225 protein-coding genes and 1 pseudogene (1 of these 226 running past the window's edge) are annotated in these 225207 nt (G+C 68.2%); 112 read left to right on the top strand and 114 right to left on the bottom strand.

The features are described 5' to 3' along the window. Positions 1–122 precede the first annotated feature (122 nt). Positions 123–1124 (bottom strand): LacI family DNA-binding transcriptional regulator, encoded by a 1002-nt coding sequence (locus QRN21_RS08895; RefSeq protein WP_285363726.1) that lies wholly within the window; start codon positions 1122–1124, stop codon positions 123–125. 99 nt (positions 1125–1223) lie between these two features. Between QRN21_RS08895 and hisD the strand changes: the two genes are divergently transcribed. Genes hisD through QRN21_RS08880 form a run of 3 tightly spaced genes read left to right on the top strand, consistent with a single transcriptional unit; the run spans position 1224 to position 4050 of the window. Beyond that, the gene (hisD, locus tag QRN21_RS08890) at positions 1224–2555 is read left to right on the top strand and encodes a histidinol dehydrogenase (protein WP_053098468.1); all 1332 of its coding nucleotides are present in this window, start codon (positions 1224–1226) and stop codon (positions 2553–2555) included. Continuing rightward, positions 2552–3310: an SDR family NAD(P)-dependent oxidoreductase gene (locus QRN21_RS08885; RefSeq protein WP_285363725.1), complete on the top strand. Its 759-nt coding sequence runs from the start codon at positions 2552–2554 to the stop codon at positions 3308–3310. Before hisD ends, QRN21_RS08885 begins: the two co-directional genes overlap by 4 nt. Continuing rightward, entirely contained in the window at positions 3307–4050 is a 744-nt protein-coding gene (locus QRN21_RS08880) for an HpcH/HpaI aldolase family protein (protein ID WP_285363722.1), read from the top strand. The genes QRN21_RS08885 and QRN21_RS08880 overlap by 4 nt, the downstream gene beginning before the upstream one ends. A 167-nt stretch (positions 4051–4217) precedes the next feature. Here the strand turns inward: QRN21_RS08880 and QRN21_RS08875 are convergent, their stop codons facing one another. The 8 genes from QRN21_RS08875 to QRN21_RS08840 all read right to left on the bottom strand — a co-directional run bounded on the left by QRN21_RS08875 (position 4218) and on the right by QRN21_RS08840 (position 10683). Further along, a complete protein-coding gene (locus tag QRN21_RS08875; protein WP_285363721.1) occupies positions 4218–4931 on the bottom strand; it encodes an alpha/beta fold hydrolase in 714 nt (237 codons plus the stop codon). Position 4932: 1 nt separating this feature from the next. Continuing rightward, positions 4933–5826, bottom strand: a complete 894-nt coding sequence (locus tag QRN21_RS08870; protein WP_285363720.1) for a carbohydrate ABC transporter permease — start codon at positions 5824–5826, stop codon at positions 4933–4935. Next, positions 5823–6695: a carbohydrate ABC transporter permease gene (locus tag QRN21_RS08865; protein WP_056276212.1), complete on the bottom strand. Its 873-nt coding sequence runs from the start codon at positions 6693–6695 to the stop codon at positions 5823–5825. Before QRN21_RS08865 ends, QRN21_RS08870 begins: the two co-directional genes overlap by 4 nt. 72 nt (positions 6696–6767) lie before the next feature. Further along, positions 6768–8075 (bottom strand): ABC transporter substrate-binding protein, encoded by a 1308-nt coding sequence (locus tag QRN21_RS08860; protein WP_285363719.1) that lies wholly within the window; start codon positions 8073–8075, stop codon positions 6768–6770. 153 nt (positions 8076–8228) lie between these two features. Then, positions 8229–9452, bottom strand: a complete 1224-nt coding sequence (locus QRN21_RS08855; protein WP_072590531.1) for an MFS transporter — start codon at positions 9450–9452, stop codon at positions 8229–8231. 85 nt (positions 9453–9537) lie between these two features. Beyond that, positions 9538–9828, bottom strand: coding sequence for a hypothetical protein (locus QRN21_RS08850; protein WP_157557383.1), 291 nt, complete (start codon positions 9826–9828; stop codon positions 9538–9540). Between the two features lie 3 nt (positions 9829–9831). Next, a complete protein-coding gene (locus QRN21_RS08845; RefSeq protein WP_285363716.1) occupies positions 9832–10161 on the bottom strand; it encodes a DUF7882 family protein in 330 nt (109 codons plus the stop codon). Between the two features lie 72 nt (positions 10162–10233). Continuing rightward, positions 10234–10683 carry a MarR family winged helix-turn-helix transcriptional regulator gene (locus QRN21_RS08840; RefSeq protein WP_056276197.1) on the bottom strand — a complete coding sequence of 150 codons (450 nt, stop codon included), beginning with the start codon at positions 10681–10683 and terminating at the stop codon, positions 10234–10236. Positions 10684–10806: 123 nt separating this feature from the next. Between QRN21_RS08840 and QRN21_RS08835 the strand changes: the two genes are divergently transcribed. Together QRN21_RS08835 and QRN21_RS08830 are read left to right on the top strand one after the other, a co-directional pair. After that, on the top strand, positions 10807–11058 hold the full coding sequence (locus QRN21_RS08835; protein ID WP_053098457.1) for a hypothetical protein: 252 nt from the start codon (positions 10807–10809) through the stop codon (positions 11056–11058). Continuing rightward, positions 11058–11615, top strand: coding sequence for a MarR family winged helix-turn-helix transcriptional regulator (locus tag QRN21_RS08830; RefSeq protein ID WP_053098456.1), 558 nt, complete (start codon positions 11058–11060; stop codon positions 11613–11615). Before QRN21_RS08835 ends, QRN21_RS08830 begins: the two co-directional genes overlap by 1 nt. 15 nt (positions 11616–11630) lie before the next feature. Here the strand turns inward: QRN21_RS08830 and QRN21_RS08825 are convergent, their stop codons facing one another. From QRN21_RS08825 to QRN21_RS08815, 3 genes are all read right to left on the bottom strand, one after another. Beyond that, on the bottom strand, positions 11631–13208 hold the full coding sequence (locus tag QRN21_RS08825) for an MFS transporter (protein ID WP_285363714.1): 1578 nt from the start codon (positions 13206–13208) through the stop codon (positions 11631–11633). Between the two features lie 97 nt (positions 13209–13305). Beyond that, complete coding sequence (locus tag QRN21_RS08820; protein ID WP_285363713.1) at positions 13306–13479, bottom strand: CsbD family protein; 174 nt, start codon at positions 13477–13479, stop codon at positions 13306–13308. A 56-nt stretch (positions 13480–13535) separates the two neighbouring features. Further along, the gene (locus tag QRN21_RS08815; protein WP_056276194.1) at positions 13536–13784 is read right to left on the bottom strand and encodes a hypothetical protein; all 249 of its coding nucleotides are present in this window, start codon (positions 13782–13784) and stop codon (positions 13536–13538) included. 91 nt (positions 13785–13875) lie between these two features. Here QRN21_RS08815 and QRN21_RS08810 point away from each other — a divergent pair, with 91 nt between their 5' ends. Beyond that, entirely contained in the window at positions 13876–15555 is a 1680-nt protein-coding gene (locus QRN21_RS08810) for an SDR family oxidoreductase (protein ID WP_285363712.1), read from the top strand. Between the two features lie 372 nt (positions 15556–15927). Here QRN21_RS08810 and QRN21_RS08805 read toward each other — a convergent pair whose 3' ends face one another. The 3 genes from QRN21_RS08805 to QRN21_RS08795 form a co-directional block, all read right to left on the bottom strand. Continuing rightward, a complete protein-coding gene (locus QRN21_RS08805) occupies positions 15928–18003 on the bottom strand; it encodes a BCCT family transporter (RefSeq protein ID WP_285363711.1) in 2076 nt (691 codons plus the stop codon). 155 nt (positions 18004–18158) lie between these two features. Beyond that, entirely contained in the window at positions 18159–19847 is a 1689-nt protein-coding gene (locus QRN21_RS08800; protein WP_285363710.1) for an ABC1 kinase family protein, read from the bottom strand. A 24-nt stretch (positions 19848–19871) separates the two neighbouring features. Next, a complete protein-coding gene (locus QRN21_RS08795; RefSeq protein ID WP_053098452.1) occupies positions 19872–20459 on the bottom strand; it encodes a PadR family transcriptional regulator in 588 nt (195 codons plus the stop codon). 165 nt (positions 20460–20624) lie between these two features. Here QRN21_RS08795 and QRN21_RS08790 point away from each other — a divergent pair, with 165 nt between their 5' ends. From QRN21_RS08790 to QRN21_RS08780, 3 genes are all read left to right on the top strand, one after another. Continuing rightward, positions 20625–21002 (top strand): YciI family protein, encoded by a 378-nt coding sequence (locus tag QRN21_RS08790; protein WP_053098451.1) that lies wholly within the window; start codon positions 20625–20627, stop codon positions 21000–21002. Continuing rightward, on the top strand, positions 20999–22186 hold the full coding sequence (locus QRN21_RS08785) for an RNA polymerase sigma factor (protein WP_285363709.1): 1188 nt from the start codon (positions 20999–21001) through the stop codon (positions 22184–22186). Before QRN21_RS08790 ends, QRN21_RS08785 begins: the two co-directional genes overlap by 4 nt. 140 nt (positions 22187–22326) lie before the next feature. Then, positions 22327–23856: a glycosyltransferase family 2 protein gene (locus QRN21_RS08780; protein ID WP_053098449.1), complete on the top strand. Its 1530-nt coding sequence runs from the start codon at positions 22327–22329 to the stop codon at positions 23854–23856. Between the two features lie 6 nt (positions 23857–23862). On the opposite strand, the gene map is transcribed toward QRN21_RS08780, so the two are convergent. Continuing rightward, positions 23863–24633, bottom strand: coding sequence for a type I methionyl aminopeptidase (gene map, locus QRN21_RS08775; RefSeq protein ID WP_285363705.1), 771 nt, complete (start codon positions 24631–24633; stop codon positions 23863–23865). A 78-nt stretch (positions 24634–24711) separates the two neighbouring features. Here map and QRN21_RS08770 point away from each other — a divergent pair, with 78 nt between their 5' ends. Continuing rightward, the gene (locus QRN21_RS08770) at positions 24712–24990 is read left to right on the top strand and encodes a helix-turn-helix domain-containing protein (RefSeq protein WP_056277652.1); all 279 of its coding nucleotides are present in this window, start codon (positions 24712–24714) and stop codon (positions 24988–24990) included. 1 nt (position 24991) lies between these two features. Next, positions 24992–25750: an SDR family NAD(P)-dependent oxidoreductase gene (locus QRN21_RS08765; protein WP_230101232.1), complete on the top strand. Its 759-nt coding sequence runs from the start codon at positions 24992–24994 to the stop codon at positions 25748–25750. Positions 25751–25781: 31 nt separating this feature from the next. Here QRN21_RS08765 and QRN21_RS08760 read toward each other — a convergent pair whose 3' ends face one another. Then, on the bottom strand, positions 25782–26087 hold the full coding sequence (locus QRN21_RS08760; protein ID WP_053098447.1) for an ArsR/SmtB family transcription factor: 306 nt from the start codon (positions 26085–26087) through the stop codon (positions 25782–25784). An 85-nt stretch (positions 26088–26172) separates the two neighbouring features. Here QRN21_RS08760 and QRN21_RS08755 point away from each other — a divergent pair, with 85 nt between their 5' ends. The 3 genes from QRN21_RS08755 (at position 26173) to QRN21_RS08745 (ending at position 28800) form a co-directional block, all read left to right on the top strand. Further along, entirely contained in the window at positions 26173–27387 is a 1215-nt protein-coding gene (locus tag QRN21_RS08755) for an MFS transporter (RefSeq protein WP_285363704.1), read from the top strand. Positions 27388–28108: 721 nt separating this feature from the next. Then, on the top strand, positions 28109–28597 hold the full coding sequence (locus QRN21_RS08750; RefSeq protein WP_053098445.1) for a DUF2975 domain-containing protein: 489 nt from the start codon (positions 28109–28111) through the stop codon (positions 28595–28597). After that, positions 28597–28800, top strand: coding sequence for a helix-turn-helix domain-containing protein (locus QRN21_RS08745; RefSeq protein ID WP_042540715.1), 204 nt, complete (start codon positions 28597–28599; stop codon positions 28798–28800). The genes QRN21_RS08750 and QRN21_RS08745 overlap by 1 nt, the downstream gene beginning before the upstream one ends. A 350-nt stretch (positions 28801–29150) precedes the next feature. Here the strand turns inward: QRN21_RS08745 and panB are convergent, their stop codons facing one another. From panB to QRN21_RS08730, 3 genes are all read right to left on the bottom strand, one after another. After that, complete coding sequence (panB, locus tag QRN21_RS08740) at positions 29151–30020, bottom strand: 3-methyl-2-oxobutanoate hydroxymethyltransferase (protein ID WP_285363702.1); 870 nt, start codon at positions 30018–30020, stop codon at positions 29151–29153. After that, positions 30017–30796, bottom strand: a complete 780-nt coding sequence (gene panC, locus QRN21_RS08735) for a pantoate--beta-alanine ligase (protein ID WP_285363701.1) — start codon at positions 30794–30796, stop codon at positions 30017–30019. Before panC ends, panB begins: the two co-directional genes overlap by 4 nt. A 90-nt stretch (positions 30797–30886) precedes the next feature. Continuing rightward, the gene (locus QRN21_RS08730; RefSeq protein WP_285363700.1) at positions 30887–31612 is read right to left on the bottom strand and encodes a DUF2520 domain-containing protein; all 726 of its coding nucleotides are present in this window, start codon (positions 31610–31612) and stop codon (positions 30887–30889) included. Between the two features lie 324 nt (positions 31613–31936). Here QRN21_RS08730 and QRN21_RS08725 point away from each other — a divergent pair, with 324 nt between their 5' ends. Then, on the top strand, positions 31937–33445 hold the full coding sequence (locus QRN21_RS08725) for a SulP family inorganic anion transporter (RefSeq protein WP_285363699.1): 1509 nt from the start codon (positions 31937–31939) through the stop codon (positions 33443–33445). Positions 33446–33464: 19 nt separating this feature from the next. Here QRN21_RS08725 and QRN21_RS08720 read toward each other — a convergent pair whose 3' ends face one another. From QRN21_RS08720 to QRN21_RS08705, 4 genes are all read right to left on the bottom strand, one after another. After that, positions 33465–34787 carry an enolase C-terminal domain-like protein gene (locus QRN21_RS08720; protein WP_285363698.1) on the bottom strand — a complete coding sequence of 441 codons (1323 nt, stop codon included), beginning with the start codon at positions 34785–34787 and terminating at the stop codon, positions 33465–33467. Then, positions 34784–36370 (bottom strand): aldehyde dehydrogenase (NADP(+)), encoded by a 1587-nt coding sequence (locus tag QRN21_RS08715; RefSeq protein ID WP_285363697.1) that lies wholly within the window; start codon positions 36368–36370, stop codon positions 34784–34786. The genes QRN21_RS08720 and QRN21_RS08715 overlap by 4 nt, the downstream gene beginning before the upstream one ends. A 37-nt stretch (positions 36371–36407) precedes the next feature. Then, the gene (locus QRN21_RS08710) at positions 36408–37343 is read right to left on the bottom strand and encodes a 5-dehydro-4-deoxyglucarate dehydratase (protein WP_053098437.1); all 936 of its coding nucleotides are present in this window, start codon (positions 37341–37343) and stop codon (positions 36408–36410) included. A gap of 116 nt (positions 37344–37459) precedes the next feature. After that, positions 37460–38437 (bottom strand): 2-hydroxyacid dehydrogenase, encoded by a 978-nt coding sequence (locus tag QRN21_RS08705; RefSeq protein ID WP_285363696.1) that lies wholly within the window; start codon positions 38435–38437, stop codon positions 37460–37462. 259 nt (positions 38438–38696) lie between these two features. Between QRN21_RS08705 and QRN21_RS08700 the strand changes: the two genes are divergently transcribed. From QRN21_RS08700 to QRN21_RS08685, 4 genes are read left to right on the top strand one after another with little or no spacing between them, the layout of a single operon-like run. Continuing rightward, positions 38697–40265 (top strand): ABC transporter substrate-binding protein, encoded by a 1569-nt coding sequence (locus tag QRN21_RS08700; RefSeq protein ID WP_053098435.1) that lies wholly within the window; start codon positions 38697–38699, stop codon positions 40263–40265. A 29-nt stretch (positions 40266–40294) separates the two neighbouring features. Then, positions 40295–41284 carry an ABC transporter permease gene (locus QRN21_RS08695; RefSeq protein WP_053098434.1) on the top strand — a complete coding sequence of 330 codons (990 nt, stop codon included), beginning with the start codon at positions 40295–40297 and terminating at the stop codon, positions 41282–41284. Then, positions 41277–42242: an ABC transporter permease gene (locus QRN21_RS08690; protein ID WP_053098433.1), complete on the top strand. Its 966-nt coding sequence runs from the start codon at positions 41277–41279 to the stop codon at positions 42240–42242. The genes QRN21_RS08695 and QRN21_RS08690 overlap by 8 nt, the downstream gene beginning before the upstream one ends. 7 nt (positions 42243–42249) lie before the next feature. Further along, positions 42250–42975: a sulfite exporter TauE/SafE family protein gene (locus QRN21_RS08685; protein ID WP_285363695.1), complete on the top strand. Its 726-nt coding sequence runs from the start codon at positions 42250–42252 to the stop codon at positions 42973–42975. An 88-nt stretch (positions 42976–43063) separates the two neighbouring features. On the opposite strand, the gene QRN21_RS08680 is transcribed toward QRN21_RS08685, so the two are convergent. Genes QRN21_RS08680 through QRN21_RS08665 form a run of 4 tightly spaced genes read right to left on the bottom strand, consistent with a single transcriptional unit; the run spans position 43064 to position 45943 of the window. Then, on the bottom strand, positions 43064–43342 hold the full coding sequence (locus QRN21_RS08680; protein ID WP_056510885.1) for a hypothetical protein: 279 nt from the start codon (positions 43340–43342) through the stop codon (positions 43064–43066). A gap of 53 nt (positions 43343–43395) precedes the next feature. Next, entirely contained in the window at positions 43396–43593 is a 198-nt protein-coding gene (locus QRN21_RS08675; RefSeq protein WP_157534250.1) for a hypothetical protein, read from the bottom strand. A 59-nt stretch (positions 43594–43652) separates the two neighbouring features. Next, positions 43653–44633, bottom strand: coding sequence for a 2-hydroxyacid dehydrogenase (locus QRN21_RS08670; RefSeq protein WP_285363693.1), 981 nt, complete (start codon positions 44631–44633; stop codon positions 43653–43655). Next, a complete protein-coding gene (locus tag QRN21_RS08665) occupies positions 44630–45943 on the bottom strand; it encodes a glucarate dehydratase family protein (protein ID WP_285363692.1) in 1314 nt (437 codons plus the stop codon). The genes QRN21_RS08670 and QRN21_RS08665 overlap by 4 nt, the downstream gene beginning before the upstream one ends. A gap of 132 nt (positions 45944–46075) precedes the next feature. On the opposite strand from QRN21_RS08665, the gene QRN21_RS08660 reads away from it, so the two are divergent. The 7 genes from QRN21_RS08660 (at position 46076) to QRN21_RS08630 (ending at position 55158) form a co-directional block, all read left to right on the top strand. Then, positions 46076–46984, top strand: a complete 909-nt coding sequence (locus QRN21_RS08660) for a LysR family transcriptional regulator (protein ID WP_285363691.1) — start codon at positions 46076–46078, stop codon at positions 46982–46984. 124 nt (positions 46985–47108) lie between these two features. After that, positions 47109–48815: a dipeptide ABC transporter ATP-binding protein gene (locus QRN21_RS08655; RefSeq protein WP_150115140.1), complete on the top strand. Its 1707-nt coding sequence runs from the start codon at positions 47109–47111 to the stop codon at positions 48813–48815. 362 nt (positions 48816–49177) lie between these two features. Further along, positions 49178–50254 (top strand): extracellular solute-binding protein, encoded by a 1077-nt coding sequence (locus QRN21_RS08650; protein WP_053098430.1) that lies wholly within the window; start codon positions 49178–49180, stop codon positions 50252–50254. Positions 50255–50300: 46 nt separating this feature from the next. Beyond that, positions 50301–51317 carry an ABC transporter ATP-binding protein gene (locus tag QRN21_RS08645; RefSeq protein ID WP_285363690.1) on the top strand — a complete coding sequence of 339 codons (1017 nt, stop codon included), beginning with the start codon at positions 50301–50303 and terminating at the stop codon, positions 51315–51317. Positions 51318–51399: 82 nt separating this feature from the next. Further along, a complete protein-coding gene (locus QRN21_RS08640) occupies positions 51400–53193 on the top strand; it encodes an ABC transporter permease (RefSeq protein ID WP_285363689.1) in 1794 nt (597 codons plus the stop codon). Continuing rightward, positions 53190–54224, top strand: a complete 1035-nt coding sequence (locus QRN21_RS08635; RefSeq protein WP_285363688.1) for a LacI family DNA-binding transcriptional regulator — start codon at positions 53190–53192, stop codon at positions 54222–54224. Before QRN21_RS08640 ends, QRN21_RS08635 begins: the two co-directional genes overlap by 4 nt. A 40-nt stretch (positions 54225–54264) precedes the next feature. Continuing rightward, positions 54265–55158 (top strand): metallophosphoesterase, encoded by an 894-nt coding sequence (locus QRN21_RS08630; protein ID WP_285363687.1) that lies wholly within the window; start codon positions 54265–54267, stop codon positions 55156–55158. A gap of 92 nt (positions 55159–55250) precedes the next feature. On the opposite strand, the gene QRN21_RS08625 is transcribed toward QRN21_RS08630, so the two are convergent. Continuing rightward, positions 55251–55490 (bottom strand): hypothetical protein, encoded by a 240-nt coding sequence (locus tag QRN21_RS08625; protein ID WP_285363686.1) that lies wholly within the window; start codon positions 55488–55490, stop codon positions 55251–55253. A gap of 350 nt (positions 55491–55840) precedes the next feature. Here QRN21_RS08625 and QRN21_RS08620 point away from each other — a divergent pair, with 350 nt between their 5' ends. Both QRN21_RS08620 and QRN21_RS08615 read left to right on the top strand, forming a co-directional pair. Beyond that, a complete protein-coding gene (locus tag QRN21_RS08620; RefSeq protein WP_285363685.1) occupies positions 55841–56419 on the top strand; it encodes a hypothetical protein in 579 nt (192 codons plus the stop codon). 344 nt (positions 56420–56763) lie between these two features. Continuing rightward, positions 56764–57390 carry a hypothetical protein gene (locus QRN21_RS08615; RefSeq protein WP_285363683.1) on the top strand — a complete coding sequence of 209 codons (627 nt, stop codon included), beginning with the start codon at positions 56764–56766 and terminating at the stop codon, positions 57388–57390. Positions 57391–57420: 30 nt separating this feature from the next. Here QRN21_RS08615 and QRN21_RS08610 read toward each other — a convergent pair whose 3' ends face one another. From QRN21_RS08610 to QRN21_RS08600, 3 genes are all read right to left on the bottom strand, one after another. Beyond that, positions 57421–58035 (bottom strand): HAD family hydrolase, encoded by a 615-nt coding sequence (locus QRN21_RS08610; RefSeq protein WP_285363682.1) that lies wholly within the window; start codon positions 58033–58035, stop codon positions 57421–57423. Between the two features lie 40 nt (positions 58036–58075). Further along, entirely contained in the window at positions 58076–58654 is a 579-nt protein-coding gene (locus tag QRN21_RS08605) for a DUF7255 family protein (RefSeq protein ID WP_285363681.1), read from the bottom strand. Positions 58655–58747: 93 nt separating this feature from the next. Next, the gene (locus QRN21_RS08600) at positions 58748–59671 is read right to left on the bottom strand and encodes a DUF2510 domain-containing protein (protein WP_285363680.1); all 924 of its coding nucleotides are present in this window, start codon (positions 59669–59671) and stop codon (positions 58748–58750) included. 180 nt (positions 59672–59851) lie between these two features. On the opposite strand from QRN21_RS08600, the gene QRN21_RS08595 reads away from it, so the two are divergent. Continuing rightward, on the top strand, positions 59852–60445 hold the full coding sequence (locus tag QRN21_RS08595) for an HNH endonuclease signature motif containing protein (protein ID WP_285363679.1): 594 nt from the start codon (positions 59852–59854) through the stop codon (positions 60443–60445). A gap of 86 nt (positions 60446–60531) precedes the next feature. On the opposite strand, the gene QRN21_RS08590 is transcribed toward QRN21_RS08595, so the two are convergent. Next, positions 60532–61461 (bottom strand): NADP-dependent oxidoreductase, encoded by a 930-nt coding sequence (locus tag QRN21_RS08590; protein WP_285363678.1) that lies wholly within the window; start codon positions 61459–61461, stop codon positions 60532–60534. 90 nt (positions 61462–61551) lie between these two features. Between QRN21_RS08590 and QRN21_RS08585 the strand changes: the two genes are divergently transcribed. The 5 genes from QRN21_RS08585 (at position 61552) to QRN21_RS08565 (ending at position 69706) form a co-directional block, all read left to right on the top strand. After that, positions 61552–62058: a MarR family winged helix-turn-helix transcriptional regulator gene (locus QRN21_RS08585; protein ID WP_285363676.1), complete on the top strand. Its 507-nt coding sequence runs from the start codon at positions 61552–61554 to the stop codon at positions 62056–62058. A gap of 444 nt (positions 62059–62502) precedes the next feature. Beyond that, the gene (locus tag QRN21_RS08580; protein WP_285363675.1) at positions 62503–63873 is read left to right on the top strand and encodes a DNA cytosine methyltransferase; all 1371 of its coding nucleotides are present in this window, start codon (positions 62503–62505) and stop codon (positions 63871–63873) included. A gap of 48 nt (positions 63874–63921) precedes the next feature. Continuing rightward, positions 63922–65826, top strand: coding sequence for a GmrSD restriction endonuclease domain-containing protein (locus QRN21_RS08575; RefSeq protein WP_285363674.1), 1905 nt, complete (start codon positions 63922–63924; stop codon positions 65824–65826). Beyond that, positions 65798–68638, top strand: a complete 2841-nt coding sequence (locus tag QRN21_RS08570; protein WP_285363673.1) for a Z1 domain-containing protein — start codon at positions 65798–65800, stop codon at positions 68636–68638. The genes QRN21_RS08575 and QRN21_RS08570 overlap by 29 nt, the downstream gene beginning before the upstream one ends. A gap of 15 nt (positions 68639–68653) precedes the next feature. Continuing rightward, positions 68654–69706 (top strand): PD-(D/E)XK motif protein, encoded by a 1053-nt coding sequence (locus QRN21_RS08565; protein ID WP_285363672.1) that lies wholly within the window; start codon positions 68654–68656, stop codon positions 69704–69706. Positions 69707–69815: 109 nt separating this feature from the next. Here QRN21_RS08565 and QRN21_RS18015 read toward each other — a convergent pair whose 3' ends face one another. Further along, on the bottom strand, positions 69816–70580 hold the full coding sequence (locus tag QRN21_RS18015) for an HNH endonuclease (RefSeq protein WP_350223952.1): 765 nt from the start codon (positions 70578–70580) through the stop codon (positions 69816–69818). A 455-nt stretch (positions 70581–71035) separates the two neighbouring features. On the opposite strand from QRN21_RS18015, the gene QRN21_RS08560 reads away from it, so the two are divergent. After that, positions 71036–72037 carry an SDR family NAD(P)-dependent oxidoreductase gene (locus QRN21_RS08560; protein ID WP_285363671.1) on the top strand — a complete coding sequence of 334 codons (1002 nt, stop codon included), beginning with the start codon at positions 71036–71038 and terminating at the stop codon, positions 72035–72037. A gap of 5 nt (positions 72038–72042) precedes the next feature. Here QRN21_RS08560 and QRN21_RS08555 read toward each other — a convergent pair whose 3' ends face one another. Further along, a complete protein-coding gene (locus QRN21_RS08555) occupies positions 72043–72318 on the bottom strand; it encodes a hypothetical protein (protein ID WP_285363670.1) in 276 nt (91 codons plus the stop codon). Between the two features lie 73 nt (positions 72319–72391). Between QRN21_RS08555 and QRN21_RS08550 the strand changes: the two genes are divergently transcribed. Together QRN21_RS08550 and QRN21_RS08545 are read left to right on the top strand one after the other, a co-directional pair. Further along, the gene (locus QRN21_RS08550; protein WP_285363669.1) at positions 72392–72703 is read left to right on the top strand and encodes a hypothetical protein; all 312 of its coding nucleotides are present in this window, start codon (positions 72392–72394) and stop codon (positions 72701–72703) included. Between the two features lie 31 nt (positions 72704–72734). Continuing rightward, entirely contained in the window at positions 72735–73115 is a 381-nt protein-coding gene (locus QRN21_RS08545) for a hypothetical protein (protein ID WP_285363668.1), read from the top strand. A gap of 10 nt (positions 73116–73125) precedes the next feature. On the opposite strand, the gene QRN21_RS08540 is transcribed toward QRN21_RS08545, so the two are convergent. Further along, on the bottom strand, positions 73126–73536 hold the full coding sequence (locus QRN21_RS08540) for a DUF1428 domain-containing protein (protein ID WP_285363667.1): 411 nt from the start codon (positions 73534–73536) through the stop codon (positions 73126–73128). A gap of 74 nt (positions 73537–73610) precedes the next feature. Beyond that, positions 73611–74180, bottom strand: coding sequence for a TetR/AcrR family transcriptional regulator (locus tag QRN21_RS08535; RefSeq protein ID WP_285363666.1), 570 nt, complete (start codon positions 74178–74180; stop codon positions 73611–73613). A gap of 136 nt (positions 74181–74316) precedes the next feature. Between QRN21_RS08535 and QRN21_RS08530 the strand changes: the two genes are divergently transcribed. Further along, positions 74317–74829 (top strand): hypothetical protein, encoded by a 513-nt coding sequence (locus QRN21_RS08530; RefSeq protein ID WP_285363665.1) that lies wholly within the window; start codon positions 74317–74319, stop codon positions 74827–74829. Here QRN21_RS08530 and QRN21_RS08525 read toward each other — a convergent pair. Continuing rightward, a complete protein-coding gene (locus QRN21_RS08525; RefSeq protein ID WP_285363664.1) occupies positions 74807–75367 on the bottom strand; it encodes a dihydrofolate reductase family protein in 561 nt (186 codons plus the stop codon). The genes QRN21_RS08530 and QRN21_RS08525 overlap by 23 nt on opposite strands. Positions 75368–75488: 121 nt before the next feature. Here QRN21_RS08525 and QRN21_RS08520 point away from each other — a divergent pair, with 121 nt between their 5' ends. Next, complete coding sequence (locus tag QRN21_RS08520; protein ID WP_285363663.1) at positions 75489–75908, top strand: hypothetical protein; 420 nt, start codon at positions 75489–75491, stop codon at positions 75906–75908. Between the two features lie 85 nt (positions 75909–75993). Then, positions 75994–76386 (top strand): VOC family protein, encoded by a 393-nt coding sequence (locus QRN21_RS08515; RefSeq protein WP_285363662.1) that lies wholly within the window; start codon positions 75994–75996, stop codon positions 76384–76386. A 14-nt stretch (positions 76387–76400) separates the two neighbouring features. Here QRN21_RS08515 and QRN21_RS08510 read toward each other — a convergent pair whose 3' ends face one another. The 4 genes from QRN21_RS08510 to gnd form a co-directional block, all read right to left on the bottom strand. Beyond that, positions 76401–76931: a GNAT family N-acetyltransferase gene (locus QRN21_RS08510; protein WP_285363661.1), complete on the bottom strand. Its 531-nt coding sequence runs from the start codon at positions 76929–76931 to the stop codon at positions 76401–76403. A 3-nt stretch (positions 76932–76934) separates the two neighbouring features. Further along, complete coding sequence (locus QRN21_RS08505; RefSeq protein WP_285363660.1) at positions 76935–77099, bottom strand: hypothetical protein; 165 nt, start codon at positions 77097–77099, stop codon at positions 76935–76937. Positions 77100–77146: 47 nt separating this feature from the next. Beyond that, positions 77147–77617 (bottom strand): GNAT family N-acetyltransferase, encoded by a 471-nt coding sequence (locus QRN21_RS08500; protein ID WP_285363659.1) that lies wholly within the window; start codon positions 77615–77617, stop codon positions 77147–77149. Positions 77618–77815: 198 nt separating this feature from the next. Further along, a complete protein-coding gene (gene gnd / locus QRN21_RS08495) occupies positions 77816–78877 on the bottom strand; it encodes a phosphogluconate dehydrogenase (NAD(+)-dependent, decarboxylating) (RefSeq protein ID WP_053098398.1) in 1062 nt (353 codons plus the stop codon). 369 nt (positions 78878–79246) lie between these two features. Here gnd and QRN21_RS08490 point away from each other — a divergent pair, with 369 nt between their 5' ends. Then, positions 79247–80413, top strand: a complete 1167-nt coding sequence (locus QRN21_RS08490) for a MalY/PatB family protein (protein WP_285363658.1) — start codon at positions 79247–79249, stop codon at positions 80411–80413. A 145-nt stretch (positions 80414–80558) separates the two neighbouring features. Here the strand turns inward: QRN21_RS08490 and QRN21_RS08485 are convergent, their stop codons facing one another. The 3 genes from QRN21_RS08485 to QRN21_RS08475 form a co-directional block, all read right to left on the bottom strand. Beyond that, positions 80559–81743 (bottom strand): MalY/PatB family protein, encoded by a 1185-nt coding sequence (locus tag QRN21_RS08485; RefSeq protein WP_285363657.1) that lies wholly within the window; start codon positions 81741–81743, stop codon positions 80559–80561. A gap of 182 nt (positions 81744–81925) precedes the next feature. After that, positions 81926–82672: a 3-keto-5-aminohexanoate cleavage protein gene (locus tag QRN21_RS08480; protein WP_285363656.1), complete on the bottom strand. Its 747-nt coding sequence runs from the start codon at positions 82670–82672 to the stop codon at positions 81926–81928. Between the two features lie 6 nt (positions 82673–82678). Continuing rightward, positions 82679–82906 carry a DUF2188 domain-containing protein gene (locus tag QRN21_RS08475; RefSeq protein WP_053098394.1) on the bottom strand — a complete coding sequence of 76 codons (228 nt, stop codon included), beginning with the start codon at positions 82904–82906 and terminating at the stop codon, positions 82679–82681. Between the two features lie 217 nt (positions 82907–83123). Here QRN21_RS08475 and QRN21_RS08470 point away from each other — a divergent pair, with 217 nt between their 5' ends. Continuing rightward, positions 83124–84620, top strand: a complete 1497-nt coding sequence (locus tag QRN21_RS08470; protein ID WP_285363655.1) for a serine/threonine-protein kinase — start codon at positions 83124–83126, stop codon at positions 84618–84620. 105 nt (positions 84621–84725) lie between these two features. Here QRN21_RS08470 and QRN21_RS08465 read toward each other — a convergent pair whose 3' ends face one another. Continuing rightward, a complete protein-coding gene (locus QRN21_RS08465) occupies positions 84726–85187 on the bottom strand; it encodes a VOC family protein (protein WP_056276011.1) in 462 nt (153 codons plus the stop codon). Between the two features lie 100 nt (positions 85188–85287). Between QRN21_RS08465 and QRN21_RS08460 the strand changes: the two genes are divergently transcribed. Continuing rightward, positions 85288–86241 carry a helix-turn-helix transcriptional regulator gene (locus tag QRN21_RS08460; RefSeq protein WP_285363654.1) on the top strand — a complete coding sequence of 318 codons (954 nt, stop codon included), beginning with the start codon at positions 85288–85290 and terminating at the stop codon, positions 86239–86241. A 52-nt stretch (positions 86242–86293) separates the two neighbouring features. Here the strand turns inward: QRN21_RS08460 and QRN21_RS08455 are convergent, their stop codons facing one another. The 4 genes from QRN21_RS08455 to QRN21_RS08440 are packed head-to-tail and all read right to left on the bottom strand — an operon-like array spanning position 86294 to position 90601. Then, complete coding sequence (locus QRN21_RS08455; RefSeq protein WP_200955145.1) at positions 86294–86689, bottom strand: Rid family hydrolase; 396 nt, start codon at positions 86687–86689, stop codon at positions 86294–86296. A gap of 32 nt (positions 86690–86721) precedes the next feature. Next, positions 86722–87933: an N-methyl-L-tryptophan oxidase gene (solA, locus tag QRN21_RS08450; protein ID WP_072590479.1), complete on the bottom strand. Its 1212-nt coding sequence runs from the start codon at positions 87931–87933 to the stop codon at positions 86722–86724. Continuing rightward, positions 87930–89069 carry an ornithine cyclodeaminase family protein gene (locus QRN21_RS08445; protein ID WP_056276002.1) on the bottom strand — a complete coding sequence of 380 codons (1140 nt, stop codon included), beginning with the start codon at positions 89067–89069 and terminating at the stop codon, positions 87930–87932. Before QRN21_RS08445 ends, solA begins: the two co-directional genes overlap by 4 nt. 59 nt (positions 89070–89128) lie before the next feature. Then, positions 89129–90601 carry an APC family permease gene (locus tag QRN21_RS08440; RefSeq protein WP_285363653.1) on the bottom strand — a complete coding sequence of 491 codons (1473 nt, stop codon included), beginning with the start codon at positions 90599–90601 and terminating at the stop codon, positions 89129–89131. A 220-nt stretch (positions 90602–90821) separates the two neighbouring features. Between QRN21_RS08440 and QRN21_RS08435 the strand changes: the two genes are divergently transcribed. The 5 genes from QRN21_RS08435 (at position 90822) to QRN21_RS08415 (ending at position 96525) form a co-directional block, all read left to right on the top strand. Continuing rightward, the gene (locus QRN21_RS08435) at positions 90822–92333 is read left to right on the top strand and encodes an APC family permease (protein WP_285363652.1); all 1512 of its coding nucleotides are present in this window, start codon (positions 90822–90824) and stop codon (positions 92331–92333) included. Further along, positions 92330–93013 (top strand): helix-turn-helix domain-containing protein, encoded by a 684-nt coding sequence (locus tag QRN21_RS08430; protein WP_187249056.1) that lies wholly within the window; start codon positions 92330–92332, stop codon positions 93011–93013. The genes QRN21_RS08435 and QRN21_RS08430 overlap by 4 nt, the downstream gene beginning before the upstream one ends. An 84-nt stretch (positions 93014–93097) precedes the next feature. Further along, positions 93098–95431: a phosphoribosylformylglycinamidine synthase subunit PurL gene (purL, locus tag QRN21_RS08425; RefSeq protein ID WP_230101074.1), complete on the top strand. Its 2334-nt coding sequence runs from the start codon at positions 93098–93100 to the stop codon at positions 95429–95431. Next, entirely contained in the window at positions 95428–95571 is a 144-nt protein-coding gene (locus QRN21_RS08420; RefSeq protein ID WP_171821968.1) for a hypothetical protein, read from the top strand. Before purL ends, QRN21_RS08420 begins: the two co-directional genes overlap by 4 nt. Positions 95572–95814: 243 nt before the next feature. Continuing rightward, positions 95815–96525: a DUF2786 domain-containing protein gene (locus QRN21_RS08415; protein WP_053098385.1), complete on the top strand. Its 711-nt coding sequence runs from the start codon at positions 95815–95817 to the stop codon at positions 96523–96525. Positions 96526–96546: 21 nt separating this feature from the next. Here QRN21_RS08415 and QRN21_RS08410 read toward each other — a convergent pair whose 3' ends face one another. Next, on the bottom strand, positions 96547–97119 hold the full coding sequence (locus QRN21_RS08410; protein ID WP_285363651.1) for a TetR/AcrR family transcriptional regulator: 573 nt from the start codon (positions 97117–97119) through the stop codon (positions 96547–96549). A gap of 69 nt (positions 97120–97188) precedes the next feature. On the opposite strand from QRN21_RS08410, the gene QRN21_RS08405 reads away from it, so the two are divergent. Next, complete coding sequence (locus tag QRN21_RS08405; RefSeq protein WP_285363650.1) at positions 97189–99729, top strand: MMPL family transporter; 2541 nt, start codon at positions 97189–97191, stop codon at positions 99727–99729. Positions 99730–99942: 213 nt separating this feature from the next. On the opposite strand, the gene QRN21_RS08400 is transcribed toward QRN21_RS08405, so the two are convergent. Genes QRN21_RS08400 through phnD form a run of 5 tightly spaced genes read right to left on the bottom strand, consistent with a single transcriptional unit; the run spans position 99943 to position 104197 of the window. Further along, the gene (locus tag QRN21_RS08400; RefSeq protein WP_285363649.1) at positions 99943–100692 is read right to left on the bottom strand and encodes a TetR/AcrR family transcriptional regulator; all 750 of its coding nucleotides are present in this window, start codon (positions 100690–100692) and stop codon (positions 99943–99945) included. After that, a complete protein-coding gene (locus QRN21_RS08395; RefSeq protein ID WP_053098382.1) occupies positions 100689–101456 on the bottom strand; it encodes a tyrosine-protein phosphatase in 768 nt (255 codons plus the stop codon). The genes QRN21_RS08400 and QRN21_RS08395 overlap by 4 nt, the downstream gene beginning before the upstream one ends. Then, positions 101453–102352, bottom strand: coding sequence for a phosphonate ABC transporter, permease protein PhnE (gene phnE, locus QRN21_RS08390; RefSeq protein WP_285363648.1), 900 nt, complete (start codon positions 102350–102352; stop codon positions 101453–101455). Before phnE ends, QRN21_RS08395 begins: the two co-directional genes overlap by 4 nt. Next, complete coding sequence (locus QRN21_RS08385) at positions 102336–103256, bottom strand: phosphonate ABC transporter ATP-binding protein (protein WP_233277276.1); 921 nt, start codon at positions 103254–103256, stop codon at positions 102336–102338. The genes phnE and QRN21_RS08385 overlap by 17 nt, the downstream gene beginning before the upstream one ends. After that, entirely contained in the window at positions 103253–104197 is a 945-nt protein-coding gene (phnD, locus tag QRN21_RS08380; protein ID WP_285363647.1) for a phosphate/phosphite/phosphonate ABC transporter substrate-binding protein, read from the bottom strand. The genes QRN21_RS08385 and phnD overlap by 4 nt, the downstream gene beginning before the upstream one ends. Before the next feature lie 105 nt (positions 104198–104302). On the opposite strand from phnD, the gene QRN21_RS08375 reads away from it, so the two are divergent. From QRN21_RS08375 to QRN21_RS08355, 5 genes are all read left to right on the top strand, one after another. After that, complete coding sequence (locus QRN21_RS08375) at positions 104303–104653, top strand: TraR/DksA family transcriptional regulator (protein ID WP_053098380.1); 351 nt, start codon at positions 104303–104305, stop codon at positions 104651–104653. Between the two features lie 184 nt (positions 104654–104837). Next, positions 104838–105755: a hypothetical protein gene (locus tag QRN21_RS08370; protein ID WP_285363646.1), complete on the top strand. Its 918-nt coding sequence runs from the start codon at positions 104838–104840 to the stop codon at positions 105753–105755. After that, positions 105752–106477, top strand: a complete 726-nt coding sequence (locus tag QRN21_RS08365) for a polyamine aminopropyltransferase (protein WP_285363645.1) — start codon at positions 105752–105754, stop codon at positions 106475–106477. Before QRN21_RS08370 ends, QRN21_RS08365 begins: the two co-directional genes overlap by 4 nt. Next, positions 106474–107316 (top strand): SDR family NAD(P)-dependent oxidoreductase, encoded by an 843-nt coding sequence (locus tag QRN21_RS08360; RefSeq protein WP_285363644.1) that lies wholly within the window; start codon positions 106474–106476, stop codon positions 107314–107316. The genes QRN21_RS08365 and QRN21_RS08360 overlap by 4 nt, the downstream gene beginning before the upstream one ends. 335 nt (positions 107317–107651) lie before the next feature. Continuing rightward, on the top strand, positions 107652–108653 hold the full coding sequence (locus QRN21_RS08355) for a magnesium and cobalt transport protein CorA (RefSeq protein ID WP_053098377.1): 1002 nt from the start codon (positions 107652–107654) through the stop codon (positions 108651–108653). A gap of 12 nt (positions 108654–108665) precedes the next feature. On the opposite strand, the gene QRN21_RS08350 is transcribed toward QRN21_RS08355, so the two are convergent. Next, complete coding sequence (locus tag QRN21_RS08350; RefSeq protein ID WP_053098376.1) at positions 108666–109199, bottom strand: hypothetical protein; 534 nt, start codon at positions 109197–109199, stop codon at positions 108666–108668. A gap of 41 nt (positions 109200–109240) precedes the next feature. Between QRN21_RS08350 and QRN21_RS08345 the strand changes: the two genes are divergently transcribed. The 6 genes from QRN21_RS08345 (at position 109241) to QRN21_RS08320 (ending at position 113104) form a co-directional block, all read left to right on the top strand. Continuing rightward, complete coding sequence (locus tag QRN21_RS08345) at positions 109241–109972, top strand: SGNH/GDSL hydrolase family protein (RefSeq protein WP_285363643.1); 732 nt, start codon at positions 109241–109243, stop codon at positions 109970–109972. A gap of 96 nt (positions 109973–110068) precedes the next feature. Beyond that, positions 110069–110629: a threonine/serine exporter family protein gene (locus QRN21_RS08340; RefSeq protein WP_285363641.1), complete on the top strand. Its 561-nt coding sequence runs from the start codon at positions 110069–110071 to the stop codon at positions 110627–110629. Positions 110630–110834: 205 nt separating this feature from the next. Then, positions 110835–111185: a PadR family transcriptional regulator gene (locus tag QRN21_RS08335; RefSeq protein WP_285363640.1), complete on the top strand. Its 351-nt coding sequence runs from the start codon at positions 110835–110837 to the stop codon at positions 111183–111185. Between the two features lies 1 nt (position 111186). Further along, positions 111187–111558 carry a DUF1048 domain-containing protein gene (locus tag QRN21_RS08330; RefSeq protein WP_053098372.1) on the top strand — a complete coding sequence of 124 codons (372 nt, stop codon included), beginning with the start codon at positions 111187–111189 and terminating at the stop codon, positions 111556–111558. Then, complete coding sequence (locus QRN21_RS08325) at positions 111555–112340, top strand: ABC transporter ATP-binding protein (RefSeq protein WP_285363639.1); 786 nt, start codon at positions 111555–111557, stop codon at positions 112338–112340. The genes QRN21_RS08330 and QRN21_RS08325 overlap by 4 nt, the downstream gene beginning before the upstream one ends. Further along, positions 112337–113104: an ABC transporter permease gene (locus QRN21_RS08320; protein WP_285363638.1), complete on the top strand. Its 768-nt coding sequence runs from the start codon at positions 112337–112339 to the stop codon at positions 113102–113104. Before QRN21_RS08325 ends, QRN21_RS08320 begins: the two co-directional genes overlap by 4 nt. A 261-nt stretch (positions 113105–113365) precedes the next feature. Here the strand turns inward: QRN21_RS08320 and QRN21_RS08315 are convergent, their stop codons facing one another. From QRN21_RS08315 to QRN21_RS08290, 6 genes are all read right to left on the bottom strand, one after another. Next, entirely contained in the window at positions 113366–114838 is a 1473-nt protein-coding gene (locus QRN21_RS08315; RefSeq protein WP_285363637.1) for a lipase maturation factor family protein, read from the bottom strand. Between the two features lie 190 nt (positions 114839–115028). Continuing rightward, positions 115029–117329, bottom strand: a complete 2301-nt coding sequence (locus QRN21_RS08310) for a GEVED domain-containing protein (RefSeq protein WP_285363635.1) — start codon at positions 117327–117329, stop codon at positions 115029–115031. A 288-nt stretch (positions 117330–117617) separates the two neighbouring features. Further along, a complete protein-coding gene (locus QRN21_RS08305) occupies positions 117618–118535 on the bottom strand; it encodes a glycine betaine ABC transporter substrate-binding protein (protein ID WP_053098368.1) in 918 nt (305 codons plus the stop codon). A gap of 76 nt (positions 118536–118611) precedes the next feature. Then, positions 118612–119640, bottom strand: coding sequence for an ABC transporter permease (locus tag QRN21_RS08300; RefSeq protein WP_056277616.1), 1029 nt, complete (start codon positions 119638–119640; stop codon positions 118612–118614). After that, the gene (locus QRN21_RS08295) at positions 119640–120944 is read right to left on the bottom strand and encodes a quaternary amine ABC transporter ATP-binding protein (protein ID WP_056275952.1); all 1305 of its coding nucleotides are present in this window, start codon (positions 120942–120944) and stop codon (positions 119640–119642) included. Before QRN21_RS08295 ends, QRN21_RS08300 begins: the two co-directional genes overlap by 1 nt. A gap of 444 nt (positions 120945–121388) precedes the next feature. Then, complete coding sequence (locus tag QRN21_RS08290) at positions 121389–122510, bottom strand: class I SAM-dependent methyltransferase (protein WP_285363634.1); 1122 nt, start codon at positions 122508–122510, stop codon at positions 121389–121391. 61 nt (positions 122511–122571) lie between these two features. Here QRN21_RS08290 and QRN21_RS08285 point away from each other — a divergent pair, with 61 nt between their 5' ends. The 8 genes from QRN21_RS08285 to QRN21_RS08250 all read left to right on the top strand — a co-directional run bounded on the left by QRN21_RS08285 (position 122572) and on the right by QRN21_RS08250 (position 128965). Beyond that, entirely contained in the window at positions 122572–123228 is a 657-nt protein-coding gene (locus tag QRN21_RS08285; protein WP_285363633.1) for a TetR/AcrR family transcriptional regulator, read from the top strand. Then, positions 123225–124208 (top strand): ABC transporter ATP-binding protein, encoded by a 984-nt coding sequence (locus tag QRN21_RS08280; RefSeq protein WP_285363632.1) that lies wholly within the window; start codon positions 123225–123227, stop codon positions 124206–124208. Before QRN21_RS08285 ends, QRN21_RS08280 begins: the two co-directional genes overlap by 4 nt. Continuing rightward, complete coding sequence (locus QRN21_RS08275) at positions 124205–125005, top strand: efflux permease Rv1217c-related protein (RefSeq protein ID WP_285363631.1); 801 nt, start codon at positions 124205–124207, stop codon at positions 125003–125005. The genes QRN21_RS08280 and QRN21_RS08275 overlap by 4 nt, the downstream gene beginning before the upstream one ends. 105 nt (positions 125006–125110) lie before the next feature. Next, a complete protein-coding gene (locus tag QRN21_RS08270; protein ID WP_072590463.1) occupies positions 125111–125509 on the top strand; it encodes a GntR family transcriptional regulator in 399 nt (132 codons plus the stop codon). Then, the gene (locus QRN21_RS08265) at positions 125506–126423 is read left to right on the top strand and encodes an ABC transporter ATP-binding protein (RefSeq protein ID WP_056275931.1); all 918 of its coding nucleotides are present in this window, start codon (positions 125506–125508) and stop codon (positions 126421–126423) included. The genes QRN21_RS08270 and QRN21_RS08265 overlap by 4 nt, the downstream gene beginning before the upstream one ends. Continuing rightward, entirely contained in the window at positions 126423–127109 is a 687-nt protein-coding gene (locus QRN21_RS08260; RefSeq protein WP_053098360.1) for a hypothetical protein, read from the top strand. The genes QRN21_RS08265 and QRN21_RS08260 overlap by 1 nt, the downstream gene beginning before the upstream one ends. A 158-nt stretch (positions 127110–127267) precedes the next feature. Continuing rightward, positions 127268–128410: an FUSC family protein gene (locus QRN21_RS08255; protein ID WP_285363630.1), complete on the top strand. Its 1143-nt coding sequence runs from the start codon at positions 127268–127270 to the stop codon at positions 128408–128410. Positions 128411–128506: 96 nt separating this feature from the next. Continuing rightward, a complete protein-coding gene (locus QRN21_RS08250) occupies positions 128507–128965 on the top strand; it encodes a GyrI-like domain-containing protein (RefSeq protein ID WP_053098358.1) in 459 nt (152 codons plus the stop codon). Between the two features lie 3 nt (positions 128966–128968). On the opposite strand, the gene QRN21_RS08245 is transcribed toward QRN21_RS08250, so the two are convergent. Further along, positions 128969–129187: an SCO4848 family membrane protein gene (locus QRN21_RS08245; protein ID WP_222839149.1), complete on the bottom strand. Its 219-nt coding sequence runs from the start codon at positions 129185–129187 to the stop codon at positions 128969–128971. Positions 129188–129340: 153 nt separating this feature from the next. Here QRN21_RS08245 and QRN21_RS08240 point away from each other — a divergent pair, with 153 nt between their 5' ends. From QRN21_RS08240 to QRN21_RS08225, 4 genes are all read left to right on the top strand, one after another. After that, positions 129341–129967, top strand: a complete 627-nt coding sequence (locus tag QRN21_RS08240) for an RNA polymerase sigma factor (protein WP_230101089.1) — start codon at positions 129341–129343, stop codon at positions 129965–129967. Beyond that, a complete protein-coding gene (locus tag QRN21_RS08235; RefSeq protein ID WP_056275923.1) occupies positions 129964–130446 on the top strand; it encodes a hypothetical protein in 483 nt (160 codons plus the stop codon). Before QRN21_RS08240 ends, QRN21_RS08235 begins: the two co-directional genes overlap by 4 nt. Before the next feature lie 185 nt (positions 130447–130631). Beyond that, complete coding sequence (locus QRN21_RS08230) at positions 130632–132206, top strand: S8 family peptidase (RefSeq protein ID WP_285363629.1); 1575 nt, start codon at positions 130632–130634, stop codon at positions 132204–132206. A gap of 61 nt (positions 132207–132267) precedes the next feature. After that, positions 132268–134697 carry a CHAT domain-containing protein gene (locus QRN21_RS08225; protein ID WP_285363628.1) on the top strand — a complete coding sequence of 810 codons (2430 nt, stop codon included), beginning with the start codon at positions 132268–132270 and terminating at the stop codon, positions 134695–134697. A gap of 248 nt (positions 134698–134945) precedes the next feature. Here QRN21_RS08225 and QRN21_RS08220 read toward each other — a convergent pair whose 3' ends face one another. Genes QRN21_RS08220 through QRN21_RS08200 form a run of 5 tightly spaced genes read right to left on the bottom strand, consistent with a single transcriptional unit; the run spans position 134946 to position 139453 of the window. Further along, entirely contained in the window at positions 134946–135722 is a 777-nt protein-coding gene (locus tag QRN21_RS08220; protein WP_056275914.1) for a DeoR/GlpR family DNA-binding transcription regulator, read from the bottom strand. Between the two features lie 28 nt (positions 135723–135750). Beyond that, positions 135751–136605 (bottom strand): class II fructose-bisphosphate aldolase, encoded by an 855-nt coding sequence (locus QRN21_RS08215; RefSeq protein ID WP_285363627.1) that lies wholly within the window; start codon positions 136603–136605, stop codon positions 135751–135753. Next, positions 136602–137543: a 1-phosphofructokinase family hexose kinase gene (locus QRN21_RS08210; RefSeq protein WP_285363625.1), complete on the bottom strand. Its 942-nt coding sequence runs from the start codon at positions 137541–137543 to the stop codon at positions 136602–136604. The genes QRN21_RS08215 and QRN21_RS08210 overlap by 4 nt, the downstream gene beginning before the upstream one ends. After that, a complete protein-coding gene (locus QRN21_RS08205; RefSeq protein ID WP_187249096.1) occupies positions 137540–138532 on the bottom strand; it encodes an ROK family protein in 993 nt (330 codons plus the stop codon). Before QRN21_RS08205 ends, QRN21_RS08210 begins: the two co-directional genes overlap by 4 nt. Before the next feature lie 24 nt (positions 138533–138556). Beyond that, positions 138557–139453 carry an SIS domain-containing protein gene (locus QRN21_RS08200; RefSeq protein ID WP_285363623.1) on the bottom strand — a complete coding sequence of 299 codons (897 nt, stop codon included), beginning with the start codon at positions 139451–139453 and terminating at the stop codon, positions 138557–138559. A 288-nt stretch (positions 139454–139741) separates the two neighbouring features. On the opposite strand from QRN21_RS08200, the gene QRN21_RS08195 reads away from it, so the two are divergent. From QRN21_RS08195 to QRN21_RS08185, 3 genes are read left to right on the top strand one after another with little or no spacing between them, the layout of a single operon-like run. Further along, positions 139742–140986: an extracellular solute-binding protein gene (locus QRN21_RS08195; RefSeq protein WP_056275906.1), complete on the top strand. Its 1245-nt coding sequence runs from the start codon at positions 139742–139744 to the stop codon at positions 140984–140986. A 30-nt stretch (positions 140987–141016) separates the two neighbouring features. Further along, on the top strand, positions 141017–141991 hold the full coding sequence (locus QRN21_RS08190; protein WP_053098347.1) for a carbohydrate ABC transporter permease: 975 nt from the start codon (positions 141017–141019) through the stop codon (positions 141989–141991). Positions 141992–141993: 2 nt separating this feature from the next. After that, positions 141994–142914, top strand: coding sequence for a carbohydrate ABC transporter permease (locus QRN21_RS08185; protein ID WP_171821966.1), 921 nt, complete (start codon positions 141994–141996; stop codon positions 142912–142914). A gap of 96 nt (positions 142915–143010) precedes the next feature. Here the strand turns inward: QRN21_RS08185 and QRN21_RS08180 are convergent, their stop codons facing one another. Next, positions 143011–143745 carry an SDR family NAD(P)-dependent oxidoreductase gene (locus QRN21_RS08180; RefSeq protein WP_053098346.1) on the bottom strand — a complete coding sequence of 245 codons (735 nt, stop codon included), beginning with the start codon at positions 143743–143745 and terminating at the stop codon, positions 143011–143013. Between the two features lie 113 nt (positions 143746–143858). On the opposite strand from QRN21_RS08180, the gene QRN21_RS08175 reads away from it, so the two are divergent. Further along, complete coding sequence (locus QRN21_RS08175; protein WP_053098345.1) at positions 143859–144335, top strand: hypothetical protein; 477 nt, start codon at positions 143859–143861, stop codon at positions 144333–144335. 43 nt (positions 144336–144378) lie between these two features. On the opposite strand, the gene QRN21_RS08170 is transcribed toward QRN21_RS08175, so the two are convergent. Together QRN21_RS08170 and QRN21_RS08165 are read right to left on the bottom strand one after the other, a co-directional pair. Continuing rightward, entirely contained in the window at positions 144379–145545 is a 1167-nt protein-coding gene (locus tag QRN21_RS08170) for an ROK family protein (RefSeq protein WP_053098344.1), read from the bottom strand. A gap of 138 nt (positions 145546–145683) precedes the next feature. Then, positions 145684–145983 (bottom strand): chorismate mutase, encoded by a 300-nt coding sequence (locus tag QRN21_RS08165; protein ID WP_053098343.1) that lies wholly within the window; start codon positions 145981–145983, stop codon positions 145684–145686. A 95-nt stretch (positions 145984–146078) separates the two neighbouring features. Between QRN21_RS08165 and QRN21_RS08160 the strand changes: the two genes are divergently transcribed. Beyond that, positions 146079–147356: an AI-2E family transporter gene (locus QRN21_RS08160; protein ID WP_285363622.1), complete on the top strand. Its 1278-nt coding sequence runs from the start codon at positions 146079–146081 to the stop codon at positions 147354–147356. Between the two features lie 67 nt (positions 147357–147423). Here the strand turns inward: QRN21_RS08160 and QRN21_RS08155 are convergent, their stop codons facing one another. From QRN21_RS08155 to QRN21_RS08120, 8 genes are all read right to left on the bottom strand, one after another. Then, positions 147424–148347: an ABC transporter substrate-binding protein gene (locus QRN21_RS08155; protein WP_056275893.1), complete on the bottom strand. Its 924-nt coding sequence runs from the start codon at positions 148345–148347 to the stop codon at positions 147424–147426. A gap of 82 nt (positions 148348–148429) precedes the next feature. Beyond that, entirely contained in the window at positions 148430–149158 is a 729-nt protein-coding gene (locus tag QRN21_RS08150) for an ABC transporter permease (RefSeq protein ID WP_053099329.1), read from the bottom strand. Next, on the bottom strand, positions 149155–149835 hold the full coding sequence (locus tag QRN21_RS08145; RefSeq protein WP_230101098.1) for an ABC transporter permease: 681 nt from the start codon (positions 149833–149835) through the stop codon (positions 149155–149157). The genes QRN21_RS08150 and QRN21_RS08145 overlap by 4 nt, the downstream gene beginning before the upstream one ends. Then, positions 149832–150719, bottom strand: coding sequence for an ABC transporter ATP-binding protein (locus tag QRN21_RS08140; RefSeq protein ID WP_053098339.1), 888 nt, complete (start codon positions 150717–150719; stop codon positions 149832–149834). Before QRN21_RS08140 ends, QRN21_RS08145 begins: the two co-directional genes overlap by 4 nt. A 68-nt stretch (positions 150720–150787) precedes the next feature. Continuing rightward, a complete protein-coding gene (locus QRN21_RS08135; RefSeq protein WP_056275888.1) occupies positions 150788–151090 on the bottom strand; it encodes a DUF427 domain-containing protein in 303 nt (100 codons plus the stop codon). Positions 151091–151289: 199 nt separating this feature from the next. Beyond that, on the bottom strand, positions 151290–152723 hold the full coding sequence (locus tag QRN21_RS08130) for a dihydrolipoyl dehydrogenase family protein (protein ID WP_285363619.1): 1434 nt from the start codon (positions 152721–152723) through the stop codon (positions 151290–151292). A 243-nt stretch (positions 152724–152966) separates the two neighbouring features. After that, on the bottom strand, positions 152967–154076 hold the full coding sequence (locus QRN21_RS08125; protein ID WP_285363618.1) for a lactonase family protein: 1110 nt from the start codon (positions 154074–154076) through the stop codon (positions 152967–152969). Positions 154077–154083: 7 nt separating this feature from the next. Then, positions 154084–155370, bottom strand: coding sequence for an adenylosuccinate synthase (locus QRN21_RS08120; protein ID WP_056275880.1), 1287 nt, complete (start codon positions 155368–155370; stop codon positions 154084–154086). A gap of 210 nt (positions 155371–155580) precedes the next feature. Between QRN21_RS08120 and QRN21_RS08115 the strand changes: the two genes are divergently transcribed. Both QRN21_RS08115 and QRN21_RS08110 read left to right on the top strand, forming a co-directional pair. Beyond that, positions 155581–156516, top strand: coding sequence for a DMT family transporter (locus QRN21_RS08115; protein WP_285363617.1), 936 nt, complete (start codon positions 155581–155583; stop codon positions 156514–156516). A 64-nt stretch (positions 156517–156580) separates the two neighbouring features. Beyond that, positions 156581–157321 (top strand): Pr6Pr family membrane protein, encoded by a 741-nt coding sequence (locus QRN21_RS08110; protein WP_285363616.1) that lies wholly within the window; start codon positions 156581–156583, stop codon positions 157319–157321. A gap of 44 nt (positions 157322–157365) precedes the next feature. On the opposite strand, the gene QRN21_RS08105 is transcribed toward QRN21_RS08110, so the two are convergent. Then, positions 157366–157995 (bottom strand): hypothetical protein, encoded by a 630-nt coding sequence (locus QRN21_RS08105; protein ID WP_285363615.1) that lies wholly within the window; start codon positions 157993–157995, stop codon positions 157366–157368. Positions 157996–158254: 259 nt separating this feature from the next. On the opposite strand from QRN21_RS08105, the gene QRN21_RS08100 reads away from it, so the two are divergent. The 7 genes from QRN21_RS08100 to QRN21_RS08070 are packed head-to-tail and all read left to right on the top strand — an operon-like array spanning position 158255 to position 164671. Next, positions 158255–159406, top strand: coding sequence for an AAA family ATPase (locus QRN21_RS08100; RefSeq protein WP_222839069.1), 1152 nt, complete (start codon positions 158255–158257; stop codon positions 159404–159406). Positions 159407–159412: 6 nt separating this feature from the next. Further along, positions 159413–160300 (top strand): DUF58 domain-containing protein, encoded by an 888-nt coding sequence (locus tag QRN21_RS08095; RefSeq protein WP_285363614.1) that lies wholly within the window; start codon positions 159413–159415, stop codon positions 160298–160300. Beyond that, on the top strand, positions 160287–160778 hold the full coding sequence (locus tag QRN21_RS08090) for a hypothetical protein (protein WP_053098330.1): 492 nt from the start codon (positions 160287–160289) through the stop codon (positions 160776–160778). Before QRN21_RS08095 ends, QRN21_RS08090 begins: the two co-directional genes overlap by 14 nt. Further along, a complete protein-coding gene (locus QRN21_RS08085) occupies positions 160769–161755 on the top strand; it encodes a vWA domain-containing protein (protein WP_285363613.1) in 987 nt (328 codons plus the stop codon). The genes QRN21_RS08090 and QRN21_RS08085 overlap by 10 nt, the downstream gene beginning before the upstream one ends. After that, a complete protein-coding gene (locus tag QRN21_RS08080; protein WP_285363612.1) occupies positions 161737–162774 on the top strand; it encodes a VWA domain-containing protein in 1038 nt (345 codons plus the stop codon). Before QRN21_RS08085 ends, QRN21_RS08080 begins: the two co-directional genes overlap by 19 nt. Next, positions 162771–163556 (top strand): hypothetical protein, encoded by a 786-nt coding sequence (locus QRN21_RS08075; protein ID WP_285363611.1) that lies wholly within the window; start codon positions 162771–162773, stop codon positions 163554–163556. Before QRN21_RS08080 ends, QRN21_RS08075 begins: the two co-directional genes overlap by 4 nt. Continuing rightward, positions 163550–164671: a hypothetical protein gene (locus QRN21_RS08070; RefSeq protein WP_285363609.1), complete on the top strand. Its 1122-nt coding sequence runs from the start codon at positions 163550–163552 to the stop codon at positions 164669–164671. Before QRN21_RS08075 ends, QRN21_RS08070 begins: the two co-directional genes overlap by 7 nt. 63 nt (positions 164672–164734) lie before the next feature. On the opposite strand, the gene QRN21_RS08065 is transcribed toward QRN21_RS08070, so the two are convergent. The 3 genes from QRN21_RS08065 to QRN21_RS08055 form a co-directional block, all read right to left on the bottom strand. Beyond that, complete coding sequence (locus tag QRN21_RS08065; protein WP_056275856.1) at positions 164735–165442, bottom strand: ZIP family metal transporter; 708 nt, start codon at positions 165440–165442, stop codon at positions 164735–164737. An 89-nt stretch (positions 165443–165531) separates the two neighbouring features. Then, positions 165532–166323: an NAD(P)H-dependent oxidoreductase gene (locus tag QRN21_RS08060; protein WP_285363608.1), complete on the bottom strand. Its 792-nt coding sequence runs from the start codon at positions 166321–166323 to the stop codon at positions 165532–165534. Between the two features lie 13 nt (positions 166324–166336). Next, positions 166337–167719: an MFS transporter gene (locus QRN21_RS08055; RefSeq protein ID WP_285363607.1), complete on the bottom strand. Its 1383-nt coding sequence runs from the start codon at positions 167717–167719 to the stop codon at positions 166337–166339. A gap of 98 nt (positions 167720–167817) precedes the next feature. Here QRN21_RS08055 and QRN21_RS08050 point away from each other — a divergent pair, with 98 nt between their 5' ends. The 6 genes from QRN21_RS08050 to QRN21_RS08025 all read left to right on the top strand — a co-directional run bounded on the left by QRN21_RS08050 (position 167818) and on the right by QRN21_RS08025 (position 176132). Continuing rightward, complete coding sequence (locus QRN21_RS08050) at positions 167818–168222, top strand: winged helix-turn-helix transcriptional regulator (protein WP_072590440.1); 405 nt, start codon at positions 167818–167820, stop codon at positions 168220–168222. A 50-nt stretch (positions 168223–168272) separates the two neighbouring features. Continuing rightward, the gene (gene argG / locus QRN21_RS08045) at positions 168273–169706 is read left to right on the top strand and encodes an argininosuccinate synthase (protein WP_056275848.1); all 1434 of its coding nucleotides are present in this window, start codon (positions 168273–168275) and stop codon (positions 169704–169706) included. Positions 169707–169935: 229 nt separating this feature from the next. Next, the gene (locus QRN21_RS08040; protein ID WP_053098320.1) at positions 169936–170559 is read left to right on the top strand and encodes a TetR/AcrR family transcriptional regulator; all 624 of its coding nucleotides are present in this window, start codon (positions 169936–169938) and stop codon (positions 170557–170559) included. Then, entirely contained in the window at positions 170556–171470 is a 915-nt protein-coding gene (locus tag QRN21_RS08035; RefSeq protein ID WP_285363605.1) for a hypothetical protein, read from the top strand. The genes QRN21_RS08040 and QRN21_RS08035 overlap by 4 nt, the downstream gene beginning before the upstream one ends. Continuing rightward, on the top strand, positions 171467–173344 hold the full coding sequence (locus QRN21_RS08030) for a YhgE/Pip domain-containing protein (protein WP_056275845.1): 1878 nt from the start codon (positions 171467–171469) through the stop codon (positions 173342–173344). The genes QRN21_RS08035 and QRN21_RS08030 overlap by 4 nt, the downstream gene beginning before the upstream one ends. Before the next feature lie 133 nt (positions 173345–173477). Then, entirely contained in the window at positions 173478–176132 is a 2655-nt protein-coding gene (locus QRN21_RS08025) for a penicillin acylase family protein (RefSeq protein ID WP_285363603.1), read from the top strand. 20 nt (positions 176133–176152) lie between these two features. Here the strand turns inward: QRN21_RS08025 and QRN21_RS08020 are convergent, their stop codons facing one another. After that, positions 176153–177514 (bottom strand): MFS transporter, encoded by a 1362-nt coding sequence (locus QRN21_RS08020; protein ID WP_285363602.1) that lies wholly within the window; start codon positions 177512–177514, stop codon positions 176153–176155. A 104-nt stretch (positions 177515–177618) separates the two neighbouring features. Here QRN21_RS08020 and QRN21_RS08015 point away from each other — a divergent pair, with 104 nt between their 5' ends. Continuing rightward, positions 177619–178380, top strand: coding sequence for an alpha/beta fold hydrolase (locus QRN21_RS08015; RefSeq protein WP_285363601.1), 762 nt, complete (start codon positions 177619–177621; stop codon positions 178378–178380). Positions 178381–178442: 62 nt separating this feature from the next. Here QRN21_RS08015 and QRN21_RS08010 read toward each other — a convergent pair whose 3' ends face one another. The 14 genes and pseudogenes from QRN21_RS08010 to QRN21_RS07945 form a co-directional block, all read right to left on the bottom strand. Beyond that, entirely contained in the window at positions 178443–179360 is a 918-nt protein-coding gene (locus tag QRN21_RS08010; RefSeq protein WP_285363600.1) for a hypothetical protein, read from the bottom strand. A gap of 261 nt (positions 179361–179621) precedes the next feature. Continuing rightward, on the bottom strand, positions 179622–180011 hold the full coding sequence (gene mnhG / locus QRN21_RS08005; protein ID WP_285363599.1) for a monovalent cation/H(+) antiporter subunit G: 390 nt from the start codon (positions 180009–180011) through the stop codon (positions 179622–179624). Beyond that, complete coding sequence (locus tag QRN21_RS08000) at positions 180008–180277, bottom strand: MrpF/PhaF family protein (RefSeq protein WP_053098313.1); 270 nt, start codon at positions 180275–180277, stop codon at positions 180008–180010. The genes mnhG and QRN21_RS08000 overlap by 4 nt, the downstream gene beginning before the upstream one ends. After that, complete coding sequence (locus QRN21_RS07995; RefSeq protein ID WP_053098312.1) at positions 180274–180861, bottom strand: Na+/H+ antiporter subunit E; 588 nt, start codon at positions 180859–180861, stop codon at positions 180274–180276. Before QRN21_RS07995 ends, QRN21_RS08000 begins: the two co-directional genes overlap by 4 nt. Beyond that, positions 180858–182411, bottom strand: coding sequence for a Na+/H+ antiporter subunit D (locus QRN21_RS07990; protein ID WP_056275836.1), 1554 nt, complete (start codon positions 182409–182411; stop codon positions 180858–180860). Before QRN21_RS07990 ends, QRN21_RS07995 begins: the two co-directional genes overlap by 4 nt. A 263-nt stretch (positions 182412–182674) precedes the next feature. Next, positions 182675–183175: pseudogene (locus QRN21_RS07985) on the bottom strand (Na(+)/H(+) antiporter subunit C); the annotation flags it as partial. Further along, positions 183175–186117: a Na+/H+ antiporter subunit A gene (locus QRN21_RS07980; protein ID WP_285363597.1), complete on the bottom strand. Its 2943-nt coding sequence runs from the start codon at positions 186115–186117 to the stop codon at positions 183175–183177. The pseudogene QRN21_RS07985 and the gene QRN21_RS07980, both read right to left, overlap by 1 nt. A gap of 180 nt (positions 186118–186297) precedes the next feature. Beyond that, positions 186298–187014, bottom strand: coding sequence for a GntR family transcriptional regulator (locus QRN21_RS07975; RefSeq protein WP_285363596.1), 717 nt, complete (start codon positions 187012–187014; stop codon positions 186298–186300). A 5-nt stretch (positions 187015–187019) separates the two neighbouring features. Further along, positions 187020–188033, bottom strand: a complete 1014-nt coding sequence (locus QRN21_RS07970; protein WP_285363595.1) for an aldo/keto reductase — start codon at positions 188031–188033, stop codon at positions 187020–187022. Beyond that, entirely contained in the window at positions 188030–189178 is a 1149-nt protein-coding gene (locus tag QRN21_RS07965; protein WP_082586465.1) for a mandelate racemase/muconate lactonizing enzyme family protein, read from the bottom strand. Before QRN21_RS07965 ends, QRN21_RS07970 begins: the two co-directional genes overlap by 4 nt. After that, a complete protein-coding gene (locus QRN21_RS07960) occupies positions 189178–190041 on the bottom strand; it encodes a carbohydrate ABC transporter permease (RefSeq protein ID WP_285363594.1) in 864 nt (287 codons plus the stop codon). The genes QRN21_RS07965 and QRN21_RS07960 overlap by 1 nt, the downstream gene beginning before the upstream one ends. Continuing rightward, positions 190034–190996 (bottom strand): carbohydrate ABC transporter permease, encoded by a 963-nt coding sequence (locus QRN21_RS07955; RefSeq protein ID WP_232224506.1) that lies wholly within the window; start codon positions 190994–190996, stop codon positions 190034–190036. Before QRN21_RS07955 ends, QRN21_RS07960 begins: the two co-directional genes overlap by 8 nt. A 13-nt stretch (positions 190997–191009) precedes the next feature. Further along, entirely contained in the window at positions 191010–192266 is a 1257-nt protein-coding gene (locus QRN21_RS07950) for an ABC transporter substrate-binding protein (protein ID WP_233277270.1), read from the bottom strand. Positions 192267–192346: 80 nt separating this feature from the next. Next, the gene (locus QRN21_RS07945) at positions 192347–193690 is read right to left on the bottom strand and encodes an alpha-L-fucosidase (RefSeq protein WP_187249123.1); all 1344 of its coding nucleotides are present in this window, start codon (positions 193688–193690) and stop codon (positions 192347–192349) included. A gap of 86 nt (positions 193691–193776) precedes the next feature. On the opposite strand from QRN21_RS07945, the gene QRN21_RS07940 reads away from it, so the two are divergent. Genes QRN21_RS07940 through QRN21_RS07930 form a run of 3 tightly spaced genes read left to right on the top strand, consistent with a single transcriptional unit; the run spans position 193777 to position 196994 of the window. After that, a complete protein-coding gene (locus QRN21_RS07940) occupies positions 193777–195105 on the top strand; it encodes an alpha-L-fucosidase (protein ID WP_285363593.1) in 1329 nt (442 codons plus the stop codon). A 15-nt stretch (positions 195106–195120) separates the two neighbouring features. Then, a complete protein-coding gene (locus QRN21_RS07935; RefSeq protein ID WP_056275821.1) occupies positions 195121–195447 on the top strand; it encodes an L-rhamnose mutarotase in 327 nt (108 codons plus the stop codon). Positions 195448–195494: 47 nt separating this feature from the next. After that, entirely contained in the window at positions 195495–196994 is a 1500-nt protein-coding gene (locus tag QRN21_RS07930) for a hypothetical protein (RefSeq protein ID WP_285363592.1), read from the top strand. Between the two features lie 20 nt (positions 196995–197014). Here QRN21_RS07930 and QRN21_RS07925 read toward each other — a convergent pair whose 3' ends face one another. Continuing rightward, entirely contained in the window at positions 197015–198076 is a 1062-nt protein-coding gene (locus tag QRN21_RS07925; RefSeq protein WP_230101118.1) for a LacI family DNA-binding transcriptional regulator, read from the bottom strand. A 59-nt stretch (positions 198077–198135) separates the two neighbouring features. Between QRN21_RS07925 and QRN21_RS07920 the strand changes: the two genes are divergently transcribed. Continuing rightward, the gene (locus tag QRN21_RS07920) at positions 198136–199386 is read left to right on the top strand and encodes an MFS transporter (protein ID WP_285363591.1); all 1251 of its coding nucleotides are present in this window, start codon (positions 198136–198138) and stop codon (positions 199384–199386) included. A 1-nt stretch (position 199387) separates the two neighbouring features. Here QRN21_RS07920 and QRN21_RS07915 read toward each other — a convergent pair whose 3' ends face one another. Beyond that, positions 199388–199648, bottom strand: a complete 261-nt coding sequence (locus QRN21_RS07915; RefSeq protein WP_230101120.1) for a response regulator — start codon at positions 199646–199648, stop codon at positions 199388–199390. 147 nt (positions 199649–199795) lie between these two features. On the opposite strand from QRN21_RS07915, the gene nucS reads away from it, so the two are divergent. After that, on the top strand, positions 199796–200491 hold the full coding sequence (gene nucS, locus QRN21_RS07910; protein ID WP_056275812.1) for an endonuclease NucS: 696 nt from the start codon (positions 199796–199798) through the stop codon (positions 200489–200491). 63 nt (positions 200492–200554) lie between these two features. Then, the gene (locus tag QRN21_RS07905; RefSeq protein ID WP_072590425.1) at positions 200555–201220 is read left to right on the top strand and encodes an HAD hydrolase-like protein; all 666 of its coding nucleotides are present in this window, start codon (positions 200555–200557) and stop codon (positions 201218–201220) included. A 130-nt stretch (positions 201221–201350) separates the two neighbouring features. On the opposite strand, the gene QRN21_RS07900 is transcribed toward QRN21_RS07905, so the two are convergent. Next, positions 201351–201557, bottom strand: coding sequence for a cold-shock protein (locus QRN21_RS07900; protein WP_042540947.1), 207 nt, complete (start codon positions 201555–201557; stop codon positions 201351–201353). A 542-nt stretch (positions 201558–202099) separates the two neighbouring features. On the opposite strand from QRN21_RS07900, the gene QRN21_RS07895 reads away from it, so the two are divergent. Further along, entirely contained in the window at positions 202100–202918 is an 819-nt protein-coding gene (locus tag QRN21_RS07895; RefSeq protein WP_285363590.1) for a shikimate 5-dehydrogenase, read from the top strand. Between the two features lie 30 nt (positions 202919–202948). On the opposite strand, the gene QRN21_RS07890 is transcribed toward QRN21_RS07895, so the two are convergent. Together QRN21_RS07890 and QRN21_RS07885 are read right to left on the bottom strand one after the other, a co-directional pair. Next, entirely contained in the window at positions 202949–203782 is an 834-nt protein-coding gene (locus QRN21_RS07890) for an aldo/keto reductase (protein WP_285363589.1), read from the bottom strand. A gap of 35 nt (positions 203783–203817) precedes the next feature. After that, a complete protein-coding gene (locus tag QRN21_RS07885; protein ID WP_285363588.1) occupies positions 203818–205005 on the bottom strand; it encodes an MFS transporter in 1188 nt (395 codons plus the stop codon). A 114-nt stretch (positions 205006–205119) separates the two neighbouring features. Between QRN21_RS07885 and QRN21_RS07880 the strand changes: the two genes are divergently transcribed. Continuing rightward, positions 205120–205569 carry a MarR family winged helix-turn-helix transcriptional regulator gene (locus QRN21_RS07880; protein WP_285363587.1) on the top strand — a complete coding sequence of 150 codons (450 nt, stop codon included), beginning with the start codon at positions 205120–205122 and terminating at the stop codon, positions 205567–205569. Positions 205570–205584: 15 nt separating this feature from the next. On the opposite strand, the gene QRN21_RS07875 is transcribed toward QRN21_RS07880, so the two are convergent. The 4 genes from QRN21_RS07875 to QRN21_RS07860 form a co-directional block, all read right to left on the bottom strand. Next, positions 205585–207930: an FdhF/YdeP family oxidoreductase gene (locus QRN21_RS07875; RefSeq protein ID WP_285363586.1), complete on the bottom strand. Its 2346-nt coding sequence runs from the start codon at positions 207928–207930 to the stop codon at positions 205585–205587. Continuing rightward, positions 207920–208804, bottom strand: coding sequence for a formate dehydrogenase accessory sulfurtransferase FdhD (gene fdhD, locus QRN21_RS07870; protein WP_285363585.1), 885 nt, complete (start codon positions 208802–208804; stop codon positions 207920–207922). Before fdhD ends, QRN21_RS07875 begins: the two co-directional genes overlap by 11 nt. 66 nt (positions 208805–208870) lie before the next feature. Further along, complete coding sequence (locus tag QRN21_RS07865) at positions 208871–209551, bottom strand: ABC transporter ATP-binding protein (protein ID WP_230101126.1); 681 nt, start codon at positions 209549–209551, stop codon at positions 208871–208873. Next, on the bottom strand, positions 209548–210618 hold the full coding sequence (locus QRN21_RS07860; RefSeq protein WP_285363584.1) for an ABC transporter permease: 1071 nt from the start codon (positions 210616–210618) through the stop codon (positions 209548–209550). Before QRN21_RS07860 ends, QRN21_RS07865 begins: the two co-directional genes overlap by 4 nt. Positions 210619–210781: 163 nt before the next feature. Between QRN21_RS07860 and QRN21_RS07855 the strand changes: the two genes are divergently transcribed. Then, complete coding sequence (locus QRN21_RS07855; RefSeq protein WP_285363582.1) at positions 210782–211966, top strand: sensor histidine kinase; 1185 nt, start codon at positions 210782–210784, stop codon at positions 211964–211966. After that, positions 211963–212589, top strand: a complete 627-nt coding sequence (locus QRN21_RS07850) for a response regulator transcription factor (RefSeq protein ID WP_230101129.1) — start codon at positions 211963–211965, stop codon at positions 212587–212589. Before QRN21_RS07855 ends, QRN21_RS07850 begins: the two co-directional genes overlap by 4 nt. Positions 212590–212644: 55 nt before the next feature. Here QRN21_RS07850 and QRN21_RS07845 read toward each other — a convergent pair whose 3' ends face one another. Next, positions 212645–213616, bottom strand: coding sequence for a LacI family DNA-binding transcriptional regulator (locus tag QRN21_RS07845; protein ID WP_285363581.1), 972 nt, complete (start codon positions 213614–213616; stop codon positions 212645–212647). Between the two features lie 152 nt (positions 213617–213768). Between QRN21_RS07845 and QRN21_RS07840 the strand changes: the two genes are divergently transcribed. The 7 genes from QRN21_RS07840 (at position 213769) to QRN21_RS07810 (ending at position 221465) form a co-directional block, all read left to right on the top strand. Beyond that, positions 213769–215301 carry a mannitol dehydrogenase family protein gene (locus QRN21_RS07840; protein WP_285363580.1) on the top strand — a complete coding sequence of 511 codons (1533 nt, stop codon included), beginning with the start codon at positions 213769–213771 and terminating at the stop codon, positions 215299–215301. After that, complete coding sequence (locus tag QRN21_RS07835) at positions 215298–216302, top strand: L-idonate 5-dehydrogenase (RefSeq protein WP_053098286.1); 1005 nt, start codon at positions 215298–215300, stop codon at positions 216300–216302. Before QRN21_RS07840 ends, QRN21_RS07835 begins: the two co-directional genes overlap by 4 nt. Before the next feature lie 59 nt (positions 216303–216361). Next, positions 216362–217753 (top strand): MFS transporter, encoded by a 1392-nt coding sequence (locus tag QRN21_RS07830; RefSeq protein WP_053098285.1) that lies wholly within the window; start codon positions 216362–216364, stop codon positions 217751–217753. A gap of 84 nt (positions 217754–217837) precedes the next feature. Continuing rightward, positions 217838–219064 (top strand): D-mannonate dehydratase ManD, encoded by a 1227-nt coding sequence (gene manD, locus QRN21_RS07825; RefSeq protein WP_285363578.1) that lies wholly within the window; start codon positions 217838–217840, stop codon positions 219062–219064. After that, a complete protein-coding gene (locus QRN21_RS07820; RefSeq protein WP_285363577.1) occupies positions 219054–219707 on the top strand; it encodes a bifunctional 4-hydroxy-2-oxoglutarate aldolase/2-dehydro-3-deoxy-phosphogluconate aldolase in 654 nt (217 codons plus the stop codon). Before manD ends, QRN21_RS07820 begins: the two co-directional genes overlap by 11 nt. Beyond that, positions 219704–220663: a sugar kinase gene (locus QRN21_RS07815; protein ID WP_285363576.1), complete on the top strand. Its 960-nt coding sequence runs from the start codon at positions 219704–219706 to the stop codon at positions 220661–220663. Before QRN21_RS07820 ends, QRN21_RS07815 begins: the two co-directional genes overlap by 4 nt. A gap of 40 nt (positions 220664–220703) precedes the next feature. Continuing rightward, a complete protein-coding gene (locus QRN21_RS07810; RefSeq protein ID WP_230101131.1) occupies positions 220704–221465 on the top strand; it encodes a Pr6Pr family membrane protein in 762 nt (253 codons plus the stop codon). An 18-nt stretch (positions 221466–221483) separates the two neighbouring features. On the opposite strand, the gene arr is transcribed toward QRN21_RS07810, so the two are convergent. The 3 genes from arr to QRN21_RS07795 all read right to left on the bottom strand — a co-directional run bounded on the left by arr (position 221484) and on the right by QRN21_RS07795 (position 222510). Then, positions 221484–221903, bottom strand: a complete 420-nt coding sequence (arr, locus tag QRN21_RS07805) for an NAD(+)--rifampin ADP-ribosyltransferase (protein ID WP_502883096.1) — start codon at positions 221901–221903, stop codon at positions 221484–221486. Positions 221904–222022: 119 nt separating this feature from the next. Beyond that, positions 222023–222277, bottom strand: coding sequence for a hypothetical protein (locus QRN21_RS07800; protein ID WP_053098281.1), 255 nt, complete (start codon positions 222275–222277; stop codon positions 222023–222025). Beyond that, on the bottom strand, positions 222274–222510 hold the full coding sequence (locus QRN21_RS07795) for a hypothetical protein (RefSeq protein ID WP_053098280.1): 237 nt from the start codon (positions 222508–222510) through the stop codon (positions 222274–222276). Before QRN21_RS07795 ends, QRN21_RS07800 begins: the two co-directional genes overlap by 4 nt. Before the next feature lie 214 nt (positions 222511–222724). Here QRN21_RS07795 and QRN21_RS07790 point away from each other — a divergent pair, with 214 nt between their 5' ends. Together QRN21_RS07790 and QRN21_RS07785 are read left to right on the top strand one after the other, a co-directional pair. After that, entirely contained in the window at positions 222725–223111 is a 387-nt protein-coding gene (locus tag QRN21_RS07790) for a hypothetical protein (protein ID WP_285363573.1), read from the top strand. A 69-nt stretch (positions 223112–223180) separates the two neighbouring features. Next, positions 223181–224170, top strand: coding sequence for an aldo/keto reductase (locus tag QRN21_RS07785; protein WP_285363572.1), 990 nt, complete (start codon positions 223181–223183; stop codon positions 224168–224170). Between the two features lie 14 nt (positions 224171–224184). Here QRN21_RS07785 and QRN21_RS07780 read toward each other — a convergent pair whose 3' ends face one another. Both QRN21_RS07780 and QRN21_RS07775 read right to left on the bottom strand, forming a co-directional pair. Beyond that, the gene (locus tag QRN21_RS07780; protein ID WP_285363571.1) at positions 224185–224982 is read right to left on the bottom strand and encodes a siderophore-interacting protein; all 798 of its coding nucleotides are present in this window, start codon (positions 224980–224982) and stop codon (positions 224185–224187) included. A gap of 127 nt (positions 224983–225109) precedes the next feature. Beyond that, positions 225110–225207 carry the 3' portion of an LCP family protein gene (locus tag QRN21_RS07775; protein ID WP_162253841.1) on the bottom strand. It continues 1327 nt past the right edge of the window, so only the last 98 of its 1425 coding nucleotides appear in the window; its start codon lies beyond the right edge, outside the window — the gene reads right to left on this strand; its stop codon occupies positions 225110–225112.

Below are 225207 nucleotides of genomic sequence, written 5' to 3'. Positions count from 1 at the left end.
CTTCGAGATGCGAAGCTGCGGTTCATCGGTGATCGCTGGCTTCTTCCTCGTCAGTGTATGCGTATGCACAAAGCAACGCAAGAGACGATCCTGCGCACACGGTGATCATCGCCGAGAGGCGGTCAGTCGGCGCGTGCGGCCGCGAGAGTGCGCCTCGGCACGAAGACGGACTCGAAGCGCGTCTTCTCGAGCTCGGCGCTCGGATCCTCGATGCGGCGCACGATGAGGTCGGCGGCCGTGCGCGCCATGCCGGCGATGTCGTAGCCGATCGTGGCGAGGTCGATGATCGGCCAGGCCGCTTCAGGAAGGTCGTCGAAACCGAGGATCGAGAGGTCGTCCGGCACCCGCAGACCGGCACGGTGCGCGGCATTGAGCGCACCGTATGCCACCACATCGTTGCCGCAGAACAGCAGGGTCGGGCGCTCCGGCCCTTCGAGGAGCTCGGATGCCGCAGCCTCGCCCTCGGCGGCTCCGTAGGGCACCCGGCGCACGTGACTCTCGGGCAGCGTCACACCCTCGGCGACGAGCGCCTCCCGCAGAGCGGCCTCGCGGCTCTGCGCCGTGCTCGTGTTGCTCGGTCCGAGCACCGCGCCGACCCTGGTGTGCCCGAGTGCGACAGCACGCTGAACCGCCTCGCGATAACCGGGAGCCGGGTCGACGACCGTGGCGTCCGCCTCGACGAACGAGCCGGTGCGGTTGAAGTACACGAAGGGCAGCCCGCGATCCTTGAGGCGCAGCGGCGCGACGGAGTCCACGGTGGTGGTCGCGAGGATCACGCCGTCGAGGCCGTTGGCCAGCAGTCGCTCGACGATGGTGTCGTTGTCGGCCGACTCGGTGTGCAGCATCAGCTGATACCCGAGCGTCTCGAGCTCTCGGTGCACCGGGGCGATGATGTGCGAATAGAACTGGTTGTCGAGATCGGTCAGCAGCAGGCCGATGCGCCGCGTGCGACCGGACGACAGAGCGCGCCCCGCCTCACTCGGCACGTAGCCCAGCAGCTGGGCTGCCTCGCGCACCCGGAGCTTCGTCGCCTCGGACACCCGCGCATCGTCGCGCAGTGCCCGAGACACCGTCGGCTGCGAGACTCCCGCCAAGCGGGCCACATCACGACTCGTGACGACCATCTGGCGCCTCCCCCTCGATCTCAGGATTCTACCGCCCTTGACGCCCGAATGCATACGCGGTCATAATCAGCACATACGTATGCAACGAAAGGAAGGGCCATGCCCCTGCATCTCAAGACCGCGCCGACGAAGACGTTCGCGGACACCGCTCAGCAGGACGTCGCCGAGCGGGTGAGGGGAATCATCGGCGACATCCGCGAGAACGGCGACGTCGCCGTGCGGCGGTACGCCGAGCAGTTCGACAACTGGAGTCGCGACTCGTATCGGCTCTCCGATGACGAGATCACCGAGATCATCGGCACGCTCGACGCCCAGGTGATCACCGACATCGAGTTCGTGCAGAGCCAGGTGCGCCGCTTCGCTCAGGCCCAGCGCGACTCGCTGGTCGACATCGAGGTCGAGACGCTGCCCGGGGTGTTCCTCGGACAGAAGCATGTTCCGGTTCAGGCGGCCGGTGCGTACATCCCGGGAGGGAAGTACCCGCTGACGGCATCCGCGCACATGACGATCATCACCGCCAAGGTCGCCGGCGTGCCCCGCGTCGTCGCGTGCACTCCGCCCATCCGCGGCGAGATCCCCGCCGCGACCGTGGCCGCGATGAAGATGGCCGGCGCCGACGAGATCTACATCCTCGGCGGAGTGCAGGCGGTGGCGGCGATGGCCGTGGGCACCGACTCGATCGAACCGGTCAACATGATCGCCGGCCCGGGCAACGCCTACGTCGCCGAGGCCAAGCGCCAGCTGTTCGGCGAGGTCGGCATCGACCTCTTCGCCGGCCCGACCGAGATCCTCATCGTCGCCGACGAGCACGCCGATCCCTTCTTCACCGCCGTCGACCTGCTCTCCCAGGCAGAGCACGGCCCCGACTCCCCCGCCGTGCTCGTCACGACCTCGCAGGCGCTGGCGGAGGAGGTCATGGACTGGATCGAGAAGATCCTGCCCGGCATGCCCACTCGCGACTACGCCGGCCCGGCCTGGCGCGACTGGGGACAGGTGATCGTCGCGGACGACCTCGACGAGGCCTATCGGATCGCCGACGACTTCGCCTTCGAGCACGTGCAGATCTTCACGCAGAACCCGCGCGAGGCACTGACGCGGATGCACGACTACGGCGCGCTGTTCCTCGGCGAGAACACCTGCGTCTCCTACGGCGACAAGGTGATCGGCACGAACCACGTGCTGCCGACGCTCGGCGCCGCGAGGTACACCGGCGGACTCTGGGTGGGCAAGTACCTGCGCACGGTGACCTATCAGGAGATCCAGAACAGCGAGTCGTCGGCCGAGCTCGGAGCCGTGTGCGGCCGCGCTGCACGAGTCGAGCTCTTCGAAGGTCATGCCCGCTCGGGCGATGCCCGCGCCTGGAGGCACGCCGGCACGGAGTTCGCCTGGATCGACGAGAGTCACGCGGCGGTCGGCGCGGAGTCGCGATGACCGACCTCGCCGGTCGCACGGCCGTGGTCACCGGCGGCGGCAGCGGACTCGGGGCGGCCATCGCCCGGTCCCTGCACGCCGCCGGTGCGCACGTGGTCGTGGTCGGGAGGGACGCGGAGAAGCTCGACCGCGTCGTCGCCGACCTCGGTTCACGGACACGCGGAATGATCTGCGACGTGTCGGATCCGGGATCCGTCGACAGGCTGCGGGAGCAGCTGGCGGACACCGAGGTGTCGATCCTGGTGAACAACGCCGGCATCCCGGGTCCGGTCGCAGCGCTCACCGACATCGAGGTCGACGACTGGGACGAGGTGTTCGCCGTGAACGTGCGCGGCACGTTCCTGCTCTGCAAGGCGCTCCTGCCCGGCATGGTCGAACGCGGCGAGGGCGACGTCATCAATGTGGCCTCCGTCTCGGGCAAGCGTCCGCTCGCGCACCGCACGCCGTACTGCGCGTCGAAGATGGCCGTGATCGGGCTCACCTCGACGCTCGCGTTCGAGGTCGGACCGGCAGGTGTGCGGGTGAACTCGCTGTCGCCGGGCCCGGTGCAGGGACCGCGCATGGAGCGCAACTTCCGCCTCGAGGCCGCGAGATCGGGCACGAGCATCGACGACGCCGAGCAGGCGTTCGTCTCGCGCGCGGCGCTCGGACGCATGGTCACAGAAGAAGAGGTGGGCGCAGCGGTCATCGCGATGCTCGGGATGCCGGGCATGTGCGGTGCCGACATCGATCTCTCAGCAGGAATGGTCGCATGATGCGGTCGCTGCGAGCCCGAGCGCTCTCCGGCGAGAAGCTGATCGGGGCACTGCTCCGGATGCCGTCGGAAGAGCTGGTCGAGATGCTCGCCGTCGCCGAGTTCGACTTCGTGCTGATCGACTGCGAGCACGGCCCAGCCGACGTCGTCGCGCTGCGGCAGCACATCGCGCTGGCCCAGGTGCACGGCGTGCCGGTGATCGTGCGCGTCGGCGAGGGCGACCGCGGCCAGATCCTGCGGGTGCTCGACCAGGGAGCCCAGGGCATCCTCGCCCCTCACCTCGACACGACAGCGGATGCCGAGGCGCTGGTCTCTGCGGCGATGTACCCGCCGGTCGGGTTGCGCGGATTCGCGACCTACAGCCGGGCCGGACGCTTCGGTCTCATCGACCCCTCAGAGCACCGCGACTGGTGGCTCGAGAACACTCTCGTGCTCGGGATGATCGAATCGCCCGGCGGGGTCGCAGACGTCGAGGGCATCGCCACGGTGCCACGACTTGACGGCATCATGGTCGGCCCCGCCGACCTCGCGGCGTCGAGTGGACCGGATGACCGACCGGTGCCCGAGGCGATCGCTGCGGTGCATTCGGCGCTGGCCAGGGTCGGCTCACTGCGCATGGACATCGTCGGCACGAGGGATGCGGCGAGCGCGGCCTTCGCCGACGGAGCCGACCTCGTCGTCTACAACCTCGCGTCCTCTCTCATGGCGCATCTGGGCGGCCTCGCGGCGCCCGAACGCTGAGCGCTCCCCGCATCCCGCACCGCCCGCGCCCCCCGCGCCCCGCCACCCACCGTCGATCCGGAGGAGATCTGCGACACGGAGGTCACCTCCCCCGCCTCCACCCTCCGAATCGCGGATCTCCTCCCGACTGCCGCAGCACCACAAGCCGAGGCGCAGCGAACCCGAGGTCAGACGACGATGCCGGCCAGTCGCTGCTGCGACATCCACGACCGGACGAGACGCCCGAACTCACGCGGCCGCTCGAGTGGCAGCAGGTGGCCGGCATCCAGGGTGACGAGACGGGCGTCAGGCATCGCCGACACGATCTCGGTGTGGAAGTGCGGCGGACAGATGGCGTCGTCGAGCCCCGAGACGACGAGGGTCGGCATCGACAATCCGGTGATCCGCGAGAGCAGGTCGGTGCGCGTGAGCTGCATCCGCAGTTGAGCGCGCAGCCGGTCGGCACCGGTCTCCTCCCCCATGCGCAGAGTCCGCTCCACGAGTTCGGGCCGCTCTCGCACGAGCGCCTCCCCCAACAGAGGAATGAGGATGCCGTCCTGCAGCGCGCGCGGCTCGACGCCCTCGTCGAGTGCCGTGAGCCACCCGCCCCATCCGGAACGCTGCGCGTCGGTCGGCGCTTTGGCATTGGTCGACACGAGGCAGAGGCCGGCCACCCTCTGAGGCGCGGCGAGGGCGAGAGCCATGCCGACGATGCCCCCGAGCGAGTGGCCGACGAGCACGAAGGCCTCGGGCAGATCCCGGAGCAGCGCCGCCACCTGCTCGCCGATCGAGGGACGATCCAGCACCGGCCGGACCGCCCCCTCGAACCGCGCATCCGTCCACAGGTCGGCCGTGCAGTTCATGCCCGCGAGGAGCACGAGCGGCGGCACCGCGGCAGCCACCTCAGCCCTTCACGGCACCGTCGCTGAGACCCGCGACGAGATACTTCTGCGCGATGAAGGCGATCACGAACACCGGGATCGTCAACAGCATGGACGCCGCTCCCGCCTGCTGCAGCATCGGCAGGGTCTGCCCGAGCTGCGTGGCGATGAACACGGGCACCGTCTTCGACGAGGTGTCGGTGAGCACGAGCGCGGTGAGGTACTCCTGGAAGGCGAACAGGAACACGAAGATGCCGGCGGTCAGGATCCCCGGCCCCATCAGCGGGATCATGACCCTGCGCAGCATCCCGATCCTGGTGCAGCCGTCGATCATGGCCGCCTCGTCGAGCTCCTTCGGAATCTCGGCGAAGAAGTTGCGCAGCAGCCAGATCGTGAACGGCTGGTTGATCGCGACGAGGGCGATCGCGAGCGCGAACGTGGTGTCGTAGATGCCGAGCGCGCGGCTGATGTCGTACATCGGCAGCACCACCGCGAAGCGGGGCAGCGCACGGAAGATCAGTGCGAGCACGAGCAGCAGCGCCGAGACGTAGCTGGGGAACCGTGACAGCGCATAGGCCGCCGGGATGCCGATCGCCAGCGCGATCACGGTGGACACGACCGCCACGACCACGGTGTTCACGAGGTAGTCGGCGAAGTACGTGGTCTGCCACAGATCGACGAACGCCTGCAGGGTCGGCTGGTAGTCCCAGAGCACCGGCGGGTTGGCGAAGGCGACGTCGGTGGGCTTGGTCACCGACAGCGTCATCCAGATGAAGGGGCTCAGCATCACGATGCAGAGGATGCCGAGCAGCAGCCCCGTGATCACCGGCGGGCGGTTGTGGCCGCGGCGACGGCGCTTCGGCACGCCCTTCGTGACGATGGCCCTCGTCGAGAGTTCTGCGGAGGTGAGACTCATCGTTCGGCCTTCGCTTCCTTGAAGATGCCCCGGATGAACGGGATCAGCATGATGAGGATCAGGAGGATGGTGAGCACGTTGATCGCGCTGCCAAGACCGAGGTTCTCGGCGCCATCGGCGAATGCCACGGAGTAGACGTAGAGCATGATCGATTCGTTGCCGATGTTCTGCGCCTGCGGCGACAGCGGGATCAGGTTGTCGAACATGCGCAGCACATCCATGATCGTGATCAGCGTCACGAATCCGAGCACTCCGCGGATGGTCGGGATGATCACGTTGAGGTGCGTCTGGAAGCCGTTGGCGCCATCGATCTTCGCCGCCTCCTTCAGCTCGTTCGGCACGCCCTGGAGTCCGGCCAGGATGATCAGCATCGCGAACGGGAGCATGTGCCAGACGGTGTTGGCGATCACGAGGATCGCGTTGGGCACCTGATCGGTGAACCAGAGCACCTGCGACCCGCCGAAGAAGCCGATCAGGCGGTTCACCACACCGCCGAAGTTGTCGTCGAAGAGCCACGAGAAGGCGACGGCGCCGACGAGGTTCGGCAGCACGTACGAGACGAGCATGATGCCGAGCACGAGCGGACGCGACGTGGTGATGCGGTTGATGCCGGTGGCGATGATGTACCCGAAGACGAGCAGGATCGCCGTGGTGACGATCGTGACGGCGACCGTGAACATCACCGCCTTGTGGAAACGGGGGTCCGTCAGCGCGTCGGTGAAGTTCTCCAACCCGATGAAGGTGCCTGGTGTGCCGTAGCGGACCTGCTCGAAGCTCCACTGCACCGTGCGCACCAGCGGCAGGACGAGCAGTGCACCCATCACCAGCAGGCTCGGAGCGAAGAGCAGCCAGAATTCGCGTGCCTTCATGTGCGTCCTCCCTTGGACGGACTGTGGCCTGAACTCGCGCTCAGGCCACAGTCATGGACGGTCGGATCGGGGTCAGCCGGCGATCTTCTCGCCGGCGGCCTGCATCTGGGCGAGCCCGTCGTCGACGGACACCTGGCCATTGAGGATCGAGACCAGGATCGGCCGGATCTCGTTGGTGATGTCGGCGATGACCGGCGACACGATCGGCGGCATGGCGCTCGCGATCGAGTCGTTGGCGGCGGCACCGTACGGGGAGTTCTCCTCCGTCACCATGCCCTCGCGGGCCGGGTAGGCGGCGGGGACGGATGCCGTGGACGCGTCCTCGCTGACGGCGGACGCCATCATCTGGAAGAGCATGTCGTGGTCGAGCTTGGTGTTGAAGGGGATCGACCAGCCGTCGATCGAGAGGCGGTTGTAGGAGTACTCGGCGTCGTCGGAGACCTTGGGCGCACCGGCGAATCCGAAGGAGTCGGACAGCTTGGAGTTCGCGGGCAGGGTCAGGTCGAACATGCGACCGGAGAACATGATCGACATGGCCGCCGTGCCGTTGAACATCTGCTGCTGCACCTTGGGCTGGTCGAAGGTCGTGACCTGCGGGTCCATGTACGGCTTGAGTGCGAGCATCGCCTCGACGGCCTGCTTCGCCTCGGGTCCGTCGAGGGTGACCTCGCCGTCTGCGGTGACGAAGTCGGCGCCGAGGGAGTTCATCGCCCCTTCGAAGCCGGTCGTCACGTCGGCCGTGGCGAGCCAGGGCAGCGCGATCGGGTAGTCCATGAGGCCCTCGGCCTTGATCGCCTCGGCCGCGGCGATCATCTCGTCGAAGGTGGTCGGCACGTCGAGGCCGAGGTCTTCGAAGATGTCGGCGCGGTAGGCCATGACGAACATCTGCGCCTGCATCGGGATGGCGTAGATGTCGCCGTCGTAGGACATGCCCTCGACCATCGACTCGCTGATCTCGCCGAGCCCGTAGTCCTCGCCATACTTGTCCCAGAGGTCGTTCAGCGGAACGAGCTTCTCCTCTTCGCCGAAGCCGGGGATGACGAATCCGTAGGTCTCGATGATGTCGTAGGTGCCCGTGTCGCCGGCCAGGGTGGCCGTGGTCTTGGTCACCTGCCCGCCGAAGTCGATCGGATCGTGCTTCAGCGTCACGTCATCGGTCGAACAGCTCTTGACCATGGTGTCGGTGAAGGGGTCGATGGCGGAGGAATTGTAGGCGAGGACGTTGACCGTGGTCTTGCCCTCGGGAGCCGTGTAGTCGCACGACACCGTTGTCGCGTTCTCATTGTCGGTTCGGGTCCCGGCGCCGCAGCTGGAGAGGGCGATCATGCCCACTGCTGCGAGGGCGAGTACCGGCAGTGCTCGATGCTTGATGTGTCCCATGACGCTGATGGTATACGTATGCAATCGACTTAGGGAAGCCTATGTTCCCGGAAACTTTCAGGATTGAATACGTATACTGCGAAAACCCGCGATACGGGAGGACGAACACCCGTCCGCATCACTCTCACGGCCCGCCGCGGCCGACCCGAACTGCTACTCCCGAACCCTGCGCTTCTCGAGCACGCCGGCGAGAAGCACCGCGACCAGAGCCGCAGCCGGGGCCACGATCAACCCGGCCCGCAGGCTCTCGGTGTCGGCGATGAACCCGACGATCGGCGGTGACAGCAGGAAGCCGAGCCGCAGCAGCCACGACACGACCGTGAGCCCCACTCCCGGTCGCAGGCCGGGCAGTTCGTCCGCCGCATGCATGGCGGCCGGGATGAGCGTCGCGATGCCGAAGCCGACGGCGGCGAATCCGGCGATGGTTCCCGGCACGCTCGGGAAGATGAGCGCGAGTGTCATGCCCGCTGCGGCGATCAGTCCTCCGACGCGGGCCACCGCGCGCTGCCCGAACCGGTCGGTCATGCCGTCGCCCAGCATCCGGCCGATGAACTGTGCGCCGACGAGCGCGATGAATCCGAGCGGCGCGATGGCGGCCGCGGCGCCGAGCGATTCACTCAGATAGAGAGTCGCCCACGAGTTGCCGGCGTCTTCGGCCACCGCACCGGCCATCGCGATGAGCGTGAGCGCGATGATGATCATCACGGTGCGAGGGCTGACTCCGCGGCGCACGGCGCCGCCCAGCTCGACCGGCTCGGCCGTCGCCTCCGCATCCGCCTCCTCATCGCGTCCGGGCAGGCAGAACCAGAGCGCGGTGAAGGCGACGGCCGCGAACACCGCGGTCGAGATGCCGAGATGCACGCCGAGCGGCAGCTGCAGGGCGATCGCGGCCGCGGCCATGCCTCCGCCGAGAACCGCGCCGATCGACCAGATGGCGTGGAACGAGTTGATGATCGAGCGGCCGTATCGCCGCTGCACGCGCAGACCGTGCGCGTTCTGGGCGACGTCCGTGATCGCGTCGGATGCCCCGCCGAGCAGAAGGGCGACGGCGAAGAGGATGCCGGAGGGCGCCAGTGCGGCCGCGAGCAGGCCGAGCCCCGTGGCGATCGTGCCGAACACGGCGATCCGCGCCGAGCCGAATCGACGGATCAGCACGGCGGCGAGAAGACCCGCGGCGATCGCGCCGGCAGGGAAGGCCGCGATCGCGAGGCCGTACCCGGCGTTGTCGAGCCCCAGAGCAGCCTTGATCTCGGGGTAGCGGGGCAGGATGTTGGCGAACAGTGCGCCGTTCGTGAGGAACAGCGCCGAGACCGCGATGCGCGCTCGGCGCGACGCCTGGTCGACAGCCGGCCGTCGAATCGATTCGATCGAAGTCATAGCAACGACCGTACACGTCGAGGGACGCCGTCGAAAATCGCCTTCCGCGTCGCGTATGCCACCCGTGCGGCGATCGCGATCGACCTCAGTGGAGCTGCGGTTCGCCCTGTGCGATCTCTTCGGCGATCACGGATGCCGCAGCGACCGCTGCCTTGGCGGCATCCAGGTCGTCGAACTGGCCGATGAAGTCGGACTGCGCTCCGAAAGCCCGAAAGCCCTCACGCGGCGTCCCCGTGATCGATCCGAGGAACTGGCGCCGGTCATTGCCGACGTGGAAGCCGGGATCGACCTCGACCCACAGCCCTCGCGTCCGCGAGGCGCCTCGCACCCGCGCGCTCGTCGCCGCCTTCGCGGCATTTCTGATTCGTACGGACATGGCTCACGCAGTCATCGCGTGCAGCACACGCGACCCCGTGAGCGCCGGAGCGAACTCAGCCCGAGTGAGGTCGAGCCCGCCGGCCGAGTTCGCCGCGTTCATCATCGAGACCACCAGCGAGCGGTCGATGCTCGGCTCCTCGTCCATGGCGAACCGGAGGGGGATGGAGGCGTGCACCCAGAGCGTCTCGATGGCGCCGTCGCCGATCGAGAGGGTCAGGGGGAAGGACTCGTTGCGCCGCAGCTTGGTCACGATCACCAGCCGCAGGTGGGTCAGCAGCTCGTCGTCGATCTCGATCGGTGCGGCGGTGCTTCCGTAGGTCAGGTAACCCATGTTCTCTCCCTCACGCTCAAACTGGCTTGAGAAATAGATTACTAGGTTACCTAGCTAAATCCCAGTCGGACGTCAGGGAAGGTCGCCGATCTCTTCCGTCAAGCGGTGCAGGAACCGTGAGATCGCATCGGTCTGCTCGGGCGTGAACTCGTCGGCGAGGGCGGCGATGCGCTGCGTGAGCTCGTCGCCGGGCGAGTGGAGATCGCGCAGAGAGGGTCGCAGAACCTTCGATCGCGCGTCAGCCGGATGCGGGGCGACGACGATCTGGCCGCGCTCCTGCAGACGGCGCAGCAGGCTCGTGATCGCGGCCGTGCTCACGTTCAGGTGCGCAGCGAGTCCTCCCGGGGTCGCGGGAGCATCCGCCGGCGCCTCCGTGATGTACCTCATGGCCTCACGATCGGTGTCGTTGGGCGCGCGCAGCGCGGCGAGGCGACGGCCCAGCTGCGCCTCGGCGCGACGGAGTTCGTCGACCCGAGCGACGAGATCGGTCGACGTCGTTCTGATGTCGGTCCTGCTGGCCATGTGTCACCCCCTGACCCCTCCATGCTACTCGAAAGACAGGTAACGAGGTGGCCTAGCGAATTCCAATGCCACCAGGGACTCTGATCGGGTGCGAAGATAGAACACGGGCAGGAAAGGGACGTCATGGTCGAGCGATTCACACTCGGGGATGCGGGGTACATCATGTACGCCGACATGCTCGATCGCCTGCGAGCGCGGTTCCCGTCGGTTCCCGCCTGGCGGCTCGACCAGATCGTGGCCGCCGAGCACGACGCCATCACGGGCGGACTGCTGCGGATCGTCCCTGCCGAGGTCGAAGCCGGCGCGATCGAGATGCTCGCGCGCGAGCATGGAGAGAACGAGGGATCCCTGAGCGATGACGGCGAGGTGGCGTGATGGAGCGCTCTGAAGAATTCGGCCGATCAGGGTACTGGTACCCCGACTCCGACAGCGCGAGCACGGTCGACGTGCTCAACATGCTCCGCCGCTACCGCTCGGCCGAGACCGCAATGCGAGCCCGCACCAGGGCGTCGATGGGCATGAACGAGACCGACCTGGTCGCGCTGCGATTCCTGCTGCGCGAGCAGCGGGCCGGCCGCATCGTGCGCCCGATCGACATCGCCCGCATGCTCGACATCTCCACGGCGTCGACGACGACCCTCATCGACCGCCTCGAGAAGGGCGGGCACGCGAAGCGCGAGCCGCACCCGACCGATCGCCGCGCCGGGGTCGTCGTGCCCACCGTCAGCAGCGACGACGAGGTGCGCGAGACCCTCGGCGCGATGCACCGGCGGATGCTGTCGCTCGTCGACGAGATGAGCGACCGCGAGCGTGGCATCGTGACGCGATTCCTCGCCGGCATGACCTCGGCCATCGAAGAGGCGTCGGATCTCGATCAGGAGCTGCGCGACGTCATCCGCTCGCACGAGGAGTCCGAGCCCTCCGGCGAGTGATCCCTCCGCCGCGGGTCAGGCCTTCTCGACCTGATCCTCGACCCGAGCGCCGGCCACTCCGTCGTCGTCCGCGGCGTTCTCGAGGCGTTCGGGGAACAGCTCGTCGAGGTCGAGGTCGGGGTTCTCCTCCTGCGTCTCGACCAGTTCCACGGCCTCCTCGATCGTCTGCACGCTCGGCATCGCACCCGGCAGCGGCCTGCGCGCCGACTCCTTGAGCACCACCACGGCGATGAAGCCGGCGATCGAGGTGCCGATCACGTAGAACGCCGGGGCCAGCGACGATCCGGTCATCTGCACGAGCGCCTCCATCACGACCGGAGCCGTGCCCGCGAACAGGGCGACGGCGAGGTTGTACGAGATGCCCATGCCGCCGTAGCGCGACGACGTCGGGAAGAGCGCGGGCAGAGACGAGGCGAGGTTGGCCACATAGAAGGTCACGGGGAAGGCGAGCAGCACCAGGCCGAGGAGCGTCGACCAGATCTCCCCGTGCATCATGAACAGGAACGACGGCACGGCCAGCACGATCGCCGAGATCGACCCGATGAACAGCACCTTGCGGCGTCCGATGCGGTCGGAGAGCTTTCCGGTGAGCGGGATGCAGAGCGCCATCGCCACGAGCACGGGAAGGGTCAGCAGAGTGCCGTGCACCTCGTCGTAGCCCAGGGTTCCGGTGAGGTACGTGGGCATGTAGGAGGTGAGGGCGTAGCCCACGGTGTTGGCGGCGGCGACGAGCACGAAGGCCGTCAGCAGTTCGCGCCAGTATGCGCGGATCAGTGCGAGCACGCCCTTGGGCGCATCCGCCGACGCCTGTGCGTCGTCGGCCGCGCGCTTCGCCGAGTCCTGTGCCTCCTGGAATGCCGGGGTGTCCTCGATCTTCAGTCGGAAGTAGATCGCGATCAGTCCGAGCGGAAGCGCGACGAGGAACGGGATGCGCCAGGCGAAGCCCTGCATGACCTCGGCCGACAGCGTCAGCTGCAGGATCGAGACGAAGGCGGCGCCGATGGCGAAGCCCATGTACGAGCCGAGGTCGAGCAGGGAGGCATAGAAGCCGCGCCGCCGGTCGGGCGCGTACTCGGTGATGAAGGTCGTGGCGCCCGCGTACTCGCCGCCGGTCGAGAAGCCCTGCGCGAGCTTGAGCACGATCAGGAGGATCGGCGCCCAGACGCCGATGACCGAGAAGTCGGGGAGCACGCCGATGAGGAATGTGGCCGCGGCCATCATGATCAGCGTGAAGGCCAGCACGCGCTGACGGCCGAGTCGATCGCCGAGCTGGCCGAGCACGATGCCGCCGAGCGGACGGGCGACGAAGGTCACCGCGAAGACGCCGAGCGAGAAGAGCGACTGCGCCCCCGCGGATGCGTCCGGCAGGAACGCCCGCCCGATGATCACCGCGAGATAGCCGTAGACGCCGATGTCGTACCACTCCATGAGATTGCCGACCACGGTGCCGGCGACCGCGCGGCGGAGCATCGGGCGGTCGACGACGGTGACGTCCTCGACCGTGAGCCGACGAGGCTCTGCCGCGGCGGGACGCAGCCGTCGCAGCAGGCGCTGCCACAGGTTCGGCGTGTCATTGTTCAGGCGGTCGGACATGCTGTCTCACTCTCTCTCGCCGCACGACCATCGCAGGTCGGGCCGCACAGAAGGCGGGGAGGTGGCTCGCGCCACCTCCCCGCCTTGCTCACCGGTGTCAGTTGTTGAACGCGTCCTTCACGTTCTCTCCGGCCTTCTTGACGTCGGCCTTCGCCTGGTCGGCGCGGCCCTCCGCCTCGAGCTTCTCGTTGTCGGTCACCTTGCCGACGGCCTCCTTCGCCTTGCCGGCGACGTCCTGAGCGGTGTTCTTGATCTTGTCATCGAGTCCCATGGGGGCTCCTCTCTCTTATCAGCGGTGGTCTGTGGTCGAGCGCCCGCGCCGTGCGGTCACAGGGGGATGTCGAGGGCGGATGCCGCCAGCGGCAGAGTGCCGGCGGCGATGACCGCGATGAGGCCGACGACTCCGGCGGACTTCCAGAACGGCGTGCGCGATGCGGGGAGCGGGCCGCTGCGGAGCCCGGTGGAGCGGCCGACAGCAGCACGTGCCGACAGCGGGGCGACGTCGACAGGACCGTTCGGCAGGATTCGCCGAGACCGGAGCTCACGACGGGTGGGGTACTGCGTGGCTGTCGACATGTGATCACCTTCCTCCGCCAAAAGATTACTAGATGAACTAGTCAATCGCTAGCCTAGTGAAATTTCCGGTCATCACGCCTACGCTCGACACATGACCGAGCTCACCCAGCCCACCGGGCACGAAGAGGCCCTGCGCGCCCTCCCCCGCGAAGACGGATCGGCGCCTCGCGCGTTGGTGCTCGGCGCCACGGGATACATCGGCGGGCGGCTGACGCCTCGTCTGCTGAACGCCGGATACCGGGTGCGCGCACTGGCCCGGGACGCCGCGCGCGCGGCATCCTTCCCGTGGGGTGCCGACTGCGAGATCGTCGAGGGCTCGGCTGACGACGCGGACGCCGTGGCCGAGGCCATGCGCGATGTCGACGTGGTCTACTACCTGATCCACTCGATGACGGCGGGCAAGGGGTTCGAGGAGAGCGACGAACGAGCGGCCACCACGGTGGCGGATGCCGCGGCGAAGGCCGGCGTGCGCCGCATCGTGTATCTCGGCGGACTGCATCCCGACGATGTGAAGCTCTCGCCTCATCTGCGCTCCCGGGTGCGGGTGGGCGAGATCTTCCTCGAGTCGGGCGTTCCGACGCTCGTGCTGCAGGCGGGCGTCGTGATCGGCTCCGGTTCCGCATCGTTCGAGATGATCCGGCACCTGACCGACGTGCTGCCGTACATGCCGGCGCCGAAATGGGTGCGCAACCGCATCCAGCCGATCGCGGTGCGCGACGTGCTGCACTACCTGCTGGGCGCCGCGCGCGTCGATGACAGCGTCAACCGCGCCGCCGACATCGGCGGACCCGACGTGCTGCGCTACGGCCAGATGATGAACGGCTATGCGCTCGAGGCGGGTCTGCGCCAGCGCGCGATCGCTGCCCTGCCGGTGCTCACTCCGGGACTCGCATCGCACTGGGTGAACCTGGTGACCCCGGTTCCGCGATCGATCGCGCGCCCGCTCGTCGCGTCACTGCAGAACGAGTGCATCGTGAAGGACCGCGCGATCGATGACCTGATCCCCCGCCCGGACGGCGGGCTGACCCCGTATCGGACCGCCGTGTCGATGGCGCTGGGCCGCCTCGACGCCGACACCATCGAGACGAGCTGGCAGGATGCCGAGGTCTCGGGCGCCCCGAGCGACCCGCTGCCCAGCGACCCGGACTGGGCGGGACGCACCGTCTTCACCGACACCCGCAAGCTGAAGACGTCGGCCCCGGTCGACGGACTGTGGCGGGTGATCATCGGCATCGGCGGGTCGAACGGCTGGTACTCGTCGAAGTTCCTCTGGGCGGTGCGCGGCTGGATGGACCGGCTCGTCGGCGGAGTCGGGCTCCGCCGCGGACGCCGCAGCAAGGCCGAGGCGCGGGTCGGTGATGCGATCGACTTCTGGCGCGTCGAGGCCGTCGAGGAGCCCGGACGCAAGACCGACTCGTCGCCCGCGAGCGGCGGACTGCTGCGGTTGCGCGCCGAGATGAAGGTGCCGGGCGAGGCCTGGCTCGAGCTGCGCGCACTGCCCGACGGCGACGGATCCCGCTACGAGCAGCGGGCTGTCTTCTTCCCCCGCGGGCTCGCGGGGCGGCTGTACTGGCTGGCCGTGCTGCCCTTCCACGGCTTCATCTTCGCGGGCATGGCGGCGAAGATCACCGCCGCGGCATCCGTCCCCGTCGAGACGGTCGCGCCCGGTGTCGGCGAGGCGGGTGTCGGCGAAGCGGGTGCGGGTGAGGCGGGTGCGAGCGAGGCGGGTGCGGGCGAGGCGGGTGCGGGCGAGGCGGCCCCCGTCGCCTGAGCCTCTGGGCCCACGCGCGAGGCGTATGCGGGGCCACTTCGGCATCGGGACTCACGTGCGGGGCCACTTTCGCAGCGGAAACGGCCGATTCGGATGCGTTATTGACCCCGCACCGCGATGGAACCCGCGGGTAGGGGCGACCTCACGCCCACAACCCACGCGGCAGGGCCACTTCGGCATCCGGACCTACGCGCGAGGTGCGTGCGGGGCCACTTCGGCACCCGGACCCACGCGCGAGGTGCATCCGGGGCCACTTCGGCACCGGGACTCACGTGCGGGGCCACTTTCGCAGCGGAAACGGCCGATTCGGATGCGTTACTGACCCCGCACCGGGCCGGGGCGGCGCGGGCGGGGTCAACAATGCGACTGACGTCAGGAAGGACGCTCGGCGAGGCCCGCAGGGTCGCCCCCGTCATCCGACCCGGCGTCCGCGGCCGCACCCTCACTCGCATCGCCGGCCGCACTCGCGTCGCCGGTCGCACTCGCATCTCCGGCCGGACTCGCATCGCCGGCATCGGCGCTGGCATCCGCTGCGCCACCACCGGCGTCGGGGATGATGTCGATCGCCTCGGTCGCGGTCGCGTAGACCTCGGCGAGGCTGTCGTCGACGTCGGCCTCATCGATCCAGGCGAGGTCGTCTTCGGAGTGGTCGTACTCGACAGGCACGAGCGCGAAGTCGTCGCCGTACTCCTCGAGTCCGGCCATGACGCTGTGGCGCACGGCCATGCGGGCATAGCGCTCGCGCAGGATCATGGGGTCGCGTCGCAGATCCTTCATGAACGCGACCATCATGCAGGCCATGATCACGGCGAACGGCAGCGCCGCGATGATCGTGACGTTCTGCAGCGACTTCAGGCCGCTGCCCTCTTCGCCGGTGACGAGCAGCACCGCCGCGATCACTCCGACCAGGACTCCCCAGACGACGGCGACCCAGCGCGACGGCTCGGGGCGACCCTGCTGCGAGAGCGTGCCCATGACGAGCGAGGCCGAATCGGCGCCGGTGATGAAGAAGATCGAGATCAGCAGGATGAGCACGATGCTGGTGATCAGCGGGAACGGCAGGTTCTCGAGCACGCCGAAGAGCACCTCTTCGGGCGGGTCGACCGTGAGCCCTGCCCCGTTCATCTGCTGCTGGATCGCCGTGGTTCCGAAGATCGCGAACCAGATGAGCGAGATGGCGGCCGGAACCAGGATGACGACGGAGACGAACTGGCGCAGCGTGCGGCCCCGCGAGATCTTGGCGATGAACATGCCCACGAACGGTGACCAGGAGATCCACCATGCCCAGTAGAAGATCGTCCAGCTCGACAGGAACATCTGCGCCTCATCGCCCTGCGACGCCGACCGCGCGACCATCTCGGGCAGGTCGCCGAGGAACTGCACGGCGACCGAGGGAATAACGTTGAGGATCAGCAGCGTCGGTCCGACGAAGAAGACGAAGAATGCGAGCAGCAGCGCGACGACCGCGTTGATGTTCGACAGCGCGCGGATGCCCTTCGAGACGCCCGAGACCGCCGAGGCGATGAAGCAGGCGGTGAGCACGGCGATGGCCGCGATGAGCACGCCGTTGCCGAGTTCGCCGATGCCGCTGACGATCTCGACGCCGTGGCCGATCTGCAGGGCTCCCAGGCCGAGCGACGCGGCGGTGCCGAAGAGGGTCACGATGATCGAGAAGATGTCGATCGTGCGACCGAGGGGTCCGGTGGTACGCCCCTCACCGAGCAGCGGCGCGAAGATCGACGAGATCAGGGGCGTGCGGCCACGACGGAACGCGCCGTACGCGATCGCGCCGCCGACCAGCGCGTAGAAGGCCCACGCCTGCGGGCCCCAGTGGTAGAGCACCTGCGCCTGCGCCGTGTGCATGGCCTCGAGGGTGTTCGCCTCGACCGTTCCGGGCGGCGGGTTCTCGAAGAAGGTGAGCGGCTCGGCGGCGCCCCAGAAGACGAGACCGATGCCCATTCCGGCGGCGAAGAGCATCGAGATCCACGAGAACATCGAGAATTCGGGCTCTTCGTCGTCGCGGCCCAGGGGAATGCGTCCGTAGCGGCTGAAGCCGACGAACAGCATGAAGACCAGGATGACGGTGGCGATCGTGGTGAAGAAGAAGCCGAAGTACTCGACGACCCACCCGAGCACGGTCGAGGTCGTGCCCGAGAGGTTGTCACCCGCGAACACGCCCCACGCGATGAACGCGAGGGTCAGCGCGACGGCGATGCCGAAGACGAGCGGATCGGTGCGGTAGGTGCGTCCGGTCTCCTCGACCGAGACGCCGGGCACGAGCGCCGGGTGCACGCCGCGCGGCGGAACCGCGGCGATGTCGCGCACGATCTTCTGCGCGGTCTCGGTGGCCTTCGCGGCCTGCCTGATCGCGGCGGTGGAGGTCTTCGGAGGGTCGTTCCTCGTGGGCGTCTTCTCGTCCGGAGTGTCCATGAGAACCCATTCTCCCATGCCGGCATTCTGCGACCTGGACGGAAAGGCCAGATGAACGGGTCGATCCGCGGCGCTCCGGGGCGCACACGCCGGGCGGATGCCGGATGCTCCGGGTTCTCCGGGCGCATCAGCGGCGAGCACCAGGGCGCATCAGCGCGAGCACTCCGGGCGCATCAGCGCGAGCGACGACCGCCGAACACCGAGTGCAGCAGGGGCAGCGCCGAGACGCAGATGAGGGTGATGCCGAGCGGCGGCAGCGGCGTGACGAGCAGCGCGCCTCCGACGAGCATCGCGGCGAACAGCACGCCCGATCCGATGCGGCGGGCGATGCCCTCGAGCCGGTCGAGGCGGCGCTCGAGGGCCGAGGTGTCGAAGGTGACGTTGCCGTCGTCGACGCGGGTGATGATCGCGTCGATCCGCTTCGGCAGGCGGTAGGTGACGGCGGCGGTCTCCATGGCCTGCTGCGCCATGTCCTGCATGAGGTTGCCCGACTCGTCGCGCAGCAGGCGGCCGGCGTAGGGCTCGGCGGCGTCCCACACGTTGAACGACGGATCGAGGCTCGAGCACATGCCCGAGGTCAGCGACACCGCACGGATGAGCAGCAGCATGTTCTCGGGCAGCTGGAGCGGAAGCGAGCGCACCATGTCGCCGAACTCGTCGGCGAAGTCGGTGAACTCCCGAGGGTCGACCTTGCTGAGCTCGGCGAAGCCCATGCCGCCGAAGCGGGCGAACAGCGCGCGGAGCGCCCGTTCGAGCTCGGCGGTGTCGGCGGAGGGCAGCAGCACGCCGATCTCCTGGGCCGCTGTGACCAGGCCTCGACTGTCGCGACCGGCGACCGCGATCAGCAGGGTGCGCAGACCGTCGCGGAGGTTGTCGGGCACCTCGGCCATCATCCCGAAGTCGATGAAGGTGAGGCGGAAGTTGCGCCCGGTCGTCGAGTCGGCCTCGGGTGTCACGAAGATGTTGCCCGGGTGCGGGTCGGCGTGCACGAAGCTGTGCGTGAACACCTGGTCGAACATGACCTCGGCGAACACGTCGGCGACCTCGGCCGGATCGATGCCGGCTGCCCGCAGAGCATCCGTGTCGTTGATCTTGATCGCGGTGACGTCCGAGAGCGTGAGCACGCGCCGGGTCGACCGCTCCCAGACGATCTCGGGGGCGCTGACGCGGGGGTCGCCGGCGAAGTTCTCGCGGAACCGCTCGGCGCTGGCGGCCTCGTGCAGGTAGTCGATCTCCTCGAGGCTGGTCTGCGCGAACTCCTCGACGAGGCCGGGCGCGTCGACCCGATCGGCGACCAGTCGCACGCGCATCGCCCAGCGGGCGACGCGGCGGAGTGCCGCGAGGTCGACCGCGACGATCTCGTCGATGCCGGGGCGCTGCACCTTGACGACGACGTCGCCGAGACCGGTGTCGTCGGCATCCTGCGCGGAGAGTCGGGCCCGGTGCGCCTGGCCGAGGGATGCGGCAGCCACCGGCGTCTCATCGAACCAGGCGTAGGCCTCAGCGAGCGGACGGCCGAGTTCGGCCTCGGCGGCCGCGCGGATGTCGGCGAACGGCACGGCCGGGACCTCGTCCTGCAGTCCCTCGAGTTCCTTCGTGATCTCGGGCGGCAACACGTCGAGGCGCGACGACATGAACTGCCCGACCTTGATCATGAGGCCGCCGAGTTCGACCGCGAGCACGTGGAACCGCTTCGCGAAGCGCTGCATGCGCGGCGCCCGGGTGCGCTCGGCGATCGAGCTCATGCCGAAGCGCGGCAGCACGAGCTCGAACCACCAGACCTTGAGGAACTCGCGCGCCGCGAACGACAGGATGCGGCGGTACCGGGCACGATGGGCGCCCTGCGCCGCAGCATCCGTCATGTGTCGTCCCTGTGTCGTGTGCGATCAGTCCTGAGCGAGGATCGAGTACAGCCTACGGCGGGCCTCGTCGAGGATCTCGACCGCCTGCTGCACCTGCTCGGTGCTGCCGCTGCGACCGACGGCCGCGGCTGCCGCCGCGAGGTCGACGCCCGCCTTGGGCAGTGCGCTGTAGCGGGGGTTGTCGTGCGAGCCCTCGCTCTTCGACTGCGACTCCCACGGGGCGGGGGTCTCGGTGTGCTCGGCGGCGACGGCGCGGCCGGCCTCGGTGAGCGAGTAGGTCTTGCGACCGTTCTGCTCCTGAGCCTCGATCAGGCCCTCGTCGGCCAGCAGCTGCAGGGTGGGGTAGACCGAGCCTGCGCTCGGCTTCCACGATCCGCCGCTGCGATCGGCGATCTCGTTGATGATCTGGTAGCCGTGCATCGGCTTCTCGGTGAGCAGCGACAGCACCGCGGTGCGGACGTCGCCCTTCGCCATGCGCGAGCCGCCGCTGGGGCGCTGCTCGAAGGACTTGCGGAGCTGCTCCATGGCATCGAAGATCGCGGATGCGGGTCCGCCCTGGCCCGAGCCGAAGCCGGATCCGCCGAACGGGTTCGAGGGGAATGCGTTGTTCATGATGACCTCCCGGAAGTGGTGAGCGATAGTCAACGATATATCGTTAAGGCTGAATGTGGGGTGGGAGTCTCGGCCCGGAAGGTGAACTTCGGCGGATGTGTCGATCGGCCTGCTGCTCGATCGTCATCTCTCTGTACGCTGACCGTCGAACAGTGAGGAAGAGACATGCGCTACACACTGCTGTTGCACTACGAAGAGCTCGATGCCGAGACTCTGGGCGCCGAGGCGCTCGCAGAGGGCCAGGCCGCATTCGCGAGCTACGCCGCCACCCTGCAGTCGGCAGGGGTGCTCGTCTCGGCCGAGGTTCTGCAGCCGTCGGCCGTCAGCACCACCGTTCGCGTGCGCGATGACGCGCTGCAGGTGCAGGACGGCCCGTTCGCCGACACGAAGGAGCAGCTCGGCGGCACGGTCGTCATCGACGTGCCCGACCTGGATGCCGCGATCGGATTCGCCCGCCAGGCCCCGCCGGCGTTCTGGGGTGCGGTCGAGATCCGCCCGGGTGCCGTGTTCACGGTCGACGGCGTCTGGACTCCGAACCGATGATCCCCGAGGGGGTCCGGGCCGCTGCAGAGAGTGCGGCGCGGACCTCCTACGGCCGGCTGGTCGCGCTGCTCGCGGCGCGGTCCGGCGACCTCGCGCTCGCCGAGGACTCCCTGTCGGGAGCGTTCGAAGAGGCGCTGCGACGCTGGCCGGATGCCGGAGTGCCCGACAACCCGGAAGGGTGGTTGATGACCGTGGCGAGGAACAGGCTGCGCGATATGTGGAAGTCGGCCGCGGCGACGGCATCCGCTCCCCTCGCCGAGGAGAGCGCTCGCGTCGATCCGCTCGCCGACCATGATCCGCTCGCGATCGGCGACAAGCGACTCGAGCTGCTGTTCGTGTGCGCGCATCCGGCGATCGACCCGGCCGTGCGCGCGCCGCTCATGCTCCAGACCGTGCTCGGATTCGAGGCGGCGGAGGTCGCGCGCGCGTTCGCCGTTCCGGCGACGGCGATGGCACAGCGCCTGGTGCGGGCGAAGCGACGCATCAGAGATGCCCGCATCCCGTTCGCGATTCCGGACCGCCGCTCGATGCCCGAACGATTGCCCGCTGTGCTGGAGGCGGTCTACGGATGCGCCGCGCTCACCTGGCGCGGCGACGCCGAGTCGATGGCGGGCGAGGCGCAGTACCTGGCCGTCACCCTGGCGGGGCTTCTCGAGGACGAGCCTGAGGCGTGGGGGCTGGCCGCCCTCACGACGCTGACTCTCGCGCGGCGCTCTCGCGAGTTCACCCCCCTCGACGAGCAGGATCCTCAGACCTGGGATGCGGCGCTGATCGCCGAGGGTGAGGCGTACCTGCGGCGAGCGCGGCCGACCGGTGCGCCGGGACGATTCCAGCTCGAGGCGGCGATCCAGGCGGTGCACTGCGATCGGCTGCGCACGGGCGCGACCGATTGGGACTCGCTGCGGATGCTGTACGCCGCGCTTCTCGCGGTCGCTCCGACCCTCGGCGCCCGGGTCGCGGCCGCCGTCGTCACCGCGCGCATCGACGGAGCGGAGGCTGGCCTCGCCGCACTTCCGGCCCATGCAGAGGGATTCCAGCCGTACTGGGCGGCTCGGGCGGGGCTGCTCGCCGAGGCCGGACAGGATGCCGGCGAGGCCTACGCGCGGGCGATCGCGCTCGCCGACGACGACGGCGTCATCGGCTTCCTCCGCGGCCGCGCGGCGGCCCACGCACGATCCCACTGACACGCACTGCACGCACACGGCGCACGCACTGCACGCACACGGCGCTGAAAGCAAGCCCCGTGCGCTCCATAGCCGACGATGTTTGACTGCCGTCGATGTCGTCTTCCCCTGCCGTTTCCCCACCGTCCACTTCGATCAGAGTGAGCGTCGTCGTTCCCGTGTTCCGTCCGGGAGCGGCATTCGACGAGCTCATCGCGTCTCTCGATCGGCAGACGCTCGATCACGGCCGGTTCGAGGTGCTGCTCTGCGACGACGGCTCCGGTGAGGAGACGGCGGCTCGACTGGTCGAGATCGCGCGTGATCGTCCCTACGTGCGCGTCGCGTATCTGCCGCATTCGGGGTGGCCGGGAACGCCGCGCAACCACGGGATCGACGATGCGCGCGGCACGTACATCCAGTTCGTCGATCAGGACGACTGGCTCTACGACGGCGCCCTCGAGGCGCTCTGCGACTACGCCGACGAGCATGCATCCGATGTCGTGGTCGGCAGGGAGGTCGGCATCGGCCGGCGGCTTCCGAGTCGCATTTTCCGCCGCGACATCCCCCGTGCGCGCCTCGGCGAGGATCCGCTGCTCGAGATGCTGACGCCGCACAAGATGTTCCGCACCTCGTTCCTGCGCGAGAAGCGCATCCGATTCCCCGACGGCAAGGTGCGCCTCGAAGACCATCTGTTCGTGATGAGGGCGTACTTCGAGGCGTCGACGATCTCGATCCTCGCCAGCCGCCCCTGCTACGCGTGGGTCAAGCACGCGGGCAGTGCCAGTTCGTCGCGGATCGAACCCGAGACGTACTTCCCGCATCTCGAGGCCGTGCTCGATCTCGTCGAGCGGTACACCGAACCGGGGCGACTGCGCGACCGGCTGCTGCGGCACTGGTTCCGCGGCAAGATCCTCAAGCGGGTGTCGGGCAAGAAGTACGCCGGGTACCCCGAGGAGTATCGCCAGCGACTGCTCGACGTCGTCATCCCGCTCGCGCGACGGCGCTTCGGACCCGGCGTCGACGGGGGCCTGGCCTTTCCGAACCGCATCCGGGCCGCACTGCTGCGAGCCGATCGACGCGCCGACCTGCTGACGTTCGCGCGGTTCGAGGCCGAGCTCACCTGCCGGGCGGTGGTGACGTCGGCACGGTGGTCGCGGGGCGGCGGACTGTATCTCACCGTCGATGTCTCGATCACCCGCGACGGGCAGGACGCACTCGAGTTCGAGCCGGGCACGGGCGTCATGACGTCACTGCCGATCGCGATGGACGGCCTTCCGACCGGTCTTCTCGAAGCCAAGCGGGAGATGTCCAACGATCACGTCGAGCTGGTGTGGCGCGACAAGGCCGCGGCGATCGAGCGTCGTGTGGCGAACCTGCACCCGCGCAGCCTCGACTCCCTCCGCATCGCCATCGACCCGCTGAAGGTGTTCCGACCCGACGACGAGTCGCGCGGGGCGAAGCTCTTCGTGACCGTGCGACGGGCGGGGTGGACCTTCGACGTCCCCCTCCGAGCGGATGCTGCGACGCTCGCCGCCGCGGGACGCTCTCCCCTGCTCGCCGGGCGCACGTGCACGCCGGTCGCGGGACGCGGCGGCGCCGTCGAGCTGCGCAGGCAGTACCCCGGCGGCCGGCTCAAGGACCTGGCCGGCCGCGCTGTGCGACGGGTGCGGAGCGGCTCGCGCACGAAGTGACGAGGGTCAGCGCGGCAGCGTGAGCACCTCGCCCCCGGTCTCGGTGATGGCGATGGTGTGTTCGGTGTGGGCTGTGCGGCATCCGGTCGCACTGCGCAGCGTCCAGCCGTCGTCGTCGATGACCAGCCGGTCGGTGTCGGCCATCACCCACGGTTCCAGTGCGAGCAGCAGGCCGGGGCGCAGTCTGTAGCCGCGGCCGGGGCGTCCGTCGTTCGCGACGTGCGGATCCTGGTGCATCGTCGAACCGATGCCGTGGCCGCCGAACTCGAGATTGATCGGGTAGCCCGCGTCGCCGAGCACCGTGCCGATCGCGTGGGAGAGGTCGCCGATGCGCGCGCCGGGTCGGGCTGCGGCGATCGCGGCGGCCAGCGCACGCTCGGTCGCGTCGATCATGTCGAGGTCGGCGGATGCGGCACCGTCGCCGACCACGAAGCTGATGGCGGCATCCGCTGAGATCCCCCGGAGCGTGACGGCGAGGTCGAGAGTGAGAAGGTCGCCGTCGAGGAGGGCGTAGTCGTGCGGCATCCCGTGCAGCACCGCATCGTTCACGGCAGTGCAGACGTAGTGGCCGAAGGGCCCCCGGCCGAAGGAGGGGGCGTAATCGACGTAGCAGGACTGCGCACCGGCATCCTCGATCATCTGCTTCGTCCAGCGGTCGAGGTCGAGCAGGTTCACCCCGACCGCGGCTCGCTCCTTGAGGGACTGGAGGATGCCGCCGACGAGGGCGCCCGCGTCTCGTGCACGAGCCAGTTCGTCGCGGTTCAGGATCTCGATCATGGGGTTCTCCACAGCTCGCCGTCGGTCATTCCAATAACTATACCGGTAATACTATCCCGGTATTACAATGGGCTCATGATGGTTCGGATGCCCCTGACTCCCGCCGAGGTCGAGCGGGGCGAGCGCCTCGGCGCGCTGCTGCGGCGAGCGCGCGGTGAGCGATCGATGCTGAGCGTCGCCCTCGAGGCGGGGGTCTCGCCCGAGACCCTGCGCAAGATCGAGTCGGGTCGCGTGGCGACCCCCGCCTTCTCGACCATCGCCGCGATCGCCGGCGTGCTCCACCTCTCGCTGGACTCGGTGTGGTCCGAGATCGAGCCGGCGGTGCATGCGGTCGGTCGCACGCAGGTCGCGTCCTGAGATGGCGCATGCGCTGATCACGGGCAGCTCGCGCGGCATCGGCCGCGCAGTGGCGCAGGCCTTCGCCCGACGGGGCGACCGGGTCGTCGTGCACTACGGCCGTGATCGCGCGTCCGCGGAAGAGACCCTCGCCTCGCTCGAAGGCTCGGACCATGCGATCGTGGGCGGCGACCTCGGGGATCCGGCGGAGGCGCAGCGCGTGGTCGAGGAGGGCATCACAGCCCTGGGTTCACTCGACATCCTGGTGAACAATGCAGCCGTGGCCCCGAGCGCGGCGAACGAGCATCGCGTCGACTCGACGACGTATGCCGAGTGGCAGCGCGCCTGGTCTGCCATGGCCTCGGTGAACCTGCTCGGCGCCTCGAACGTCACGATGCTCGTCGCTCAGCACATGATCGAGCGGGGCAGTGGCGGATCGATCGTCAACATCGGGTCACGCGGCGCGTTCCGCGGAGAGGCCGACCACCCCGCGTACGCCGCGACGAAGGCAGGACTGCACGCGTTCGGGCAATCGATGGCGCTGGTGCTCGCACCCCACGGCATCTCTGTGACCTCGGTCGCTCCGGGAATGGTGGCGACAGACCGGCAGACGGCGAAGCTCGAAGGAGAGCAGGGCGACAGCATCCGCGGTCAGAGTCCGTTCGGCCGGGTGGGCACGCCCGAAGAGGTGGCGGATGCCGTCGCCTATCTCACCTCGCCCACCGCGGTGTGGGCATCGGGCACGGTGCTCGACCTGAACGGCGCGTCGTACTTCCGCTGAGGCGGTGGGCTCTCGCCTGGGCGGTTGCGGGTCAGGAACGCAGCACGGACTCCAGCAGGCCGGGGAACAGCTCGTCGAGCTCTGCGCGGCGCAGCGTCAGCATCCGTCGCCGGCCGTTGGGCTCGTTGCGGATCACGCCCGCTTCGCGCAGCACCTTCATGAAATGCGACTTGGTGGACTTCGGCAGGTTCGGGTCGGTCGCGTGGCATTCGGCCATGTCGAGCGGGCCGTCGGCGAGCTGTCGCGCGATCGCCAGACGCTCGGGGTCGCTGAGGGCGAAGAGCACATCGGTGAGCTGGATCTCGGATCGCTCGGGGTGCGGGAGTTCGCCTGGCATGGTTCGAGAATAGTTGAACAATCGCGGAATCGCGAGTACGCTCCGATAGTTCGATGAATCTCGAACCGATACCGCGGGAGCACTCATGACCACCACGTCACCGATCGACACGACCGCGACGGCACCTCGGATCCGTCGCCCGCGCTTCGGCTTCGCGCTGGCCGTCGTGACGCAGATCGCGATGATGATGGGCGCGAGTGCGCCATCGCCGTTCTACCCCGTGCTCGCCGCAGAGATCGGATTCGACGCGATCGTCATCAGCGCCGTCTTCGCCGTCTACGCGGTCGCCCTGCTGCTCGCCCTGCTCACCGCAGGCTCGCTCTCCGACCATGTCGGGCGGCGACCGGTCGCGATCGGCGGTCTCCTGGTGCTCGCCGCGAGCATGGTGCTGTTCTGGCATGCCGATACGGTCGCCACGCTCATGCTCGCCCGCATCCTGCAGGGGGCGGCGAGTGGCGTGCTCATCGCAGCCCTCTCGGCCGCTGCGCTCGACCTCGCCCCCGGTGGCCGTTCGAGGGTCGCCGCACTGTGGAACGCACTCAGCCCCGGAATCGGCCTCGCCCTCGGCGCACTCGTCTCGGGCATCGCGCTGGACGTGACCGGACAGCCGCTGCTCGACGTGTTCGCACCCCTGACCGCCGTGTACATCGTGCTCGCGGGGCTCTTCTTCCTGGCGCCCGAGACCGCTCCGCTGCGGCCGGGTGCACTCGCGTCGCTGAGCTTCCGGCTGTCGGTGCCGGCCGGCATCCGCTCGGACTTCTGGCGCGGAGCCCCCGCGATCATCGCCGGCTGGGCTACGGGTGGACTCTTCCTCTCACTCGGCGCGAACATCGTGCGCACCCAGCTCGGCGGTGAGGCGCACGTCTGGCAGGGACTCGCGGTCGCGATGCTGGCCGGCGTCGGCGCGGTCACCGCATTCCTCTTCCGCAACCGGCGCCCGCGCACCTCGGTGATCTTCGGCACCGCGGCCCTCGCCGTCGGCACCGCACTGTCGCTCTGGGCGCTCGCGACCGGGTCGCTTCCGTTCTACCTCGCCGCGACCGCCGTGACCGGCATGGGATTCGGCACCGCCTTCTCGGGAGTCGTCGCCTCACTCGCACCCCGCATCCCCCCGACCGACCGCGCCGACACGTTCGCCGTGATCTACCTGCTCGCCTACCTCGCCTTCGGCGTGCCCGCAGTCATCGCAGGGATGCTGGTCGGAGTCTTCGGACTCGGCGCCGTGTGCGTCGGGTACGGCGTCGCGGTCATCGCGCTCGCGCTCATCGCACTGGTGCTGCGGGTGCGTCGGGCGGAGTAGCTGCTCTCTGTGTGGAGGAGATCTCTCGCGCCGAAGGGGGTCTCTCGCTGCGGAGGAGATCTCTCGTGCCGAAGGACAGATGCCGCCGACACCTCCTTCGTTATGCGCGATCTCCTTCCGACCGCGCGCTGCCCCGGGATCCACCCCCAGTACGAAGGAGATCTCTCGCCCCGAAGGAGGGATGCCGCCGACACCTCCTTCGTTATGCGCGATCTCCTTCCGAGCGCGCGCTGCCCCGGGATCCACCCCCAGTACGAAGGAGATCTCTCGCCCCGAAGGAGGGATGCCGCCGACACCTCCTTCGGTAGACGCGATCTCCTTCCGAGCGCGCGCTGCCCCGGGATCCACCCCCAGTACGAAGGAGATCTCTCGCCCCGAAGGACAGATGCCGCCGACACCTCCTTCGGTAGACGCGATCTCCTTCCGAGCGCGCGCTGCCCTCCGGCATCCACTCCCACTGCGAGGGAAATCTCTCGCCTCGAAGGAGGGATGTCGCCGATATCTCCTTCGGTATGCGCGATCTCCTTCCGAGCGCGCCCGGCCCCCGCATCCGGAGGAGATCTGCGTACCGGAGGAGATCTGCGCACCGGAGGACGAACTCGCGAAGTTGATCCTCCCTTCCGTAGATCTCCTCCGCATCGAACGCGCCCCCGCACATCCACCTTGCCGAATCGAACGATTAACGATAGATTTCTATTGTTGTTCGATGAGAGGTGGAGTCATGGCGAAGTCGACGATCATCGTGCTGCGGGTCGTGATCGCGCTGGCGCTGGTCGGGTCCGTGGCCGTGCAGGCGCTCATCGTGCCGCTGCTGTGGCTCGACCTCGCCGACGAAGAGCTGTGGGGACGGATCGCCTTCGTGTCGATCGTCGTCCTCGGAGTCGGCACTCTGCAGGTCTTCGGCATCTGCGTGTGGTTACTGCTCACGAAGGTGCGTCGCGGATCGATCTTCTCGACCTCGTCGTTCCGCTACATCGACGTGATCATCGGCGCGATCCTTGTGGCCGCGGCTCTCCTGTGGATCCTCGCGGCGATCCTCGCTCCGGGCTCGGCAGCTCCGGGTCTCGTCGCGCTCATCGGCGGAGCCGGCGTGGTGCTCGCCGGCGTCGCCCTGCTGGTCGTGGTGATGAAGGCGCTGCTCCGGCAGGCGATCGACCGCGATGTCGAGGCGCAGGCGCTGCGGTCCGAGCTCGACAACGAGGTCATCTGATGCCCGTCGTCGTCGACATCGACGTGATGATGGCGCGACGCAAGATGGGTGTCGGCGAGCTGGCCGAGCGCATCGGGATCACGCCGACGAACCTGGCCGTGCTGAAGAACGGGCGGGCGAAAGCCGTGCGGTTCTCGACCCTCGACGCACTGTGCGAAGTGCTGGAATGCCAGCCGGGCGACATCCTGCGCTGGGAGGCGTGAGGGGACCTCTTTCGTCGCGGCACCCACACACCCACGCACCCACGCACCCACACACACGCGCACCCACGCACCCACGCACCCACGCAACGGAGGAGTTCTGCGCCTCGGAAGGCCTGATCCCGGGATTCTCTCCTTCGGAAGCGCATTTCTCCTTCACAATGCCTGATGCGCGCGCTTCGAGACCTCGACACGGCAGCCATCGCACTCCTACGGTGCGGAGGAGAACAGCGCACCGGAGGATGGGATCGTCGATACGACCCTCCGCATCGCAGATCTCCTCCGCATCGACGAGGTCAGCAAGAGAGGGACAGCACTGGATGCCGGACGCCGAGCCCCCCGGAGGCCAATACCTACCGCCGCGCGAGCAGGTCGCGCAGTCGCGCGGCCTCGCCCTCGGGCATCCCGTAGCCGTGCTCGGGCGCCGGGTAGTGCCCGCCGCGCACCTCGTCGGCATAGGCCGCGACCCCCGCGATGGACACACCGCGCACATCGGCGTAGCGCTTGACGAACTTGGCGGCCCCGCCGGCGTAGATGCCGAGCAGGTCATGGAAGACGAGCACCTGGCCGTCGGCATCCGCTCCGGCCCCGATGCCGATCAGCGGAATGCGCAGCAGGGGCGCGAGAGCGGCGGTGACCTCGGACGGCACTGCTTCGATCACGAGCAGCGAGACTCCGGCATCCTGCAGCGCGAGGGCGTCGTCGATCACGGCAAGCGCCGCCTCGGCCGTGCGTCCCTGGGCGCGGTATCCGCCGAGCGAGGTCGCAGTCTGCGGCGTGAGTCCGACATGGCCGACGACGGGGATGCCGGCATTCACGAGCGCTCGAGCACGGTCGACCGTGGTGCCGCCGCGCTCGATCTTGACCAGGTCGACGCCGGCCTCCTTGATGAAGCGCTGCGCGGTCGCGAGGGCGAGCTCATCCGACGCCTCGTACGAACCGAAGGGCAGGTCGCCGACGAGCAGTGGATTCGTGAGTCCGCGCCGCACGGCTTTCGTCAGCATCAGCATCTCGTCGGTCGTGACGGGCACGGTGCTGTCGTAGCCGAGCACGGTCATCGCGGCCGAATCGCCGACGAGCACCAGGTCGACGCCGGCCTCCTCGACGATCTGCGCACTCGGGAAGTCGTACGCGGTGACCATGACGATCGGCTCGCCGGCATGCTTCTTGGCGTCGAGATCGCGCAGAGTCAGTCGCTTCGTCGGGGCGGCGTGGGCGCTCATGGCGTGAACCCTCTCAGCAGGTGGTTGTCGATCAATCGGGCGGCGCCGACACGGGCGGCGACGAGCAGCAGGGCGTCGCGGTCGATGCGGGTGACGGGCTGAAGCGTCTCAACATCCCGGAGTTCCAGGTACTCGACGTCGATTCCCGCCTCGGCGAGAACATCCCGGGCAGCGGACAGGATGCCATCGCCATCGCCGATACCGTCGCCGTCGCCCGAACGGTGCGCCGCATCCGCCGCGTCGAGCGCACGGTTCAGCGCGGTCGCCCGGGCGCGAGCATCCGCGTCGAGGTACACGTTGCGCGAGCTCATGGCGAGTCCGTCGGGTTCGCGGACGATGGAGCACGCCTCGATGCGCACATCGAGGTTCAGGTCACGCACGACCCGCCGGACGACGAGCACCTGCTGCGCATCCTTCTGCCCGAAGTACGCGACGTCGGGCTGCACGATGCCGAACAGCTTCGTGACGACGGTCGCGACGCCGTCGAAGTGGTGGGGGCCGCGGCTCGCGCCGTCGAGCACCTCGGTGATGCCCGCCACGTGAATGTTCGTGGCGAAGCCGTCGGGGTAGATCTCGGCCGGCTCGGGGGCGAAGAGGATGTCGACACCCTCGGCTTCGGCGAGCGCGGCGTCACGCGCTTCGTCGCGCGGGTAGGTGCTGAGGTCTTCGTTCGCGGCGAACTGGGTCGGATTGACGAAGAGCGAGACGACGACGAGGTCGTTCTGCGCCCTCGCCGCGCGCATGAGCGAGAGGTGCCCCTCGTGGAAGGCGCCCATGGTCGGGACGAGCCCGACAGTCCCGCCGTCACCGCGGGCGTCTCGAACCGCGGTGCGCGGTGCGCACCTCGGCGATCGTACGGAGGATTCTCATGACCGGGGCTTTCTGTCGGCGACCGCTCGGGTGGCGGCGGCGAGTGCGTCGAAGAGGTCGGCGAAGTCGGCGGATGCTGCGCGCTGCCGCGCGACGGTCGCCTCGTCGCCGCGAGCGATCGGACCGGTGAGGGCGGATGCCGCGCCGGACGCCACCCAGTTGTCGACCGTCTGCTGCACGAGCGGTGCGAGGTGGGCGCGATCCAGCCCGGAGGGAGCCGCGAGGCGCTCGGCGGCGTCGAGCACCGTGAGCACGAAGTTCGAGGCGAAGGATGCGGCCGCGTGATACGCCGCGCGGTGGGCGTCGTCGACGCGGAAGGGTGTCGCACCGAGCGCTGCGGCGAGCTGCTCGGCCACCGCGAGCGCCTCGGGTGTGCGGCCGTCGACCGCGACGCCGATTCCGCGGAAGACCTCGGGCGTCTCGGTGCCGGTGAAGGTCTGCAGCGGGTGGATGCTGAAGTCGACGTCGGCGAGCGACGTCGCACCTGAGACGTGCGCGACGAGTCGAGCATGCGGTCGCGCGGCGAAGGCCACCGCCGCGATCGCCGAATCGGGAACGCAGAGCAGCGCGATATCGGCATCCGGCATCCGGGCGTCGCGACGCAGCGGGCCGAGGACGCCGAAGCCCCCTGCACGCAGGGCCCGGGCGAGAACGCCGCCGAGACGGCCGGCGCCGACGATGGCGATGGTCGTGTCAGGGGCGAGAGCAGGGGTGCTGTGCATGTCGATTCCCCGGCCGAGAAGGGCGGCACGGATGGGATGAGTATCCGCCCGAGACCGGGTACGCGCAAAATCTCGGAGCATCGTGACAATCCGAACGCGCCCAGCCCTTGTCACTCTGCTGCGCAGAACAGGCAGAAACCTGCTCGCAATGACCTCTCGATCTCGCCACCCTCCCGCGACCCCACCGATCCGGAGGGGATCCTCGATACGGAGGGCCGATTCCCGGCATCCGCCCTCCGTACTGCAGAAATCCTCCGCATCGAGACCGAGGTCTTACGCTGGAACGTCTGCCCCATCCCCGGGCACCTTCTCTGGAGCATCCCCATGTCTGCACTCGCGGTCGACGATCGCGCCCGCTATCGGGCGAATCCCACTGTCCTCCAGGCGCTGAAGAGTCCGCGGATGCTGACACGCGAGGTGCTCGCGGGCCTGGTCGTGGGTCTCGCGCTGATCCCCGAGGCGATCGCGTTCTCGGTGATCGCGGGCGTCGACCCGAAGGTCGGGCTGTTCTCGTCGTTCATCATGGCGGTGTCGATCGCGTTCCTCGGCGGGCGCCCCGCGATGGTGACCGCGGCGACCGGAGCCGTCGCGCTCGTGATCGCACCGGTCGCTCCGACCTACGGGATGGACTACTTCATCGCGACCGTGATCCTCGCGGGCATCTTCCAGGTGCTCCTCGGGGTGCTGGGCGTCGCGAAGCTGATGCGATTCATCCCACGCAGCGTCATGGTCGGGTTCGTGAACGCGCTCGCGATCTTCGTGTTCAGCTCGCAGTTCCCGCAGCTGATCGACGTGCCGTGGCTGGTCTATCCGCTGGTCGCACTGGGGATCGTCGTGATGATCGTGATGCCGAGGATCACCAGGGTCGTGCCCGCGCCACTCGTGTCGGTGATCATCGTGACCGGTGTCGTGCTGGCGTTCGCGATCACCGTGCCGACGGTCGGCGATCAGGGCGAGCTGCCGAAGAGCCTTCCCGAGCTGTTCATCCCGAACGTGCCGCTCACCTGGGAGACGTTCACGATCATCGCTCCGTTCGCCCTCGGGGTCGCGCTGGTCGGGCTCATGGAGTCACTGCTCACCGCCAAGCTCGTCGATGAGATCACCGACACCCACTCGAACAAGACGCGCGAGTCGTGGGCGCAGGGCGTGGCGAACATGCTCTCCGGAATCTTCGGAGGCATGGGCGGATGCGCGGTGATCGGCCAGACCATGATCGGCGTCAAGGCATCCGGGGCGCGCACCCGCATCTCGACGTTCTGCGCCGGCATCTTCCTGTTCCTGCTGGTCGTCGTGTTCGGTGACTTCGTCGGCACGATCCCCATGGCCGCCCTCGTCGCCGTGATGATCATGGTCGCGATCGGCGCCTTCGACTGGCACAGCGTGAAGCCGTCGACCCTCAAGCGGATGCCGAAGAGCGAGACCTTCGTGATGGTGGCGACCGTCGTGCTCGTGCTCCTCACCCACAACCTCGCGGTCGGCGTCGTCGGCGGGGTGCTGGTCGCATCCGTGCTGTTCGTGCGCCGCGTGGCGCACTTCGTGTCGGTCGACCGCTCGGTCGAACGCGCGGTCTCGGGCGACGTCGCGCGCTACGTCGTGAACGGCGAACTGTTCTTCGCCTCGAGCAACGACCTCACCACCCTCTTCGAGTACCCCGACGACCCCGAGCATGTCGTGATCGACCTGTCGGGATCGCACATCTGGGATGCGTCGACCGTCGCCGCTCTGGATGCGATCGAGACGAAGTACGCAGCGCTCGGCAAGAGCGTCGAGATCGTCGGGATGAACGAGAGCAGTCAGCGGATGCGGGGACGGTTGACCGGCGGGTTCGAGTAGCGATCCACCCGGACGCGCCTCACCGCACGAGGGCGGGCCGCTTGCTGTCGAACTGCCAGTCGGGCACGAGGTACTGCATGCCGATCGCGTCGTCGCGGGCGCCGAGCCCGTGCTCGACGTACAACTCGTGGGCCTCGGCGAGCCGCACGCGGTCGATCGTCACACCGAGTCCCGGCCGGTCGGGCACGCGCACCGCGCCGTCGCGGATCTGCGGTGCATCGACCGTGAGCTGCTGACCGTCCTGCCAGATCCAGTGCGTGTCGAGTGCCGTGATCTCGCCGGGCGCGGCGGCACCGACCTGCGTGAACATCGCCAGCGAGATGTCGAAGTGGTTGTTCGAGTGCGAGCCCCATGTGAGGTCGAAGTCGTTGCACAGCTGCGCGACGCGCACCGACCCTGCCATCGTCCAGAAGTGCGGGTCGGCGAGCGGGATGTCGACGGCATCCGATCGGATCGCGTGCGCCATCTCGCGCCAGTCGGTCGCGATCATGTTCGTCGCGGTCCGCAGTCCGGTGCGCCGCCGGAACTCCGCCATCACCTCTCGACCCGAGAACCGGCCCTCGGCACCGCAGGGGTCCTCGGCGTAGGCGAGCACGTCGCGCAGTCGTCGACCGATGCGCACCGCATCCTCCAGCAGCCACCCGCCGTTCGGGTCGAGCGTGATGCGCGCCTCGGGAAAGCGCTGGGCGAGGGCGGTCACGACGTCGGCCTCGATCTCGCCGTCGAGGACGCCGCCCTTGAGCTTGAAGTCCGAGAATCCGTAGCGCTGCTGGGCGGCTTCGGCCAGGCGCACGACGCCCTCGGCCGTCATCGCCTCTTCGCGTCGCACGCTCTCCCAGCTGTCGCCGCTCTCGCGCAGATAGGGGAGGTCGGTCCTGTCGGCATCGCCGACGAAGAACAGATAGCCCAGCATCGGCACGCTCTCGCGCTGCTGACCGTCGCCGAGCAGTTCGGCGACCGGCACGCCGAGGTGCTGCGCATGGAGGTCGAGAAGCGCCGACTCGATGCCGGTGACGGCGTGCACGGTGGTGCGCAGGTCGAACGTCTGCAGCCCGCGGCCACCGGCGTCGCGATCGGCGAAGCGCGTAGCGATCGACCGCAGCAGCGAACGGTATCGGCCGACCGGCTGACCCGAGAGCATCTCGCCGGCCTCGGTGATGGTGCGGCGGATCGGCTCTCCGCCGGGGACCTCGCCGAGACCCTCGCGTCCGTCCGAATCCGTCACGATGACGATGTTGCGGGTGAAGAACGGCCCGTGCGCGCCCGAGAGGTTCAACAGCATCGAGTCGTGGCCGGCGACCGGAACGACCTCGACTCTGTCGACGGTGGGAACGGCGCTCATGCGGACGCCTCGCGCCGCCCGTCGATGAAGCGCGGGACGTGCCACGGGTTGGCGTCGCGCAGCGCCTCGGGCAGCAGCTCATCGGGGATGTTCTGATACGCGACCGGCCGCAGGAAGCGCTCGATCGCGAGAGTCCCGACGCTCGTGGTGCGCGAGTCGCTCGTCGCCGGGAACGGTCCGCCGTGAACCATGGCGTGCCCGACCTCGACCCCGGTCGGCCAGCCGTTCGCGAGGATGCGTCCGACCTTGCGCTCGAGCACCGGCAGCAGCGCCGCCGCGAGCTCATTGTCGTCCGCGCTGAGCTGCAGCGTGGCCGTCAGCTGACCCTCCAGACGCGACGCCGCCTGCACCAGCTCGGCGACATCGCCGTACCGCACCACCAGCGATGCCGCACCGAAGATCTCCTCGTGCAGCACGTGGTTCTCCTCGAACGATTCGAGGTCGGCGGCGTGGATCACCGGCGCGGGAGCATGCGGACCCTGTCCGTCGGATCCCCTCGCGAGGATCTCGGCGTTGGCGTCCCTCGTCTCGACGCCCTCGCGCCACGCGGCGGCGATGCTCGGCGAGAGCATGGTCTGCCCTGTGGCCGCGCGCAGCGCCTCGGATACGGCCTGCAGGAAGGCGTCGCCCTGCTCGCCCCGCGGGACGAAGACGATTCCGGGCTGCGTGCACAGCTGCCCGCTGGATCCGGTCGCGCTCTGCACGTACCCCGCGGCGAGCGCTCCGACATCGCCGCGCAGAGCGCCGGGCAGGATGAACACGGGGTTCACCGAGCTCATCTCGGCGTAGACGGGGATCGGCACCGGCCGCGCCTGCGAGGCGCGCACGAGGGCGAGACCGCCTTCGCGGGAGCCGGTGAACCCGACGGCCTGGATCTCGGGGTCGGAGACGAGCGCCTGTCCGACGCTGCGGCCCGGGCCGAAGATGTGCGAGAACACTCCCGGGTGGAGTCCATGGGCGTCGATGGCACGCGCGATCGCCGCCGCCACGAGCTCGCTCGTGCCGGGGTGCGAGCTGTGCGCCTTGAACACGACCGGGCAGCCGGCTGCGAGGGCGGATGCGGTGTCTCCGCCGGCGGTGGAGAACGCGAACGGGAAGTTCGACGCCCCGAACACCGCCACCGGCCCGAGAGGGATCTTGCGCTGACGGATGTCGACGCGGGGCACCGGCGTGCGGTCGGGCTGCGCCGGATCGATGCGCACGCCTCGGTGCTCGCCGGCTCGGACGACCTCGGCGAACAGCCGCAGCTGCCCGGTGGTGCGCGCACGCTCGCCGAGAAGACGCGCCTGCGGCAACCCGGTCTCCTGCATCGCCCGTTCGATCAGTGTGTCGCCGATCGCCTCGATCTCCTCCGCGACCGTCTCGAGGAAGGCTGCGTGGGCCTCGGGCTCGAGGCGCGAGAACGTCACGAACGCCTCTGCGGCGGCCGCCGTCGCCTCGCGGAGCTGGTCGACGTCGATCTGCGAGTAGGGCGGATCGAGCTGCTCGTCGGTGTCGGGCGCGATGGCGTGCAGTGCCGAGCCGGTGCCGGCGACGGAGCGCCCGGCGATCGAGGAATGCCCGGTGAGGACGGGAACGGTCATGTCACTCTCCTTGAGTCGAGGGTGGGGATGGTGAGGATCAGACGGGGACGGACTCGAGCAGCCCGGCGCGGTCGAGAAGCTGCAGGAGGTCGGCGTCATCCTGCTCCGACAGGTCGTGCAGCGGCGGGCGGACCGGTCCGACGCCGTGTCCGGTGAGACGCAGCCCAGCCTTGACGATCGAGACGCCGAAGCCGCGGCCCCGATCGCGGATCGCGATGTACGGGAGCACGAAGCGTCCCAGCTTCTCGGTCACCGCGACTCGGTCCTGGGCACGCACGTCCCGGTAGAACTCGAGGGCGAACTCGGGAACGAAGTTGAACATCGCGGACGAGTAGGTGCTCATGCCCATCTGCAGCAGCGGCAGCGCATACGTCTCCGCCGTCGGCAGCCCGCCCAGGTAGAACAGCCGCTCGCCGTTGCGGACGTAGACCGAGGCGAGGTGCTCGATGTCGGCCGTCGCATCCTTGAAGCCGATGACGTTCTCATGTCGGTCGGCGAGGATCGCCATCGTCTCGGCCGAGTAGATCGCGTTGCCCCGGTTGTAGACGATGATCGCGAGACGGGTCGCTGCGGCGATCGCCGAGACGTGCTCGACGAGACCGGGCTGGTCGCACTCGGTGAGATACGGGGGCAGCACGAGGATGCCCTCGGCACCGGCCTCCTCCGCGGCGCGAGCATTCGCGATCGCATTGCGGGTCCAGCCTCCGGCCGACGCGAGCACCGGCACCTCGGGGCGGGATGCCTGCACGGCCGCGCGGACGACCGCAGCCGACTCGGCGGCATCGAGGCTGAAGCCCTCGCCGGTGCCGCCGGCGGCGAACAGACCGGCGACGCCGAATCCGGCCTGCCACTCGACGTGCTCGCGGTAGCGCTTCTCGTCGAACTCGAGCTCCGGCGTGAATGCCGTCGCGGGGAACGAGAGGAGACCTTCGCGAAGGTGGTCGGCCAGCTCGGTGGGCGTGAATCGTGCCACGGTGCACTCCTGGGGTGTCGCGCCGGTGTCCGGCTCGGATCTGAACAGTCGTCACGCTATGCGGGAAACGATGCGCCTACAAACCAAATGGTGGATGGATCAATGCGCCGCCTGCATCAAAGCGCAGACATCTCCGGCACTGGCGTCGGGAGCGGCTCGCCTGCGAGGTACGCCCGGAGGTTCGCCAGCGTGAGGTCTCGCATGTCGCGCCGGGTCTCGTGCGTCCCGCTGCCGACGTGGGGCAGCAGCGTGACATCGTCGCGGATCAACCGCTCGGGCACGTGCGGCTCGTGCGCGAACACGTCGAGACCCGCCCCCGCGATCTCACCGGCTTCGAGAGCGGCGATCAGCGCCTCCTCGTCGACGACCGAGCCCCGCGCGATGTTCACCAGGAACCCGTCCGGTCCGAGGGCGCGGATCACCTCGGCGTCGACCAGACCCTCGGTCGCGGCTCCTCCGGGAACCGCGATGACGAGCACATCCGATCGGCGTGCGAGTTCGACGGCGGATGCCACGTGCTCCCACGGCACTCCGTCGACCGGGCGGCGGGTCGTGTAGAGGATCGTCCCGTCGAATGCCGCCGCGCGCCGGGCGATCGCCTGCCCGATGCGGCCGAGGCCGAGCACGCCGACCGTGCTGCCCGAGAACCGACGCGTCAGCGGGAAGCCGCCGGACTCCCAGCGGCCCTCGCGCAGGAACCTCTCGGATGCCCCGAACCGTCGGAACACGTCGAGCATGAGCCCGAGGGCCGTATCGGCGACGCAGTCGGTGAGCACATCGGGCGTGTGGGTGACCTGGATGCCGCGTGCGACCGCCTGAGCCACATCGGTCGTGTCGTAGCCCACCCCGAAGTTGGTCACGATCTCGAGGTTCGGGAGCACAGCCATCAGAGCGGACGGGACACCGTTGCGACCGCTCGTGACGACGGCGCGCACCTTCGCGGCATCCGCGGGATCGAGGGTCGTGAGGTCGTCGGGAAGACGCACCACGGAGTACTCGTCCTGAAGCGTCCGCTCGAGAGAGTCGAGCAGTGGCCCCGCCTGGGCGACGGAGCCGGGGGCGACGGGCGAGGGGGCATCGATGATGTTCGTCATGGCGCGAGACTACGACCCGTCAACGATGCAGTTCCATAAGCGAAGTTGCATGAATTGATGCGTCCGATGTATTCATCGGGCGAGAACGGCGGAATCCCGCGGATCGCCGCATGTCGCTCCACCGCTGCCGAGCGCCGAGCCCCGGTTCCGCCCGCCGATGCGTGCCGCGCATCGGTTGACGCTCGTGAAGCGGTCTGCGACATTCTGAACGAGCCGACGACCACTCTGGGCCTCGGCCGTCCCCTACCTGGAGGAACCGATGAAGCTTTCTTCCCCCCGACGCAGAGCGGCCCGCGCGTCCGCCGTCACCGCTGGAATCGCGTCGATCGCACTGCTCGCATCCTGCTCGGTCGCGAACTCGGAGTCGCAAGGCGGCGGCGAGGGTGGCACCGAAGACACCCTCCGCGTCGTGCTCACGCAGGAGCCGCCCACGCTCGAGGCATGCGACGCGAACCTCACCTCGACGGGTGTGGTCGTGCGCAGCACGGTGACCGAGCCGCTCGTCGAGCGCAACCCGTCGACCGGAGAGCTCGAGCCGCTGCTCGCCACCGAGTGGGAGCAGACCGGCGACACCGAGTGGACATTCACCGTCCGCGACGACGTCACGTTCCAGGACGGCACCCCCTTCGACGCCGAAGCGGCCGCCTACTCGATCGACCGCGCCGTGAACGGCGACCTCGGCTGCAACGTCGAGGGCTACATCTTCGGTGACGACGACCTCGAGGTCGCCGCCACCGATGCCACCACCCTCACCGTGACCACCCCGAGCCCCGACCCGATCCTCCCGCTGAAGCTCTCGTTCATCGAGATCGTCTCCCCCGAGACCTCGAACACGGAGTTCGTGCGCGAGCCCATCGGCACCGGCCCCTACGCGATCGGCGACTGGCAGGCCGGCACGAAGCTCACCCTCGACCGCAACGACGACTACTGGGGCGACGCTCCGCAGTTCGCCGAGGTCGAGTACCAGTGGCGGTCGGAGGGCACCGTCCGTGCCGCGATGATCACCAGCGGCGAGGCAGACATCGCCCTCGGCCTCAGCGCCGAGGACGGCATCGGCGACTTCGGCGTGAGCTACCCGAACAACGAGACGATCGCACTGCGCTTCTCCGGGCAGACGGCGCCGCTCGACGACATCCGCATCCGCCAGGCGATCAACTACGCGATCGACCGCGAGGGCATCGTCTCCTCCCTCTACCCCGACGGCGACGTGGTCGCCGCGCAGCTGATCCCCGAGGGCATCGTCGGCTTCAACTCCGACCTCGAGCCCTGGGAGTACGACCCCGAGAAGGCGAAGGCCCTCGTCGAGGAGGCTGCGGCGGACGGCGTCCCGACGGACACGAAGATCCTCATGCCGGTGCGCACCGCGCAGTTCCCGAAGGTCAGCGAGCTCGGCGAGGTCCTGCGCGAGCAGCTCGCCGCCGCCGGCCTCAACGTCGAGCTCCGCATGGTCGACACCACGCAGCACCTGCAGTACCAACTGAGCCCGTTCGTCACGAACGAGGGCCCCATCTCGATGCTCATCCAGCACGGCAACCAGGCGGGTGACGCGCAGTTCACGGTCGAGCAGTACATGCTCACGGGCGGTGCGCAGGCCGAGTTCGGCGACCCGGGTCTGGACGAGCTCATCAACACGGCACGCACTCTGACCGGCGATGAGCGTCAGGCGGCCTACGAGGACGTGTTCGCCTACGAGCGCGAGAACGTCGTGGCCCTCGCCCCGATCGCGCACCAGACGGTCATGCTCGGTCTCGCCGACCGCGTGACGTACGAGCCCAACTCGTCGACCGGCGACGAGCTGCGCATCAAGGAGGTCTCGCTCGCGGGCTGACCGCGAGCGAGAGTGAGAGGCGGGCGACCATGTGGACCTACCTGAGAAAACGGATCCTGCAGAGCGCGCTGCCGCTGATCGCCGTCGTACTGGGTGTCTTCGTGCTCGCCCGTCTCACCGGCGATCCGTCGCAGCTGTACCTTCCGCTGAACGCCACCGACCAGATGCGCGAGGACTTCGCCGCCCGCAACGGCTTCGACCAGCCGCTGTGGAAGCAGATGGGCGACTACTTCCTCGGTGTCCTGCAGCTGGACTTCGGTCAGTCGCTGCGCACCGGGGAACCTGCCGCCGAGATGGCGCTGCGCGCCTTCCCCGCCACCCTGCAGCTCGCCGCGGTGACGATGATCCTCGCGATCGTCATCGCCATCGTGCTCGGCAGCTGGGCGTCGCTGAAGCCGAACGGCATCGCCGATCGCATCGTGAGCTTCTTCTCGATGACGGCGGCCAGCGTGCCCGACTTCTGGGTGGCGATCCTCGGCATCTGGATCTTCGCGATCACCCTCGGCTGGCTGCCGACATCCGGAACCTCCGGCGCTCTCGTCTGGATCCTGCCGGTCGCGACGCTCATGCTTCGGCCGGTCGGGGTGCTCGCCCAGGTGATCCGCGGGTCGATGGTGACCGTGCTCGGGCAGCCGTACATCCAGGTCGCCCGCAGTCGCGGCGCCGGCCAGATGCACATCGTCTCGAAGCACGCGCTGCGCAACGCCGCGGCGCCCGCCCTGACCGTCGCCGGCGACCTGACCGTCGGTCTCATCAACGGCGCGGTCGTGGTGGAGTCGATCTTCGGCTGGCCGGGCATCGGCAAGCTCATGATCGACTCGATCCTGCAGCGCGACTTCGCGGTGCTGCAGGCCGCGGTGCTGATCACCGCTCTGGCGATCTTCGCCCTCAACATCATCATCGACCTCGGTTACGCGCTGCTGGATCCCCGCGTGCGGCCGACCTCGGGAGCCAAGGCCCGTCGCCGCGGTCCCGGGGCACTCTCCGACACGAAGGCAGAGGTGCTGACGAATGTCTGACAACGCATCGACCGTCACCGTCCTCACGCAGAAGGCGCGCGGAGCCCGCTCGTCAGGTCGCGCCAACCTCTGGCAGCTGCTGCTCAAGGACAAGGTCGCCACCGCCGCCGCCATCGTGCTGTCGTTCATCGTGCTCACCGCGATCATCGGTCCGCCGCTGTTCGGCGAGATGGCCCAGCGACAGGACCTCGGCGCGCGCAACATGCCGCCGTTCAGCTTCCAGCTCGGCTGGGAGTACGTCCTCGGCAGCGACTCGCTGGGTCGCAGCCTGCTCGCCCGCATCATCACCGCCGCGGGAACCACGCTCGGTGTCGCGGCGGCCGCCGTGGTCGTGTCGGCGGTCGTCGGCTCGATCTGGGGCATGTGGGCGGGATTCCATCGCGGATGGCGCGAATCGGTCTCGATGCGCATCGCCGACGTCATCATGAGCTTCCCCTCGCTGCTGCTCGCCGTGGTGATCCTGTACGTGTTCAACCCGAGTGCGGCCAACATAGTGCTCGTGCTCGCGATCACCCGCATCCCTCTGTACCTGCGCACGGCGCGAGCGGATGCCGCCGAGCTGCGCTCGAGGATGTTCGTCGACGCCGCGACGAACTTCGGAGCCACGAACAAGGCCATCGTCTTCCGGCACATCGTCCCGAACGTCCTGCCCACGTTGGTCACGCTGGCGACGCTGGAGTTCTGCTACGTGATGCTGGCCGAGTCGTCGCTGAGCTTCCTCGGCATCGGCATCCAGCCGCCCGATGTCAGCTGGGGCCTCATGGTCTCGCAGGGACGCCAGTACCTCGCCGAGGCGTGGTGGCAGTCGGTGCTCCCCGGTCTCGCGATCGTCATCACCACGGTGTGCGCGAACGTCCTGGCCGCGTGGCTGCGTCTCGCGACCGACCCGGGCCAGCGCTGGCGTCTGCAGAGCAAGAAGCGCCGTCGTGTGATCGGCTCGATCGCCCCGCGTCGCTGAGTCCGCGGTGACGCCGCTCGAGTTCGTGCTGCTGGGGGCTGTCATCCTCGTCGCCGGCTGCCTGCAGGGCTCGATCGGCTTCGGAATGGGGATGCTGGCCGCACCGTTCATCGCCCTGATCGACACGACGCTGCTGCCGGTGCTCGTGATCATGCTGGCCATGGTCGTGACGCTGATCGTGGCGGTGATGGATCGCGCGGCGCTCGATCTGCGCGGGGCCGGCTGGGCGTTGGCGGGGCGGGTGCCCGGGACCGTCGTCGGCGCAGGTCTCGTCACCGTGATGTCGACGACCGTGCTCTCCTGGGCGGTCGCGGTCGTCGTTCTGCTGGGTGTCGTCGTCTCGCTGCGGGGCTGGCGCCCGAGGGTGACGAGGACGACGCAGGCGGTGGCCGGGGCGCTGTCGGGCGTCATGGGCACGACCACGTCGGTCGGAGGAGCGCCGATGGCGATCATCTGGCAGGGCTCCGACGGGCCGCGGCTGCGCGGCACGATGTCGGCGTTCTTCCTCGTCGGCTCGTCGCTGTCGCTCGTCGCGCTGTTCCTGTGGGGCGCGGTGCCGACGCACGCGCTCGCCACGGCGGCCTGGATGGCGCCGTTCGCGGTGGCCGGGGTGGTGCTGTCGCGGTTCGTGAACAGGTTCCTCAACCGCCGGCGCACGCGCGCGATCGCTCTCGGAGCATCCGCTCTCGGTGCGGTGACGCTGATCGTCACCCGCCTGTTCGAGATGTTCTGAGCGGATGCCGAGGCGCTCAGCCATGTGGTGAGTCACGCGGAGCACGAAGGCTGGAGAGAACCGCGCGAGCGCCGTCTCCACTGATCACCTACTTCTGTACGCCAGCATCCTTGCCGTGGCGCTCCTCGAACGCTCGAACCTCGCGAAGAACTCGGCGGAGCACGAAGAGCTGCGCAACTGCCAAACCAGCATTCACAACGCCCACGATCAACCGCATCACGTCGAGATCCGCAGAGTCGTCGAGCAACCCGGAGCTCAGCCACCATACGGCGCTGACAGTAAAGACGACGAGAAGAGCGATCGCCAGCGTTCTCTTTCGCTGCAGCGCCAGGCGCTGCTGTGTGAGGGACGGCTCGGGCTCGCTCATGCGCAGAGCATACCGAGAGGGTGCCGACGCACAACGGGGATGGCGTTGCCCAGTCAACCGGCGGGGTCTTCGCCGAGTTCGGTCAGGCGCGCCTGGATGTCGCGCGCCTCGTCCTCGTGAAGACTCTGCTGTTGGTGCGCGCCGAGGCCGCCACCCATACTCAGACCGCTCAGCCACGCTTCGCGGTGGAGGCGCTGAACCTCAGCGAGACGCCGACGCAATCGCACGATCTCGTCATCAGAACCGACCATGCGGACAGCGTAGCTCGCCCCTCTGGTTGGGCAGGAAGGAGGCGCCGACGCCTGACCGCTCAGCGCACCTGACGTTCCAGTGGCATGCCCGCGTCGAGCAGATCGATGTTGCGGGCGATGTCGGCGGCCCGAGCCGAGAAGACCTCGCGGGCATGGCCCGAGTGGTGCGGGGTCAGCACGACACGGTCGAGCGCGGCGAATCTCTGCACGACCGGCGGCGCCTCGGCACCCTGCGGAGCCTCCCACCACACGTCGATCGCCGCGCCCCCGATGCGTCCCTCGCTGAGGGCTGAGAACAGTGCGTCCTCGTCGATGAGCGCCCCGCGGGCGACGTTGATGACCAGAGCGTCGGCGTTCAGCTGCGCGAGCGCGTCGGCGTCGATCATCCCTCGCGTGCTCTCGGTGAGGGGCGCGGTGACGACGACGACATCGCTCTCCCGCAGCAGCGGATGCAGCTGATCCTCGCCGTACACCTGATCGAGCAGCTCGGTTCCGAGTCCGCCCGCATCCGGATGCCGGCGCATCGCGACCACGCGCATGCCGAAGGCCTTCGCGAGGTGGGCGACGGAGCGGCCGATCTCGCCGTAGCCGACCAGTCCGAGGGTGCTGCCGGCGAGCGAGCGGTGGTACGGGGCGCCTGCCGTGGCGATCGTGCGCCACTCCCCTCGACGCATCTCGGCGTCGGCGTCGATCGCGCGACGGCGCAGCATGAGTGCGGTCATGAGCACGTGCTCGGCGATCGCGGCGCCGTGGTGACCGGTGTTGCACAGCGGCACACCTTCGGGCACGGCACCGGCTTCCACCCGGTCGATGCCCGCACCCGTCGCATGCACGAGTCGCACGTGATCGGCGCCGGCCATCTCGGCGACCGTGAGCCGCGAGCAGATCACCACGTCGGCGCCCTCGATCGCCGCTCGCGTCGAACCGGGCACGTCGAGGTCGGCGAACACCCACTCGTGAGGGCGCGCGGTGCGGCGCAGATCGTCGGCGAACGCCGACATGATCGGATCGGTGACTGCGATGCGCAGCGGCGCGTTCACCAGCGGGGGCTCTCGAGCACGTATCCGGGGTCGACGCGCTGCATGTAGCCGGTGTCGTCGCGCTCCCGGATGCCGCCGTCGAGGTACTGCCTGTGCAGCCGCGCGAGCGCCTCGGGGTCGAGCTCGACACCGAGTCCTGGCGCGGTCGGCACTGCCAGCGATCCGTCCCTGAAGGTCAGGGCGCCGGGGGCGATGACGTCTTCGTCCTCGCGCTTCCACGGCCAGTGCGTGTCGCACGCGTAGCCGACGCCGGGGGTGGCACCGGCGAGGTGGGTCATCGCGGCGAGGCTGATGCCGAGGTGCGAGTTCGAGTGCATGGAAAGCCCCCACCCGAGCGTCTCGGCGAAGCCGGCGAGCAGCCGGGATCGTTCGAGACCTCCCCAGAAGTGGTGGTCGGAGAGCACGATGTCGATCGCGCCGAGGCGCACGGCATCTGCGATGTGCGAGAACGCGACGACGCACATGTTGGTGGCGAGCGGCAGGTCGGTGTGGCGGCGCACCTCGGCCATGCCCTCGAGACCCGGGGTGGGGTCTTCGAGGTACTCGAGCACGTCCTTCAGCGCATCGGCGACCCGCAGCGAGGTCTCGACGGTCCAGGCGCCGTTCGGATCGATGCGCAGGGGGTGGTCGGGGAACTCCTCGCGCAGCGCGAGGATCGCGGCGATCTCGTCGTCGGGCGCGAAGACACCGGCCTTGAGCTTGAGCGCTGTGAATCCGTAGGAGTCGACGATGCGACGCGCCTGTCTGACGATGCCGTCCGGCGTCAGCGCCTCGCCCCATTCGTCGTCGGATCCGCCCGGATGCCCCGCCCACTTGTAGAAGAGGTAGCCGCTGAACGGAACGGCGTCCCGCACCCGTCCGCCGAGCAGCTCACTGGCGGGCATGTCGAGCAGCTTGCCGCGGATGTCGACGGCGGCCACGTCGAACGGCGAGAGCACGCGGTCGCCGGTGCTCGTGCCGGTGACCATGCCCGACATGCCGTGTCCGCCCTGCACCCCGTCGCCGGCCACACTGCGTTCGACCCGCGCGCGCAGGTCGTTCGTGGCGAACACGTCGCAGCCGAGCACGGCGTCGGCGGCGACCCGCAATCGCTGCAGGTGCGCGCTGTCGCCGTAGGTCTCGCCGAGTCCGACGACGCCCGATTCGGTGGTCACCTGCACGATGGCGCGCAGCGCGAGCGGCTCGTGCACGCCGACGGTGTTGAGCAGAGGCGGGTCGTGGAATGCGACCGGCGTGATGCGGACGGACCGCACCGCGTTCTCGGACAACCGCGTGGCAGCCGGGACAGACAGCAGGAACTCTTCGGACATCACGCCTCCGTTGGTGAGACTCCGGGACTCCGCTTCGACGGATTCCGCGTCATCGAGTTTCTCCGACACTATGGTGGGGACAGATGCGCGGACAAACCAAAACTCGCACTGATTGATGTCGGGAGTGGATCGATGATCTCGCTGGTACAGCTCGAATGCTTCATCGCCGTCGCGGAGGAACTGCACTTCGGTGCGGCCGCGACCCGCCTCAAGATGACGCAGCCGCCGCTCAGTCGGCAGATCCAGCAGCTCGAGCGGGAGCTGTCGACACGACTGTTCGATCGCACCAGCCGTCGCGTCGCGCTGACTCAGGCCGGGCGCGCGCTGCTCCCCAACGCGCGGCGCCTGATCGACCTCGCGGCGAAGGCGGTCTCGGACGTGCGCTCGGTCGGCGAGGGCGCCGCCGGAACCGTCACGATCGCCTACACCGCGATGGCCGGGCAGGCCGTCGTGCCCGATCTGCTGCGGCGCGCGTCGGCCGAGCTGCCCGGCGTCACCCTGCTGCTGCGCGAACTCGTCTCGCTCGACCAGGTGGAGGAGCTCGAGAAGGGCACGGTCGACATCGGCCTGATGCGGCCACTGCTCGCCCGACCGCAGATCAGCAGCCGCGCGGTGTACCGCGAGCGGCTGGCGGTGGCACTGCCCAGCGACTCGCCACTGGCGCAGCGCGCCGAGCCCGTGAAGCTCATCGACCTCAAGGACGAGTCGCTGCTCATGTACTCCCCGAGCGGCGCGCGCTACTTCCACGACCTGCTGCTGTCGATGTTCGTGGCGAGCGGGGTACATCCGCACATCGTGCAGTATGCCGGGCAGGTGCCCGCCCTGCTGGCGATGGTCAGCGCCGGCATCGGGTTCACGCTCGTGCCGCAGTCGGCCGAGCGGATCTCTCCCGACACCGTGACGCTGCTGCCGATCAGCGAGTCCGATCCGTCGTCACGGGTGAACAGCGTCGAGCTCGACATCGCGTGGAACTCCGAGTCGCACAATCCCCTCGTCGAGCGTCTGCTGAATCTGATCGACGACGTGGATCACGACGACTGATCTATGCAGTGGGCGCATTGCCCAATGCCGATGTAGTGCTTGATCGGGATGAATCCCCACGCCTAGCGTGAACGAGAAGATGATCAGTGCTGATGACACGACCCGTGCTCGACGAGGAGGACGCATGCCGAAGGACATCGCCGCGACCGCCGATGAGTCCGCCCGACTCGGTGAGGCCGTGAACCCGACACCCGGCGGCCGACCCGCCGCGCGTGACGACATCCTGCGCGTCGAGGATCTGCGCGTCGCCTATCGCATCGGCGACCGCGAGGTCGATGCGGTGCGCGGGGTGAATCTCAGCGTGGGCCGCGGAGAAGTGGTCGCGATCGTCGGCGAATCCGGATCCGGCAAGAGCACGGTCGCGCAGTCGATCATGAACCTCCTCGCGCCGAACGCCGAGGTCACCGGCGGGCGCATCGAGTTCGACGGCGAAGACCTGATCCCGCTGAGCGAGCGCCGCTGGCGCAGCATCCGGGGCCGTCTGATCGGACTGGTCCCCCAGGACCCCGCACTCTCTCTCAACCCGGTGCGACGCGTGGGCGTGCAGGTGGCGGAGCCGCTGCTCGTGCACGGACTCGCGACCAAGCACGACGCGCATGATCGTGCCGTCGAACTGCTCGAAATGGCGGGTCTGACGTATCCGGCCGAGCGGGCGAAGCAGTATCCGCACCAGTTCTCGGGTGGCATGAAGCAGCGTGCGCTGATCGCGGGGGCGCTGGCCGCGCAGCCGAGCCTGATCATCGCCGACGAGCCGACGAGCGCCCTCGACGTCACCGTGCAGAAGCAGATCCTCGACCACCTCGCGAACCTCACGCAGGAGCTGGGCACCGCGATCCTGCTCATCACCCACGACCTGGGCATGGCGGCCGAGCGGGCCGACCGGGTCGTCGTCATGAAGCAGGGCGAGATCGTGGACTCCGGACCGGCGGCGCAGGTGATGACCGCGCCGACGCACGAGTACACCCGCAAGCTCATCGCCGCCGCACCGCGGCTGAGCGCACACGAGCGGCGGACGGCATCGACCCAGGCCCGCATCGAGTTCGGCGGCGAGCCGATCGTCCGCGTCTCCGAGCTCACCAAGGTCTTCCCGCTGCCCAAGGGCGAGGGCGAGCGCCGCTCGCTGACCGCCGTCGACGCCGTCTCTCTCGAGGTGCGCCGCGGCGAGACGCTCGCCGTCGTGGGCGAGTCGGGGTCGGGCAAGAGCACGCTCGCGCGACTCGTGCTGCGGCTGGAGGAGCCGACCTCGGGATCCATCTCGTTCGCCGGCGAAGACATCACCCACCTCAAGGGCGAGAAGCTGCGTCAGCTGCGGCGGCGGTTCCAGATGGTCTACCAGAGCCCGTTCGACTCCCTGAATCCGCGCATGACGATCGAGCAGCTCATCACCGAGCCGCTGCTGTCGTTCGGCGAGGGCGACCGGTCGTCGCGGTCGAAGCGCGCCGTCGAGCTGTCGGAGCAGGTCGCTCTTCCCGACGGGATGCTGGGTCGGTTCCCCGACGAACTGTCGGGCGGCCAGCGGCAGCGCGTGGCCATCGCCCGTGCCCTCGCGCTCGACCCGGAGTTCCTCGTGCTCGACGAGGCCGTCTCGGCGCTCGACGTGTCGGTGCAGGCGCAGATCCTCGCGCTGCTCGACGAACTGCAGCGCGAGCGCGAACTGAGCTACCTCTTCATCACGCACGACCTCGGTGTCGTCGCCGAGACCGCCGACCGCGTCGCCGTGCTCAAGCACGGCAAGCTCGTGGAGTGCGGCGATGCCGCGCAAATCTTCACGAGCCCGCAAGAGGAGTACACCCGGATGCTGATCGAGGCCGTTCCGGCGTTCTCCGCCTGACGCTCGCCCTCGGTTCGCGCGGCGCCTGAGTGGCCACTTTCGCATCCCTCACGGCCACTTCAGGTGCACTATTGACCACCCACCGCACCCCCGGCCCGTGAGTGGTCACTTTCGCACCCCTCACGGCCACTTCAGGTGCATTACTGACCCCCCCACGGCACCGGCGTCACGCTTCAGGCGTCAGGCGTCAGGCGAGGCACAGCGTCGACAGTTCACTTCGCACTCCCCGTGCGTTCACCTCGGACGCCTATCTTGAGTGCGGTCGCGCGAACGCGGCTAAGAATCAGACAGATCGTTGTACGTAAACCACAACATCGCGGTAAAGTCGGATCAGACATACCTCGATGACGAGAAAGGCGACCATGGTCGACATCCGAAAGAAGCGCTGGTCTCTCCTGGGAATCGCTGCGGTGGCGGCCGTGACCCTGACCGGCTGCGCAGGCGGCAGCACCGAGTCCGACGGCGGTTCGAGCGACGGCGGGTCGGATGCGACCCTCATCGTCTACACGAACTCGAACAGCGACGGCCGTGGCGAGTGGATCACCGAGAAGGCCGCGGATGCCGGCATCGACATCGAGATCGTGGGTCTCGGCGGCGCCGACCTCACCAACCGCATCATCGCCGAGAAGAACAACCCCGTCGGCGACGTGGTGTTCGGTCTGAACAACATGTTCTTCGAGCAGCTCAAGGCCGAAGAGGCGATCACCGCCTACGAGCCCGAGTGGAGCGGCGAGGTCCCGGCCGATGCCGGCGACCCCGCTGACGGAGCGTTCTGGCCGCTCGTCGAGCAGGCCATCGTCACGGTCTACGACGAGAACACCATCACCGACGCCCCCTCCGACGAGGAGGACCTCTGGACCGACGAGGAGTACGCGGGCCGCTACGAGGTCAACCCGGCGCTCGGCCAGGCCACCCCGCAGCTCGTGCTCGCCAGCATCCTGTCGCGTCACCTCGACGAAGACGGCGACCTCGGCGTCAGCGACGAGGGCTGGGACCTGGTGAAGTCGTACTACGCCAACGGATCGCCTGCCGTCGAGGGCACCGACCTCTACGCCCGCATCACGCGTGGCGAGATCGACTACGGCGTGCTGCCCTCGAGCGGCATCGCGGCGCGCGATGAGGAGTACGGCACGAAGACCGGCATGATCGTGCCCGACTACGGCGTGCCGTATGTCACCGAGCAGATCGCGCAGATCAACGGCACCGGCAACGAGGAGAAGGCCCAGGAGTTCATCGACTGGTTCGGCAGCGCCGAGGTGCAGGGCGAGTTCGCGGCCGAGTTCAACTCGATGCCCGTCAACGAGGGTGCGGTCGAGCAGGCCAACCCCGAGGTCGTCGAGCTCATGGGCACCCTCGACCGTCAGGACATCGACTTCGGCTTCGTGAGCGAGAACCTCGGTGCCTGGGTCGAGAAGGTCACGCTCGAGTACATCGGCTGATCTCGCACGACACCACCCCTCCTCTCGCACTAGCCGGAAAGACACCATGATCCGTTTCGAAGATGTCGAGGTCGCGTTCGGCGATCACCGCGCGGTCTCGCACCTCGATCTGGAGATCCAGGAGGGTGAGTTCTTCACCCTCCTGGGTCCGTCCGGATGCGGCAAGACCACCGCCCTCCGCACACTCGCCGGGTTCGTCGAGCCGACGGGCGGTCGCATCCACATCAACGGCCGTGATGTCACTCGCGTGCCGAGCGAGAAGCGCGGCGTGGGCATGGTGTTCCAGAACTACGCCCTGTTCCCCAGCATGAACGTGCGCGAGAACATCGCGTTCGGGTTGTCGATCCAGAAGACGTCGAAGGCCGAGCAGCGCCGCCGCGTCGACGAGATCGCCGACCGCACGGGCCTCGCGCCGTCGCAGCTCGAGAAGAACGTCTCGGAGCTCTCGGGCGGGCAGCAGCAGCGTGTGGCGATCGCCCGCGCGCTCGCGCTGACCCCCAGCATCCTCTTGCTCGATGAGCCGCTGTCGAACCTCGACGCGAAGCTGCGCGTGCAGCTGCGTGAACAGCTGAAAGACCTGCAGCATGAGGTCGGCGTGACCACGGTCTACGTCACGCACGACCAAGAAGAGGCACTCACGCTCAGTGACCGCATCGCCGTGCTCGACGCCGGAACCCTGCAGCAGGTCGGCACTCCCGAGGAGATCTACGACCGCAGCGCGACGCCGTTCGTCTGCCGCTTCATCGGTGAGAACAACCGTCTCAGCCCGGCGCAGATCACGAGCCTCGGCGGCGGACTCGACGCCACGGCCGAGAGCTACGTGCGGCCCGAGAAGCTGCACCTCGCCGAGGTGGGCGACAGCTCGACGGCATCCGCGTCGCTCGCCGGCACAATCGTCGACCGCACGTACCACGGCAGCCACAGCGTCTACACGGTGACGGCAGAGGATGCTGCGCTGCGCGTCAGCGTTCCCGCCGCGGCGAGCGCGCGCCAGTGGAACCCCGGCGACGCAGTGCGGGTCGACGTGGATCCCCGCTGGATCCTGCAGTACCCGGCGGCGTGACATGTCGGACGCTCGGAACCCCCAGAACCCCTCACACCCCGCGGTCCCGCCCTCAGCGGCCGTGACCGGAGAAGCCGGCTCCTTGACGACCGAAGCTGTCGTCGAGGGTCAGACGGCGGGACCGCGGCTCAACAAGAGAGGGCGCCCCGGCAGCGTGAAGGCGATGCTGCGCTCGCCCCTCGCCTGGATCACGGGCATCATCGTGATCTGGTTCGCCGCGGCGTTCCTCGTGCTGCCGAACGCCGCCCTGCTCGGCGTCACCTTCTTCCCCGACGGGCAGTTCAGCATCCGTGCCGTCGAGAAGCTGTTCGGCAGCGAGCGCGCATTGAAGACGCTCGGCAACAGCTTCCTGCTCGCCGTCACCCTGTCGATCACCGTCAACGTGGTCGGTGTGTTCATCGTGCTGGTGACGAAGTACTTCCAGGTGCGCGGGGCGAAGATCCTCTGGCTCGGCTATGCCACGACCCTGATCTACGGCGGCATCGTGCTGGCCGCCGGTTACAACTTCATCTACGGCCGGTTCGGGTTCTTCACGAACATGATGGTCAACTGGTGGCCCGACATGGACCGCGACTGGTTCTCGGGGTACTTCGCCGTGGTCTTCGTGATGACGTTCGCGACCACGACGAACCACATGCTGTTCCTCTCCTCTTCTCTCGGCAAGGTCGACTACGCGTCGATCGAGGCGGCGAAGCTCATGGGAGCCTCCACCTGGACGATCCTGCGCCGCATCGTGCTGCCGGTGATGAAGCCGATGCTGTTCGCCGTCACGGTCCTGACCTTCCTCATCGGGCTCGGGGCGCTGACGGCTCCGCTCGTGCTCGGCGGGCCCGACTTCCAGACGGTCGCGCCGCTGATCATCGACCTGTCGCGCAGCCCCATCACGCGTGACATCGCCGCGCTGCTGGCGATCGTGCTCGGCATCGCGACGATCATCCTGCTCGCGATCATGAACCGCTTCGAGAAGTCGGGCGTGTACTTCTCGGTCGCGAAGGTGGCGACTCCGATCCAGAAGCAGAAGATCCGCACCCCGTTCGCGAACGTCGTCGTGCACGTCATCGCCTACCTGCTGTGGGTGATCTACCTGATCCCCGTCGTGCTGATCGTGATCTTCTCGTTCGTCGATGCGCGCAGCATCCTCGCCGGGTCCATCACACTCGACAGCTTCACGCTCGACAACTACATCACCGTGTTCTCGAGCGCCGAGGCGATCCGTCCGTTCATCGTCAGCGTCGTCTACAGCGCCGTGGCGTCGATCGTCGTGGTCGGCGGTCTGCTGTTCGTAGCGCGGATGCTGCAGAAGCACCGAAACCTGATGACCACCGCGATCGAGTACGTGCTGCACATCCCGTGGATCCTGCCGATCGTGCTCATCGCGCTCGCCCTGGTGACCGCGTTCGACGAGCCGCGGGCGATCGTGGGCGGCTTCGTGCTCACCGGCACGCCGATCCTGCTGCTCATCGCCTACATCTGCGTGAAGATCCCGTTCACGCTGCGCCTGCTCAAGGCCGGGTTCGCGTCGGTGCCCGATTCGCTCGAAGACGCCTCGCGCATTCTCGGGGCGAAGTCGCTGACGACGTTCCGCAAGGTGCTGGTGCCGCTGGTGCTGCCCACGGCCGCGGCGATCACGGCGCTGAACTTCAACAGCCTGCTCGACGACTACGACGCGGCGATCTTCCTCTACCACCCGCTGTTCAAGCCGCTCGGTGTGGCGATTCAGGAGAGCACGCGCGGCGAGAACAATCTCGACGCGATGCCGATCACGTTCGTCTACACAGTGCTGCTGATGATCATCATGGGTGTCACCATGTATCTCGTGTATGGACGAGGTTCGCGCGCCGGAGCGCCCCGCAAGGCCAAGAAGGCGCGCGCGTGAGTGGTGCATCGCCTTCGGATGGTCCGGGGCTGCGTGTCACGGTCAGTGATGTCGCGGCGGCCGCCGGGGTCTCCCGGGCCACCGCGACCAGGGCGCTGAAGGGCGAGGGGCGGTTCGCGCCCGAAACCCAGGAGCGGATCCTCGCCGAGGCCGAGCGCCTCGGATACGTGCGCAACACGATGGCCGCCGAGCTCGCCGCCGGCCGCACCGGAACCGTCGGACTGATGCTGCGCGATGCGAGCAACCCGGCCTACGGTCTGCTGTTCTCGCGGCTGCAGGATGAAGCACACAGGCGGGGGCTCGACCTCGTGACCGTGACGATCGGCGCCGACGTGCAGGGCGCCGAGCAGGTCAATGCGTTGCACCGGCTGCTCGGGATGCGCGTCGCCGGGTTGATCGTCGCGACCGGCGGCATCACGGCCGCGCAGCTCGAGCCGTTCGCCGACCAGGTGCCGATCGTGCGCGCGGGGCGGGTTGAGACGGCGGAGCGGATTCATACCGCGCACTATGACGATCCCTCACATGGAGAGTTGCTGGCTTCGCACGTCTTGTCGCTGGGGCATCGGCGGGTTGTGGTGCTCTCGGGTGCCGAGGACGTCTCGTTCGCTGAGCATCTGCGGGCGTCGGCGATGGAGTCGACGTTGGTCGCCGGCGGAGCGTCGGTGACTCTGGTGTCTGCGGGGGCTGCGCCGACCGATGGAGTGGATGAGGCGCTGGATGCCGTGCGCGATGGGGCCACGGCTGTGATGTGCGCGTCGGACTATCGGCAGTTGGCGGTCATGCGTGCTCTGCGTGGCGCGGGCTTGTCTGTGCCCGGCGACGTGAGCGTGACGGGGTGCGACGGCATCCTTCCCGGTGCCGACCTGCTGGGGCTGACGACGCTGCGGATTCCGGTCGAGGCCGTTGCGGCCGCGGCTGTCGAGACGATGCAGCGGTTGCTGAGTTCTGATGCTGATTCGGATTCTTCGGAGACCGTTCGGCAGCCGTTCGTCGGAACTCTCGTGCCCGGGTCGACTGCCGCTCCCGTCTGACTTCTGTCCTGTACTTGTTCGTCGTCTCACTGGAAGAGAAATGATCCTCACCGAGCACTCTCGCCCATCGCACACCTTCGTGCACATCTCCGATACGCACCTTCCCGGTGAACGCGCGCCGCTGTATGGCAGTGGGGCGGATGCCGATGCGAACCTGGCTTCTGTCCTGTCGCGGTTGGTGTCTTCGGGGCTTCGCCCTGACGCTCTGTTGTTCACGGGAGATCTCGCGGATCGCGGAGATGCTTCGGCGTATCGGCGGTTGCGTGAGTTGGTGGCGCCGGCTGTTTCTGCTTTGGGTTGTGAAGTCGTGTGGGCCATGGGCAACCACGACGAGCGCGGGGCGATGCGGGCGGAGTTGGGGCTTGCCGGCGGCGCTTCGGATGCTGTGGTCGAGGTGCGCTGGTTCGGCGGGATGCGGGTGATCGTGCTGGATTCGACGGTTCCCGGGCAGCACTGGGGGCGGGTCGATGAGGCGCAGCTGTCGTGGCTTGCGGCCGAGTTGGCCACGCCTGCGCCGGAGGGGTCGCTGCTGCTGATCCATCACCCGCCGCTGCCGACCGTGCTCGACCTTGCGGTGACGGTCGAGCTGCGCGAGCAGGCGGCTCTGGCCGCGGTGCTGGTGGGGTCAGATGTGCGGGGGATCCTCTCGGGTCACGTGCACCATCCGTCGTTCGGGACGTTTGCGGGGATTCCCGTTGCGGCCGCGTCGTCGAGTGCGTACGGGCAGGATCTGGCTCAGCCTGTTGGAGCTACGCGGGGGCAGGATGCTGCGCAGGGGTACAACCTCGTGCACGTGTATGACGGAACGATCGTGCACTCGGTCGTCGGGCTCGAGGTTGGCGCGGATGTCGGCGAGCCGGTGGCGGCGGACGAGGCCGGGAGAAGGATCGCTGGGCGGGGGATTGAGTGGCGGGAGCGCGCCCTCGGTCGTTGAGCAGGTCAGATGTGTCACGGGACGCGAGGCGGTCAGAGCGGTTGGGTCATAGTCACACTGATGGCAGGGCCCGTGCCCTGGTCAGTCTTCCGTCAGCCGCCGACAAACCCGGACATGACAACAGCGAAGCCGGCGGCTTCGCACGCAGCCGCGAGGTCCGCGGTGGGGTCATGCGCTCCTAACGCGAAGGCCCCGAGAAGCGATTGCCCATCAGGAGCCGCCTCTTTCACGGCGTCGACCGCGTCGGCTATCGACCCGTGGTCGGCACTAGGGGTGTTGCTGAGAACCCGAGAGGCGAGGTCCGCCCACAGGTTCAGCTCGTCCTGACTCATGCGATCCGTTTCGAACGCGGCTCGCGAATTGTAAAGAATGGTCCGCACGTCGCCTAGCGTCGCACAGGTTGCTTCATCATCTGCGGCAGTCGACGTCGGTGTGGGTGTCGGCGTTGCTGTCGAGGGCTGCGCAGTCGAGGTCTCATCCCCTAGGTTCGGGGACGAAGCGCAACCGGTCAGACTGCCGAGCACCAAGACGACGACAGCGGCGCCATAAAGCGGGAGGCGGCCGGTTCGAAGAAGCGACATGCCTTCAACTTACTCGTCCGGCCGGCAGCAGCAGGACGCCATGAGGGTAGAGGATGTGCGGTAGCTGGTGTCGTAGTGCGGGCATTGGATAGCGTGCGGTCATGTGGAAACGCACAAACGGCGTCACGGTCGCCCTCGTCACTGCCTTCTGCACTGCAGCGGTTGTCGGGTGTACGGCCTTGGCTCCGGAAGCTGTCGAAACACCAACGACGGTCATGACAGCGGATGGTTCAAGCGCGGCGCCAGTGCCTAGTGGGACGCCGGAGCCCGAAGGATCGCCGGAATGCCGGCTGCCCCGCGGCGATTCCACGATCTTGAGCGATGAGCTGCTTGATGTGGGCCTATACGCGGCCATGGCTGATTTCGGCCCGCGGGCGGGAGCTGAAGGCACAGTGAGCTACGCGGAGGATGGGACTCTCGCTTCGTACTTGGTCGCACCGGGGGATTCGAAGGATGCAATCCGCAATCGGCTCTGCGTGGGGGACTACTCGTTCGAGGCGCTGAATGCGGTTCGACGCGGCAGCTTGTACTCGGTGGAGCCGACGAACCAGGCGTACCTGACACCGCTATATGCGGGCGATACGCTGAACCTCAGCCCCCACACGATCGCGAGCGTCGGAGACGTCAACGGTGAAGTTCACTCATACGAAACCGTGTTGATCCTGCCCCCACAGCGCTGAGACTCCAATGGCCCTGCCGCGCAGCGGGCGGGCCAGACGCTACCCACACTGATGACAGGGTCTGAGCTTAGTGTTCACCTGCTCGAGGTTGGGGCGGATGTCGGTGAGCCGGTAAGCCGGTGGCGGCAGAAGAGCACGGGAAGCGGATCGCGGGACGTGGGATTTGCTTGGCGGGAGCGGGTGTAGCCCCCTGACGGACACCGCATTCCGGCATACGATCTCGACGTTCGTGTGGTCCGCACGCCCTACGTCGGGGGCTCGCGCTACGGTTCCCGCAATACGACACGACCTACGCGCCGCATGTGCAGGAGTGTCCGACGGGCCTATACCGGGGGGGGGTAGACATGGGACTGGATTTCATAGAGCGCTTCTTCAAGCTGACGCTGGATAACGTCTATCGCTTCACATGCAGTCTGCTTTTTCTCATGGCGTGCATCGGGTTTTCCCAGGAGGTCTCCCCGACGGCACAGCTCGCGTCCGTATTGAACTGGCTTGGGGTACCGACCGCTTGGCTCACGGCGGTCGCGGACTGGATCGCTCAGCGGCGGGAGGTCATGGCAATCGTCGCGACACTCGTGCTGATCGTCGCGGTTCTCTTCGCCGCGGCCAATGATGCTCGTAGTCGCTCGGGCTCGACATCGCTTCTGGCGTGCGCACTACTCGTTCAGGTCGAGCTTGGCTGGTGGATCTTCCTCGCCCCGCTGATCGCGGTGGCTTCGCTGGCCCTAGTCACGGGTGGCGGGCTTTTCCTGACGCGCCGCTTCGGCTTGGCCGAACCAGATTGGCCGAAACGCGCCTGGGAACCAGTGGGGAGAGTTGTACTCACGGTGGTTCTTGCCTGCGTCTACGTTCTCTCGCCTCTCGGCTGGCTGATCTCGCAAGAACCGTACAACGTGCGTGGCACGCGCCTGAATCCGCTGTTCATCGAGCAGATTCCGAGGACCGGCCCGTCCGGCGCTGCGATTCGTTGACCCTCCACCAAGATCGACATCGGCAACCACCTACGCATCACTTCGAGCCGTGTGAAGTGCTCCCACCGCGCGGAGTGCGTCGCGAAGTCCCGCCACTCCCGTGAAGTGATGTGTCGGCATCCCTAGACTCTCCGCCCCGGCGAGCTTGCCGACCGAGTCGTCGGTGAAGAAGACCTCATGGGGGGCGAGCTCCATCGCGTCGAGGACATGCTGGAAGGCCCGGGTGTCAAGCTTCGTCCAACCGATCTCTGCCGAGTTGAAGACAGCCTCGAACTTAGGGCCCAGGTTCATCGAAGCGACCTCGGCAGGGATTGTGTCAGTCCCGTTGGTCAGGATGGCGGTGCGAACGCCGCCCGCTCGCAATTCATCGAGGAGGCCGAGCACCTCCTCGTCGACGCGGAAGGGCTGACTGCCCCACGCCTCTGCGGCTGCCGCGTTGCCGAGCTTCACGCCGATCCGCTCAACCCACTCGCGGCGAGAGATGCTGCCGGTCGTCACCTGCTCGAGATGGTGTGGAGCGAAGGCGATGGCCTCGATGGAGCCGGGTTTGAGTTCGTGAGCCCGCTCGATGCTCGCGACGTTCTCGGGGTCGAAGTGACGGACGACGCCATCGAGGTCGAAGAGCACAGCTCGGATGGGAGGCATCGGATCACCATAGTGTCCGCCGATCCGCTCACGACAACTCTCAGATGGACCGAAGTCGCTGAAGCTTCGCCGAAGCGAGGCTATACGCCTCCCGCCCTGACAAGTTCGGCGCGGGGACGCGGATAAGCCCGTAGCCCATTGCGGGTGCCACGAGATCCCTCAGGAGGTCGTTGTACGCGCGCTGGCGCGCTCGCCCGAAAGGACCCGGGAAACCCTTCGCCGTCTTGGAAGCGCGGTACTTATCGGCCATCGAGCTCCACTCTCGACAGAGATCGAGGTACTCGGCCCCGATGTCGCTTGCAGCGCCTAGACCCTTCCGAATGGTCAGTGCTCGGAACGAAGTGAAGTGCTGGACTTCGTCGACCTCAACCATCGTTCCTGACGCCACATAGAAGAGGTCGCTCGGAAGAGTGCGAAGTTGCTTTGATCGTTGTTCTCGCTCGTCGCCCCCGAGTTCTTCGAACACTCGCTGCAACGCGGGCTGAACAGCCGCAGCCTGCGGCGGGAGTTCGAAGTGGCCGTGCGTGTTCAGCCATTCGACCCGCGGCATGCGGACGAGTGCAATTCCGTCAGCACTTGCCATCGCAGATACCGCAGCTTCGACTTCACCGACGGGCATAGCGTTCCTTCCTCGTTCTCACTGCTCGGAGTGAAGCGAAAGGCTCCGACCCGGTTGATCGCGGGGTCGGAGCCTTTTGGCCATAGAGACGAATTACGGCTGAATGAATGCCTCATCAGCGAGGATGCCAGGCTGCACCCGCACGAGGAAGGTCTCCCCGTCCGGCACGAGGAACGCCTGCGATCCGGTCGCCGAAGCGTCGGTGTACAGCTCGTCGAGGCCCATACCGTCCGTAAGCACCACGAGAGCGTCATAGCTGTTGACGACGTTCCCGGTCGAAGTGACGAGGTCGAGCATCACCTCGGCCGCGTAGCTAGAGTCAGCACCCTTGTACGTCACCGTGTAGTTGACGATCACGTAGTGCGAGCCTGCCGGAGCCGGCTCGTTGAACTGGTTCGCCTCGGACACGACCGCGTTTCCGTCGGGGTTCACCGAGTTGACGACGACACTCCAGTCGCTGTTGCTGATCTCCGTCCCCACCGGAGCCGGGTTATCGCGGGAGCCCTGAGCGGCCTCCGCAGGTGCCTCTTCGGCCGGTTCCTCGGCTGCGTCCTCCTCGGGCTGCTCCGACTCGGGCTGGCTGACCGTGGTGTCGCCGCCTCCGAATGCGTCATTCGCCGCGTTCGCGATGACTCCAAGGAACACGACGACACCCACGATAGTTCCGATGATCGAAACGATGAGTCCGACGATGCCGAGCCACTTCTTGTCCCCCTTGAGGAACAAAGAGACGATGCTCAGCACGAAAGCGATCGGCAGCAGGATCCAGCCGACGATGAGCGCGCCGGGGATGCAGGCGAAGATGAAGCCAACGGCCGCGACGATTGCGGACACCAGGGCAAGCACGTTGAGCTTCTTCTTCGTCGGAGGCTCAGCGGAGGCAGGGTCGAGGGTCGCGACGGGAGCCCGAGTCTCGGCCTCGTCGGCGAAGTTCCCCCATTGCTGACCATCCCACCAGCGCTGACGGCCAGAGCCATCGTCGTACCAGCCGGCGGGAGTTTCAGTCGGTGTTGTCATGCGCTCATCCTGGCAGAATGCTGTGAACGATTCGGCTCGCGTTGCAGGTTCGTTACGAGCGAATCGATCGATCCCCTGAACCGTGATTGAACCTAAGGGCAAGCGGCGGAAGCTCGGCCCGTGCGATAGGAATCTCCCGTCCTGGTGAGGCTTGTCGAGCGAATCGGCCAAGATCGAACCATGACCGACCTCCCCTACCTCAGCCGGTTCGCCATGCCGAAGCCCGTGCGCATCACCGGACGCAGTTCGAGCATCACGAACTCGTTCGTGAACGGCGTCATTCCCGTCGTGGTTCCGACGGAGGCCGAAGTGCGGGAAGCCCTGAAGATTCTCGGGATGCTCGAACGCGTGACCTGCTCCTACTGCGGCGACACGAGTACGGAGTGGGATCACCTCCGCCCACTCGTGGAGCGCCAGCGACCCACGGGGTACATCTCTGAGATCCACAATCTTGTGCCCGCGTGCGGGAAGTGCAACCAGAGCAAGGGCAACAAGCATTGGCTCATCTGGATGCGCAGCACCGCTCGGCTATCGCCTACGGCTCGGGGCGTCGCTGACATCGAGGAGCGGATAGCGCGACTGCAGGAATACGAGGACCGCGGCGTTCCTACAAAGATCGACTTCGAAGCGGCGGCTGGCGCCGACCTGTGGGAGAAGCATTGGGCTCACCACAGAAAGCTGCTGGAACTCATGCGCGTCGCCGACGAAGAAGCGCAGGAAATCCGAGTGCGGGTCCGTGCGGCGTATGCCGAGCAGCGCGCTGCCCTCGACTGACGCAGCCATCCCGATCGTTCGCGGCTTGGCCCCAGATGCGCGAACATTGCGCGCCCGGGGCCAATGCGGCGATCGAAGTGCGATCGTTACGGGATGACGATGACCTTGCCCGCGATCGCCCCCTCCGCAGCCTCTGCGTGCAGCGCCGGAAGCTCGGTCAGCGGGATGCGGCGAGTGCCCTCCAGCGTCAGCTCCCCACTGTCGACCAGTGACACGAGCTCCGCAAGCTTCTCCGCATCACTCCGAACGAACACGACCACGGACTTCACACCACGGCCAGCGTCATCCGGCGCCGGCATCCAAGCAGTGGTGCTCACGACGACTCCCCCGTGGCGCACGAGTCGCACCAAGGCGGTGAATTCGCCCAGCTCGATGGGAGCCAGGTTGAGCAGGAGGTCGACCTGCTCGGTGACCGCATCCAGAACGTCGGTCTCGGTGTGGTCAATGATCTCGTCGGCACCCGCCGCACGCACGGCATCCGCGCTCCGCGGGCTGGCCGTCGCGATGACGTACGCACCCGCGCGCTTCGCCAGGGCGATCGCGTACTTGCCGACGACTCCACCGGCGCCGACGATGAGCACTCGCTGCCCTGCCTCAAGGCCGCCGTCATCGAAGAGCGCCTGACGAGCGGTCAGCGCCACCGACGGGAGCCCCGCAGCATCCGCGAGCGGCACGCTGGTCGGAGCTGCGACGAGCGCGTCCGCCGGGGCGATGACGTACTCCGCTGCTCCGCCGTCGGTCGCCATCGGCAGGAAGGCAATGACCGCATCCCCCACAGCGAAGCCGTCGACTCCGTCGCCCAGGTCATCGATCGTTCCTGAGACGTCGTAGCCGGGGATGTGCGGGAGAACCACCGGGATCGGCAGGAAGCCGGCACGCATGCCGTTGTCGGCGGCACTGAAAGCAGATGCTGCGACGCGCAGCCGCACCTGGCCGGCGCCCGGGGTGGGCTGGGTGATCTCCTCGTACTGCAGAACCTCGGGGCCGCCTACTTCGTGGAACCGTACTGCCTTCATGATCTTTCCTCCCATCAAGTACTTCGAATTCGAAGCAATAGGTCGAAGGTAGCACTACTTCGAATTCGAAGCAACACGTATACTGGATCCATGAGCACACGACCCCCACAGCTCTCCCCGACTGAGCTCGCGGCCTACTTCGCCTTCACCGAGGTGAGCAGTCTGCTGCGGCATGCGGTCGAGAAGCAGCTGCGCTACGTCGGCAAGCTCAGCTACGTGCAGTTCCAGCTGCTCGCGCGGCTCGGCGACGCTCCGGATGGTTCGCAGCGGATGACGGATCTTGCGGATGGGGTCGTGTACAGCCGAAGCGGGCTGACATATCAGGCGCAGTCGTTGGAGGAGCGCGGACTCGTCACGCGCGGGCCGTCACCAGAGGATGAACGCAGCACGATCGTCGCGATCACTGACGAAGGGCGGGCGGTGTTGGCGAAGGTGTTCCCGGGGCACATCGAGGCAGTGAAGATGCATCTGTTCGAGTCGCTCAGCGCGGAGGATGTGGAGATGCTCGCGCGGGTAATGACCCAGGTCAGCGGGCACCTGCGGGCGGAGCCGCCTCGCAGTGCTGCGCCGCGAAAGCGAGCAGCCAACGCCGACTGACCGCGAGCCGTGACTCATACGGCAGCAACAGTGCTCAGGGTGGCCTTGGCGCGAAGGTCGGCTGTTCGTTCGCAGACCAGAGCATGAGCAGTCTCAGAGCATCCGACGCTCGCCCGCGTATCTCGCCTTTCTCCGCCTGCACCTTATTCTTTTGCTCGTCGTCTCTTCGGCGGGCTCCTCGGAGTGGCCCCCCACGGCCGCGATTCATCACGATCGCGATCGGACCTTCGACTCGCACACCATCAAGCCACTGCTTACGTAGTGATGCCAGTCGGGTCTTTTTTCTCGATCGCCGCGCGAGTATCGGCCGAGTGTCCGCCGTCAGCTGTAGCTTGGACTCGAGCCGCCAGCAGACCGCCTGCTATCGGCGACCGCAGTATCGAGCTTCTGATCGCCGGGCATCAGGGTGCTCCGACTAACCGTTGAACGCTGAAGGACCCACCGATGACAGACCAGAGGTCCACGTTTCGCTTCATCGATCTGTTCGCCGGCCTCGGCGGTTTCCACGTAGCACTAGACGACCTGGGAGGAGAAGGCGTCTTCGCGGCAGAGTGGGAACCGGGTCTGAACGCTCTGTACGAACACAATTTTGGCGTTGCCCCCTGGTTCGACGTGGCTCAACTAGACGACGAGTTGATCCTCGAACGAGTTCCCGAGCACGATGTACTGACTGCGGGGTTTCCGTGCCAACCATTCTCGAAGTCTGGGAAGCAGCAAGGGTTCGAACACACCGAGCAGGGTCGACTATTCTTCAAGGTGCACGACATCCTCAGGATGAAGCGCCCGCGCCGGTTCATCCTGGAGAACGTCCCGAATATCCTCAGTCACGACGGCGGCAAGACTGCGAGGACGATCCGCGAGAAGCTTGAGGAGCTCGGCTACTCAGTCGACGTCCACCGGCTGTCGCCCCACCAGTTCGGCATCCCCCAGGTGCGAGAACGCGCTTATTTCGTCGGATCGATCGACGGCCTCGACGGGTTCGAGTGGCCCCACGCTCTCGGAGAGCCAACGACGATCAACTCCGCGCTCCATCCGCACGCCGGAACTGGACGCAGTATCCCAGAACAGACGCTTCGCGCGATCGACATGTGGCAGGACTTCTTGCGACGCTCGCCAGACGAGGTAAAGCTACCTTCCTTTCCTATCTGGGCTATGGAGTTTCGTGCAACCTACCCGTACGAGAACACGACGCCACCGCAGGCGTGGGCACACAACCGTCCGCGAGACCTTTACAGCTACGACGGGTCCTTTGGGTTTCCACTCGATGGGTTGACGGGCCGCCAACAGCACGCTCTGATCCCTAGCCACGCACGGAGGGATGGGGACTTCGAGTTCCCCGCCTGGAAGCAGACATTCATCCGGCAGAATCGCGAGTTCTACCGGATGAACCGCTCGTGGATTGAGCCATGGATCATTGAGTGGCAGCCATGGGACTTCCACTCGAGTTTCCAGAAGTTCGAGTGGAATGCGCAAGGCGGAAACCGCGATATCGACGACTACATCCTTCAGGTGCGCGCCTCGGGGATCCGCGTCAAGCGCCCGACCACAGCACCCAGCCTGATTGCGATGACTCATACACAGGTGCCGATCCTTGGTGCAAAGATTTCCGGCACCGCGGCACGGCGATACATGACCCCGCGGGAATGTGCGGAACTCCAAAGCCTGGGTGGCATAGACCTTCCATCGAGTGACCTGGCGGCGTATAAAGCGCTTGGCAACGCCGTGAACGCCCGCGTCGTGCGCGCCATCGCGGAAACATTGCTCGCTGACCTGGCCGTCGAGAAGACCTCGTCTGGGCAGGCGGCGATAGCCTGACAAAAACCTGGCCCCGCGCTGGGCCGAGAAGCGAAAGAGGGGATCGCAATGACGGATCTAACGGACACGAGTGCTGCCACCGACATCAAGGAGGAACCTGGTAACGAGGATCCGCGTGGCCAGTCGCACGATCGAATCGCAGAACTCCTCGCCGAACTCTCTGAAGCAGCGGACTTACCCGACGGTGTTTCGGCAGCCTCGCAGTTCGCCGCCGGCGAGGTCAGTTTCAGTTCTGATGCGTGGATGTCACGTCTTGCTGACGTTCAAGGTTGGCTCCGATTTGATGACGAGTTGTCGGCGACGGACCCAGCCTCGTTCCTCGCGAGCCTGGCTAGCGCCCTCGGATTCGAGAACGCCACGGGGGGCATCGAGATCGTCGATGAGCATGCCCGCCTCACCGAAGTCGCACTCGAGAGACTCAGTGAGCGAGCCGAATTGGCCGCTCGGCTTCAGCAACGTTTTCTTGCGGACCTGGACGCCGAGGGCAGCAGTCAGTCATCCGCCACCGCTACCTGGTCGGAAGCTTGGGAGACCGAGGAGGATGTCGCCGAGGCAGTGACGCCCGAACCAGTGACGGCTCGAGCTGACGTGTGGCCGATCTCGCAACTTACGGGACGAAAACTGAACCTGGTGCCTTCCTATCAGCGCGGCGACGTTTGGCGCACCGGTGATCGACAGGCACTGATTGAGTCGATTCTCCGCGGCATACCGCTGCCTTCGGTGATCCTTCTCCGCACCGGTGCAGCTACTCCGCACGAAGTTGTCGATGGCAAACAGCGCCTCACTGCCATCCTTCGTTTTGTTGGCAAGCACCCCGTCGCACTCGCCAAGGTGGCGGAAGCGGAAGATCTGCACCCGGAAGCCGAACTCAAGACACTCTTCACGAAGGACTACCCAAGTTTTCGAACGACTTGGCGAAACGTGATGGGTTACCCACTTACAGCCAAGCTCGAGGATGAGTTCTATTTCCCGTTTAAGCTGCGCAACGACGCCAAGGGCGGCCTCGTCGGCGCCGACCTGGAACCACTACGCGGAAAGTACTTCACCCAAATCCGAGAAAATATCATCAACGTTGCTGATGAGAGCGTGACAATCAAGGATCTGTTCGAAGCCGTCGTCGCCTACAAGGTGCCGGTCCTGGAGTACACCAAGGCGACCCAGCGACAGATCCACGAAGTCTTCAAGCTTTACAACAAGCAGGGTATGCATCTCAACGCTGAAGAGATCCGCAATGCCGTGTACCACGACGTCGAACTCACTCGAGCGATCCTTGTGGCGGCTGGAGACGCGAGTTCCCGCACCAGCGTTGACGATGTTGCACCGTCTCTGGTCGGTGTACCGGGCGTCGACGCGCTGGGAAAGACTCTTGCAGAATACGGGTTCGGCGAAGCACGCTACCGACGCACAAAGGTGCTCGGCTGGATCTTGTCGGCACTCCTCAATGACACACACGGCAAGCTGCTGCCATCGACGGCCCGCCACACAGACCTGTTACTGAGTCAGGTTCAAGAGCAGGAGACTCACCCGCTTAGGGAGCCAAGCCGCATCGCCGACCTGTTCGAGTGGGTTGCTGAGGCCGGAGACCTGCACGCGGCGCATGAAGAACTGTGGCCGGACAAGTTCCGTGGTGACGGCAGGACTTCCAAGTGGCAAGACTTGCAACTTGTTGGCTCCTTCATTGGAATTGCCATAGCAACGGCTGGTTCGCCGACAGACGTTGAGGACCGCATCGAGGCTCATGCCGATACGATTCGCGAAGCGGCTCTGCACGAGTGGTTTCGCCCCAAGAAGACGCAGACCCGGACCCAGTGGGACTACATTGGCCGAATTGCCCGCGGGGTTGTAGAGATTCTAGATGTAGATATCACAGCGGCGTCGGACGCGATTCGGATCCGATTCGGCTCTTCCGGGGTCGAATCGTTGCTTGGATCAATCCAAGCAAAGACTGAGTGACGGCAGCATGATGGCAGAGGGTTTTGAGCGCATCTATCTTGACGCGCCGCATTCGGTGGATGAATCTTGGTGGAACCGCTACTTGGCAGAACTTGGTCAGCTCACTGAAACTGCTCGCTCAGCATTGCGCGCGGATTGTGGTTACATTCTGGAGCGAGGAATCCTGGGAGCGGGCGGTCCAGACGAAGGCGGCTGGACCGGACAAGTACGCACAGGTCTCGTAATGGGAGCGGTTCAATCCGGGAAGACCGCGTCCATGTTCGGAGTGACCGCAATGGCACTCGATCAGGGCGTAGATGTCGTTGTGGTCCTTGCCGGTACACGATTGTCCTTGTGGCGGCAGACCTACGAGCGGCTGACCGCGCAACTAGACGTCGGCGACGACGTCGCTGCGAAGGCGAACAGCCGACTGCTCGTCCCACCGCCCGGCGTAGCACTTTCGACCGCTCACAACTCGCTTGCGGACACCTATCGAATGCCGTCTGCCCAAGTCAGAAGAAAACTCGTGCGCGGCAAACCACTCATCATCGTCGCGATGAAGCAGACCGATCATCTTTATGCGCTTGGTAACAGTCTGCGAGCCAGCGTCTTCCCGATAGTACGAGACCTGGGCCGGCCGGTACACATGCTTGTTCTTGACGACGAGGCGGATGACGGCTCGATCCTCGACGCCGCAGTGGAGGCCGGGCATGACCAAGTTTGGTCCGGGTACAAGCAAATCCCACGTGCTATCGCAGATCTCTGGGAACCACGATCGGAGGACGCACCCCTCAATCTCTACACGACATATGTCGGCTACACCGCAACGCCGCAGGCCAACCTGCTTCAGGAGGACCATAACCCTCTCGCGCCGCGTGACTTCGTTGCCTCTCTTCGGGCACCGCTCGATGTCGGGTACCCGGTCGACCTTGAGATCAAAGAGCCGCCGCGCTCGTCGACTTACCCGGAACCGACGGGCCTGGATCACTACTACACCGGCGGAGAGGTCTTTTACAATCGGGGCGCTACAGCTGGCCTGTGCGTGCCCGTGATCGGAGACCCCGATCAGGATTTAGGCGAGTCCATCAGATCGTTCCTCGTCGCGGGCGCAATCAGGCTGGCATGGAGCAGTGACAAGACGGGGCCATTCTCCCTCAGCGACAAGCGGTTCGATAGCGCGGCGGCCGCGCAGGCTTCTTCGCCCGCCCCGCACTCTATGTTGTTTCACCCGGCCTCGGATATCGAAGAACACTTTAAGAGTGCTGAAGATGTGCTGACCTGGGCGGGTCTGCATGACCGCGATGCCGCACGCGAGCAAATTGAATCTGGGGACGCACGCCTACCAGCCGCTCTCCTCGAAAGAATGGCACGCGAGGAACCACTCTGGGAAGCCTGGGTCGAACGCTACCGCCTCTCGTCCGTCGAGCTCAGCGCAGAGTTCAACGTGATCGCGCCGAGGCCCCTCCCTGACTGGGCCAGGATCAGGCACCTACTGACAACCGAGGTCATCCCTGGCACCAGGGTTTCCGTAGTCAACAGCGATCCGCGCGCGGACGATCGGCCCGAGTACCTCCCGTCATACGACGAAGAAGCAGGTAATTGGCGCCCGGCGCGTGACCTGTCAACAATTTTCGTTTCCGGTAATGTCATGGCCCGTGGCCTGACACTGGAAGGGTTGACGACGGTGCTATTTATGCGTAACGCGAGCCTTCCCTTCGCCGACACGCAAATGCAGATGCAGCGGTGGTTTGGTTACCGCGGGAATCATATCGAACTATGTCGGTTGTTCGCACATCAGCAACAACTTGACCTGTTTCGCAATTATCACGACATAGATGAAGCCATTCGAGTCGCGATCTCGCACTCGATGCAGGGCGAGGCGCCCTCTCCAGTGATGCTTCATGGGCTTCAGTTCCTTGCCACTGGCAAGATCGCCAACCTCGGTCGCACACCTCTGTGTCCGAGTTCGAAACCGTTTGTGACCGTAATCAACGACGGCAACACACCAGATGCCAATATTCAACTCGTCGCCGACCTCTTTGCGTCTAATGTGTCTGCAGACGTTACCGCAGGAGGACGGAAGCGCGGACGAGCGCTCGACAAAACACTTTCCCTCACGGAAACCGCCGAGTTGCTGCAGGGACTGACGTACGACTCATACAAGCCAGGAACCCAGAGCCGATTTGCAGAACTCTGGTCTCAGGTGCAGGCGCGCGTTTCAGCCGTGCATCCGCTGCCAGATGATTCATCACTGTATCGCGCGCCGGGCCCGCTACCGGGAGGAGACCCGTCTGCCGCGAAGACTGAGTGCCCGTATGCGATCGCGGCCTATTTCCGCCTTTGGGACGCCTGCCTCACTAGGCATGTTCGAGGTCTTTTCGTAACGGGGTCCCCGTCGGACCTCTGGTCAATGTCAGACCTCGGCCAAAAGCAGGCGCATCAGCCCAGGTTCTCGGTGGGAATCCGCTTCGGCGGCGGAGTTCCTGTAACGTCCGGACCTCTGAGTAAACTCGACTTCGATATCTCCGCGACAAGTAAGCGGGTTGGAGCGCACGGCGAACTCGGGACGGAGTGGGGATCTAACGATCCGACTGCGGGCCCCCTCGGGTACAGGGGAGACGAGTTTTTCGACTTTTACCACCGCGGGGAGAGAGTTCCGCTGTTGACCAGCGGGAGCCCCTGGCGCCCGGAAGGCAATCTCGGACAAGTCCTTTTTTATATCAACCAGTTCCCGGACCAACCCCACCCTGTCGTTGCCGTCGGAGTGTGCATACCCGCTGGTGGCCCCGAGCAGTTCGCCGCCACGCGCGCCTCCTCTCTCATCGCGGTCTGAATAGGAGTTTCCCCGATGGCAAGTTACGAAGATACGCTGCAGTTGATTGCGGGCGCTCCCCGCGCTGCAGACCCGGGAATACGAGATGTGCGATGGGTGACAGCGGCGAACGTTGTCGGAGTAGCGCGAGACTCTGAAGGGCGTGTGGAAGTGTTTCTCAGAGGCCCTGAGTTAGAGCCGTCATCCAGCGTGGTCCGAGACGCGATAGAGTTTCGAGTCGTACACCGCGACAGCCATTCATCATTTCAAGCCAACCGCCTGCTTATGCCGGCACTCGGGCACTTCGACCAGGTAGCAGCGTTCGTGTGTACCGAACTTCTTCGCAACGACGCCGATACGGCACTCGCTCCTGCGTTCAAAGATGCTGAGCCCATCATCGAACTCGCGATCGAACGGCTCCGACTATCTGAGCAGGCGATCGTTGGCTTAGCAGGGGAACTCCTGCTTATCGATGCCCTATGCCGTCGCGCCCATATTTCTCAAGTCGCTGACGTCATCGCTGGGTGGGACGGTTGGAGAAGGTCGTCTCGCGACCTAGCGATCGGCGCCACGGGCATCGAGGTAAAAACCACGACTGGACCCGGGTCCTCGCACTTCATCGAAGGTGTCCATCAGGTCGAGATAGACGTAGCCGGGGTGGGTCCCGGAACGGAGGAGCGTCTTCTCCTGGTCAGTATCGGCCTGCACCCCAGCTCTGAAGGCGGCAATACGTTCACGATCCCGCAACTGGTGGACCGGGTTATTGGTCGCATGGAGGTCGCTGGTGTACCAGATAGCGAAATTCAAAGTTTCCTTTTTCGCCTCTCGGAATATGGCGGCGGTCCGCACGGGTACGACCATGTCACTCAGGCCTCGGATCCGACCTACACGACTCCCTTCCTCACCTCCTTCGTCCGGAGCTACGACATGACAGATACCGCCATCCAGGTGCTTCGAAGGCACGATGTCGCCGAACATGCTCACGTTGACGTGAGTTCTGTGAGATATCGCGTCGATCTTCCAGTGACCCTAGGCGCGGGAAATCCTGTTGCCGGCGCTAATCAGGTTGCCGACGCTATCTTCGGATAGAGGCTGATTACGGGACCGATCGCCTAAATCCATCCCTAGTGCCTGCGGAGTGCCGCCCCGTACCTCGTCATAAACGGACGGCAACATGCAACATAGGGTTTATCTGTCGTTACTCACGTGAGGCACTAAAGTAGTCAAAGCGGATCTGTAGGCGGTTCGGATCAGGACGATCAACGATTCTACGAGGCACCTCCAATATACAGCCCGCTATCTCTTGCAGACCGAACCTCAACATTAGGCCGCCCTCTTCGTTGCGGACGTCTTGGCGGACGTGTACGCGGTAGCCAGGGTCTATCCCGATCAGACCACAGTCGTACGCAGCATGGTGGAGTTTGCAAAGTGCGAGTCCATTGGCGACGTCGGTTGTGCTGTCCTCCCAACCGTCGGGGGTGATGTGCGCCGCATCCAGCAGTTCTGCGTGTGCGAGCCCACAGACCGCGCAACGAGCCTTATAGGCACGTAACACTCGACTACGGAAGCTCTTCTGATGGAGCCGAACCTGCACTACCCGCTCGGCGTATCGTCGCTGACGTTCAGCAAACTGAAGGGGATCCCCTAGGAGTCTGAGCGACTCATCCAGCACTATTTCGACGTACCCTCGCTTGGGATCGTCCCGGGCGATATATACAGGATAGTGAGGGATGTACAGCGAAGTTCGGACTTCTTCAAAAAGTACGAGCGGAACCCCGCTTGCCGCGGCTGTTCGCAACTTGATATTCCGCCCTCCGACGAGTGGCCGATTTGGTAGGCGCTCGTAAGAGTACTTCTGCACGGCGCCGCCAAGTTGGTCCGCGTAGGGACCATCCAAAGTTTTCGTAATAGACAGTGTTGAATCGAAGCCCTTTGGATTCCAGATACCGTTTTGCCGATCCATCAATGAGATCGCTTGATCACGGAATTTGTATGCGGAGTTGAGGAAACCACGACGAAACTCGTACCCCCCGAGGGTGACCTCTTGATCCTCGAGCCACGAAAATATGTCTCGCCGTATGTCCAACTGTTCCGCTGAGGTCCACTTCACGATCGCTCCTTGCTGATTCGCTTCAAAGAGCCCCGTGCCGCGCCATTCGCCGCAACGCCGACAACAGCGACCCCACCAACACCGACCCTAGCCTTCTGAACGTGGCGTGCTTCGAAATCGCATGCTTTCCGAGCGAGCCGTCGATCGTAGGCGCCGCACATACTGAGGCAGAAGCGGTCGTTGCTGAGTTGCATAGTTCGTTGACGGAGCTCAGTACCGCGAGACGAGGCGTCATCTGGGCCCATTGGGCGTACACTCTCCATAAGTAGACGCACCGTTGCGAAACCCCAGCCTTAAGGAGCTCAACCATGGCCCTCACCGCACACTCCACCATCGGCGACTGGATGAACGACCCAACCGGCGGGCCACTCGTCCGCGCACTCTTCGAGCAGACGGGCGCCGACCCCGAGCTTCTCACCCCCGTCCTCGGACTCCCGCTGCAGCAGCTCGTCGCGATGAGCCAGGGCGCACTGCCCCAGTCGGTCGTCGACGACCTCGTGCGCGCAGCCAACGGCGGCGAGATCCCCGAGGCCGATGAGTCCGAGGGCTGGACCGAGAAGCCCACCGCCGGACGTTTCGCAGGCAAGACCGTGATCGTCACGGGCGCAGCATCCGGAATCGGCAAGGCCACGGCATCCCGCATCGCTCGCGAAGGCGGACGCGTCATCGCCTCCGACATCGCCGCCGAGAAGCTCGACGCCCTGAAGGCCGAGCTGCCGGATGCCGACATCACCACCGTCGCCGGCGACCTCACCAAGCAGGACGCGATCGACGCCGTCATCGCTGCCGCAGGTGACCGCATCGACGCCCTCGCGAACGTCGCCGGCATCAACGACGACTTCTCCCCTGCGGGCGAGACGACGGATGCCGTCTGGGACCGCGTCATCGCCATCAACCTCACCGCCCCGTTCAAGCTCATGCGCGCGGTGCTGCCGATCATGGAGAAAGCCGGCCGCGGCTCGATCCTCAACGTCTCGAGCGAAGCGGGCCTGCGCGGCAACTCGTCGGGCAACGCCTACACGGCCAGCAAGCACGGCATCATCGGCGTCACGAAGTCGGCGGCGTTCATGTACGGGCCGAAGGGCATCCGTGTGAACTCCGTCGCTCCGGGTGGCGTTGCCACCGGCATCCCGATGCCCCCGAACATGTCGGAGTACGGCTCCAGCCGCCTGGCTCCGTTCCAGCAGGCGATCCCGACGGTCGCGACCGCCGAGCACCTCGCCGCGTCGATCACGTTCCTGCTGTCGGACGACGCCGTGAACATCAACGGCGCGATCCTGGCATCCGATGGCGGATGGTCGGTGCAGTAAGCGCCTCAGTCTTGGAGGCCGGCACGGCTGCCGTGCCGGCCCTCGAACTCGCCGATCGCTCGACGCGCCTTGCGCAGCTCGAAGATACCGACGCCCACTCCGGCGCCGAAGACGACAAGGCTGATCCACCGATATAGCGCGCTCGGATCGAGAGCAATCGCTACGGCCCATCCTGCGAGGAGGATCGCGGAGAATACGAGTGTGTAGAGCGCGAAGTTCTTGCGGCGCCGCAATGCCATGCGCTGCTGAATTAGGGAGGTCTCGGCGCTGGGCTCGCTCATGAGCCGAGCCTAGACTGCAGCACCTGTCGAGGGCTCAGACCGCCGGCTCCAGAGCAGATGAAATACTGACACCGTGCCCGAGCGTCCCGAGATTGTCTGCATCTGCGGCTCCATGCGGTTCATCGAAGACATGCGAGCCGTGAGTCGATCCTTGACGCTCGCTGGCTTCATTGTCCTCATGCCTGCCGATATCGACACCCCGATCACCACCGAGCAGAAGGCCGCGCTCGGCGAGCTGCACCTGCGCAAGATCGACCTGGCCGATCGCGTCGAAGTCGTGAACCGCGGCGAGCACTTCGGCGAATCGACGCTCCGGGAGATCGCCTATGCAGAAGCCGCGGGCAAGCCTGTGACCTTCGCCGGCCCCGCCTGGGGCTCGGCGTAGATCTCACATCTCCCCCGCCTACCCTGGCTCTATGAAGAAGCTCCCCGCGCTCGCGACGCTCGCCGTCGGCATCCTTCTGCTGTCCGGATGCTCGCAGGCGTCGACCATCGCCGCGTGTGGCCAGGTCGCAGCTCAGGCCGCGCAGGTGACCGGTGTGATCGGAAGCGTGAGCTCGCCGACTCCCGAGGCCGCGCAGGCTGCACTCGATGAGGTTAAAAGCGTCGCCGAGAACATCCGCGGTGTCGATGGACCCGAGGAGTTCGTCACCCTCCGCGACTCGTGGACGACGAGCATCGACGCATTCGCCGCCGAGGGCGAGAAGGCCATCGCGGGTGACATGACGGGCCTGGATGCGGCGACGACGGAGATGCGCACAGCGACCGACGCGATGCTCGCCTACTGCACTCCGTAACGGGAGCCCGTCACTCTTCCTGCTGAACAGTCATCGCAATCTCGAAGCTGTCACCGATCACGCGACCTCCGTCGAACACGGGATCTTCATCGAGCGTCTCGATAACGCGGGGATCGCTCGTGACGGCAGCGGTTCCGCGGTCTCGAACCTCGCGCGACGGCCAGGTCATCACCGTCACCACGACGGACTCCCCGGCGATCGCGCCCGCGAGATCGGCGATGCTCTTCAGCTCACCCGGCTCATACGACGCCCCGTCTGCGTGGAAGTCAGCCGGATCGGCTGACTCGTTCGACTGCCAGTAGTCGACGACGCTGATCGCACCGTGATCGCGGTAGACCTCCGCCATCCGCTTCGAGAAGTCCAGATATGCGGCCTTGCGTTCCGTCGGCACCGGAACGACGGTGATGTCAGCGATGGCCATGCTCTGCTCCAGTCCTCGGCGGTGAGTGTCCGTCGCCAGGGTACCCAGCGCCGGCCTCAGCCAACCCGAGGGACCTACTGCGCGATGCCTCGCAGCAGCCGCGTCACCGTCTCCTCGACGCGCTCCGCACTCAGCGGCTGTCCGATGAGCGCCGCGTATGACGCCATGGCGATGAGCTGGTCGGCGATGGCATCAGCATCCACGTCGGCCCGGACCTCGCCGGCCGACTGTCCGCGCGCGATCCGTTCGGCGACCCACGAGCGGATCGGCGCCGCGAGACGCTCGTTGAGCGCCAGGCCGAGTTCGTGGTCGGTCGCCGTCACCGCGATCAGCGCCCGGGCGAGTGCGACACCCTCGGGCCGTGCGAGTCCGGCGGACATCGCGGAGAACCAGGCGTGCAAGTCGGCGCGGATGTCGTCGGTCATCGCGACGGCGGGGTCGGCTCCGGGCAGGTCTCCTTCGAGCAGTGCCTCGCCGAGGATCGCGGCCTTCGACGGCCACCACCGGTAGATCGTCTGCTTGGAGACTGCTGCGGTCTCGGCGAGTCCCTCGATGGTCACCGCTTCGTAGGTGCCGGCAATGACGGCAGCGCGCATCGCCTCGAGCACGGACTGGCGCGCGGCTTCACTTCGGGGACGGGGCACTAGGACAGGCTACCGAGGCTGTGGGTGGCGCGTTTCGTCTCGGGCCGCTTCGCGGGCCCCGCTCAATGGCTGAGGGGGCAACCGCGGGCTCCGCGCGACGACGCGTGTGGCTGCGCAGCTTGGATAGAGTCGCGGGATGAGGGAGACACGAGGGCCGTTGAGAATGGGCCTGTTGACTCTCGCGCTCACGGTGTTCGGACTCGTGTTCTTCGTCGTGACGATGCTGATCATCCACGGCGCGCCCTACGTCACCGACTCGCTCGGCCCCGCGAACAACCAACACTGGATCAATTGGTACTGGCTGGCCATGCTCATCGTGGTGCCGACTGTCATCACCGGCGCCGCATCCGGACTGACCTCAGCCTTCGGCGCGTACATCGGCAAGCGCATCTCGGCGACCACCGACGGCGCGCCAGCGGATCGCATGAAGGTCAGCGTCGGCGCCGGGCTCGGTGGCGCCTTGGGCAGCGCCTTGTTCCTGATCTCCATGAGCTGGCTTTACCAGAACGGGCTGGGCCCGTGGATCCTGGTGCTCGGGTCCACGGCGGTATTCGGCGCCTACGCGGGCTTCACCGCACTGTGGATGGGCCGCAGATCGGGGAGCCCTCAGGCGCCCGCAGCTCCGGTCACCTCCGCGGACGGTATGTGACGGCCACGGCTCCAGAGGCGAACTCTCGACGATCCACGACGACGAGCTCGAGCGGTCCGTTCAGCCCGTCGAGCAACCGCGGCCCGTGCCCGGCAACGAGTGGATGCACGACGAACGTGTACTCGTCGATCAGTCCAAGCTCGGCGAGCGCGAGAGGAAGAGTGACGCCGCCGACCGACAGCCCCTCGCCCGGCTGCTGCTTCAGCTGGCGGACCGTCTCGGACAGGTCGCCCCGGATGAGCTCGGCGTTCCAGTCGACGGCATCCAGCGTGCGCGACACGACGTACTTCGGCACGCGGTCGATGGCCTCGGCGAACGGGACCTCCCACTCGCTCATCCAGTCGGGCCAGACTCCGGATGCGGGGCGACGCCACGCGCCCTCCATCATCTCGTAGGTTGTTCGGCCGTAGATGACGGCATCCGCTCGTTCCATCTCGGCGGTCCAGAAGCGCATCAGCTCCTCGTCGGGAGCGACGCCCGCCTCATGATGCACGCACCCGTCGAGCGTGACGTTGATCGAGTAGCGCAATGGTCTCATCTCGCCGATCTCCTTCGATGCGGGCGGTGCGTGGTGCGGGGTGGGACTTAGAGTACTGTCGGGCCGCAGTCGGGCGACACCTCGCCGCGGCTGAGGCGGCCACAGCGAATATGGTGAATGCATGCCCTCCAGCCAGCCTCGCGTCATCTCCGTTCGGGGCGGTCGCGTACGCCCCAGTGGGTCGTGGCTGTACGTCTGGCTCGACTCCGCCACGGGAGAGATCGTTCACGTGGGTGGCACGGGGTTCGATCCGGAATTGCGGGCGCATCTGCATCTGACGGGCGACGACCCGCAGTTAGGACGAGTGCGTGCCACTGTGCCTCGATCCAGCGAGCGCGACTTCGACGTCCTCGCCTTCGAGCTGAGTGAACGAATCGACCGGCCACGTGCGAAGGAAGCCCTCACCCTCCGCCTCCTGGACTCCTTCAACGAAGTCGAACACCGAGAGCAGCCGTCGAGCGAGATGAGCGAACTCATCGATTCGATTGCTCAAGAGGTGGAGAAGTATGTGGACAGCTTGCCAGGGAGCACGGACGGCTGATTGCTCGTCGCCGCGAGCTCCACTGCGTCAGTGATCCACTTCAACCCCCTGTTCAGCACGTGTCAGTCGCCCTAACCTGACCGGCATGTTGAAGATCGTGTCGATCGTGATCCGCGTGAACGACCTCCCGGCGCAGTCCCGCTTCTGGCAGGCGGCCCTCGAGTATGTCGAGCGAGACCCGGCATCCGATGACTGGGTCGTGCTCAAGCCGCGCGATGCCGACGCGCCCTGCATCGCCCTCGACGCTCACCACTCCGAGCGGGTGCTGCCGCCGCGCATCCACCTCGACATCTATGCCCAGGATCAGGATGCCGAGGTGCGACGCCTCACCGAACTCGGCGCTCGCGAGGTGCACTGGGACAACCTGCCGGACGATGCCGACTACGTGATCATGGAGGACCCCGAGGGCAACCGGTTCTGCATCGTGGACCGGCCGGACTGGGTGGGCTGGGTGGGCTGGGAGCGCCCGACGGCGTGACGGAACGCCTGAAGTCAGCCCGTAGCCACTCCTTCGACGCCACCCGACATACGTCCCATGACTTGCCGGTTCGCCCCATAAGTCGCGAGGGTGACCCAGCCTCGTGACGAGTAGAGCCGCGCCCCCGGATCCTCCGTGTGAGCCGACGTCGAGAGCAGCGCCCGCTCGTGCGGCAGATCGGCCAGAAGCGCATCGTGCAATCGTCGCCCGATTCCGCGGCGGCGTGCATGGGGCATCACCGCGAGCTCGACGAACTCGAAGTGACCACCGATCCATTCGTCGATGCCCGGGCCGATCTCGCGTGCGATGAAGTCAGTCCAATACTGTCCGCGCTCGCCGGTGTATCCCCACGCGAATCCCTGCAACCTGTCGTCCTCTCGGGCGACGACCAGACGGAAGCCAGGGCGAGACCGATGCCGATCCCAGACGGACACTCGCCAGTCATCGGCATCCTCCACCGGGCCGAAGACCTCAGCCCAGGCCTCGAGGATCTCGCCGTCGAGCCCTGCCGCGTCCGACCCCGAGAGGGTCGTGACAGAGACCATTCGTCAGCGCCCGGAGTAGCGCTGCGCCGGTCGTCCCTCTTCCGCCAGCGCCTGACGATGCGACGTCAAGGCCAACCGCACGGCCGTGTAGATCACGAGCCACAGGATCAGGATGCCGATCAGGAACCCGGCGACGTAGAAGAGGACGATGGTGAGGAAAGGATCCATGGCGTCAGGATAGCCACCGGGGTGCGCGGCGCCTCTAGCCCCGACAGCTAGGCCCCGACTTCCAGCGACCGATAGAAGTAGAACGCCCGCTCGCCGGAATCGGGGTCGACGCCACTGAACCCGTGTCGTTCGTAGAAGCGCATCGCCGCGGCATCCGATTCATCGACGTTGATCTCGATCGCCGCGACGCCGAGTTCCCGGCAGATCTCGACCATGTGCCGGAGGACCGCGCCGCCGACACCACCACCGCGGTGCGCGGGCTCGACGTACATCTCGTCGAGCAGCGCGACCGGCCCGTCCGACCACACGTTCGGACGCAGAGTCACGAGCGCGAGACCGACCGCAGGATCACCGCCGAGCACCGCGAAAGTGGAGGTTCCGCCCAGCAGCGTGCGCAACCGCTCGGCGAGCACCTCGACCCCCGGAGTCTCGGTGTCGAACTCCGTGTTGAAGGCGTGCAGGAGTTCGGCGAGACGGGCGGCGTCGTGCGGGGTGGCTCGACGTGTGGCGGCGGTCATCGGATGCCTTTCTGGGGTCGAGGGCTTCGGCTCGGGCGGACGGCGGCAGTTCTGCCTGTTCACAACTCCGGAAGAACGAGCGGGCCGACGCATCGGTTCCCCGGGATTCCGGGGCCGAGCCGCCGGGCGCACCCGCTTCTTCCGGAGTTGTGGACCTGAACCTCCGTGGGCCCCGCTCGACGATCCGCGAGAACGCGATCAGGCGCTGTCGGAATCCGCCTTGCGCGAGCCGGCTTCGAGCACGTCTCCGGCCGGCAGTTCCTGGTGCCCGCCGAACTGCAGACGCATCGCCGACAGCACCTGGTTGGCGAACTTGTCTTCATCGCGTGAGGCGAAGCGCTCGAACAGCGACGCCGCGAGCACCGGCACGGGCACGCCGACATCGACGGCGGCCTTGACCGTCCAGCGACCCTCGCCCGAATCGGAGACCCGGCCGGCCAGACCGTCGAGGTGCGGATTCTCGGCGAGCGCGGCAGCGGTCAGGTCGAGCAGCCACGACGAGATCACCGACCCCCGGCGCCACAGCTCGGCGACCTTCGAGGTGTCGATGGGGAACTGGTAGAACTCCGGCTCTTCCAGCGGAGCGATCTCGGCCGAGTGCTCGGCCTCGCGCACCCCGGCATCCGCGTTGTGCAGCAGATTGAGGCCCTCGGCGATCGACGCCATGATGCCGTACTCGATGCCGTTGTGCACCATCTTCACGAAGTGCCCGGCACCCGACGGGCCGCAGTGCAGATACCCCTGCTCCTCGGGGGTGAGGTCTCCGGTGCGGCCGGGCGTGCGCTCGATCTCGCCGACACCCGGAGCGATCGTGCGCAGCACCGGCTCGATGCGCTGCACGGCTTCATCCGGCCCGCCGACCATCAGGCAGTATCCGCGGTCGAGTCCGAACACCCCACCGCTCGTGCCGACATCGACATAGTGGATGCCGCGCTCCCGGAACGCCTTCGCCCGGCGGACGTCGTCGCGGTAGTTCGAGTTGCCGCCGTCGATCAGGATGTCGCCCTCGTCGAGCACCTCCGCCGCCTGATCGGCCACCATGCCCGTGAGAGAGGCGGGCACCATCATCCACACGGCCCGCGGCGCCTCGAGCTTCGACGCCAGGTCGGCCATGCTGTCGGCGCCGGTGGCTCCCTCGGCGACCAGTGCCTGCACGGCATCCGTGTTGACGTCATAGACCACGCATTCGTGCCCCGCCCGCATGAGGCGGCGCACGATGTTGGCGCCCATCCGGCCGAGTCCGATCATCGCCAGCTGCATGAGAATCCCTTCGTCTCAGCCCCGGTGGGCCGAGTCGGGGCAATCCTGGCACGGGTGCGTGGGTCGCTCAATGGTGTTGCGGGGTGGCGTGGGGTCGTGCGCGGGGTCGTGCGGGGTCAGTTGTGCACCCGGAACGGCGGTTTCGGATGCCGAAGCGACCCCGCTCGCGGTGCGGGGTCGTGCGCGGGGTCGTGCGGGCGGTCGTGCGGGGCCAGTTGTGCACCCGAAACGGCGATTTCGGATGCCGAAGTGACCCCGCACGTGGCTCGACTCCATGCGGGGTCAGTTGTGCACCCGGAACGGTGCCCGCTCCCGGCATCCGGAGCCGCGCGCGAGCCCGGTGTCGCCGACGGGTGGAAGGATTGAGACATGGCTTCCCCCGCGTTCGACCAGATCACGCAAGACGACCTGCGCGCTGCGGGCAGCGTCAAATGGACGGCCTTCCCCGACACGATCGGCGCGTTCGTCGCCGAGATGGACTTCGGCCTCGCCCCCGCGATCACCGGCGCGGTGAAGGATGCCCTCGACCTCGGCGTGACCGGGTACCTGCCCGAGAAGCTCGCGAAGGACCTCTCGGCGGCCACGGCGCGCTGGTACTCCGACTCGTACGGGTGGGAGATCCCCGCCGAGCGCGTGCACCACGTGCCCGATGTGATCGCCGCGTTCGAGCTGGCGATTGAGCACTTCACCAGTCCGGGTTCGGCCGTGATCGTGCCGACTCCTGCATACATGCCGTTCCTGCTGGTGCCGCCGATGCACGACCGTCGGGTCATCGAGGTGCCGAGCATCGAGGTCGACGGACGCTGGGTCATGGACCTGGATGCCGTCGCCCAGGCCTTCCGCGACGGCGGCGAGATGCTGGTGCTCTGCAACCCGCACAATCCGCTCGGCACCGTCGCGACCCGCGACGAGCTGCTCGCCATCGCGTCGGTCGTGACGGATGCCGGCGGACGCGTGTTCGCCGACGAGATCCACGCGCCCGTCGTTTACTCTCCGGCCCGGCACATCCCCTACGCCTCGGTGTCGGATGCCGCCGCAGCCCACACCCTCACCGCCACCTCCGCCTCGAAGGCGTGGAACCTCGCGGGCCTCAAGTGCGCGCAGATCATCCTCTCGAACGACGCCGACGCCGAGCTCTGGGAGAGCCTGGGATTCTGGGCCGGACACGGCACATCGACGCTCGGCGTCATCGCGAACATCGCGGCCTACACCGGCGGGCACGAATGGCTCGACGACGTGGTCGACTACCTCGACCGCAACCGCCGGACGCTGGCGCAGCTCGTCGACGAGAAGCTCCCCGGCGTGCGGATGGTCGTGCCGGAGGGCAGCTACATCGCCCTGCTCGACTTCCGCGAGACCGGGCTGACGGGCGATCTCGGCGAGTGGTTCCGCGAGCACGCCGGAGTCGCGATGACGGATGGCGCCGCATGCGGTGTGGCCGCGATCGGGTACACGCGCTTCGTCTTCGCGATGCCCCGTCCGGTGCTGGTCGAGGCGGTCGAACGGATCGCCTCGGCGCTGCGCGACCGAGGCTGAGCCGCCTTCGGCCCGCTGGCCCCCGGCGCGTGCGGGGTCAATAACGCATCGGAACTCAGCGTTTCCGGTGCGTTTTTGACCACGCATCCGACGAGAGGTGCGGAACCGATCACGCACCCGCCGTCACGAGGCGACGAACGACGCATCACCGAGTGAGAACGGCATCCCCCATCGCCGCGAAGGCCTCGCGCAGGACCGGTCGAGGTGTCGCGAACACGATCCGCACGAAGTTCTCGTACCCCCGCCCGAGCAGCGCGCCCTCGGTCAGCACGACGCCGGCCTCTTCGCGGAAGTACGCGGCCGGCGGGCCGGGGATCTCGAGCGCCGTCGTGTCGATCCATCCGATGTAGGTCGCCTCGGGCTCGCGATACACGGCGCCGGGCAGGTGCTCCGTGATGAGGTCGCCGACAAGGCGGCGCGACTCCGAGAGATACCCGAGCACGCCGTCGAGCCACGGCTTGCCCTCCCGATATGCCGCCGTCGACGCCACGACACCGAGCGTCGCTGCACCGTGCTGCACCGAGAACCCGAAGCGGCGGTACAGCTGCTGGTCGGCGTCGTTCGAGGTGATCAGTTGCGCGGTCTTGAGGCCGGGGATGTTCCACGCCTTCGACGCGCTGGTGCCGGTGACGGTGTGGGCGGCGGTCGCCTCGGACACCGACGCATAGGGGATGAACGGTCTCCCGTCGAAGCGCAGCGGCGCGTGGATCTCGTCCGCGAACACCCGTCCGCTGTGGCGTTCGACGATCTCCGCGAGCGCCTCGAGCTCGGGGCGGTCCACGACCGTGCCGGTCGGGTTGTGCGGGTTGCACAGCACGAGTGTGCGGGCGCCGGCGGCGAATGCCTCGTCGATGCGCTGCAGGTCGTGGTGCCAGCGCCCGTCGATGTCGACGCCGGGGATCTCGATCACCGGATGCCCGACGGTCGGCAGATATGTCAGGAACGGCATATATGCGGGAGTCGGCACGATAACGGGCGATCCGGCGGGGGCATACTCCTCGACCGCAACCCTCAGTGCCGCCATCACGTCGGAGACCGGATGCACGCGTTCCGGATCGACGGCCCAGCCGTATTCGCTGCGCATCCACTCGGACGTCGCGTCGCCGAGTCGGGCGGCGAGCGGCGGCGACAGGTATCCGAGGTTCTCCTCGTCGATCGCGCGGTGCATGGCGTCGGCGATCACCGGCGCGACGCCGAAGTCCATCTCCGCCACCCATGCGCCGATGTGGCCGGGGTGCAGGCTCCACTTGCGGCTTTCGGGCCGGTCGAGGTCGAACCTCGTACGGGAATCGAACGGATGCGGGTCAGTGGGCGCGCGGTGGTCGGTCATGGCAGGCGTTCCTCAGCCCGCGAGCCGACATCGAACGGCACCGGCGCGGCGGGTCTGGATCTCGGACACGCGTACTCCTTCTCAGCGGGAGCTTCCACCCTAAGGAAGCGACGGATCGGTCGCGAGTCGCATGACGGCGGGTGACGATGAGGCTGCAGGGCGAGCCGACCCCGGACCCCGACTCAGGCGTTGATGAAAGCCACAGCCGCTCGCACCAGGGCCGCGTTGTCGGGTGCCGTCCGTCCATCGGGCAGCTGCAGGGTGTCTTCGAGGCCGATGCGCGAATCGAGGCCCAGCTCGACCGCCAGGGTGAAGGCCGGCCAGGCGGACCGCTGCTCGCCGTGCAGCAGGATCGGAATGTCCGGGTCGTCGAGGCGCACGTGCACGATGAGCCCCTCGGCGTGCCGCCGCACGACATCCGCCGCCTCGTCAGGCAGCTCGACCAGCACCCGCAGCGTGTCGTCGTGAACGGGCGAGCGCTGCCAGGCGTCGAGTCCGGTGGCATCCCAGATGCCCGCCTCCACGCGGATACCGCGGCTCACGAGCAGCGCCGCGACCTCGTCAGCACCGGCTTCGTGCCAGTTCACCGACGCGAAGTCGGGAAGGACGCTCCATTCGCGGATCTCCGCGATGCGCTCCCCGACATCGGGCTCGATCCATGCACCGGTCGTCACCCCGATCTGCACACCAGGGCACGCCGAGCGCAGTGCTCTCACCCACCGGTCGACATCGGCGGCACGCAGGCTGTCGTCGCCCGCGGCATCCTTAGGGTGCACGTGGATCTCGCGGGCACCCGCCGCGACGGCACGCGCGGCGTCGGCGCCGGCGAGGGTCGTGTCGGCGGTGAGGGCAGGATGCTGCGCTGCGGGTCGCGCACCGTTGAGGCACGCCTGCAACAGCATCCGCCCGCGTCTGTCGTTGCCGGTCACCGGCCCTCAGTTCATGAGATCGCGCGGGTGCCAGTCGTAGAGGTTGCCCGTGCCCGAAGGCCCCTCTTCGACACGCACGGTGTGCTTGACCTGACGTGCCGTCGCGGCACCCCGACCGACTCGAACCGCCTCGGCCTCGGTCTCGAAGCTGGACCCCAGAGTGCGGGATTCGCCCTCGATGCGGTTGAACCAGATCCCGTCTCGCTGGAACGTCTCGATGTCACCTGCGGCCATGCCACATCCTTTCGATCTGACTCTTTTCTACCCGAGGCCGCCGACGCTCGAGGAGGGCCTTGACAGCCTCCGCGCACGCGCTCGCCCGGCGCGAGAGCACGCGAATCATCGACCGCATCCACTTCTTCGTCCATACGTCAACCCCGATGACACACTCCCGTCAGCCGTGGTTATGTCGAACGATGCATGACCCGGGTGCATCTGCAAGGAGCAAGTGATGACGCTGGAAGTGATGTCGCCGACGGCGGCACTGCTCGACGGACGGTACGTACTGCACGACCGCGTCGGACGAGGCGGCATGGCGACCGTGTACCGCGCCGAGGACACCCACCTCGGACGCATCGTCGCGATCAAGATGATCCACGAGAGCGACGGTCCGGTCGCCTCGATCGAGCGCGCGCATACCGAGAAGGCGCTGCTCGCCTCGCTGAGCCACCCGTCGCTCGTGACGCTGTACGACGCGCAGCTCGTGCCCGGTCGACCGCAGTACCTGGTGATGGAGTTCGTCGACGGGCCCACCCTCGCCGCGCGCATGGCCGAAAGTCCGATGACGCCGCGCGACGTGGCCCGCATCGTCCGCGATCTCGCCGAGGGACTCACCGCCGTGCACGCGGCCGGGATCGTGCATCGCGACATCAAGCCGTCGAACGTGCTGCTCGCGCACGCCCGGTCCGGCCGTCCGGTCGCGGCGAAACTCGCGGACTTCGGCATCGCCTGCTCCATCGAGGACACCCGCCTCACGACGCCGGGGATCGTGCTCGGCACACTCACGTATATGGCGCCGGAGCAGCTGCGCGACGCCGACCCCGGAACCCCGGTCGACATCTTCTCGCTCGGACTCGTCGCTCTCGAGGCACTCAGCGGATACCCCGGCTACCCCTCCCTCGCTTCCGGACGCGCGGCGGCGGTCGCTCGCCTGCTCGACCCGCCGACCATCTCCGACACGGTTCCCGACGAGTGGCGCGACCTCCTCACCCGCATGACACGCCTCGAGCCGGAGGAACGCCCGACCGCCGTCGAGGTGGCGCGCGCCGCCCGGGCTCTGCTGCGCGACTACGCCGCGAACAGCAACGGCACCGCCGTCGCCGCGGCGGCTGCGGCCATCGTCGCATCGGCCGGCACTGAGCCGGCGGTCGACGCGACACCGGGGGCGGCGGGCGCGGAATCGGATGCCGTCGCCGCCGCGCCAGACGCGGGCGCCGGAATCCAGCAGCCGCGTCCCGCATCCGCCGCCTCATCCGCGAGCGTCGACGCGGAGTCGTCGGCCCTCGACGCTGGTTCCGCGCCGACCGGAGCGACCGCTGTGATCCCTGCGACCGAGGTCACGGATCCCGCACCCCGCTTGCGGACCCGCGACCGCACCCGCCCCGGCACACGCACCCGCACCCGCGTGATCACCGGCGCCGCGGGGCTTCTCGCCGCCGGTGCGATCGTCACCGGCATCGCGGCGTTCAGCGCGCCACCGGCATCCGAGCTGGGACGCACCGCCTCAGGCGTCGTCGCCCGCACGGCGTCGACCCCGGCGGAGACCTCCCCCATCGACACCCCCGCAGCGCCCGTCGAGGTGGTCACAGAGCCCGTGGACCCGAGCAACAACGGGAACTCCGGGAGCTCCGGCAGCTCCGGCAGCTCCGGCAACTCCGGGAACTCCGGGAACTCCGGGAACAACGGGAACTCCGGCAAGGGCGACAAGGGCAAGCCGGACAAGGGCTAGGACCGTCCCGTCCGTAACTCCGGAAGAACGTGGCCGATCGCGCCGAGACCCCCGGTCTCGGCCCGATCGAGCGCACATCTTCCTGAGTCCTGAACGGCGCCCGCCTCAGCCCGCGTAGGCGGCGCGCACGTCGAGCACCCAGGTGACGCCGAATCGGTCGGTCAGCATGCCGAATCCGGGTGACCACGCCGATGCGGCCAACGGCTCGACGATCGAGGCGCCGTCCGCGAGGGCGTCCCAGTACCCGGTGAGCTCGTCGAGCGAATCGGCGCGCAGCGACTGGAAGAACGTGCGGTCGGTGACGGTCGTCCCGTTCTCCCTCGAGGTGGTTCCCGCGGTGGCGTCAGCGTCGTCGGCGCCGGGGATGTCGTATGCCATCAGCCGGAAGCCGTCGGCGTTCTCGACCTGGCCGAACACGATCTTGTCGGCGCCGGGAACTCCCGCCGGCATGCCGAAATCCGCGTAGGTCGCCCGCGTGACCTCGCCGCCGAAGACGGACTGGTAGAAGTCGAGCGCCTGGCGCGCGGTGCCGCGGAAGTTCAGGTGGGTGGTGGTCGCGATGGACATGGGATCTCCTCGGATCTGTGTGGGCGGCGGATGCCGGTGTGACCAACACTCACAGCAGAAGAGGTCAGTTTCGGTCCTCTACTCAGAGCACAATGGATTCATGACCGGCAGCTCCTCTCGCATGCTCGCCCTGCTGTCCCTGCTGCAGACGGCTCGCGATTGGCCGGGGCAGGTGCTCGCCGACCGCCTCGACGTCACACCCCGCACGGTGCGACGAGACGTCGACCGACTGCGCGAGCTCGGCTACCGCATCAGCGCGATCAAAGGACCGGATGGCGGATACCGCCTCGCCGCCGGTTCCGAGCTGCCGCCGCTGCTCTTCGACGACGAGCAGGCCGTCGCGATCGCCGTCGCGCTGCAGAGCGTGCCGGCCACCGGGATCGACATCGACGAGGGCGCGGCTCGTGCGCTGGCCACCGTGCGCCAGGTGATGCCGTCGCGCCTACGGCACCGGGTCGACGGCATCCGCTTCGCCGGGGTCGAGAACGAGACGCGCGTGGATCCGGCGGTGCTCGAAGCCGTCAGCGGTGCGGTGCGAGACCACCACGTGCTGCGCTTCGATTACGGAGAGAACCATGACCGCCCGGCGCGGCGCACCGAGCCACACGCAGTTATCGCCCGGGAGGGCCGCTGGTACCTGCTCGCGTGGGACCTCGAGGCCGATGACTGGCGCACCTTCCGACTCGACCGGATGACACCGCGCATCCCGACCGGCCCCGCTTTCACGCCACGCGAGCTGCCCGCCGCCGACGCCCAGAGCTACCTCGCAGCTCGGGCGAAGGGATCGGATGCCGCAGACCGCTGGCCGTGCATCGGAGAGCTCGTGCTCGATCTGCCCGCCCGAGAGGTCGCGCACTGGATCGGCCGCGACGGCACCGTCGAGCCGATCGACGACAGCTCGTGCCGCGTGACCGTCGGATCGTGGTCGTGGGTCGGCATCCTCGCGTCGATCGCCCGCTTCGACGCGCCGTTCCGAGTCGTCGCACCGCCCGCGCTGGCGGACGCCGCGACCGCCCTCTCGCGACGCCTGTCCGGCGCGGGCGAGGCCCGCTGACCCGGTCAGGCCTGACCGTATCCGAGACCCCGCACCCCGAGTCGCCGAGTGCTCACAGATCGATCTGCGTGCGCCGCGCCGCCCCCGCCCCGCGGTGCGCGGTCACCTCGATCTCGGCCTTGTACTCGCCCGCGAGCGGGCTGCGCGTCATGGTGAGCGCCGGGTCGATGCCGCGGAACTCCTCGCCGAGCACTTCGATCGTCTCGTCCTGATCGGACGCATCCGGAACGAAGACCTGGATCCGGACGACATCGGAGAGCGACGAATCCACGGCGGCGAGCGCCCGCGCGACGGTGGCGATCGCGAGACGCAGCTGCTCTGCCGCCGTGTCCGGCAGGGTCCTCGTCTCGTAATCGATGCCGGCGGTGTTCGAGACGAAGATCCAGTCGCCGATCGCGACGGCCCGCGAATAGCTTGCGAGGGTCTCGAACTTGCTGCCGCTCTTCACGCTGGTGATTATCAACGGTTCCGTCTTTCGTGTCAGTGGCCCTGGAGGACCGGATAGTCGTCTGCGAGGACAAGATCGTCGGCCCGCGCCTGAGCACGGCGCCGGTGGTGACCGAGCGTGAACAGGGGGTGCTGCAGCGCGCTCGACCCGCTCTCGGCGAGTTGCGCCAACACTCGCCCGTAGGCGGGCGAGAACTTGAAGCCGTTGCCGGAGAATCCGGCTCCGATGATGGTCCGGCCCGACTCGGAGACGTCGAGGATCGGGACATGATCGGCCGTCGCCGACTCCGGGTGGATGGACGACCGGACCACCTCGGGCAGGATGCCGGGGAACATCCGGGTGGCGATCGCCGTGCATCTCCGCAGTTGCTCACGCGACAGATCGCGGGGATCTGTGTCGGGGTCCTCGATCGTGTCGATGCGGGTCGTGGGGGCGATCTTGACCGAGTAGCCGTCGAGTGTGGGGACCCCGAAGGCATGGTCGCCGTCCAGGTCCCGCATCCAGCATGGGAAGCGATCCGGGGTGAACTGGCTGATGTCCTCCGGCATGAACCACGTGAGCGGTATGGCGATGGCGCTCACCAGATCGCGCACCTCCGGCACGATCCTCGTCGTCCACGCACCGGTCGTCACGATCACCTTCTGCGCGTGGACGATCCCCTCGGATGTCGAGATCACGACACCGCTCTCGTGCTCATCGATGCCGAGCACCGGAGTGTTGTACAGGATCTCCGCCCCGCGCCTGATCGCGGCCCGCTGCGCGGTCGCCACCGCCAGCTCCGAGCGCAAGCCGCCGCCCAGCAGGTCCATGATCCCGATGTCGCCGTCCTCGACGGTGAACTGCGGATACTCCCGGCGGAGCTCTGCGGCATCGAGGAACCGGTGCGGCAGATCGCCCTCCACGATCGACCGCTGCGTGGACTCGAGGAATGGATGACCCTCCGGCGCGATCGCGAGGACGCCGGTCTTCAGCAGCAGCTGGCGGCCGGTCTCACGCTCCAGCTCGGTCCACAGCGCCCTGGCCTCGAGAGCAGCGGCCGTGTAGAGCGCGCCCTCCTTGTTCGCCGCACGGAACAGACGCGACTCGCCGGCGAAGGCCGCGTGGCCGTGCGCCGGTCCGTACTGCTCGATGCCCAGCACGGACATCCCCGTCGATCTCGCGAGGTGCCACAGCGCCATCGATCCCATGGAGCCTGCACCCACCACCGCGACGTCGACGGTCCGGATCACCTCTGCCGCACTCATGCGAGAGCCGGCTCGGTCCACAGGTTCAGCTTCTGGCCGATGCCGCGCTCAAGGGCGTTGCGATACACCTTCGTCCCCCACGCGACGTCCTCCACCGGCATCCCGCCGACCGACATGATGACGATCTCGTCGTCGCTCTGCCGACCGGGCCGCTTTCCGGAGACGACATCGCCGATGTCGACGAGCTCGTCACGTGAGAGCTCCCCGGCCTTCACGAGATCCATCCACTTCTGCCCGACCATCGGAATGTACTCGAACGACGGCTTCGGGAACTCCTCGTACCAGGTCTCGTACAACCCGTACGCATCGACGACCTTCGTGATGTCGCTGTCCAGCAGCGAGTCGTCGGTGTTGCACAGGGACGGCATCGCGAAGAACGCCCCCGGCGTGATCCACTCCCGCTGGATCGTGGGGTAGCTCTCCGAGCCGCCGGCACCGGTGCCCGTGGTGCAGAAGCTCACCAGGTCGCTGCCCCGGACGACGTCTTCGATCGAGTCGACGACTTCGATCGTGGTGATCGTCGGGAACTCCTCGCGCACCCACTCCTGGAAGCGCGCGAGGCTCTCCGCCCCTCGCCCCTTGATCTTCAGCGTGTCGATCAGCGGGCACGCATCCATGAAGGCCAGGAGCACCGTACGTGCCATGACGCCGGGCCCGGCGATCCCCGCGACACGCGAGTCCTTGCGGGCGAAGTGCCGCGCACCGACCCCCGGCACGGCGCCGGTCCGGTATGCCGACAGCAGGTTCGCCGACATGAACGCGAGTGGCGCCCCGGTGTCGGTGTCGTTGAGCGTGAACATGAGGATCGACCGTGGCAGACCCTTCTCGCGGTTGGCGATGTTGGATCCGTACCACTTGACGCCAGTCGTCTGGAAGTCTCCGCCGAGGTACGCCGGCATCGCCATGAACCGTCGATCCTCAGTGGGCACCGGCATGTTCGGGAACGGCGACGCCTCAGGGAACGTCATCATCGCGCCGTGCGAGTCGTTGCTCTCACCGGTCATGCGGTAGTCGCCGGCGGCGAACAGTGCGAACATCTCCTCCATGGTGTCGACGCACTGGTGCATATCAGTCACTCCGGCCGCGATCATGTCGGCTTCGGAGAGGTAGAGGAAATCCACGTGGGGCAGGGGCATGACGGTCCTTCTCGTCGAGGGGGTGGGGGAGAGTGTGTCGGTCGCGCTCATGATGCGCCTCAGCCGGCGATGGCGTCGGTGAGCTTGACGTATGCCGCGGGCCTGCGGGCTCTGATCCACGCGGCCTGGGCGTACCCGATGAGGGGGAAGACGATCACCAGCCCGAGCAGACTCCAGCTGACCGCGCCGAACACCGGGGCGCCTGTGGCATCCGCATCGCCGACCATGATCGGGAAGTAGACGACGATCATGACCACGGAGAGCACCAGACCGATGAAACCGAGCACGGGGGCGATCACGGTGTTCCAGATCCTCCGGTCCTTGCGTGTCCTCGCGAAGTAGACGATGACCGCGATCGAGGTGACCGCCATCAGGAGGGCGATCGCCACGGTCGCGACCCCGGCGAACCAGGTGAACACCTGCAGCACCGGGTCGAGCTGCAGAACGGCGAACAGCGCGACGAGGACGATCGCGGTGATGCTCTGCACGAGCGAGGACACGTGCGGAGACATGTGCCGGGGGTGCACGGCGCCCACCCGGTCGGGCAGCACGCCGGCGCCTGACATGGAGTACTGGTAACGGGCGACGACGTTGTGGAACGACAGCACGCAGGCGAACATCGCGGTGATGAGGAGGATGTTCGTGATGATCTCGCCGGTGGCGCCGAGGTACGCCGACATCGTGCGGAGGATGAGCGTTCCCGGGTCGGCCGCGGCCTCCTCCAGGATGTTCGAGGGACCCCACGCCATGACGAGGCCCCATGAGGCGAGGGTGTAGAACACGCCGACGCCGATCACGGCCATATAGGTGGCGCGGGGGATCGTGCGGTCGGGATCGCGCGCCTCGCTGCGGAAGACGGCGGTCGCCTCGAACCCGATGAAGGCGGCGATCGCCATCATGAGGCCGACGCCGGGGGAACCGCTCGCGACGTTCTTCGGCTCGAACGGTGCCAGGCTCAGACCTTCGGGGCCGCCGGAGATCACGACCGCCGCTACGAGAAGGAGGACGATTCCGACCTCGGCGCAGAGCAGGACGCCGAGCACTTTGCTGGACAGATCGATGTGGCGATAGCCGAGGAACCCGACGAGCGCGACGACGGCGATCGAGTACAGCCACCATGGGAGCGTGATGCCGAACCCCTCGAAAGTGAAGCTCAGCACGTAGCCCATGTACCCGTACACGGACACCTGGATCGTCGTGTACGTGAGCATCGCGATCCAGGCGGACGCGAGACCGGTCGAGCGTCCGAGGCCGTATCCGACGTAGGTGAAGAACGCCCCGGGGTTGGGGACGTGCTTGGCCATCGCGGAGACGCCGACGGCGAAGAGCACGAGAACGACGGCGCTGATCGCATACAGCGCCGGGAAGCCCGACCCGTTGCCGAGCAGGATGCCGAGTGGGGCGGACCCGCCGATGACAGTCAGGGGCGAGGCGGCGGCGACCACCATGAAGACGATCGCGGTAGCACCGAGCGATCCCGACAGGACCTTCTTCGGGGAGGTCTCGGTGGCGCTGGGTTGAATCTGGACCATGTGCAAACCCTTCGGAGAGAAGCGGAGTGGAGCGGTTCCCCCACCCTGCCGCGGCGGGATTTCCCACCCGTCTCGCCGGAGTGACGTCTGCGTTCGCCGCGAACGGGACGCCGGAACTCCGGCCGTCTCATTCGGGTGACATCTGCGTGAAACATCGCAGACGCGCTCCGGCAACAGGCCGCTCGTAGCCTCCTCCCATCACGAGACAGGCGGAGGCCCCATGTCTGCACTGGAAGAGGCGATCGAGCGCCCGCAGACCGTGCGCTCGTTCGCCGCCCGCTCGCCGTTGCACGGACTGGACAGACACACCGTGGGTTTCGCCGACATCCTCGCGCAATCGGTCGCGGCCGTCGCCCCAGCCGCCGCCTCGGCGATGGCGGTGCTGCTGGTGGCGGACCTGGCGGGCGGCGCCACCGTGCTCGTGATGGCCCTCGCCATGATCATCACGTTCCTGGTCGCTCGGACGATCAACCAGTTCACTCGTCGGTTCGCCGCCAGCGGCTCCCTGTACACCTACGCGGCGCGCGGACTCGGCGCGGCGGGCGGACTCGCGACCGGTGCAGCGATCCTCGTCGGGTATGCCTTCATCTCGATCTTCGCTCTTCTGGGCGGCGCCCATTATGCGACCATGCTCGTGACCCGACTGTGGCCTCAGCTCGCCGCGACGCCGATCGCCCTGGGCGCTCTCGTCGTCGAAGCAGCGGTGCTCACGATCGTCCTCGTGCGCGGCATCCGCCTCTCATCCCGGGTCGCGCTCGTCGTCGAACTCATCTCCGTCGCGCTGATCCTGTCGCTGATGATCGTGCTCCTCGAGCACATCGGGCCGCTCCAACCGGCGGCGATCTTCTCGGCCGACGGCATCTCCGTGGCCGGCGTCGCCGGCGGTGCCGTTCTCGCGATCACCGCGTTCGTGGGGTTCGAGAGCTCCGCGACGCTCGGCGTCGAGGCCCGCTCGCCGCTGAAGAACATCCCTCGCGCCATCGTGTGGAGCGTCGGCGTCGCCGGAGTGTTCTACCTCATCGCCGCCTACACGCAGATCGCAGGAGCCGCCGCGATCGGGGGGACGGCATCGGTCGCGCTCCTCGACGATCTCGCGTCGCGTTTCGGCCTCTCCGCATGGGCCGCCGTGGCGGACGTCGGCATCGCCACCTCGGGTCTGGCCTGCGCGATCGCCTCGACGACCGCCCTCACCCGTATCGTGTTCGCGCTCGCCCGCGACGGCGTCCTCCCCGCCCGACTCGGCCGCACGCACGGGCGCCACCGCACCCCGATCGGCGCGGTCGTCGTCGCGGTCCCGCCGATCGTCCTCGCACCGCTCGTGATCGTCGCGGCCGGCGTGTCACCGTGGGACGCGATGAAGGCCGTCCTGCTGATCTCGGCAGCGGGCTACATCGTCGCCTACGTGCTGGTCTGCATCTCCGCTCCCCTGTTCCTGCGCCGTATCGGGGAGGTCACCGTCGGTTCCATCATCGCCGCCGTCAGCGCGGCGGCGGCGCTTGCGGCATGCCTGACGGTCTATCTCGTCGCGGAGGCGGCCGCGGGAAACCCCGGGGTCTGGTTCGCCCTCGGCTTCGCCCTGATCGCCGCGGTACTGATCCGGTGGCGACGGCGCTCGCCTCTCGGCGAGGTCGGGCGCTACGACGAGCCGGTCGCCGCCCACGTTCTCGGCGGCGTGGCCCGCACCGGCGGCGGCAGCGCACACGGGGGCGAACCGGGGGACGCCGACGGATGACGGCTGGCGACGCGGTATCGATCACGGCCCGACAGCCCGCCGCCATCCACAGCGCGCTGTCGATGCTGGAGGCCGTCGCTGCGATGGGTGCCGGCGTCACAGCGCGGCAGCTGGCCGACCGGCTCGGGATGCCGCGTGCGACCACCTATCGCCTGCTCAACCTGCTGGTGCAGGACGAGTACCTCGTCCGGACGCCGGATCTCACCGGATTCGCCCTGGGCACGAAGGTGGCGCTGCTGGCCGGCAGCATCGGCGTCGAACGCATCCCGCGCGCCGCACGGGACGTGCTCGAGCGCACCAGGGCGAGCGCGAGGGGCGGCATCCACCTCGTGCTCTATCGTGACGACCGGGTCGTCGTCGCCGATGAGGACCCCGACTTCCCCCTCTCGAATCGGCAGGGCCTGCAGCAGGAGCCCACCCGCTACGCCCTCGGCCTGCTGCCCCTGGTCGTGCGCGGGGAGACCGCCGCCGGTGACCTGGTCTCCGAACTCCGCTCGCAGGGGGTGATCCGCGCCCGCGACGGTCAGCGTGGCTGCCTCGTCGCGCCGATCACCGATGCCTCCGGCACGCTCGCCGGAGCACTCTCCTACTCGGGCCCGCGCCGGCAGATCGACAGCTCCGACTCGATCGCGCTCTCCCTCATCGCGGCCGCACGGGAGCTCGGGCCGCTCCTGACGTAGACCCCGCTGTCCGCCCGGGCCGATGGCCACGGCATCCCCCGGTAGACTGGCCATGCCCCGCCGGCCCCTCATCTAGGAGTGCGCGTGACCACCGCCCCTGCACCTGCCCACAAGCACGTCCCCGACTCCGTCGAGAACGCCACCGCGACTCCGGAGAAGGAGCAGCCGTACGCAGCGCTGGGCCTCAAGGACGACGAGTACGCCCGCATCAAGGAGATCCTGGGCCGCCGCCCGACCTCCGGCGAGCTGGCGATGTACTCGGTCATGTGGTCGGAGCACTGCTCGTACAAGTCGTCGAAGAACTACCTGCGCCGCTTCGGTCAGAAGGTCTCCGACGAGATGAAGGAACGCCTCATGGTGGGCATGGGCCAGAACGCGGGCGTCATCGACGTCGGCGAGGGCTGGGCCGTCACCTTCAAGGCCGAGAGCCACAACCACCCCAGCTTCATCGAGCCGTTCCAGGGCGCCGCGACCGGCGTCGGCGGCATCGTCCGCGACATCATCTCGATGGGTGCACGTCCGGTCGCGGTCATGGACGCCCTCCGCTTCGGCGCGATCGACCACCCCGACACCGCTCGCGTCGTGCACGGCGTGACCAGCGGCATCAGCTTCTACGGCAACTGCCTGGGTCTGCCGAACATCGGGGGCGAGACGGTCTTCGACTCCGTCTACCAGGCCAACCCGCTCGTCAACGCGCTCGCGGTCGGCGTGCTCCGCCACGAGGACCTCAAGCTCGCCAACGCGACCGGCGTCGGCAACAAGGTCGTGCTGTTCGGCGCCCGCACGGGTGGCGACGGCATCGGCGGTGCCAGCATCCTGGCATCCGACTCGTTCGACAGCACCGGACCCACCAAGCGCCCCGCGGTGCAGGTGGGCGACCCGTTCGCCGAGAAGGTGCTCATCGAGTGCTGCCTCGAGCTCTACCGTGACGAGCTGGTCGAGGCCATCCAGGACCTCGGCGCAGCCGGCATCTCGTGCGCGACCAGCGAGCTCGCGGCCAACGGCAACAGCGGCATGAAGGTCTCGCTCGACAACGTGCTGCTGCGCGACCCGTCGCTCACGGCCGAGGAGATCCTCATGTCGGAGTCGCAGGAGCGCATGATGGCGATCGTCGCTCCCGAGAAGCTCGACGCGTTCCTCGCCGTCGTTGAGAAGTGGGACGTCGAGACGTCGGTCCTCGGTGAGGTCACCGGCGACGGCCGCCTCATCATCGACTGGCAGGGCGAGCGCATCGTCGACGTCGACCCCTCGACCGTCGCGGTCGACGGCCCGGTCTACGACCGCCCGGTCGCGTACCCGACGTGGATCGACGCACTGCAGGCGGATGCCGCCGAGAACCTTCCGCGGTCGAACGACCCCGAGGTGCTCCGCGAGCAGTTCCTCGACCTGGTCGCGTCGCCGAACCTCGCCGACACCCGCTGGATCACCAACCAGTACGACTACTACGTGCTCGGCAACACGGCCCTGTCGTTCCCCGATGACGCCGGCATGATCCGCGTCGACGAGGAGTCGGGACTCGGCTTCGCGATCTCGACCGACGCCAACGGACGCTACTGCCAGCTCGACCCTTACGCCGGTGCGCAGCTCGCACTCGCCGAGGCGTACCGCAACGTCGCCGTCACGGGTGCCGTTCCAACCGCGATCACCGACTGCCTGAACTTCGGTTCTCCCGAGAACCCCGAGGTCATGTGGCAGTTCGGGCAGACCGTCGACGGTCTCGCCGACGGATGCTACGAACTCGGCACCCCGGTCACCGGCGGCAACGTCTCGTTCTACAACCAGACCGGCGACGTGCCGATCCACCCGACCCCGCTCGTCGGCGTGCTCGGCATCATCGACGACGTCTCGCGCCGCATCCCCTCGGGATGGCAGGACGAGGGTCAGAACATCTACCTGCTCGGCACGACCTCGACCGAGCTCTCGGGTTCGGCGTGGGCCGAGACCGTGCACCAGCACCTCGGCGGACTGCCCCCGAAGGTCGACCTCGCGGGCGAGAAGCGCCTCGCGGGTCTGCTCGGAGCCGCCCGTGACGAGTGGCTGATCTCGTCGGCGCACGACGTGTCGGAGGGTGGCCTCGCGCAGGCCCTCGCCGAGGGCGTCTCGCGCTTCGGGGTCGGCGCACGCGTCTGGCTGAACGAGATCATCGAGCGCGACGGTGTGGATGCGGCATCCGCCCTCTTCTCGGAGTCGACGGGCCGCGTCATCGTCACCGTTCCGCGTGAAGACGACGTCAAGTTCCGCGGACTCTGCGAAGGCCGCGACTACCCGGTGATGCGCATCGGCGTGACCGACTCCGAGGGCGACAAGCTCGAGGTGCAGGACGTCTTCACCGTGCCGATCGCCGAGATCCGCGAGCGTTCGCAGGCCACCCTGCCCGCCGCCTTCGGCCCCACGGTCACCGAGCCGGTCAGCGCATGAGCGGCGACGGTCTGAGCGAGGACTACGGCGATCTCGGCGAGAAGCGCAATCGCCGCATGCGCATCGTCGCCTGGACCGTCATCATCGCCCTCATCCTGGGTGGCGGCGGCGCGACAGTCATCACGCTGATCCTGGGCTGAATCGAGTTCTTCTCGGGTCTCTTTCCGACGCTGGTTCGGGGTGCCCGGCGGCACTCCGGCGACCCCGGCCCTATCGCGGCGTGTCGGCGACCGGGTCCGAACCTGCGCCCGGCCGGCCTCGCGGCATCCACTTCTGCACCGGCATCCGTCATCCGGGTTTCTTCACACTCCCCGGAGCTCGGCCTCGCAGTGTAGGTACCCCCGCGAAGGATCCGAGGCATCACAGATCCATTGGGGGATGCCATGACCGAAGCCAAGCTCGACCTGATCGCCAAACTGCTCGCCAAGGCCGAGAGCACGACGCCCGAAGAGGCCGAGGCTCTGACCGAGCACGCCGAGCGCCTGATCGTGAAGTACGGGATCGAGCAGGCGCAGATCGACGAAAGACGGGGACTCCTGGGGCAGACGCGCGAGCAGATCGTCACCGAGAGGATGCTGTTCCGCGGCGTCTACGCGAAGGACCTTCGTGAGATCGGCATCGGCGTGGCCTACGGGCTGGGTGCGGTGCGCCCGATCCTGGCGGAGTACCCGCCGATCGCCGGCCTGCTGCTGGTCGGGCACTCGTCGGATGTGACGCAGGTGCAGACGCTGACCGCCAGTCTGCAGGTGCAGGCCACGGTCGCGATGCGTGCGTGGTGGATCGCGCATCGCGATCTGTATGCCGGCCATCGCGAAGGGGTGAGACGTCGAGCGCGCAGCGGCTTCCTCCGGGGGTTCGCCGCGGGTGCCATGAACCGGATCGAGGAGAGTCGCCGCGCTGCGGTCGAAGAGAGCGGCTCGGGGACCGAGCTCGTTCTCACCTCGCGCCGGAGCCGAGTGGACGACGCGGTCGACGAGATGGCGACGACACACGCCCGGCGACGCCGCGGCGCGGATCCCGGCTCCTTCGCGCACGGCCACCGTTCGGGCCTGGAGGCTCAGACCGGCGGCGGCAGAGCGGTCTCGGCGCGATGACCACGCACGCGCCCGCTGCCGCTATCGCGAGAAGAGGAAGCGCGTCAGCCGAACGATCGCGTCGGTGTCGTGCTCGTCTCGAACGAGGGACTCGACGATGATCGCCCCGAGGATCGCCCGTCCCAGCTGCTCGACCGGTGCGTCCGGGGCGAGCTGCCCGTCGCGGATGCCGCCGCGGATGCGCTCGGCCAGGTACTTCTCGACGCCGAGGCTCTCACCGAGGTGCGCGCCGACTCCGGCGTCCTCGGTGGCGGCCGCCACGAGCGAGCGGAGAAGTGCCCCTCCCTCCGGCGCTTCGAGGATGGACAGCACGCTGCGCAGCCAGGTCTCGACATCGTCGGCGAGGTCTCCCGTGTCGGGAACCACGAAGTCGACGGGGATCAGGCGGCCCTCGGCGAGGCATTCGCCGATGAGGGCTCCGCGCGACGGCCACCACCGATAGATGGTCTGCTTGCCGACGCCGGCCTCTTTCGCGATTCCCTCGATCGTGAGACGGTCGTACCCCTGGTTATGGAAGAGGCGAGCGGTGGCGTCGAGGATCGCTTCACGGGCAGCCGTGCTGCGCACGGGTCCGCTCCGATGCTCGTTCACCACACGTTCAGGATAACCACAGAACACTAGACGAGACGCCCCGTATGATCTATTCGTCTGAAGGAGATCGTTGTGGCTTCACTGCTGTTCCGCCTGGGTTCGTTCGCTGCACGCAAGGCGTGGACGGTGATCGTCTCGTGGGTCGTCATCCTCGGCCTGGGTGTCGGCGCGTTCCTCACGCTCGGCGGCACGCTGAGCAACAGCTTCGACATCCCCGGCACCGCCTCGGGCGCTGTGACCGACCAGCTCGCCGAGAAGCTGCCCGACACCGCCGGCGGCACGGGCACGGTGGTCTATCAGACGACCGACGGCTCGGCTTTCACGGAGCAGCAGAAGCAGGAGATCTCCGCGCTCGCGAAGAGCGCCGAAGACCTCGACGGCGTGGCATCCGTGATCGACCCGTTCGACGCACAGCAGCAGCAGGCCGTGCAGGCGCAGGATCTCGCCGACGGCAAGGACCAGATCGAGGGTGGCCGGGCGCAGCTCGACGCCGGTCAGACGCAGCTCGACGAGGGTCGCACGCAGCTCGAGGCCGGTCTCGACCAGCTGACCACGGCTCGGTCGCAGGCAGAAGCGGGCGGCGCTCCGGCCCAGCAGCTCGCAGCACTGGATGCGCAGATCGAGACTCTGAACGCGCAGGCAGCCCAGCTCGATGCGCAGCAGAAGACCATCGACGACTCGCGCGCCGAACTCGATGCGAACGCCGAGAAGGTCGACCTCGGTTCCACGCTCCTCGACCTCACGAACGGCATCGGCGTCGTCTCGGAGGATGGCTCGACGGCCATCGTCAACGTCTCGTTCGAAGACCCCCGTCTCGAACTCTCCGAAGAGGTCAAGCAGGGCACGATCGAGCACTTCGAGTCCTCGCCGATCGAGGGCGTCGAGGTCGACTTCGGCACCGACATCGCGCAGGGCGTGCCCGAGATCTTCGGCGTCGGCGAAGCGATCGGACTCGCATTCGCCGCAGTCGTGCTGATCGTCATGCTCGGCACACTCATCGGTGCAGCACTGCCGATCGTGACGGCCGTCGTCGGCGTGGGCGTCGGCGTGACCGCATCTCTCGCCTTCTCGGGCGTCGTCGACATGGCATCCGTCACCCCCGTGCTCGGCGTCATGCTCGGTCTCGCCGTCGGCATCGACTACTCGCTCTTCATCGTGAACCGGCACCGCAAGCAGCTGCTCAACGGTGTTCCGGTTCGCGAATCCATCGGCCTCGCCACCGGCACCTCGGGAACGGCCGTGGTGTTCGCCGGCACCACGGTGATCGTCGCGCTGCTGGCCCTCAACGTCACCGGCGTTCCGTTCCTCGGACTCATGGGCACGGTCGGCGCGGTCTGCGTCGGCGTCGCCGTGCTCGTCGCCATCACCCTCGCCCCCGCGATCCTCGGTCTCGTCGGAACACGACTGCTCAGCGGCAAGGCTCGCTCCACGATCGGCCAGCCGCACGCCGCGGGCAAGCCCGTGAAGCGGATGTCCACGCTCCGCGCGATCGTCACCGTGCTCGTCAGCGTGATCGCACTGCTGATCGTCGCGATCCCGTCGATGTCGATGCGCCTCGGACTGCCCGACGGCGCGAGCGAACCGTCGGATTCGACCAGCTACCGCGCCTTCCACATCGTCGACGAGCAGTTCGGCGAAGGGGCGAACGGTCCGCTGCTCGTCACAGCCACCCTCGACGACGCGGTGAGCGACGACGACCTGCTCGCCACGCAGGTCGAGATCGCCCAGAAGATCGCCGACCAGGACGACGTCGTGGGTGTCGCCCCGATCGCGAACTCCGACGACAACACCCTGCTCGCGTTCCAGGTGCTCCCCGCCGAAGGCCCGAACAGCGCATCGACCGAGAAGCTCGTGCAGGACATCCGCGCCCTGCCGCAGCTCGACGGCGGCATCACCCTCGGCGTCGCCGGGCAGGCCGCGACCAACATCGACATCTCCGAGGCACTGGCCGCCGTCCTGCCGCTGTACCTCGTGGTCGTGGTCGGGCTCTCGCTGCTCATCATGATCGTCGTGTTCCGCTCGCTGCTCGTGCCGATCATCGCCACCGGTGGCTTCGTGCTCTCGCTGTTCGCGACCTACGGCCTGATCGTCGCCGTGTTCCAGTGGGGCTGGGGCGCCGACCTCATCGGCCTGGACAGCCCGGGGCCCATCCTCAGCTTCCTGCCCGTGATCCTCGTCGGCATCCTGTTCGGGTTGGCGATGGACTACCAGCTCTTCCTCGCCTCGGGGATGCGCGAGGCGTACGTGCACGGAGCCTCGGCACGGGATGCCGTCGCGCAGGGCTTCCGGGCCGGACGTTCGGTCGTCGTCGCCGCGGCGCTCATCATGGTGTCAGTCTTCGGCGGATTCATCTTCTCGGAGTCGACCATCATCCGCTCGATCGGCTTCGGCCTGGCGTTCGGTGTGCTGCTCGACGCCTTCGTCGTCCGGATGCTGCTCATGCCGGCGCTCATGCACCTGCTCGGCCGGTCGGCCTGGTGGCTGCCGCGGTGGCTCGACCGCATCCTTCCGAACGTCGACATGGAGGGTGCAGCGCTCGAGCGCGAGCACCCGGGAGTCAGGACCGACACGGTGCAGGTCGTGGCGAGCTCGGAGACGCCTGAGGCGCGCTGACGTCGCGGCAGTGGCTGTCGCTCGGATTGCCGCTCGGCGTCCCTGCGAAGGAGATCTCGCACAACGAAGGAGCCCATCCGAGGAATGCTCCTTCTGTGCGTGAGATCTCCTTCGGTATGTGAGATCCCCTGAGGGCGATGCTCCCGCCATTCGTGACCCAGCACGCCGTCTGCATCACCTCACCCGGATGGCCGGGGTGCCGGGACGCGTGGGTCAGGCGACCATCCCGCGCCAGATCGTCTCGACCGCAGCCCGCAGGCGAGCGGCCACCGCAGGGTCGTCCATCCGGTCGCCGCGCACGACGATCTGGTAGTACGCGGTGCCGGCTATCGCATCGAAGCACGCCTCGACGTCGAGGTCGGCCCGCAGCTCGCCACGGGAGATTCCCGCGCGCAACGCGTTCAGGAGCGGCACTCGTCGCCGCGACACGTGCGACTGCCAGTACGCCTTCTGCAGTGCGCGATCCGACATGACGAGTCGGATGCGCTGCCGGAATCGTTCCTCCGCATAGCCGGATGCCGCGACAGACAGCGCCACACCGGTGTCACCGAGACCGAACCCGTCGAACAGCGCCTCGCGCAGGTCGACTCGGTCCGGGTATTCGGGCGGAATGGTGCGTCCGACGTCGAGCGCCGCCGCGATCAGCGTCGTGAGCGACGGCCACCGCCGATACAGGGCAGCGCGACTGACTCCGCTCCGCGCGACGACGCGACTGACCGTGACGTCCTCGCCCGCATCGATGATCTCGAGCGTCGCGGCGACGATCTGCCCGTCCATGTCCTCATCGCGCGGACGGCCGGGGCGGCGGCGGACCGCAGCCCCGGCATCCGACGCGCCCGCAGACTTCGAGCCCACAGACTTCGCGCCCGCAGACGTCGAGCCCGCAGTTCCGACGGCGACCGGAACGGCACCGACAGCGTCACCCGCGCTCGCGACGCGAGCCTCCAGCTCCACGGTCGTCACGCGGCGAGCGCCCGCTCACGGAGCCGCGCGACAGTCGCATCCGACAGTCCCGCCGCTCGCAGCGGAGCGAGTGCATCGCCGTGCTGCGCGCGGAGGGTGTCGAGCAGGGTGCGCATCGACACCTCCATCGAACCCTCCAACAGCGACGACGTCGCACCGGCGGCATCTGCGTCGAAGCCGAGCGCCTTCCACATCGCGCCCATCACGGGTGCGGTGCGCTGCATGATCGCGACCATGTTGCCGCCGGTGAGGGCGTAGTCGGCGACGATGTCATCATCAGCCGCGCCGAGGGCGAGCAGCAGCATCGCCGCCACGACTCCGGTGCGGTCGCGCCCGGCCGCGCAGTGGAACGCCGCGGTTCCCGGCGTGTAGGCGATCACGTTCAGCGCGGTGACGAGCTGGGGTGCGGCGACCTCGACCATGCGCAGGTACATCCGGCCCATGGCGTCGTGGCTGAGCTCGGGAGCGTCGCGGTTCATCGACTCCCCGACATCCGCGATCAGCGGCAGGTGGTGGTACGCGACCGGGTAGTCGGCGAGCGGACCCCGCCCCGTGACCGAGACCTCGAGCGGCGAGCGCAGGTCGATGATCGCGGTGAGCCCTGCGGCTACGAGCTGCGACGCGATCTCGGTCGTGACGTAGGCGAGGTCATCCGTGCGGATCGCGAGACCCTCCCGCAGTACTCCCCCCTCGATCGGGATGCCGCCGAGGTCGCGCAGGTTCACGGGGGCGCTGAGCACCAGGTCGATGTCGGCGATGGTCATGTGATTCTCCTTCGGATGAGGGCGCTGCCCTGGTCGATCGCCGTGACGAGCACGATGATGCAGATGATGATGGCGCTGAGGTGGCCGTAGTCGTACATGCGCATGGCGGTGGTCAGCTCGAGGCCGATGCCACCGGCGCCGACGAGGCCGAGGATGGTCGCGCCGCGCACGTTGCCCTCGAACAGCAGCAGCGTGTAGGACGTGAGCAGCGGTGCGCTCTGCGGCAGGATGCCGTACTGGATGACCTGACGCTTCGAGGCACCGACCGCCTCCATGGCGACGACGGGTCCGCGGTCGACCTGCTCCATGGCCTCGGCGAAGATCTTGCCGATCGACCCGATCGAGCCGAGGGTCATGGCCAGGATGCCGGCGAACGGACCGAGTCCGACGGCCGAGACGAACATGAGCGCGAACACCAGGTCGGGCACCGAGCGGATGATGTTCATGACCCAGCGCGTCGGGTAGTAGACCCACTTCGGCGCGATGTTCGACGACGCCCCGAAGGCGACGAGCAGCGACAGCACGGCTCCGAGCACGGTGCCGACCACCGCCATCTGGAAGGTCTCGAGCAGCAGCGCGAGGATCGTGCCGATCTTCGAGAAGTCCGGCGGGAGCAGGCGCGACAGGAACTCGCCCATGTTGACCGCGCCGTCGCCCAGCTTGATGAAGTTGAACTCGGCGCCGTTGAACGACCAGATCAGCAGCAGGGCGGCGATCGGCAGCCCGAGCAGGAACCTCGCGCGCGGCACCCGGAACGCCCGCTCGAGCCGCGAGCGCTCGGCAGGGTCGAGGGTCGGCCTCGAGGTCGAGCGGTCGGTCGCGCCGGCGGAGGGGCCCGAAGGGGCGGCTGAGCCTGCTGACCCTGCCGTGGAGCGGGAGTCAGTGGTGAGCGTCATCGTCGTGCTCCTCGTCGTCGTAGAGCGGCGCAAGGGCCGCGGCATCCAGCTGCGAAGTGGCGCCGGCGACCAGCATCCGTCCGTGCCGCAGGCCGATGATGCGGTCGCTGTGCGCGAGGGCCAGCGGCAGCACGTGCAGGCTGACGAGCACGGGGATGCCGTCTTCGGTGGCGATCTCGCGCAGCAGACCGAGCACGGAGTCGGCGAGCTTCGGGTCGAGCGACGCGACCGGTTCGTCGGCGAGGATCACCTTCGGCTGCTGCATGAGAGCGCGGGCGATCGCGACGCGCTGCTGCTGTCCGCCCGACAGCGAGCGAGCAGGCTCGTTGGCCTTGTGCGCGATGCCGACGCGATCGAGCAGCTCGAGTGCGCGGCGACGGTGCGCGCTCGAGAAGCCGCCGACCAGATTGATGGAGCCCGCGCCGTGCAGGGCTCCGGCCAGCACGTTCGTCATGACGCTCAGGCGCGGGATGAGGTTGAACTGCTGGAACACCTGTCCGACATCCGACCGCAGGGTGCGCAGCTCGCCGCGCGCGAGATTGGTGACGTCGTGGCCGGCGACCCGCGCCGACCCTGCCGAGATCGGCGCGAAGCCCGTGAGACTGCGCATCAGGGTGGACTTGCCCGACCCCGAGGCGCCCAGCAGCGCGACCATCTCGCCCGGGAACAGGTCGAGATCGACGCCGTCGAGCACGGTGGTGGTGTCATACGCGACGCTGAGGTCGCGCACCGTGACGAGCGGCAGGGCCTGGCGCAGCTCGGCGGTCGGGGTGCGGAGCTCTTCCGCCGTCGGCGATCCCAGACCATCGGATGCCGTCTCGGCGCGTCGGGAGGCGACGTGCCGATCGGCGGACGCACCGCGCGCGTTCTCCAGCGAAGCGACGACGGGTGCGGGACTCGTCACTTGAGGTCCTTGAGCTCGACACCGGCGACCGCGGCGATCTCGGCGAACGAGGCGAACGACGAGCCGTCGGGGTCGACGGTCTGCTCGGCGGCGGCGAAGGCGCCGTACGCTCCGAGGCGCTCGGCGTTCTCGGGCGAGAAGACTTCGGCGATGCCCTCCTGGATGACCTTGCGGGTCTCGGCGTCGAGCGACTGACGTCCGAGCACAGCACCCTGGATGTCCATCGCCGGGCTCTCACCCACCGCACGCCACTCCCCGTCGGCGAACGGGAACATCGGCGCGCCGAGCTCGGTCAGCATGACGGCGGTGCAGGCGGCATCCACCTGTCCCTGCTCGAGCGCGGCGAAGCTGCCTTCGTGTCCGCCGGCGAAGATCGCCTCGTAGTCGGTGCCCTGCTCGAGGCCCGCCTCATGCAGCATGTACACCGGCATGAAGTAGCCCGAGCTCGACGCCTGGTCGGCGAAGGCGACGGTGTTGCCCTCGAGGTCCTCGACGGTCTGGATCGGCGAGTCGTTCAGCACCACACAGGTCGAGACGGGCTTGCCGTCGCCCTGGAAGGCGACGAGCGCGTCGACCTCGCCCGTGTTCACGGCGAGCGCCGAGGGGAAGCCGCTCATGATGCCGATGTCGACGTGGTCGGCGCGGATCGCCTCGACGACGCTGAGGTAGTCGGGAACATCGGTGATCTCAACGTCGCGGCCGGTGGCGTCTTCGAGCAGCTCGGCGAAGACCTCGACGGGGTTCTCGGCTGTGGGGTCGTCACCGACCGGGATCGTCGCGATCGTGAGAGGAGCGTTCGGGTCGGCGGGGGCCGCTTCGGCGGACGGGCTCTGGCAGCCGGTCAGGGCGAGGGCGGCGACGCCGAGGAGGCCGACGGCGGGCAGGGTGAGGCGGCGCATGATGACCTTTCGGGAGGAGGCGTTCCCGAATTCCGAGAACATGGGTATTCCAACTCGCGAAGGTGACAGGCAATTACGAGACCGCCGTACTCGAAACGGAACGCTGAGTGAACGGCTGGTGTCGGAGGTGCCGCCTAGAGTGTGCGGATGACGTCGGATGCCCGCTCACGCCTCGAGATGCTGCGCGCCGAGGCGACGGCGCGGGTCGCATCGACGGCGGCGACCCTCGCCGAGCTGATGCACGATCGCGAAGGCTCGAACGACGACGACGAGCACGACCCCGAGGGCGTCACACTCTCGTCCGAGTGGTCACGGCTGACCGGGCTCGCCGACGCGGCGGCATCCGAACTCCAGCAGGTCGACGACGCGATCGCACGACTGGATGCCGGCACCTACGGCGTCTGCGCGCACTGCGGCAGGCCGATTCCCGAGGCGCGACTCGAGGTGCGCCCGTTCGCCACGCACTGCGTCGCCTGCGCGGAGAAGCTCGGCCTCTGATCGGCGCCCCGGGGGCTCCATAACTCCGGAGATCCTGTGCACCCCCGCGAGGGCCGCCCGTCTTCTCGGCGCTTGCGAACGAACGTGGTCGCCTGCCAGTCCGGATCTCCGGAGTTGTGGAGCACACGCGCACGCAACCCCGGCCGCCCACGCCACACAGCCCGAGAAGTAGGCTGAGGGCATCATGGACGAGTTCATCCAGGGCTTCTGGAACTTCGCGGGGCACTACTGGTGGCTCGTCTTCCCCATCATGGGCATGGCCGGCGGCGCCGCGAAGGCGTGGGAGCGCAACTCGAAGCGTCGCCACGAACGTCGCATCGAGACCCTGCGACTGAAGGCCGAGATCAAGACGGCTCAGCTCGAAGCCCGCACCGGAAGGGCGAGGCAGGCGGGACCGGCGTTCGTCGACACTCGTGCTTCCGTCGCACCGAACACCCTGCTCGAGCGGCTCTTCTCCGAGCACGACGAGATCACCGCGCGGTGGCTCGACTACGAGCTCGACGTCGCGAAGCTCATCGCCTTCCCCGCCATGAGCGACGGACGCCAGCCTCTGGTCGCGGCGTTCCTTCGGGCCAAGAGGACGGCGGATGCGCTGCGCCCGCTCTCCGCTGACGCAGCCGTGACAGAGCAGCAGGTGTCGGAGTACCTCGACGCCGTCGGCGCGTACGCCGTCGCATTCGAGATCGCCGAGAAGGATGCCCGGCGGCTGCGCGACTCGACCTTCACCGAACCTGAGCGCAAGCGCCTCGACCGCGCGCAGCAACTGCTCAAGGTCGCCGTCGACGAGTCGGCCACCCAGGCCGAGCGCAACGTCGCCTACCGACGCGTGCGCGACGAGCTCGAGGGCCTGATCCTGCTGAGCGACGAGGCCGTGCAGGTGCTCGAGAAGCAGGTCGCGCGCGAGCTCCCCGCACATCCATCAGCGGGCACCGTCACGGATGCCGCATCGACGACGCCCGCCCGCGCTGCGGCCGCCTCCGATCCGGAGCCCGAGAAGATCCGGCTGCCGTCACCGACGACAGCTCCCGACTCCCCGGCCCGGACTGACGCGTCTGCACCCCTGCGCGCGAACACGAACGACGACAGCGAGAATCCCCGATGATCACGAGATTCGAAGAGCTCGACTGGCAGGAGACCCCGATCGGCGAGCTGACGCTGCGTCGCCGCACCGAACCCGCTGTCGGCCAGGAGATCTACGAGGTCAAGCTCGGTGACGAATACCTGATGTCGAGCCTGTTCACGGTGGCGGAGGAGGAGCTCTCGAATCTCGGCCTGGCCGCTGTCGCCGGCGATGACCTCTCTGTGCTGGTCGGCGGCCTGGGGCTCGGATACACGGCGGTCGCGGCGCTGCGTGACGACCGCGTGGCGTCGCTCACCGTGGTCGACCGGCTCGGCGCCGTGATCGGATGGCACCGACGGAAGCTGCTGCCCGTGTCGGCGGAACTCGTCGACGACCCGCGCACGAGCCTGGTCGAGGACGACTTCTTCGCCGTGGTCCGCGCAGCGCCCCCGGAGGGTCACCGCGGCTACTCTGCGATCCTGCTCGATGTCGACCACTCGCCGCGCCATCAGCTCGACCCCACGCACGCCGACCTCTATACCGCGGCCGGCCTGCGCGCCCTCGACCGGCACCTCGCCTCCGGTGGCGTCTTCGCACTGTGGTCGGATGATCCGCCCGACGATGCCTTCATGGACGAGATGCGTGCCGTGTTCGACGACGCCGTCGCCCACGTGGTCGACTTCGCGAACGCGGTCACCGGGGGGACGTCGTCCAACACCGTGTACGTCGGGCGCAGCCGCGGCGCAGCGGAGCCGACGTCGTGACCCCGAAGACGGTGGTCCTCACCGGCGCATCCGACGGGATCGGTGCGGCATCGGCACGCCAGCTCGCGGCATCCGGCCACCGACTCATCCTCGTCGGACGATCTATCGAGAAGACACGCGCTGTCGCCGCGGACACCGGGGCCGAGTGGTTCACCGCCGACTTCGCGCGACTCGACGACGTGCGCGAACTGGCGACGAAGATCGCGGATGCCGTGGGCGACGGCGGCATCGACGTGCTCGCGAACAACGCCGGCGGCATCTTCGGCGATCAGACCCCGACGGTCGACGGCTTCGAGAAGACGCTGCAGGTCAATCACCTGGCGCCGTTCCTGCTGACGAACCTGCTGCTGCCGCAGCTGCGCACCGGTCGCGCGGCGATCATCAACACCTCGAGCGTCGCGCACCGGCTGTTCGCCAAGCTCGACATCGACGACCTCGACAACCGCAAGGACTTCAGCGCGAACCGCGCCTACGGCGATGCGAAGCTCGCGAACGTGCTGTTCACGAGGAGCCTGCACACGAAGTTCCACGGCGAGGGACTCAGCTCGGTCGCCTTCCACCCCGGCACCGTGCAGACCAACTTCGCCTCGGACTCGAACACGCTCATGCGGTTCGTCTACCGCACCCCGCTCAAGCGACTGCTGCTCATCAGCAGCGAGAAGGGCGGCAGCACGCTCAGCTGGTTCGTCGAAGGCACCCCGGATGACACCTGGATCTCGGGCGAGTATTACGACGAGCGCGTTCTGACCCGGCGGGTGAACCCGATGATCGAGGATGCCGCACTGGCCGAGGCCCTGTGGCAGAAGAGCGCCGAACTCGTCGGGATCGACGCCGCCTGACCGCATCCTGATCGCCGGCCGTTCGCCCCGCTGTGTTGCGACCGGAACCACGAGCGGACGCAGCCGGACCGGTGGATCGACCCCCAGCAGGCAGGAGTATGCTGGCACACCGGGTCACATGACCCCTTCAGAGCGCGAGAGGCGGTGATGGCGATGTCCGGTGATAGTTGCGACGCCGCCTTCGTTGCGTCGCGTCTGACGGCATCCGTGCGTTGAGCTCCGGCTCCGCACCTGCACGTCCTGCTCCGCAGCCGTCGGCGGCGTCTTCCGCCCCCTGACGAATACTGCGCACGCCCCCTCTGACCCGGCGTGCGCCTGCGAGAACGGAGCCAGCCATGGCCCTCATCGACAACGGCGTGTACGTCCACGGACGTCGCGTGGAGACCCCGAAGAACCTCGACGAGACCTACCGGTCGCTCGATGCCCACGGCGGCATCGCCTGGATCGGCCTCTACCGACCGAGCCCTCAGGAGGTCGCCTCGGTCGCGCGCGAGTTCGACCTGCATCCGCTCGCCGTCGAGGATGCCCTCTCGGGTCACCAGCGGTCGAAGGTCGAGCGCTACGGTGACACGCTCTTCGCCGTGCTGCGCCCCGCCCGTTATCGCGACGAGCAGGAGTCGATCGAGTTCGGCGAGCTGCACCTGTTCGTCGGCCCCGACTTCGTGGTGACCATCCGGCACGCCGAGTCGCCCGACCTCGTGGGCGTGCGTCGTCGCATGGAGGCGCACCCCGACCTGCTCGCGATGGGCCCCGAGGCCGTGTTCTACGCGATCCTCGACGAGGTCGTCGACGGCTATGAGCCCATCGTCACGGGGCTGCTGAACGACATCGACGAGATCGAGGACCAGCTCTTCGGCGACAGCGACGACGACGCCCTCTCGCGGCGCATCTACGAGCTCTCGCGCGAGGTCATCAACTTCCAGCGCGCGGTGCACCCCCTCGCCGGGATGCTGGAATGGCTGCGCCGCGGATCCGAGAAGTACCGCATCGACGAAGAGCTGCAGCGCTCACTCCGCGACGTGCTCGACCACGTCATCCGCGTGAACGAGCGGGTCGACTCGTTCCGCGCGATCCTCGAGAACGCCCTCACGGTGCAGTCGGCTCTCGTCGCACGCCGGCAGTCGGATGCGAGCCTCGCCCAGAACGACGAGATCAAGAAGATCTCGTCGTGGGCGGCGATCATCTTCGCGCCCACCCTCGTCGGCACGGTCTACGGCATGAACTTCGACGTCATGCCCGAGCTGCACTGGGCGCACGGCTATCCGATGGCGATCGGCGCGATGGCCGCCTTCGCGGTCGCCCTCTACGGGGTGTTCAAGTACAAGAAGTGGCTGTGACCCGCGGCGGGCTCAGCGGTCGTCGCCGCTGAGCCTGTCGAGCAGCTCGTCGAGATCGTCGAACTCCAGGACCTCGACGTCAGCGGCATCCCGGTCGCGCACCTCGATGTTCGCGACTTCGAGGTCGTCGTCGAGCTGCACCAGGATCCGTGAGTCCGGGAACTGCTTGGGCGCATCGAAGGCGATCAGCACGGCATCGGCGAACACCACCACCGAGGTGGCTTCGAGGTCGTCGCGCAGGTCGACCTGCTCGATCACCGGCTCGTCGTCGACGGCCTCGTCGATGTCGTCGGCGACCTCGTCGATCACCGCCCGCCACCGGGTCTCGGACACCGACAGGATGCGGGTGATCGCCGCGATCAGCGCGTCGTCGTCGAGGGTCTCCTCGTCGTCCTCCAGCTCGGGGTCGACGTTGACGGTGACGACCGCGCCGGCGGCATCGATGGTGGCCCGTCCGTAGACGAGACCGTTCTCGGCGACCGGATCATCGAGCAGTCCGCTGTCGACGATGCGGGCGAGGAGAGTGTCGAGCAGTGGGGAGGACATGGCACCAGTCTTCCACTCTCGCCGCCGCTAGGCTCTAGGGCGTGCCGAATGCTGACTCCCCCGCCTCCGCCGCATCCGACCTCCGCCGCATCGCGGCCTCCCTCGCCGGAGCCGAGCCGCTGAACTGGGTCATCACCGGAGACTCGATCACGCACGGGCTGCTGCACACGCAGGGCGGGCGCAGCTACTCCGAACATCTGCACGAGCTGATCCGCGGCGAGCTCGGGCGCACCCGTGATGTCGTCATCAACAGCGCCATCAGCGGGCACCGCATCACCGACATCCTGAACGACTGGGACCGTCGTGTCGCATCGTGGCACCCCGACGTCGTGACGCTGATGATCGGCACGAACGACCTGGCGACCGGCCCCGGCCAGGTCGCCGTCGAACCCGGCGACTTCGCCGCGTCACTGCGCGAGTTCGTGTCGCGCGTCCGTGCCACCGGCGCCGTCGTCGTGCTGCAGACCCCACCCGCGATCGACATCGTGAACGCCCCCGGTCGCGAGAGGGTCGCCGAGTTCGCGGATGCCGTGCGCACCGTCGCGGCATCCGAGGACGTGATCCTCGTCGACCAGCACGCGCGCTTCATCGAGCTGGGCAACGGCGGTGTTCCGTGGGGGCTGATGGGCGACCCGTTCCATCCGAACGCCGCCGGTCACGCCGCGCTGGCTCTCGAACTCGCGAACGCCCTCGACATCTGCCCGCAGCCCGAGGCCGATCGCACCCTGCCGCTGCTCGAGGCGCAGGTCGCGATGGCGCGCCTGAACGGCTGATCGCGGCGGTCGCCCCGCCCGGGTGAGATCACCCCCCGCGGCGCCCCGAACCCCAATACGCTGAGCGCATTCGCAGACGACAGCGGGGGTGGCGACGTGTCTCATGTGGTGGCGACGGGCGCAGGCAAGGCCATGATGGAGCGTCGGAACGATCCGACGCACGACTACATCCTCAGGCTCACCCGCAAGGAGAGACCTCGAGTGCTGTTCGTCGGCACGGCGACGGGCGATGACGCGGCATACATCGTGAGCTTCTACGCGACGTACGACTCCGACCGCTGCGCACCGCATCATCTGCCCCTCTTCCACCGATCGATCGACGACGGCGACGACGAGGAATCGCGAGTCGCGATCCGGTCGGCGACCAACGCCTCGTTCCGCTTCGACCAGATCGCGGCCCTGTACGAGTTGATCGCGCAGGCGCGCACCGCCTCGGTGTCGCCGCTCGACGGCATCCGTCGCCTGAACGAGATCGGGGCGATGCGTCCACGGCTGGGCTGGGTCACCCGCACGTTCGGGCATGCCGTGCTGACGACCGGCTTGGCGCTGCTGCTCGCCCCCACCTGGCAGGGCGCGATCGTCGCCTTCGTGCTGGGTGCGGGCATCGGGCTGCTCAAGCTCGACCGGCTGCTGCCCTGGCGGCGCGCTCACGACTGAGCCGCGCTCGCGCTCAGCCCGGCCGCGGATCGCTCAGCCACCCGGGCGGCAGCAGCCCGCGCAGCACGAAGCGCGACCGTCAACGCGGCCACCGGGCGGCTTCCGAGAAAGTTCAGTATTCGGTGTTGCTAAGTACCGGTACTCAGTGTTACTTTGTACCGGTACCCAGCAACACTGAGTACCGAACCAACGAAAGGAGGCTCTCATGGGCAAGCAGATGACCGAGATGCTCAAGGGCACACTCGAAGGCATCGTCCTGGCACTCCTCGCCGAGCAGCCGGCTTACGGCTACGAGATCACCAGCCGCGTGCGCGACCACGGATTCACCGACATCGCCGAGGGCACGATCTACGCACTGCTGGTGCGCGTCGAGCAGAAGAAGCTCGTCGACGTCGAGAAGGTGCCGAGCGAGAAGGGACCGCCCCGCAAGGTGTACTCCCTGAACGCCGCAGGCACGCAGGAGCTCGAGGAGTTCTGGAAGACGTGGAGCTTCCTCTCCGAGCACATCGAACAGCTGAACACGAACAGCACGAACACGAACAACAAGGAGAACTGACATGGCCGCCAAGTGGATCGAAGCGCTCACCGGATCGCTCGAGCAGAAGAAGCAGTACCGCGATGCGAAGAAGCGCATCGACGCCCTCCCCGAGCCGTATCGCACGGTCGCCAACGCCCAGCACCGCTACACGATGTACTACGGGGGCATCACCGACGGCGACATCCTCGTGCAGATCTTCCTCGACCTCGCCGATCTGTGGGAGCGCGCCGCCATAGACGGCACCCCGATCGACGACATCGTCGGCGACGACCCCGTCTCGTTCGCCGAGACCTACGCCGAGGCGTACGGCGGAACCCACTGGATCGACAAGGAGCGCGCCCGCCTCGTCACGGCGGTCGACGACGCGAAGAAGAAGGAGTCACGATCATGAACGCACCAGCGATCGCCGTTCGCGGCATCGAGAAGTCCTACAAGGACCTCCACGTGCTGCGAGGCGTCGACTTCGAGGTCGAGAAAGGGACGATCTTCGCCCTCCTCGGCTCGAACGGCGCCGGCAAGACGACGATGGTCCGCATCCTCTCGACGCTGCTGAAGTCGGATGCCGGCGCAGCCACCGTGCAGGGGATCGACGTGGCCGCCGACCCCCTCGGCGTCCGTCAGCGCATCAGTCTCACCGGTCAGTTCGCCGCAGTGGACGAGATCCTCACCGGACGCGAGAACCTCGTGCTCGTCGCCCAGCTGCGCCACCTGCACGACCCCGGAACGGTGGCCGACGAACTGCTCGCGACGTTCCGGCTGACGGATGCCGGGGGCCGCAAGGTCGGCACCTACTCCGGCGGTATGCGCCGCCGACTCGACATCGCGATGAGCCTCGTCGGGAATCCCGAGGTGATCTACCTCGACGAGCCGACCACCGGTCTCGACCCCGAGGCCCGCATCGAGGTGTGGGACGTGGTGAAGAAGCTCGCGAACACCGGCACCACCGTGCTGCTCACCACGCAGTACCTCGATGAAGCCGAGCAGCTGGCCGACCGCATCGCGATCCTGCACGAGGGTCGGATCATCGCCAACGGCACCCTCGCCGACCTCAAGCGGCTGCTGCCCGCGGCGAAGGTCGAGTACGTCGAGAAGCAGCCCACCCTCGAGGAGATCTTCCTCACTCTCATCGGACCGAAGTCGGGTTCGACCACCGGAAAGGAGAACGCAGCATGAGCACGCACTTCGCCGCCGATACGGCGACACTCACCGGCCGCTCGATGCGGCACATCTTCCGCAGCCCCGATACGATCATCACGACGGCGGTCACCCCGATCGCCCTGATGCTGCTGTTCGTCTACGTCTTCGGCGGGGCTCTGCAGACGAGCACCGGGGTCGACAATTACGTGAACTATCTGCTTCCGGGCATCCTGCTGATCGCGATCGCGTCCGGCATCGCCTACACGGCGTTCCGGCTCTTCACCGACATGCAGAGCGGCATCTTCGAGCGCTTCCACTCCATGCCGATCGCCCGATCGAGCGTGCTGTGGGCGCACGTGCTCACATCACTCACCGCGAACGCCATCACCCTCGCGATCATCTTCGCGGTCGGGTTCGTGACGGGATTCCGCACCGGGGCGAGCGTCTGGGCCTGGCTCGCCGTCATCGGCATCCTGATGCTGTTCACCCTGGCGCTCACGTGGCTCGCGATCATCGCGGGGCTCAACGCCAAGACGGTCGACGGGGCGAGCGCGTTCTCGTATCCGCTGATCTTCCTGCCGTTCATCAGCTCGGCCTTCGTGCCGACCGACACGATGCCGGGTCCGGTGCAGTGGTTCGCCGAGAACCAGCCGGTCACCTCGATCGTCGACACCATCCAGGCGCTGTTCGCCGAGCAGCCGGTCGGCACCGACATCTGGGTCGCTCTCGCCTGGTGCGTCGGCATCCTGGTCGTCGCCTACGTGTTCGCGATCATCTCGTACCGCAAGAAGGTCAGTTGAACGTCTGCAGTGAGACGGAACGCTCCGTCCGGGCCCCGCGCCCGGCCGGGGCGTTTCGCCGCGCTCGGCGTCGGCTTCTTCTGCGCACTCCCGCGCCCCTCGTGCACTCACTCCCGCACCCTCGTGCCTTCATGCCGGAGGAGATCTGCGATTCGGAGGATGAATCTCGGCAATGTGCCCTCCCGATCGCAGATCTCCTCCGGAACGATGGTGGGGGATGCCGGATGCCGGATGCGGATGCCGGATGCTGTGCGCCGCGGCCTACCGCAGCCCGAGGGGGCCGAGCACGACAGACTGGCGCGTGCGCACCCACACCCCGGCGCCGCCGCGCCGTTCGGCCCGCGTCGCGAAGCGGTAGCGGTATGACACGGCGCGCACCCACCGCGGCGGCTCACCGTCGAACGGGTCGGACCGCAGCAGAGCGAGCGTCGGAGCATCGGCCTCGAGCAGTCGCAGCAGGAAGACCGTGAACCAGTCGTCGAGCGAACGGCCGAGCGGCAGGAACCACATCAGCCAGTCGAGGCGCAGATGGTACGGCGCGAACTGCCCCGGGATGCGTCGCACGTCGCCCGGCTTTCCCTTGAACTCGTACTCGCGCCACAGCAGACCGTCGTCGTCGACCGATCCCTCGACGACGATCTCGACCCGCTGCTTCGTGACCGTGCCGAACGCTCCGTAGGCGTTGCCGATCTGCCACCGGTTGAAGCTCGCGTTCATCAGCTGCCGCCGCGCGAACAGGTTGCGCAGGGCGGGCCCACTCAGCGCCACGACGAGCACGCCCACGGCCGCCGTGAGCACGAACCAGTACAGCGGGATGCCGGGCCACAGCGTGTCGTCCATCGCATCGTCGCGCGGTGCCGCGCCCACCCCCGGCAGTCCGATCGCCGAGAAGGCGATCACGATCGTCACCCAGTTCAGCCAGGCGAAGTTGCCTGTCGCGACGAGCCACACCTGGGTCGCGATCATGATCGTCGCGGCCACCGCCCCGACGATCTGGGGCACGGGACCGGGAATCCAGACCGACAGCAGCGGAGCGAACACGAAGAAGGGCACGACGAGCTGCGCGACGTGGTTGCCGACGACCTCGGCGCGATGGAACCACCGTGGCAGCAGATGGGCCTGCCTGCTGAGCGGCCCCGGCATGGGCTGCGTCTCGTGGTGGTACATCAGCGCCGTGAGGTCACGCCACTCCCGCCCGCCGCGGATCTTGATCATGCCGGCACCGAACTCGACACGGAACAGCAGCCACCAGAACAGCACGATCACGACGGTCGGCGGAGGCTGATCGTTCGAACCGAGGAAGGCTGCCAGGAACCCCGCCTCGAGCAGCAGCATCTCCCAGCCGAACGAGTAGAAGGTCTGACCGATGCTGACCACCGACATGTATCCGAGCCACAGCGCGAGGAAGCACAGCATCGGCACCCACGGCGGACCCCACTGCGGGATGCCGACGACCAGCGCCGCGGACACGACGATCCCTGCCCCGCACAGCAGTCCGAGCCTGCGGTCGGAGTACCGGACGCGGAGGAAGAGGGTCGGATGCAGCATCCGCCGTCGTGACTCCTTCTGCCCGATCCAGTCGAGCAGCGCCGGTGCCGGCAGCAGCCCGTGCTCGCCGAGCAGCGGTCGGAACTGGTTCAGAGTCGAGATGAACGCGACGAGATAGAGCGCCGCGACGCCCCGTTGCAGGACCTCGCGGGCGAACCCGAAGTCGACCGCCGCGAACCCGTCCACGGCCACAGGCTAACCCCGGGTGCGACAGGTCTAAGAGGGGGTTGCGCGTGCCGGGTGGCGCCGTGTCGGGAGTCGCCGTGTCAGGAGACGACCAGCGATCGGGAGGAGAACGGCGATCGGGAGGAGGATCCACCGGGGACCCCCCTCCCGACCGCAGATCTCCTCCCGATCGCCGACGACTCGACCCGGGTCAGCTGACGGCGTCGAGCACTTCCTCGCGACGCCCACGCCGTGCGCGACGGATCTCCAGCGCGACCACGCCCGCGATCGCGAGCGCGATCAGCAGACCTCCGGTGAGCGTGAAGCCGTGCGTCCCCGTTCCGCCCGCGGCCGGCAGCTCGAACACAGGCACGTCCCGCACCGACACCGTGCTGCCGGCGAGGGTGACCTGCGGACTCGACTGCCCGTCGGCGATCGACAGCACACCGGCCGCTGACACGATGATCTTCACCGGCTCGGCGAGGAGTGAGAACCCTTCCGGAGCCGTCGTCTCTTCGAGCCAGTACGTGCCAGGGCGCAGGCCCGCGGCGGTGAACAGCCCGACCTCGGCCCCGGCGATCAGCCCGGGAGTCACCGGCGCACCGGGAACCCCCGCGGCGTCGGCGAGCAGCCGGAAGCCCGACCCGTCCATCCGCACCCAGTCGCCGTTGACGTCTTCGCCGAGCTTCTCGACGATGAGCGAGGCCAGCACCTCACGCGTGGTCGCGTGGGCCGGATCGGTGTCCGTGACCCGAGCCCCGCCCGACGCCGGCTGCCCTGAGGCGGTCGCCGTGTTCTTGTGCAGCACGCCGCCCGTGGTCGGGGCGGGGTAGGTCGCGGTGAACACGACCGACTCCCCCGGATCGAGCGTGCCGTCCCACGCGCCGACGGGAAGGATCGAGGCGGCCGCGATGACGTCATCCGCGAGCTGCACGGCGGTCAGCACGACATTGCCCGTGTTCGTGACCCGGAACTCGAACGTCATCGCCGATCCGGCGTCGACGGCGACTCCCGGCGCGGTGTTCGCGTCGTCGCCGTTCACGAGCTTGACGACCTCGATCGCGGGTGCCGCCGCGGCGAGGGTGAGGATGTAGTCCTCGACCTCACCGGACTGCGAGATGCCTCGCGGGTCAGCCACTTCCGCAGCGGTGAACGACGTGCGCAGACGCAGATACGTGTCACCCACGACGGCCGTGCCCGGCACCGTCCACGAGAGGTTCACCGAGGTCGCACCGGCGAGGAAGGCGGCCTGCACCCGCTCGGTCGCATCGAACGTGCCGTTCTTGTTGAAGTCGATCCATCCGGCGACCGTGCCGGGCGACGTGGTGCCCGACAGCGGGATCGGCAGCGAGTACGCGGTGCCGCGGATCGCGCGCGGAGCCCGGATGCCGTCGGCGATCGCGTCATCCGTGTCGAGCGAGGCTCCTGCACCGGCGTTCGGCGAGAGCGTCGGCTTGGCCGTCGCGTCGGCATCCGACGTGATGCCCGCACCGAGGCGCAGCGGACCCTGGACGTGCACCGCGGCCTGAGCGGCGTCGTAGCTGCTCGGCGCGTCGCCCATGTCCTCGTGCAGCCGGATCGAGAGTCGGATCAGGTCGCCGAGGCTCTTGCCCGGGTCGTAGGTGTTGTACCCGTTCGCCCAGCCACCCGCCGCCGGCGCCCGCTGGATGTGCGTGCCGAGATTCATGGTGACCGTCTGGAAGGTGCCCTTCAGCACGACGGAGCCGCAGCCGGCGAGCGCCGTGCTGGTCATCGTCCGCCCAGCCAGCTCGGCCGCAGTGGGGAGCATGGTGTTGCACCGCGAGCTGCTCGTCTTCGTCGCAGCGGTGAGCGTGGTGGGGGTGACGCTGAGGTTCTGCGCGCCGGCAATCGGAGCGAAGGTCACTCCGGGTGTCACGATGTCCATCTGCATGGCGATCCAGCCCGCGGCTGTGCGGTCACCATCGGCATCCGTCTTCATCGTGAATCCGTTGCCGGTGATGATCTCGCAGAACGTGTCGGCTGTATTGCGCTCCTCGACGCACTGGGCGTAGCCGCCGAGACCGGAGATGTCGATGATCGGATCCGTGACCGCGCGGCTGAATGCCACGGTGAGGGTGCCGTTCTTGTTCGCGCAGTAGCCTGAGAAGTCCAGGCCGTCGCACATGCCGGCGCCGGCCTCGAGTCCTACCGTCGGCGTGGTCGCGACGTCCAGGCCGGGCGCGAACATCGCGTTGGTCGCGCCGTATCCGTTGTGCGGCGTGGTCGCCAGGAACTGCACGCCGGCCGAGCCCGACTTCGTGGTCGCCGGGTTCACCGTCAGTGTGGCCGTGACTCCGCCGCGGTAGTTCATGGTCGCGCTCGTCGCGGTGCGCGTCGTGCTCAGCGCTTCCTCGATGGCCTCTGCCGGCTGCTGCGTCATCGGCAGCCCGCCGGCGAGCAGGATCGCGCCCATCAACGCGACTCCGAGGACCGTTCGGAGGCGACGGCGCCCTCGGGGTACGCGTGCGGATGCCGGTGCGGGTGCTGTCATGAGGTCCTCGAATCACAGGGACATCTCGCAGGAGTTCCGGGATCCGAGCAACGGACCGATGCGCATGGCAATCAGCCCCGGCGAAGCATGTCTGGGGTGTCGTCGATCTTTCGACGGCACTCACAAGACGTGGGGCTCGCGACATCGCGACGGGGGTGCATGGCCGCTGTTTCGGTACATCAATACACCCGCCCAGACACAGCGATGGGCGGAGGATCCGTGACAGATCCTCCGCCCATCGGAGGGGAGTCCACCCGCGTGAGGACGGACTCGTTCCCGTGAGTCAGGTCAGCTGACGACCCAGTCGAACTGGTCGCCGTTCTCCTCGAGCCACGCGTCGATGGCATCCGCTTCCTTGCCCTCGCCGTACTCGTTCACGACCATGTCCTCGAGCGAACCGTACTGCTCGTCGTCGAGCTTGATCTGCTCGATCAGCTCGGCGGCCTCGGGGAACTCCTCCGCGAAGCCCTTCGTGCCGAGGAAGTGCAGGGCCTCGGACTCGCCCATCGCACCCTTGGGGTCTTCGAGGTCCTTCACGGGGAAGGCGTCGTTGGCCCAGAACGGACGCCACAGCGTCACGACGATGTCCTCCTGCTTGTCGGTCGCCGACTTCAGCTCGGTGAGCATCGCCGCGGTCGACGAGGTGACGAGCTCGTACTCGCCGTCGAGACCGTACTCCGGCATCATCTTCTGGGTCTGCGCGGTGAGGCCGGCACCCGGCTCGATGCCGTAGATCTTGCCGTCGAGCTCTGCGCCCTTGCCCGCGAGGTCCTCGATCGAGTTCAGGTCGGAGTACTCCGGAACCGCGAGGGTCAGCTTCGCGTTGTCGTAGTACGCGCCGAGGTCCTCGATGTCGTCGCCGTACGTCTCCATGTACTCGGCGTGCGTCAGCTCGGGCCAGGCCGACGGGTACATGTCGACATCGCCCTGCGCCAGACCGGTGTACAGCGGACCCGCCTCGGTCAGCGTCTTCATCTCGACCGTGTAGCCGATCTTCTCGAGCTGGTCCTGCAGCAGGTATGCGGTGCTAAGTCCGTCGGTCCACGAGGGCAGGAACCCGAGGGTGATCGTGCCCTTGTCGCCCGAACCGGACTCGCTGCCGCCGGTGTCTCCGCCGGTTCCGCCCATGCCGTCACCGCTGCAGCCGGCGAGGGTCAGTGTCGCTGCGGCGCCGATCGCCGCGATGGTCAGGATCTTCTTCTTCATGTGTATGTCTCTCGTTCCGTATATATAGGTGCTGTGTTGCTGTGTACTGCGTGTTCTCTTGTGCGGAAGGGATGAGTCAGTGCACGCCGCCGCCGACAGGGGCGCGGCGCGGGGAGGCCTTCAGTCGCTCGGCCTCGGCGTCGGCATCCAGCGCGTCGGCCGCGTCGGCCGATGCGGGAGCGGATGCCGTCGCCGTCGTGTCCGCCTCGGCGGAGGCGGCATCGAGACGCTTCTGCGTGCGGCGACGCGCCAGCATCCCGAGCAGCGACGAGCGGTTGCTGCCCAGGTCGCCGAGGGCCGCGGTGACGCGGTCGAGGAAGACGGCGATGAGCACGACGCCCAGACCGGCCTCGACGCCCTTGGCGATGTTGATGGTCGAGATCGCCTCGACGACGATCTTCCCGAGGCCGTCGGCGCCCGCCATACCGGCGATGACCGCCATCGACAGCGCGAGCATGATGACCTGGTTGACGCCGGCGAGGATCGTCGGCATCGCGAGCGGGAGCTGGATGCCGCGCAGGATCTGACCCGGCTTGGCGCCGAATGCCTGACCGGCCTCGACGGTCTCGGAGTCGACTCCGCGGATGCCGAGCTCGGTCAGTCGCACACCCGGAGGCAGCGCGAAGATGACGGTGGCGACGAGACCGGGCACGACGCCGATGCTGAAGAACACGATCGCCGGGATCAGGTAGACGAACGCCGGCATCGTCTGCATGAAGTCGAGCACGGGCTTGAGCACCGCGCGCACGGTGGCGTTGCGGGCCGACCAGATGCCCAGCGGCACCGCGATCAGCACGGCGATCACCGCGGCGACGAGCACGAGGGCGAGGGTCTGCATCGCGGGGACCCAGAGGCCCATGGCCACGATCAGACCGAACGAGACGATCGTCCCGATCGCGAGCTGCCACGAGCGCACGAGCCACGCGATGAACGCCGCGATCAGGATGATGACCACGAAATGCGGGCTCAGCAGGGCGCGGGTGAGGCCGTCGACCAGGAAGCTGACCACGAACGAGATGACGTCGAGCAGACCGTCGAGGTTCGTCTTGATCCAGTCGACTCCCGTTGCGACCCAGCTGCCGAGAGGAATGCGAAAACCATCCATCAGCGCACCTCCTCCGTCGTCGTCGCGACCGGCAGCGGCTCGGCCGTCCATCCGTCATCGAGCACGGCATCGATCTCGGCCTGCGGCATCGGAAGAAGCGGCAGGGTGAGCTCGCCCGTGGCACCGGGGCCGGGGCCCAGGGCTGCGAGCAGGGTGATGCGTGGGATCACGCCGACGAGGCGCCCCTCGGCATCCACCACGGCCAGAGGCAGCGGCGATTCGACGGAGGGGATGAACAGGTTCATCAGCACCTCGTCCTTGCTGACGCTCTGCGGCGCCGGCTTGATGATCGAGTCGAGGGTCGACACCCCCTGGCGCACGAGCTTGACGGCATCGCGGTCGGTGACGATTCCCAGCAGCTTGCGGTCGCGACCGGTCACGTAGGTGGCCGACATGAACGCGTCGCGCATCTGGCGAAGCGCCGTCCGGGGGCCGGCGGTCTCGGCGACGACCGGGCGCGGGCGCTCCATGACGTTCGCGGCGGTGAGCACGCGAGCGCGGTCGACGTCCTGCACGAACTGCTCGACGTAGTCGTTGGCGGGGTCCGTGAGGATGTCCTCGGGCGTGCCGATCTGCACGATGCGACCGTCGCGCATGACAGCGATGCGGTCGCCGAGGAACATGGCCTCGTTGAGGTCGTGGGTGATGAAGACGATCGTCTTCTGCAGCTTCTCCTGCAGTTCGAGGAGCTGCTCCTGCATCTCGCGACGGATCAGCGGGTCGAGGGCGCTGAACGCCTCGTCCATGAGCAGGATGTCGGAGTCGGCGGCGAGCGCACGGGCGATGCCGACGCGCTGCTGCATGCCGCCCGAGAGCTCGGACGGGAACTTGTCGGCCTGGCCTTCGAGACCCACCAGGGTGAGGATCTCCTCGGCCTTCTTCAGTCGCTCGTCCTTGCCGACGCCCTTGAGCTCGAGCGGATAGGCGACGTTCGCGGCGACCGTGCGGTGCGGCAGCAGGGCGAAGTGCTGGAACACCATCGAGACGCGGTCGCGGCGGATCTCGCGGAGTCGTGACGACGGGATGCCCGTGATCGGGTCGCCGTTCACGATGACGGATCCGTCGGTCACATCGTGCAGGCCGTTGAGCATGCGGATGATGGTGGACTTGCCGGAACCGGAGAGCCCCATGATCACGAAGATCTCGCCGCGGTTCACGGTGAAACTGGCGTCGATGACGGCGGCGGTTCCTGCGTCGCCGACGGCGGATCTGCTCTCACCGGCCTTGAGTCGACGGACGGCACTGCTCGGATTCTTCCCGAACACCTTGTACAGATTGCGCGCTTCAAGAGCGATTTCGGACACGTTTCCCCTGCGGCTCGCCTTCGGGTGGCTGAGCCTGCTTCGGTTACGCCCGGGTGATCCTCCCGGCCGTTTCGAGTTGGAGCTGTGGCGGCGCGGACGGCGGATTTCGGATCCACCGCGATAGAGCATCGACCGTACGTCCACGCCTCTTCGCAGCACAGCACATTCGAAAGAAGGACGTGGTCGCGGACTGGTCTTCGGGCCGTCAGGCCCACCAACCAACGTAACGAAATGGCCGGTCAGGGGCAAATCCACGATCCCTAGTGCCGTTCAGTTTCGTCGGCTGACCGGGGGATTGCGCGGGTTTCGGACGCGGTCGCGGCGCGGTTCTGGTCGGCGATTTCGTTCGGCCGTTCGCGCCTGCGTCGGCCCGATCCCGAGCATTCGGCCGCGGGAAGTGCGTGTGACCGAACGACGCCCAGTCGGCGACGGATCAGCGCCGGATCAGCGCCGGATGCTGCGCGTGACCGTGAACTTCGGGGTGCGCGCGAGCTGCTCGGTCGCCCCGACGAGCCGGGTCAGTTCGGCGCGGTACCCGAGCGACGAGTTGAAGACCGTGAAGAGCTCTCCGCCGGGGCGGAGGATGCGGGCGGCGGCCTCGAACAGTCGGGTCGCTGCCCCGGTGTGCACGCTGCTGCCGAGGTGGAAGGGCGGATTGAGCAGCACGACGTCGGCGGTCGCGTCGGCGATCTCCGAGCCGGCGTCGTCGTGCATGACGGTGACTCGATCGTCGACGCCGTTCGCGACCATCGTGGCGCGGGCCGAGGCGACGGCCGCCGCAGATCGGTCGGTGGCGATCACGCGGGATTCCGGGTGCGCGAGGGCGTAGGAGGCGGCGAGCACGCCGGTCCCGCAGCCCAGGTCGACGACGATCGGAGCCGGGCTCGGCTGTTCATCGAGACCGAGCACCTCGAGCAGAACCCGCGTGCCGATGTCGAGTTTCGCCCCCGCGAACGCGCCGCCGTGCGCGACGAGCACGAGCCCGTCATGCCGCTCCGCGACCGGGAACGGCGGCTCAGCGGGGGCCGGCCGCGGCTCGGACGCGACCACCAGCCGCGACTTCCGCTCGGCGCGCTGCGCCTGCACCGTCTCGAAGCTCCGCGCGAGCACCTGGTTCTGCGTGATGGTCATGTGCTTCACGCGCCCGCCGGCGACGAGCACCACATCCGGGGCGGCCCGACGCGCTACGGCATCGGCGATCTCCTCGAGCTCGGCGAGCGCCTTGGGCAGCTGCAGCAGCACGAGCCGCGCGCCGTCGAGCAGAGCGGCGTCGAGCTCGTGAGTGGAGAATCCCGTCAGCCCGAGCTCCTCGGCGTTGCGGGCGAGCGCGCGTCGCCCGGTCGCGAGGTCCTGATGCACGCGGATGCCGTCGAGTCCGCCGTCCGTCAGCGCGAGCGTGATCGCCCCGTATTCGTCGCCGATCACCGCGATCTCGCGCCCCGAGAAACCGGAGAAGTCCGGCGCCAGCGCGCGCTCGACGAGCAGCAGGTCGGTCGCGTCGTGCGCCTGCAGATTGTCGGCCTCGACGTCGGGCCAGCGGCGCAGGCGGCTGTAGGGGAAGTCCACTCCTCCAGAGTACGAGCGACCCCTCTTGACCGCGGCTGAACATCTGTTTAGTGTGCTGTACATGCGTTCAGCTTCCGACGATCTCACCGCTCGTGCCCGCATCCGCGACACTGCCATCGCCGCCTTCGCGCGCAGCGGCTTCGATGCCACCAGCCTTCGCGCGATCGCCACGGAGGCCGGAGTCAGCGCCGCGCTGATCGTGCATCACTTCGGCGACAAGAACGCCCTGCGCACGGAGTGCGACGACTATGTCGTCGGCGTCTTCACCGATGAGGAGCACGACCTCATCACGGCCCCGACCGGCGACCGCATCCGCACCGCGCTGAACGACCTCGGCCGATACGGGCCCTATATCGACTACCTCGCCCGGATGCTGATCGACGGCTCTCCGGCAGCGGATCGGCTGTTCGACAATTTCCTCGCGAGGACGCGCGACGTGCTCGCCGAGCAGCGCGAGGCGGGGATGCTCGAGCCGATGAGCGACCCCGAGATGACGACGCTGACCCTCACCCTGATCGGCCTGGCGCCGGTCGTGATGCGCGCTCAGATCGCCCGCGCCCTGGGCACCGATCAACTGAGCCCGGCCGGGCTGCGACGCACGACGCTGCCCACACTCGAGCTGCTCACCCACGGCATCTATTCGACGACCGCGCTGCTCGACGGCGCGCGCGAAGCCCTCGGAGCAGAGGGTCCCACCCCGGAAGGAGACGCATCATGACCGACACCATCGAGATCGAACGTCTGCACAAGCGCTACGGCAGCCGCGTCGCGCTGCACGGGCTCGACCTCCGAGTACGTCCGGGAACCGTGTTCGGGCTCATCGGACCGAACGGCGCGGGCAAGACCACCACGCTCCGCACACTGGTCGACATCATCCGTCCGTCCTCCGGCACAGTGCGCATCCTCGGCGAGGACCCGCGTCACGGCGGTGCCGCTCTGCGGCGGCGCATCGGCTACGTGCCGGGCGAGCTGCACCTCGAGGGGCGCACGAGCGGACATCGGATGCTGGCGTTCTATGCCCAGGTCTCGGGTTCACGGGACTCCGCCGCGACCCTGCGCACGGCACGCGACCTCGGCGACCGTCTCGGCGTCGATCTGTCACGTCCGGTGCGCACCCTGTCGAAGGGCAACAAGCAGAAGGTGGGGCTGATCCAGGCGTTCATGCATCGTCCGGAGCTGCTGATCCTCGATGAGCCCACCAGCGGCCTCGATCCCCTCGTGCAGCGCGAGTTCCTGCAGATGGTCCGCGAGGCGAAGGATGCCGGGCAGACCGTGCTGCTGAGCTCGCATGTGCTCAGCGAGATCCAGCAGACCGCCGACGAAGTCGCCGTCCTCGCGAACGGACGGGTCGTCGCCGACGGCGACGTCGCCTCGCTGCGACTGGGCTCGATCCGCCGGGTGCGCGTCGAGCTCGCGACGACGGATGCCGCGGCAGCGCGCGCCGGCTTCGACCGGGTGCCGGGGCTCACCGGCATCGACGCGCACGATGCCGACGGGATCCTGCAGCTGTCCGGCACGGTCGACGGCGCGATCGACCCGTTCATCAAGGCGCTCGCGCCGTTCGAGGTGCGCGACCTCACCGTCGAGGAACCGGACCTCGAGGAGTCCGTGCTGCGGCTCTACGGATCCTCTGTCACTCCGGCGTCGGCCCGACCCGCGACCCGACGATCGCGGCGCGACAGGGGGGAGCAGCGATGAACGGCATCCTGCCCGTGTTCCGACGCAGCCTGCGCGAGTCCTGGCGAAGCCTGCTCGGATGGACCGCCGGCCTCGCCGCGGTGCTGTTCCTCTATCTGCCGCTGTACCCGAGCCTCGCCGGAGACGGCCAGCTCGAGGCCATGATCTCGTCGCTGCCGAAGGAACTCGTCGGCACCCTCGGGTACGACCAGATCGCGACCGGCGCGGGATACGCGCAGAGCACGTTCTTCGGCCTGATCGGCTTCCTTCTGCTGACGATCGCGGCAGTGACGTGGGGGTCGGCGGCCATCGCCGGCGCGGAGGAGAGCGGACGGGCCGAACTCGACCTCGCGCACGGCATCGGCCGCGGCCGGTATGCGCTGGAGTCGGCCTTCGCCGTGCTCGTGCGACTGCTGTGGCTCGGCGTCTTCTCGGGGCTCGTCGTCTGGGCGTTGAACGACTCGGCCGAACTCGGCCTCGACGGCTGGCGCATCGTCGGAGCGAGCGCCGCGCTCACCGGACTCTCGTTCCTCACGGCATCCGCCGCTCTGCTCGTAGGAGCAGCGACGGGTCGCCGCATCTGGGCGACCGGCGCCGGCGCAGGGATCGCCGTGCTCGGATACATCCTGCAGGCGTTGGCGAAGCAGTCCGATGACCTCGAGTGGCTGAACGCGCTCTCGCCCTACGCCTGGGTGTACCGTCAGCCGCCCCTCGCCGAGGGCGTGGATGCCGGTGGACTCGCGCTCACCTGGGGCCTGGCCGTGGTCCTCGCCGCAGCTTCGGCCGTCGCGCTGCGCGCCCGGGACCTGCGCGGCTGAGCGCTCCCCACCGCACCTGCCTGCCTGCCCGAAACAACTGTTGACACACCCGCGGTTCAGTGGTTACCTACTCTAGTAACTAACCCACCAACCAGCGGAGGACTCGTGATCGAAGAAGGCAAGCCGCTCTTCCTCCAGATCGCCGAGCAGATCGAGGACTCGATCCTCGACGGCTCTCTCGAGGAGGAATCGCAGGCGCCCTCGACGAACGAGCTCGCCGGCTTCTACCGGATCAACCCCGCGACGGCAGCGAAGGGAGTCGCCATGCTCACCGACAAGGGAGTGCTCTACAAGCGCCGCGGCATCGGCATGTTCGTCGCCGCCGGGGCGAAGGATCTGCTGCTCGGCGAGCGCCGTGCCGCATTCGCCGACCGCTACATCGAACCGCTCATCGCGGAGGCCCGCACACTGGGCCTCGGCTCCGACGACCTCGTCGCGCTGCTGCACGAGCGCGCGACCCAGACACAGCAGAACGACCAGACAGAAGGGAAGACCACCGCATGACCGCCGTCATCGAGGTCCAGAACCTCACCAAGCACTACAAGGAGAAGAACGCGCTCGACGACGTGTCGCTCAGCCTCGAGGGCGGCGCGATCTACGGACTGCTCGGCCGCAACGGCGCGGGCAAGACCACGCTCATGTCGATCCTGACCGCGCAGAACTTCGAGTCGTCCGGCACCGTGCGCGTCTTCGGCGAGCACCCCTACGAGAACACGCACGTCCTCAACCGGATCTGCTTCGTGCGCGAGAGCCAGAAGTATCCGGATGACGCCTACCCGCGTCACGCGTTCAAGGCGGCGAGCCTGTTCTTCCGCAACTGGAACCAGGAGCTGGCCGACGAGCTCATCGAGCAGTTCCAGCTGCCGATGAAGCAGACCATCAAGAAGCTCTCCCGCGGACAGCTCTCGGCCGTCGGGGTCATCATCGGCCTGGCGTCGCGCGCCGAGCTCACCTTCTTCGACGAGCCGTACCTGGGGCTCGACGCGGTCGCCAGGCAGATCTTCTACGACCGCCTGCTCGAGGACTACGCCGAGCATCCGCGCACGATCGTCCTCTCGTCGCACCTGATCGACGAGGTCTCGAACCTCATCGAGAAGGTCATCGTGATCGACAACGGCAAGATCCTCCTCAACGAAGACACGGATGCCGTGCGCGACCGCGCCGTCACCGTGGTCGGCGATGCGGTCAAGGTCGACGCGTGGGCGGCAGACCGTGAGGTCCTGCACCGCGAGGCGCTCGGCCGAGTGGCATCCGTCACCGTGCTCGGGGCGCTGTCGGCCGCCGAGCGCGCCGAGCTCACGGCATCCGGTCTCGATCTGGCTCCGGTGTCGCTGCAGCAGCTGATCGTCCGTCTGACCCAGAAGGCCGAGGCGGGCGCAGCCACCAGAGCCTCCGTCGCGAAAGAGGAGGTGCGCTGATGCGACGCACACTCAACGTCATCCGTCTGCAGCTCATCAACCGTCAGACGTTCATCTGGGTGCCGCTGATCATCCTCGGCTCCGCGGTCGTGATCTCGGTGCTGATCTACGCGATGATCCCCGTCGACACCCCCAAGTACGGCGGTGGCGGCCAGGCTCCGCTCTGGTACTTCTTCGCGATCGGCCTCTCGGCCATGACACTCACCTTCCCGTTCTCGCAGGCGATGAGCATCACGCGGCGCGATTTCTTCTTCGGCACGCTGCTCACCGCGATCCTCGGCAGTGCGCTCATGGGCGTCGTCTTCCTGATCGGCGGCGGAATCGAGACGCTGACGAACGGCTACGGCGTGAACGGCTACGTGTTCTACCTGCCGTGGCTGTGGGAGGCGGGTCCGCTCGGAGCGTTCACCGTCTACTTCACGCTCGCCCTGTTCCTGTTCGTGGTCGGCTTCACCGGTGCGACGATCTACAAGAGCTGGGGACCCACCGTGCTCACGATCGCGGGCGTCGGGCTCGGTCTCGTGCTCGTGGGTCTCGCGTTCCTCGCGACGAGGCTCGAGCTGTGGGACGAGGTGTGGCGGGGCATCCTCGACGCCGGAGCTCTCGGTCTCGCACTGTGGGGTCTCGTCGTGACCGCGGTGCTGGCGGGCATCTCGTTCCTCGCGTTCCGCCGGGCCATCCCCTGATCGCGCGCTGATCACTCGACGCCGGTCGCTCCGAAGAGGGGCGGCCGGCGTCGACGCGTCGCGACCGCTACTCGCCCTCGCCGCCGGACGCAAGCACATGCGTGAACGGATGCCGAGCGGCTAGCGTCACCCTTCGGGGAGGATGACGAGAGGATGCCGTGACGAACATCAGGACACGAATGCGCGCGCGCCGTCCCGGCATCGTGCGCTCACTGCGCGAGGCGGTCGACCCGGCCCGGCTGCTGCTCGTGGCCAAGACCGCTCTGGCTGTCGGACTCGCGTGGCTGATCGCCCCGCACATGCCCGGCGTCACCGACGAGTACCCGTACTACGCGCCGCTCGGCGCCCTCGTGAGCATGTATCCCACGCTGATGGGGTCGGTGCGGTCGGGGCTGCAGACCCTGCTCGGACTCGCCACCGGCATCGGGCTGGCAGCGATCGTCGTGCTCACCGTCGGCCCGACGTGGTGGACCATCCCGGCCGTGGTCGGCATCGGCGTGCTGGTCTCGGGAACGGGGTGGTTCGGCGTCGGCCGCGAGTACGTGCCCATGGCCGCGCTCTTCGTGCTGATCATCGGCGGCCAGAATGCTGACGACTACTCGATCGGGTACCTGGTGCAGACGGCGGTCGGCGTCGTCGTCGGACTCCTCGTCAACCTGGTGATCGCGCCGGCGCCGCTGACCCTCGCCGCCGCGGCCAAGGTCGACGCGTTCCGCACGCAGCTGAGCGAGCACCTGCACGACATCGGGTCGGCGGTCTCGGAGTCATGGCCGCCCGAGCACCAGCAGTGGGCCGATGATGCGGCCTCACTCGCCGACACGACGGCGGAGCTGCGCACGGCCCTGTCGGAGGCCGACGACAGCCGGCGAGGCAACCCACGGGCGCTGGGACGACGGGGGGAGACGCGACACATCCACGCCGAGCTCGCCCGGCTCGACAGGATCGCGCATCTGATCCGCGACATCTCGGACGAGATCGCCGACACCATCTGGGATCGCCCAGGGGCTCTGGTGCTCGACGCGGCGCTGCCCGAACCGCTGTCGAACGCGTGCCATGCCGTCGCCGAGGTGATCGCCCAAGAGGATCCCCTGTCGCCCGAGGATCACCGGGTCAGGGGTGAGGCCGCGCGCGCCGTGAGGCTGCTGCTCGAGACCGTCGACGACCGGACCATCGACGCCCGCCGCTCGATGGGGCCGGGAGTGCTCGCGGCCATGCACCTGCGGCGCATCCTGATCCTCAGCGGCCACCGCGACGAGGACGAGGACGAGGACGAGGACGAGTCGGACGACGGGGCGGGATAGTCGGATCCGACGAGCGACCAGGATCGACGACGGTAGCCGATGTCCGTGCCCCTGCGTAGGATCGGCGGCACGCACCCACGACCTGAGGAGACGACGATGTCCGCCGAGCAGATCACCGAGAAGCCCCTTCCCTACGTCCGCCTCGCGGCGCTGACCCAGAGCGTCGCCTCACAGCCCGAGGTCGCGGGGGTGGTGGGTCCGCTGTTCGATCAGGTGGCCGATGCGATCGTCGCGTCGGGCGGAGAGCCGGGGCTCCCGATCGCGGAGTACGACATGAACAAGCACGGCGTGCGCATCACGGTCGGCTTCACCTATGACGGGCCGGCGATCGACGGGCTCGTCATCGTCGAGCTTCCCGCCGTCGACGATGCGTTCACCGCCACACACCTCGGCACCATGGCGACGATCGATGACAGCTGGCATGCGCTGAATCAGGCGATCGCCGCGCACGGGGCGACGGCGCAGGGCGCCTGCCGTGAGGTGTATCTGCAGTCGGAGTCCGAAGATCAGGCCGACTGGATCACCGAGCTCCAGCAGCCGGTCACCCGCAGCTGATCGTCAGAGCGCTCCGGCGAGCGCCGCGATGCCGACGATCACCGAGACGAGCGCGAGCACCAGGGCGATCGCGATCAGCACGGCGTGCACCTTGAGGAACGCCGTCGCCTTGCCGTCGGCATCCCGTGCCCGCGGGTCGGTCGCGACGCGCTTGTAGAAACGGGGCCACACCAGCACGTTGAAGGCGGCGTTGAGGAAGAGCACGACGGCGAGAGCGATCACCACTCCACGCTAACGCCCGCGGCACGAGTCGCCGGACACCCGGCATCCGTCTCCCCGGGACGGAATCCCGCCAGAACCCCGAAAAAACATACCGAGTCCATGTATCAGGAGCCTCTTGCCGTGCTCCTTGACGGTGTGATCACAATGGGACTCATGATCGACGGCGCACCCGACGGCGCCGCCCTCGATCCTGCACCGGACGACGGAGCAGCACGCTGGAGGCGTGCCGCCGAGTTCTTCGACGCATGGCGGGACGGCGAGAGCCGCGCGATGGACGACCTCGTGCGGCTGATGACGCCTGTGCTCTGGCATGTCGTGCGCGCCTACGGACTCGACCGCACACTGGCCGAAGACGTCGTCCAGACGACGTGGCTGCAGCTGGTTCGCGGGCACCGCTCGATCAGTGATCCGAAAGCGGTGTCGGCCTGGCTGACGACCACCGCTCGCCGCGAGGCCTGGCGGGCCGGGAAGGCCCAGAACAGGGTCGACACGACCGAGTCGGATGCTCTCGACGCACTGCTTCCCACGCAGCAGTCGGCCGAGCACCACGCCACCGTCGGCGACGAGAAGCGACGGCTGTGGGCAGCGGTTCGCCTCCTCGCCGACCGATGCCAGCGACTGCTGCGAGTGATCGCCTTCGAGGAGCGACCGGACTACGCCCGCCTCGCCGCCGATCTCGCGATGCCGGTCGGCAGCATCGGCCCCACCCGCCAGCGCTGCCTCGCGAAGCTGCGCGAGCTGCTCGACGCACCGACACCACGAACGGAGGGCAGCTCATGAGCGAGAACGATCGCGCCAACGGCGGCGACAACCATGAGGATGCCGAGCTGTTCGCGCAGCTGCGTTCGCTCTGGCGTGACGTCGACCCGATGCCGGCCGCCCTCATCGACCGCATGATCGCGGCCGTGGCAGCCGAGGGGCTGTCGGAGGAGTACGCGCTGCTCACCCTCATCGAGGAACCGCTCGGAGCCGTTCGCGGCGACGCCGACGCGCTCACCCTGCAGTTCAGCGACGGCACGACCAGCATCCTGCTGCACGTCACGCGCACGGCGAGCGGTGCGCACCGGGTCGACGGCTGGGTCGACTCGATCTCGGGTGCGATCGAACTGGCTCAGGGCGAGAGCATCCGCACGACGACCGCGAACGACACCGGCCGCTTCCTGTTCGACGACGTGCCCGACGGGTTGACCCGCGTGCGCCTGAGCACCACGGTCGGCGACCAGGAGCGCACCCTGTCGACCCCGCAGTTCGAGTTGTGATCCACCGCGGGGCGACCCGCGCATGACGGGGCGACCCGTGCACACCACCGCTGGGCGACTCCCGCACCACGCAGGACCTCACTCACCGGAAGCGGGCCGACCCGCACACACCGCGGGGTCCCCCGCACAGGACGCGGGCTCATCCCGCAGAGGACGCGGGTCCGCCCGCGAGGAGAGGATCGACGATGGAGCAGCCCAAGGGGTGGAGCTGGCAGGACCGGGCCGAGGGATCGATCAGACGGGGGACGGCGCTGGACCCGTCGGTCGAACCCGTCGAGGGCGTCAGGGCGTTCCCCACCGCGTATCTGCAGGAGCGGCTGCTGATCACACAGGATCAGGACAACGATCAGGAGGAGTACGACGAGGAGATCCGCGAGCTGCGCGATGCTGCCGGCTCGTTCGGCTGGATGCTCGAGATCGATTCGCCGGATGCTCTGCGCGCGGCTGATCCGCTGGTCCCCGGCGTGCCGGGGTTCCTGCGCGCTCGCCTGACCACTCCCGACGAGCCGACCCGCGGCGAGTCGCCGGTGCCGCCGGACGCCTGGCGCGTGCTGCAGCGCGCGCGGCGCAGCTCCGGCACGTCGATGCCGCGAACCAGCCTCGAGCATGTGCTGTCGATCGACCCCGTCGGACTCAACCCGTTCAGCCGAACGAATCCCTTCAGCCGCACCAACCCGTTCAGCCGCACCAACCCGGTGCGCGGCGCGGGCGGAGGGGCCGGAGGCAGCGACGACTACCTCGAGCCGGGGCGCGGCGCGCGCCAGCCGGTGACCTGGCTCGGACCGGCTCCCCGGCGCACGGCGGCCCCGAAGCGCGGCCGACGTCCGGTGGTGGCGGTGCTCGACACGGGATGCGGTGTGCACGACTGGCTGCCGGACGACATCGTCACCCGCCACATCGAGATCGACGGCGTGCCGATCGGACTCACCGACGACGCAGACCCCGAGGTCTATCCGGATCTCTACGGGCAGCTCGACGGCGAGATCGACGCCGTCGCCGGGCACGGCACGTTCATCGCGGGCATCATCCGTCAGACGGCGCCGGATGCCGACATCCTGTCGATCCGCATGGCCGGCGCACTGGGCGTGATCGACGAGAGCACCTTCCTGACGACCGTCGCGCAGGTCGTCGAGCTGCTGCGGCGACACCGCGAGGACCCGTCGACCGGGCATCCGATCGACGTGCTCAACCTGTCGCTCGGGTACTACCACGAGACCCCGGTCGACGGTCAGTTCAGCCGGACCCTCGACGCGCTGCTCACCGCGGCGCGAGAGCTGGGGTGCGTGGTGGTGTGCTCGGCGGGCAACGACGCGATCGACCGGCCGTCGTTCCCGGCATCGCTGTGGCCGTGGCCCGGTGCCGACAACGGCATCCCCCGTGATCACGCTGCGCCGCATGTGTCGGTCGGGGCTCTCAATCCGTCGGGCCGCTCGGTCGCGCTGTTCTCGAACGTCGGCCCCTGGGTGCAGGTCTACGCCCCCGGCGCCGCCGTCGTGAGCACGTCACCGGCCTTCGTCGGAGGCGAGCAGGCGACGACCAGAGCGGACGTCGACGGACTGCGGCGCGAGACGATCGACCCGGACGACTACCGCGGAGGCTTCTCGATCTGGAGCGGCACGTCGTTCGCGGCTCCGTATGTCGCGGGGCGCATCGCGGCACAGTGGGGTTCCGTGCCGGCACAGGGCGTCACGGCGGATGCTGCGGCCAAGGCCGTCTCCGCCGTGCTCAAAACCCTGCCTTCACCCGTGACGGGAGGGTAGCCGCGCGCGTCGGATCACAGCACACCTTCCCTGAGGCCAGACATACCGGCATTCTGGTGCAATGCCCCTGTCTGCTCTCGAGCTGCATCAGCGCGGCGTCGACGCAGCCAACTCCCGACGGTTCGCCCAGGCGCGGCGTGCCCTGACCGCCGCATCGGCGCGCACGGACGACGCCGATCTGCGTGCCCGCATCGACGGGACCATGGCCTACGTGCTCGCCCAGACGGGCCAGCCGGTGGAAGCCGAGCGACTGTCGCGCGAAGCGCTGTCACGGCCGGGCCTCAGCGACGAGACAGTCGCCCTCGCGAACGGCCAACTCGGCACGTTGCTCATGCACGGCGGACGGCTCGACGACGCCGACCTGTTTCTCACCAGGGCGATAGACGGCCTCGACGAGGGCTCGATCGAGAGCGCCAACTGCCTGATGAGCCGGTCGATCGTCAGTATGCAGAGGCACCGGCTCGACGCCTGCACGGCCGATCTACAGCGGGCCATCGCGGCCTATGAGGCCCACGGAGCCGAGGAGCCGCTGGCCGAAGCGCGCCACAATCTCGGCTACGCCGCGCTGCTCGGCGGCGACCTCGTCACCGCACTCGGGCTGATGACCCGATCGCGTCCGATCCTCGCCGCGACCAGCGACCTCGCCGCCGCGATCAGCGACCTCGATCGGGCCGAGGTGCTGCGCGATGCCGGCCTCACGACCGAGGCCGAAGAACTGCTCGGCACGGTCGCGGTGCGATTCGGCGCACAGCGGATGCGGCAGGCGCGAGGTGAGGCCGAGTTCCATCTCGCCCGATCGCTGCTGCGGCACGACGCCTCGTCGGCCGAGCGTGCCGCGGCGACCGCATCCCGTCGCTTCGCCACCCTGGGAAGCGCGAGCTGGGCCGCCCGCGCCGACGCGGTGCGGCTGGAGGCGCAGCTGCGAACCCGACCTCAGAAGCCGCCGGCCGCAGAGGACTTCTCTCGCACGGTGGACGCGCTCACCCGGGGAGGATTCCGCACCGAAGCGGCTGCGGTGTCACTTACCGCTCGGCTGGCCGACGGAGGTCGCCTGCCCCGACTCACCCCTGACGCCCCGACGCCGCTGCGTCTGCGCGCGCACGAGGTGCGTGCGGTGCGTGCCGCCGCACGGGGCAGGGATGCCGATGCTCGCCGGGCCGCCGCCGAGGGGCTCGACCTGCTCACCACGTGGCAGCAGTCGTTCGGAGCGCTCGACCTGCAGGCGTCGGTGGCCATGCACGGCACCGAGCTGATGTTCGCCGGTCTCGCCGCGGCCGCGCGATCGCGCGATCCCGAGGTGCTGTTCGAGTGGTCCGAGCGTGCCAGGCATCTCAGCCAGCAGGTCGCACCGGTGCGCCCGCCGCACGATGCCGAATTGTCGGCCGACCTCGCCGAGCTGCGGATGCTGCGCGCCGACCTCGCGGGGTCGGACTGGACGACGGATGCCCGGGTGCGCGAGCTGCGGGATCGAGTACGTGACCGCCAGTGGTCGTCGACCGGCGTCGGCGAGAGCCACGAACGCCTGGGTCTCTCCGAGACCCGAGCGCGACTCGACGAGGACACAGCGATCCTCGCCTACGTCTTCACGCGCGAGGAGCTGCTGTGCGTCGTCGTGACGACATCCGGCTCGTCGATCGTCGAGCTGGCGCTGCCGCGCATCGAGGCCGCGCTCGACGGACTCCGCGCCGACCTCGACGTGGCGGCTCTGACCCACGGCGGGCCGATGGCGCACGTCGTGGCGCGTTCGCTCGACGACAGACTGCGACGACTCGACCAGGCCCTCCTGGCACCGGCGCGCGCGGCGTCGGGAGGAGCGGCACGTCTGGCCCTGACGGTGCCCGGCATCCTGGGCGGCATCCCGTGGGCGATGCTCCCGGGAATGCGCGGAACTCCGTTCACCATCGCGACGTCGGTGTCTCGCCTGCTCGGCGGCTCCGATCGCCGCCCGCCGCAGGCCTCCCGGGCGGGTTTCGCGACCGGCCCCCGCGTCGCGCGCGCCGAAGAGGAGGTGCGCCGGGCCGCCGCAGCGTGGGCAGGCGCCAGGATGCTGACCGGCGACAGCGCGCGGGTCAGTGCCGTCACCGAGCTCGCCGAGCAGGTCGACGTGCTGCACATCGCCGCCCACGGTCGTCATGCGGTCGACAGCCCGCTGTTCTCAGGGTTCGAACTCGTCGACGGCACCCTGTTCGGGTACGACGTCGACCTGATCTCGCGCCCGCCCGAGACCGTGGTGCTCTCGGCGTGCGAACTCGGCCGCTCGTCGGTGCGCTGGGGTGAGGAGGCGCTGGGCATGACGCGCGTCTGGCTGCACGCCGGCACCGGCTGCGTCATCGCCGCCCCTGTCGTGGTCGCCGACGACGTCGCCTGCGAGCTGCTCGGGGCCGTGCACTCCGAGCTGGCCACCGGTGCCAGACCCGCGGACGCGCTGGCCGCGGCATCCGAATCCACAGGCCTCAGCGCGCCTTTCCAGTGCCACGGAAGCGGACTCTGAAACTTTTCTCCAGTCGATGTATCAGAACATCGGTGACCCGCTCCTTATCTCCAGAAGGTGCCAGCGAAGGGCTTCGGAAACGAAGCGCGAGGGAGGCGCAGTCGAACTGGGGAAACCCTCGTGCACTGGGGAGTGTGAGGGGACGACAGGACACCATCTACTCCGGGGATGTCGCGAGAGGGGTCGCGGCATCCCCACCAGGAGTCCGGCACCGTGTTGCTTGTGAGGTCCGAGGACTGATCGGCAGATCAGGCCGTCATGACCTCGTACCCCGCGTCGCGGAACGCGGCGAGCGAGGCGTCGTCGGAACCGTCGTCGGTCAGGAGAACGGGGAACAGCTCCGGGCCGCCGACGGCCGCGAACGCCACGGTGCCGATCTTGCTGCTGTCGGTGACGACCACGGCTCGGCGGGCGCGCTCGGCCATCATGCGGTTCACCGCGGCTTCGCGTTCGTCCTGCGTGGTGGCGCCGGCCGCGGCATCCATCCCGTTGACCCCGATGAAGGCGATGTCGAGTCGCACTCCGCGCAGCAGCTGCTCGACGAACGGACCCACCAGCTCGTAGCTGCGCGAGTGGATCACCCCGCCGGTCACGACGACCTTGATGTCGGGTCTGGTGGCGAGCTGGGCGGCGATGTTCACGGCGTTGGTGACGACCGTGATGCCCGGGCCTGCGGCGAGATCGTCCCGAGCGGCGAGCGCTGCGGCGATGGCGGTGGTCGTGGTTCCGCCCGAGAGCCCGACGACCATGCCCGGCGCCACGAGGGCGGCGGCGGCCTGGGCGATGCTCTCCTTCTGCTGCGAGCGCTGGTGGCTCTTGTAGCGGATCGGCAGCTCGTAGGCGACCGAGTGGGCGACCGCCCCGCCGTGGGTGCGCGTGAGCAGACGCTGCTCGGCGAGCGAGTCGAGATCACGGCGCGTCGTGGCGGCCGAGGCTCCGAAGCGCTCGACGAGCTCGTCGACGTTCACCTCGCCGTCCGCGGCCAGCAGGTCGAGGATCGCGTTCAGTCGGGCGGCGCGCTTCATGTCACCATCCTGCCCGGCATCGCGTGACTCACCCCGCCACCTCGGTGGACTCGAGGGCGAACAGGCGCAGCATCCGCGCCGCCTCCCCGGCGAGCGCATCGCGCGCAGGGGTGAGGTACTTGCGCGAGTCGACGAGCCTCTCATCGGTGTCGAGGGTCGCGCGGATCGCGCGGGTGAAGAACCCGTTCAGGTGCGTCGAGACGTTGATCTTCGTCATGCCCGCGCGCACGGCGTCGGCGATCACGGCGTCCGAGACTCCCGATGATCCGTGCAGCACCAGGGGAACGGGGAGGGCGGCGCGCAGGCGTGCGATGAGAGCGAGGTCGAGGGATGCCGTGCGGTCCGTCATGGCGTGCGACGAGCCCACCGCGACGGCGAGTGCATCGACGCCGGTCGCGGTCACGAACGCCCGCGCCTCGTCGGGGTCGGTGCGCACGCCCGGTGCGTGGGCGCCGTCCTTGCCGCCGACCTCGCCCAGCTCGCCCTCGACGTAGACGCCTGCCGCGTGCGCCCGCTCGGCGACGGCAGCGGTCAGCGCCACGTTCTCGTCGTACGGCAGCGCACCGCCGTCGAACATGACCGAGCCGAAGCCGAGGGCGATCGCCTCATCGACGAGCTCAGGGCGCTCGGCGTGATCGAGGTGCACCGCGACCGGCGTCTGCGCGCGCCGCGCGACGGCGAGCGTCGCCAGAGCGATCGGCTCGAGGCCGCCGTGGTAGTCGGCGCAGTTCTGCGAGATCTGCAGGATCACCGGCAGTCCGGCGTCGGCAGAGGCGCGCACGAGCCCCTCGGCGGTCTCGAGGTGGATCACGTTGAAGGCGCCGATGCCGGTGCCGCGGGCTGCGGCATCCGTCACGAGCTCTCGGGCGGAGACCAGGGTCACAGAGGGTCCTCTCGAACGGGGGAATCGTAGGGGGTGACGACGAGGCGCTCCTCGAGCGCCGCCCAGTCGTCGGAGATCTCGCCGGCGAGCGGCATGAGCACAGCGGCGGCCGACCACGCGGTGGCGCGTCGCAGAACGGTCTCGGGATCACGGACGCCGTCGGCATAGAGCACCGCGCACGCGGCCACTCCCGCGTCGCCCGCACCGGTCGGGTTGCCGGCCAGCGGGGCATCGAGGCGCGCATGCAGCACGTCGGAGGCCGTGACGGCGAGCATGCCCTCGGCGCCGAGCGACAGCAGCACGAGGTCGACGCCGCGCTCGATCAGCGAACGCGCGCCGTCGACCGGGTCGGTGATGCCGGTAGCCTCGACGAGCTCGGCCGCGTTGGGCTTGAGGACGGATGCTCCGGCATCCGCCGCGTGCAGGAGAGCCGCACCCGAGGTGTCGACGATCACGGGCACACCGGCGTCCCGCGCCGTGCCGATCAGCAGCGGAAGCAGCGTCTCAGGAGCACCGGGCGGCAGGCTGCCCGAGATCACGAGCACGCGCGCGCCGGGAAGCGCATCGACGACCTCGCCCAGCATCGCAGCCCACTCGGGGTCGGAGGGGTTCACGCCCCGCTCGTTCACGATCGTCGTGTCGCCGAGGGTCTCGTCGACCAGCGCGATGCTCTGCCGTGTCGCTCCGACCACGGGGACCAGGCGATGGGGCACGCCGCTGGCCCCGAGCTCTGCGGCGAGCTCGACACCGCTGCGACCGCCTGCCGTCGACACGGCGAGCACCGAGGCGCCCTGCGCGTGGGCGACCCGGGCGACGTTCAGGCCTTTGCCGCCGGCGCGCACCGCACCGGCATCCGCTCGGTGGGTCTCGCCGAGGGTCAGTCGCTCGACGTGCCAGGTGAGGTCGAGCGCGGGGTTCGGGGTGACGGTGAGGATCATGCCAGCTCCCTTGCGCGCAGCGCCGCGCCCAGGATGCCGGCATTGCCCGACAGCTCCGCCGGCACGAGCTCAGGAAGGCGATGGAAGCTCAGACGCTCCGCCAGTCGTGCCCGCAGCTCGTCGAAGAGCGCTCCCCCGGCGCGGGAGAGTCCACCACCGATCACGATCGCCTCGGGGGCGATGACGGCGGTGAGCTGCGCGAGGGACAGGGCGAGGGCGTCGAGCGCCGAGTTCCAGATCTCGGAGGCGACGCGGTCGCCGGCCGCCGCGCGGGCGATCACGTCCTTCGCGCCGTCGGGGCTGATTCCGGTCGCCTCGCGATAGCGGCGAGCGATGGCGCCGGCAGACGCGACGACCTCGAGGCACCCGCGCGCACCGCACGCGCACACCGGTCCGTCGGCGATCGGCGAGTGGCCGATCTCGCCCGCGTAGCCGCCGGCGGTGTACGGCTCGCCGCCCACCAACAGGGCACCCGCGATGCCCGTGCCGATGACCAGCACGACGGAGTTCGAGTAGGCGCGGGCGCCGCCGAGGCGGTGCTCGGCCCAGCTCGCCGCCCGCACGTCGTGATCGAACGCGACGGGCAGACCGAGCTTCTCCGACGCGAGGTCGCGCAGCGGCGAGTTCCGCCAGCCGAGATTGCTCGCGAAGACGCCGAGGCCGGCCTCCGCGTCGACGATCCCCGGCACCACGAGTCCTGCCGCCAGCGGCACGACATCGGGGTGGTCGGCCCGAAGTTCGGCGGCGAGCACGCCCAGGCGCTCGATCAGCACCTCCGTGCGGTCCCCCTCGGCGACGGGGGTCGGCGTGCGGCGGAGGCCGAGAGCCGTGCCGTCGGCATCGAACAGCGCCGACTTGATGTCGGTGCCGCCCACGTCGAACGCCAGCACCGGCGCGCCGTGACCGAGCGGGCGCGCGGCGGCGAGCCGCTCGCCCGACGCGTCGCTCACGACGTCGGCGATGCTCGCGGCATCCTCAGTGCTGGTCATCGATCGCTCCGCTGATGGGTCGGGTCATGCATCCAGGATGACGGATCGCGTGAGGTTGCGCGGCTGGTCAGGGTCGAGCCCGCGGGTGACGGCCCTGTCGAGGGCGACGCGGTGCAGGCGCACGAGGTCGGCGAGCGGGTCGACCGGATGCTGCACGAAGCGGGCTCCGGTGGCCTCGACCTGCGCGGCCAGGCCTTCGGGCGCCTCGCCGAACTGCCAGGTGACGCGGCCGGGGGCGGCGATCGCGATCGGACCGTGGCGGTACTCCATCGACGGGTACGACTCGGTCCACGACTGCGACGACTCGCGCATCTTCAGCGCGGCCTCGTGCGCGAGGCCGACCGTCCACCCACGGCCGAGGAACGAGTACTGCTCGGCGTCGCGGAGCTCGTCGTCGTAGTCCGCCGTGAGCACGGCGGCCGCATCCGCGATCGCCGCGGTGAGGTCCTCACCCAGCGAGGCACGGAAGAGTGCCAGGGCCGTGGTCGCGAAGCGGGTCTGCACCACCGACTTCTCATCGGCGAAGGGCAGCAGCACGGCGTCGTCGACGAGCGAGACGAGCGGCGATGTCTCGTCGCCGATCACGCCGATCGTGGGAACGCGGCCCTTGATGCGCTCGACCAGCTCGAGCACCTCGGTCGTCGTGCCCGAACGCGTCAGTGCGACGACCGCGTCGTAGCCGCGGTCGACGAACGACTCGGATGCGGCGAACGCATCGGTCTCGCCCTGGCCCGCGGTCTCGCGGAGGAACGCGTAGGACTGCGCCATGAACCACGAGGTTCCGCAGCCGACGACGGCGATGCGGGCTCCGGATGCCGGGAGCAGCGCCTGCGCGTCGCGGAGATCCGCCGCGCGGGCCCAGGTCTCAGGCTGCGAATTCAGTTCTTCGCGCATGTGTGCGCCGGGCAGAAGTTCGGTCATGTCGGGCCCTCCGGACCAGATGTTGCAAGTTTGTGATTGTTTAGCGGCTTATTCGATCATAGTATGTCGACATTAGGAATCGTTGCAAGGTTCCTCTTGATTTGTTTATTCTCCTGACAAATAATCGAACAAGTTCCACCGCCCCTCCGGAGATCCGGTCCATGGAGGGTTCCTCGAGCCGACCCGGCTTGAACCGATCGTCCCGCCACCGGGGGAGGCGATCACACGCATCGTCGCGTGCTGTGCTTGCGACTGTGCACCACCTACACAGTGAGGAATGCAATACACATGAAGAAGTCACTGCGATTCGGTGCTGTCGCTCTTGCGGCCACCGCCACGCTCACGCTCGCTTCGTGCGGGTTCGGCGGCTCGACAGGAGGCGGCGGAGACGCCGAGGGCGAGACGACGCTCAACCTTCTGGTCCCCAGCTACTCCGACGCCACCAAGGGCCTGTGGGAAGACGTGATCGAGGGTTTCGAGAAGGAGAACCCTGACATCACGGTCGACCTCGAGGTGCAGTCATGGGACAACCTCGAGAAGGTCGTCTCCACCAAGATCCAGGCCGGCGAGGCTCCCGACATCTACAACGGCGGTCCGTTCGCCGGATTCGTCGGCGACGAACTGCTCTACCCGGTCGAAGACGTCGTCTCGGAGGAGACCTACTCCGACTTCCAGGACGCGTTCCTCGCGAACGCCGAGGTCGACGGCACGGCCTACGCCCTGCCGCTGATCGCATCGGCCCGTGCGCTGTTCGTCAACAACGCGCTGCTCGAGCAGGCCGGCGTCGAGGCTCCGACGACCTGGGACGAGCTGCTCGACGCTGCGACCAAGGTGTCGGCACTCGGTGGCGGCGTGGCCGGCTACGGCATGCCCCTCGGCTCCGAAGAGGCTCAGGCCGAAGCGGCCGTGTGGCTGTGGGGCGGCGGCGGATCGTTCGGCGACGCGTCCGAGATCACGATCGACACCCCCGAGAACCTCGAAGGTGCCGAGCAGATCAAGAAGATGATCGACGCCGGTGCGACGCAGGCCGACCCCGGCTCGACGCAGCGCTCGCCCCTGATGGACATCTTCATCCAGGGCAAGATCGGCATGCAGGTCGGCCTGCCGCCGACGGTCGGCCAGATCGAAGAGGGCAACCCCGAGCTCGACTACTCGATCGTCCCGATCCCGACGAAGGACGGTTCGCCCTTCACCCTCGGCGTCATGGACCAGCTGATGGCCTTCCAGAACGACGGCGACAAGCAGGAGGCGATCACCGCCTTCTTCGACTACTACTACTCGGCAGACGTGTACGTGCCGTGGGTGCAGGCAGAGGGCTTCCTGCCCGTCACCAAGTCCGGTGCCGAGCAGCTCGCCGGTGAGGAGGCGCTCGCGCCGTTCCTCGAGGTCCTGCCCGACGCGCAGTTCTACCCGTCGACGAACGAGAAGTGGTCGGCCACCGACGGCGCCTTCAAGTCGCTGTTCGGCCAGCTGCAGTCGAAGCCGGCCCAGGACGTCCTGGCCGAGATCCAGGCACAGGTCGACGCGGGCTGAGCCCCGCAGACGGAGAGGTTCGGGTATCTCATGAGCCAGACGAAAGAATCCTCGAACCTCGCGGGGGCGGCCACCGGCCGCCCCCGCACCCCGGGCCGCCGATCGGGCGCCGCCCGCGGCAAGCCGGGAGGGAAGGACCTGCTCCAGGCGCTGCCCTGGATCGCGCCCGCCCTGCTCCTCATCATCGGCGTGGTCCTGTTCCCCGCCGGGGTGATGTTCTTCAACTCCACCCGTGACATCTCGCTCTCGGGCCTCGACAAGGGCTCGGTCGGCTTCGACAACTTCGTGACCGTGTTCACGTTCGCCGAGTTCTGGCCGATCATGTTCCGCACGATCATCTGGGTCGTCGCGGTGGTGACCTTCACCGTGATGATCTCGCTCGGGCTCGCGCAGATCCTCAACAAGGCCTTCCCCGGTCGCCAGATCGTCCGCATGGCCGTGATCGTGCCGTGGGCGGCATCCGTCGTGATGACGACGATGGTCTTCTACTACAGCCTCGAGCCGTACTTCGGCGTCTTCAACAAGTTCCTCTACGACATCGGGCTCGCAGACGACGCGGTCGGCTACGGCTGGACCAAGAACCCGGCCACCGCCTTCGCCTGGTCGATCGTGATCGCGATCTTCGTCTCGCTGCCGTTCACGACCTACACGATCCTCGCGGGCCTCCAGACGGTTCCGGCCGACACCCTCGAAGCCGCGAAGATGGACGGCGCCGGCGCGACCCGCACCTACTGGACGGTCGTCGTTCCCCAGCTGCGCAGCGCCCTGGCCGTCGCGATCCTCATCAACATCATCAACGTCTTCAACTCGCTGCCGATCCTCAAGGTGATGACCGGGTCGATCCCCGGATACGGCGCCGACACGATCATGACGATGATCTTCAAGTACATCGAGCTGCAGAAGAAGGTCGACGTCGCGAGCGCACTGTCGGTCGTCGCCTTCCTCATCGTGATCGTGATCGTCGCGATCTACGTCAAGGCCGTCAAGCCCATGAAGGAGGTCTGATCATGACCCTGACCGAGACCGCCCTCGTCACCACCGCGGGCGATGACGCCGCCCCTCGCATCCCCGGACGCAAGCGCCGCTACACCGAGGACCAGGTCACGCTGCCCCGCGTCATCCTGCGCATGGCCGCCGGCATCCTGGTGCTCGCGATCTTCGTGCTGCCGTACCTGATCATGTTCTTCGGCTCCGTGAAGACGAAGTCGCAGATCCGCTCGGTCGACCCGACGTACCTGCCGATCGAGTGGCACTGGGAGAACTACATCTCGATGTGGTCGACCCCCGAGACGCCGCTGCCCTACAACCTCATCTCGACGATCATCATCGCCGTGTTCGCGACGCTGCTCGTGCTGCTGGTCTCGCTGCCCGCGGCCTACTACACCGCCCGCTTCAAGTTCCCCGGGCGCATGGTCTTCCTGTTCCTGGTGATCGTGACGCAGATGCTGCAGCCGGCCGTGCTCACCTCTGGCCTGTTCCGCCAGTTCACGGTGCTCGGACTCAGCGACACGTGGGCGGCGATGATCTTCATCAACGCCGCGTTCAACCTGTCGTTCGCGGTGTGGATCATGCACTCGTTCTTCGCGGGCATCCCGAAGGAGATCGACGAGGCCGCCCAGATCGACGGCGCGGGGCGCTTCACCGTGCTGTTCAAGATCAACCTGCCGCTCGTCTGGCCGGGCATCGTGACGGCCATCGTCTTCACGTTCGTCGCCTGCTGGAACGAGTTCGCCGCATCGCTCGTCATCCTCTCGACCGACAAGAACCAGCCGCTCTCGGTCGCATTGACCAAGTTCGTCGGTCAGTACGAGACGAGCTGGCAGTACGTGTTCGGCGTCTCGATCGTCGCGATCCTGCCCGTCGTCATCCTGTTCATGCTCATCGAGAAGCGCCTCGTCGGCGGCCTGACCGCCGGCAGCGTCAAGTAGACCTCGGGCCCGTCGCGGGGCGTCCGGTTCGCAGTTCGTGCCGCCGGGCGCACCCGCGAGCGGCACGAACTGCGACGGGAACCTCGACTCTGACGCCTACCGCGCAGGCAGCTCGACCCCGGTCGCGTCAGCGAGGGCCGCGAGGAGCCGCTCCTGGAAGGATGTGTCGTCGACGGCCGGGTGGGGTGTGCGCCGCTCGCCGTGGTGCCAGTATCCGCCGGTGACGTCGAGACGCGGCTCGGTCGCGAGGCGCTCCTGCGTCTCATGCCCGAGATCGAAGTCGTCGGGGGCGCCAGCACCGCCCATCTTCGTCGGCACCCATCCAGGATCGACCGAGTCAGCCGCGACGCGAGGCGCCCACCGTCGGGCGACCGCCGCCGACAGAGCCGTGACGAACAGCTTGCTGTCGGAGTAGCTGGCCGTCGTCCGCGAGCCGTCCCAGTCGAGCTCCGTGAGATCGGTCGAGCCGCCGCGATGCATCCCGCTGCTGAGGTAGACGTGACGTGTGGGCGTGCGCAGCAGCGCGGTGAGCAGGTAGGGACTGACCACGTTGACGGGCAGGATGCCGGACCCCGAGATGACACCGGCGTTGTGGATGACCGCGTCGACCTCCGCTCCCCCGTTCAGCTCGTCGGCGACATCCCTGACGGCGCGGCGATCCGTGAGGTCGGCGATGACGAGATCGGCACCGCGATCCGTCAGCGATGAGACGGCGGCTGCTCGATCCGCGCTGCGCGCATGGACGATCACCCGATGGCCCTGGTCGAGAAGTGCGGCGGCCGTCGCGCGGCCGAGACCGTCCGTGGAGCCCGTGACGAGGATGCGTGTCATGACCCCATCCTCTCGCGATGCTCAGCGTCCTCTCCACCGACAGGAACCGACCGCTCCCGGTACTCTGGCACGGTCGACTCCGCCATCCGGCGCGGTGAGACGGGGGGGATCACATGACCTGGCAGGATGCGGGGCGCGTCGAGAGGCGGCCGACGGAAGACGCTCACCCCGGGTGGGGGTGGGGCGTGGTGCTGGTGCCCGTGGCCGTCGGACTCGCGGCTCTCGGGCTGTTCTTCATCCGTGAGCTCGACCCCGGGATGGGCACCGTGATCGGCGTCGCGCTCATCGCCTGGGCCGTGTCTCTCGCGATGCCGTTCTTCGTCATCGCCTGGTATGCCGTGCAGGCTGCGTGGAAGGCATCACGCGAAGAGCGCGGGCAGACGTTCGCCGCACCGTCGCACGCGCTGCGGCGCATCGGGTTCGGCATGCGCTGGAGCTTCCGCGCACGCGGCACGCTCTTCAATCCCGCGTCGTACGACGGACCCGACCTGCCGATGCTCGTCGTGGGCAAGGTGGTGCACATCCTCGCGATCGTCGTCCTGGTGATCGCCGGGCTCGTCGCCGCTCTCGTCGGGATCGCCTCGCGCTGAGCGGGATCCCGCACCCTCCGATGCGTCGTTGCCGATCCGCGAATCAGGATGCCGGAACGGATGCCGCGCGCAGCTGCGCGGGACTCCAGCGGACCCCGAGCGCGCTCGACAGCGCCACCTGTGCGACCCCCGTCGAGATCGACGCGTCGGCATCCGCGAAACGCACCGGAACGTTCGCGGTGCCCGTCGCCGTGTAGTCGATCTCCGCCTGCACGAGGCCGAGGAACGGGTCTCCGAGCGCGCGCGCCGGCCCCCCGATCACGACCTCGGCCGCGTCGAGCACTGCGGCGATGAGCTTGATGGTGCGCGCGAGTGCGCGTGCGCCCTCAGCCAGCTTCTCTTCATCGGCAGACGCGGCCAGCGCGGTGATCGCCTCGTCATCCATGGCGTCATCGAAGTCATCGCCCAGCATCGCCGTCATCGACGACGCCGATTCCAGGCATCCCTGGCGTCCGCAGCGACACGCGCGCGCATCCTCGCCGAACTGCACCTGGACGTGACCGATCTCGCCCGCGCGGTCTCGTGGGCCCGGTGCGAGTTCGCCGTCGAGAGTCACCGCCGCACCGATCCCGGTGCCGATGTGGATGAACAGCCGGTATCCGGACGACTCATCCTCTCGGGCCGCTTCGGCGATCGCCTCGGCATCGACGTCGTTCACGAGAAGGACGGGAACCGAGAGCAGGCGCTCGAAACGCTCGGCGAGGGGCACGTCGGTCCATCCGAGCTGCACGCTCTCGAACACGCGGCGGCCGTCTGTCGTTCCGGGAAGCTGCACGCCCGCGACGAGCAGCCGTCCGGCGTATTCGGCGGCGATCTCCGTCAGCGCAGCGTCGAGCATTCGCACCCGTGATTCATCGGAGAACGCGACTCGCCGCGTCTCGACCTCGGTGCCGTCGAGCGCGACCAGAGCGATGCGCGCATCGGTCGGTCGGATCACGAGCACCAGGATGACGTGATGCTCGGCCTCGATGCTCAGCGTGGTCGCGCGTTTGCCGCCCGTGCTGGCGGCCTGCTCGCCGTCGACGACCAGCTGCAGCTCGATGAGCTCGGCGACCAGCGACGAGGCCGTCGCCGCAGTCAGGCCGGTGGCTCGGGCGATCCCCGCCCGGGTCTCGGAGCCCGGGTTGCGGAAGACCAGCTGCAGCGCCCGGCGCAGGTTCGCGCGGCGGACCGAGGCCTGGGTGTCGAGTGCGTCATCGCCGTTCAGCATGGTGCCGGTCCCGGTGCAGGAATCAGTTGACAGACCTGGTGGTTCTGCGTACCCTCGGTCATAGTTTATTCAATAAACTTAGTTCGGTCCCCGGGCGAGTGAGTGCTGCACACACTGTCACTCGCTCGGAAGGCCGGATCATCGTCCTTCGGCGGCTTCGGTGTGATGGCGGATCACTTCGGCCACGACGAAGTTGAACCACTTCTCGGCGAACTCCGGATCGAGATGCGCCTGCTCGGCGAGTGCCTTGAGCCGCGCGACCTGCTGCTCCTCGCGACCGGGATCGGATGCCGGCATCTCGTGCTCGGCTTTGAGCTGACCGACCTGCTGCGTGGCGCGGAAGCGCTCGGCGAGCATGAAGATGAGTGCGGCGTCGATGTTGTCGATGCTCGAACGCAGTCGGAGGAGTTCAGCTCGGGGGTCTTCGGCGGCGGTCATGCCCCCTACTCTACGGAAACACGCGTCAGAACGACCCCACCCTGAAGGGGGGATGCCTCCCGGATGGACCCGCGCTCGGCCGCTATCGTGAGCACATGAGCCGAGAAGAGCAGGACCCGTCGAAGAGCGCGTCTGCTGCCGCATCCGAACCCTCCTCGGCACCCGACGTCGCAGCGTCGATCACCGAAGCATCCGCCGACACTCCGGGGTCCGCGAGCTCCCCCGCAGAAGACACCACCGTTCCGGCGATCTCCCCGCCCACGCCGAAGACGTCGCCGGCAGTTCGTCACGGGGTCGTCGAGCCGATGACTCCGAGCCGCTCGTTCTGGACGCGCATCGACCGGCCTTTCGTGTTCGGATTCCTGGTGACGATCGGCGGCCTCGCCGCCATCGTGCTCGGTCTGGCCGTCGCGAACCTGTCGACCGTGCTCATCTACATCGCCCTGGCACTGTTCGCCGCCCTGGGCCTCGACCCCACCGTGCGCTTCCTCGAGCGGCGCGGGCTGTCTCGCGCCATCTCGGTGGTCGTCGCGATCCTCGGGCTCGTGGTCGTGGCGGGTCTCGTCGTGTGGATGGTGCTGCCGGTCGTGATCGACCAGGTCGCGAGCTTCGTGAGGTCGGTGCCGGGGATGATCCAGGAGTTCACCCGCAGCGACATCTACGCGACGCTCGACGCCCAGTTCGGCGACCAGTTCCAGGACCTCGTCGCGGATGTGCAGACGTTCCTCACCGACCCGGGAAACATCGCCGCGGTCGGCGGAGGAGCGCTGCAGGTCGGCGCCTCGATCGCCAACGCCATCTCGGGCATCATCGTGGTGCTCGTGCTCACGCTCTACTTCGTCGCGACGCTGCCGTCGATCAAGTCGGGGATGCTCCGCCTCGCTCCCGCACGTGACCGCGCGCGCGCAAGCGACATCACCGAGCAGATCACCGATTCCGTGGGCGCCTACGTGATGGGAATGGTCGTGCTCGCGTTCTGCAACGCCGTGCTCACGTTCCTGCTGTACGTGTTCCTCGGGCTGCCGTTCCCACCGCTGATGGCGACGGTCGCCTTCTGCATCACCCTGATCCCGCTCGTGGGCTCTGTGATCTTCTGGATCATCGGCACCGGCATCGCGCTGTTCAGCGACCCGATCGCGGCACTCGTCTTCGCTCTCATCTACGTCGTGTACATGCAGATCGAGGCCTACGTCATCACCCCTCGCGTCATGAACAAGGCCGTCGCCGTTCCGGGTGCCCTCGTCGTGATCGGCGCCCTCGCCGGCGGCACGCTGCTCGGCCTGCTCGGCGCTCTCGTGGCGGTGCCGGTCGCGGCATCCATCCTCATCGTGATCAAACAGGTGCTGATACCCCGGCAGGACGCCAGGGTCTAGGCAGTCCCTGGACGCAGAAGTGCCCGGCCCCCTGAAGGGCCGGGCACTTCTGTGAGGACGACTCGGGTCAGACGAGGTCGTTGTCAGCGAGCCACTTCTTCGCGATGTCCGCGGAGGACTGCTCCTCGACCGTGCTGAGCACGTTGAGGGCGACGAGCTCCTCGCCGGTCAGCTTGGCGCTGATGGCGTTGAGGACATCGGAGACGTCGTCGGCGATGTCGCTCGAGACGATCGGCACGACGTTCGACGAGATGATCAGGTTCTCGGGGTCTTCGAGAGCGACGATCTCCTCGGTCTCGAAAGCCGGATCGGCGGTGTAGATGTCGGCGACCTGGATCTGCCCGGCGAGCAGCGACTCGAGCGTGGTCGGGCCGGTGGCCGAGAACGTCAGGTCGACGCCGTAGACCTCTTTGGCCTTGGCCGGGCTGTACGGACGCTGCTCGAACTCCGGAGCCGCACCGATCGTGACCTCGGAGGTCACCTTCGAGAGGTCGCCGATCGTCTTCAGGTCGTTCTCCTCGGCGAAGCTCTTCAGCACCGTGTAGGAGTCCTGATCGGTCGCCTCGGCGAAGTCGAGAGCGGTCAGGCTCTCGGGAAGGGCCTCCTGCAGCGCCGCGTAGACGTCGTCAGGGCTCGTGACGTCGACCTCGTCATCCGAGATGTACTCGAGCAGGCTGCCCGTGTACTCGGGGAAGACGTCAATGTCACCCGACTCGACATCCGGCATGTACGCGTCACGCTGGCCGATGCTGAGCTGCTTCTCGACGTCGAAGCCGGCGGCCTCGAGCGCCTGGGCGTAGATCTCGGCGATGATCTCGTTGGAGTAGTACGCCTGCGAGCCGACGACGATCGTGTCGCCGCTGCCCGAGCTCTCACCGGAGTCGGACGGCTCGTCGAGCGGGTTGCTCGACGAGCAGGCGGACAGGGCGAGTGCAGCCGCGGCGACAAGACCGACGGCGAAGACAGAGCGCTTGCCTCGTGCTGTGAACATGGACTTCCTCTTTTCTGGAACTGCTGTGGGGGACTGCTGCTGTGTGGAACTGCGCGGTAGGGACGGAGGAGCCGGTGCGCGATCAGGCCGTGGCCGGAGCCGCGGCGGGAGCGAGGTCGCGCGACCGGCGACGGGTGGGACGGCCGGCACGGAGCCCCGCCGGCACCGCGGCGTGCTGGGCTGCGGCGAGGATCAGGTCGACGAGCAGCGCCAGCGTGGCCACGAGGATCGCCCCGGCCAGGACCTGATCGAACTTCTGCAGGGGAATGCCCTGGATGATCGGCCAGCCGAGGCCGCCGAGATTCACGTAGGCGGCGATCGTGACGGTCGCGATGACCTGAAGGAGGGCTGAGCGGAGGCCGCCGACGAGCAGAGGCAGTCCGAGCGGCACCTCGACCTTCCAGAAGATCTGCCAGCCGGTCATGCCCATCGCCTTGGCCGAATCGATCACGCGGCGATCGATCGCCTCGAGCCCCGTATACGCGCCGGCGAGCAGCGAGGGGATCGCGAGCAGAACGAAGGTGATGATGGCCGCCTGCGGCACACGCAGCACGCCGAGCAGGAGGACGAGCAGGATCATCAGGCCGAACGCGGGAATCGCTCGCGCCGCGCCGGAGATCGCGACCGCGACCTCGCGCCCCTTGCCCGTGTGGCCGATCAGCCAGCCGATCGGCACCGCGATCACCGCGGCGATCAGCACCGAGATCACCGTCAGGGCGAGATGCTCGGCCAGCAGCTTGGGCAGCGCGTAGTTTCCCGTCCACTGCTCGGGAGCGAGCATCCAGGCGAAGGCCTCGGCGAAGAGATTCATGCCGGGGCTCCCAGCGCGATCGGCCGAGGCGCGACCTTCTTCGAGGCGGCGCGCGTCCACGGCATCAGCGCGCGACCGATCAGCAGCAGGATCAGATCGATCACGAGGGCGATGATGACCACGGCGACGACGCCCGCGAACACCTCGGCGATGATGCGCCGGTCGAGGCCGTTCGTGAACAGGTAGCCGAGGTTGGTCACGCCGATCAGGATGCCGACCGTGGCGAGCGAGATGGTGCTGACGGCCGTCACGCGGAGTCCGGCGAGGATCACCGGACCGGCGAGCGGGAACTCCACCGCCCAGAATCTGCGGAAGGCGGCGAAGCCCGTCGCCGTCGCCGCCTGGCGCACATCGTCATCGACCGAATCGAGACCGTCGGAGACCGCGCGCACCAGGATCGCGATCGCATAGATCGTGAGCGCGATGACGAGATTCGACTCGCTCCGGGCCGAATACCCGGCGACCGAGGGCAGCAGGATGAGCAGCGCGAGCGACGGGATCGTGTAGAGCAGACCGGTGAGCACGATGATCGGGCCGCGCACCAGGCGGAAACGCCACGCGACCCAGCCGAGCGGGAGCGACAGCACGAAACCGAGCACGATCGGGATGATGCTCTGACGCAGATGCACCAGAGTCAGATCGAGGATCAACCCGAGGTTGTCGGTGACCCAGTTCACGCGCCCTCGCCCTGCACAGCGCCGAGAGCGGCGGCATCCGGCCCCGCCAGGGGACCGTCGGACGTCTCGGCCGCCGCGACGATCGCGCCCTGCGTGCGCCCCTCGGAGTCGACCACGACGGTGCCGTGCGGGGTCTCTTTGAGGTGCAGGGCCCGACGCCCACGGTCGGCTCCGATGAACGAGGCGACGAAGTCGTCTGCCGGGTTCTCGATGATCTCGCTCGGGCTGCCCACCTGCACGATGCGCGCGCCCTTGTCGAGGATCACGACCTGATCGCCGAGCAGGAAGGCTTCGTCGATGTCGTGGGTGACGAACACGACGGTCTTGTCGAGTTCGTGCTGCAACCGCAGCGTCTCCTGCTGCAGGTCGGCGCGCACGATCGGGTCGACGGCACCGAAGGGCTCGTCCATCAGCAGGATGTTCGGATCCGCCGCAAGACCACGGGCCACGCCCACGCGCTGCTGCTGACCGCCCGAGAGCTGACTGGGATACCGGTCGGCGAGTGACTGGTCGAGTCCCACCGTCTTGAGCAGCTCACGCGCGCGCTCGTGCGCCGGCCCCTTCTTCACGCCGGTCAGACGCAGCACGGTGGCGACGTTGTCGATCACCGTGAAGTGCGGCATCAGGCCGGAGTTCTGCATGACGTAGCCGATGCGGCGGCGCAGGGCGACGGGGTCGCCGCCGAGCACGCTCTCGCCGTCGATCTCGACCTCGCCCGAGGTCGGCTCGACCATGCGGTTGATCATGCGCAGCAGAGTGGTCTTGCCGCATCCCGAGGATCCGACGAACACCGTCGTCTTGCGGGACGGCAGCACCAGGCTGAAGTCCTTCACGGCGGTCGTGCCATCGGGGAACTGCTTGGTGACGTTGCGGAACTCGATCACGATTTACTACTCTCCGGTCGATCGATCGACGAGGCGCGCATCAGCGCCTCGACTGCGGCATACAGAGGTCATGCAGAGACCTCGACCCGCGGGTCGAAGGCGACGAAGCCCGAGAAGTCCTTGCCCACCCGGTCGAAGGCGCTCGGATACGGCGTCGGATACGACCAGGCGTAGTCGGTGTGCAGCTCGCCACCGGCCTGGACGGAGAAGTACTGGGCGGCGCCCTTCCACGGGCATGTGTACGGAGTGGGGCTCTCGACGAGCACGCCCTCCGTGATGGATGCCGGCGGGAAATACCAGTTTCCCTCGATGCGCGCGAGATCGCTCTCGTCGGCTTCGGCGATGACGGTTCCTGCGAGTACAGCCTTCATGGTCCTGCCTCCTCGGATGTGTGTTCGAGCGTATAAGAGGTGTGCGACATTCGGCCGGGGGTTGTGCCGGAGGTCGTCAATGTGGGAAACAATCCTGCTCCGGGCGCGCCGATCGCGCCAGTCTCTCGTCGGTTGTTCGGAGCGGATGCCGAAACGGATGGGCCGCGCGGCGTCCGTCGTCGGCATCCGTCCGATGGGCTCAGGCCGAGTCCCTCCCGTAGGACTCGAGCAGCCGCAGCCAGATCTCGCTGATCGTCGGGTACGCCGGAACGGCGTGCCACAGGCGGGCGATCGGCACCTCGCCGACGATCGCGACCGTGGCTGTCTGCACGAGCTCGGCGACCTCGGGGCCGACGAAGGTCGCTCCGATGATCACGTCGCGCTCCTTGTCGATCACGAGGCGGGCCTGCCCCTCGAAGCCGTCCTCGTAGAGGCTCGCGCCGGCGACAGAACCCAGGTCGTAATCGACGACGGCGACGTCGGTTCCGGCCTTGCGGGCCTCTGCCTCGGTATGCCCGACCGAGGCGACCTCGGGGAACGAGAAGGTCACCTGAGGGGCGCCGGCGCTGTCCGCGGTGGCGACGTGACGACCCCAGGCCGCATCGTCGACGTCCTCGCCCTTGGCGCGCGCCGCGATCACGTCGCCCGCTGCTCGCGCCTGATACTTGCCCTGGTGCGTGAGCAGCACACGACCGTTCACATCGCCGACCGCATAGAGCCAGTCGGATCCGGGAACACGCAGCGTGTCGTCGACCGTGATCCAGCGACCGGGCTCGAGACCCGCGACGTCGAGGCCGATGTCGCCGCTGCGAGGAGACCGCCCGGTCGCCACGAGGACCTCGGCAGCGGTGACCGTCGACCCGTCGTCGAGCACGATCTCGACTCCCTCGTCGCCTCGCGTCACGCTGGTCGTGCCGGTGTCGGTGCGGACGTCGACACCGAGCTCCTTCAGCCCGGCCGCGACGCGCTCCCCGGCGAACGGCTCCATCGAACCCAGCAGACCGCTGCGGGCGATGATCGTCACCGTCGAACCGAGGGCCGCATAAGCCGTGGCCATCTCGACCGCCACGACCCCGCCGCCGATCACGGCCAGCGACTCGGGCAGCTCCTCTGCGCTGGTCGCCTCGCGGCTGGTCCAGGGGGACGAGTCGCGCAGGCCCTCGATGGGCGGGATCACGGCATCCGATCCGGTGCTGATCGCGACGGCGTGGCGGGCGCGGAGCACGCGGGTGCCGCCGTCGGCATCCGTCACCGTCACCTCGCGCTCACCCGTCAGACGGCCGTGCCCGCGGGCGAGGTCGATGCCGGCGGAGTCGAGCCACCTCACCTGCCCGTCATCCGACCAGTTGCTCGTGAACGAGTCTCGACGGTCGAACACCGCGCGCACGTCGAGCGACCCCGTCACCGCCTCGGCCGAGCCCTTGACCTTCTGCGCGGCTCGCAGCGCCTGGGCCGGACGCAGCAGCGCCTTCGACGGCATGCATGCCCAGTACGAGCACTCACCGCCGACCAGCTCGCTCTCGACGATGATCGCGGTCAGTCCGTTCTGCACGGCGCGGTCGGCGACGTTCTCGCCCACCGGCCCGCCGCCCAGCACGATCAGGTCGTAGTCGTCGGTCTTCTCAGCAGTCATGGGGTGCACCTCTCCGTCGCCCAGTCTTGCTCAAGTCCAACGTCGAGTCACGGGGTGGTTGTTCCGCGACGCGCCGTCGGGCGCGTTGCCGGCCTGCTCCACAACTCCGGAAGGCCGGCGAACAGCGACGCGCACCGGCCGTGCAGCCCCGCATCGGGCCGTTCGTCCGGAGTTATGGCGCCGCCCCGGTTCACAGCCTGAGTGCGAACGCCAGGTCAAGCTCCCCGAGGCGCGACCCGCGCGTCAGCGAACCGGCAGAATGTGCGTCGGCGCCGGGGCCTGCGCGAGGTGGCGGATGCCGAGCGGCGCGCCCGTGCGCTCGTCGAGGTCGACCAGCGCGACGGTGTCGGAGCGCTGCCCCGCGACCAGCAGCTTGCCCTCGTGCACGACGTGATGACGGGGCCAGTCCACGCCCGAGTCGGCGAGGGCGATCGACTCGAGAGCCTCGCCTCCCCCGCGCACGCGGAGCGCGGCGATCGTGTTGCTGCCGCGCAGGGCCGTGTAGAGGAACTGCGCGTCACGGCTGCGGGCGAGTTCGGCGGGGAAGTCCACGCCGATCTCGGCGATCGGGCTCGCGAGCACCGACGACACGACAGCCCACGTGCCGTCGCGCCCGGCGCCGAGAGTGAACACCTCGCACGAGTACTCGGTCACCACGTGCAGGTGGCCGCTGGGGTGCACGACCATATGCCGGGGGCCGGTGCCGACGGGCAGCACGACCTCGTGATCGAGCACCAGGCCACCCCCGGTGGGTCGCCAGATCCGCACCAGGTCGAAGCCGAGATCGGTGGTCGCGATGCGCCCGTCGGCGAGGAAGGCTGCCGAGTGCGCGTGCGATGCGCGCTCCTCACCCGTCGCGGTGAGCTCGCCGGGGTACGGATCGGATGCCGCGACCGCGACGCCCGCCGGAGGCGCCGCCTCGAGCGGCTCGCCGAGGAGAGCGGCACGCAGTTCGGCTGCCTTGTTCACGGCATCCGGCACCAGGCGGCCCTGCGCGTCGATGCCGATGCGGACGACCCGGCCGTCGCCGTAGCAGCTCGCGACGAGGAACGATCCGCTCGACGAGACCGCCACGTGGCAGACGCCGTCGCCCGCGGCGACCGGCTCACCGAGCGGCTTCAGCGTCGAGTCGCCGCTGCGCGCGAACGCCTGCACTCCGGCATCCCCTTCGAGCGCCGCGTAGACGACGTCGAGCGACGGATGCTGCGCCAACCACGACGGGGAGGGGGTCTGCGTGACCGCTCCCCGATACTCGAGTGCGGTGGGCGCGCTCTCGTCGCCCGCGAGCAGGCCGATGCCGTCGGCCGAGCCGCCCATCGCGGGTCCGTACCCGCCGAGCCAGAACCGGGTCATGTCAGCCTCAGTCGAGCAGGTCGTGACGCACGATGACCTGGTCGCGCTCGGGGCCGACGCCGATGACGGAGATGCGCGTGTTGCTCATGCCCTCGAGCGCGATGACGTAGTCCTGCGCGTTCTTCGGCAGGTCGTCGAACGTGCGTGCGGTCGAGATGTCCTCGCTCCACCCCGGGAAGTACTCGAGGATCGGCGTCGCGTGGTGGAAGTCGGTCTGGTTGACCGGCACCTCGTCGAAGCGCCGACCGTCGACGTCGTATGCGACGCAGACGGGGATCTGCTCTAGTCCGGTGAGGATGTCGAGCTTGGTGAGGACGAGATCGGTGATGCCGTTCACACGCGTCGCGTAGCGGGTGATCGGGGCGTCGTACCAGCCGACCCGGCGCGGACGGCCCGTGGTGGTGCCGAACTCGAAGCCGCGCGACCGCAGCCACTCGCCCTGCTCGTCGAACAGCTCGGTGGGGAACGGACCGGAGCCGACACGGGTCGTGTAGGCCTTCACGATGCCGACGATGCGGTCGAGCGCTCCGGGGCCGACGCCCGATCCGGTGGACGCGCCGCCCGCCGTGGCCGACGACGACGTGACGAACGGGTAGGTGCCGTGGTCGACGTCGAGCATGGTGGCCTGACCGCCCTCGAACACGACCACCTCGTCGCGGCGCAGGGCCTCGTCGAGCAGGTATCCCGTGTCGGCGACCATCGGCCGCAGGCGCTCGGCGTACGAGAGCAGGTCTTCGACGACCTCGTCGGCGGTGATCGCGCGACGGTTGAAGATCTTCACCAGCAGGTGGTTCTTCTGGTCGAGGGCGCCTTCGACCTTCTGGCGCAGGATGTTCTCGTCGAAGAGGTCCTGCACGCGGATGCCGACGCGGTTGATCTTGTCGGCGTAGGCGGGGCCGATGCCACGGCCGGTCGTGCCGATCATGCGCTTGCCGAGGAAGCGCTCGGTGACCTTGTCGAGAGTGCGGTGGTACTGGGTGATGATGTGCGCGTTGGCGCTCACCTTCAGACGGGAGACGTCGATGCCGCGGCCGCCGAGCGCCTCGAGCTCGCTGAAGAGCACCTCGAGGTCGATCACGACGCCGTTGCCGATCACCGGCGTGACGCCCGGCGACAGGATGCCGGACGGCAGCAGGTGCAGTGCGTACTTCTCATTGCCGACCACGACGGTGTGGCCCGCGTTGTTGCCGCCGTTGAACTTGACGACCCAGTCGGTGCGCTCGCCGAGCAGGTCGGTGGCCTTGCCCTTGCCCTCATCGCCCCACTGGACGCCGACGATAACGATTCCTGGCATGGGTATCCCCCTTGCTTTCGCCGGGTTTGCACCGGCTGATGAGCTGGCCCTCTTCGGGCGGCTCCATCCTATCGAAGGTCGTTCGCCGACCCTCCGGGCTGTGGGCGGCGGACGCTCTCGAACGGACTGCAGCAACCCGTGGCGGAAAACGAGCGGATGCTGTCGCTCGGGCGCATCGCCGATGTCCGTGGCCGGTGCCAGGATCGAAGGATGCCGAAGACCGGTCGCGTGCGTCGCGACGACAGCCCGAACCCCGCGAAGCCCCGCCCACAGGGTCCGCTCGTGCTTGTCGCCGCACTGGTGACGGTGGTGCTGTGGGCCTCGGCGTTCATCGGCATCCGCGGCGCCGGTCCGCACTTCGACCCGGGCGCGCTGGCGCTGCTGCGCATGGCTGTAGGAAGCGCCGTGCTGGCGATCATCGCGGTGCGCCACGGCATCCGTCTTCCCGACCGGAGGAACTGGTGGCTCGTCGCGGTCTGGGGCGTCGGGTGGTTCTGCGTCTACAACCTGGCCCTCAACGCCGCCGAGCGCACGCTCGATGCCGGCACGGCCGCGATGGTGGTCAACCTCGCGCCGCTCATGGTGGTGGTCTTCAGCGGGCTCTTCCTGCGTGAGGGCTTTCCGAAGCCGCTGATCATCGGGGCGCCGATCGCCTTCCTCGGTGTCGTCCTGATCGGCATGAACTCGTCGACGAGTGAGGGTCCCGACATCACCGGGCTGCTGCTCGCGCTGCTCGCGGCCGTGATGTACGCCGGATGCACCCTGCTGCAGAAGCATCTGCTCAGCGCGGGGTCCGACGCGACCACGCTGACGTTCCTCGGCGCGGTGGCCGGCACGGTCGCGCTGCTCCCATGGGCAGGCAGCCTGGTCGGAGCACTGCAGACGGCCCCGCTCGGCTCGACGCTGTGGGTGGTGTATCTCGGCATCTTCCCGACGGCGATCGCGTTCACCACCTGGGCGTACGTCCTGCAGCGCAGCACGGCCGGCCAGACGTCGGCGACGACCTATGTCGTGCCCGCGATCGCGATCCTCATGTCGTGGGCGATCCTCGGTGAGGTGCCGACCCCGCTCATGTTCGTCGGCGGTGCACTGTGCCTGCTCGGGGTGCTCGTGACACGGATGAAGTGGGGACGCCGCGCCGAGTGACGTGACGGCATCGAGGTCTAGCGTCAACCGGCATACTGACCGATAAAGTGTGCGCGGAGGCGAAATGACGACCTGGTGGCCCTACGCCCGACTGGCAGCAGCAGCGCTCGGACTCGCGGCGATCATCGCCCAGCTCGCACGCAGCGTCGAGAACGCTCTCGCGGCCACCACCGAGTGGGGCCAGCACCTGCCGACGGTCGCGGCGAACTTCCTCAGCTTCTTCACGATCCTGTCGAACCTGCTCGCGGCCATCGTGCTGATCGTCGCCGCGGTCTGGGCGCTGCGCCACCGTCACGATGACGAGCGGGAGCCCGGCTGGCTCGCTGTCCTCCTCGTCTGCGTCAGCACGTACATGATCGTCACGGGCATCGTCTACAACACCCTGCTCCGCGGCATCGAGCTGCCCCAGGGCGTCACGGTCCCCTGGTCGAACGAGGTGCTGCACGTCGTCTTCCCGCTGTTCCTGCTGGTCGACCTGCTGTTCGCTCCGCGGCGGCGCGCGCTGCGCTGGCGTGCCGTGGCGCTAGCGACGATCTTCCCCATCGTGTGGGTCGTCTACACGATGATCCGGGCGAATCTCATCGTCGCCCCCGCCACCGGCGAGGCCTGGTGGTATCCGTACCCGTTCCTCAACCCCCACATCGTGCCGGGCGGCTATCTCGGGGTCGCCGGCTACATCGTCGGCATCGCCATCGCCATCATCGGCGTGGCCTGCGTGGTCATCTGGGTGGGCCGCAAGCGCGGCGCCCCTCAGGACGTCGCCGACACGACGCACGTCGAGGAGTCCCCGCGCGCCCGAGGATGATGCGGCGAGAAGCCTGCCCCGAGGACGAGCGGCTCACGCTGCGGCTATCGGGTTCCGCCCTCGGGCCTGAACGTCGCGAGCACCGCATCGCTCACGTGCTGAGGAGTCGTGGCCAGGGCCTCACGCGGATCGAGGAGGCGAGTCGGAACACGGTCACCGCGAAGCTCCTCCCGCGTCGATGGTTCGAGTACGTAGAACAGTCGCCGAGGCTGCCGCAGTGAGATCAGGTGACTGACGACAGGACCCAGCAGCAGCACGGCGACCAGTGCCCAGACGATGCGCCACACACCGCTGACGGTCGCCGCCACGACCGTGAAGGTCGACGCGGCGGCGAGCGCCGCGACCAGCGTCATCGCGGGCACGAGCTTCGATCCGGGGAGGAGGATGCCCCCGGGGACGCTCGCACTCGCCCGACTGATGTCCTCCGCGCTGACGCGCCGGCGAGGAAGCGTGGTGAGCCAGAGTGTCACCGCGATCACCCACCACAGCGAAGGGACAGCGATGAGCACGCCGATCATGGATCGCATGGACCCGGTGTCGTGCAGGTACGCCCAGGCGCAAGCAGAGGTGGCGACGGCCGCGAGGATCACGTTCAGCACGACCACGGCCACCCACAACGGTCGTCCGATCGAGTACTCGAGCGCACTGCGCGGCATCGTTCTGGGCTGCTTCATCGTTCCCGCATCATCCGAAGATCGAGTTCTCAGCTAAGCACGCGTCCGTCGCTCCGCCGATATACGCGTCGGGCCGGATCAGATCCCATGATGTCGAGTCACGGATGCCGTCCCCCCTGCGTGCCCCGCCGCCGCGCATCCGCGCCGGGGCCGGAGCCGCGCCATCCGCGCCGGGGCCGGAGCCGCGCCGGCCGATGCGGTTACGCTGGTCGACGGGGGGTCGTCGACGCGTCCCCCGTGGGAACGAGGAGACACACCGATGAACGAGCCCTACGCGCCCGGCCCCTCCGCAGGTTCGACGCCGCCGCCTCCGCCTGCGCCCTCCGCCCAGGCCGCCGCGCCGGCTCCTCCCGCTCCCGCGACCCGCGCCGAATCGTCGGCCCCCGCGGCCCCCGCGGCCTCCCCGTCGGCGAGCAGGAAGTCCGAAGCGCCGACGGACGCCGAGCTCCAGCGCGCGAGCGCCGTGCTGAAGACCGTGTCCGACGCATACTCGGCCAAGATGGTCGGCCAGGAGCGTCTGCGCATGAGCCTGCTGATCTCGCTGATCGCGGGCGGGCACATCCTGCTCGAGAGCGTTCCGGGTCTGGCGAAGACCACCGCGGCCAGCACGCTCGCGGACACCGTGAGGGCGCAGTTCAAGCGCATCCAGTGCACCCCCGACCTGCTGCCCAGCGACATCACGGGCAACCAGATCTACGACGCGGCGACCGGGTCGTTCCGCACCGTGCTCGGACCGGTGCACGCGAACTTCGTGCTGCTCGACGAGATCAACCGCTCGAGCGCCAAGACCCAGAGCGCCATGCTCGAGGCCATGCAGGAGCACCAGACCACGATCGGCGGCGAGGTCCACCACCTGCCCAAGCCGTTCCTGGTGATCGCGACGCAGAACCCGATCGAGCAGGAGGGCACCTACGAGCTGCCCGAGGCGCAGATGGACCGCTTCCTGCTCAAGGAGATCGTCGAGTACCCGAGTCCCGCCGAGGAGTTCGAGATCCTCGGCCGCATCGACTCGGGAGTGCTCGATCCCGACCGTCACGTCTCGAGCGCCATCAGCCTCGACGACGTGCACATGCTGCAGGACGTCGCGAGCCGCATCTACGTCGACCCCGCGATCCGCAACTACATCGTCTCGATCGCCTACGTCACGCGCAACCCCGCGCCGTACATCGGCGAGGAGCGCGCGCGCTTCATCAAGTACGGCGCGAGCCCGCGTGCGAGCATCGCGTTCCTCCAGGCGTCGCGGGCGCTGGCGCTGCTCAACGGCCGCGGCCACGTGATCCCCGAGGACATCCGCTCGCTGCGCCACCTCGTGCTGCGTCACCGCGTGCTGCTGACGTTCGAGGCCGACGCCGAGGGCATCCGCAGCGAGGAGATCATCGACCAGATCTTCGCGTCCGTTCCCACGCCCTGACCCGCCATGGCCAGCCTGATCGCCCAGGTGAAGAGCAAGCTCTTCATCCACTCGTCGCGCAAGTCGCTGCACGCGCTCGACGGCGCCTACGCGTCGCTGCTGCACGGCCGCAGCCTCGACTTCGAGGATCTGCGCAAGTACGAGTACGGCGATCAGGTGCGCGACATCGACTGGCGCGCGACGGCTCGACTGGGCACTCCTCTGGTCAAGCGGCACCGTGCGATGCGGATGCACACGGTCCTCTTCGTGGTCGACACCGGCCGCTCGATGGGCGCGCTCGCGCACGACGAGAAGTCGAAGAAGGACCTCGCGATCCTCGCCACCGGCGTGCTCGGCGTGCTGGCGCTGCGGCACGGCGACGACTTCTCACTGGTCTACGGCGACTCCGACCGCATCCGCCGCCGCGCGCCGGGCCGCAGCGAGGGCGCACTGGAACACGCGCTGCGCACGATCGACCGGTCGATCGACACGAGCAGGGCAGCCAGCGACCGCGACGCGCTGCTGTCGTACGTCACGCGCACGATCTCTCGCCGCATGATCGTCGTCGTCATCACCGACGAGGCTCCGGTCACGACGGAGACCGAACGGATGCTGCGCCGACTGCGCGTGCAGCACGACGTCCTGTGGCTGACCGTGAGCGACGCCGATCCGGTGCTCGACCACGCGACGGCCACCATCCGCAGCGATGTCGACAGCATGTGGGAGGTGCCGGACTTCGTGCAGGGCGATCCCGACATCATCCGCGAGCTCGCCGCGCAGACCGAGGCCGACGCGGCGCGTCTTGCTGAGCTGCTCAAGCGCATGGAGATCAGCCACAGCGTGCTGGCGGGTCAGGACGCTGCCGTCTCGCAGCTGCTCCAGCTGCTGAATCGGAGGTCGAATGCCCGACTCTGATGAGCTGTACCCGCCTTTCCAATACGGCTGGGGCTGGATCCTGGTCGCATTCGGCATCCTCCTGCTGCTGATCGCGGCAGCATGGGTGGTCGTGGCGCTCACCAGGCCGCGACGTGACCTCACGCTGTCGCGCGACGCCCAGGGACCGACCCTGCTCACCACCGACGTGCTGTCGCAGCTGCGGGTCGAGTACTTCGACCGGATCCAGCGCATCGAAGACGACTACCGCGCCCGCACCCTGTCCGCCCGCAACGCGAACCTCGAGCTCAGCCGCGTCGTGCGCACCTTCGTGAACGAGTACAGCGGACTCGAGGCACCGGTGCTCGCGCTCGACGACCTCGTCTCTCGAGGGGTCCATCCCGCGCTCGTCGACGCCATGGGTCGCCACTACTACCCCAGCATCTTCCGGCCCGGTCCCGCGATCGACCCGATCGCCGGCGCCGAGGCGGCCCGAACGGTGGTGCGCACATGGCACTAGCGAACGGGTGGCTCATCCTCGTTGCCGTGGCCGTCGTCGTCATCGTCATAGCGCTCGGAATCGTCATCGGGCTGCGCAGCGGTGCGAAGACCGAGGCCCACGAGCGCGCCCGCGTCGCCCGAGCCGAGCGCCTGCGCGCGCTGCCGACTTTCCGCCGGGCGTTGAACCGCCGCGTGCTCGCACTGTCGAGCATCCTGCTCATCGGCGTGATCGCGACCCTCGCGGCCGGGGTCGTCTCCGCCCGGCCGATGGCGTCGCAGACCATCCAGCCCGTCAACACGAGCCGCGACATCATGCTCTGCCTCGACGTCTCGGGGTCGATGAGCGAGGTCGACGTCGAGGTGCTCACGGTCTTCGAGGAACTGCTCGAGGACTTCGAGGGTGAACGCATCGGCCTCACGATCTTCAACAGCTCTCCCGTGCAGATCTTCCCCCTGACCGATGACTACGAGTTCATCCGCAGCCACCTGCAGAGCATCCGCGAGAGCTTCGAGTTCACCGAATCGGTCCCCGAGCACTGGGTGGGCACGCTCAACGGCAACGGTGCCTCGCTGATCGGCGACGGCCTCGCGGCATGCGCGATGGCGTTCGACCACCCCGACGACGAGCGGTCGCGCTCGATCATCTTCGCGACCGACAACGAGGTCAACGGCGCCTCGATCGTGACGCTCGACGAGGCCGCCGCGTATGCCGCATCGAACGGCGTGCGCGTCTTCGCACTCAACCCGGTGCAGGGCAAGGACGCCGACGTCAGCGCCGAGCTCACGAAGGCCGCCGAGGCCACGGGCGGACAGGCGTACGGCCTGCGGGACACCACCACCGTGAGCGACATCGTCACGCAGGTGCAGGAGCAGGAGGCGTCCGCGCTGAAGGGTCAGGCGCAGGTCGTCTGGACAGACGCGCCGAACCTCTGGATCGTCGTGCTGATGATCTCGATGCTCTCGTTCATCGTCGTGCTGTGGAGGGTGAGACTGTGATCTTCCAGCCCGTGCTGAACGTCTTCCTCCTCGCTCTGCTCTGCGCGCCGGTGGCCGCCCTCGCCGTGATGGCGCTGGTCAGGGCGACCGGCCGCGGACGGGCGCTCTGGGCCATGCGGCTCGTCATGCTGCTCGCCTGCTTCGTCATGCTCCTGCGCCCGGGGATCCCCGGCGGTGCCACCGAGACCCTCGCGACCGACACCGACATCGTGCTCGTCGTCGACACCACCGCGAGCATCGTCGCCGAGGACTGGGACGGCGACAGGCCTCGCCTCGACGGCGTCCACGCCGACGTGCAGGCGATCGTCGACGAGTACCCCGGTGCGCGGTTCGCGCTGATCACGTTCGACGCCACGGCCGATCTCCGCATGCCGCTCACCACCGACACCACCGCGCTCGTCTCGTCGCTCGAGGTGCTGCGCCCCGAGGTGACGAGCCAGTCGCGCGGCAGCTCCATCGGCATCGCGAACCAGCTGCTCTCGGACACCCTGTCGAACGCGGCCGAGTCGTCGCCCGATCGCTCGCGCATGGTGTTCTACTTCGGAGACGGCGAGCAGACGGTCTCGTCGGCCCCCGAGCCGTTCGACGGGAGCGCCGAGCTCACCGACGCCGGCGCCGTGCTCGGGTACGGCACCGCGGAGGGCGGACCGATGAAGCTCACCACGGGCGGCGTGGACGGTTCGTCGAGCGAATACATCGAGTACGAGGGTGCGAACGCGCTGTCGCTGATCGACGAGGGGAACCTCGAGGCGATCGCCTCGGATCTCGGAGTCGAGTACCAGCACCGCACCGCGGATGCCGCACTCACCCTCCCCGAGGCGCCCTCGACCACCACCACCTACGCGGAGTCCGGCACCGTGGGCAACGTGACCGAGCTCTACTGGGTCGCCGCCCTCGTGATCGTGGCGCTGCTCGGCGTGGAGCTCACGAGGGCGAGCATGCTCGTAGCCCGACTGCGTCTGCTGCGAGCGCCGTCGACATCGCCGCGACGCCGGACGACCGACGGAGGTGCCGCATGACAGATCTGTCTGCACGCGCCGGCGGGACGCCGTCCGACAGCCCGGAGGACCTGAGGGCGTCGGCCGCCGCCGCGCTGCTGGCCTCGAATCGTCGCCGTCGCCGCATCCGACGGTGGATCGCGATCGGCACGCTTCCGCTGACACTGGCCGCACTGCTGTTCGTCGGCAAGATCCTCAGCATGTACGCATTCGCGCACCAGTCGATCACCGCGTACGTGGCCGATGACTATGCCGGATCAGAGGCGTCGGCCCGCGGGCAGGAGTTCCTCAACTGGTTCGAGCCCTTCAAGGCGCCGTTCAACGTCGGCACCGCGCTGGCGGGCGCCGAGAAGCTGCCGGATGCTCGGGCGAAGCTCGAGGAATCACTCGACCTCGCGACCGGCCTCGAGGTGTGCACGGTGCGCATCAACCTCGCTCTCGTCCTCGAGCGCATGGGCGACGCCGCCCGCGCCGAGGGCGACGGCGCGGGGGCCGCGGAGTTCTACGGCGACGCGCTCACCATCACGACCGAGATGCCCGAGGAGTGCAACAGCGACGAGGCGCAGGAGCAGTCGTCCGACCCCGACCGCGACATGCAGCAGAGCAGGGAAGACCTCGAGGACCGCCTCAAGCAGAAGCAGCAGAACGAGCAGCCGCCGCCGGAGGAGGAGCAGGAGCAGGAGCCGCAGCCCTCCGACGAGAAGCTCGAAGAGCTCGAGGACAAGCTCGAGCAGGGCACGCAGGAGCGCGATCAGCAGCAGGGCGACGATGGCGGAGGCTCGGGAACGGACAAGCCATGGTGATGGATCACGAGAAGCAGCGGGCCCGCTACGTCGCCGGCACGGAGGGTGCGCCGCCCGTGCCGCCGCCCGGTGGCTATCGCAACGCCCGCCGCCAGGCCGGGCCGGTCGTGCAGCATCCCGGCGCTCCGGCGATGTCGGGCACGGCGACCGCAGCCGACGTCGCCTCCGCGGAGAAGAAGCCGGCGAACGCACTCGGCTGGATCGCACTCATCGCCGGCATCCTGTTCGCCCTGATCCTCCTCATCATGCTCGCGATCGGAGCGACCGACGCGGTCTACGGCGTGACGATGCTGACGCTGCAGCTCGTCGTCGTCGCCGTCGTGATCGGCGCGCTGTTCACCGCCCGAGGACGCACGCTGGCCGCCGTAGCCCTCGCTGTCACGCTGATCTTCAACGTCGCCACCGTGGGCGGCATCGGTGCACTGCAGACGTCGGCCTCGGGCAGCTACGACGGCATGAAGACCGACGAGCAGAAGCACGAAGAGGCCTACCCGGGCATCAAGGGCACCGATCCGCAGGACGCTCTCACCCAGCAGTCGCTCGAAGAGGTGAAGACCGAGGCGGACAGCCTGTTCGCCGACATCCGCGAGCGCATCACCGCCGAGTACGGATACGACTGGGTGCAGGTCGGCGACGAGGATCTGCGTCCGGAGCGCAACGGCTACGGCGGCGAATCGATGCTCATCGAGTACACCTCCGCCGGCTGGGCCACCACCGAGCCGATCCAGGACTACAGCCTCAAGCTCGAGGTCATGTCGACGATCGACTCGGTCGTCGCCGAGCACGGTCTGCCCACGCTGTACTCGTTCAACGGGGAGTACTCGGGGATCGACCCGTCGATGATCGCGAAGCTCTACGGCAGCGAAGACCCGCGCGAGCAGCACACGTGGGAGTACTACACCGAGAACTACCCCGATCCGATGAGGTTCTACGCGAACATCTTCGACCTCTCGAACGACCCGTCGGGCGACTTCCTGACGACGCGCGAGGCGCAGAACGCCCGCACCGGCGAGCCCCTCGAGGGGCTGCAGATGGTGGTCATCGCGAGCGCCGTGCTCAGCGATGCGGACCGAGCCGAGTTCGAGCAGAAGCTGCAGGAATACCCCGGGTTCTGAGCCCTGGCGGCTGTACCACCCCGCTGACCGCGGTCGCGCTCGTCTTATCTCGCGACGCCCGGATCAGCTCGCGAGCGAGAGCCCCGCGGCGAGCGCGAAGCCCAGCACGGTCGCGAGCCCGGTCACCTGCTTGGCCTTCTGCTGCGCGTCGGGCACCATCGAGTCGACGAGCATCACGAGCAGCGCGCCTGCCGCGAAGCCGCTCGCGCCGGCCCGGAAGTCGTCGCCGGTGCTGCTCGCCACCGCGAATCCGGCGACGGTCGCCAGCGCGCAGATGACCGAGATGCCGGCCCACAGCAGCAGCACGCGCGACTTCGCCATGCCGCCCTTCAGCAGGTCGGCGGCCGAGCCGATCGACTCGGGCAGGTTCGAGACCACGATCGCCACGACGAGCGCGATGCTCACCGGTTCTCCGGAGGCCAGTCCGATTCCCAGCACGAGCTGCTCGGGGATGCCGTCGAGCAGTGCTCCGAGCGCGAGCGGGACGCCCGCTCCCCGTTCCTGGGACTTCGCGGCTCGCGCATCGAGGATCCGGTCGGCGATGAAGTACGCGAGCGCGCCAGCGACCACGCCGACGATGAGAGGGATGGGGCCTGCGAGGTCCAGCCCCTCCTCCCACAGCTCGAAGGCGATGGAGGCCATCAGGGCACCGGCTCCGAAGCCGAGCACGATGCCCAGCCAGCGCGGCGGCCAGGTGCGCAGCAGAGCGAGAACAGCGCCGATGATGAGGGGCGACGCCGCGACGACGCCCCACAGGATCGCTCCACCCATGCCGTCCTCCTTCACGGACACTCTGCCACCGTCGGGGCCGATCGTGCAGAAGCGGAGAGCTACGCCCGCGCGCGTCGGGCCGCGTCGCCTCAGTCGACCGCGACGCGATGGATGCCGAGGTCGGTGCGCCCGGGAAGCAGGTCCGATCGCAGCGCCCGGGTGCCGTGGTAGTCGCCATCGCGCAGCCGACGGTACGGGCGGCTCGGAGATTCGAACGCCACTCCGGAGAGCCTCTCGATCAGCCGTGCGCTCTCGCGATCGACGCGCTCCGCGTCCAACCCGTCAGCGTCGTGGACGACGTGCAGGTCGAGCGGCTCGATGCCCGTGTACCAGAGGGTGCCGTGGGTCAGCGGGAACAGCAGCGAGTCCAGATCCCCGCTGATGCCCCGTTCTCCGATCGAGCGCTCGTCCTCCCCTGCCGTCACGATCACGAGGGCTCGGCGCCCGGCGAGCGGGCCCTCTCCGTATCGCAGCGGCAGACCGGTCTCGGCATCCGCGGGGCCGTAGGCGAAGCCGTTGGTGAGCACCCGATCGAGCCAGCCTTTGAGGATCGCCGGCGGTCCGTACCACCACAGCGGGAACTGGAGCACGACGAGGTCGGCGGCCGCGAGCTTGCGCTGCTCCTCGGCGACGTCCGGCGGCAGCTGGCCCGCGGCGTACGCCTCGCCCATCAGGTCGACGACGCTGCCCTCACGCCCCCGGGGCTCGCCCAGATCCGGCGCTGCGAGAACCGGATCGAAGCCCTGAGAGTACAGGTCGGTGATCTCGACATCGTGGTCGCGCGCGAGGGCGTCGACCCCATCTCGGAACAGTCGCGCGTTGAACGAGCTCGATCGGGGGTGGGCATAGATCCAGTGGACGGTCGGGCGCGATGCTGACACGGGTGTCCTTCCTTCAGCGGGCATCGATGGCCCGGTTCTCGGCAGTGCTCACCGGCGAGCGTCTCCACAGCGGCAGGAGCGCGGCGGCGACGACCGCGACGGTCGCGACCAGCAGGGCGACGAGGAAGCCGCGAGAGCCGACGATCGACGCGATCGTGCCGAGCACCGCGATGCCGAGACCGCCGCCGAGGGCGAACCCGACCTCCTGGATCGCCCCCACCTGACCGGCGTCGTCCTCCGTCGTGACGTCGAAGAGCGTGGTGGCGGCGAGCGTCGCCGCGACTCCGAACCCCGCGCCGACGAGCACCAGAGGGATCACGACCAGCTCGACGCCCGTCGACAGCCACGCGAGTCCCGCCCCCTGCACCACCAGGGCGAGCACGGTGAGCGTCGGCGAGGTCAACCACCGCAGGAACAGGGGTGCGAGCACCCCGCCGAGGGCGATCGCCACCGCCTGCGGGAGGATCGCGATACCGGCTTCGGCCGCGCTGAATCCCCGCGCATCCTGCAGGTGGAGGCTCACCAGGAGCACGGATGCCGTCGACACCCCGCTGCTCGCCAGGATGCGCACGATCGCAGGGCTGAAGCCGGGCACGCCGAACAGCCGCATGTCGATGAGAGGCTCGGCGAGGGCACGCTGGCGGCGGATGAAGAAGACGAGCGTCACGACGGCGACGACACCCGCGATGCCGGCGGCGAGGGGAGCGGCGAGCACCTCGTGCAGGGCGAAGACGAGAGACCCGAGCGCGACGATCGACGACACGATGCTGAGGATGTCCCACGACGGGCGACGGGAGCTGCGCGAATCCGGCACGAGCCAGATCGCGAGCACCCCGGCGACGACGGCGAGCGGCACGCTTCCGAGCAGCAGCCAGCGCCACCCCGGCCCCTCGGTCACCAGCCCGCCGAGCACGGGTCCGAGCGCGCTGCCGGCACCGAACGTCGCGGTCCACAGCCCGTAGGCGAGCACCCGCTGCCGTGCGTGATAGTGCGCCCCGATCGTCGCGACGACGCCCGCCACGACGAACGCCTCGGCGACGCCGAGGAGCGCCCGGACGACGATGAGCAGCATCCCGTCCTGAGCGAATCCGCCGACGAGGTTGAGCACCGCGAAGCCGGCGAGACCGGCGAGCACGATCCGCTTGCGACCGAACGCGTCTCCGATCCTGGCGGCGATGATCAGGGTCGCCGCCAGCGACAGCGCGTACACGTCGACGAGCCACAGCGCTCCACTGTCGGACAGGACGAGATCGCCGCGGATCGCGGGCAGCGCGGTCGACATGCTGCTGATCGCGAGAGCCCCGATCAGGATGCCGAGAAGCAGCGGGATCATGGCGAGCCACGGATGCAGGGTCGTGCGCGGTCGAGCGGATGCCGTGGGAATCGGGAAGGTCACCGCATCAGTCTCACGGTCTGAGTACACTTCAGGCAAGTACTGTCATTCGGGGTAGATAGTGACCGAATGGATACCATGACGACCAGGAGGCGGAGCCGATGAGGGAGAAGACCGAGCGGATCGTCCGGGAGTGGGGCGACGCGTGCGACGCGGAGATCTCGATCGCCGTCCTCGGCGGGGCCTGGAAGCCCAGCATCCTCAGCCTCCTCGGTGAGCATGAGGTGCTGCGGTTCGGCGAGCTCAGCCGGCTTCTCGACGAGCCCACAGCCCGCGTGCTCACCCGTCAGCTGCGCGAGCTGGAGGACGACGGCCTGATCCTCCGCACGGTCTACCGGCAGGTCCCTCCCAAAGTCGAATACCGGCTGAGCGACCTCGGGCGCGGATCGATGCCGCTCGTCGAGGCGCTCACGAGCTGGGGTGCCGGCTACGCCGCGCATCAGCGACGCGAGTTGGCGCGGCTCGACTCCGAGCCCGAGGCACTCGACGCCGTCGTGGCCCGCTGACGGCCGACGCCGTCCGAAACAGCCGACACGCCGCCGATAGACTGGGAAGCATGTCCAAGGTCCTCCAGTCACTTCCCGTCGGCGAGCGCGTCGGCATCGCCTTCTCCGGAGGACTCGACACCTCCGTCGCCGTCGCGTGGATGCGCGACAAGGGCGCCGTCCCTTACACGTACACCGGTGATCTCGGTCAGTACGACGAAGACGACATCGAGTCGATCCCCGGCCGTGCCCTCGAGTACGGCGCCGAGGCCTCGCGCCTGGTCGACTGCAAGACCGCGCTGGTCGAAGAGGGCCTGGTGGCGCTCGCCTGCGGCGCCTTCCACATCCGCTCCGGCGGCCGCACCTACTTCAACACCACTCCCCTCGGCCGCGCCGTCACCGGCACGCTGCTGGTGCGCGCCATGAAGGAGGACGGCGTCGACATCTGGGGCGACGGCTCGACCTACAAGGGCAACGACATCGAGCGGTTCTACCGCTACGGCCTGCTCGCCAACCCGCGTCTGCGCGTGTACAAGCCGTGGCTGGATGCCGACTTCGTCACCGAGCTCGGCGGCCGCAAGGAGATGAGCGAGTGGCTCGTCGCCCACGACTTCCCCTACCGCGACTCGGTCGAGAAGGCGTACTCGACCGACGCCAACATCTGGGGCGCCACGCATGAGGCGAAGACGCTCGAGCACCTCGACGTCTCGCTCGAGACCGTCGACCCCATCATGGGCGTGAAGTTCTGGGACCCCTCGGTCGCGATCGAGACCGAGGACGTCTCCGTCACGTTCGAGGCCGGCCGCCCCGTCGCACTCAACGGCGTCGAGTACACCGACCCGGTGGCCCTGGTGCAGGAGGCCAACACGATCGGCGGACGCCACGGCCTCGGCATGAGCGACCAGATCGAGAACCGCATCATCGAGGCGAAGTCGCGCGGCATCTACGAGGCCCCGGCCATGGCGCTGCTCTTCATCGCCTACGAGCGCCTCGTCAACGGCATCCTGAACGAGGACACCCTCGCGACCTACCACGAGCAGGGTCGCCGCCTCGGTCGGCTGATGTACGAGGGCCGCTGGCTCGAGCCGCAGTCGCTCATGCTGCGCGAGTCCATCCAGCGCTGGGTCGGCCTCACGATCTCGGGCACCGTGACGATCCGCCTGCGCCGCGGTGACGACTGGACGATCCTCGACACCACCTCGCCGAACCTGTCGTACGGCCCCGAGAAGCTCTCGATGGAGCGCGTCGGCGACGCCGCCTTCGGCCCGGTCGACCGCATCGGCCAGCTCACGATGCGCAACCTCGACATCGCCGACTCGCGCGCACGCCTCGAGCAGTACGCAGGCCTCGGCCTCGTGGGCGGCGCGACGGGCGAGCTCGTCGGTCGCGTCACCGCCGGCGAGTCCGGCGAGATCACGGGTTCCGTCGAAGAGGTCGACGAGAACTTCGCCGACGCGGTCGACACCGCGTCCGAGGGTGCTGCGTTCGACTCCGGCACCGACTGACGCGCGACTCTTCTGGGGGGCGGATGCTGCGGCATCCGCCCCCTTTTCTGTCTGTGCCCGCCGCTCGCCGTTCACGATTCAGCATGAGCGCCGGGATTCGGGTCCGCATGGTGCTGATTGCGGCTTTAAGCGCCCATCCGTGCTGAGTTGTGAACGGCCCACCGTTCAGACCCTGTGAGTCCCCCGAGTTATCTTGCACACGGCTGTGCACAATACGTAGAATAGGGGCATGACAACCCGTGCTCCCCGCCGCGACTCCGTCGAGAACCGCGCCGGAATCCTCGATGCGGCCCGCGCGACCCTCGCCACCGACCCGCGGGCGTCCATCGACGTCATCGCCCGCAGCGCCGGCCTGTCGCGCCGCACCCTCTACGGCCACTTCGACGACCGAGAGGCTCTGATCCGCGAGCTGATCTCGGTCGGAGCGCAGCGCTTCAACGCGATCGCCGAATCCGTCACCGACGCCGACTCACGCATCGCGCTGGCCCGCCTCGCCGCACGACTCTGGCAGGAGGCCGCGCACGTTCAGGTCGCAGCCGCGCTCGCCCTCGACGAAGCCCACGTGCAGCACACCGCAGACGCCCTGGCCCCGCTGCGCCGCACCGTCGCCGCCCTCGCGCGGCGCGGGCAGGAAGACGGCAGCTTCCGCACAGACCTCTCTGCCCCGACCCTCGCCCGCCTCATCGAAGAGGTCGCCCGCACGGTCGTCTCGCGCACGGACGCATCGAGCACCGGGGCAGCCGATCTCGCTGTTCGCACTCTGCTCAGCATCGCCGGACTCTCGTGGCGCGAGGCCGACGAGCTGTTGAGCGCGCACCCGGACATCGTCGAATCACAGGAGGTCAGCGCATGAGGGTCACCCTGCACGACGTGAGCAAGGGGCGCGGTGGCCAGGCGCTGCCGACGACGAGCCTCGAGTTCCACAGCGGAGCCGTGCGCTTCGCCCTCGCCGAGACCGAGCAGCGCCCGACGGTGCTGGGCCTCATCGCCAGCGGTCGGATGCGGCCGGACACCGGGCGCGTGACGATCGACGGCGACGCGGACAACCGCGCGCTGCGCCGCACGATCGCGCTCGTCGACGCCCCCGACGTGAGCGATCCCCACGCCGACATCACCCTCGCGGGCGTCGTCGGCGAAGAGCTCATGTTCGCCGGCGTCGGCGCCACCCCTCTGCACGCACGGCGCTGGCTGAATCAACTCGGCTTCGGCGAGCTCGCCGGCGTGGCGATCGGCAACGTCGATCCCGCCGCACGGGTGCGCATCCTCTGCGAACTCGCGATCCTCCGCACGGGCACCGAAGGAATCGTGCTCGTCTCGCCCGACCGTCACGGCGGCAGCCCGGACGGCTGGTGGCGGATCGCGTCGGAGTTCGCCGACCGCGGGTACGCGATGCTCGTCGTCATCGGCGGATCCGCTGCGGTCGCCCTCGAGCGCATGCACGAGCTCGAGGCGATCAACGCGTCCGGACCGGTCGAGCCGCTCGTCCTCGACCTGCCCGGCGGCTCTGATCCCGAGCCCGAGCCAGACTCCGAGGCCGAGCCCGAGCCGGTGCCCCAACCGGATCCCGAGCCCGACCCTGAGCCCGAGCCGGCGCCCGAACGGGATCCTGAGCCAGAGCCCGAGGCGGAAGACCCGGACGAGCGCCCCGCGACACCGCATGCCGACGCCGAGCACGCGGATGCTCTCGGCTCTCCCCCGGCCGACGACGAAGACCCACCCGCAGAACCCGAGCCGAACACGACAGGGAACGGAGGCGAGCGATGAAGGTTCCCGCCATGATCGCCGCCGAGCTGCGGCGCCTCACCGCGAGCAGGATGGGCGTGATCGCCCTGATCGCACTGGTCTGCGTGCCCATCCTCTACGGCGGCCTATACCTCTGGGCCAACCAGGACCCGTACGCGAAGTTCCCGGAGGTCCCCGTCGCGCTGGTCGTCGATGACAGCGGAGCCCCCGAGCCCACCACGGGAACGGATGCCGCCACCGGCGAGACCGTGAACTACGGCGAGGACGTCGCCGACAACCTCATCGACGGCAACGCCTTCGACTGGCAGCGGATGTCGGCCGACGAGGCCGCCGACGCATTGCGGGAGGGAACGGTCGACTTCACCGTCACGATCCCCGCCGACTTCTCGTCGGCCTTGACCTCGGCCGCGGGCGACGACCCCCACCAGGCGCGCATCGAGCTCGAGACCAACGACGCGAACAACTACCTCGCGTCGTCGATGGGCACGCAGGCGGTGGAGAAGATCCGCAGCTCGGTCGCTGAGATGGTGGGCAGCGAGGCCGCAGAGCGCCTGCTCACCGGCCTCAGCGAGGTGCGCGACAACCTCGTGACCGCGGTCGACGGAGCGACCCAGCTCGCCGACGGCGCCGACACCGCCGCCACCGGCAGTGCGACGCTCGCAGACGGAACCTCTCAGCTCGCTGCGGGCACCTCGCAGCTCGCGGGCGGCGCGTCCGAGCTCGCCGGTGGTGCGGCGACGCTGGCATCGGGGGCTCAGCAGGTCAGTGACGGCAACCGGCAGCTGGCCGACGTCGCGGACCGGGCCGGATCGGCTGTGCAGCAGGCGACGGATGCTCTGCCCCAGGCGCGCGAGGACATCGCCACCGTGCTCACGGATCAGGGTCTGACGCCGGAGCAGATCGATCGGGTGCTCACGACCCTCGATCCCCTCGCGACACGACTCCAGGAGGGCAACTCGACCGTGCAGAACGCGGTCGACAAGGTCGACCAGCTCGCCGCAGGAGCGGACTCGGTGGCATCCGGCGCCTCGCAGCTCGCCGGCGGCGCGCAGACCCTGGCCAGCGGCGCGCAGACCGTCGCCACCGGCGCCGCGGCGGCGAACGACGGCGCGGCCCAACTGCGCGATGGGCTCGGCACCCTCGCGTCAGGCACGGCCGAGTTGCGCGACGGGCTCTCGGACGGTGTCCAGCAGATCCCCGTCTCGACGCCGGAGCTCCGCACGCTGCAGGCCGACACGATCGCCGACCCGGTCAAGGTCTCGAGCGACAAGGTCGCCTCCGCCGAGGACTACGGCGCCGGTCTCGCACCGTTCTTCGCCGCACTGTCGGCCTGGATCGGCATCTACGCCCTGTTCCTCATCGTGAAGCCGATCTCCCGCCGCGCGGTCACGGCGCTGCACTCTCCGATCCGAGTGACGCTCGCCGGGTGGCTCACCCCGGCGATGCTCGGCGCGGTGCAGATGCTGGGGCTCATGGGCATCCTGGCGATCACCCTGGGCTTCACGTTCAACAACCCCGTCGGCACCTTGGGAGTGATGATCTTCGCGTCGGCGACCTTCGCGGCGATCATCCTCGCCCTCAACGTCTGGCTCGGTTCCGTGGGGCAGTTCCTGGGACTCGTGCTCATGGTTCTGCAGCTCGTCACCGCGGGCGGCACGTTCCCCTGGCAGACCCTCCCCGCCCCGCTGGCCGCGCTCCACCACGTGCTGCCGCTCGGCTACGTCGTCGATGCCATGCGGCAACTGATGTACGGCGGCAACCTCGGCCGGGCGGGCTGGGATCTGGTGGTGCTGGGCATCTGGCTGGTCGGCGCGTTGCTGCTCGCCGCCATCGGAGTGACGCGCATGACGCACCGGCGCACGCTGCGCGACCTGCAGCCGAGCCTGATCGGCTGACGCCGCGGGCGGGGGCGAGAACACCCCCGCCCGCGAATGCTTTATGGGTAGTATTCCGGAAGCGTCTGTTGAGACGCGCTCTGGGACTCTCTGGGACTGAGTTCCGCCATGCCACCCGAAAGAGTTCTCGAAGATGACAACCCATTCGACCGAGATCGTCGACCCGTCGCGCCCTTCCCTGGGTGCTCGCATCGGCCGCATCGTGTTCCTCGTCGTCGCTGCGATCGTGGTGGTCGCCGTCGCCGGTGCCTTCTTCGTGACCTGGACCATCCAGCGCTCGTTCCCGCAGACCGACGGCACCCTGTCGCTCGACGGGCTGCAGGCCGAGGTCACGGTGCAGCGCGACGCCAGCGGCATCCCGACCATCACCGCCGACTCATCGCACGATCTCTTCTACGCCCAGGGCTTCGTGCACGCGCAGGACCGATTCTTCGAGATGGACTTCCGCCGGCACGTCACGGCGGGACGCGTGGCCGAGATGTTCGGCGAATCGCAGGCCGGGACCGATGCCTTCCTCCGCACGCTCGGCTGGCGCAAGGTCGCCGAGGCCGAGGTCGAGGCGATGGACGACGTCACCCGCGGCTACTACGAGGCCTACGCCGACGGCGTCAACGCCTACCTCTCCTCCCGCTCGGGCGCCGAGCTGTCGCTCGAATATGCCGTTCTCGGAATACAGAACCCGGAGTACGCGCCGGAGCCCTGGGAAGCGGCCGATTCGGTGGCGTGGCTCAAGGCGATGGCCTGGGATCTCCGCGGCAATGTCGAAGACGAGGTCGAGCGCTCGCTCCTGGCCGCACAGCTGGCGGAAACCTCCGACGCCGCCGGGATCACCGCGACGCTCGACGAGCTGTACCCGCCGTATCCGTTCGAGGATCACCCCGTCATCGTCCCCGAGATCTCGACCGCCCCGATCACCGAGGCCGGTGCCGAGCCCGCCGCGTTCACGACCGATGGGAACGACGGCGAGATGCAGCAGGCGGCGACGACGATCGAGTGGCAGGAGGCATCGGACGTGATCGAGGCGGCGAGCCTGCTCGTCGGCGATGTCGGCGAGGGCATCGGATCGAACTCGTGGGTCGTGTCCGGGGACCTCACCGACACGGGCATGCCGCTGCTCGCCAACGACCCGCACCTGGGCGCATCACTCCCCTCGGTCTGGTATCAGGTGCAGCTCCGGTGCAGCGAGGTCACCGACGACTGCCCGTTCGACATGGGCGGTTTCTCGTTCTCGGGTCTCCCCGGCATCGTGATCGGCCACAACCAGCAGGTCGCCTGGGGCTTCACCAACCTGACCACCGACGTCACCGACCTCTACGTCGAGCGGATCGAGGGCGACCAGTACTGGCGCGACGGCGCGCTGGTGCCGATCGACGAGACCACCGAGACGATCGCCGTGGCCGGGGGCGACGACATCGATCTCACGATCCGGTCGACCGTGCACGGACCGATCATCTCGGGTCTCACCGACGACTTCACCGCGATCGCCGACGACCCTGAGCCGGGCCTCGCCGCCGGCGGCGCCGCAGGTCCGGCGCCCACCGGCACCGCGCCGGAGGGAGCCGAGTACGCGGTCAGCCTGCGCTGGACGGCGCTCGACCCCGGCACGGCCGCGACCGCGATCTTCGCTCTGTCGACCGCCCAGGACTTCGAGGAGTTCCGCGCGGCGGCCGCGCTGTTCGATGTGCCGGCACAGAACCTCATCTATGCGGACGTCGAAGGCAACATCGGCTATCAGACCCCCGGACGCCTCCCCGTGCGCGGGGCCGGCGACGGATGGATGCCGCAGCCCGGCTGGGACAGCAGCTACGACTGGACCGGATTCATCCCGTTCGACGAACTGCCGGTGTCATACAACCCGGCATCCGGGTACATCGTGACCGCGAACAACGCGATCGTCACCGACGACTACCCCTACTTCCTCTCACGGGACTGGGACTACGGCTACAGGGCCGATCGCATCGCGCACCTGATCGAGCGACGCGCCGCCGCCGCACCGCTCGCCGCCCAGGACATGCGGGAGATCCAGATGGACAGCGAGATGTGGATCGGCAAGCGACTCGCAACGGAGATGGAGGATGTGGAGGTGACGGGTGCGGGGACTGCAGATGCCGTGGCGCTGCTGCGCTCGTGGGACGCACAGAACGACGCAGGGTCGGCCGCGGCCGCCTACGCGAACGTCCTCTGGTCGAACCTCGTGCAGAACCTGTTCGCCGAACGCGACCAGCCCCTGCCGATCGACGGCCAGGGTCGACTCTTCACCGTCGTCGCGGATCTTCTCGACGACCCATCCGACCCGCTCTGGACCAACCCGAGCATCGATGTCGCGGGCATGGACGAGATGCTCGCCCTGTCGGCGGAGGAAGCGTACGGCGAGCTCTCCGCGGTTCAGGGCGACGTCGTCACCGCATGGAGGTGGGGCGACCTGCACGCGATCACCCTCACGAGCGACACCCTCGGGTCCTCCGGCATCGCCCCGATCGAAGCCCTCTTCAACCGCGGCCCCTACGCCGTCAGCGGCGGCGCGTCCGTGGTCAACGCCACCGGCTGGGAGCTCGGCACGTCGTACGCCACGACCACCGTGCCGTCGATGCGCATGGTCGTCGACCTCTCCGATCTCGACGCCTCGACCTGGATCCACCTCACCGGCGCTTCCGGACACGCGTTCGACGAGCACTACGTCGATCAGACGTCCGACTGGGCGGCGGGGATTCAGCGGCCGTGGGCATTCACCGACGGGGCGGTCGATGCGGCGACGCGTCACACTCTGGTGCTGGCGCCGGCCGGTTAGCCCGGGGCGGCTCTGCGGGCTCAGGCGGGAGCAGGCGTGGCGGATGCTGCGGCGCGGCGTGCGATGAGCCAGATGCCGATCGCGGCGGCGAGGAAGATCGCGGCGAGGATCACCCAGCCCACGAAGCCGAAGGTGATCGCGGTGGCGTTCACGACGATCGGCGACGCCAGGGCTCCGAGCGAGAAGCCCATGCCGAACACGCCCTGATAGGCGCCGGCTCGCACAGGGTCGGCGAGCTCGAAGCTGAGACCCCAGGCTCCGGCCTGCGACAGGATCTCGGCGAACGTGTGCGCGATCATGCCGACGATGAGGATGACGATCGCCGCCCATGCCGGAAGCCCCGCGGCGAGCGCGTAGATCAGGCAGGCGGAGACCATCAGCCAGCCGGCGATCATCGTCACCCTGCCGGCGATCCGCAGGTTGTGCGTGCCACGGGAGGCACGCACCTGGAACAGCACGACCAGCGCGGTGTTGACGATCAGGAGCACTGCGAACGTGGCATCCGGGGCATTCGTGTACTCGCTGATCCACAGCGGCACCCCGAGTTCCGCGACTCCGAACTGCATGCCGAAGATCGCCGAGAGCGCGCTCAGCAGCAGGTACCTCGGGTCCCGCCACGGTGAGCGGCGGTTCCAGTCCCTGCGCTCGGCGGATGCCGCGGCCGTGGCGTGCGTGTCGATGGATCCCGTTTCCGTCAGCTGAGCCGCGGCTCGGTTGCGCGGCGGCGCGTCGACGGCCGATGTCAGCCGCAGGAGGGAGAGCGAGCCGAGCGCGCAGACGGCACCCGCGCAGGCGATGACGACGCGGTAGGCCTCGGGTGTGCCGAGAGCCAGAGCGATCGCGCCGAATGCGGAGCCTGCCGCGATCGCGAGGTTCGTGACCGTGCGCAGCACCGCACGCGCGTGCACCCGCCGGTCCGGCGCGAAGCCCCGGGCGATGATCGCGGAACGAGCGGAATACCCCAGCGAGTCGAAGAAGCCCGAGAGGCTGGCGAGGACGATCGCCGACACGAAGTCTCCGACGAACGCGTATGCGGCGAGCAGTACGCCACCTGCCATCTCGAAGCCGAAGGCGAGGCGTCGGGCGCTCCACCGATCGGCGAGCCAGCCGCCGAGGAGCGACCCGACCACCCCGCATCCGCTCGACACGGCGAGCACCACCGCGGCGTGCGCGGGCGAGAGGCCGATGATCTGCGTGAAGAACAGCACGGTGACCGCGAGGAAGACGCCGCGGCCGATGCGTGAGACGGCCGTCGCGGCGACGAGCGCGCGCAGCACCGGATCGCTCAGCCCGTCGGCGATGCGCGCGATGACACCCTTGGGCGAGCCTGATGTCTCGCCCTCCGACTCGATCTGATCGGGATCGGGGTTCGGCGAAGACACCCTTCATCCTCGCACGACGCAGGCTCGCCCCTCGTCGCACACCGGCATACGGCATGCGTGGATCCCGGTTCGTCGCAGGGGTCCCACTCGGTTAGCGTTGAGGTGTGGTCTCCAGCTATCTCGCCCCGAAGGGCACCCCCGTCACGCTGCTCGAGTTCGAGCACGCGGGCGCGACGCTGATCGCGGAGACCTTCGGCGAAGGACCGCACACCTTCCTCCTGCTGCACGGCATCGGCATGGGACGCAGCGTCTACCTCGACGTCGTGCAGCGGCTGAAGGGCCGGGTGATCGCAGTCGACCTGCCCGGTTTCGGCGAAGCACCCGAGCCCGCTCGCACCTTCACCATGGAGCGTCACGCCGACCTCGTCGCCGCGTACCTCCGTCATGCCGACGAGGGCCCCGTCGTCGTCATCGGGCACTCGATGGGCAGTCAGATCGCCGCGGAGCTCGCCGCCCGGCATCCCTCACTCGTCGAGGGCGTCGTGCTCGCCGGTCCGACCGTCAACAAGGCCGCACGGAACGTCGCAGCGCAGGCGAGCTATCTCCTCACGGACCTGGTCGGCGAGCGCCCGCTCGTGATCTGGCGAGGTGCCCGCGAATATCTGCGCGGCGGCCCCCACCTCATCCGCAAGATCCGGGCGACCATCGTGCACGAGCCGGAGAAGGCGTTCGCGCGCATCGATCAGCCTGTGCTGGTGCTGCGCGGGGAAGACGACCCGCTCGCTCCGATGACCTGGTGCCAGGAAATCATCGACGAGATCCCGGGTGCCGATCTGCAGGTCATCCCGGATCACGGCCACGGCACGTTGATCAGCGACTCCGAGCCGGCCGCGCGCCTGATCCAGAGCTTCGCCGACGGCCTCTGACCCGTGCTCCGCACTTTTCCGTTCACAACTCAGCATGAACGCATGTGAGCCCGGTGATTCCGCTACTCGACCGCCGCTCCGCGGCGATTCCTGCTGAATTGTGAACGACGTGCGTCTACGAACCTCGGTCCGAGTGCAGCGATGACCTGCTCGAGAGCCTGCCTCACAGACGCCTGGTCACCGAAAATGTCTTTCGCAAGGGGCCGGACGGTCACGAAGCCGAGTCGGGCCGCGGCGATATCGCGCTCGCGATCCTGCATCTGCTTCTCCCACCCCTCGTGGAACTCCTTGCTGTCGCACTCGATGATCAACCAGCCGTCCACCACGAAGTCGACGTACCCGACCCCTTCGAGGTACACCTGGGTCTCATAGGCGACGCCCATCGTCCGGAGCAGCAACCGCATGAATGTCTCTGAGCCCGAGCCCGCCGACGGGTCGACCAGTGCGAGCAGCGGGCGGAATCGGGCGGGTAGAGCAGGGAACATCGTGACCAGATCTTCGCGCGTCAGGAGTCCGTGATGAAGCACACTGTCCAAGGTGGCAAGCGCCTCGCGCGGAGCCTGGCAGAGCACGGAGTGCGCGACGGCATCGATCAACGGAGCCGCATGAAGGCTCTCGCGAACGCTGGTCAGCGCCTTCCAATGGAGCACGACCTTTCCGTCCCTCGCCACACGTAGACGAGACGAACCGGGAGTCACGAGCACATGGAGCTCTCGGCAACGGAACACGAAGACACCGAGAAGGGCGAGGAGAGACAAGCATGAGACCCGCCCGCCGATGCGGACAGCCTCGACGATGTCCCGGTGCGTCGACGGCAGCGCATATCGATCGCGGCGCACGTGCTGGAGTTCTCCTCGGGCCACTGACTCGGCGATGAGACGCCCCGTGAGCCCTCGGTGCACCAGATCCGATCGACTGAAGACCGTGCGCGAATAGGTGTCTTTCGCGCGCTGGACGACCGTCTTCTGCTTATTCCCCATCGCAGAAGTGTGCAGACAAGGGACGGTGTCGATGTGCGTCGTCCAAGCAACAGTGGATGACTTGCACGGAACAGGGTTCCGTGTAGGAGAAGAAGCAATGACCGGTGTCGTTCACTACTCAGCATGGATCTCGTATCGAGCAGCCCTGAAGCCCCTTCGGCCCCACCGGCACAGGCTCATGCTGAATTGTGAACCGCAAGAGGCCCCGCACCGGCGTAAGACGTGCGTGGCGTCCGTCTCAGCGCAGCTGCGGGCGTGCGATCAGCCGGCGGCCGGCGGGGTCTGCTTCGACTCGGCGAGCTCGTCGACGACCAGGCTGCGCTCGTCGGTGGTGCCGTTGCGATACGCCTGCCGCCCGACGATGTGCGCAGACAGCGGCGCGGTGGCGAACTGCATGAGCACGACCGGGGCCACGAGCGCGAGCCCGAAGAGGATTCCGCCGACCGTGCGCTGAGACAGTGCGATCGCGAGGCAGATGACGATGAGGCCGAGCACCTGCGGTTTGGTCGCGGCGTGCAGCCGCGACGGCACGTCGCGGAATCGCAGCAGCCCGACCGCCGCCGACAGGCAGAGGATCGCGCCGAGCAGGATCAGCACGAGCACCGCGACCTCGATGACCACGTCGGGAATGGCGAGACCGAACACGTTCATGGTGTCGTGTTGTCCCTTCTGGCCACGAACCGGGCGACCGAGATCGAGCCGAAGACGCCGACCGCGGCGATGATCAGCATCACCGGGATGTTGCGGGTGTGGCCGTTGATGGCCATCTCGGCGCCGAGCACGCACATGACCTCGGTGAGCAGCACGTCGGAGGCCACCGCCCGGTCGAGGATCGAGGGCCCCCGCACGATGCGGATGATCGTCAGGATGGCGGCGACGCCGAAGACGACCATGATCGCGAGCATCAGCACATTCATCGGGCACCTCCGCCGGCGCGCGCCGCACGTTCGTCGGCCTTGAGGGCACGGTACTGCGCCGGGGCTCCGAGCGCACGCACGACCCGTCGCTCCCAGCGCAGCACGCCTTCGCGCTGCTTCTCGACATCGGCCATGCTGCGCACCCCGATCACGTGCAGATACAGCACCTGCCGGTCGCGATCGGCCTCGACGACGAGCGACCCGGGAACCAGCGACGACACCACGGACACGTGCGTCATCATCAGGTCGTCGGCGTAGCGCAGAGGAACGGCGATGATCGCGGCGCCGGGCTGATGCCGGAAGTCGAACACCTGCAGAGTGACCGCGACAGCGCCGCGGAGCACGGCGAAGAGGAACTGCACGATGAGCAACGCGGCGAACCAGATGTTGATGCGTCCGGAGAGCTCGACGGTGGGCAGCCGGAAGACACGGGTGACGAACACCGCGATGACCAGGCCCGAGACGAACGCCAGCACCGTGAACTGCCCCCACAGCAGCATCCAGAGCACGACGAGCCATGCCAGGAACGGCAGCTGCACGCGGATGTCCCGCCAGAAGTGGCGGCCGGTCTCGGTGGGGCTCATCCTTCCACCTCGTCTTCCAGCTGCACGAGGGTGACGGGGTCGAGCAGCGCCGCACCGATGCGGTCGCACAGGGCATACAGCGGGCCCGCGAACACGGTGAGCGCGATCGTGACCCCGACCATCCCGGCGGTCGCGATGGTCATGATCCGGGGGATGCGGCGACGCTCCTGCTGCTCATCCGCGGCCGGGGCGTTGCCGAGGTACGAGATGCGCCCCTCGGTCTCGGTCGAGTCGTCCTCCTCGCGCCAGAACGCGAGGTTCCATGCTCGCATCAGCGCGTAGAGCGTGAGCAGCGAGGTGACGATGCCGCCGAAGATCAGCACGAGCATCAGCGGCGTTCCCACGGATGCTGCCGCTTCGAACAGCGCGAACTTGCCGATGAAGCCGGAGAACGGCGGCAGTCCGCCGAGGTTGATCGCGGGGATGAAGTAGAGCACCGCGATCACGGGCGCGACCTTGAGCAGTCCCTTCACGCGCAGGATGGACGTGCTCCCCGCCCTGCGCTCGATGAGACCGACCGCGAGGAACAGCGTCGTCTGCACGATGATGTGGTGGACGATGTAGTAGACCGTCGCGCCGATCGCCGCGGGGGTCGCTATCGCGAGGCCGAAGATCATGTAGCCGACGTGGCTCACCAGCGTGAACGACAGGATTCGTTTGAGCTCGGCCTGTGCGACAGCGCCGAGCACGCCCACGATCATGGTCGCCAACGCGATGATCAGCAGCACCGTGTCGATGCTGTTCTCGGCGAACAGCTGCGTCTCGGTGCGGATCAGCGCGTAGACGCCGACCTTGGTCAGCAATCCCGCGAACACCGCTGTGACGGGCGCCGGTGCCGTCGGGTACGAGTCGGGCAGCCAGAACGACACCGGGAAGATCGCGGCCTTGATGCCGAAGGCGATCACCAGCATGAGGTGCAGCACGAGCTGCGTCTCCTGCGGGAGCTCGGTCATGCGCTCGGCGATCTGGGCCATGTTCACGGTGCCGAGGGCACCGTAGATCATCGCGATCGAAGCGAGGAACAGGATCGACGAGACCAACGAGACGACGATGTAGACGGCACCCGTGCGGATGCGGGACTCGGTGCTCCCGAGCGTTATCAGCACGTACGACGCCACGAGCAGGATCTCGAATCCGACGTACAGGTTGAAGAGGTCGCCCGCGATGAAGGCGTTGAAGATGCCGGCCGCGAGGATCAGGTACGACGGGTTGAAGATCGAGATCGGGGTCTCGTCGGTGCCGTCCGCGGCACCCTGACCGATCGAGAAGAGCAGGACCGCGAGCAGCACGATGCTCGAGATGAGCACGAGGAGCGCCGCGAGCCTGTCGACGTAGAGCACGATGCCGAACGGCACCGGCCACCCGCCGACCGAGACCGCGAGCGGCTCACCCGCATCGACGACGACCAGCAGCACGGCCGCGATGACCGAGACGATCGCGAGCGTGGCCACCGTGACGAAGGCCTGGAGGCGCGGATTGCGGCCGAAGATCAGGGTCACGGCGGCGCCGAGCAGCGGCAGGGCGACGAGCAGGGGGACGAGGGCGCTCATCGGCGGTCCTCCCCATCGTCGGTGTGCTCGGGTGCGCTGTCATCGGATGCCGTGTCAGCCGCCGTATCTCGAGCGGCGTCCGCCGCATCGGTCTCGTGGGCGTCCGACGCGTGCGTGTCGGCATCCGTCCGGAAAGCCGACGAGTGCGTCGAGTCTTCGGCGTCATCGTCGGGCGGTGCCGACTCCCCGTCGAGGACGGCCGCGCCTGGACCGGCATCCACCTCGGGATCCTGGTCGGACGCCGCGGACACGGCTCGAGGCGGGGTGGGCCGGTCGGTCGGAGCGTCGTCGTTGATAGCGGCGTGGTCGCGCATGTGCAGCACGGTGATCGGCGACGTCTGCACGCCGACGAAGTCCGTGGTCGCCTCGTCGTCCGCCGCGTCGGCCTCGTCGTCCATGAGGTCTTCGTCGGCATCGGTGCGCTCACGGAGAGCGATGTCGGCCTCGTCGTCCTCTACGGTGTCGGCCTGACCCAGCTGCCACGAGCGGTAGATGAGGGCGAGGAGGAACGCCGAGACGGCGAAGGTGATGACGATGGCGGTCAGGGTGAGCGCCTGGGGCAGCGGGTCGCTGAGCTCGCCCTCGGTTCCGAAGAAGGGCGCGTTGCCGGGCACTCCCATGACGATGAGGAGCAGCAGGTTCGTCGCGTTGCCGAGCAGCAGGAAGCCGATCAGCACGCGGGTGAGACTGCGCTCGAGCATCGCGTAGACGCCGCAGGCGAAGAGCACGGCCATGATCACGATCAGGGTGAGGGAGACATCCATCAGAGGGTCACCCCTCGCTCGCGGAACTCCTGCGCCTGACGGTCGACCTCGGCACCGAGGCTGCGCAGCACGTCGAGCACGAGGCCGATCACGACCAGGTACACACCGACATCGAAGATGGTCGAGGTGACGAACTCCATGTGGCCGATGCCGGGGAGCTCCCACTCCCAGAAGTTGCTGGTGAGCGGCGCCAAGCCGAAGAACAGCGGCACGACCGCCGTGCCGACGGCGAGGATCAGACCGGCGCCGAGCAGTCGCCCGGCATCCGTGGGTGCGGCAGCGCCCAGCTCCCAGCGTCCGCCGGCGACGTAGCGCATGACGAGGGCCATGCCCGCGACGAGGCCTCCGGCGAAGCCTCCGCCTGGGAGGTTATGGCCGGAGAAGAGCAGGAAGATCGACACGACGATGATCGTGTGGAAGAGGATGCGGACGATGACCTCGAGCAGGATCGACCTGTTCTCGGGCTTCATCTTCGGGCCGCCGACGAGCCAGGCGCGGGGGCTGCTCTCGTTCTCGTCGGTCTGGAAGCGCACGCCCTCGGTCGTCTCGACGAGCGGGCGGCTGAGCGTGCGACGGCGGCGCGCCTTGGGCAGCGTCTTCGTCGCGGAGAGCATGTCGGCGCGGTGCGTGACGAACACGAGAGACGCGACACCCGTGGCGGCGAGCACGAGCACCGACAGCTCGCCCATCGTGTCCCAGCCGCGCAGGTCGACCAGGGCGACGTTCACGACGTTCTTGCCGTGACCGATCTCGTACGCGAGCTTCGGGAACGCGGCGGAGATCGGATCCGCGACGCGGGACTGGGTCGCCACGATCGCGACCAGCGCCATCGTGAGCCCGACCCCGACACCCAGCAGCGCGCGGGGAATGCGCCCGACAGAGGCGTTGTGCTCGCCCATCCGCGCGGGCAGGCGACGCAGCACCAGTGCGAAGGTGACCATCGTCACGGTCTCGACGAGGATCTGCGTGAGCGCGAGGTCGGGGGCGCCGCTGGTCGCGAACAGCACGACCATCCCGAGGCCGGTGATCGACACGAGCACGACGCCCGTGTATCTCTTCTGCGCGCGCACGGCCATGACGCCCGCGGCGGCCATCATCGGCGCGACCACGAGCTGCGTGGGCGTGTGCCAGGCCGAGAGCTGGAAGCGATCGATGTCACTGGCGACGAGCGCCGTGATCTCGGCGGCGACGAACACCACGAAGATGGTGCCGACGTAGACCGGCAGAGAGCCGCGCTGGGTGAGCGTCGTGCTCAGCACCGAGAGTCGGTCGATACCGCGCATGACCAGGTAGTAGACGTCTGCGGCAGTGAAGCGGATCAGTCGCGCCTTGCGGTCCCATCCGGTGCGCAGCGTGAGGAGGAAGACCGCGGCGCCGAGCAGGATCGACAGGATCGAGATGCCGAGCGCCGGCTCGAGACCGTGCCAGAGCGCGAGGTGCCCGGGTCCTTCCGCGGCGACCCCCTCCGCATCGAGGCCCGGGGTGGCTGTGAGCGCGTATCCCTGGAGCGCGACGTCGAGAGCCGGTGCTCCGATCCCGGCGGCGAGCGTGAGCCCGGCGAGGATGATCGGCGCCGAGAGGAATCCGACGGGCGGGTCGGGCCAGGCGGTGTCGGGGAGGCGATCGCCCGCCGCATCGCGCTTGGTCCAGAAGGCACCCCAGAGGAAGCGGATGCCATATGCCGCCGTGAGCATGGATCCCAGGCTGACGCCGATGATCGCGACGAGGCCCCAGGGCGAGCCGTGCAGTGCGTCGTCCAGGAGCGCCGTGAGGGTCGACTCCTTCGCCACGAATCCGAGGGTCGGTGCGATGCCGGCCATTGATGCGATGGAGATGAATGCCGCTGTCGCCATGACGGGAGCCTGACGCCCGACGCCACTCAGCTCGGTGATGTCTCGCGTCGACAGCTGACGGTCGATCACTCCGACGATCAGGAACAGCGCCGACTTGAACAGCGCGTGCGCGATCACGAGTGCGAGACCGGCCAGCGCGCTCGCCTGGGTGCCGTAGCCGATCACGACCGAGAAGAAGCCCAGCTGGCTGACGGTGCCGAACGCGAGGATGCGCTTGAGGTCGGTCTCGCGCAGCGCCTGGATGCCGCCGATCAGCATCGTCAGGATGCCCAGCGAGATGATGATCGGCCGCCACGGGCCGGTGAACGCGAAGATCGGGGCGAAGCGCGCGATCAGGTAGATACCCGCCTTGACCATCGCCGCGGCGTGCAGGTAGGCGCTCACGGGAGTGGGCGCCGCCATCGCACCGGGCAGCCAGAAGTGGAAGGGGAAGATCGCGGACTTGCTGATCGCGCCGACGAGGAGCATGACGACGGCGGCGTCGACGATGGCGCCTGTGGGTGCGATCTCGAGGATCTCGCGGATGCTCGAGGTGCCCGCGTCGACCACGAGCAGCACGACTCCGACGAACATCACGAGCCCGCCGAGAGTGGTGACCAGAAGCGCCTGCAGTGCTGCTCGTCGGCTGGCGGCGCGGCGTCGGTAGTGCCCGATGAGGAGGTACGAGAGGATGCTCGTCACCTCCCAGAACATCACGAGCATGACGAGGTCGTCGGTCAGGACGAGGCCGTACATCGCACCCGCGAACCCGAGCAGCACGCCCGCGAACTGGCCGATGCCGGCGGAGTCGTCATGGAAGTACCAACGGCAGTACAGCAGCACGAGAGCACCGACGCCGGTGACGATGAGCGTCAGCACCCAGCCGAGCACGTCCATGTTCATGGACAGATTCAGTCCGAGCTGCGGGATCCACGCGACCGAGACGAAGGGCGTCGGTCCGTCGAGCACCTGAGGGGTGAGGACGAGGGCGTGGATGAATGCCGCGGCGGGAATGAGAGCCGCGATGGCGAATGCCTGGGATCCCAGCCAGCGCACCAGAACGGGCATCAGGATCGACCCGAGGAGGAACACGGCGAGGAGCGTCAGCATATACGCGGCTCCTCAAAGCTCGTCGGCCGGGGGCGGCGCAGGCGGGCGGGCGGGTGTCGATATCGAGTTTACCTTGATATTCCGCGCTTCAGGGTCGATCATTTCGGCGCCCGACCATGCAAATGGTCGGTTTCCCCCGGATTTTCGGGCACTTTGCGCGATCTCGCACGCAAAATCAGATCATTCGGATGCGTTCTCAGCCTGCCGAGCGAGCGCCGGACCGAGACGGTCGTACGAGTTCGCGATGTGCATCCTCATCGCCGCGGCGGCGGCTTCGGGGTCGCGTCGGCGCAGCGCGTCGAGGATGCTCTCGTGCTCGCTCACGGTGTCGTCTTCGAAGTCGTGGCGGAAGTTCAGCCGGTAGAGGTGCATGTGCGCACGCAGCCGCACGATGGCCTCCGACAGCAGCGGACTCTGCGCACTCTCCGCGATCAGGTGATGGAAGTGCAGATCCTCGTCGATGAACCGCCGGTAGTTGCGGAAGCGCTCGTCCTCATCGGGTGCCGACGCTGTACGCATAGTCACCACGGACTCCGCCAGCTCGGTCTCGGTCTCGTGGTCGAGATGCGCCGATGCACGCCGCGCCGCCTCCGGCTCCAGCAGCTCGCGCATGTCGTACAGATCGCGCAGGCCCGCCGCGTCGAGCAGAGGAGCTGCGACATAGCCCTTCAGCGCCCGCTTCGCGACGAGCCCTTCGGACTCGAGCCGCGTCAGCGCCTCGCGCACGGGCGTCGGAGACACGTCGAGGTCGCGGGCGACCGCGTCGATGTTGACCTTGGCTCCCGGTTCGATGACCTGGTCCATGAGCAGGCCGAGCACCGCGTCGTACACGTCGTCGACGAGCGCGCGCCGCGCCGGAAGCGGCCTCGGTCCGCGTGCCTCTTCGTCGCCGAACATGAGTCTCATCGTAGGGGGTGCCCTTCGTCGGCGATCAGACCGCGATCACGCAGATCGTCCCAGACCGCCTCGGCGACCGGGCGTGCGACGAGACGGCTGTTGCGCGCGACCTGCTCCGCGCTGGCACCGCCCATCACCACCGCGCCCACGGCGGGATGCGTCAGCGGATACTGTGCGGCCAGCTCGGGGAGTGTGGTGCCATGATGCCGGGCGACCCGGGCGATCGCCTGAGCCCGGGCGAGCACCGAGCGGTCCGCGGGGCCGTAGTCGAACGTGGCATCGCGAGCGGGAGCATCCGTCGCGAGGATTCCCGAGTTGAAGACGGCGGCGGCCAGCACCGTCACCGCACGCTCCCGGGCGATCGGGAGCAGGTCATCGGCGGCCGACTGGTCGAGCAGCGTCCAGCGCCCGGCGACCATCATGACGTCGGCATCCGTCTCCTGCACGAACCGCGTGAGCATGCCGCTCTGATTCATGCCGGCACCGAACGAGCGGATGACGCCCTGGTCCCGCAGCTCGCTCAGGGCGGGGAAGGCACCCTCGAGCGCCTCGCGCTCGTGCTCATCGGGATCGTGCACCAGAGCGATGTCGATGCGGTCGAGTCCGAGGCGCTCGAGCGACTGCTCGACCGAGCGCAGCACGCCGTCGCGGGAGTAGTCGCGCACGCGCCGATGATCCGCCGGCACGTCGAACAGGTTGTCGAGGTCCGAGCGGCCCGCGGCATCCTGCGGAACCAGCAGGCGTCCGACCTTGGTCGAGACGATGTACTCCTCACGCGGGAGCTCGCGCAGGCTCTCGCCGAGGCGTCGCTCGGCGAGGCCGAGACCGTAGTGCGGCGCGACATCGAAGTACCGCACGCCGCCCTCCCGCGCGGCCGGCACGATCCGCGGCCACTCCCGGTCGTCCAGCGCCCGGTACAGATTGCCGAGCGCGGCAGCCCCATAGGCGACGGGCGGGGCAAGAAGCCCTCCGCGTCCGATCGCGACGGGCTTCGCTGCGGTGGAGACAGGCGCACTCATGACACGATCAGCCGGCCCAGGGCGTCATCGTTCCAGGGGATGCCGAGGCCCGCCTGGGTCGGCGCCCACCCGCGACCGTTCTCGATGCGGATCTCGCCCGTCGTGACCGCTCGCAGCTGCGGGATGTGCTCGAGGTACAGCGCGTTGGGGATCGCGCAGACGAGGGAGACGTGGAGCTCCATGAGGAAGTGCGGCGCGACGGGGGCGTTGAAGGACTCGGCCAGATGCGCGATCTTGAGCCACGGAGTGATCCCGCCGACCCGGGCGACGTCGGCCTGCACGATCGACGCGCCGCCACGCTGCAGGTGCTCGCGGAAGTGACCGAGCGAGTACATGCTCTCGCCGACCGCGATCGGCACCGACGTCGAGCGCGCCAGAAGACGATGCCCCTCGACGTCCTCCGCAGGCAGGGGCTCTTCGAACCAGAAGACGTCGACCTGCTCGAACAGCCGGGCTCGACGCACGGCTTCGGCGACCGTGAACGACTGGTTCGCGTCGACCATGATGTCCATGCCGGGTCCGACCGCGTCGCGCACGGCACGCAGTCGCTCGAGGTCCTGGTGCCCTCGCGGCATGCCGACCTTGATCTTCACGCCGCCCATGCCGCGCTCTTTGGCGGCGACCGCATGGGCGACGAGTTCGTCGGTGCGGAAGTGCAGCCATCCGCCCTCCGTGTCGTACACGGGCACGGAGGGCGACGCGCCTCCGGCGGCGACCCAGAGCGGGAGTCCGGCGCGACGGGTCTTCGCATCCCAGACCGCGGTGTCGACCGCGGCGAGCGCGAGCGCCGTGATCGGCCCGACCGTGGTGGCGCGAGTGATGCCGAAGAGTGCGAGCCACAGCGCTTCGGGACGCTCGGCCTCGAGCCCGATCAGAGCGGGCAGCAGCGTCTCGCGCAGCATGCTGAGCACCGCCCCGCCGCCGGTGCCGATCGTGTAGCTGTAGCCGATGCCCTCGGTGCCGTCGGCGGTGCGCAGCCGCACGAAGATGGTCTCCTGCTTGACGAACGTCTGCAGGGCATCCGTGCGCTCGGTCTCCACGGGCAGGTCGCACAGCTGCGCCTCCGCGTGCACGATGCGGCTGCCGGCCGTCGCGTCCGCGACGGCCTCCCGCACGGGCTTCGTGGTGTGGTGTGTCGTGGTCATCAGCGTCCTCCGAGTCCGCCCAGGGTGACCCCCTTGATGAGCTGCCGTTGCAGCAGCAGCACGAGGATCAACGAGGGGATGACGGCCAGTGTCGATGCGGCCATGAGCAGCGACCACTGCGTGCCGAACTGACCGGTGAACATGCCGAGCCCGAGGGGCACGGTGGCCATGTCCTGCGTGTTGATGATGATCAGCGGCCACAGGTACGAGTTCCAATAGCCGATGAACGAGAACACCGCGAGCACGCTGAGCGGGGCGACCAGCTGCGGCAGCAGCACCGACCACAGGGTGCGCAGTCGCGAGGCGCCGTCGATCAGTGCCGCCTCCTCGTACTCCATGGGGATGGTGAGGAAGAACTGCCGCATCAGGAACGTGCCGAACGCGGTGAAGGCGAACGGGATGATGAGGGCCGCGTAGCTGTCGTTCCATCCCCAGCTGTTGATCATGATGAAGAGCGGGACGACGAGCACCTCCTGGGGCAGCACGAGAGTGAGCACGAACAGCAGGAAGAGCTTGTCGCGGTACTTGAACCGCAGTCGAGAGAAGGCGTATGCCGAGAGCACGGCGACGACCACCGAGAGGGCGGCGCCGAGGATCGCGACGAACAGGCCGTTGAGGATGAAGCGTCCGAACGGCACGACGGTCCACGCCTCGACGAAGTTCGCCCAGCGGATCTCCGATCCGAAGATCTGCGGGGTGGCGGTGAAGACCTCGTTCTCGGGCTTGAGCGCCGTGAGGAACATCCAGAGGAAGGGGAACGCGAAGATCAGCGCGACCACGGCGATGGCCGCGGTGTTGAGCCACTCCTTGAGCGACTCACGGCGCTGACGCGCACGACGGGGCAGGCTCACGACGTCACTCATAGTTCACCCACCTGCGCTGGCCGACGAACTGCAGGGCCGTGATGAGCATCACGACGAGGAAGAGGATCCACGCGAGAGCGGATGCATAGCCGAGCCGATCGAAGACGAATCCGTTGCGGTACAGGTACAGCACGAAGGTGTTGGTGCTCTCTCCCGGCCCTCCCTGCGTGAGGAAGAGCGGCTGCACGAACACCTGGAACGCGCCGATCATCGTCATCGTGGAGCAGAAGAACAGCGACGGCGAGAGCAGCGGGAGGATGATGAAGCGCAGTCGCTGCCACGCCGAGGTGCCGTCGATGCGAGAGGCCTCGAGCAGTTCCTTCGGGATGGCGCTGAGTCCGGCCGACAGGACGATCACGTTGTAGCCGAACGACTGCCATACCGACATCGCGATGACCGAGGGCAGCGCCCACGCCGAGTCCGACAGCCAGTTCGGTCCGTCGACGCCGACGGTCGCGAGCATCGAGTTGACGAGACCGTCCTGCGAGAGCAGGAGTCGCCACACCAGCGCGTTGGCCACCATGGGCGTGATCACGGGGAGGAAGAAGATGACCCGCCACGCCCCGGCCGCCTTCATGCGCGTGCTGAGCCACAGCGAGATGGTGAGGGCGACGACCAGATTCAGCGCCGTGTACACGATCGCGAAGATCAGGGTGTTGCCGAGCACCGTGTAGAACGTCGGGTCGCGGAACAGCTTGACGTAGTTCTCGAAGCCGATGAAGTCAGGGCTGCCGAACAGCTTCCAGTCGAACAGGCTGATGAAGGCCGACCCGAACAGCGGAGTGAGGATGAAGAGGACGAACCCGATCATCCCGGGTGCGAGGAAGGCCACCGCCACCCAGGCTTGGCCGCGCCGTCGCGGGGGGCGGGGAACCCGCGGGGCGGGAGCGCCGAAGGGCACTCCCGCCGCGCCGGGCACGGGAGAGGAGGCCGTGGCCTCTCTCCGCTCGCTCATGATCGCCATCCGCTCAGCCCGCGACCGAGTTCTGGATGGTCTCCATGATCTCCTCCGCCGTCAGCTCACCCCGGTAGCCCTGCACTCCGTACTGGGTCATCAGGGTCTCGACCTGGTTCCAGGTCGGGGTGGTGCGCTGCGGGGTCGCATCGGCCAGCAGAGCCTCGACGACCTCGGCCGCACCCTCGGTCTTGCCCTCAGCCCAGGCCGGGAGCGCCTCGATGCGCGCCGGAACGATGCCGCGCGCCTCGGCCTGCTTCTCCTGCACCGACACCGAGGTCAGTGCCTCGATCGCCGCGAACGCCTCGTCCGGGCGGTCGCAGTTGGCCGCGATGCCGAAGCCCGAACCCGCGGTCATCGCGGCGGCCTCGCCGCTGGTCGACGGGACGATCGTGACGCCGAGCGTGAAGTCGGCGGCGTCGGCGAAGCTGCCGTACATCCACGGACCTTCGATCAGCATCGGCACCTCGCCCGAGGTGAAGGCCTGCTGCGAGACCTCCGAGCCGTCCGCCGCCTCGGGGGCCTTGGCGACCTGCTCGACCGACACCAGGTCGAAGAAGCTCTGGATCTGGTCGACGAAGTCGGGGTTCGTGAGGTCGAGCTCGCCGTCCTCGGTCACGGCCGGAACGCCGTCGGCGAGCGACCAGGCGTTCGGGATGAAGATGCCGGGTGCGAGCGCGAGGCCCTTCTTGTCGCCGTCGGTCAGCGCCTTCGCATCCGCGATGAACTGATCGCGCGTGTACTCGGTGCCGGGCAGTTCGAGACCCGCGGCCTCGAACGCCTCGACGTTGTAGAACAGCACGATCGGCTCGGCGTCGTAGGGGATCGCCCTGATCGTGCCGTCGACCGTCATGCCGCTGAGCATGGATGCGTCGATGTTCTCGATGTCGAAGTCGGACTTCTCGATCAGGTCGTCGAGCGGCATCAGCAGGTCGCCGAGCTCCTGCGCGCGGGCCGCCTGCGTGGTCAGCAGGCAGGGCGGGTTCGAGCCGCTGAGGCGGGTCTTCACCTTGGTCCAGTAGTCCGAGAAGCTGGGCCCCTCGACGGTGATGTCGAGGTCGGGATCCTCGGCCTGGGCGCCGTCGATGAAGTCAGCCCACTGCGCCTGATCGCCCTCGCTGGCGGCCCACGTGTAGAGAACGAGAGGGCCGCCGGCGTCGCCGCCTCCTCCTCCCGAGCCGCTGGCACAGCCGGCGAGGGTGAGAGCGGTGAGGCCCGCGACGCCTGTCAGGATGAGACGCTTCGCGCGTCGGGATGAGAGTGCATTCATTCTGTCTGCCTCCTTCATTGGATGCTGATTCGATGCGATGGGTGAGGGGGTGCTGCTCGGGGGTTCGGGTCGTGCTCGGATCACTCGGAGAAGTCGATGGCGACGACGTCGATCAGGGCGCCGCTCGGTGCGGGGGCGACGATGCGCAGCTCGCCCAGGTCGTCGCCGGCGATCGAGGCCTCGTGCACCTCGAAGCTCGCGTCATGCTGCAGCTCGAGATCGTCGGCCAGGCGGTGCACCCGGGTGATGCGACGCACGGGCAGGCCCCGCACGATGATCTCGTCCACCGGCACCGCGGTCAGATGCAGGTAGAGGCGTCCGGCGCGCGCGGTCGTCGGCCCGTGGAAGTCGATGCCGACGGTGGGCTCGACACCGATCACGGACTCGGCGTGCGCGTGCATCCATTCCGCGAACTCGCCCAGCCGCTCCTGTTCGACCGCCGGCAGCGCACCGTCGGGACCGGGCCCCACGTTGAGCAGCAGATTGCCGCCGCGGGCGACGACGTCGATGAGGGTGACGAGCAGCGACCGCGCGGACTTCTCGTTGTCCGGCCCCGTGCGCCATGCCCAGTGATCGCCGATCGTGAGGCACAGCTCCCACGGACCGGTCGGCGGGGTGAGCGGGAAGCCCTGCTCGGGGGTGCGGTAGTCGCCCTGGCCGGGCAGGCGGTCGTTGATGACGACATCGGGCTGCAGCTCCTTGATCAGGCGGCGCAGTGCCGGAGCCGTCCACTCGACGGCGGAGCGCTCCCAGTCGCCGTCGAACCAGAGCAGATCGATCTGCCCGTAGTTCGTGAGGAGCTCGGTCAGCTGCGCCCGCACGTAGTCGAGGTAGCGCGACCACTCCTCCGGACTCGACCGCCGGTGGCGATCGGTCGCGTCGGGGGTGTCGGCGAACTCGGCGAGGCCCGCGGCGGGCCAGTGCTCGAGCTTGTACGGCCGGTCCTCATCGCGGAATGCCGGATAGTCGGGGTGGTTCCAGTCGGGGAGGCTGTAGTAGATGCCGACCTTCAGGCCTTCGGCGCGCACGGCGTCGACGAACTCACGGGTGATGTCGCGACCGAAGGGGCCGTGCTGCACGCCGAAGTCGGACTCCTCGGTGAAGAACATGTTGTATCCGGCATGGTGACGTGCCGTGAAGACGAGGTAGGTGGCTCCCGCTTCGCGGGCACGACGCGCGAGATCTGCGGCATCCCAGTTCACGGGGTCGAACGTCGGAGCCGTCGCCTGGTACTCGGCCACGGTCACGGCGTCTTCCACGGCATCCTCACCCGGGATGATCGATCGTCCGACGAGGGGCCAGGAGATCTCGATGCCCTGCTGCGATGCCTGGTCCCAGTGCACGAAAAGGCCGAAGCCTGCGCCGCTGAACCACTCCCCGCCGGGGATGCGCTCTGTGGGGCGTCGGAAGCGTGCGTCTGTCATCGAACCTCTCCTTTGAGTCCAAGATTTCCTATAGGATACGTGATAGACGAAACCGTTCACAAGGGTGTGATGAAAGGTGCCTACCGATGGCGATGTTCGAGACCGATCCTGTTCGTCCCGAGGCCTACCGCGAGTTCGAGCGACCGCTTCCCGAGTGGTTCCGCGGCGCCGCACTGGGCATCTTCGTGCACTGGGGGCCGTACTCGGTTCCCGCCTGGGCAGAGCCCACCGGTGAGCTCGGCGCCGTGCCACGGGACGAGTGGTACGCCCACAATCCCTATGCCGAGTGGTACGCCAACACCATGCGCATCGAGGGCTCGCCGACCCACCGGCATCACGAGGTGGTCTACGGCGGGGCTCCTTATGACGACTTCCTCGATGCCTGGAAGGCCGAGGAGTTCGACGCCGACGAGGTGCTCGCCGTGGTCGCGGCGACGGGCGCGCGGTACTTCATCCCCACGACCAAGCACCACGACGGCGTCACACTCTGGGACGCACCGGGAACGGATGGGCGCAACACCGTCGCCCGTGGCCCTGGTCAGGACCTCATCGGAGCCTTCGCCGACGCGACGCGCGCGGCCGGCCTCCGCTTCGGCGTGTATTACTCGGGCGGTCTCGACTGGCACTTCTCCGACCTGCCGCCCATCGACCATGACGGCGCCCCCGCCCCCGATGACCTCGCCTACGCGGAATATGCGCACGACCACGTCATCGACCTGATCGACCGCTATCGTCCCGACATCCTCTGGGGCGACATCCGGTGGCCGGCTGCGGGAATCGAGCCGGGGCCGAAGAGCATCGCCCACGCCTTCCAGACGTTCTACGCACAGGTTCCCGAGGGCGTCGTCAACGATCGCTGGGGCGAGTCCCACTGGGACTTCCGCACCAGCGAGTACGTGCACGGCACCGCAGTCGAGGTCGGCGAGGCGTGGGAGAACACCCGGGGGATCGGACTCTCGTTCGGCCACAACCGCAGGGAGACGAGCGAGCACCTGCTGTCGGCGCACGAGGCCGTGCTTCTGCTCGTCGACGTGGTCTCACGCGGCGGCAACCTGCTGCTCAACATCGGCCTCGAGGCGTCCGGCCGCATCCCCGATCTGCAACGAGAGACCCTCGAGGGCATCGGCCACTGGAACAGGCAGTACGGGCACGCCGTGTTCGGTGCGCGACCGGAAGAGCGGATGCCGTCGTCCGACGACCCCTGGCTGCGCTGGACACGCACGGATGATGCGGTGCACGCGGTCGTCGACCGGAACGGACACGTCGAGCTCCCCGATCCGCACGGCCTGCTCGACGAGAGCAGCGCACGGATCGGAGAGCATCCGGTGATCGCGGAACGCGTCGATGGTGCCATCCTGGTCGAGGTGGCGGACGCGACGACCCCGGTCGCGATCTCGTTCCAGCCCAGGGACTGACGGAAGGACCCTCTCATGCGCATCGCTCTGCACTCCGAGATCCGCGACGGCGCGGTCGACGACTACCGCACGAACCACGCCCGCATCCCGGATGCTCTCGCCGAGACCTTCGCGCGCATCGGCATCCACGACTGGACGATCTGGAGGTCGGGCCGGCGCCTGTTCCACCTGGTCGAGTGCGATGACTGGGATGCCGCGGTCGCCGCGCTCGAGGACGATCCGGCCGACCACGCCTGGCAGGCCGACATCGGCCGCTTCGTCGAGCTCTTCCGCGACGAAGACGGCGCCGAGGGCACCGCTCCCCTGGAGCAGGTCTGGGATCTGAGGTCGCAGGTCTCCTGACCGCCCCGCTGCCCGGGTCTGCCGCGGGCTCGTGGCAGAGTAGCCCCGTGACTCGGACGTGGGTGCGCGAGCTGGCCGGCTGGATGTGCGCTGCCGGCGTGTCGATCGTCACCGCATCCGTGGTCGCGTCGTCAGCCCGGTCCGACCTGCTCTTCCGAGACGGCGATTCGCTGGTCGTCGCGATGCTCGCGCGGTCGCTGCTGTCGGGTGAATCGCTCGACTGGGCGATGTCGAGCGTGCTGTTCCTGCCCGAGACCGCGGCGTTCACCGCGATCGACGCCGCCGTGCCTGCGACGGTGGACGGCCTCTTCGCGATCAGCGCGGTCGTCAATCTCCTCGCCCTCTATGGAGCCATCCGGCTCGTCGCCGGCCGCGGCCGCGCGGGCTCTGCGCCCGTCACCTGGTCCGTCGTCGCGCTCGGGGTGTTCGGCATGCTCGCGATGACCGATGTCTCGGCGTCGCGAGAGGCGCTCGACCTCGCATCCCTGCAGCTGACGACCACCTACTACTCGGCGACCGTGATCGGCGTCGTCATCACGGTCGGCATCGTTCGGCGCGTGATCGACGACGGTCGCCTCAGAGCCTCGCCGTCGATCGCTCTCGGCGCCGTCGCGCTCTTATCGGCTCTCTCGAACCCGCTGTACGCGGTGTGGGCGACCCTCCCCCTCGCGATCATCCTGGGCATCGCCGCCGTGTCGCCGTCGCGGCGTGCGCAGATCCTCGCCCTCATCGCGGTGCTGCTCGCCGGCACCACCGCGGGCTTCCTGGCTCGTATTCCGTTCGCGGCATGGATCGCGAACACCGGCGTCGGCTACGCGCAGCCCGACCACTGGCACGAGTCGGTCGGCTATTACGCACGGCTCATCGCCGAACGCGGTCAGAGCCTCCCCGGGCTGATCGGGCTGCTGGTCACCGTCGCCCTCATCGTCTTCGCCGTCGTGAGAACGGCGCAACAGGGCGACCCGGGAACCCGTCTCGTCGCCGCGATGGCCTGGGCGGCACCGATCGTCGTCGTCGTCGGGGCGATCGCGCTGGGCACGCATGCCGCGCGCTACCTGCAGCCTCTCGTCTTCGCTCCGGTGCTCGTGCTCGTCGCGTCACCTCGCGCGATTCGCCTCCCCGCCCGCCTGCGTCGTTCGACAGCTGCCATCGTCGGCGTGGTGCTTCTCGTCGTCGGCGGCCTCAGCATCCCGCGCCTGGCGGACGCGGGCGCCCGGCCGGACCCCGATCTCGCGTGCGTGACGGACTGGGTCGACGCCTCCGGTCGCACGGGCGCCGGACAGTTCTGGACCGTTCGTCTGCCCGCACTGCATGTCGCAGACCCCTCGCGCCTCGTCCAGGTCGATCATCAGCTCAACGGCTACGCGTGGCTGGTCAACCGCACGGACTTCGCAGTCGGCGAGGTGTCGTTCCTCGTCGAGGATTCGCAGACCGTGCCGTGGGATCTTCCGCAGGCGGTGCAGCCTGAGCGTGTGGTCGAGTGCGGCCGGTACTCGATCCTGGACTTCGGCAGTCAGACCCTGCCCCTGGGGCCGCAGCGCAGCTGAGCGAGACCGCAGCGACCCGGTCAGCGGGTTGGTGCCGCGGTGGTCGTTCCCTCGCGGAACCGGCACGTGAGGTGCAGGGTCTGGCCGGGTTCTCCTCGGAGCATCCGCGCGACCTGCTCTCCGGCGGCGCGCCCCTTCTCGACCGCCGGCTGCACGCTGGTCGTGAGCACGAGGTCGCCGAGCCCATCGGCGGCGATCCCGTCGAAACCCGCGACCGACAGGTCTTCGGGCACGCGCAGTCCCAGCTCCTCCGCGGCTCGAATGATTCCGACGGCGATCAGATCGCTCTGAGCGAGGATCGCCGTGGGCCGCGTCTCGGCATCCGCCAGCAGATGCCGTCCGGCGAGGAGCCCCTCGTCGATGAAGCTGCCTCCGGCCGAGATCGCGGGCGCGTCGGGAAAGATCTCGCGCATGCCGGTGAGGCGATCGATGGTCACATCCACCGTCGCCGCGTCGATTCGCTCCTGAGTGACCGGTCCCCGCTCGCGACGGGTGTCGAGCGGCAGCGTGACGAGTGCGACGTCGCGGTGTCCGAGGTCGCGCAGGTGACGTGCGACGTCCGCGGCCGCCGCAGAGTTGTCGAGCAGGATCTTCGGGATGCCCTCCCCCGCGTCACCCTCGATCACGACGACCGGCAGGCCTCGGCTGCGCACGATGTCGAGCGACGCCTTGGCGCGCCCCGAGCACCCGATCAGCACGACCGCATCGACGGGTGCGTTCGAGAGCGACGACTCGTCGTCGCCCGGCTCGTCGCGCATCAGCAGTATGCCGGCACTGAGCTCGGCCATCCCATCGGTCAGGCCGTCCATCATGGCGGTGGTCACCGGGTCGAGGAACGCCGCACGCAGGTGCCCCTCGAGCACGACCGCGACGATGCCGCTGCGTCCTCGACGCAGCGATGCGGCGCGCGGGTCGGGACCGGCATACCCGAGGGCCGCCGCTGCGGCGAGCACCCGCTCGCGCGTGGCCGGCGCGACGTTGGCCTTGCCGCTGAAGACGACGGATGCCGTCGACGTGGCAACTCCCGCCTCGCGTGCGACATCGGCGATCGTCGCTCGGCGCGGGCTGTCGTGGCTCGTCATACTCCGAGGATAGCTCCCCGGCTTCCCGATCATCGAATCGATTCGATATGCTGATCCGCATGGACACCGCTCTCTCCCGATCGCAGTACGTGCGCTGGCGCACCGCGATCTTCGCGATCTTCCTCGCCAGCGGTCTCTCGATCGCGACCTGGGCGTCCCGTGTCCCCGACATCAAGCTCGCCCTCGAGGTCGACAAGGCTCAGGTGGGCATGCTGCTGCTCGGCGCGGGCATCGCCTCGATCATCGGCATCTCGACCAGCCCCGCGATCATGGCACGCACCGGCGCGCGCCTCGGCATGATGGTGTCGATCTTCACCTTCGCCTCGGGTGTGGCCCTCATCGGCATCGGCGCCAACGTCCTCGGCTCGTACTCCGTGGTGCTGATCGGTCTCGTGCTGTTCGGACTCGGCAACGGCTGCGTCGACGTCATGATGAACGTCGAGGCCACCGCGATCGAGCAGCACTCGGGCAAGACGATCCTGCCCCTCTTCCACGCCTTCTTCAGCTTCGGCACCGTGATCGGCGCCGGGCTCGGGGCGCTTGCCGCACAGCTGCACATCGACGTCTTCACCCATACGCTCGTGATCGCCGTCGCAATCGCCGCCATCGGCCTGGCCAGCATCGCGAACGTGCCGCGACGCGAAGAGGCACTCGACCCCGCGGCCAACGACGCAGAGAAGCCGCGCTGGCGAGAGCGGATGCACGTCGCGATGTCCGCCTGGCGCGAGCCGCGCACCTACGCGATCGGCGTCGTCATGCTCGGCATGTCGTTCGCAGAGGGCGGTGCCAACGACTGGCTCGCCCTCGGCGTCGCCGAAGACCACGGAGGCGGCACCGCACTGGGCGCCGCCGCGCTCGCGACGTTCTCGGTCGCGATGACCGTCATCCGCGTCTTCGGAGGCCCACTGGTCGACAGGTTCGGCCGCGTCGCCGTGCTGCGCATCCTCGCGGTTGCCGCCGCATCCGGCATCCTGCTCTTCATCCTCGCCCCCAGCCTTCCTCTCGTCTTCGTGGGCGCAGCGCTGTGGGGCGTCGGCGCTTCTCTCGGCTTCCCGCTCGGTATGTCCGCCGCCGCAGACGACCCCGCCAAGGCGGCCGCGCGAGTGAGCGCAGCCGCGACGATCGGCTACATCTCGTTCCTGGGCGGCCCGCCCGTGCTCGGCTTCATCAGCGAGCACATCGGACTGCTCAACACGCTCTACATCCTCGTCGGCCTGGTCGTGTTGTCCGGCCTGTTCTCGGGTGCCGCGCGCCCGCTCCGCAAGGACGAGATGTCGACGCCGCCGGTCACCGCGAAGTCAGCCTCGTAGATCAGCGGGCGACAAGCAGACGTGGCGCCGGGCCTTCGAGTCGGGCGATGGCGATCTTCACCTCTCCGAGCTCGACGTCCACCTTCTCGAACCTCGCATCCATGCGCTGCTCGACCTTCTCGAACCGCGCATCCATACGCTGCTCGAACATCTCGAACCGCGCATCCGTGCGCGTGATCATCCATCCGAAGCCTGCGGCAAGCCCCAGCAGCGTGGTCGCGACGGTCACGATCATGGTCACGAGCTCTATCGACACCGTCATCTCCTCATCCTTGACCTGTCCGCCCAGAATGTCAGGATCCAGTCCGATGGAATCGACGACGGGAGTCGATCCGCCGCAGATGTGGAAACTTCGGCGCTGATGCTGACATCAGGAGAACGAGTCGACCCGACGAAGTAGGCTCGACGGGTGCGTCTCGTCATCGCCCGCTGCTCCGTGGATTACACGGGCCGCCTCAATGCCCACCTCCCGCTCGCCACGCGTCTGCTCGTGCACAAGGGAGACGGGAGTCTGCTCGTGCACTCCGACGGCGGCAGCTACAAGCCGCTGAACTGGATGAGCCCGCCGTGCTCCCTCGCGGCCGAGGAACCCGGCGAGGAGGAGTCCATCGCCGGTGTCACCGAAGTATGGCGAGTGACGCACAAGAAGACCGGCGACGCGCTCCGCGTGCAGATCTACGAGATCCTGCACGACACCAACCACGACCTCGGCGTCGACCCCGGTCTGCAGAAGGACGGCGTCGAAGCCGATCTGCAGCGCCTGCTCGCCGAGCAGGTCGAGCGCATCTCCGACGGCGCGACCCTGGTGCGCCGCGAGTACCCGACCGCGATCGGTCCCGTTGACCTGCTCGTGAGGGATGCCGCCGGCGCGGCGATCGCTGTCGAGATCAAGCGGCGCGGAGACATCGACGGCGTCGAGCAGCTCACCCGCTATCTCGAGCTGCTGGGCCGCGACCCGCACCTCGCGCCGGTGCAGGGCGTCTTCGCCGCGCAGGAGATCAAGCCGCAGGCGCGGGTGCTCGCCGAGGACCGCGGCATCCGCTGCCTCGTGCTCGACTACGACGATATGAAGGGCATCGAGTCCGGCATCCCCCGCCTGTTCTGAGGCCATCTGCACAGATGTCCACCGCGGTCGGTCGCGTCGTGCACTGCCCATAGGCTGGAAGGTATGGCTTCTTCCCCCTATTCGTGCGTGCTCTGGGACGTCGACGGCACGATCGCCGACGCGTCGGTCGGCATCCTGCGCCGTCTGAACGTCGCCCTCACGCACTTCGGTCACCCTGCTCCCACGCGCGAACAGCTCGTGCACTGGATCGGGCCGCCCATGTTCGAGTCGTTTCAGGCGCAGGCGGCGATGACCCCCGAGCAGGCGACCGAGGCGGTCACCTTCTATCGGACACTCGGCAAGGCCGACGGATACACGACCGATGTCGCGACCTACCCGGGCGTGCCCGAGATCATCCGCGATCTGCACGCGGCAGGGGTGCCTCAGGCGACCGCCAGCTCGAAGCCCGAGATCCAGGTCGATGCGATCGTCGACTTCTTCGAACTGCGCCCGTACTTCCTCACGACGGTGGGTGCGACGCCCGACGAGGCGACGCTCGCGTCGAAGACCGACATCGTCGCCGAGGCGCTGCGCCGTCTGGCCGAGCGCGGTGCAGACATCTCACGCCCCGTGCTGGTCGGAGATCGCCATCACGACGTCGAGGGCGGCAACGCCAACGGAGTGCCGGTGATCTTCGTCGAGTGGGGCTTCAGCGACACGCACGAAGGCGATGAGGCCGCGTTCCGCGCCGCATCCGCCGACGAACTGCGCGCGCTGCTGCTCCACTGATCTCGGCCGACCGGAGGCCACCCGGCCGGGGTAATCCGGCCGGGGTAATCCGGCCGGAAAGCACAGAACTCCCCGCCGGGGGTCGCAACGAGTGCAGACCTCCGGTCGGGGAGTTCTATGACGTCCGCTCTCAGAGCGGACGGATGTTCTCAGCCTGCAGGCCCTTGGGGCCCTGCGCCACGTCGAACTCGACTCGCTGGTTCTCTTCAAGAGAGCGGTAGCCGGATGACTCGATGGCGGAGTAGTGCGCGAAAACGTCAGCGCCGCCGTCGTCGGGGGAGATGAAGCCGAAGCCCTTCTCCGAGTTGAACCACTTAACCGTGCCCTGGGTGCTCATGTACTGCCTGTTCTGCTGGAAAGAAGCCGACGCAGGATGCCCCGACGTGCTCCACGCTAGTGGAGCACGCGCTGAGCGGAAGTCCTGATGTCAGCCCGTAACCCAAATGTTGCATGAGCGGTCGTCCGCGGTCACATGACAGGGCAGATGGAGACCCTCAGAAAATGGTGTGGCCCTCACCGCGGGGGGAGCGATGAGGGCCGAAGACGACCGGAGGGTGCGTCAGATTCCAGCTTAACCCCTCGCGCCTGCTTTTGTCCCCCATTTGGGGGACAGATTAGAAATTTGTGCGATGGAGACAAACGACAGCGGCCCTCTCGAGCAGTCCGTTGGGGACAGAACTACTCGAGAGGGCCCAATCGCATGCACGGATCGCCTTTGCCTCTGGGGAAGGCAGCCCGTCTCTGGGGAAGACGGAGACGATCAATCCCCTGTGCATGCACCTTCACCCTAGGGGAGTCCGTTCGATCCCGCCAAGGGGGGTTGACGATCGTCGTCATCGGTGGCAATGACGGGACGGACTGCGCGAGTAGCCTGGTGCGGTGACCATGCTGAACAAGGACATGACCCTGTGCATCTCGCTGTCTGCACGCCCGAGCAACAACGGCACGCGATTCCACAACTTCCTCTACGAGGAGCTGGGCCTGAACTGGATCTACAAGGCCTTCGCCCCGACCGACCTCGGCCAGGCGATCGCCGGCGTGCGCGGTCTCGGCATCCGCGGGTGCGCGATCTCGATGCCGTTCAAGGAAGACGTGATCGCGCTCGTCGACCGCATGGACCCTTCGGCGACGGCTATCGACTCGGTGAACACGATCGTGAACGATGACGGGGTGCTCACCGCATACAACACGGACTACAGCGCGATCGCCCAGCTGATCGAGCGCAACTCGCTCGACCCTGCATCATCGGTGCTGCTGCGGGGCTCAGGCGGGATGGCCAAGGCCACCGCCGCCGCCTTCCGTGACGCCGGATTCAGCCGCGTCACGATCGCGGCCCGCAACGAAGCGCGCGGTCGAGGGCTGGCCGATCTCTACGGCTTCGCCTGGACGGCGGATGCGGATGCCGCCACCACCGACATCATCGTGAACATCACGCCGATCGGCATGGCGGGAGGCGCGGACGAGCACGCGCTGTCGTTCACCGAGGAGCAGATCGCGGCGGCATCCGTCGTGTTCGACGTCGTCGCCCTGCCGGCGGAGACGCCTCTGATCTCCGCCGGGCGCGCGGCCGGGAAGACCGTCATCACGGGCGCCGAGGTGGCGACCCTGCAGGCCCTCGAGCAGTTCGTGCTGTACACCGGCATCCGCCCCTCCGCCGCTCAGGTGCAGGCGGCCGAGGAGTTCATGCGGGCGCAGTGACCACTGCGCCCGCAGTCCGCCCCGAGGACCTCAGCCGTTGAACGCGGCGGGGTGGGGGCCGGTGCGACCGTCGCGCTCGAGGCGGTCGACCGCGGCCAGCTCGTCGTCGGTGAGCTCGTACCCGAACACGTCGAGGTTCTCGGCGATGCGAGCGGGGGTCACCGACTTGGGGATCACGATGCGTCCCTGCTGCAGGTGCCAACGCAGCACGATCTGGGCCGGCGTCCGCTCGTGCCGCTCGGCGATCTCGACGACCGAGCGATCGGAGAGCACGGCGCCCTGGGCGAGCGGGCTCCATGCTTCGGTGAGGATCCCCCGCTGAGCGTTCGCCTCGGCGACCGCTCGGTTCTGCAGCGCCGGGTGGAGCTCGACCTGGTTGACGGCGGGCACGACGCGACCCTCGGAGGCGATGCGCGCGAGGTGCTCGGGTTCGAAGTTCGAGACGCCGAGGGCTCGTACGCGCCCGTCCGCGTAGAGGCTCTCGAGCGCACGCCAAGTCTCGGGGTACGTCGCCAGAGCGGGCGCCGGCCAGTGGATCAGGTACAGGTCGAGGTGATCGAGGCCGAGCCGTTCGAGGGACGCGTCGTATGCGCGCAGGGCCGCGTCGTATCCGTAGTCGGAGATCCATACCTTCGACGTCACGAACAGCTCATCGCGAGGGATGCCCGACTCGGCGATCGCACGCCCGACGCCGGCCTCGTTGCCGTAGATCGCCGCGGTGTCGATGCTGCGGTACCCGGCGTCGAGGGCGGCAGCGACGGCGGCCGTGGTCTCGGCATCCGGCACCTGGAACACGCCGTATCCGAGCTGGGGCATCTCGATGCCGTTGTTCAGGGTGAGTGTGGGGACGATGGGAGCGTTCATGCTCGTGCTTCTTTCTCTCTCCGCGAATCGGGTGGTCACGCGGCGACGGTCTGCAGCGTGCCGGTGGGGGCGGGCGACGGCTTCCTGGCTGCGACCACGGCGATCACCATGGCGACCAGGGCGGATGCGGTGATCGCGGCCCCGATCCAGATCGGCGAGGTGTAGCCGAGTCCGGCGGCGATGCCGAGGCCGCCCGCCCACGCGCCGAGGGCGTTGCCGACGTTGAAGGCGCCGATGTTGGCGCCGGAGGCGAGGGTCGGTGCACCGCCGGCGTAGTGCATGATGCGGCTCTGGAGCCCCGGAACCGTGCCGAATCCGAACGCGCCCATCAGAACGAGGATCGCGATGGTCACCGGCTGCGACCAGGCGAAGAAGCCGAACAGCACGAGCACGGCGACCAGAGCCGCGATGAAGATCAGCAACGTGCGGTCGATCGATCGGTCGGCCAGGCGTCCGCCGATCCAGTTGCCCGCGACGAGCCCGGCGCCGAAGAGCACGAGCAGCCACGGCACCGTGGTGTCTGCGAAGCCCGTGACCCCGGTGAGCGTGTAGGCGATGTAGGTGAAGGCGCCGAACATGCCGCCGAAGGCGAGCGCGGTGACGGTGAGCGAGAGCCACACCTGTCCGGACCGGAAGGCCCGGAGCTCGCCGCGCAGACTCACCTGCTGGCCTGCCGTCTTCGGTGCCGTGACCAGCAGGGCGATGCCCGCGAAGGCGACGATGCCGATGGCGGAGATGACCCAGAACGTCGACCGCCAGCCGAACTGCTGTCCGAGGAAGGTTCCGAACGGAACACCGAACACGTTCGCCGCTGTGAGGCCGGTGAACATGATCGCGATCGCCCGCGCCTTCTTCTCGGGGGCGACGAGGTCGGCGGCGACGACGGATCCGATGCCGAAGAACGCTCCATGGCACAGCGCCGCGACGATGCGTCCGATCATGGCGGTCGTGTAGTCCGGGGCGAGGGCGGTGATCGCATTGCCGACGATGAACAGCACGACGAGGCCGAGCAGCACCGGTTTGCGGGGCAGACGGGTCGTTGCGGCGGTGAGGCCGAGTGCACCGACGACCACGCTGAGCGCGTAGCCCGAGATGAGCCAGCCGGCCGTGGCCTCGGTGACCCCGAAGTCCGCGGCGACGTCGGGGAGGAGCCCCATGATCACGAACTCGGTGAGTCCGATCCCGAAGGCGCCGATGGCGAGTGCGATGAGTCCGAGTGGCATGGGTGTGCTCCGTGGTCCTCTGCTAAAGTAGTTGCAGACGCGGGATATTGCGTCACGAGGGATAATCATTGCACACGCAACTATCCCGCGCAAGCAACTACTTCGGAGGTCACTGTGGGCATCTCAGACGACGCTGTCGAGATCCGGGCACGCGGCTGGCGAACGCTCGCCGCTCTGCACGGGATCATCGAGGCCGACCTCGAGAAGGCACTGGGCGCATCCGTCGGCCTGTCCGTCGTCGAGTACACGGTGCTCGACGCCCTCAGCAGACAGGACGGCTGGCACATGCGCATGCAGCAGCTCGCCCGCGCGACCGCGCTGAGCCCGAGCGCCACGACGCGTCTCGTGACACGGCTCGAAGACCGCGGGCTGCTCACCCGCATCCTCTGCGCCGACGACCGTCGGGGCATCTACACCGAGCTCACCCCGGCCGGCCTGGCGCTCTACGAGAACGCGCATCCGATCCACGACGAGACCCTCGAGCGTGCTCTCGGCGAGGCGGTCACGCAGCCCGAGCTGGCCCCCGTCGTGCACGCTCTTCAGGCAGTGACCGCCGAGGCCTGAGTCAGGCGAGCGCGCTCACGCGCTCGCGCGCGAGACCGTCACCTGGATGCTCTTCATCAGCGGCTGGTCGCTCTGGACGCTGAAGTCCTTGCGACCGATCAGCACGTTCATCTCCGGCATGTACCCGGCGGCGCTGCCGCGCGGCAGGTCGTACGGAACCGCGCGGAACGCCTTCAGCATCCGTGTCGACCCGTCTTTCGACGTCGACACGATGTCGACCAGATCGCCCTCGACGAGGCCGCGATCGCGCATGTCGTCCTCATGCAGGAAGACGAGCTCGCGCAGGTTCTTGACGCCTCGGTACCGGTCGTCGTTGGAGTAGATCGTGGTGTTCCACTGGTCGTGCGAGCGCACCGTCTGCAGCACGAGGGTGTCGGCGGACTCGGGGATGACGTTCGGCAGTGGAGCCAGGGAGAATTCGGCACGGCCCGACGGCGTCTCGAACACGCGGTCCCTGGCGGGCTGCGGAATGCGGAACCCGTGCCGGTCGCGGATCAGGTCGTTGAAGCCCTCGAACCCCGGCAGCACCTTCGCCATCACATCGCGGATGTTGTCGTAGTCGCCGACGTACCAATCCCAGGGCGTCGCCGTGTGCGGCAGGGTCGCCTTCGCGATGCCGGCGATGATCGCCGGCTCCGACCTCAGATAGGCGGATGCCGGCTGCTTGCGTCCCCTCGAGAGGTGCACCATGCTCATCGCATCCTCGACGGTGACGCCCTGCGGGCCCTGCGCCTGCTGGTCACGCTCGGTGCGGCCGAGACACGGCAGGATCAGGGCCTTCTCGCCATGCACGAGATGGCTGCGGTTCAGCTTCGTGCTCACCTGCACCGTCAGGCGGCACTTCTCGAGCCCCTGCGCGGTGAACGGGGTGTCGGGCGCAGCGAGCACGAAGTTGCCGCCCATGCCGACGAACACCTTCACGCGCCGGTCATGCATCGCCTCGATCGTGCGGACGGTGTCGAGCCCCGGATGCCGCGGCGGCTCGATGCGACAGACCTCCGCGAGGCGGTCGAGCCACGCCTCCGTCGGCCGGTGATCGATGCCGCACGTGCGGTTGCCCTGCACATTGCTGTGTCCGCGGATCGGCGACGGGCCCGCCCCCTTGCGGCCGATGTTGCCGCGCAGGAGCAGCAGATTGACGATCTCGCGCACCGTGTCGACGCCGTGCTCGTGCTGACTCACGCCGAGGCACCAGCTGATGATCGTACGCTCCGAGGCCAGATAGACCGCAGCGGCGGCGCGGATCTGCTCTTCCGTGAGGCCGGACTGAACGACGAGATCTGCCCAGCTCGTGGCGTCGACCAGTGCGCGGTACTCGTCGATGCCGTTCGTCAGAGTGCTGAGGAATTCGCTGTCCAGCACCGACGGGTCGGTGGCGGCGGCTTCGAAGACGACCTTCGACATGCCGCGGATCAGCGCCAGATCGCCCCCCGGGCGCACCTGCAGGTTCATGGTGCTCGTGTCCGTCGCCGCGAAGCGCGCCATGTCGACGAAGTCGTGCGGCACGATCGTCCGGGTCGCCCCGGCCTCGACGAGCGGGTTGACGTGCACGACCTGCGCGCCGCGCTTCACGGCATCCGAGAGCGCGGTAAGCATGCGGGGGGCATTGGATGCCGCGTTGACGCCGAGCACGAAGAGGGCGTCGCAGTCGTCCCAGTCGCGCATGTCGACAGTGCCCTTGCCGGTCGCGATCGACGCCTTGAGCGCGCGTCCGGAGGCCTCGTGGCACATGTTCGAGCAGTCGGGCAGGTTGTTGGTGCCGTACTCGCGCACCATCAGCTGATACAGGAAGGTCGCCTCGTTGCTCAGACGCCCCGAGGTGTAGAACGCGGCCTCGTCGGGACTGTCGAGCGCCTGCAGCTCGTCGCCGACGAGCGCGAAGGCGTCGTCCCACGAGATCGGCACGTAGTGATCGGTGGCGGCGTCGTAGACCATCGGCTCGGTGAGACGACCCTGGTCCTCCAGGTCGAAATCGGGCCACGTCGCGAGCTCGGTGACCGAATGCTCGGCGAAGAACCGGCGGTCGACGCGCTTGCGCGTCATCTCCCACGTGACGTGCTTGATGCCGTTCTCGCAGATGTCGAGCTTCAGATTGCCCGGGTCGTCCGGCCACGCGCATCCGGGGCAGTCGTAGCCCGACACGGGGTGGTTCATCTGCAGCATCGCGAGCGGTCCGGCGACGGGCTCTCGCTGATCCAGCACCACCCGCCCCACCGACACGGCGGCTCCCCACCCGGCGGCCGGATGCCGGTACGGCTTGCGCGACCACGGTCGATCGGTGCGAGGGCCGTATCCGCCCTGACGCGGCTCGGCGCGCATCAGCCCGAACGCGGTGCCGATGGGTCCCTGGCTATCGAGCATGGCGTGCCCCTTCTTCGGCGTGCGCAGACGGGGCGAGCCCGTCGAGGCGCACCCGATGCGCGTGCGAATAGATGTTCATCGAACGCCCTCGGACGAACCCGATGAGCGTCACCCCGGCCTCCTCGGCGAGCTCGGCGGCGAGAGACGAGGGGGCTGAGACGGCACTGAGCAGGGGGATGCCGGCCATCGCGGCCTTCTGCACCAGTTCGAAGCTCGCCCTGCCCGAGACCTGGAGGATCTGCCGACGCAGGGGAAGCCGGTCGTTCAGCAGCGCCCACCCCACCACCTTGTCGACGGCGTTGTGACGCCCGACGTCTTCGCGCAGCACGAGCAGTTCACCCGAGTCGGCGTCGAACAGCGCGGCGGCGTGCAGACCACCGGTCTTGTCGAACGCCGCCTGCTCGGCGCGCAGCCGATCAGGGAACGACGCGATCTGCTCGGCCCCGACCTGGACATCGTCGACGGACACCGGATGCCGCGACACCGTGCGGACGGCGTCGATGCTGGCCTTGCCGCAGACCCCGCAGGAGCTGGTCGTGTAGAAGCGCCGAGCGACCTCGGGGTCGGGAAGCGCGACGCCGTGAGCGAGGCCGATGTCGAGCACGTTGTAGGTGTTCTCCTGCCCACCTGTGCCGGGGCCACCGCAGTGGATCGCCGAATGGAAGTCTTCGGCCTGGGCGATGATCCCCTCGGACACGAGGAACCCCGCCGCGAGCTCGACGTCATGCCCCGGAGTGCGCATCGTGACGGCGAGCGGTGAGCCTGCGACCCGGATCTCCAGGGGCTCCTCGACGGCGAGCGTGTCGGCACGCCGAGTGGCTCCCTCCCCGAGAGTGAGCTTCAGTATCGGTCTCCGCGTCGTGATCCGCCCCACACGAGCGAGCGTACTCCGCGGTCACGGGATCGCCTCATACCCATCTCACCCGGTGCCCGGGTCCGCCTACCGCGTGACGCGACCGTCCACGAGGTGCAGCACCCCGTGCATGCGCGGCAGGTGCACGAGGTCATGGGTGACGAGCAGCGTCGAGGTGTTGCGCTCATCGGTGAGTCGGAGGATGAGGTCGATGATCTTCGCTCCGCGCTCCTGGTCGAGAGCGCTGGTGGGCTCGTCGACCAGAAGCACGCTCGGATCGTTCATGAGCGCTCGCGCGATGTTGACTCGCTGACGCTGTCCGCCGGAGAGCTGGTGCGGCCTCTTGTGACCGTGCTCGGCGAGGCCGACCGCGGCGAGCAGCTCATCCGCACGGGATGCCGCGGCGGCGCGATCGCGGCGGCGGCTGCGCGGCACACCGAGCTCGTTCATGACGCTCAGCTGCTCTCGGGCCGTCAGAGAGGGGATGAGGTTGGGCTGCTGGAAGACGATCCCGATCCGGTCCCGCCGCAGACGCGTCGCCTCGGCCGGACTGAGCGCCGTGACGTCGTTCCCGTCGATGAGGATCTCGCCGGAGTCCGGACGCAGGAGGGTGCCGGCGACGGCGAGCAGACTGGACTTTCCCGAGCCGCTGGGCCCCGTGATGCCGGTGACGGTTCCGGGGTGAGCCGTGAGTGAGACACCGTCCACGGCGGTCACCCGCGAGTCACCGTCGGGGAAGGTCAGCGTGATGTCGTTCAGGCGGATCATCGGTTGCTCCCGAGGGCGGTGAGAGGGTCGGCGGAGGTGACGGAGCGCAGGGCGAAGGCGGCGCCTGCGAGGCCGAGGGCGATCATGATGCCGCCCGGAAGGATGGTCGTGACAGGACTCAGCAGGAACGGGAGGGCGGTGCCCGCGAGCAGGCCGAGCGCGGTGACCGGGCTCAGCCCGATGCCGATGCCCGCCAGCAGGACGATCAGCGCCTGCCCCAACGCGTCTCGGATCAGGGAGCGCGTGCTCGCGCCGAGCGCTTTGAGGACGGCGACATCGCCCTTGCGCTGCATCGTCCAGACGGTGAAGAACGCCCCGATGACGAGTCCCGAGATGCCGAACAGCATGCCGACCATGAGCAGGAGCGATCCGATCTCGGAGCGGAAGGCGCCGAGTGCCGTCAGCGATCCGAGCGTCGTCTCGGAGATCGTGTCGTTCGCCGCATCCGCGGCATCCCAGTCGGGGGCTCCCGTGACAGCGAGGACCGTGGCGTAGGCGTCAGGGTTTCCGGTGGATGCCGAGTACGCCTGCCAATCCTGCAGGGTCATCTGCACGACCGGAGTGTGGCTGTACCAGGCATCTCCCTCGATCGACTCGACGTCGTAGGAGACGCCCGCGATCTCGATGTGATCGCCGACCTTCGCGGCGAGCGCGTCCGCCGCGGGCACCGACAGGCGCAGCCGTCCGTTCTCGGAGGGGGCGGCAGCGTCGAAGCCGGGCTCGACACCGAACACCGCGATCGCGGCCCGGGTGTCGTCCGTCTCGGCGCGGGTCTGACTGATGCCGAGAGGGCGCGCGTCGGTCACCCCTGCCGTCTGCGCCCAGTCGTTCGCCTGCTGCTCGGTGATGGCGGAGTCCGCGAAACTGGCCGCACCGTCGCCGCCCGAGGGTGCGGAGAACACGATGCGGTCTGCGGGGAGCGCGAGCACGCCCGAGACGTTCTGGATGGCGAGTCCCCCCGTCAGTCCGCTGAGGAACCCGACGAGCAGGGTGATGAGGGCGACGACGGAGCCGATGAGGATGAATCGCCCCTTGGCGAAGCGGAGATCGCGTAACGCGACGAACATTGTGGTGCCTTTCCTGTCTCCGGTGCGGTGACCATTCCACTTTCGCCGTCGGCCCATTCGACGTCATCAGCCGCTCGACGAGCCTTTCGCGCCCGGAGTGAGGACGCCTCGATCGTCCTTTCGGACGATGCCGCGGTGCGCTCGTCGGCGTAGAGTTCGAGCCATGGCGCATACCGCTCTGACCCCGGTGTTCGTGGGTCTGCGGACCGGTCTCCACGTCCTCTTCTTCGCCCTGACGGGGGTCGTCATCGCGCGGGCCGTGCTCGACCCGTCGGAGTCGAGCGCGTCCGCGATCGTCCTGGCGCTGATCGTCGGCGCGACGTATGCGTCGGGTGCGCTGCTCGCTCGTCTCTCCCGCGGACGACGGCTGACGTCACTGATCTGGCTCGCCCTGCTCTCGGCGGAGTGGTTGGGCCTGCTGTGGGTGAGCGCCGACGCCGCCTACCTCGTGTTCCCCCTGTTCTTCCTGTTCCTGCACCTTCTGGGGCGCTGGGCGGGATCGGCGGCGATACTGGCCGCGACGATCGTCGCCGTCTGCGCCCTCGGCATCCACAGCGGGTGGAGCGTCGGCGGCGTGGTCGGCCCGTTCGTCGGCGCCGGCGTCGCCCTCCTGATCGGCCTCGGCTACCAGGCCCTCGCGAGAGAGGCCCAGCAGCGCGAGGCTCTGGTCAGCGAACTGCTGGCGACCCGCGGACAGCTCGCCGCGCGCGAACACGAGTCGGGGGTCCTCGCGGAGCGCGCGCGGCTCGCCCGCGAGATCCACGACACACTCGCGCAGGGACTCTCCAGCATCCAGATGCTGCTGCACGCCGCGGAACGCGCCGATGACACCCGACCGGGCATCGAGCACATCCGGCTCGCGCGCGAGACGGCCGCCGCGAACCTCGTCGAGGCTCGGCGATTCATCCGTGAGCTGACCCCACCCCAGCTCGACGACCAGACCCTCGGCGGGGCGCTGCGCCGACTGGCGCGAACGCAGTGGGCGACGCAGGGACTCGACGTCCAGGTGCGGGTGTCCGACGCTGTCGTGCTGCCCATGCACCTGCAGACGGCGCTGCTGCGCATCACGCAGGGAGCCATCGCCAACGTCATCCAGCACGCTCACGCGACGACGGCGACGGTCACCATCGGCATCGAGAACGACCACCTGCGCTTCACGGTCGAAGATGACGGAGACGGATTCGACGCCGAGCTCCCTGCGCCGGGGACCGCTGAGAAGTCCGACTCGTTCGGTCTGCGCGCCACCGCCGAGCGAGTGGAGCAGCTCGGGGGAAGCCTCGTGATCGACACGGCATCCGGGCGGGGAACGACGCTCACCGTCGACCTCCCCCTCACGGAGTTCGCATGATCCGCCTCGTGATCGCCGACGACCACCCCATCGTCCGAGCCGGTCTCCATGCCCTGTTCAGCCTGGAACCGGATCTCGAGGTGGTCGCGGAGGCGGCAACGCCTGATGAAGCGGTCGCCTGCGCGGAGCGCGAGAACCCCGACGTGGTGTTGATGGACCTCCAGTTCGGCTCTCAGACGGCGACCACGGGTGTGGATGCGACGCGACGCATCCGGGCGCTCGAAGCGCCGCCCTACGTGCTCGTGCTCACGAACTACGACTCTGATGCCGACATCCTCGGCGCCGTCGAGGCCGGTGCGAGCGGCTATCTGCTGAAAGACGCCCCGCCGCACGAGCTGACCGCCGCCGTGCGCGCGGCGGCCGCCGGAGAGAGTGCTCTCGCGCCCGTGATCGCCTCGCGATTGCTCGACCGGATGCGTGCACCCCGAGTCAGTCTCAGCAGCCGTGAGATCGAGGTGCTCGAGCGCGTCGCCGCCGGCCGGTCGAACAGCGAGGTCGCCGACGAGCTCTTCGTCAGCGAGACGACCGTGAAATCGCATCTCGCGCACATCTTCTCGAAGCTCGATGTCACCTCACGCACCGCCGCGGTCTCGGAGGCGCGCCGGAAGGGGATCCTCCGCTGACACGGGCCGCACTCCGCGGTACCCACCTGTCGGACACGGTGCGACGGTGGGCGACTCAGCGGGAGTCGTCAAGCGGCGGAGCGGTCGACGCGCGCACGATCAGCTGCGACCCGAGGGTCACGACGTCGTCGATCGCGGTGCCGTTCATCGCCTGCAGAAGCAGGTCGACGGCGAGCGCGCCACTGCGTTCGATCGGCATCCGCACCGTCGTGAGCGCCGGGGTGACCGCACCCGCGAGGTCGATGTCATCGATGCCGACGATGCTGATGTCGGCGGGGCACCGCTTGCCCAGCTCGAGCAATCCGGCCTCGAGTCCCAGGGCGACGAGGTCGTTGTAGGCGATGACGGCCGTGGCGCCGCTCGCCGCCGCCGGTGCGGCTGCGGCCCGTCCGCCCTGAATGGACGCGGCATGGTGGCTGAGCCCGGTGAGACGGATGCCGTGGCGCTCGCACGCTCGCGCGACGGTGTCGGCGCGGCGCACATCGGCCCATGATCCGCGCGGACCGGCGGCGTAGGCGATGTGCGTGTGCCCGAGGGCGGCGAGGTGCTCGATCGCCTGCGCAGGTCCGTGCTCGGTGTCCATGAGCACGCACGGTGCGCCGTCGATCTGCCGGTTGACCACGACGTAGGGGGTGTCTCCGACGAGGTCGAGCACGTCGGCGTCGGGCAGACGGGGTGAGCACAGCAGCATGCCGTCGAGCTTTCGGGCCTGCTCGATCTGCTCGCGTTCGCGGCGCAGGTCCTCGTCGGCGTCGAAGAGCACGATGCGGTGGCGTCCGTGCCATGCCTGCCCCTGGATCGCCTTGAGCAGAGTGGCGTAGACGGGGTTCGCGACGTCGGGCACGACGACCCCGAAGGTGCGCGTGGCGGTGGTCGACTGCGACGCCGCGTAACCGAGCTCCCCCGCCGCTTCGAGCACGCGGCCGAGGGTGTTCGGGGCGAGACGATCGGGCTCCCCGAAAGCACGCGATGCGGTCGCGATGGACACGCCTGCGCGTCGTGCCACATCCGTCAGCGTCGCTGCCATGTCGTTCTCCCGCCCTCGCAGGCAATCCTACGATCCTCCACCTCGATGTAAAACTGCTTGACAAGTTTGTACAAACACTGCACACTGATTTGCATGACGATCAACGCCGATCACCCTCAGCGGTGCGCGGCCCCGAGCGAAGGAGCCACCGCGTGAGCATCCCAGCACCGGCCCTGCGCCGCACGACCTCTGCCACCGCATCCCCGCTGGTCGCCCCGACGGCCCCGGGCATCCTGCACCTCGGCCTCGGCAGCTTCCACCGGGCACACCAGGCCGTCTACACGGCAGCCGCGCTGCAGTCCGCGGGCGGCGACTGGGGCATCGTCGGTGTCGCCTCGCGTTCGCGCACCATCGTCGACGCGATGCACGCTCAGGACATGCTCTACACGGTCGCGACCATCGCCCCGGGCACCACGTCACTCACCATCCCCGGTGTGCACGCCGACGCCTTCGTCGGCGCGGAGCAGCCCGAGCGCGTCGTCGCACAGATCGCCGACCCCGGCATCCGCATCGTGACCCTCACCGTCACCGAGAACGGCTACAGCTACTCCCCCGCCACGCAGCATCTCGACCTCGACGACGACACCGTGCGCTCCGACCTCCGGGGCGGCGCCGCCCGCTCGACCATCGGCCAGCTCGCCCGTGGCCTGCAGGCCCGTGCCGCAGCCGGTGGAGCGCCGATCTCGATCCTCAGCTGCGACAACCTCTCGGCCAACGGCGCCCACACCGAGAAGCTCGTCCGGGAGTTCCTGCACGAGCTGCCCGGATCCGAAGGCGCCGACACCCTCGCCTTCCTCGACCGCGCCGTGTCGTTCCCCTCGAGCATGGTCGATCGCATCGTGCCCGCGACCACCTCCGAGCTGCGCACCCGCGTCGACACCCTGCTCGGCGCCCGCGACGACATCCCGGTGCCTGCCGAGCCGTTCACGATGTGGGCGATCGAAGACCGCTTCGCCGGCGGACGCCCCGCCTGGGAGGCCGGCGGTGCCGTGTTCACCGACGAGGTCGGACGCTACGAGCAGATGAAGGTGCGACTGCTCAACGGCACGCACTCGCTGATCGCCTACCTCGGCGCGCTCAGCGGAGTGGGGACGATCCCCGAGGCCATCGGGCTCGACGGCATCGAGAGCGCGGCGCGCGCCGTGCTGCGCGACGAGTACGAGCCCTCGATCGAGGTTCCGTCCGGCGTCGACATTCGCGCCTACGAGAGCGAGCTGTTCGAGCGCTGGGCCAACAGCGCCCTGGGTCACCGCACCAGCCAGGTCGGTACGGACGGCTCCGTGAAGCTGCGCCAGCGCATCCCGGAGCCCGCCCTGCGGGCGCTGCGGCTCGGCGAGATGCCCCACCTGATCGCCCTCACGGTCGCCGGATACCTGTCGTGCATCGCCCCGCTTCCCGGATTCGACCCGGGCCTGCACGCCGCCGCGATGACCGACGGCGCCCGAGAGCGTCTCGCCGGCTATGCGGCGAGCGCCCGCACGGGTCGTGAGCTGGCACAGCGCGTGATCGGCGAACTGCACCTGTTCGGTGATGGACTCGGATCACAGGATGCGTTCATCGCGCGCGTCGGCGAGCTCGTCGACACGATCCAGCGACGCGGCGTCGACGCCGCGATCACCGACGCCGTCTCGGCATCCCAGACCACCACACCATCACTCACCCGCGCAGAGGAGTTGCAGCCATGAAGGCTCTCGCCATCCACGGCAAGGAAGACATCCGCTGGGAGGACCGCGAGGTCCCGACGCCCGGCGACGGCGAGGTCCGCCTCCGCGTGAACTTCGTCGGCATCTGCGGCTCCGACCTGCACTACTACTTCCACGGAGCGAACGGCGAGTACACGATCCGCGAGCCGCTCACCCCCGGCCATGAGCTGTCGGGTGTCGTCGACCTCGACCCGTCCGGCCGCCTGGAACCCGGCACCCCCGTCACCGTGCACCCCGCGCGCTACGGCGCCGAGGTCCCCGGGCTCGAAGGCCACCCGCATCTGCGTCCCGGCGGCGACTACTTCGGCAGCGCCGCCGCGAACCCCCACCGCCAGGGCGGGGCATCCGAGCTGCTGATCGTCGAAGACCACATGCTGCGCGTGCTCCCCGCATCCCTTCCGCTCGAGCGCGCAGCCCTCGCCGAGCCGCTGGCCGTGGCGATCCACGCCGTGAGCCTCGCCGGAGACATCACCGGCAAGCGGGTGCTGGTGATCGGCGCGGGACCCATCGGACTCCTCGTCGTCGCTGCGGCACTCCACGCGGGCGCCGCGGTGGTCGGCGCGAGCGACGTGCGTGAAGAGCCTCTCGACCGCGCGACGTCCCTCGGCGCGACCGAGGTATCGCTCGTCGGTCGCGACACCATCGAGAACGAGTCCTACGACATCGTGTTCGAATGCTCCGGCGTCGGAGTGGCCCTCACCCAGGCGGTGCGCGCGGCCCGCCGCGTCGGCACCATCGTGCAGGTCGGGATGCTGCCGAACGCCGACATCGGAGTGAACCTCGCGCCGATGCTCGCCAAGGAGCTCACCATCCGCGGCGCCTTCCGCTTCTCGACCGAGATCGACGACGCGGTCGCGCTGCTGGCCGAGTCCGACGCCCTCGACTCCGTCATCTCGCACGTCCTCCCGGCATCCGACGCCGTCCAGGCCTTCGAACTCGCTCGCGACTCGTCCGCCTCGGCGAAGGTCCTGCTGGCCCTCTAGCAACACCCTCCGCGCTCCCCGCGCACCCCACCCGATCCTGGTCCGAAGGAGTACCTCCCATGTCCGAACCGCAGACGACCGCCACGGTCGCCGATCCTGCCGCGAAGAGGTCGGTGCGCGACCTCGTTCGCGCCGCCATCTCCGGATGGCTCGGCACGGCCCTCGAGTTCATGGACTACCAGCTCTACTCGCTGGCAGCCGCCCTCGTCTTCGCCGACCTGTTCTTCTCGTCCGAGAACCCCGCCGTGGCCGTGGTCGCCGCGATGGCCACCTACGGCGTCGGCTACGTCGCCCGCCCGGTCGGCGCATTCTTCTTCGCCCGCCTCGGCGACAAGACCGGTCGCACGAAGGTCCTCTTCTACACGATCCTCCTGATGGGTCTCGCGACCACCCTCATCGGATTCCTTCCGACCTACTCGCAGGTGGGCGTCCTCGCCCCGATCCTCCTCGTGCTGCTCCGCATCGCGCAGGGCTTCGGAGCCGGAGCCGAGATCTCGGGTGCGGGCGTCATGCTCGCCGAGTACGCCCCCGCCAAGCGCCGAGGCATCATCGCCTCGCTCGTCGCACTGGGCACGAACTGCGGAACCCTGCTCGCCTCGGGCATCTGGGCGATCCTGCTCGTCGCGTACAGCGAAGACGAGGTCATCGCCTGGGCGTGGCGCATCCCGTTCATCGCCAGCGCCGTCATCATGCTCTTCGCGATCTGGGTGCGCTTCAACCTCAAGGAGACCCCGGTCTTCGAAGAGCGCGACGACGTCGTCGACGGCAAGGCGCTCTCGCGTGAAGAGGTCGTGAAGCTCGCCACCGAGACCAACGACATCCGCACGCTCGAGGCGATGAACCGCAAGCCCTGGAAGGCGTTCTCGATCGCGCTCCTGCTGCGCTTCGGCCAGGCCGGCAACTCGGGCATGATCCAGACCTACCTGATCAGCTACATCACCGTCGTGCTGCTGCTCGACCGCTCGATCGGCGTCAACGCCGTGATCGTCTCGTCGCTCGTCGCCTTCATCACGGTGCCCCTGTCGGGCTGGCTCGGCGACCGCTTCGGCCGCAAGCGCATGTACATGGTGTGGGCGATCATCGCGCTCATCATCATCGTCCCGACCATGCTCATGATCAGCAGCAAGGACACCGTGCAGGTGTTCGTCGGCTACGTGGTGCTGCACAACCTCGCGGTGATGAGCTTCGCGTCGCTCGAGAACCTCACGCTCCCCGAGCTCTTCGGATCCCGCAACCGCTACACGTTCACGGCCATGGCACGCGAGATCGCCGCCATCGTCGCGACCGGTGCGGGCCCCGTCATCGCCGCCGCGTGGGTGTCGGCCGTCACCGGCTCGTTCATCCCGATCATCATCATGCTGTTCATCTTCACGCTGTGCGCGCTCATCGCCTCGATCTGGATGCCGGAGGTCGCCGGCCGCGACCTCACGGACCCGCGCGACGCGATCTGATCGGACCGCTCTTCACGACCAGGGGTGCGGGCGCCCGAACGCCCGCACCCCACACCTCATTCCGCACCTCCAGGAGAGAACGACATGACCATCGAGATCGTCGACGTCAACATCACCAGCCCCGGACGCAACTTCGTCACGCTCAAGATCACGACCTCCGACGGCATCGTCGGCCTGGGCGACGCCACTCTGAACGGCCGCGAGCTCGCCGTCGCCTCGTACCTGTCCGACCACGTCGCCTCGATGCTGATCGGTCGCGATGAGGACAGGATCGAAGACACCTGGCAGTACCTCTACCGCGGCCCGTACTGGCGTCGCGGACCCGTCACCATGGCGGCCATCGCCGCGGTCGACATGGCGCTGTGGGACATCAAGGCGAAGAAGGCCGGGATGCCGTTGTACCAGCTTCTCGGCGGCGCCAGCCGCGAGGGCGTCCGCGTCTACGCGCACGCCTCGGGCACCGACTACGCCGCCCTGAAGAACGCGATCACCGGATACGAGGAGCTCGGCTTCACCGCCGTCCGCGTGCAGACCGGTGTTCCCGGCCTCGGGCAGATCTACGGCGTCTCTGCCGCAGGCCCCGGCGTGCGCTACGACTACGAGCCCGCCAAGCGCTCGGGCGACCGCCCCAGCGAAGAGACCTGGGACACCCGCAACTACCTCAACCACATGCCGGGGATCTTCTCGCAGATCCGGGAGGACTTCGGCACCGACCTCCGCATCCTGCACGACGGACACCACCGCATGTCGCCGATCGAGGCCGCGCGCTTCGCGAAGGACATCGAGCCCTACGACCTGTTCTGGCTCGAGGACTGCACCCCCGGCGAAGATCAGACCGCCCTGCGGCTCGTGCGTCAGCACTCGACCACGCCGCTCGCGATCGGCGAGGTCTTCAACTCGGTCTTCGACTATCAGACCCTCATCACCGAGCGCCTGATCGACTACGTGCGCTCGGCGGTGACCCACACCGGTGGCATCACGGCCATGAAGAAGCTGCTCGACTTCGCCGCGATCTACGGCATCAAGTCCGGCATCCACGGGCCGACCGACATCTCGCCGGTCGGCATGGCCGCGGCGCTGCATCTCGACCTGGCGATCCACAACTTCGGCATCCAGGAGTACATGCCGCACAACGAGCAGACGCTCGAGGTGTTCGAGACCTCGTTCACGTTCGACAAGGGCTTCCTGCACCCCGGCGACCAGCCCGGTCTCGGTGTGGACCTCGACGAGGATGCCGCGGCGGGCCACGAGTACACCAAGGCGTACCTGCCGGTGAACCGTCTGCTCGACGGGACCGTCCATGACTGGTGAGGTGCGACGGGTCGCCCTGCCCCCGCGCACGGTCGACTCGCGCCTGATCGTCGTCGCCCGCGCGAAGCGGGCGGCGGACTACGACGCCGTGCTCGACGTGCTCGTCGATGCCGGCATCCGCAGCGTCGAGCTGACGCTGACCACACCGGGCACGTTCGAGCACTTCCCGCACCTGCTCGCGCGGTTCGGCGACGCGATCGACCTCGGCATCGGCACCGTCACGAACGCCGTGGACCTGGCACGGGCGATCGAGGTGGGGGCGGCCTACATCGTGACCCCGATCACCTCGCGCGACTTCGTCACACAGGCGACGGATGCCGGTGTGCCGATCGTCCCGGGCGGACTCACGCCGACCGAGCTGTTCGCCTCGTGGTCTGCCGGAGCATCCGCGGTGAAGGTGTTCCCCGCGGGGCAGGTCGGACCCGCATACCTGAAGGATCTGCGCGGCCCCTTCCCCGACCTCGTCGCCGTGCCCTCGGGGGGAGTCGATCTTGCCGGGGCCGAGGCGTGGCTGCGTGCCGGTGCGGTGGCGGTGAGCGTCGGCGGGCCGCTGCTCGGCGACGCGTTCGCCGGCGGTGACCTGCATGCACTGCGGGAGCGCGCCGCGTCATTCGTCGACGTCTGCGCGCGGAGCGCCGAGTGACCACCTCGTCGCCGTCCGTCGTCACGCTCGGAGAGACGATGGCGCTCGTGCGCACGACCGAGATCGGCTCGCTGCGTCACGCGAACTCGTTGGCGTTCGGCATCGGCGGTGCTGAGAGCAACGTCGCGATCGGACTCGCGCGACTCGGAGTCGCGACCTCGTGGCTGGGCCGCGTCGGCGACGACTCTCTCGGCGAGCGCATCGTCCGAGAGATCCGCGGTGACGGCGTCGACGTGCGCGCGATCGTCGACCCGGATGCCGCGACCGGCCTCATGGTGAAGGAGCGCCCGTCTGCGGCATCCACCGCGGTGCACTATTACCGTGCGGCGTCAGCCGGATCACGGCTGCGACCGGAGGACCTGCCCGACGGGTGGGTCGAGGACGCGTCGCTGCTGCACATCACCGGGATCACTCCGCTGCTGTCCGAGACGGCCCGGTCCGCCGTCCACTCAGCCATCGATCGTGCTCGGGCAGCCGAAACGATCGTGAGCTTCGACATCAACTACCGGTCGGCCCTGGCGTCGCCCGATGTCGCCGGGTCCGTGCTGCGCGAACTCGCGGAACGTGCCGACATCGTCTTCGGCGGCGACGAGGAGTTCGCCATCCTGCATCCCGGCACCTCGGCAGCGGATGCCGCGGAACGCCTGCGGGAGGCCGGATGCGCGACGACCGTGCTCAAGCAGGGACCTGACGGCGCCTCGGTCCTCACCGCCGGATCGGTGGTCGACTCGCCGGGGTTCACGATCGAGCCGGTCGACACGGTCGGTGCGGGCGATGCGTTCGTGGCCGGGTATCTGAGCGCCCTGCTCGACGGCCAGGCGGTCGATGCGGTCCTGCTCCGGGCGAATGCCTGCGGCGCCATGGCCTGCCTCGTTCCCGGCGACTGGGAGGCGGCACCGACTCTGCGCGACCTCGAGCGCTTCCTCGACACCGGCTCCGACCCGGTTCGCCGCTGAATCGGCGTTGACGCCGCCTCAAGACGCGTAGCCTCGAAGGATGTCCAAAGCCGTCGCCTCCCTGTCCACGGCTTCTGCCCTCCCGGAGTCCGTGCCCCGTCGCACCCCGTTGTTCTCCCGCGCCGCGGTGAACTTCCGACCGGCCGCACTCGTCTACCGGGTCGTGGCGCTCGCCATCATCCTCACCGGTGTCATCCGGCACTCCGACATCCTGACCGGTCAGCCGGCGTGGACGACCCTGCTGTTCTACACGATGGTCAGCAACCTCCTGTGTCTCGCGTGGGTGCTGCTCCTTCTCGTCCGCACGGTCGGCGATCTGCGTCAGCGCGGACGGTTCGGCACATCGACGCCCAGCGCACGCGGCAGTGGAGCGGTGATGTTCGCGATCACCGTGACCATGCTGATCTACCTGATCGTGCTCGTTCCCTCGAGGTTCGCCGACGGCGACGCCGAGATCTTCTCACTCACCGACAACCTGATCCACATCATCACGCCCGTGCTGGTGATCGTCGACTGGCTGGTCTTCGTGCCGAAGGGATCGTTCCGGTGGATCGATCCTCTGCTGTGGACACTGCTCCCCTACGTGTATCTGACCTGGGCTTTCGTCTACGGTGCGCTCGGCGGCGAGTTCACACCAGGACAGGCGTATCCCTACCCGTTCATGGATGTCGATGTGCTCGGGGTCGCGGGCGTCGCTCAGTGGATCATCGCCCTCACGGTCGCTCTCGTCGCGGTCGGCTTCGTCTTCGTCATCATCGACCGCGTCCTCGGATCGCTCGCCCGGCGGTTGGTCCGACACTGAGACGCCCCGCGCCGGCGCTCAGTTGATGATCTCCGCGCGGTCGTCTGCGCGGAGCGCCGCGAGCCGTTCGCGCCATGCGGCGAGCGCCTCGGCCGAGAGGCGGGTCCAGTCGAGCACCTCGCGGACGACCCTCAGCGGCTCCGCGCTGCGATAGGAACGGGTCGGATTGCCGGGGAACTTCTTGTCGGTCACATTCGGGTCGTTCTCGAAGTCCCCGGTCGGCTCGACCTCGTAGACCCGCGGCTCGCGATCACCCGGCGCGAGCTCGGCGGCGAGTCCCGCACCGTCGGCCACGGCGGTGAAGTAGATGTGGTTCATCACGATCTCGGGCCGGTAGTTCGACGGATATCCGGCGGTCAGCAGGTCGCCCGGTCGCAGGTCTGCCTTGGTGCCGTGGAAGAAGGGGCCGTCATCCAGTGGGTCGCTCACCCGCAGCATCCTATGACTGCGCGCACACGCAGGGAAGGAGATCTCGCAGCACGAAGGACGGATGCCGACGGCTCACCCTTCGTCGAGAGAGATCTCCTTCACTGCGGTCGTCGCACAGAGGGCGACGGTCAGTCGCCCGAGCGTCGCGTTCCGATACCCGGTTCGTCGTTGTGGATGGACTCGTCCTGCACGGATGACTCCGACGACGGGTCGACGCGCACCGCACCGGAACCGCCCGAGTCGGCGCCAGCGTTTCCGGCGGGAGTCTCTCCGACCTGGTCGGGGTCGTCCGCGTTGCGGTCTTCGATCAGCGCGGCGATCCCTTCCTCGGAGGGTTCTGCACCGCCGAGATCCTGACCGGACTCCTCGCCGCGGCCGCTCACTCGGTGCCGTCCCGCAGGTCGGTCGGCGCGTCGCCGCTGTGCTGCAGACCCTCGTCCTCCGGAGCCAGGTCACCCTGTCCGTCGTCGCCCAGCTCGGCGTCGACCGGGTCGTCGCCCTGGGTCTCGGGCTGGTCGGTATCGGTGGGGAAGGTGCCGTCCGAGAAGTCGTCGACTCGGGGGATGCCGGGCATGTCCGGCGGGAAGCTGTTCGCGAAAGCGTCGATGTTCGACATGATGCCCTCCAGGGTTGGTGTCCGAGCTCTCATGATGCGTCCGATCCGCGGCGAGCGCAGGGCGGTTGACAGCCCGGCGGAGGGCGAGGATCATTCCCGCCCCGATCCCGACGGGTGACGTCACAGGCCGAGCCGCTTCGGCGGGCTGCTCGATTGTGTCGACACCCGGTCGCCCCTATGGTGTGGTCATGAACGCTCGCGCCTCCGTCCACTGGTGAGCGCGGCTCTCGCGCTCGGGGCGGTCGCGCTTCTGGCCGGCTGCGTCAACGCTCCGACGGTCGACCTTCTCGCCAGCGGCGAATCCGCCCGCCTGCCTGAGTCGGTCACGTCCGACCAGATCGCGACGGTGGTCCCCGACACGGCGCGCCTGCTCGGCGAGGACTCCGAAGGGCACACTTTCTACGCCGTCGAGGCGAGTGATGAGAGCGGGCTCGGAAGGGTCTGCCTGGTGATCGACGGCGTTGAGAACGGGCCGGTCATGGGATGCGGGGCGATGCCGATCGAGGTCGAGACCGCCGGCGTGCGCGCCCGACTCAGCGTCGAGGTCGTCCCCGAAGACAGCGGCGAGAAGATCGGCGACTACCTCCGCGTCTTCCTGTGACCGACGACCCCGCACCGCGCGTGACCGTGAGAGCATCGATCGCAGACCACGACTCGAGGGAGATCTCGGATGCTCGACACAGCAGACAGCGTCAGGCTCGGCCGTTCCGGAGTGAAGATCTCGAAGGTGGTGCTCGGATGCATGAGCTTCGGCGCACCGGACCGCGGCGCACACGGATGGTCGCTCGATGAGCAGGCGAGCCGCCCGCTGATCGCGCAGGCTCTCGAGGCAGGAATCACGACGTTCGACACCGCCGACGTGTACTCCGACGGCACGAGCGAGGAATTCGTCGGCCGTGCACTCAAGGACTTCGCGCGCCGCGACGAGATCGTGCTCGCGACGAAGGTGCACGGGCGCATGGGCCCGGGCGCGAATCAGGCCGGACTCAGCCGCGGGCACATCCTGTCGGGCATCGACGCGAGCTTGACGCGCCTCGGCACCGAGTATGTCGATCTTTACCAGATCCACCGGTGGGACCCCGAGACGCCGATCGAAGAGACCATGGAGGCGCTGCACGACGTCGTCCGCTCGGGCAAGGCTCGCTACATCGGCGCATCATCGATGTGGGCGTGGCAGTTCGCCAAGGCCCAGGGTGTCGCTGCGCAGAACGGCTGGACGCGCTTCGTCTCGATGCAGGATCAGTACAACCTGCTGCAGCGCGAGGAGGAGCGGGAGATGCACCCGTTCTGCCTCGACTCGGGCGTCGGCGTGCTGCCATGGTCGCCGCTGGCGCGCGGCAGGCTCACGCGGGAGTGGGATGAGGCGACCACGCGCACGGCGACCGATGCCTTCGGCGCGACGCTCTACCGCCGCGAAGAGGAGTCGAATCGGGCGATCGTGGATGCGGTGGCTCGCGTCGCCGAGGGACGCGGCGTCTCCCGGGCTCAGATCGCCCTCGCGTGGGTCGCCCAGCAGTCGGCGGTGACCGCCCCGATCGTCGGCGCGACCAAAGCCGCTCACATCGACGATGCCGTCGCAGCCGTCAGCATCCGACTCGAGGCCGCCGAGCTCGCCGAGCTGGAGGGTGCCTACACGCCGCGGGATCCCGAGGGCTTCTGATCGCGCTTCGGCGCCTACTCGATCTGACCGATGGGCTCCCGCTTCTCGGCCTGGAACTGGTCTTCCGCGCGGCCTCTCGCCCAGTAGGCGGAGATCGACAACGACTCTCTCGGCACCTCGCGCTGCTTCAGCAGGGCCCGAACAGCCTTGATGGTTCCGCGCTCCCCGTGCGCGAACACACCGGGGTGCCCGTCCGACCAGGCCAGCTCCGCGAGGACGGCCAGCAGCTCGTCATCGGACTCGGTCCATCGCACCGCCACTCCGGATGGAGCATCGGGAAGGATGCGGTCGCCGGGGTCGGCGACGGTGAGGATGACGTGCCCGACGGCATCCGAGTCCATCGCCTCGAGGGCCGACGAGATCGCCGGGAGCGCGGTGTGGTCGCCGATGAGCAGATGCCACGGCGCTCCGGGCTCGGGCAGGTAGCCGCCGCCCGCGCCGCTGACGACCAGCGTGTCCCCGACCTGTGCACGTCGAGCCCACGGCCCGGCGACACCCTCATCGCCATGCACGACGAAGTCGATGACGAGACGCTGGCGCTCGGCATCCGCTGCTCGCACCGTGTATGTGCGCGGAGTGGGCAGCATCTCGGGGCTGTGCTCCCGCAGCTGAGCGAGATCGTAGGGAGGGGTGAGCCCGTGGCGAGGATCGGCGAACAGGATCTTGACGTACTTGTCGGTGTAGACGTTGTCGGTGAAGGCCTCGTACCCGTCGCCTCCGGCCGTGATGCGCACGAGGTCGGGGCTGACCTGCTCGACCTGCTGCACACTGAGCACGGCTTGGCTGGGGGTTCGGCGAGGCTGTTCCGGCATTGCGTCTCCTGACGAAGAGGAAGGAAGTCCTCTCCAGTTTGCCGGTCCTGTTCGGTGACCCGGCCCACTTGCCAATATGGAAAGTCGTCGTACACCGCGCACGCCACGGAGGCGTGATGGGTGCGCCTCAGGCGGCGCAGAGGTCGGTGTCGGCGCTGCGGTTCACCGCATCCACCGGCCGCGGTGGCACCGGGGTGGCGCGGGGCTGCGAGGTGAGCGCTTCGT

It is taken from the genome of Microbacterium sp. LMC-P-041, assembly GCF_030209555.1.
Lineage (GTDB): Bacteria > Actinomycetota > Actinomycetes > Actinomycetales > Microbacteriaceae > Microbacterium.
Note: the sequence above shows the minus strand (reverse complement) of the source record. Positions and strands in the feature narration are given on the sequence as shown.

Coding starts and splice junctions, on each gene's coding strand:
- QRN21_RS08895 (WP_285363726.1), bottom strand. CDS start 1,124: ATGGTCGTCACGAGTCGTGATGTGGCCCGCTTGGCGGGAGTCTCGCAG.
- hisD (WP_053098468.1), top strand. CDS start 1,224: ATGCCCCTGCATCTCAAGACCGCGCCGACGAAGACGTTCGCGGACACC.
- QRN21_RS08885 (WP_285363725.1), top strand. CDS start 2,552: ATGACCGACCTCGCCGGTCGCACGGCCGTGGTCACCGGCGGCGGCAGC.
- QRN21_RS08880 (WP_285363722.1), top strand. CDS start 3,307: ATGATGCGGTCGCTGCGAGCCCGAGCGCTCTCCGGCGAGAAGCTGATC.
- QRN21_RS08870 (WP_285363720.1), bottom strand. CDS start 5,826: ATGAGTCTCACCTCCGCAGAACTCTCGACGAGGGCCATCGTCACGAAG.
- QRN21_RS08865 (WP_056276212.1), bottom strand. CDS start 6,695: ATGAAGGCACGCGAATTCTGGCTGCTCTTCGCTCCGAGCCTGCTGGTG.
- QRN21_RS08860 (WP_285363719.1), bottom strand. CDS start 8,075: ATGGGACACATCAAGCATCGAGCACTGCCGGTACTCGCCCTCGCAGCA.
- QRN21_RS08855 (WP_072590531.1), bottom strand. CDS start 9,452: ATGACTTCGATCGAATCGATTCGACGGCCGGCTGTCGACCAGGCGTCG.
- QRN21_RS08850 (WP_157557383.1), bottom strand. CDS start 9,828: ATGTCCGTACGAATCAGAAATGCCGCGAAGGCGGCGACGAGCGCGCGG.
- QRN21_RS08845 (WP_285363716.1), bottom strand. CDS start 10,161: ATGGGTTACCTGACCTACGGAAGCACCGCCGCACCGATCGAGATCGAC.
- QRN21_RS08840 (WP_056276197.1), bottom strand. CDS start 10,683: ATGGCCAGCAGGACCGACATCAGAACGACGTCGACCGATCTCGTCGCT.
- QRN21_RS08835 (WP_053098457.1), top strand. CDS start 10,807: ATGGTCGAGCGATTCACACTCGGGGATGCGGGGTACATCATGTACGCC.
- QRN21_RS08830 (WP_053098456.1), top strand. CDS start 11,058: ATGGAGCGCTCTGAAGAATTCGGCCGATCAGGGTACTGGTACCCCGAC.
- QRN21_RS08825 (WP_285363714.1), bottom strand. CDS start 13,208: ATGTCCGACCGCCTGAACAATGACACGCCGAACCTGTGGCAGCGCCTG.
- QRN21_RS08820 (WP_285363713.1), bottom strand. CDS start 13,479: ATGGGACTCGATGACAAGATCAAGAACACCGCTCAGGACGTCGCCGGC.
- QRN21_RS08815 (WP_056276194.1), bottom strand. CDS start 13,784: ATGTCGACAGCCACGCAGTACCCCACCCGTCGTGAGCTCCGGTCTCGG.
- QRN21_RS08810 (WP_285363712.1), top strand. CDS start 13,876: ATGACCGAGCTCACCCAGCCCACCGGGCACGAAGAGGCCCTGCGCGCC.
- QRN21_RS08805 (WP_285363711.1), bottom strand. CDS start 18,003: ATGGGAGAATGGGTTCTCATGGACACTCCGGACGAGAAGACGCCCACG.
- QRN21_RS08800 (WP_285363710.1), bottom strand. CDS start 19,847: ATGACGGATGCTGCGGCGCAGGGCGCCCATCGTGCCCGGTACCGCCGC.
- QRN21_RS08795 (WP_053098452.1), bottom strand. CDS start 20,459: ATGAACAACGCATTCCCCTCGAACCCGTTCGGCGGATCCGGCTTCGGC.
- QRN21_RS08790 (WP_053098451.1), top strand. CDS start 20,625: ATGCGCTACACACTGCTGTTGCACTACGAAGAGCTCGATGCCGAGACT.
- QRN21_RS08785 (WP_285363709.1), top strand. CDS start 20,999: ATGATCCCCGAGGGGGTCCGGGCCGCTGCAGAGAGTGCGGCGCGGACC.
- map (WP_285363705.1), bottom strand. CDS start 24,633: ATGATCGAGATCCTGAACCGCGACGAACTGGCTCGTGCACGAGACGCG.
- QRN21_RS08770 (WP_056277652.1), top strand. CDS start 24,712: ATGGTTCGGATGCCCCTGACTCCCGCCGAGGTCGAGCGGGGCGAGCGC.
- QRN21_RS08765 (WP_230101232.1), top strand. CDS start 24,992: ATGGCGCATGCGCTGATCACGGGCAGCTCGCGCGGCATCGGCCGCGCA.
- QRN21_RS08760 (WP_053098447.1), bottom strand. CDS start 26,087: ATGCCAGGCGAACTCCCGCACCCCGAGCGATCCGAGATCCAGCTCACC.
- QRN21_RS08755 (WP_285363704.1), top strand. CDS start 26,173: ATGACCACCACGTCACCGATCGACACGACCGCGACGGCACCTCGGATC.
- QRN21_RS08750 (WP_053098445.1), top strand. CDS start 28,109: ATGGCGAAGTCGACGATCATCGTGCTGCGGGTCGTGATCGCGCTGGCG.
- QRN21_RS08745 (WP_042540715.1), top strand. CDS start 28,597: ATGCCCGTCGTCGTCGACATCGACGTGATGATGGCGCGACGCAAGATG.
- panB (WP_285363702.1), bottom strand. CDS start 30,020: ATGAGCGCCCACGCCGCCCCGACGAAGCGACTGACTCTGCGCGATCTC.
- panC (WP_285363701.1), bottom strand. CDS start 30,796: ATGGGCGCCTTCCACGAGGGGCACCTCTCGCTCATGCGCGCGGCGAGG.
- QRN21_RS08730 (WP_285363700.1), bottom strand. CDS start 31,612: ATGCACAGCACCCCTGCTCTCGCCCCTGACACGACCATCGCCATCGTC.
- QRN21_RS08725 (WP_285363699.1), top strand. CDS start 31,937: ATGTCTGCACTCGCGGTCGACGATCGCGCCCGCTATCGGGCGAATCCC.
- QRN21_RS08720 (WP_285363698.1), bottom strand. CDS start 34,787: ATGAGCGCCGTTCCCACCGTCGACAGAGTCGAGGTCGTTCCGGTCGCC.
- QRN21_RS08715 (WP_285363697.1), bottom strand. CDS start 36,370: ATGACCGTTCCCGTCCTCACCGGGCATTCCTCGATCGCCGGGCGCTCC.
- QRN21_RS08705 (WP_285363696.1), bottom strand. CDS start 38,437: ATGACGAACATCATCGATGCCCCCTCGCCCGTCGCCCCCGGCTCCGTC.
- QRN21_RS08700 (WP_053098435.1), top strand. CDS start 38,697: ATGAAGCTTTCTTCCCCCCGACGCAGAGCGGCCCGCGCGTCCGCCGTC.
- QRN21_RS08695 (WP_053098434.1), top strand. CDS start 40,295: ATGTGGACCTACCTGAGAAAACGGATCCTGCAGAGCGCGCTGCCGCTG.
- QRN21_RS08690 (WP_053098433.1), top strand. CDS start 41,277: ATGTCTGACAACGCATCGACCGTCACCGTCCTCACGCAGAAGGCGCGC.
- QRN21_RS08680 (WP_056510885.1), bottom strand. CDS start 43,342: ATGAGCGAGCCCGAGCCGTCCCTCACACAGCAGCGCCTGGCGCTGCAG.
- QRN21_RS08675 (WP_157534250.1), bottom strand. CDS start 43,593: ATGGTCGGTTCTGATGACGAGATCGTGCGATTGCGTCGGCGTCTCGCT.
- QRN21_RS08665 (WP_285363692.1), bottom strand. CDS start 45,943: ATGTCCGAAGAGTTCCTGCTGTCTGTCCCGGCTGCCACGCGGTTGTCC.
- QRN21_RS08660 (WP_285363691.1), top strand. CDS start 46,076: ATGATCTCGCTGGTACAGCTCGAATGCTTCATCGCCGTCGCGGAGGAA.
- QRN21_RS08655 (WP_150115140.1), top strand. CDS start 47,109: ATGCCGAAGGACATCGCCGCGACCGCCGATGAGTCCGCCCGACTCGGT.
- QRN21_RS08650 (WP_053098430.1), top strand. CDS start 49,178: ATGGTCGACATCCGAAAGAAGCGCTGGTCTCTCCTGGGAATCGCTGCG.
- QRN21_RS08645 (WP_285363690.1), top strand. CDS start 50,301: ATGATCCGTTTCGAAGATGTCGAGGTCGCGTTCGGCGATCACCGCGCG.
- QRN21_RS08630 (WP_285363687.1), top strand. CDS start 54,265: ATGATCCTCACCGAGCACTCTCGCCCATCGCACACCTTCGTGCACATC.
- QRN21_RS08625 (WP_285363686.1), bottom strand. CDS start 55,490: ATGAGTCAGGACGAGCTGAACCTGTGGGCGGACCTCGCCTCTCGGGTT.
- QRN21_RS08620 (WP_285363685.1), top strand. CDS start 55,841: ATGTGGAAACGCACAAACGGCGTCACGGTCGCCCTCGTCACTGCCTTC.
- QRN21_RS08615 (WP_285363683.1), top strand. CDS start 56,764: ATGGGACTGGATTTCATAGAGCGCTTCTTCAAGCTGACGCTGGATAAC.
- QRN21_RS08610 (WP_285363682.1), bottom strand. CDS start 58,035: ATGCCTCCCATCCGAGCTGTGCTCTTCGACCTCGATGGCGTCGTCCGT.
- QRN21_RS08605 (WP_285363681.1), bottom strand. CDS start 58,654: ATGCCCGTCGGTGAAGTCGAAGCTGCGGTATCTGCGATGGCAAGTGCT.
- QRN21_RS08600 (WP_285363680.1), bottom strand. CDS start 59,671: ATGACAACACCGACTGAAACTCCCGCCGGCTGGTACGACGATGGCTCT.
- QRN21_RS08595 (WP_285363679.1), top strand. CDS start 59,852: ATGACCGACCTCCCCTACCTCAGCCGGTTCGCCATGCCGAAGCCCGTG.
- QRN21_RS08590 (WP_285363678.1), bottom strand. CDS start 61,461: ATGAAGGCAGTACGGTTCCACGAAGTAGGCGGCCCCGAGGTTCTGCAG.
- QRN21_RS08585 (WP_285363676.1), top strand. CDS start 61,552: ATGAGCACACGACCCCCACAGCTCTCCCCGACTGAGCTCGCGGCCTAC.
- QRN21_RS08580 (WP_285363675.1), top strand. CDS start 62,503: ATGACAGACCAGAGGTCCACGTTTCGCTTCATCGATCTGTTCGCCGGC.
- QRN21_RS08575 (WP_285363674.1), top strand. CDS start 63,922: ATGACGGATCTAACGGACACGAGTGCTGCCACCGACATCAAGGAGGAA.
- QRN21_RS08565 (WP_285363672.1), top strand. CDS start 68,654: ATGGCAAGTTACGAAGATACGCTGCAGTTGATTGCGGGCGCTCCCCGC.
- QRN21_RS18015 (WP_350223952.1), bottom strand. CDS start 70,580: ATGGATCGGCAAAACGGTATCTGGAATCCAAAGGGCTTCGATTCAACA.
- QRN21_RS08560 (WP_285363671.1), top strand. CDS start 71,036: ATGGCCCTCACCGCACACTCCACCATCGGCGACTGGATGAACGACCCA.
- QRN21_RS08555 (WP_285363670.1), bottom strand. CDS start 72,318: ATGAGCGAGCCCAGCGCCGAGACCTCCCTAATTCAGCAGCGCATGGCA.
- QRN21_RS08545 (WP_285363668.1), top strand. CDS start 72,735: ATGAAGAAGCTCCCCGCGCTCGCGACGCTCGCCGTCGGCATCCTTCTG.
- QRN21_RS08540 (WP_285363667.1), bottom strand. CDS start 73,536: ATGGCCATCGCTGACATCACCGTCGTTCCGGTGCCGACGGAACGCAAG.
- QRN21_RS08530 (WP_285363665.1), top strand. CDS start 74,317: ATGAGGGAGACACGAGGGCCGTTGAGAATGGGCCTGTTGACTCTCGCG.
- QRN21_RS08525 (WP_285363664.1), bottom strand. CDS start 75,367: ATGAGACCATTGCGCTACTCGATCAACGTCACGCTCGACGGGTGCGTG.
- QRN21_RS08520 (WP_285363663.1), top strand. CDS start 75,489: ATGCCCTCCAGCCAGCCTCGCGTCATCTCCGTTCGGGGCGGTCGCGTA.
- QRN21_RS08515 (WP_285363662.1), top strand. CDS start 75,994: ATGTTGAAGATCGTGTCGATCGTGATCCGCGTGAACGACCTCCCGGCG.
- QRN21_RS08510 (WP_285363661.1), bottom strand. CDS start 76,931: ATGGTCTCTGTCACGACCCTCTCGGGGTCGGACGCGGCAGGGCTCGAC.
- QRN21_RS08505 (WP_285363660.1), bottom strand. CDS start 77,099: ATGGATCCTTTCCTCACCATCGTCCTCTTCTACGTCGCCGGGTTCCTG.
- QRN21_RS08500 (WP_285363659.1), bottom strand. CDS start 77,617: ATGACCGCCGCCACACGTCGAGCCACCCCGCACGACGCCGCCCGTCTC.
- gnd (WP_053098398.1), bottom strand. CDS start 78,877: ATGCAGCTGGCGATGATCGGACTCGGCCGGATGGGCGCCAACATCGTG.
- QRN21_RS08490 (WP_285363658.1), top strand. CDS start 79,247: ATGGCTTCCCCCGCGTTCGACCAGATCACGCAAGACGACCTGCGCGCT.
- QRN21_RS08485 (WP_285363657.1), bottom strand. CDS start 81,743: ATGACCGACCACCGCGCGCCCACTGACCCGCATCCGTTCGATTCCCGT.
- QRN21_RS08475 (WP_053098394.1), bottom strand. CDS start 82,906: ATGGCCGCAGGTGACATCGAGACGTTCCAGCGAGACGGGATCTGGTTC.
- QRN21_RS08470 (WP_285363655.1), top strand. CDS start 83,124: ATGACGCTGGAAGTGATGTCGCCGACGGCGGCACTGCTCGACGGACGG.
- QRN21_RS08465 (WP_056276011.1), bottom strand. CDS start 85,187: ATGTCCATCGCGACCACCACCCACCTGAACTTCCGCGGCACCGCGCGC.
- QRN21_RS08460 (WP_285363654.1), top strand. CDS start 85,288: ATGACCGGCAGCTCCTCTCGCATGCTCGCCCTGCTGTCCCTGCTGCAG.
- solA (WP_072590479.1), bottom strand. CDS start 87,933: ATGAGTGCGGCAGAGGTGATCCGGACCGTCGACGTCGCGGTGGTGGGT.
- QRN21_RS08445 (WP_056276002.1), bottom strand. CDS start 89,069: ATGCCCCTGCCCCACGTGGATTTCCTCTACCTCTCCGAAGCCGACATG.
- QRN21_RS08440 (WP_285363653.1), bottom strand. CDS start 90,601: ATGGTCCAGATTCAACCCAGCGCCACCGAGACCTCCCCGAAGAAGGTC.
- QRN21_RS08435 (WP_285363652.1), top strand. CDS start 90,822: ATGTCTGCACTGGAAGAGGCGATCGAGCGCCCGCAGACCGTGCGCTCG.
- QRN21_RS08430 (WP_187249056.1), top strand. CDS start 92,330: ATGACGGCTGGCGACGCGGTATCGATCACGGCCCGACAGCCCGCCGCC.
- QRN21_RS08420 (WP_171821968.1), top strand. CDS start 95,428: ATGAGCGGCGACGGTCTGAGCGAGGACTACGGCGATCTCGGCGAGAAG.
- QRN21_RS08415 (WP_053098385.1), top strand. CDS start 95,815: ATGACCGAAGCCAAGCTCGACCTGATCGCCAAACTGCTCGCCAAGGCC.
- QRN21_RS08395 (WP_053098382.1), bottom strand. CDS start 101,456: ATGACCATCGCCGACATCGACCTGGTGCTCAGCGCCCCCGTGAACCTG.
- phnE (WP_285363648.1), bottom strand. CDS start 102,352: ATGACGCTCACCACTGACTCCCGCTCCACGGCAGGGTCAGCAGGCTCA.
- phnD (WP_285363647.1), bottom strand. CDS start 104,197: ATGTTCTCGGAATTCGGGAACGCCTCCTCCCGAAAGGTCATCATGCGC.
- QRN21_RS08375 (WP_053098380.1), top strand. CDS start 104,303: ATGACGTCGGATGCCCGCTCACGCCTCGAGATGCTGCGCGCCGAGGCG.
- QRN21_RS08370 (WP_285363646.1), top strand. CDS start 104,838: ATGGACGAGTTCATCCAGGGCTTCTGGAACTTCGCGGGGCACTACTGG.
- QRN21_RS08365 (WP_285363645.1), top strand. CDS start 105,752: ATGATCACGAGATTCGAAGAGCTCGACTGGCAGGAGACCCCGATCGGC.
- QRN21_RS08355 (WP_053098377.1), top strand. CDS start 107,652: ATGGCCCTCATCGACAACGGCGTGTACGTCCACGGACGTCGCGTGGAG.
- QRN21_RS08350 (WP_053098376.1), bottom strand. CDS start 109,199: ATGTCCTCCCCACTGCTCGACACTCTCCTCGCCCGCATCGTCGACAGC.
- QRN21_RS08335 (WP_285363640.1), top strand. CDS start 110,835: ATGGGCAAGCAGATGACCGAGATGCTCAAGGGCACACTCGAAGGCATC.
- QRN21_RS08330 (WP_053098372.1), top strand. CDS start 111,187: ATGGCCGCCAAGTGGATCGAAGCGCTCACCGGATCGCTCGAGCAGAAG.
- QRN21_RS08325 (WP_285363639.1), top strand. CDS start 111,555: ATGAACGCACCAGCGATCGCCGTTCGCGGCATCGAGAAGTCCTACAAG.
- QRN21_RS08320 (WP_285363638.1), top strand. CDS start 112,337: ATGAGCACGCACTTCGCCGCCGATACGGCGACACTCACCGGCCGCTCG.
- QRN21_RS08310 (WP_285363635.1), bottom strand. CDS start 117,329: ATGACAGCACCCGCACCGGCATCCGCACGCGTACCCCGAGGGCGCCGT.
- QRN21_RS08305 (WP_053098368.1), bottom strand. CDS start 118,535: ATGAAGAAGAAGATCCTGACCATCGCGGCGATCGGCGCCGCAGCGACA.
- QRN21_RS08300 (WP_056277616.1), bottom strand. CDS start 119,640: ATGGATGGTTTTCGCATTCCTCTCGGCAGCTGGGTCGCAACGGGAGTC.
- QRN21_RS08285 (WP_285363633.1), top strand. CDS start 122,572: ATGCGTTCAGCTTCCGACGATCTCACCGCTCGTGCCCGCATCCGCGAC.
- QRN21_RS08280 (WP_285363632.1), top strand. CDS start 123,225: ATGACCGACACCATCGAGATCGAACGTCTGCACAAGCGCTACGGCAGC.
- QRN21_RS08275 (WP_285363631.1), top strand. CDS start 124,205: ATGAACGGCATCCTGCCCGTGTTCCGACGCAGCCTGCGCGAGTCCTGG.
- QRN21_RS08265 (WP_056275931.1), top strand. CDS start 125,506: ATGACCGCCGTCATCGAGGTCCAGAACCTCACCAAGCACTACAAGGAG.
- QRN21_RS08260 (WP_053098360.1), top strand. CDS start 126,423: ATGCGACGCACACTCAACGTCATCCGTCTGCAGCTCATCAACCGTCAG.
- QRN21_RS08250 (WP_053098358.1), top strand. CDS start 128,507: ATGTCCGCCGAGCAGATCACCGAGAAGCCCCTTCCCTACGTCCGCCTC.
- QRN21_RS08240 (WP_230101089.1), top strand. CDS start 129,341: ATGATCGACGGCGCACCCGACGGCGCCGCCCTCGATCCTGCACCGGAC.
- QRN21_RS08235 (WP_056275923.1), top strand. CDS start 129,964: ATGAGCGAGAACGATCGCGCCAACGGCGGCGACAACCATGAGGATGCC.
- QRN21_RS08230 (WP_285363629.1), top strand. CDS start 130,632: ATGGAGCAGCCCAAGGGGTGGAGCTGGCAGGACCGGGCCGAGGGATCG.
- QRN21_RS08225 (WP_285363628.1), top strand. CDS start 132,268: ATGCCCCTGTCTGCTCTCGAGCTGCATCAGCGCGGCGTCGACGCAGCC.
- QRN21_RS08220 (WP_056275914.1), bottom strand. CDS start 135,722: ATGAAGCGCGCCGCCCGACTGAACGCGATCCTCGACCTGCTGGCCGCG.
- QRN21_RS08210 (WP_285363625.1), bottom strand. CDS start 137,543: ATGATCCTCACCGTCACCCCGAACCCCGCGCTCGACCTCACCTGGCAC.
- QRN21_RS08205 (WP_187249096.1), bottom strand. CDS start 138,532: ATGACCAGCACTGAGGATGCCGCGAGCATCGCCGACGTCGTGAGCGAC.
- QRN21_RS08200 (WP_285363623.1), bottom strand. CDS start 139,453: ATGACCGAACTTCTGCCCGGCGCACACATGCGCGAAGAACTGAATTCG.
- QRN21_RS08195 (WP_056275906.1), top strand. CDS start 139,742: ATGAAGAAGTCACTGCGATTCGGTGCTGTCGCTCTTGCGGCCACCGCC.
- QRN21_RS08190 (WP_053098347.1), top strand. CDS start 141,017: ATGAGCCAGACGAAAGAATCCTCGAACCTCGCGGGGGCGGCCACCGGC.
- QRN21_RS08185 (WP_171821966.1), top strand. CDS start 141,994: ATGACCCTGACCGAGACCGCCCTCGTCACCACCGCGGGCGATGACGCC.
- QRN21_RS08180 (WP_053098346.1), bottom strand. CDS start 143,745: ATGACACGCATCCTCGTCACGGGCTCCACGGACGGTCTCGGCCGCGCG.
- QRN21_RS08175 (WP_053098345.1), top strand. CDS start 143,859: ATGACCTGGCAGGATGCGGGGCGCGTCGAGAGGCGGCCGACGGAAGAC.
- QRN21_RS08170 (WP_053098344.1), bottom strand. CDS start 145,545: ATGCTGAACGGCGATGACGCACTCGACACCCAGGCCTCGGTCCGCCGC.
- QRN21_RS08165 (WP_053098343.1), bottom strand. CDS start 145,983: ATGACCGCCGCCGAAGACCCCCGAGCTGAACTCCTCCGACTGCGTTCG.
- QRN21_RS08160 (WP_285363622.1), top strand. CDS start 146,079: ATGAGCCGAGAAGAGCAGGACCCGTCGAAGAGCGCGTCTGCTGCCGCA.
- QRN21_RS08155 (WP_056275893.1), bottom strand. CDS start 148,347: ATGTTCACAGCACGAGGCAAGCGCTCTGTCTTCGCCGTCGGTCTTGTC.
- QRN21_RS08150 (WP_053099329.1), bottom strand. CDS start 149,158: ATGAATCTCTTCGCCGAGGCCTTCGCCTGGATGCTCGCTCCCGAGCAG.
- QRN21_RS08135 (WP_056275888.1), bottom strand. CDS start 151,090: ATGAAGGCTGTACTCGCAGGAACCGTCATCGCCGAAGCCGACGAGAGC.
- QRN21_RS08130 (WP_285363619.1), bottom strand. CDS start 152,723: ATGACTGCTGAGAAGACCGACGACTACGACCTGATCGTGCTGGGCGGC.
- QRN21_RS08125 (WP_285363618.1), bottom strand. CDS start 154,076: ATGACCCGGTTCTGGCTCGGCGGGTACGGACCCGCGATGGGCGGCTCG.
- QRN21_RS08120 (WP_056275880.1), bottom strand. CDS start 155,370: ATGCCAGGAATCGTTATCGTCGGCGTCCAGTGGGGCGATGAGGGCAAG.
- QRN21_RS08115 (WP_285363617.1), top strand. CDS start 155,581: ATGCCGAAGACCGGTCGCGTGCGTCGCGACGACAGCCCGAACCCCGCG.
- QRN21_RS08110 (WP_285363616.1), top strand. CDS start 156,581: ATGACGACCTGGTGGCCCTACGCCCGACTGGCAGCAGCAGCGCTCGGA.
- QRN21_RS08105 (WP_285363615.1), bottom strand. CDS start 157,995: ATGAAGCAGCCCAGAACGATGCCGCGCAGTGCGCTCGAGTACTCGATC.
- QRN21_RS08100 (WP_222839069.1), top strand. CDS start 158,255: ATGAACGAGCCCTACGCGCCCGGCCCCTCCGCAGGTTCGACGCCGCCG.
- QRN21_RS08095 (WP_285363614.1), top strand. CDS start 159,413: ATGGCCAGCCTGATCGCCCAGGTGAAGAGCAAGCTCTTCATCCACTCG.
- QRN21_RS08090 (WP_053098330.1), top strand. CDS start 160,287: ATGCCCGACTCTGATGAGCTGTACCCGCCTTTCCAATACGGCTGGGGC.
- QRN21_RS08085 (WP_285363613.1), top strand. CDS start 160,769: ATGGCACTAGCGAACGGGTGGCTCATCCTCGTTGCCGTGGCCGTCGTC.
- QRN21_RS08075 (WP_285363611.1), top strand. CDS start 162,771: ATGACAGATCTGTCTGCACGCGCCGGCGGGACGCCGTCCGACAGCCCG.
- QRN21_RS08070 (WP_285363609.1), top strand. CDS start 163,550: ATGGTGATGGATCACGAGAAGCAGCGGGCCCGCTACGTCGCCGGCACG.
- QRN21_RS08065 (WP_056275856.1), bottom strand. CDS start 165,442: ATGGGTGGAGCGATCCTGTGGGGCGTCGTCGCGGCGTCGCCCCTCATC.
- QRN21_RS08050 (WP_072590440.1), top strand. CDS start 167,818: ATGAGGGAGAAGACCGAGCGGATCGTCCGGGAGTGGGGCGACGCGTGC.
- argG (WP_056275848.1), top strand. CDS start 168,273: ATGTCCAAGGTCCTCCAGTCACTTCCCGTCGGCGAGCGCGTCGGCATC.
- QRN21_RS08040 (WP_053098320.1), top strand. CDS start 169,936: ATGACAACCCGTGCTCCCCGCCGCGACTCCGTCGAGAACCGCGCCGGA.
- QRN21_RS08035 (WP_285363605.1), top strand. CDS start 170,556: ATGAGGGTCACCCTGCACGACGTGAGCAAGGGGCGCGGTGGCCAGGCG.
- QRN21_RS08030 (WP_056275845.1), top strand. CDS start 171,467: ATGAAGGTTCCCGCCATGATCGCCGCCGAGCTGCGGCGCCTCACCGCG.
- QRN21_RS08025 (WP_285363603.1), top strand. CDS start 173,478: ATGACAACCCATTCGACCGAGATCGTCGACCCGTCGCGCCCTTCCCTG.
- QRN21_RS08010 (WP_285363600.1), bottom strand. CDS start 179,360: ATGGGGAATAAGCAGAAGACGGTCGTCCAGCGCGCGAAAGACACCTAT.
- mnhG (WP_285363599.1), bottom strand. CDS start 180,011: ATGAACGTGTTCGGTCTCGCCATTCCCGACGTGGTCATCGAGGTCGCG.
- QRN21_RS08000 (WP_053098313.1), bottom strand. CDS start 180,277: ATGAATGTGCTGATGCTCGCGATCATGGTCGTCTTCGGCGTCGCCGCC.
- QRN21_RS07995 (WP_053098312.1), bottom strand. CDS start 180,861: ATGAGCCCCACCGAGACCGGCCGCCACTTCTGGCGGGACATCCGCGTG.
- QRN21_RS07990 (WP_056275836.1), bottom strand. CDS start 182,411: ATGAGCGCCCTCGTCCCCCTGCTCGTCGCCCTGCCGCTGCTCGGCGCC.
- QRN21_RS07980 (WP_285363597.1), bottom strand. CDS start 186,117: ATGCTGACGCTCCTCGCCGTGTTCCTCCTCGGGTCGATCCTGATGCCC.
- QRN21_RS07975 (WP_285363596.1), bottom strand. CDS start 187,014: ATGTTCGGCGACGAAGAGGCACGCGGACCGAGGCCGCTTCCGGCGCGG.
- QRN21_RS07970 (WP_285363595.1), bottom strand. CDS start 188,033: ATGAGTGCGCCTGTCTCCACCGCAGCGAAGCCCGTCGCGATCGGACGC.
- QRN21_RS07965 (WP_082586465.1), bottom strand. CDS start 189,178: ATGACCACGACACACCACACCACGAAGCCCGTGCGGGAGGCCGTCGCG.
- QRN21_RS07960 (WP_285363594.1), bottom strand. CDS start 190,041: ATGAGTGACGTCGTGAGCCTGCCCCGTCGTGCGCGTCAGCGCCGTGAG.
- QRN21_RS07955 (WP_232224506.1), bottom strand. CDS start 190,996: ATGAGCGAGCGGAGAGAGGCCACGGCCTCCTCTCCCGTGCCCGGCGCG.
- QRN21_RS07950 (WP_233277270.1), bottom strand. CDS start 192,266: ATGAATGCACTCTCATCCCGACGCGCGAAGCGTCTCATCCTGACAGGC.
- QRN21_RS07945 (WP_187249123.1), bottom strand. CDS start 193,690: ATGACAGACGCACGCTTCCGACGCCCCACAGAGCGCATCCCCGGCGGG.
- QRN21_RS07940 (WP_285363593.1), top strand. CDS start 193,777: ATGGCGATGTTCGAGACCGATCCTGTTCGTCCCGAGGCCTACCGCGAG.
- QRN21_RS07935 (WP_056275821.1), top strand. CDS start 195,121: ATGCGCATCGCTCTGCACTCCGAGATCCGCGACGGCGCGGTCGACGAC.
- QRN21_RS07925 (WP_230101118.1), bottom strand. CDS start 198,076: ATGACGAGCCACGACAGCCCGCGCCGAGCGACGATCGCCGATGTCGCA.
- QRN21_RS07920 (WP_285363591.1), top strand. CDS start 198,136: ATGGACACCGCTCTCTCCCGATCGCAGTACGTGCGCTGGCGCACCGCG.
- QRN21_RS07915 (WP_230101120.1), bottom strand. CDS start 199,648: ATGACGGTGTCGATAGAGCTCGTGACCATGATCGTGACCGTCGCGACC.
- QRN21_RS07905 (WP_072590425.1), top strand. CDS start 200,555: ATGGCTTCTTCCCCCTATTCGTGCGTGCTCTGGGACGTCGACGGCACG.
- QRN21_RS07900 (WP_042540947.1), bottom strand. CDS start 201,557: ATGAGCACCCAGGGCACGGTTAAGTGGTTCAACTCGGAGAAGGGCTTC.
- QRN21_RS07890 (WP_285363589.1), bottom strand. CDS start 203,782: ATGAACGCTCCCATCGTCCCCACACTCACCCTGAACAACGGCATCGAG.
- QRN21_RS07885 (WP_285363588.1), bottom strand. CDS start 205,005: ATGCCACTCGGACTCATCGCACTCGCCATCGGCGCCTTCGGGATCGGA.
- QRN21_RS07875 (WP_285363586.1), bottom strand. CDS start 207,930: ATGCTCGATAGCCAGGGACCCATCGGCACCGCGTTCGGGCTGATGCGC.
- QRN21_RS07865 (WP_230101126.1), bottom strand. CDS start 209,551: ATGATCCGCCTGAACGACATCACGCTGACCTTCCCCGACGGTGACTCG.
- QRN21_RS07860 (WP_285363584.1), bottom strand. CDS start 210,618: ATGTTCGTCGCGTTACGCGATCTCCGCTTCGCCAAGGGGCGATTCATC.
- QRN21_RS07855 (WP_285363582.1), top strand. CDS start 210,782: ATGGCGCATACCGCTCTGACCCCGGTGTTCGTGGGTCTGCGGACCGGT.
- QRN21_RS07850 (WP_230101129.1), top strand. CDS start 211,963: ATGATCCGCCTCGTGATCGCCGACGACCACCCCATCGTCCGAGCCGGT.
- QRN21_RS07845 (WP_285363581.1), bottom strand. CDS start 213,616: ATGGCAGCGACGCTGACGGATGTGGCACGACGCGCAGGCGTGTCCATC.
- QRN21_RS07835 (WP_053098286.1), top strand. CDS start 215,298: ATGAAGGCTCTCGCCATCCACGGCAAGGAAGACATCCGCTGGGAGGAC.
- QRN21_RS07830 (WP_053098285.1), top strand. CDS start 216,362: ATGTCCGAACCGCAGACGACCGCCACGGTCGCCGATCCTGCCGCGAAG.
- manD (WP_285363578.1), top strand. CDS start 217,838: ATGACCATCGAGATCGTCGACGTCAACATCACCAGCCCCGGACGCAAC.
- QRN21_RS07820 (WP_285363577.1), top strand. CDS start 219,054: ATGACTGGTGAGGTGCGACGGGTCGCCCTGCCCCCGCGCACGGTCGAC.
- QRN21_RS07810 (WP_230101131.1), top strand. CDS start 220,704: ATGTCCAAAGCCGTCGCCTCCCTGTCCACGGCTTCTGCCCTCCCGGAG.
- arr (WP_502883096.1), bottom strand. CDS start 221,903: ATGCTGCGGGTGAGCGACCCACTGGATGACGGCCCCTTCTTCCACGGC.
- QRN21_RS07795 (WP_053098280.1), bottom strand. CDS start 222,510: ATGTCGAACATCGACGCTTTCGCGAACAGCTTCCCGCCGGACATGCCC.
- QRN21_RS07785 (WP_285363572.1), top strand. CDS start 223,181: ATGCTCGACACAGCAGACAGCGTCAGGCTCGGCCGTTCCGGAGTGAAG.
- QRN21_RS07780 (WP_285363571.1), bottom strand. CDS start 224,982: ATGCCGGAACAGCCTCGCCGAACCCCCAGCCAAGCCGTGCTCAGTGTG.